The sequence below is a fragment of the Sphingobium sp. KCTC 72723 genome (assembly GCF_014280435.1).
Taxonomy (GTDB): Bacteria; Pseudomonadota; Alphaproteobacteria; order Sphingomonadales; family Sphingomonadaceae; genus Sphingobium.
Window position 1 is genome coordinate 3,913,823 of record NZ_CP060388.1, and the last position, 222,790, is coordinate 4,136,612.

The window sequence follows — 222,790 nt, forward strand, 5'->3', positions numbered from 1 at the left end:
GTCAACACCATGGCCACCATGACCGCGCCTGACACCTTCTCCGTCCTGCTGGTCCAGCCGCTCAAGGAAGGCTCCGCCGACGTCACGGTCAAGCTGGTCGGCGCGCCCTTCACCTGCGATCTGTCCGCCTGCCGCATCACCGCCACCACCGACGATGGCAAGCGTCACGAATGGCAGGGCCGCATGACGGAAAATAAGGACGGCATCACCATCCTGCCCTCGCAAGGCGCCTATGACGCGATCCGTGCCGCCAAGAACGTGAAGGTCGATCTGGTCGTCGGCCCGCAGGACAAGACCGCGCCCTTCACCTTCAACGTCGACGGGCTGGCGTTCAAAGGCTAGGCGCGCTTCACTCCTGCAAGGACACGCCGGGGCTGCGCGGGTCCGCCGCGCCGGCCCACCGACCGTCGGGCATCCGCTCGGCGGCATTGGCCTTCAACCCCATGCGGTTGACCGACACGCGGTGGCCCAGTCTTTCCAGCGGTTCCTTCATCGCCTCCAGCGACGTCCCCTGTTCCAGCACGATCCCTTCGCCATTGAAGAAGATCAGGCCATGAGCGATGGATTCCTGCGCCGACAGGCCCCAGTCGAAATGGGCGATCAGCGCCTTGGCCACCTGCATGATGATCGTCTTGCCGCCCGCTGCGCCCACGGTGAAGATCGGCGTGCCTTTCTCGTCATAGACGATGGTCGGCGACATGGACGATAAAGGGCGCTTGCCCGGCTCCACCCGGTTGGCGACCGGCGCGCCGTCCTCTTCCGGCGTGAAGCTGAAATCGGTCAGCTCATTATTCAATATCACCCCGCCCGCGACCAACTGGCTGCCAAAGAAACTCTCGATCGTGGAGGTCCAGGCGGCGATGTCGCCATTGCGATCGACCGCGACGAAATGGCTGGTGCCGCTTTCGGGCTGGGGCAGAGACGCCGTGCGCGGGGCCGCACCCGCAGGCGTGCCGGGCTGATACAGGTTCAGCGCCTTGTTCAGCCGGATCTGCGCGGATCGTTGCTTGAGGTAAGCGGGGTCGATCATCCCGGCGATCGGCACCGACACGAAATCGGGATCGCCCAGCCATTTGCCCCGGTCGGCATAGGCCAGTTGCATCGCTTCGCCGATCACATGCCAGGACCGGGCATCATCCTTGCCCCAGGCTTTCAGCGGAAAGCGCTCCACCATGCCCAATATTTCCAGCACGGTGATGCCCCCGCCCGACGCCGGACCCATGCCGCACACGGTATAGACGCGATATTTCCCGCACACCGGCTTGCGCGGCTTGGCCTGATAGGCGGCAATGTCCGCCTCCGTCATCGGCACCGGGTTTTTGGGCGCGTTAGTGACGGCCTGCGCCATCAGCTTTGCCTGCTCGCCCGTATAGAAAGCGTCCGGCCCCTCGGCCGCGATCCGCTTGAACAGGGCAGCCAGCGGCGGGTTCTTCAGCATCGTCCCCATCGGCGCGGGCTTGCCGTCGATCCAGAAATATTTCTGGATTTCGGGGAAGTCCGCCCACACCCCCGCCGTCGCCTTCATCGCGGTGTCGAGCCGCTGGCGCACCTCATACCCGTCCTCCGCCGCGCGGATCGCGGGCGCGAACAGGTCGGCCCAGGGCAGCTTGCCCCATTTTTTATGTGCGTCCCATGCCATGCGCAGGTTGCCCGGCACTCCGACCGAATAGCCGCCCGGCCATGCGTCGCGGAAGGACAAAGGCTTGCCATCTGCGTCCATGAAGCGATCGGGCCGCGCGGCGGCGGGCGCGGTTTCACGCCCGTCGATGGATTCCAGCACCCCGGTCCGCCCGTCATGATGCATCAGGAAACCGCCGCCGCCGATCCCGCTATTATGCGGCTCCACCACGTTGAGCGTCAGCATCATCGCAATCGCCGCGTCAGTCGCGCTACCGCCCTTGCGCAATATCTCCTGCCCCGCCGCCGCCGCGCGCGGATCGGCAGCGGACACGGTGGCATTGGTCGACACTGGCTCACGCGCCAGCACGGGCAAAGGATTGAGGGCCAGAAGCGCGAAGGGGGCCAGCAGGCCGACGGAACGAAATGTCATGGCCGCTACCCTAAAGCAAAGGTTGCCGATCGCAACCCTTTCCGCCCTTTTGAACGGATCAGGCGTCGACACCCACTATATCGGCCACATTGCGCACCCCGTCGCGGTTCATCAGCGCCTTCAATGCGGCATTGATCCGCTTGGCCAGATACGGCCCTTCATAGACCAGCGCGCTGTAAAGCTGCACCAGCGACGCGCCCGCACGAATCCGGGCATAGGCCTGCTCCGCATTGCCAATGCCCCCCACGCCGATCAGCGGCAGCCGCGCGCCCAGCAGTCGCCGGAAATCGCGCAGCCGCGCCAGCGACAGGTCGGTCAGTGGCGCGCCCGACAGCCCGCCCGCCTCGCCGCCATGCACAGAACGCAGCGCAGGCCGGGTAATCGTGGTGTTCGACACGATCAGCGCGTCGATGCCATGGTCGATGCAGGCGGCGGCAATATCGTCCACATCGGCCGGTTCCAGGTCGGGCGCGACTTTCAGGAAGATGGGCGGCCCGCCCGGCACCCGCGCGGCCATCACCGCGCCCAGCAGATCGTCCAGCGCCGCGCGCCCCTGCAACGCGCGCAGCCCCGGCGTGTTGGGGGACGAGATATTGACCGTCAGATAATCGGCCAACGGCGCCATCACTTGCACCCCCGTCACATAATCGGCGATGCCGCGCCCGGCCGCCGTCGCATCCTTGTTCGCGCCGATATTGATGCCGATCACCGGGCCTTGCCCGACAGGCCGCCGATAGCGCGCGATCCGGTCCGCCGCTGCGCCCTGTCCGCCATTGTTGAAACCGAAACGGTTGATGACTGCCGCATCCTCGACCAGCCGGAACAGGCGCGGCACGGGATTGCCCGGCTGCGCCAGCGGGGTCAGCGTTCCCAGTTCGGCAAAGCCAAAGCCCAGAGCGTGCATCTTGTGCGCGACTCGGCCTTCCTTGTCGTAACCTGCCGCCAGCCCGACCGGATTGGGGAAGTGCAGGCCCGCAACACGGCTTTCCAGCATCGGGTCGGGCGCAGCGGGCGCTGCGACAGGCAGCATCCGCAATGCAGCGATCGACAGATTATGGGCGCGCTCGGCATCCAGGGCGAAAAGCAGGGGGCGGATCAGGCGATAAGACATGGCCGCGCTATGCCAGCGGGGCGCCCGCCCGTCGAGTCGCTGTTGCTGCACGGCAACAAGCGGCCTTCAATGTTATTTCATGACAGGAATCGTCATGAATGAAACCGTTTGCTGTCGAAAAATGTCCGATCCGTCCAATAATATGTCCCTGACTCAGGCGTAAAGCCGCCTTGCGACCCGAAGGCTCTTAGGCCAATTTGGCCGATGAGACCTTTTCCTGACCCGGCAGCGCAAGCTGCCGGGTCATTTTTTTGACCGGCGCAAAACATCATAAATATAAGAGCTTGTTAACCATTCGTCTTGCGTGCGGCTCCGATTGGCGCATAGTGAATGCCTTGGGGTGAAAAAATGGGGTCGCATCTGAACGACATAGCCGGTGGCGCAGTCGCCATGCCGGACGCAGGGGGACCATTATCCTACACCGTGGCAGCGGCGCAGGGTCCGGTTCGGCTGCGTTACTTCGCGCCACCTGAACATCTCAGCGCCTATTTCGGGTCGATCTATCACTTCACTGTTTCGGCCGACCATTATGCCGATGCGACTCGCGCCGACGCGCCGCAACTGCGGTTCATGCTGGCGGGCGGCGGGCATTATCATTTTCAGGACGGGCTGGTGATGGCGACGCCCGACGTCTGCCTGCTGGGACCGACCATGGGGGCGACGCGGTTCGTGCTGGATCATCCGGCGCGGGTGCTGGGCATTTCGCTGCTGCCCGCTGGCTGGGTTACGCTGCACGGCGGCGACGCCAGCATGATGGCCGACCGCCTGTGCGACCTGGCGCAGCAGGAGGAAGGCCATGCCCGGTTGCTGGAACAATTGCGCGCCTTCGACCCGGACGATGCCGATGCGATGGTCGCGCTGTGCTGGGACTGGCTTGCGCAACTGGTCAAGCCGCTGCGTCCTGCAAGCTGGGATCTGCTGGCTGCGGTCGATGCCTGGTTGATGGGAGAAGGGTCGCCCCGGCCGGAGGTGCTGGCCCAGACGACTGGCCTGTCCCCCCGTCAACTGGCCCGGCTGACCAACAAATATTATGGCGCGCCGCCCAAATTGCTGGCGCGCAAATATCGCGCGCTGCGCTGTTCGGCGCGGATCGCGCTCGACCACGAAAGCTGGCAGCAATTATGCGAAGATGGTGGTTTCTACGACCAGTCCCACTTCATTCGTGAAATCAAGCATTTCATCGGCCTGACTCCGCACCAGTTGCAGACCGAACCGTCCGCCGTCGCGCAACTCACGCTGCTGCGCCGGTCATTGGGCAGCGACGTGGCGATTCTGAACCGGCTGTCCTGACCATATCGGCATATTAGGGGTTGATTCCTGACCCCGGCAGGACCAAATGCGCAATCAGACGGATTCGATCCGATTTTAGAATGGTTCGCAACTGATATGAAATTATCGAGCTTCGCTGACTATGCCGTCGTGCTGATGTCCGCCGCCGCGCGCCATTGCGGCGCGGCAAAGATGAATGCGACCACGCTAAGCGCCGAAACCGGCATTCCGCTGCCGACCGCGCAAAAGCTGGTGAGCCGTCTGTCGTCGGCGGGCCTGCTCGAATCGAGCCGTGGCACCGGCGGCGGCGTCCGCCTGTCGCGCCCGCCCGCCACGATCACGCTGGCCGATGTGGTGGAGGCCGTCGAAGGACCGATCGCCATGACCGCCTGCAACGAACTGGGCGCGCATGACTGCAATCTGGAAACGGACTGCCGCATCCGCCCGCATATGAACGTCGCCAATGAAGCGATCCGCGCCGCGCTTGCCGGTGTGACGATCGCCAGCCTTACGCGAGAAATGGCATGACCGAAGACATCACCACCGTTCGCAACGCTGAAGCGCAGGCCGCCGCCGATCGCGCGTCCACCTATGAACATGGCTGGTCGTCCGCCATCGAACAGGACTTCGCGCCCAAGGGGCTGAACGAAGACACGGTCCGCTTCATTTCCGCCAAGAAAAAAGAGCCGCAATGGCTGCTCGACTGGCGGCTGAAGGCGTTTGCGATGTGGAAGACGATGACGCCGCCCGACTGGGCGAAGCTTAACGTCCCGCCGATCGACTATCAGGACGCCTATTATTACGCCGAGCCGAAAAAGAAGGTGGAACTGGATTCGCTCGATGAAGTCGATCCCGAAATCCTCGCCACCTACAAGAAGCTGGGCATCCCGATTGCCGAACAGGAAATGCTGGCCGGGGTAAAGGGCAGCCGCCGTATCGCCGTGGACGCAGTGTTCGACAGCGTCTCTGTCGCCACCACTTTCCGCAAGGAGCTGGAGGAAGCGGGCGTGATCTTCCGCTCGATCAGCGAAGCGGTGCGCGAATATCCCGATCTGGTGAAGAAGTGGATGGGCAAGATCGTGCCGATGCACGACAATTATTTCGCGACGCTCAACTGCGCGGTCTTTTCCGACGGCACCTTCGTCTACATCCCCAAGGGCGTCCGCTGCCCAATGGAATTGTCCACCTATTTCCGCATCAACGCGGAAAATACCGGGCAATTCGAACGCACCCTGATCGTCGCGGATGAAGGCAGCTATGTCAGCTATCTCGAAGGCTGCACCGCGCCGATGCGCGACGAGAATCAGTTGCACGCCGCCGTCGTGGAACTGGTCGCGCTGGACGATGCGGAGATCAAATATTCTACCGTCCAGAACTGGTATCCCGGCGATGCGGATGGCAAGGGCGGCATCTATAATTTCGTCACCAAGCGCGCACTTTGTCAGGGCAAGAACAGCAAGGTTTCCTGGACGCAGGTCGAAACCGGATCGGCGATCACCTGGAAATATCCGTCCTGTGTGCTGAACGGCGAAAACAGCGTCGGCGAATTTTATTCCGTCGCGCTGACGAATAACATGCAGCAGGCCGACACCGGCACCAAGATGATCCACAACGGCAAGAACACCCGATCGACCATCGTGTCGAAGGGGATTTCGGCGGGGCGCTCGAACAACACCTATCGCGGCCTCGTGCGCGTGGCACCCGGCGCGGAAGGCGTGCGCAACTTCACCCAGTGCGACAGCCTGCTGCTGGGCGACCAGTGCGGCGCACACACCGTCCCCTATATCGAGGTCCGCAACCCCAGCGCGCAGATCGAACATGAAGCGACTACATCGAAGATTTCCGATGACCAGCTGTTCTACGCGATGCAGCGCGGGCTGGACGCCGAAAGCGCCGTCAGCCTGATCGTCAACGGCTTCGCCCGCGAAGTGCTGCAACAACTGCCGATGGAATTTGCGGTGGAAGCGCAAAAGCTGCTGGGGATTTCGCTTGAGGGGTCGGTCGGGTGATGCACGCCCCCACCCCAACCCCTCCCCTGAAGGGGAGGGACTTGAGCAGTCGCGAGACGAGTGCGCGTAGCAACTCCCCTCCCCTTCAGGGGAGGGGCCGGGGGTGGGGGCTATCGGTTGAGCGCTTGGCTCAGCTGAACGGTTTCGCTCATGACATGCGCTGTGATCCGACTGAACCGGAAAAGCGTCTGTGGACCCGATTGTCCCGCTCTCAACTGGGCGGTCATAAATTTCGTCGGCAGTCTGTGATCGGTCCCTTCATTGCCGATTTTTTTTGTCCGCAAAAAGGTTTGGTCATCGAAGTAGATGGTGACACCCATGATATTCTGGCGGATCTCAAGCGTGATGCGGCGTTGAACAGGCTGGATCTTAAGGTGCTGCACTTTGGCAATACAGATGTGATCCGCAATCTTGACGGTGTGTGCGAAACGATATTTCGCACGCTTGAGTTGGCACCTGATCGTTGGCACAGCCCCCACCCCAACCCCTCCCCTGAAGGGGAGGGGCTTTCAAACTCTCAAGGACAAGAATTTTGAGCGACGAAGACGATATTCAAGATGCCCTCGCGGATTTCGCGGAGGATGTTGGCAACGGCCAGTCATGGACCGCCGCGATCCGTATCCTGACCGAGGATTATGAGCTGGAAGAGGGGGAACTGGAACCGCGCGCCCGCGCCGATTTCGGCGATCTTGATGCGTTCGAGGCGACCAGCCGCGACGCGCTGCAAAAATCCGACGCCGCGATGACGGAAAAGCTGCGCAAGGATAAGGCGTTCCACAAAGCCAAGGCGCCCAACCTGGCCCGCATGGGTCCGGTCAGCGAATTCGTCGTCGCGCTGCTGGAAAAAGGCCCGCCGGAAAAGGATGCCGACTGGTGGCCCTACATGCCGGTCAAGCGCCATATCGATACGCTGTTTCCGGCACCCGGCGATGTGCGCGACATGGCCTTCTGGACCGCGCGCACGCTCCAGCGCGCGCATGAGGGCTAAGCCATGGGGATGACGACACTGGCGCTCATGGCGACGGCACTTTTCGCGCAAGGCGCCGCCATGGCCCCGGTGGAGCAGGATGCGGCGATCCTGGTTGTCGCCCGCCGTTTCGATGAAACCCATGGTAAGCTCAGCCGCAGCGTTTTTTCGAAAAAGATGACCTGCACCGTGTCGCAATCCAGCGGCGACGCCGTGATCGACGACGCTGTGTGCAATGTCGCGATGACCTGTATCGGCAAAACCAAGAAGCGCCCGGCCTTCCTCGACTGTGTCGCGGCCGGCCGCCAGACTTTCCTCGACAGCTACCGCCTTGCGGAACGGGATGATGATGCTCAAAATTGATGACCTCCACGCCACCGTCGCGGACAAACCGATCCTTAAAGGACTGACGCTGTCGCTCAATCCGGGCGAAATCCATGCGATCATGGGACCGAACGGGGCGGGCAAATCGACGCTGGCCTATACGCTGGGCGGCCGTCCGGGCTATGAAGTGACCGGCGGCACCGCGACGCTGGACGGGGCCGACCTGTTGGACATGGACCCGCATGAACGCGCCGCTGCCGGTCTGTTTCTGGGCTTTCAATATCCGGTCGAAATTCCCGGCGTGTCCAACCTGCAATTCCTGCGCGAAAGCCTCAATTCGCAGAAACGCGCGCGCGGCGAAAAGGAACTGAACGGCGGCGAATTCATCCGCCTGGCCAAGGAAAAGGCTGCGCTGCTCGGCCTCGACATGGACATGCTCAAACGCCCGGTGAATGTCGGCTTTTCGGGCGGCGAAAAGAAGCGCGCCGAAATGGTGCAGATGGGCATCCTCGACCCCAAGCTGGCGATCCTCGATGAAACCGACTCCGGTCTGGACATCGACGCATTGAAGATCGTGGGTGCAGGCATCAACGCGATCATGCGCAAACCCGACAGGGCGGTGCTGCTCATCACCCATTATCAGCGCCTGCTCGACTATGTGAAGCCCGAGTTCGTCCATGTCCTGGCCGCCGGTCGCATCGTCAAATCGGGCGGCCCCGAACTGGCGCTGGAACTGGAACGCGAAGGCTATGCCGAAGTGGCGGCATGATAGAACATCTGTCCTATCGGGCGCGGATTTGAATAATAGGTAATATATTCAATAACTTATATGTTCAGCATGGCCCAACTGGACGAAGTTAGACGAGTTTGAACCATAAGCTATTGAAAACAAGGCGATGAGCATGTTGCAACTCCCCACCCGCCGCGACGAAAGCTGGCGCTACAGCGATCTTTCGGCGCTGCAAAGCGTCTGGCCGCTGCCTGCGCCCACCCCTATCGTCGTGAGCGAAGGGCAAAGCGCGCACCATTGCCTGTTGCAGGATGCGGCCGACGGCACGGCGGCGGTGCATGACTATGTCATCACCATCGCCGACGGCGCGCGCTGCGACTTCCATCTGCTCAACATCGGCGGCAAGCTGGGCCGCGTGACCTTCACCGTCACGCTGGGCAGCCATGCCCATTTCGGGCTGAACGGGGCGATCATTGGCGGCGGCGACCAGACGCTGGAAATCATCACATCTGTCACTCATGCCCACCCCGATTCGACCAGCGGCCAGACGATCCGCTCGATCCTGGGCAGCCACGCCACCGGCAGCTATCTTGGCGCGATCAATGTCGCCCGCGACGCGCAGCGGACTGACGCCGTCCAGTCGATCAAGGCCATGCTGCTCGACCGCACGGCCACCGCGAACGCCAAGCCGGAACTGGAAATCTACGCCGACGACGTCAAATGCGCCCATGGCGCGACCGTGGGTGAACTGGACAAGGCGGCTTTGTTCTACATGGCCTCGCGCGGCATGGATCCGGCCACGGCCAAGACCCTGCTGCTGCGCTCCTTCGTCGCGGGTGTGTTCGACGACATGCCAGACGAGGCGGTGAAGGACAGGTTCGAAGCCGCCGCCATCGCCAAGCTGGAGGCGCTGGTATGACCCTCTCCCTCCGCCACGACTTCCCCGGCGTCGGCGACTGGCACTATCTCGACAGCGCGGCCACCGCGCAAAAGCCGACCGCCGTGATCGACGCGATCGCCCGCGCCTATGGCCCGGACTATGCGACGGTCCATCGCGGCGTCTATGAGCGCTCGGCCAACATGACGCTCGCCTATGAAGCGGCACGGCGCAAGGTTGCCGGGTTCATCGGCGCAGCGTCGGACAGCGAAATCGTCTATGTCCGTGGCGCGACCGAGGCGATCAACCTTGTCGCGACCTGCTGGGCGGGCGAACAACTCAAAAGCGGCGACCGCATCCTGCTCTCCACCCTCGAACATCACAGCAATATCGTGCCGTGGCAGATGGTGGCGGAAAAAGTCGGCGCGCATATCGACGTCATTCCCCTGACCGCCGATGGCCGGATCGACCTCGACGCGATGCGCGCGATGATTACCCCGCGCCACCGCATGGTCGCGCTCGCCCATGTGTCGAACGTGCTGGGCAGCGTGCTGGATTGCCGCCACGCCGCCGACATTGCCCATATGGTGGGCGCAAAGATCCTGATCGACGGGTGCCAGGCCGTCCCTCGGCTGGCCGTCGATGTTCAGGCATTGGGCTGCGATTTCTACGTCTTTTCCGCGCATAAACTCTACGGCCCGACCGGCATCGGCGTGCTGTGGGGCCGCCGGGAACTGCTCGACGCCATGCCGCCTTATCAGGGTGGCGGGTCGATGATCGACACGGTGACATTCGAAAAAACCACCTACGCCCCCGCACCCACCCGGTTTGAGGCAGGGACGCCGCATATCACTGGCGTCGTCGGCCTGTCCGCCGCGATCGACTATGTGCAGTCCGTCGGGCTGGACAATATCCACGCCCATGAATGTGCGCTGGTGGCAAAGGCGCGCGCCGCGCTGGGCGGCATGAACAGCATCCGCCTGTTCGGTCCCGCCGATAGCGCGGGCATCCTCTCCTTCGCGGTGGAGGGGGTGCATCCGCACGATGTCGGCACCATATTGGACGAAACGGGTGTCGCGATCCGGGCCGGGCATCATTGCGCCCAGCCGCTGATGCGCCATCTGGGTGTCGAAGCGACCGCACGGGCCAGTTTCGGCATATATAGCGACGAAAGCGACGTGGACGCACTGGTAAGCGGCCTTGAGCGGGTAAGGAAAATATTCGGATGATGACCGAGGAACGCAAGATCATGGTCGAGGAAGTCGACACCGTGGAAACCCCGCCCAAGGCGCGCGTGGATGCCCCGTCGGAGCCTGGCGAGCGCCAGCGCGACTATCTCGACGGCTTCCTGGCGGCCAAGCCTGTGCCTGTGGCGGCGGGCGAACCGGGCGGTAATCTCTATGACGCGGTGATTGACGCGCTCAAGGAGATTTACGACCCGGAAATCCCGGTCAACATCTATGATCTGGGCCTGATCTACGGCGTCGATGTCACCGACGACAGCCATGTCGTCGTGACCATGACCCTGACCACGCCCCATTGCCCGGTCGCTGAATCCATGCCCGGCGAAGTCGAAATGCGCGTCGGTGCGGTGCCGGGCGTCGGCGATGCACAGGTCAACCTGATCTGGGATCCGCCATGGGATCCGCAAAAGATGAGCGACGAAGCCAAGCTCGAACTGGGGATGCTGTAATGATTATCTAGTCCCTCCCCTTCAGGGGAGGGGTTGGGGTGGGGGCGTGCACCCAAGCACCACGCCAAAAGGATAGCCCCCACCCCCGGCCCCTCCCCTGAAGGGGAGGGGTGAGAAAGGAATGAGAATGACGACCGAGACCAAGACCCGCGCCCGCCCCGCCGCCGTCATCCTGACGGCGAGCGCAGAGCGGCGCATCGCCGACCTGATGGCCGCCGCGCCCGAAGGGACGATCGGCGTCAAGCTGTCGACCCCTAAGCGCGGCTGTTCGGGCCTTGCCTATTCGGTCGACTATGTCGCCGACGAAGTGAAATATGACGAGAAGATCGAAACGCCCGGCGGCATTTTCTACATCGATGGCGGATCGGTCCTCTATCTGATCGGGTCGACCATGGACTGGGTGGAGGATGATTTCACTGCCGGCTTCACCTTCGTCAATCCCAACGCCAAGGGTAGCTGCGGCTGCGGCGAAAGTTTCACGGTCTGACGGCGCGCGGGCCATGCCCCATCTGCTGATCTTCGGCCTGGGTTATACCGCGTCCCGCCTCGCCGCCCGGCTGAGCGCACAGGGCTGGCGCATCACTGCCACGCGCCGCAGCGCGGATGCCGACGCGCTTGCCTTCGCCGACGACCCCGCCGTCCGCGCCGCCATTGCCAGCGCCACGCACATCCTCTCCTCCGTCCCGCCCGAAGGGGACATTGATCCGGTGCTGGCCCGCTATGGCAATGCCATCGCCACCGCGCCTGCCCTCTGGACCGGCTATCTCTCCTCCACCGGCGTCTATGGCGACGTGGGCGGGGCGTGGGTGGACGAAGCCAGTCCGGTCGGCTCCGGTCGCCGCACCGCCCGCGCCAGTGCCGACATTGCGTGGGGCGACCTGCGCCCGGACATGCGCCGCTTCCGCCTGCCCGGCATCTATGGTCCGGGCCGCTCCGCGCTCGACCGCGTGCGCGCGGGCAAGGCGCACCGTATCGCCCTGCGCGATCAGGTGTTCAGCCGCGTCCATGTCGATGACATCCTGTCCGGCGTGATCGCGTCCTTCGACGGTCCGGCGGGCGTGTATAATCTGGCCGACGACCTGCCCTGCGCCCAGAACCGGCTGATAGAGGCGGCGTGCGACCTGCTGCACCTGCCCCATCCGCCGCTGCTGTCGCTGGAGGAAGCCGCTCTCTCCCCCATGGCGCGCAGCTTCTATGCGGAAAATCGCCGCGTCGCCAATGGTCGCGCCAAACGCCTGCTCGGCTGGGTGCCGCGCTACCCGACCTACCGCGAGGGGCTGGTTGCCTGCGAATCGCCGCACGGCTGATTCGCTTCGCCGCAAAGGGGCAGGGCGGCTTACCCTTCCTTAACCATATAGCGGCGAAGGCAGGTGTCTCAACTGTTCGGGACCAGCCAGATGGATCGCATCGACCACGCCTTTCGCGCGCTCAGCCAGCGGATGAACAGCCTGTCCGCGCCGGGCCATGCTATCGCTGCGCCCGAACCGCTGACCAGCCTGATCGCCAAGGTCAACGCCGCCAAGCAGCATTATCAGCCAGGCGTCCCGCGCTGAACCCTTTACGGTTCGCCCTTCGATTCCTGCATCCGCCGCTCGGCGAACCATTGTTGCAGCATCTTGGCGGTGCAGCCGGTAAAGCCGTTGCTGCCGATCGCCGAACAACTGCCCGGCAATGTCTGGCGCTGCACCTGTTCCATCGTCGCGACCTGACTGCCCCAGCCCGGACCACCCGACACGGCGGGCTTTTCGCGCAGCTTCTTGGGAATGCGATAACGCTCCGCCTCCGGCTTGCGCGCGCACACGACAATGTCGTCGCCCTTGCTTTCCGGGCAGGGATCGTCCCCATAGACCAGCAGGTTGACGATGCGTTCGGGTGGCGGTTCCGCCTGCGCCATCGCGGTGGATGGCATCAGGCAAGCGAGCAGCAGGCCAGATAGGGGCAGCACGACAGAGCGTCGCATCGGGTCAATTCCTTCTCGCCCCTGTGGTGGACCGGGGCGGCCCAATGCCCCGGCAGTTTAGTCAGGACGCCGCGCGGCGTCCCGATCCGTCACGGCTGCGTCGTCGTCGCCGCCTTCGCCTTTTCCTCCGCCTTCACCCGCGCTTCGATTGCGTCGCTATCCGCGTCGATGGTGGACAGGCGACGGCCACGCTCCGCCTCGACCAGATCCTTCCAGCTGGCATTGTCGAGCGCCTGCCGTTCCGCCTTGGCCAGACGCGACAGTTGCGCAAAGCAGCCCGTCGCCCCGCCGCTGCCGACTGGCGAACAGCTTTCGGTGCCGCTGCGGCCGATATATTCCATCGACCGCACCCGCTCGCCCCATGCCTGTTTGCTCGGTTCATTGGGGTTGCCGCGCAGCGGTTCGGGGATGCGATAGCGTTCCTCCTCCCCCTTGCGCGCGCACACGACGATGTCGTCGCCCTGGCTCTGCGGGCAGGCATCCTCGCCATAGACGATGACGAGGTTCACTTTCTCGGTCGTCGGCACGGTGGCGGCGGTCGGCGCAGTGGACGGCTGCGCCATGGCGGGCATGGCAAAGCCTGTCAGCAACAGTGCGGCGATCAGCGGAGTCTTGGTCATCGTCGGTCCTTTTCAGATGCGCTTCGACAGCGCGATAGCGGCCCGGCATCCCAGACGGATGGCGCCCGACAACAGGGGGTAGGCAGGCGCCTGCTCCGCGCCATGCGCCAGCGCAGCGTCACGATGCTCGACCTCTTCTGCCTGAAAATCCGCAATGGCGGTGGAGAGTTCCCTGTCGTCGTCGCCCAGTTCCACCAATTGCTCGGCATAGTGGCGGTCGATTTCGGTTTCGATCGCAGCGGTGCAGGCCATGGCGGCCTTTGGCCCCATCGCTGCCGTTACCGCGCCCAGCGCAAAGCCCGCCACATCCCAGATCGGTGCCAGCATCGTCGGCCGCACGCCGCGCCGCGCGATCATCGCGTCGAACGTGGCGCGATGGCGCTCCTCCTGCGCCGCCATGCCGGCAATGATGCGGGCATAGGGATGCCGGTCGCCCAGCACGGCCAGTTGCCCGGCATAGATGCGCGTCGCGCCAAACTCGCCCGCCTGATCGACTCGCAGCATGGACGCGCGCGCCGTGTCGCTGATGCGACGGCCTGGCCGGGGAGAATCCGTGTCTCCACTCATGCGCGCCATCCCTTCCTGCCAAGCAACACCAAGATGGCGAGCGCCCCGCCCACCGACAAGAGGCCGTTATAGCCCGCCAGCGAAATGCCCAGCAGGCTCCACGGCGCAACGTCGCACCGGGTGATCGGTGTCGCCATGATCTGGTTCAATATGTCGGCTGCGCTGCCCCCGGTCGGCGATGTGGAACAGGCGGTCAGCCCTTCCCACCAGCCATATTCGACCCCGGCATGGAACAGGCCGATGCCACCGCTGATACCGATCGCCACTGCCGCCAGCGTCGTGAAAAGGGCGCTGGTCCGTGGATTGCCCTTCGCCGCGAACGCCACCAGCGCCAGAGCGATTGCCGCCATATGGGGATAACGCTGCCACCAGCACATTTCGCACGGATGCAGGCCACCGACATATTGCGACGCATAGGCACCGCCCAGCAACGCGACGGGAACCAACAGCGCCAGCGCGCGGGCGAGGGGGAGTTTGCTCATCATCCCCGCTTAAACGCCCCGGCACCTTTCGTCATGCTGAACTTGCGGGATGGACGACAAGGCATTGTGTGTTCCCGCGCAGGCGGGAACCCAGTCCCACCGTCTGAACTGGGTTCCCGCCTGCGCGGGAACATGCGGTGCCTATAGGCACAGGAGTGGACAGGATTACTTCGCCCCCGGCTTGCGCGCCACGCCCTGCGCCTGCGCGATGGCCGCGCCCGGCGTGCTGGCCAGCCGGGTTATCGTGCGCAGCGCATAGTCGAGCTGGAAATCCTCCACGCCCTTCTTCTTCAGATCCTCGGCCGACATCGCAAAGCGCGGATCGTCCTTGGCATCTTCTTCCAGCACCTTGTCGTCGGTCTTGATCTCGTTGATCAAATGACGGCGCAGGTCGCTTTCGCGATATTTCGGGCGGTTCTTGTAATCGGGGTCGGACAGTTGCGGCACGCGAATGTCCGGCTGGATGCCGCCTTCCTGCACGCTGCGGCCCGACGGCGTATAATAGCGCGCCGTCGTCAGCTTGAGCGCGGTGGTGTTGGACAGCGGCAACATCGTCTGCACGCTGCCCTTGCCGAAACTGCGTTCGCCCATCACCAGTGCGCGATGCTGGTCCTGCAATGCGCCCGCCACGATTTCGGATGCGGAAGCGGACCCGGCATCCACCAGCACGATGACCGGCAGCCCCTTGGCATCATCGCCCGCCTTGGCATAATAGCGTTCGACATCACCCTTGGTCCGGCCGCGCTGCGACACGATCTCGCCCCGCTCCAGAAAAGCGTCGCTGACCGATACCGCTTCGTCCAGCAACCCGCCGGGGTTGGAACGCAGGTCCAGCACATAGCCGGTCGGCTTGTGGCCCAGCGACTTGTCGATGCTGCGGATCGCCTGCCGCACGTCCGCGCCGGTATTGGCGGAGAAGCTGACGATGTTGATGACGCCGATATTGTTTTTCACTTCCCATTTGACGGGCTTCAACTGAATGATTTCGCGCGTCAGGGTCAGGTCGATCGGCTTGTCGCGGCCCGCCCGCACGATCGTCAGCTTCAGCGACGTGCCTGCCGCACCGCGCATCTTGTCGACCGCTTCGTCCAGCGTGCCGCCATAGATCAACTGCCCGTCGATATGGGTGATATAGTCGCCCGCCTTGATCCCCGCGCGCCAGGCCGGGGTATCCTGCGTCGGGGCGATCACCTTGACCGCGCCATCCTCCTGCGTGACCGACAGGCCCAGGCCGCCATAGCTGCCCTCCGTCTGGGTGCGCAGATTCTGGAAATCGCGCGCGTCGAGGAAGGATGAATGCGGATCGAGGCTGGCCAGCATCCCGTCGATCGCGCCCTTGATCAGCTTTTCGTCGTCGACTTTCTCGACATAGTCGCTGCGGACCTTCTGGAACACGTCCATAAATTCATCGAGCGCCTTGTAGCTCGACGCCTCCCCATCGGCCAGCGCGGCCGTGGTGGCGGGAATGAGCGCAAGCGCGCCGAGCGCAACGGCGCCCTGGAGGAAAGTGGACTTCATGGGTTTCCTTGATTCCGGCATCTGCGTCCCATCATAAGCCGATTCGCGTCCCGACGCAAAAGCCTGCTTCGACCAATGTTGCGCAGGCTCGATGAGCGTCGGGTTAATGGCTTGCTTTCACCCCAGCCCCACCAGCGGCACGATGTCCACCGGGCGGCCATTGCGGCGCAGTTCGATCGTCACGGTCGGGCGGCCTTGGCCCGTGATGCCCACCGGCTCGCCCTGAGCGACGCGCTCGCCCACCTGCGCGGTGACGCGGTGCAGGCCAGTGATCAGCGTGGTCCAGCCCTGCCCATGGTCGATGATCAATATCTGGCCATAGCCGCGATAGGGACCGGCATAGGCGATGCGCCCCGCCGTCGGCGCGACGGTCTGCGCCCCTGGCTGCGTCACCAGCGTCAGCCCGCGCGACCGCACGCCGCCGTCATTCACTTCCCCCATGCCCGTCACCAGCTGACCGATGACGGGCAGGCGATAGGGCGGCGGGCCGCTTGACGCGGTGGTGGCTTCGGGCGGTGGTGCGCCTGTCTGGTCTGGCCGGGCGGGACGCAGCAGCGGACCGGGCAGGGCGGCCAGCTTTTCGCGCAGGTCGCCAGCATCCTCCAGCCGGTCCATCAGGTCGACAATATCGCGCGCCCGCTCACCCAGCGCCAGCGCCCGTTCGCTTTCCAGCCCCGCATTGGTGCGATAGTCGCGCGCCGCAACCCGCTTGGCCGCTTCCAGCGTGGCGAGCGCGCCCTGCCGTTCCCGCCGGTCGGCCTGCGCCTTGCCCAGCGCATCGGCGGCCTGCTGCGCGGTTGCCTGCAATCCCCGGCTGCGCGCCAGTTCGTCGCGCAGCCCGGCGGTGCGCTGGCGGATCACTGGCAGCACCTGTGCCAGCACCGCGCGCATATGCACCGCGTCGCTCACCGATCCGGGCTGGATCAACGCCAGCGCCAGCGGGCGGCGCGCCATCATCTGGAGCGCGGCGGTCAGGCGCACGACTGGCTCCTGCTTGACCGCCAGCCGCGCGGCCTGCGCCCGCTGCATCCGCGCGATGATGGCGATACGCGCCTGCGCCGCCTGAATATCGGCTTCGGCCTGCTGGATGCGTGCGGCAGTGGCGGCGGCGCGGCGGCGCGCCTGCTGCGCATCGTCGCGCGCGGCGCTGGCCTGTTGCTCCAGCCGGGCGGATCGGTCGCGTGCCTCGTCCGACTGGCGGCGCGCGGCCTTCAACGCGGCCTGCTCCTGCTCCAGCGTGGTGGCGGCCGTGCCGGACAGGATGATGGCCGTATCCCCGGCAGCAGGCAGGCGCGTCGCTGCCAGGGCCATTCCGCCCACCAGCATCGCCACCATGATCGTCGCCTGCTTCACTTCAGCCCCAACCCCCGACCGTCCGCATCACCCTTCGCGATGATAGGGGTGGTTGGCAAGGATGGAACAGGCGCGCCACAATTGTTCGGCCAGCATCGCGCGCGCCATCATGTGGGGCCATGTCATGTTGCCGAATGCGATCAGCAGGTCCGCGTTCGCCCGGTCCGCATCGTCGAACCCGTCCGCCGCGCCAATCAGGAAGCGGCACTCGCGCGTCCCCGCGTCGCGCCAACCCTCGATCCGCCGGGCAAAGTCCATGGACGACAACTGCTTGCCCTTTTCGTCCAGCATCACCGTGACGGTGCCGGGGGCTTGCGGAGGCAGCTTGCCCCCCCGGTCGGGCATTTCGCTGATCTTGTGCGGCATGGTCAACCGCCTGAGATAGCGGTCGACCAGTTCGGATTCGGGCGATCGCCCGATCTTGCCGCGCGCGATGATGTGCAGGAGCATGAAGCTGCCTCTAACCCTTCATCGCGCGTGTATCTGACGTCCGGCTCAGGCGTTGCCCGCGACCGGCGCGTCGACAAAGCCCCACATCCGTTCCAGATTGTAGAAGCTGCGCACTTCGGGCTTGAACAGGTGGACGATCACGTCGCCCGCGTCGATCAGCACCCAGTCGGCGACCGGCAACCCTTCGACCCGTGCCGAACGGCCCGTTTCCTTCTTGATCCGTTCGGCCAGATGCTGGGCGATCGCTGCGACCTGACGCGACGAACGGCCGCTGGCGATCACCATATAATCGGCGATGCTGCTCTTGCCTTCCAAGGGGATGGAGATGGTTTCCTGCGCCTGGTCGTCGTCAAGCGACTGCATGACAAGGGCGTGCAGGGCGGCCACGGAATCGGCCAGTGGGGCCGTATCGTTGGCAGGGGCGGGTCTGGTCAAAAAAACTCCATTTCTTCTTCGTGGCCGCATGTGCGAGCAAGCCCCCGCAAATGCTTTAGACAATCAACCGGCGCGTGAGCGGATCACGCACGCGGGCTTCACTATATTCGCGATGCCAGAGGGGGTCCGCCTGCCGAAGCAGGGTCGCCGATCTTGGATCAGGGCGAAAGCGCAAAAGCACGAGCGCCGGTGTTCTCCAACTCGTCCAGTCTGCACTTTGGCGCGCGGACCGGACGAAGCGCCGCAGCCAGCTCATCGCCACAGAGCCACGAGCGTGCCTATCATAACCCGGACGGGCGATGACGGCAATGGGCATTTCGCGGGCAATGTCGCGCCATTGCCGCCACGCCGAAAATTGCGCCAGATTATCGGCCCCCATCAACCAGATAAAGTCATTGCGGGGATATTGGCGCGCAATCGCTTTCAACGTGTCGCTTGTATAACGGGTGCGCAGATATGTCTCTATCGCCGTGGCGCGAATCGGGGCGCGTCGCGCGACATGCTGCGCCCGTGCCAGCCGCGCGGTCAGCGGCGCCATGCCCTTGGCGGGTTTGAGCGGATTGCCCGGCGACACCAGCCACCACACTTCGTCCAGCCCCAGCGCCCTGGCCGCGAACAGGCTGATCGCCCGATGCCCGTCATGGGCAGGATTGAAGGAACCGCCGAGCAGGCCGATGCGCGTCATCCTTTCGCCATGCCACCGGCGGCGCGTCGCTGCAATCGCCCATTCCCCTTATACCAATGGCCAATGGGGGGCTTGGCCATCCTGTCATACAGTCGTGGACGAGTGAGGGATAACCTACCGGGTGAGGATGTGCAGATGAGGTTGGGACGCATGGCGCTGCTGGGCGCAATCGCTACGCTGGGCCTTGCCACGACCAGCGCGCTGCTGGCGCATGGCGATGTCGTGCCGCAGGCAGTGAACACTTCCGCTTTGCCTGAGATCGGCGAAGCGTGGCTGGCCAAAAACCCCTATAGCGGCAATGGCAAGGCGATCGAAATCGGTCAGTCGGCCTATGGCCAGAATTGTGCGCGGTGCCACGGTCTGGACGCGCAATCGGGCGGGATCGCGCCGGACCTGCGTTATCTGGAACTGGGCGATTCGGGCGACCAGTGGTTTGCCGAACGCTTTCGCAACGGGGCCAGCCATGACGGAAAAGTCTATATGCCCCCCTTTGGCAATGTGCTGGGGCAAAAGGCGGGCTGGGCGATTCGCGCCTGGCTCGAAACCAAGCATGAAGGGTGATCGCCACGCCCCGGCCAGTTGCGGCACGGGCGCGATAGCAAAGGCAGCATCATGATCGTCATGGGACGTGGCCACCATCAATCGCCTGCGCCGGTCCGGTTCGTCCCGGTCCCGCCACCGGGCGCATTGCGACTTGCCACGTTTCACGACTTGCCCGATCATTCGGGCGGGGGGCAAAATATGGGCCAGTATATGGGCGGCGAAGCGATCATGGAACGGGTGCTGATCGTCGACGATCATCCACTGGTGCGCGACGGATTGCGCAGCGTGATCGCGATCAGCTTCGACAATATCGAGATTTTCGAAGCGGCGAGCTTGCAGGAGGCAGTCGCTACGCTGGAAAAGCAGGATAATTTCGACCTTATCCTGCTCGACCTCCACATCCCCGACGTCCGGCGGCTCGAAGGGCTGAAACTGCTGCGCGACCGTTTCCCCATCCTGCCGGTGGTGATGGTGTCGGGCGCGTTCGACCGTGCCATCGTGCAGGAAGCACTGGCCGCAGGGGCAGCGGGCTTCATTCCCAAATCCTTGAAGCGCAGCGCCATCGTCGATGCGCTGCATCGGGTGGTGTCGGGCGAAATCTATCTGCCCGAAACCATGGGCGATGCGCCGGTCGCTTCACCGGAGGAGGATGAGATCGTGCGCCGCATCGACAGCCTGACGCCGCAGCAAAAGACGGTGCTGGGTCATCTGGTCAACGGTCGCCTGAACAAGCAGATCGCCCATGACCTCAATGTGTCGATGACGACGATCAAGGCCCATGTCTCGGCCATCCTGCAAAAGCTGGGCGTGCTGAGCCGCACGCAGGCTGTGATCAAGGCCAACCGGGTGCATTTCGGCGGCGATTGATCCGCTCCGGCTGTTTTATTTCAGCATCGTCCTCAACAGCGCCCGCAACTGTGCGGGCTTCACCGGCTTATTGAGCAGCGGGATGCCGCACGCATCCAGTCGCGCTTTCAATTCCTTGCCGCGATCGGCCGAAATCATGATCGCAGGCACCGGCCCGCCGAAATGGGCGCGCAGTCGGTCCAGCGTCTGGTCGCCTGTCTCCCCTTCGTTCAGATGATAGTCGATCAGGATGATGTCGGGCGTTGCGCCATCGCCAAACAGCCCGGTCGCTTCGGCAAAGCCGCCCGCTGCCTGCACGGTGCAGCCCCATCCGCCCAGCAATGTCCGCATCCCCGTCTGGATCGCCCGTTCATTGTCGATCACCAATATGTTGAGGCCGCGCATCGTCCGGTCACGGCCCGGCATCTCGGCGCCGTCGACCGGGTCGGCTACCGGCTCGCCAATGGGCAGGCATATGGCAAAGGTCGATCCGCGACCGGGCGCGGACTCCAGCGTGACGGGATGGCCCAGCATGTCGCTTGCCCGTTTGACGATCGCCAGTCCCAACCCCTTGCCGCTGGTCCGGCTGTCCAGGCGACGAAATTCCTCGAATATGATGGCCTGGCTGTCCGGTGCGATGCCTGGACCACTATCCTTCACGCTGATGCAAACCCCCCGGCCATCGATCGTGCAGTCGACCCGGACCGATCCCTGCTGCGTGTAGCGCAGGGCGTTGGATACGAAATTTTGCAGGATGCGGCGCACCAGGCGAATGTCTGAACGGACCCAGGCCGGTTCGCTCGCGATCGTCATCGTCAGCCCCGCCGCCCGCGCCACCGGCGCAAATTCGACGCGCAGCGTATCGAGCAGCCGGTCGAGCCTGAAATCGCCAATCTCCGGCTGAATCGCGCCCGCGTCCAGTCGGCTGATCTCCAGCAGCGCCTCCAGCAGATCCTCGACCGAATCCAGCGCCGTCGATGTCTGGTTGACCAGCGCGCGGGTCGGCAGCGCCAGCCGCCGGTCGCCCAATGCCGCGACGAACAGGCGCGCGGCGTTGAGCGGCTGGAGCAGGTCGTGGCTGGCGGCGGCCAGAAAACTGGTCTTGGACAGGTTCGCCTTTTCCGCTGCCGTCTTGGCGTCGCGCAACTGCGCCTCTATCTCGCGCCGTTCGGTGACTTCGGCTTCCAGTTCGGCCGTGCGTTCGGCTACCCGCCGTTCCAGCGTTTCGGCGGTTTCCTGCAAACTGGCCTGCGCCCGCAGCATGTCGGTGACGTTGGTAAAGCCAATCACCTGCCCCCCGCGTTCCAATGCGGTGCTGCGCAATTCAAAGCTACGGTCGCCGGCATGGACCAGCGCATGGCGCGTATCGCTGGTCAGGCCATGGCCGCGCCAGTCTAGGCACCCCTGATCCACCATGCCCATGCCGTCCCGGCACCATCCAATCAGTGTCGCATGGGTGCCACCATCCTGAACCCAGTCATCGGCCAGCCCCAGCAGGGGGCGCAGCGCCTCATTCCATGCCGCAACCCGGCCTTCCGCATCGATCAGGCACACGCCTTCGGACAAATTGTCCAGCGTCGCCTGCAACACCAGATTGCGTTCGGCCAGTTCCAGCGCGCGGGCGCGGGCATCCTCCGCCTTGACCTCGGTAATGTCGGTATAGATGCCGACGATGCCGCCTTCGCTGGTGCGCAGTTCGTTGATCTGCACCCATCTCCCGTCGGCCAGCGCCTGCACATGGCCGCCATCGGCGACGCTGTGCCGCGCCAGCCGATCCGACACCCAGCGGTCCGGCGCGACCAGCGCGCCGATCGGCCGGTGATGCGCCGCTGCCAGCCGCGCGACGTCGGCAAAGGACATGCCTTCGCGCAACTGGTCGGCGATTTCGGGCCAGAACCCCAGATAGGCGTCGTTGAACAGGATCAGCCGGTCTTCCGCATCGAACAGGACGAAGCCTTCGTTGATCGAATCGATCGCATCGCGCAGCCGCATCCGGTTGGCGTCCGCGCGCGCATGGGCCTGCGCCAGTTCCGCGTTGGCGCTCGCCAGCCGCCCCAGCGCATCCTCCAATTCTCCCGTCCGCTCGCGCACCATCGCTTCCAGCGTGATGGCCGTCTCGAACATCGAAAAGGCATTGCCCGCCATGTCGCTCGACCGTTCGACCCGGTCGATCAGCGCAGCGTTGATCTTGCGCAGTTTCCGGTTCGCTTCGCGCAGCGACTCTATGTCCATGTCGCTGTCGCCAATGAACGGTTCCACGCTCATCGGCCGATCGCCAGTCCGCTGATCGTCTGGTTGACGTGCAGCGCATGATATTGCTCGCCATAGGTGTTGAAACCGATCACCCTGTGACGGCCATAAAGTTCGGATACGGCCCGGCTGATCTGCCGCTGTTCCGCGTCGATGCGGTTCAACACGCAATCGAAGGCGACGATCCGGTCCACTGTGCCGACCCGCGCGGCGATGTCGATGAACATCGCCTCCATCCCCGCGATCCGGTCGATCGGCTCACCCACCGTCAGCACGATACCCTCGTCGATCGCGCAGTAGAATGTCAGGCTGCCGTCCGGGTTGGCGCTCTGGATCGACCGGACATGATAGTCGCCGCCTGCCCGCACCATCGGCGGATGCGCGGCATAGAAGGCCAGACCGAGAGCCTCGCCCGCATGGCCGGCCAGCCGCAGATATTCCTGCGCAGCCGGTTCGGCATTGATTTCGGTGACGATCCGGTCCTGCGGCACGGCACCTGTCACGACCATCTTGGCCGCACCGGGGCGATAATGCTGCCCCTTGAACACATGCAGCGGCCGGGGGGTGGACAGGATGGCGATCACGGCGGCACGGTGGCGAAAGCGTCCGCCCTGGAATATCGCCGTTTCGCGAAATGCCAGCCCGTCGCCCGACGATCCACCGATCAGCGGAATGTCGCCCAGCGCATCCTGAATGGTCATCGTCAGCAATTCTTCGCGATGCGACAGGCCATCGACCAGGAACAGCGCGACATGATTGACCTTGTCGCCCAGATGGCGGCTGTCGCGTTCGGCCACGGCCGCCAGCGATCGGATCGTCTCGCGCGCGGCAACGGGATCGAATGCGTCGATATCGTCGAAGCAATGGGAAATGAGGTGAAAGGCGTCGGCCGGAAAACCAATGATGCTCAGGCTGTCCTCATCATACCCCACATCGGTCAACTCGCCCGAACTGGTGCAACCGATGGCCACGACCTGCTCGCTATGCCGGTTGACCGCGCGGGCCAATGCGTCCCGATCGAAACGGTGGGAACAAAATAGCAGCATCCCGGCCAGTGGCGCATCGCCCAGCTGCGCAACGATTTGCGCCATGGCAGCGGACGGATCGCTGGCGTGGCTCGACGCAAAGCCGATCCCGGTTGCGCGCCTGCCCATGTCGCTCTCCTCCATATATCCTCCCTCTTGTGGGAAGGGGTATGCACCGGCGCGTGCCGGATTGTCATCTGCGCAAATCGGCGATGCTATGCTGGCACGGTGTCGCCGCGCGGCGGATCGCCTGCCGCCACCAGCGCGTCATTCTCAGCATCGTCGAAAACCCGCGACCGCACGATGAAGCGGACGCCTTCGGGGCTTTCCAGCGACATCCCCGCACCACGCCCCGGCACCACGTCGATCGTCACCTGCGTATGCCGCCAATATTCGAACTGCGCCGCGCCGATCCACACCGGCACGTCGCCTGCGACATGGCCCAGCAGCACGTCCTGCCCGCCGACCCGAAACTCCCCGCGCGGGAAGCACATCGGCGCGGATCCGTCGCAACAGCCGCCCGACTGGTGAAACATCAGCGGACCATGTTGAACGGTCAGCCGCTGCATCCACGCCTCCGCCGACGGAGTGGCAAGGATGCGGGAGGGAAGTGCGGCCATGATCTTGTCCTTGCTGAAAGCCCGAACGGCGGACGTCCGTGAAGGACGCCCGCCGGAGACGAAGGCGCGTTGAAAGAGGAAGACGCGCCTTCGCTGCGACCCGAAAGCTCAGAAGAATCCGAGTGCTTTTGGGCTGTAGCTGACGAGCAGATTCTTGGTCTGCTGATAATGGTCGAGCATCATCTTGTGGTTTTCGCGGCCGATGCCCGACTGCTTGTAGCCACCGAACGCGGCATGAGCAGGATAGGCATGGTAGCAGTTGGTCCACACCCGGCCCGCCTGGATGCCCCGGCCCATGCGATAGGCGCGCGTCCCGTCGCGGGTCCACACGCCAGCGCCCAGCCCGTACAGCGTGTCGTTGGCGATGGCGAGTGCTTCGGCTTCATCCTTGAAAGTGGTGACGGCCAGCACCGGGCCGAATATCTCTTCTTGAAAGATGCGCATCTTGTTGTGGCCCTTAAGGACCGTCGGGGTCACATAATAGCCCTCGCTCAATTCGCCATCCAGCATGGCGCGCGCGCCCCCGGTCAGCAATTCCGCGCCTTCGTTCAACCCGATCTCGATGTAGGAGAGGATCTTTTCCAGCTGGTCGTTCGACGCCTGCGCCCCGATCATGGTGCTGGGGTCGAGCGGGCTGCCCTGCTTGATCGCCTTGACCCGCGCGATGGCGCGTTCGATGAACTTCTCGTAGATCGATTCCTGGATCAGCGCGCGGCTGGGGCAGGTGCAGACTTCGCCCTGATTGAGCGCGAACATCGCAAAGCCTTCCAGGCATTTGTCGAAATAATCATCATCCGCGTCCATCACGTCGGCAAAGAAGATGTTGGGCGATTTGCCCCCCAGTTCCAGCGTTACCGGGATCAGATTTTCCGACGCATATTGCATGATCAGGCGGCCGGTGGTCGTTTCGCCGGTGAAGGCGATCTTGCTGATCCGCTTGTTGCTGGCCAGCGGCTTGCCCGCTTCCACGCCAAAACCGTTGACGACGTTCAGCACGCCGGGCGGCAACAGGTCGCCAATCACTTCCATCAGCACCAGGATCGACATCGGCGTCTGCTCGGCCGGTTTCAGCACGATGCAATTGCCCGCCGCCAGCGCCGGGGCCAGTTTCCACACCGCCATCAGGATCGGGAAGTTCCACGGAATGATCTGGCCGACCACGCCCAGCGGCTCGTGGAAATGATAGGCGATCGTATCATGGTCGATTTCGCTGATCGACCCTTCCTGCGCGCGCACGCAGCCCGCGAAATAGCGGAAATGGTCGATGGCCAGCGGAATGTCGGCATGGGTCGTCTCGCGGATCGGCTTGCCGTTGTCGATCGTCTCGGCCATTGCGATCAGGTCCAGATTGGCCTCCATCCGATCCGCGATCCTGAGCAGGATGTTCGACCGGTCGGTGGACGACGTCTTGCCCCAGGCGTCCTTCGCCTGGTGCGCGGCGTCCAGCGCCAGCTCGATATCCTCCGCCGTGCCGCGCGCGATTCTGCCCACGACCTGCCCCGTCACGGGCGACACATTGTCGAAATAGCCGCCCTTGACCGGCGCGACCCACTGGCCACCAATGAAATTATCATATTGGTCACGGATCAACGTCTTGCCGGTGAAACGCTCCATCGCCTGTTGCAGCATCTGTCCTACTCCCAAATTGTTCGAATTGGTTCAAAGGATGGCGCGGCGACCGATGCCGGGCCATTGCACCTTGGGTCTATCTCACCCGTTTCTATTTCACCTTGGCCAGCGCGGCCGTCATGCGCTTGGCGGCGAAGGGCGGCAGTTTGACCGCTTTGGCTGCGGTCAGATCAGCCGGTGACACCTTGCCCACCTGCACCAGCGCGACCATGCCCATCGAATAATGGGGCAGGCACTTGATGCCGTAGAGGCCGGGCTTGCTGACGGTCAGTACGACTTCCTTGTTCATGCCGCCCTTCATCGCCGTTGCGCCTGCGGGCAGCATGTTGGCCATGGTTTCGGCATTATGGCTGGCATCGGTCGGCTTGAAACGAATGGTATCGCCGGGGGACGCCTTCACGAAGGATGGCTCGAACACCATCGCGCCGTCTGCGCCCTGATTCTTCATCTGGACGGTGATTTCCTTCGCTGCGGCGGGCAATGGCGACAGCATCAGGACGGCGGTGGCAAGGATAGCGTGGGGCAAACGCAGGTCGAACAAGGCACTCTCCATGGAATCGAACGGCCTTTGCGGCCGGATTACCAGGGAGAGTGCGGCCGGAGGGGGGCGGCCACAATTGACCTTTGGTCCTATGCGATCGGTCCTGTGCCAGAAATATGAACAGGGCGCGCGTCGTGGACGCGCGCCCTGTTCGTCAGGCGGCTTGCGCCTTCAACAGCTTGTCGATCGTCAACGGATAGTCGCGCAGGCGCAGACCCGTGGCGTTGTAGATGGCATTGGCTACTGCCGCGCCCGCGCCGCAAATGCCCAATTCGCCCACACCCTTGGCCTTCATCGGCGAACTTTTGTCGTCCAGCTCGTCGACGAACAGCACCGTTTGCTGCGGAATGTCGGCATGGACCGGCACCACATATTCGGCCATGTCGTGGTTGACGAAGAAGCCAAAGCGCGTGTCCACTTCGAGCGATTCCATCAACGCTGCGCCCACGCCCATGGTCATCGCACCGATTACCTGGCTGCGCGCCGATTTGGGGTTCAGGATGCGCCCAGCCGCAAACGCCCCGCCCATGCGGCGGATGCGCACTTCGGCAGTGTCCATGTCGACGCCCACTTCACAGAAATGCGCCCCGAACGTCGCCTGCGCATAGCGCTTGTCGAGGTCGCCATAGTCCATGCTATCCTCGGCCCACACGCCCTCGCGCCCGGCCAGTGCGGCCAGCGTCTGCGACTTGTTGGCATGGCGGACCAGCCCGTCCTCAAATTCCGCCTGATCGGGGGGGTAGCCCGCTTTCTCCGCCATCTTGGCACGCAGCGCCATGGCAGCGGCATAGACCCCGGCAGTCGAGCTGTTCGCCCCCCATTGCCCGCCCGACCCGGCCGACACAGGGTATCGGCTGTCGCCCAGCCGCACCGTCACCTGATCCAGCGTCACGCCCATCATCTCGGCTGCGGTTTGGCCGATGATGGTATAGCTGCCCGTGCCGATGTCGGTCATGTCGGTTTCGACGATGACATGGCCTTTGTTATCCACGCCGATCCGCGCGCCCGATTTGCCGACCAGATTGTTGCGGAACGCACTCGCCACGCCCATGCCGACCAGCCAGCGGCCGTCGCGCACCTGACCCGGCTTGGCCTTGCGCTTTTCCCAACCGAATTGTTCGGCCCCCGCGCGCAGACATTCCACCAGCTTGCGGCTGGAATAGGGGCGTTGCGTCCCGGCTTCCGGGTCATATTGCACATCGTTGCGGATGCGCAGTTCGACCGGATCGACGCCACAGGCTTCGGCCAGTTCGTCCATCGCTACTTCCAGCGCCAGCAGGCCGACGGCCTCACCCGGAGCGCGCATCGCATTGCCTTCGGGCAGGTTCAGCGTCGCCAGCCGGTGCGCCGTCATCCGGTTTGCCCCGCGATACAGCAAGCGTGTCTGCTGCGCCGCCGTTTCAGGGCCACCACCGGGCAGGTCGCCCGACCAGACTTCATGACCGATCGCGTCGATCACCCCATCCTTGTCTGCGCCGATGCGGATGCGCTGGATGGTCGCGGGGCGATGCGTCGTATTGTTGGGGATCTGGTGCCGGGCAAGCGCGACCTTGACCGGCCGCCCGACCTGCTTTGCACCCAGCGCCGCCAGCAAGGCATCGGCCCGCACCCATAATTTGGACCCGAAGCCCCCACCGATATAGGGCGACACCAGCCGCACATTATCCTTGGGGATGCCCAGCGTCTTGGCGACTTCGCCCACGCCCCAGGCGATCATCTGGTTGGATGTCCACAGCGTCAGCTTGTCGCCATTCCACGCCGCCGTGGTGGCGTGCGGTTCCATCATCGCGTGGCTGTGGTCGGGCGTGGTGTAGGTTTGTTCGACCTTCACCGCTGCCTTGGCGAATGCACCGTCGAAATCGCCGACAGCCGTGTCGGGCGCGCCGCCGAACCCGCCTTCGGGCGGCTTTACCGCGCTCGATCTGGCCGCAGCCAGATCATAGCTGCCCTCTTCGACGACATAGTCGATCTGCACCAGCTTGGCCGCATCGCGCGCATTTTCGAACGTGTCGGCAATGACCAGCGCTACTGCCTGCTCATAATGGTCGATCTGCGGCCCGCCCAGCAACGGGGCGGTATTGAAATTGCCTTTGCCCAGCTTTCCGGCATTGGCATGGGTGACGATGCCCAGCACGCCGGACGCCGTTTCGGCCGCGCGCAGGTCCATCGACGCGATTTTGCCCTTGGCGATGGCCGATCCGACCATCCAGCCATAGGCCGCATTGGGGGCTGCATCATGGCGTTCATAGGCATAGGGAGCCGCGCCGGTCACCTTGGCTGCGCCATCGATCCGGTCGTGCGGAATGCCGATCACCTTGCCCCGGTCGATCGGGTTCGGCCCGGCGGGTGTGTCGAACTTCATGCCCGTGCCTCCTGCTGCCGATAGAGCGACGCCAGCGTTTTCTCGACCAGCACCTTCTTGAATTCATTGTGATGGGTCGTGCGCGCGCCGTTCAGCGCCGCTTCGGCCACTGCCTTCGCGCCCGATTTCGCTGCCGCATCGGCAGCCTCCGTTCGCCATGGTTTCGCGCCGATCCCGCCAAAGGCGAAACGCGCTGTCCCGCCCTTGCCGAATATCGCCGCTACCGACACCAGCGCGAAGGCGTAGGATGCCCGGTCGCGCACTTTGCGATAGACATGGGTGCCATCGATCGGCTTGGGCAGCGTCACCGATGTGATGATCTCACCCATATTCAGCGCCGTTTCCAGATGCGGCGTATCGCCCGGCAGGCGATGGAAATCCGCAATCGGGATCGCCCGCACAGCGCCATCCGCGCCGATCGTGTCGACCTGCGCGTCCAGCAGGCGCATCGCAACGGCCATGTCACTGGGGTGCTGCGCGATACAGGCGTCGCTGACGCCCAATATCGCCAGACCCCGGCTCATCCCGCCGATCGCGCCGCAACCGCTGCCCGGCTTGCGCTTGTTGCACGGCATCCGCGTGTCGTAGAAATAGGGGCATCGCGTGCGCTGGAGCAGATTGCCCGCCGTCGTCGCCTTGTTGCGCAACTGCCCCGAAGCGCCGGAAACCAGCGCCCGGCTCAACACCGCATAGTCGCGGCGCACGGCCTTGTCGGCGGCCAGATCGGTATTGCGCACCAGCGCGCCGATCCGCAGCCCGCCTTCGGGGGTCGGGGCGATCGTGTCGAGGCCCAGATGATTGACGTCGATCAGGTGAGTCGGCGTCTCGATCTGCAACTTCATCAGGTCCAGCAGGTTGGTGCCGCCCGCGATGAAGCGCGTGCCCTGCACCGATGCTGCCGTCCTGGCGGCATCCTGCGCGCTGGTCGCGCGGCTATAGGTAAAGGGCTTCATGCCACCTTCTCCCCTTTGGCGACATCGTTCATGGCCGCGATGATGTTGGGATAGGCAGCGCAGCGGCAGATATTGCCGCTCATCCGCTCGCGCAATTCGGCGTCGGACAGGGCGATCTTGTTCAGGTCTGCGCTTGCGTGGCTGGGAATGCCCGCTGCTATCTCGTCCAGCACCGCGACGGCGGAACAGATTTGCCCCGGCGTGCAATAGCCGCATTGATAGCCGTCATGGGTGATGAAGGCGCGCTGCATCGGGTGCAGCGCTTCAGCCGTGCCAAGCCCCTCGATCGTCGTAACCCTGTCGCCATCATGCATTACCGCCAGCGTCAGACAGCTGTTAATCCGCCGCCCTTCGACGATCACGGTGCAGGCACCGCACTGACCATGGTCGCACCCTTTCTTGGTGCCGGTCAGGTGCAGATGTTCGCGCAGCGCATCAAGCAATGACGTGCGCGGGTCGAGCTGCAAATGGACTTCGCGGCCGTTGACGGTCAATTCCACCGGCGACATGGGCGCTCCTTCTTTGGCTGGCGGGCGCGTCGATGGTGCTGCGCCTGCTGAGGGTGCAAGAACCGGCGTCGCGGCGGCCAGGGCGGCGCTGCCGCGCAGCAAGCCCCGGCGCGTGAGATGATCGGACGTCATGGCTGGTCCTTCCTCCTGTTGGCTGTGATACGAAGGGGAGCGGCAAATGATCCGCCGCTGCGCATAAATATGGGGTGATGGACGCAGATTAACAGAAAGATGGCGTCCGCAAAGTTGCCAATTGCTACCCAAAGCATGTTTTTCTGCTCATCGGGGCAGGGCCATCGCCGCATCTTCGCAGCGCTGCGCGCGTCCATTATGCCTTCCGCCTGTACAAAATGGCGCAAAAGCGTGCTTTTTGATGTCTGCGACAAGGAATTTCATTTTAATGGCAATTCACCCCTTGCCCATCCCCAAAAGCGCTGCTAGTTGCCCGCCTCACCCGACGGGGACTAAGTCTCCATCAAGCGCCGAGCGGGCGTAGCTCAGTGGTAGAGCACAACCTTGCCAAGGTTGGGGTCGAGGGTTCGAATCCCTTCGCCCGCTCCAGTTTCTCCAGCAATAACAACAACTTAGCCCTAATGGGCAAAGGCCTGATCCCGACCGGGGTAACGCTGGGGTAACATTGCCTTTTTGCTAGGCTGGGCCGGACTGCGTCTGCGCGGTGTTGGCAACTCCCCGCTCAGTGCCTCTGTCAGCGTTCCATCCAGCACCTAAAGCTGGCGGGTTAATGCGGCGAAGCTTTGCTGCACATTGCCACGCCCAAGTGGGCATAACAGCCGCAGTTCCTTCTATTTCCGCTCTCGACGGGCCTCGAGGACCGCAGCCGCCCACGCCGGTACCTAACCTCCTGAGGCGGGCCGTCCGATTCTCGCGGCTAACATGGGCGCTGCCGATAATCTCTTCCAGCTTGCTTCGCGAATGGCATCCAATGTCCCTTTCTCGGTCCATGATCATAGTCTCTGGACCACTCAGCGGGCCAATTATGCGTACGGAAGAACTGGGAGCGGACTAGCCGCTCGGTGCGCAGCGGGCCAACGTCGCAGCCGGCAGAACGGCATGGAGTCGCGCGCGAACTGCCTTCGCCCAGATGCGATAGCCCTGCGGGTTCATATGGACGCTGTCGGGCTGGTAATTGTCGCCCAGCTTCCCGTCAGTCAGCAGCGGTGTAGTAATGTCGACATAGTGAACCTGCTGGGCGTGTGAGATAAGCCCTTGGGCAGCGCGGTTGAACAGAACCTGCTGGGGAAGGTTAGCGGCGCGGCCGGGGCTGGGCTTCATCGAGAGCAGTAGCACGGGGACGTCGCCCATCAGCCGGGTGCGCTGGTCGAGTAGGGTTGCGAGCTGGCGGATCACCGTGCGCACCGGTACACCATTGGCGATGTCGTTTTCGCCGGCATAGACGATGATGGCGCGCGGGCGTCCTTCCTTTCTGACGTTGATGTTAGCGAAGCGGGGGATGATATCGGTCAGGGTCGCGCTGTTGATGCCGCGATTATGGACGCTCCACGGTGTCATATCCTTTTCAAGATCGGTCCAGCGGTGGATCGACGAACTGCCCACGAACCAGAGCATGCACCCGTCGTCGGCATGGTCGGCGTCGGGGAGGGTGACACTGGTCGCGCGATAATGCTGGAAAGTCGCCCAGCCGCTGACAATTGCGGCGAAGACCAGCACGGAAACAGTGAATTTGACAAGAGGCGAGGCGCTGGGAATCGGCAATCTGCTCTCCGGTGGCAGCAGGCAGGGACGGGCAGGCTAGCGCATTTGGTCTCAACGCTAAAGCGACAGCGTTGTTCGTCCTCTCGTTCACCATTCGCGTTAAGTCGTCGTAGAGGGGCCGCAGTTAGGGGAAAGACCGGGTTAAGGAGTTCGCAGGTGGGCAAGAATCCGTCGGTCGATCTGCTGAAGGGTGTGCTGATCCTGCTCGTCATGATCGGCCATTGCATGGAGATCACGCATTATCAGCATCCGGCCCTGTGGGTCGGGGCTGGATTTCGTATGCCTCTAATGATCGGCATTTCCGGCTATCTGCTGAACCTCATCAGACTGCGCGCGGCGGGGATGCAGCGCATTTTCGGCCACTATGGCGAGCGGATGCTGCTGCCCTGGCTGGTGGCCATGCTCGTCTATATGTTGATCAGCGGCTGGCCGCTCGGCTGGAGCATGGCGCTGGACATGCTGCTGCGACCGCCCTTTCATCTTTGGTACATACCAGTCCTGTTCTTTCTAGTGCTGATCGCGCGGCTGGTGCCGCTGCCGCCGATCGTGCTACTGGCCATCGGTACGCCCTTTAGCCTGTCGATCATGGCGAGTTTCGGCTTGGACCATGGCCCGATCGCGCCAAGTTTGCTGGCCCCCGACAGCCGTTTCCTGCGCTATCCGGTCTACTTCTTCTTCGGCATGCTGATGGCAGAGCGCGGTATTTCCCGGCGCTATCTGGGCGCGGCGCTGCTGGCCGGGGGGCTTGGCATGGCATGGTGGATCGGACTGGGTACTGGAAGCAACAGCATGACCTTGATGGCGGCGCGGCTGCTGATGTGCCTGGGCTTCATCGCGCTGCTGCCGCTCCTGTCGTTGGTGCGCGTAAGGGTTCCGCCGCTCAACGCCATTGGCCGAGACAGCCTATTTTTCTATCTCTGGCACCCGCTCGCCATGGCGCTGCTCATGGCGGGCGGTGCGGGGGCGGGCATGATGCTGGCGCTTTCGGTGCCGGGACTTTTCATCGCCAGTCGCCTGAGCGCGCGGCTACCTACGCTTGGCCGGCTGCTGGGCAGTATGCCGGAGCGGCGGGCCACAGCGACGCTGCCCGATGCGGTGCCGCAGGCGGCCTGAACTACATGCTCGGTATCTTCCCGTAGCTATCCACGCGTCCGATACGATATGGCCCGCTCCGTTGCGGCAGGGCTTTCCCCTTCCAGCTCAGTCGAACAAGGCCGTCAGCGTTTAGACGGTCCACTGCGGCGTGAACGTTTGGCATCGCGGCACGCCATGCTTCGCCGGGGGCAATGGCTCGGGCCACCTCGCTCGGGCAAACAGTCGCACCCTGTGTCCGCGCGGCGAGCAACGCCAGCGCCGCGTCCCGCGCGCTGGCTGTCATTATCGCCGCCGTCCTCGGCGAGTGGTTTCGCCGGTAGTCATCAGGTCTGGCTTAGCAGGCGGCTTCCAGCCCGGGGGAGGAGTGACACGCTGGCGGCTGGTTCCCAAGCCCATAGCCCCGGGCTGCTGACGCTCAATGCCTGACAGGTCTGCCCGCTCCGCCTCGGTGGCCGTGGCACCGCTCCGCATCAGGCTGATCATATCGCGGCATCGTTTCGCCTCCTCAAAGTCCAAGGCGCGAGCCGCAGCGTCCATTCTTGCCTGGAGGGTCTTGATCGTGTCGGTCATATTGAAGAAACGCATGACCGGGGCGTTGGGCACCAATGCGCCATTTGTCGCAGTTGCTGAGCCCAACGACGCTTTCTGACTGCTGACCGTCCGCTCTACGCCTGTTGTCCGAAAGGCAGCAGAGCCAGCATGGCAACTGTTTGCATGGCACCCGTAGGGACGGCTAGACGCCGGTTATGTCCGTTACGTCGCCGTTTGGGATGCCACAACCGTTCGCGATCTGAGAGGTGGCTCGGTTTGTCTGCACAGGGATCGGCAACGGATAAGTGGATCGTCTGCCGGTTGTTTCGTCGAATTGCCGATATGGGCCGTCATGCAGGGAGGGCGTAGCCCGACCGGAATGACGGCCCATATCGGCGGCCAAATTCATGCTGCCAGCATCAGCGGCAGGTTGTCAAAGTAGGTTTGATCCGGCGTCTTCGCGGCCAGGCTCGAATGCGGCCTGCGGCTATTGTAAAAGTTCAGATACCGACCGATCGAGCCCCGTGCTTCGCTGACCGCGCCATAGGCGTGCAGGTACACCTCCTCATATTTTACTGAACGCCACAGACGCTCGACGATGACGTTGTCGCGCCAGGCGCCTCTGCCGTCCATGCTGATGGCAATTTCCTCCCGGAGCAGCACGCTGGTGAAGGCCATGCTGGTGAACTGGCTGCCCTGGTCGGTGTTGAAAATCTCTGGCTTGCCATAGCGGGCCAGCGCTTCTTCCAGAGCCTCGACACAAAAGTCGGCCTCCATCGTGATCGACACCCGCCAGGCCAGCACCTTGCGGCTGAACCAGTCAACGATGGCAACGAGATAGACGAAGCCCTTGGCCATCGGGATGTAGCTGATATCGGTTGCCCAGACATGGTTGGGCCGCACGATCGCCAGTTTGCGCAGCAAATAGGGGTAGATCTTGTGCCCCGGCGCAGGCTTCGAGGTGTTCGGGCGGCGGTAGATCGCCTCGATCGCCATCTTCTTCATCAGCGTTGCAACGTGCAGACGCCCGACCTTGATGCCCTCCTGCAACAGCAGATCGCGGAGCATCCGGCTGCCCGCAAACGGAAACTCCATGTGCAGCTCGTCGATCCGGCGCATGGTGCCCAAGTCGGCGACCGACACCGGCTTGGGCAGGTAATAGACGCTGCCCCTGCTCATCCCCAACTCCCGTGCCTGCCGCGTCAGCGGCAGCGCGTGCGAACGGTCGATCATCGTTTTGCGCTCGGCAACAGTCCCGCCTTCCCGAGCGTGCCGGCCAAAAAATCGTTTACAAGCGTCAACTCGCCAATCTTGGCGTGCAGCGTCTTTACATCGATCGCTGGTTCCGCCGCTTCGCTGGCGCCTTCCACGCCGAAAACACCCGCAGCCCCTTCCAACAACTGCGTCCGCCATGTCGTGATCTGGTTCGCGTGAACGTCGAACTGCTGCGACAACTCCGCCAGCGTCTTCTCGCCCTTCACGGCAGCCAATGCCACCTTCGCCTTGAAGGCCGGGCTGTGGTTCCGGCGTGGTCTTCTGCTCATCTGCTCTCCTGTCATGCAGCCCCTGTGGCCGCTGTCAGGCAGAATATCCACTTATCCCCATGTGCAGTTTTGCCAGGCCACCTCTCTGCTTGCAGTTTTTCAGCGCCTTGCCAGCTGAAACTAGCTTGCACTTCTTGCTGCGCGCTACTGCCACCGCCTCGAAGTGTTCGAATAGCGGAAGCCCGCCGAGTATGCCAGAACCGTGCTGCTCCTGTAAGAGCGTGGCTGACTGATTGTTGGCGACAGTGGTTGGGACGTACTTTCTCGGCTGGATCGCGGTGAACGCGGCCCACAGATGAGGATAAAGGTCTTTCAGCTCATTCGAAACCGATCGCATGATGAGCATTTCACCACTTTGGATCGCGCTGATTACCCGGTTCTTCGCCGAGTTTGACGTTGTCGTGAGCGCTTCCTTGATGCCGTGCAGGTCGATGACCCACTTAGGCGTAACCGCGCTAGAGGAAGCGGCCGCCATTCGCTAGGCAGCCCCAAAAAGCTGATCTTGATAGACAGGTTTAAGCCCGCTCAAGCGGTAAATGTCGATCTCGTCTAGCTGTTCAGTAATCCGTGCGCGCTTGAGCAAACTCAAAAGTCGCGTGCCATATTGCGTGCGCTTGTCACGCAAAGGGTCAGGTGTTCCTCCGCTACTCTTCTCGCCCTGGTCGCCAGAAGGCACGAAGTTGCGGTTGCCGAACTTGGCTTTCCATGCCTTGTAGTCGTCGCGAGCCAAGAAGTCAGTTTGAACTAGGCGGACGTAAGTCGCCTCCTGACTGATCCCCAACTTTTTCGCAAACAAGCGGATGAAATCATCGTCAGGGATGGGTGTGTAGCGAAAGCGGGCAAGTGCCGCTTTGATGAGGCGCTTGGGTGCCAGTAAGCAGGCTGCAAAGCGGTTACAGAAACGCTCAACTCGATTCCGGATGATAGAGGGGTTGGATGCGCCTTCCTTGCGAAGGAGGACGTGCCCAAACTCGTGAGCAAGCGTGAACAGCTTGCGAGCCTTGCTGCTGTTTGTCGTGTTGATGACGATTGTGTGAGGGCCGTCATCAATATGGACGTACAGGCCAGCAGCTTCGTCGGTCTTGAAGGGACGGTGCAGAACCAGAACGCCAAGACTCTCGATGAATGAGCGCAGGCTGACGTACAGCTTATTGGCGTCCTGCCAATCTAGTTGCTGATCATCTGTAATGCCCCAACGGGCACGCCACTTCGCAGCGAGATGGATCGCTTCTTCATCAGAGTAGCCCTTGGGCTTTATCTGCTCGACAGTTTCGTCAAGCCCAACGTCAAGGTCGAGCGCAGACAGGGTGTTGGACAGCTTCTCCACATAGCCAATGGCTTGGAGCGTGCCTTTCTCAAACTCGGCGATTTTGGGGCTGACGGTGCGGAAGTCGACGGAGGCGAACAGCGGCAGTTCGCGCTGAGTAAAAAGCGCCTGCATCGGCACAGCCAATTCATCCGCAACGGATGTAATTTCCTCGTCGTCTAATTCGCCGCCGTTGTCCACGACTCGTTTGAGCTTAGACCGAGACACTCCACTGCGAGACGCGAGGGTAGCCAGATCGAGGCCGCGCGCGCTAAGGACGTTAGAGAGGGCGCCAGCAGGGATCTTCACGTGTGTATCAACTTATGGCCTTGGCAAGCGACGACAACCGGGCTGACCTTCGCGCAGCTGGCTAACGTCCAGACGGTAGGGATCGGACTGTATCTCGCGCTCGCGGTTATTCAAGCCGTATCAGCGACCGGCGTGGCTGGCCTCTCCCGGCGGGTAACGACGCTAAAGGGCGCGGTGACGGCAAACCTCATGAAGACCGAGGCCAGGAACGTCCGCACCTTGGCCGGGCAAGTCAGCGGGTTAGAGATCGGCTTTCACAAATTTAATCGTGTGCTGCTCTGGATCGTGTTCAGCCTGTTCGCCATAAGCGTAAGCTACTTCGCCTACTGTACGGTTTGGCAGGAGGCGCAGGCCCTCCAAGGCGGCACATGGTTCATATTCGGCTTCTACCTCGTTCTGCCAGTCGCCATCTTTGTAGCTTGCTCAACGATCATCTGGTGGAGATGCAGAGAGGTGGCTCAGCGGCTGACGGAAGCAGAGAAGCGCATCCAGCGGGCGATCTTAGGCTTGAAGGATGGCTGAGGCGGAAATTATACCCGTAACTGAGATGCGGATCACGTACTTTGATGAGATTAAAGCTAATGTCGCCATCGGCTTCCCTTGGTATATTGTAGGTGGGCTGTCAGCTTCGCCGGACGCGATTGCGTCACTGGAAGAAAAAGCGAATGATCTCGCCGAGGAGGTGTTCGGCACTCGCGATCTTCGCCCCAATACCGAATTTCACGCTTCACATCTCTATTCAGGTAAATCGCATTTTAAAGGGATGGCTGTCGATCGGCGGGTCGAGATTCTCCAGCGGCTAGGTCAGCTGATTGGTGAAGCTGAGGGCGTTTCGCGCATTTACGCATCCATCAATACGCCCGAGCTCTACAGCGCAAGCAAAGCTCCCGAATACGCCTTCATGCATTTCTGCGAACGCGTTCAAAAGTCATTGCCTCCGCGTACGAAGACGATCCTGATAGGCGACCAAGACGACGAGAATTACAAACATATGATCGCCAGCTTTGCTACATATCGGGCGAACGGTACGCCTTGGAGCTACGGCATCAAGATTGGTGGCATACTCGATGCAGTACACTTTGCACGGTCGCACCATTCCCGAATGATCCAGCTTGCTGATACATATCTTTTTCTGAGCAACCACTACCGATCGGTTCGCAAGGGGTGGCAGGCGGACAAACTGAAAGAAGCTATTCAAGGCATCGCCCTTGGCCCCCATCGGTATAAAGAATGGCCTACAGCGAAGGAGAGCGTCGGCAATTAATCGCGTATTCTGTCGATCGTTCGGGCCTGAAAGGGGCTGGAATCTCATCTGCTGTCGAAAAGCAGCCGCCGCGATATACCATCTTTCATCATTTTTGCGTCGGGAGCCGCCATTCCGTTACCGGCCAGTCCCTGCCATCACTGGTCCCCACCACCCCATCCCGCTATCGACTCCTCCACATCCCCAGCCGGACCGGACCCGGCCGCCCCACGCCCAGCCCCTCCGGCCCAGCTGTTCAACAGCAGGAGCCAGAGAATGTCCCTACCCACCGGCCTTTACAAGATAGCCTTCACCTCCACATACGGCACCGACTTTGGGGTCCTGGTCCTGCAGGACGGTGGCAAGCTGCGCGGCGGCGACAGCGGCAACGCCTATGTCGGCACCTACGAGGAGGACGGCGAGGTGCTGACCATGCAGGTCAGCGTGACGCAGCATCGGCGGGTGCCCGGTGCTGTTATGAACGTGCTGGGATTTAACAACATCGTCGTGGAAATCGGCGGCCGGACCGACGACGCCACACTGCGGCTGCGCGGCACGTCTAAGCAGGTACCGGGCGTACGGTTTGACGCGCGGCTGACGCATATCGCGGACTGACCGTCATAGCTGCCCGCCCATACATGCCGGCGACCGTCGCGTCAGGCGGGTGTGCGCGGCACACTCTGAAACGGGCGCTGCCCACCGCTGAAAATCATGTGTCGATGCCAGAAAAGGGCAACCTGTTGGTCGCGCACGCAAATCTGACGCCGCGCTTCCATTACGGCTATGGTCTGGTGGAACGCTTCGTCGCTCACCTCAGCCAACTCTGGAAGAGGTATGGGGCCACCCCCCAACTGCTGAAGAATTTGGTTTTCCAGGGTCATCGGCATGCACAATGCTGCGACCGCACAAATGGTTCAACACGGATGCTTCGTTAACCCTGCTTTCTGCGACGGGCCGAGCAGAGGAATAAAGTGGCGATATTCAGTGTAGGGTCGCCCCGGCTGGCACGTCGTTCTCGTCGTCGAGAAACGTCGCCATCCCCTCGGTTACGACCGCCCGTGCAAATGCTTCGAAGGCGGCGGTGTCACTGTTGAACATCTGGTCCCACACGATGGACGTACCGCAGTCGTTGATAACCTCCAAGCCCCATAGACGCTCGCTCTCCAAGCGAAATATGTGGACACAAACAGTTATGCCGTCGCGGCTTACGGTGCGCGAGAGCGGGGATTCGACTATTTCGGGATCAGAATCAGGCATGCGGTTCTCGTGGTTGCATAGACCCTAGCTGTATGTTGGCGCACGCCGAGGTGAAAGACCAAAGTGCCGATATGACGGTCTCTCCCTTTGGTGAGCAAGCATAACGGTTTAGGGCGGACTTGGCTCCCCGGGCTCGGTGCCCGGGCTAATACGCAAGGCCAACTGCCACTGCCTGCCATGGTTCTGCCATACCGGTGCCACGGCTGGACATCCCAACAGTGGCAGAAAAAACCGAGCTTTTGCGCGGGTTGTAGAGCGTTTGCCATAGCTGCCGTAGCTAGGGGCTTCGACTGTCTACATATATAGGGCGAGCTCTTTGGGGCTACATTACTCTACCGGTATATCTCTCCCGCAATATTAAAGAGATAAGCTATGGCAGCTATGGCAGACCGGAAATTAGCGAGCTGTTAGAGTGGCTTAGTCTGCCACCCCTTCCACGCCTACTGTGCCACAGGAGTGGCAGACGGCGCGGCGGCTATGGCAGACGGATGGCCAACGGGCGGGAATGAAAGGTCATTGCTGTCCGCGATAGGGCTCGCAAGATACCCATCGACAATTGCCGGAACAACCCCTGCAGCCGCGCGTCCCCTAGCCATGCCCAATCCAACCACAATCGACATTTCCCATAGCCTTGACCGCGAGGAGGTCCGCCGCCGCATGGCCAGGGGCGTTGGCAAGCTCGCCTCCCACATCCCCGGCGGCGCTGCCACCGTGACACACTCCTGGCCTAGCGCCGACCGTCTGGCGTTGACCGTGGCGACTATGGGGGTGGAAGTGCCGTGCACTGTAGACGCTGAGGACAATATGCTGCGGGTTACGCTGGAACTGCCCGGCATGCTCGCGCTGATGGCAGGGCCGATCTCCGCCATCGTTCGGAAGCAGGGCGAGCGGCTGGTGCTGGACGATAACTCTGCAGAAAAGGAATGATCGCGCCGGACTGGCCATGCGCGATCAAGGAATTTCAGCTTTACGTCATGCTTGCCTGTGCCGAACGTATAGCAGCGCTGCCACAATAGCCGCCGAGCCTATGCCAACCGCTGCCCCTAGTGCGGTGACCCTTCCAGCCGCCTGGGGCGCGTCCTGCTCGTTGTCGCTGCCTCGAGGCGGCGGATCGGCTTGCGCACTATGTGCGTGCGGCGCGGGATGCGCGGGATAGGGCGGTGTGCTGCCGGGCGGCACGGCTGGCTTGTGCGTCATTGCTTTGCTCTCCAATTGAGTGGGCTAAACGACGCGGCTGTCGGAACAGTTTCCGAGAATCTGGACTGGACCAAGTTACACGCCAGGTACCGTCTTTTGCGTGTTCCTGGTTTGTTCTATAACCGCCACGTCGAGTCGCGGAGGAGAACGTCATGACACAGATGTTTAATCACCCCATAGCTACAGGGCTGGCTTGCCACGCCAGCTTGGTTACGACTGCCAGAATCTGGCCATGGTAATGACCCGGGACTGTGCAACGGCGCGTCAGAATGTTCTTCGGGACGCCACGCGCGCCATATACGACGCGGTGTACCCGGGGCAGGAGTGGGCACCGGTAGGCTTCGAGGAAGCTGAGCGGTGCGAGACGGTCCATTACCGTAACGCTCTGGCGGCGGCACGCCACGCCAGCATGTTGCTTTCCGACACCGGCGACGGTCGGCTGCTGTAACGGCCGGTGAGCCAGAATAGAGAGGGCCTGCGCCGGGCGACGCAAATTCTTGAGGCTGCCGCCTGGCACTACGCTGTGCGCGTGGTGTGCAGCCGATGTCCGCACAGCGCGGCGTTCAATCCGCACGGGCTGTGGTGGCTTTTCCACCGCAAGGGCTGGGACGATCATTTGGAGGCTGCCCGTCAGCGATTTTGGTGCCGAGAATGTGCGCGGCAGATAGGCACGCGCGTGCGACCGGCACGGCTAGAGTTGGTTCGAGAGCAGGCCAGCGACGTGCGGCTCAGGATGCCGGACGAGCGCGAGTGGAAGCGGGCACTGAGCCGTTTTAGGGCGTAATTGGCCGATGCACGAATGGCGCTGCCAGCGCCCACTCAACATCGGTCATATCCGATGGATATCGCAGTCCCTCCCGGCTATGCTCGCGCGGGGCAACACCAGTCCATGTTGCCACTCACTCCATCTCTTCGCAAAGAGGCGTGAATCATAAAATACTGGTGTTGCTCAACAACTTTCGGATCGGACTTTTAGTGTCGGTAGTATATCGCCCAGATATTGATGGACTTCGCGCAATTGCCGTGTTGTCTGTCGTCATGTTTCATACTGGCCTGGGGTCGTGGGTGCCCGGCGGTTTTGTCGGTGTTGACGTTTTTTTCGTCATTTCCGGCTATCTCATCTGCGCTATATTGACGCGCGAATTTGCCGATGGGCACTTTTCGATCGTCCGGTTCTACGAACGACGCGTCCGACGGATCGTCCCAGCGCTTTATGCGATGATCGCCATTTCCTTTATTGTTTCCGCGATTATCCTTTTGCCATCAGAATTTGCAGAATTTTCATCGAGCGTTCAGGCAACATTGCTGTTTGCCTCGAACATATTTTTCTTCCTAACGACAAATTACTTTGACGGCGGCAATACGCGACCTTTGCTGCACACGTGGTCATTGGCGGTGGAGGAGCAATTTTATATCTTCTTCCCAATTTACCTCTGGTTGATGTTTCGATTTTGCCCCAAGGGTCTCCACGCCAGCCTGCTCTTGCTTTTGTCCCTATCGTTCCTCCTGTGTATCTGGATTACCCAGACCCACCCCTCGATCGCATTCTACTTTCCTCATACGCGCGCTTGGGAACTGCTGGCAGGCGCAATGGTATCATTGGAAGTTGTGCCTACACCTAAGCGGAAACCAAGCAGAGACATTCTATCGCTGGTCGGCCTTACGGCCATTCTCGGGTCCTGCATCGGATTTGATGATAAAATGAGTTTTCCTGGCTACTGGGCCGCAATCCCGGTTGCTGGAAGCGCTCTTCTACTGGCTGCCGGTCAGACTGGCACATCGCTCGCAGGCCGCTGGATTGCAAACAGGACTTTAGTGCTGGTTGGGTTGTGCTCCTATTCGATCTATCTTTGGCATTGGCCACTGATTGTCTTTGTCAAGCTTGTGCCCGAGGTCTCAGTCAGCCAAGGACGAATGTGGGGTCTTGTCGTTGTAGGGTTGTCCATCGGTATGGGCTATCTATCTTGGCGCTTTGTCGAGACCCCCTTTCGCTCGAAGACGCTTTTTTCTCCTCGAAGCGTTTTTACGCTGGGCGGGATCGGTGGGGCAGGATTGATCGTGCTGGCCAGCGCCGCGATCCTGTCGAATGGATGGTCAGCCCGGTTTGACGGGAAAACCAATCGGCTAGGGACTTTTCTAAACTATGACGACAGCCGATATTTTCGTCGCGGATCGTGTTTCTTGCCCAGCGGAGGCTTTGAGGCTTTCGACAAGAAGACATGTCTTGCCGCAACCTCCGCGGCAGCGCGGAAGAACGTACTGCTGCTGGGAGATAGCCATGCGGCGCATCTTTGGTATGGGTTGAACAGGCATGCGCAGGCCAATATCATGCAAGCGACAATCTCAGGGTGCCGTCCGGTCTATCCCGACAAAAGTGATACGTCGGCATGCGCGCGCATGATCGGTCGCATTTATAACGATGTTGTGGCTACGCATGCCGTCGACGCGGTGATATTAGCGGGAAGGTGGCAGAACGACGACATGGCGGGTTTTGAAGCAACCCTGCAGTGGGCAAGGCAGCGGCATGTCCCGATGGTCATTGTCGGACCGGTGCCGGAATATGATCAGGCGCTACCGCGGCTCCTTGCCTTCGCGCATGACCGCAAATCTCCAACACTGCCCCAAAGACACTTGATAGCGGCGAGATTTAAAGTGGACCAGAAGGTCGAAGCCCTCGCACGTCGATATGATGTGTCGTTTGTTTCGCTGACGCGGGCGCTGTGTCCAACGTCCATTTGCCGTACTCAAATAGGAGATGTGCCGGTCCAGTTTGACTATGGGCATTTGACATTTGCGGGCTCGGCCTATGTTGCCTTGAACATATCATCGCGTCTGAAGCCACTTTTGGAACAAAGCGCATTAGAGCAACGTCCTCCCTTGGCGATATCTCATCGGCTGAAGGGTCTCTCATTGTCACCGGCTTGGTCACCCAAACTAAGCGCTAAAATACCCCCACCGGGAGGCGCTAAGCGGCTTGATCGATGACGGCGCTGGCGGCGGCGCGACTATCTACCCAGTTGTAGGGGAGCAGATCATCGATCGGATCTGCGTCGCTGCGCAGGACGACAAACATGCCGATGATCATCTTAAAGTCGGCAACATGGAGAATTTGCGAAAGATCGGAGAGTCTATAGAGGCGCGGGGCGGGGGCTACAGATAGCCCGTCAAATGTCGGCGCGGTCGATTGTGTCGCACGTGGAATCCTTGGCACTTCCGCCAGCATAGGCGGTTGTTTAGCCAAGGAGAGCAATCATGCCGGACAAGGTCGTGTCGATCGGGTTCCTGACAGAGCAGGACCTACGCAAGCTAGGCGACGGGTTCAGCCGCCACTTCCCTATCGAGAGCGACGATCATTTCGCCGACCTGATGGCTAAGCTCGACCAGATTCCCTATCATCACAGCCCCAAGGCTCGCAGCAGCCAGACGCGACGGTAGAGCGCGCTGGCGTATCTCTCGAAAGAACAGACAGAAATATTCGAGGATTTTCTGAATCCAAGTGACTGAGCCCGCAGGTCACCCCTTACCCATTACCCTGACTAGGGTCCCCTCCTGATTTTCTGACAGAAATGCGGTAGACCGTTCCCGCGCCTGATCGCAGTCACTTTACTTGTCGCAAATCTGCCATGCATCGAGTTGTTCGTTGTGGATCGGCGTGCAAAAAGGACCCGGTTAGCGGGGTGATCGGCGTCCAAAAGGGAACCACCATTCCGATGGTTTAGACAGCAGCCTGGTTTTTCAGGTGGCGAGATCGGGATGTTGGTGGTGGAGACAGTTGTACGGATCAGGCGCGAGCACGCAGGTGGCAAGGCGATCAGGGAGATCGCGCGGGATCTGCGGCTGTCACGCAAGGTGGTGCGCAAGGCGATCAATGCTCTGGAAGGTGCGTTTGACTATCATCGCACGGTTCAGCCGCTGCCTCGGATCGGACCCTTTCAGGAGCAGCTCGATACGCTGCTGAGCGAGAACGAAGCGCGGCATCGGCGTGACCGGCTGCGGATGACGCGGATCTACGATCTGCTGCTGCGAGAAGGGTTCGAGGGTTCGTATGATGCAGTGCGGCGCTACGCCCGGCGCTGGGCGGATGGCCGACGCAAGGATCCCGGCGGCGACGTGCCCGCGTTCATTCCGCTGCTGTTCAAGCCGGGCGAGGCATACCAGTTCGACTGGAGCCACGAGGATGTAGAGATCGCAGGCAAGCCGATGCGCGTGAAGGTAGCGCACATGCGGCTATGCGCGTCGCGGGCCGTGTATGTGCGAGCCTATCCGCGTGAGACGCAAGAGATGGTGTTCGACGCCCATGCCCGCGGCTTTGCGTTCTTCGGCGGGGTGCCGTTGCGCGGCATCTACGACAACATGAAGACCGCGGTGACGACGGTCTTTGTTGGCAAGGAGCGCGTGTTCAACCGCCGGTTTTTGGTCATGGCCGATCATTATATGGTCGAGCCGACCGCCTGTTCGCCAGCGGCAGGCTGGGAGAAGGGGCAAGTCGAGAACCAGGTCCAGACGATCCGCGGCCGCTTTTTCCAGCCTCGGCTGAAGTTCGCCAGCATCGAGGAACTGAACGGGTGGCTTGAGGCAGAATGTCTGCGCTGGGCCGCGATGCACGCGCATCCCGAGCAAAAGGACATGACTGTCGCGCAGGCGCTGGAGGCCGAACGGCCCGTACTGCAACCGATGCTGTCGCCGTTCGACGGCTTTCACGAGACGAGCCACGCGGTCACCGGCACATGCCTGATCAGCTTTGACCGCAACCGCTATTCTGTGGCGGCGCGGACGGTGCGCCGTGCGGTTCAGGTGCGCGCCTATGCCGACCGGATCATAGTCCGCTTGGGGGACGAGATCGTCGCCGAACACCCGCGCTGCTTTGGGCGCGACCGCACGATTTACGATCCATGGCACTATCTGCCGGTGCTGGTGCACAAACCCGGCGCCCTGCGCAACGGCGCACCATTCCTTGACTGGGCGCTGCCACCAGCGCTGGCCCGGTTGCGGCGCAAGCTGGGCAGTGGGGACGAAGCCGATCGCCGTTTTGTCCGCGTGCTTGCTGCCATATCCACCGATGGGCTGGAGGCTGTCGAGGCCGCCATCGGCGAAGCGTTCGATACCGGCGCTGCCAGCGACGAGGTGATCCTCAATATTCTGGCGCGCCGCCGCGAACCGCCAGCAGATCAGCCAATGAGCGTGGTGGTCGACCTCAAGCTCAAGCATCCGCCCCGCGCCGATTGCGCGATCTATGATACGGTGCGAGGCCACAATGCAGCGGCATGAGATGATCGACGCCATGCGCGCGCTGGGCCTCAAGGGAATGGCCAGCGCGTTCGATGAGGCGGTAACCACTGGCGTGCAACGCCAGCGCACCACGCCCGAGATCCTGACCGATCTGCTGCGCGCCGAAGCCGCCCACCGTCACGCCGCCTCGATCCGCTACCGCATGAGTGCGGCCAAACTGCCGGTGATCAAGGATCTTGATGCGTTCGTGTTCGACGGTACGCCTATCAACGAGGAACTGGTCCGCGCGCTGCACGCCGGATCATTCCTGCCCGGCAGGCGCAATATCGTACTGGTTGGCGGCACCGGAACCGGCAAGACTCACTTGGCAATCGCCATTGCCGCCAGCGTCGTGCGCGCAGGCGCCCGTGGCCGCTACTTTAACACCGTTGATCTGGTCACCCGGCTCGAGGATGAGGCGCGCATCGGCAAGGCCGGCGCACTCGCTGCCCAACTCAGCCGCATCGAACTCGTCGTGCTTGATGAACTGGGTTATCTGCCGTTTGCTCGCTCCGGCGGCCAGTTGCTGTTCCACCTGATGAGCAAACTCTACGAAAAGACCTCAGTGATCATCACCACCAACCTGGCATTCGGCGAATGGCCCACGGTGTTCGGCGATCCCAAAATGACCACCGCGTTGCTCGATCGCACCACCCACCATTGCGATATCATCGAGACCGGCAACGACAGCTGGCGCTTCAAACACCGCAACTGACCCAGCCTCAAAAGCCCCCATAAAAATTGCTTCGCGCTGGCGCTGCCTCCGGTCGGGCTACGCCCTCCCTACGCCAGCGCCAGCGCGAAATCCGCGCCCGGCATCAACCCCAGCGCAACGCCGCAAGGTGGTTCCCTTTTGCACGCCGATAGTGGGTCCCGTTTGGACGCCGATTGACAATGGTAACCCGCAATCCTTGACTTTGGATAGGCTTGGAAGGCGGGAGCCCGCCACGTTAAGCCAAGTGTCTGGCCCAAGTTGAACAGTGCCAGCGGAACACGCAGAGAACGTGAGCTAGTAAGTATCTGATATTGCTGGGCGTGGATTTGGTGGCAAAACCGGGTGTGCTAACAACATTTTGCCTGTGACTGGCGGCTTGGTTTATTTTTACGGGTGCAGGCAGTAACAACCTGCCTATGTATGTCGTCGAACGAGTCGCGCGCGGGCACCGCTATCTGTACCTGGTCGAGAGCGTGCGCGAGGGCAAAGCCGTCCGCCAGCGCACGATCAAGGCTCTGGGCCGTAAGGATGTGCTGGCCGCCAGTGGCGAACTCGACAGGCTGGCCGCCTCGATCGCACGTCACGCGGGACGCAGTGTCATTCTGTCTGACATTGATGCAGGCCGGATCGCAGCCCGCCGGATAGGCGGTCCGCTGCTGTTCGGGCGCCTGTGGCAGCGGTTTGGCATCGATGCTGTAATGGAAGAGGTGCTGGAAGGCCGCCAGTTCGGCTTTGCCGTGGAGCGCGCCGTGTTTGTCGCCACACTGCACCGCCTGTTTGTCTCCGGCTCGGACCGAGCCTGCCTGGACTGGATGGAGAGCTACGCCATCGACGGCAGCGAGGATCTTGCCCTTCATCACTTCTATCGCGCCATGGCCTGGCTCGGCGAGGAGATCGAGGAGAAGACAGAAGGCGCATTGGCACCTCGCTGTGTGAAGGACGTGATCGAGGAGAAGCTGTTCGATCGCCGGCGGGACCTGTTCACTGATCTCAGCCTGGTGTTCATGGATACGACGTCGCTCTCGTTCTACGGTGCAGGCGGCGACACGCTGGGTCGGCGTGGTCATTCCAAGGACCACCGGCCCGAGCTTGCCCAGATGATCCTGGCCGTGGTGATCGACGCCGAGGGGCGTCCGATCTGCACCGAGATGGTCCCGGGCAACACGGCCGACGTGAAGGTGCTCATGCCCATCGTCACGCGCCTGCGTACCCGCTTTGGGATAACCCGCTCGTGCGTCGTGGCCGACCGCGGCATGATCAGTGCCGGTACGATCGCCGCCCTTGAAGAGCTGGGGATGGAATACATCCTGGGTGCGCGAGAGCGCACCAGCAACGTCATCCGCGATGTCGTGCTTGCCGACACTGCTCCGATGGTGCCCCTGGTCCTCGAGCGACAGGCAGGAGACACCCAGCTGTGGGTCAAGGAAGTGCGCGTTGGCAAAGGCGCAGATGCCCAGCGCTACGTCGTCACGCTCAACGAAGCTGAGGCAAGGAAGGACAAGGCCGACCGGCAAGCGATCATCGATGGCCTCCAAACCCAGCTGAAGAAGGGCGACAAGGCCCTGGTCGGTAACTCAGCCTATCGCCGCTATCTCAAGGCCAGCGGCAAGACCTTCGAGATCGACATGGGAAAGCTTGCCGACGAGGCGCGCTACGACGGCATCAGCGTGCTGCGCACCAATGCCCGGATCACCCCGCTGCAGGCCGTCATCCGCTACCGTGACCTGCTTCAGGTCGAGGCCCTGTTCCGGGTTGCCAAGGCGAGCTTCGATACCCGTCCCATCTTCCATCAGTCCGATGCCGCTATCCGCGGCCATGTGTTTGTCTCGTTCCTGGCCCTGACGCTGGCCAAGGAACTGACCCGCTTGTGTCAGGAAAAGGGCTTGCAGCCCGAATGGCAGCCGCTCCTCAACGATCTCGATCGCCTTCAGGAAGCCACCATCGAAAAGGACGGCAAGGTCATTACCACCCGCACCCACGTTTCGGGCCAGGTGGGGAATGTCTTCAAGGCAACCGGCATCGCGCTGCCGGCCAATATCAGCGAACTGCCGCCGCGAACCTGAGCCTCTGCAAGCTCAACCAAACCCAAAAATGTAGTGGTAACACTCGCGCCGGTGCGTGCATGTCATTGAACAAAAATGCCTTTTCCAAAAGCACTGTTCAAGTTGGGTCTGGCGGCATTAAAAAACTATGTGGGCGTCACGGTCTGCACCGCGCCGATAAGGCTACTAGCTGTCAGCCAAATTCGTCACCTATCCACCAGGGTCATTGTGCGTCTGGGCGAGGTGCTGCTTACCAGCCGATGCAACTTTGTTGTCTGGAGAAAGATATGGCGTGAATGTACCTTTCAGTCTCCGCGCAGTCCCTGCCGTAAAGCATCTATCAAAGTTGCATTGAAGGATTTTGCGACCTGCGTTTCGGAGGCTACTCCGTCAAAGCCGTGAAATGCTCCAGGAACGACAACCAATTGTGTCGACACGTTGGCCGCGATCAGGCGCTGGGCATAGTCAATATCTTCATCGACGAAGAGGTCGATTGAACCCACGCCGATAAATGTCGGTGGCAGCCCTTTCAAATCTGCATAGCGTGCCGGAACAGCAATCGACGGGACGTCCTTTGTCCCTGGCGTCTGGCCAAGAAATGACTCCCAGCCAAAGCGGTTCTGGTCCGCTGTCCACAGCAACGTTCCAACAGGTGCGGGTGGCGCGATGCCGGACCCTGTCCGATCGTCGAGCATGGGATAGATTAATGCCTGATAAGCCAGCGGAACTTCCCCGCGATCACGCGCCGTCAGCGCGAGCAGGGCGGCATGGCCGCCTCCTGCACTTCCTCCCATCACGCCAATACGGTTGCGATCAACACCCAGTTTTTCGGCATTGTCGTAAACCCATTTAAGCGCGCCGTAATTGTCCTCCATCGAACCGACATAGGTGGTTTCCGGTGCAAGGCGATAATCGACGGTAACGACCAGACAGTCCAGTTCTGCCGCCATTTTCTGCATGTCGGAAATCAGGCCGACCGGCTCACCTGCAACAAAGCCGCCACCGTGCATGTGAATAATCGCCGGGCGCGATGCTCCGGCTACGGCGTTAATGGCATAAAGCGGGACAGCATAGCCTTGATGGCGGCTCTTTACGAAATGCTTTTCGAAAGCAGGACTGGCTGCTGCCGGACGCGCAAAAGCCTGCATCGCTGCGCGACGGCCAGCCAGAGTTGCGCGAGACAATGGCGGTTGAACAGCCGCCATTTTGACCATTTGCAACGCGAAGGGCCGCAATTGCGGATGAACGAAGCTGACATCCGGACCGGCTGCCATGACGCCAGATGGCAATGCAGTAAATGCCAGCGCACTGGCACCTGCCACCCAGAGTTGTCGTCTTGTTAAGTCTGTCATCATCTCTCCTGAGACTGAAACTAGCGAACGAGAGCCATAAGAAGGCAAAACGCTAAAAAACTATGGGATCATAGTTCTACGCTATACATCCGTGATGTGAGCTCATTCGTCCCATTTCTGCCTGACTACAAATCGGCGAATTATATAATCGCCCATTGGCATCACCTCCCTGCCGTTCTTGTGCTGTCTCGCTGGTTCTGCATCGGCATATTGGCATCGATGCACGCGATATTTCGGCAATGACGGACTTGTGTGATGCTATTTTCGGGAGGGGGGCCACATTTTTTCTGTCATATGCAGAACGAGTTTGGCTTGCCCGCACCACATTTCAGATATCAGGCGGCTTCGATGGCATGCGCTTCGAAAGCCACGCCCAAACGCTTGCGGACTGCGCCGAAAATCGCAGCGAGATTGTCCATGTTCGGGTTGCCTTGCGCTGACAGCATTCGGTGCAGGCTCTTGCTTGGTCGATTTGTTTCAGCCGCCAAGGCTTCAAATCCGACCGATGCATTCACAAGATCACGAAGGATCAGACGCGCAACACGGGGGTCACCGTTAAGAAAAGCCGTCGCCGCCTCGTCGAGCATGGCCGCGGCAAAAGCAGGGTCGCGCACGCTGCGTTCCTTCACCGTTTCTTTGAAATCCCGCGTCAGTACCATCTTTCTATCCCTTGGCTTTCTTCGCAGCTGCCTTACGGCCCTTATACTCCGTCAACAGCACACTGGCACGATCGATATCGGCCTGTTGTCGCTTCTTCGTTCCCCCTACAAACAGGATGATCAGTTCATCTCCATCCTGTGAAAGATAAAGGCGATAGCCTGGTCCCCAATCGATCCGATATTCTCCCAACCCGCCGCCGATCCATTTGACGTTCGACAGATTGCCAAGCTCCAGCCTGACAATCGCCGTCGCCACCTTGGCCCCGGCCTGGGTGTCGAGATCATCGAACCATAAGCGGAACGGGCTGGAGCCGTCCTCGCGGATATACTCCTGTACGATCAACTCATGGCCTTTCCGGTAACGTATATGTTACCATTTGTCTAGTGGTCTTTGTCGCTCAAGCAACCAGACGGAGGCGGTCCAGCTTCGCAGCCCCTTGGGCGAGCAGCTTAGCAATCTCGTCGGATGTCCGTCGTACGGCCAGCTTGAGGGCTTCATCGACGTGGATGTAGTCCTGCGTCACATTTTGCGAAGCGTGCCCCAGCATCGCGCGGATCGTCAGTTCGGAGAAACCCAGTTCAGCTGCGACGCTGGCGAAGGTATGCCGCAAAACGTGGGGCGTAACGCCGGAAATTCCGGCAAACCCGCAAACCCGCTGCAGGCAGGCGCTGACTGCCGTAAACGGGCCATCGCCGGTGGTCGCGGTGAACACATAAGGATTGCATACGATCTGCGGCTGCGCCACGATAACCTTGATCGCTTCCGGCCCGATCGCTCGGATCTGTCCATCTGTCTTGGTGTCAGGGAAAGCGACGAAGCCTCCCATCGGATTCACCCATGCCCGCTGCATGGCTTGTCCCTCCTCGCGACGATAGCCGGTCAGCAGCAATAGTCTGATGACGGCAATGCCGGTCAGGCTAACGCCCTGCTGCTCGGCATAGACCATCGCCTTGCCCAGCGCTTCAATCTCGGCGACGCTGAGGCGTCTCGTCTTTTTATTGCCAGCGAGCTTCTTGGCACCCTTTGTTGGGTGTTCGGCGAGCAAGCCCTTGTGCTTTGCGTGGCCCAAGATGGCCTGAAGGGTCGCCAGGCAGCGTGCTGCAACACCGGGCCCTCCGGTGGCCTTGCCGCCCCGACCGTCCGGTCGAGGCTTTTTCGTCTTTCCAGTCGCCACATCGTTTTGCATCGCCTCGACATCGGCAATCGTCAGATGACGGGCGATCCGCTTACCGAGCAGCGGTTTGATGTGGGTCCGGATTCGGCTCTCATCCATCGCGAGTGACGACTGCTTGATTGGCCGGTTTCGTCGACCAAGGATTCTGCCTGCATGGGCTTCCGTCAGATACCAGTCGCACAGTTCAGCAACGTTCATCTCGTTCCTGGCGCGGCGAGCGTCATCCGCCGGGTCTTCCCCGGCGGCAACCGCGCCAAGCTTGATCTTGGCAAGATCGCGCGCTTGCTCGGCAGTGATCACGCCAAAGCGACCGATATTGACGCGGCGCTTGATGCCCTCGGCATTCCGATACTGGATGATGAATGTCTTGAGGCCTGATGGCAGCACGCGAACGCCGAAACCTCGAATCTCACTGTCCCACAGGACGAACTGCTTTTCCCCTGGGGGCTTAAGCGCATCGATCGAACGCTTGTTCAGCTTGGCAGTTGGCATGGCCACCTCCATTTGGAGACAAAGCTCCAAACGGCAGCCATTGTCTCCATATTGTCTCCAGAATACGCCGTTTCGTGGCGTATTGCAGGATATGGCGTGGTAAGCGAAAATCAATATCTAATTGAAATATCGTATAAAATCGTAATGCCGGAAACTGTGGCGTAGCGCTTGAATCAAATTGCCAAGGTTGGGGTCGAGGGTTCGAATCCCTTCGCCCGCTCCAGTTTTCGGTCGATGTGCCGATAGCTAATAAGGCTGCCGTAAGGCAGCCTTTTCCGTTTTGGGGCATTTGGAAAGCGGCCTTCAGGCTCAGGCGCGGCTTTCCCAAACGCGACACCTGCAAGCAGGTTATCGCACCCCGGCCGGTTCGACTTCTATGACCATGTCTTCAATACCAGGTCCGTCATCCCGCTCGCTCGCCTGCCGGTTCCACATCAGCGCATAAAGGCCGTCCGCTCGCACCAGGTCGGCGTGCCGCCCACGCTCCACGATGCGTCCCTGGTCCAGCACGATGATTTCGTCTGCATCGACCACGGTGGACAGCCGGTGCGCCACGACCAATGTCGTGCGCTTGCGCGCAATATCGCGCAGCACGGTCTGGATTTCCGTCTCGGTTCGGCTGTCCAGCGCGCTGGTGGCCTCGTCCAGCACCAGCAAAGGCGGGTCTTTCAACAGCGTGCGCGCAATAGCCACCCGCTGTTTTTCCCCGCCCGACAGTTTCAGCCCGCGCTCGCCCACCCGCGTGGCATAGCCTTTGGGCAGGCTGAGGATGAAGTCATGGATCGACGCCGCTTTGGCCGCAGCCTCGATCTCGTCCTGCGATGCGCCTTCGCGGCCATAGCCGATATTATAGCCGACCGTATCGTTGAACAGCACCATGTCCTGCGGCACGATACCGATCGCGGCGCGCAGCGATGCCTGCGTCACCGCCGATATGTCCTGCTCGTCGATCGTTACCTCGCCCGACTGAATATCGTAGAAGCGGAACAATATGCGCGCGATGGTGGATTTCCCCGCGCCCGATGGCCCGACGATCGCCAGCGTATGCCCGGCGGGCACGGCAAAGCTCACATCATGCAATATCTCCCGATCCGGGTCGTAGCCAAAGCGCACATGGTCGAACCGCACCGCACCACCGGGTGCTTGCAAGACGCGCGCGCCCGGCGCATCGGCCACCTCGGCCTGCGTGTCGATCAACTGATACATCGCCTCCATGTCGATCAGCCCCTGCCGGATCGTGCGATACACCATGCCCAGCAGATCCAGCGGCCGGAACAACTGCGCCAGCAGCGTATTGACCAGCACTACGTCGCCTGTGGTGAACTTGCCGACGCTCCAGCCCCACACGCTGTACGCCATCGCGCCTGCCATCATCAGGTTGGTGATCAGCGACTGGCCGATGTTCAGCCAGGCCAGGCTATTCTCGCTCTTGACCGCCGCCTTGGCATAATGGCGCATCGCCCCGCTGTAACGGTCCGCCTCGCGCTGTTCCGCGCCGAAATATTTGACCGTCTCGAAATTCAGCAGGCTGTCGACCGCATGGGCGACGGCATTGGTGTCCATGTCCACCATGTCGCGCCGCAACTGGTTGCGCCATTCGGTGATGGTGCGCGTGAACCAGATGTAGAGCGCCACCATCGCCAGCGTCGCGCCGACCATGCCCGCGCCGAACTTGACGAGGAAGATGCCGCACACCGCGACCAGCTCGATAATGGTCGGCGCGATGTTGAACAGCAGGAAATAGAGCATATTATCAATGCTCTTGGTCCCGCGCTCGACGATTTTGGTGACGGCCCCGGTGCGACGGTCGAGGTGAAAGCGCAGCGACAGGCGATGCAGATGCACGAACACATCGTCGGCCAACCGCCGGCTCGCTTCCTGCCCCACCTTCTCGAAAATCGCATTGCGCAGATTGTCGAACAACACGCTGCCAAAGCGCGCGCCCGCATAGGCGACCACCAGCGCGATAGCGATGCCGAATCCCGGTTCCATCCCCGGCGCCATCGCGTCGATCGCGGCCTTATAGGCAAACGGCATGGTCAGGCTCAGCGCCTTGGCCGCCACCACCAGTAGCATCGCTATCGCCACCCGTCGCCGCAAAGCGGGTGCGTCCGCTGGCCATAAATAGGGCAAAAACCGGCGAAACGTAGCCCATATAGGGGGCAGGGGCGCGGAAGTGGGCATGTCAGGAGGCATGGACGCTATGTAGAGCGCAGCGCGGGATTATCCAGCGCGGGTTACTGCTTTATGACAATGGACAGGTATCGGTCGAAAGGCAGCACCGTTTCAGTGGTACCGCCTTTCGCCATTTCAATCACTCCGCCGCGATCCCCGCCGCCTTGAACATGTCCGGGTCGCCCATCTCATCCAGATTTGCAGGCACTGCGCGGGTCTTGCGGCGGTCGAAGCTTTCCCAGACGTCGTTCCATTGGCCGCGGGTTGCGCCTTTTGAATATTCGGTCGAGCGGGTTTCGAAGAAATTGGCATGTTCGACGCCGTTCAGCATCGGGGCGAGCCAGGGGAGCGGATGTTCGTCGATCATGTAGATGGGCTTGAGGCCCAACTGGCCCAGGCGCCAGTCGGCGATGTAGCGGACATATTTCTTGATGTCCTTGGGCGTCATGCCGGGGACCGGACCCATTTCGAACACCAGATCGACGAACGCATCCTCGATCCGCACCGTCTTCTGGCACATGTCCATGATGTCGTCCTTGACCGCAGGGGTCAGGCACTGACGTTCGGCGCAGAAGGCGTGGAACAGCTTGATGATGCCCTCGCAATGCAGCGTTTCGTCGCGGATCGACCAGGTGACGATCTGGCCCATCCCCTTCATCTTGTTGAAGCGCGGAAAGTTCATCAGCATCGCGAAGGAGGCGAACAGCTGCAAGCCTTCGGTAAAGCCGCCGAACATCGCCAGCGTGCGGGCAATATCCTCGTCCGTGTCGACGCCGAATTGTTGCAGATAGTCATGCTTGTCCTTCATCTCCTTATATTGGAGGAAGGCGCTATATTCGCTTTCGGGCATCCCGATCGTGTCGAGCAGATGCGAGTAAGCGGCGATATGGACGGTTTCCATGTTGCTGAACGCGGTCAGCATCATCTTGACTTCGGTGGGCTTGAACACGCGGCCATATTTTTCGTGGTAGCAATCCTGCACTTCCACGTCCGCCTGGGTGAAGAAGCGGAAAATCTGGGTCAGCAGGTTGCGCTCATGATCGGACAGCTTCTGCGCCCAGTCGCGGCAATCCTCCCCCAAGGGCACTTCTTCGGGCAGCCAGTGCAACTGTTGCTGGCGCTTCCAAAATTCATAGGCCCAGGGATATTCGAACGGCTTGTAAACTTTGGAGGCTTGAAGAAGAGACATGGGTTTCGTCCTGTTGATATGCGGTCCTGTCAGTGAAAGCTGACATCTCGATCCTGTAAGGGAGACCCCGGCCTGCGCCGGGGGGACGGTAAATTATGTTGGATGCGCATGCGCTGGCACGGAGGATGCAATATCCCCCTCCTCTCCCGCAGCGGGAGAGGCGATCAGAGCTTCACTGGCAGGCCAGACACTCGTCATAGTCGGTGCTTTCGCTGCTCAGTTCGAATTTGGGAGCGTCGATCGTGTTGTCGGCCTCCACGCCGCCGGCAAAACCGGCGCGCTGAACCGATTTGGAGCGCAGATAATAAAGCGACTTGATGCCCAGTTCCCACGCGCGGAAGTGGAGCATGAGTAGATCCCACTTCTCAACATCGGCGGGGATGAACAGGTTCAGCGACTGCGCCTGATCGATATAGGGCGTGCGGTCGGCGGCCAGTTCGAGAAGCCAGCGCTGGTCGATTTCGAAGCTGGTCTTGAACGTGTCCTTTTCTTCCTGGCTCAGGAAGTCGAGATGCTGGACGCTGCCACCATGTTCGAGGATCGAGTTCCAGACGTTCGTGCTGTCCTTGGCCTTTTCGACCAGCAGCTTTTCCAGATAGGGGTTCTTGACCGAGAAGCTGCCCGACAGCGTCTTGTGGGTGTAGATGTTCGCCGGGATCGGTTCGATGCAGGCGGACGTGCCGCCGCAGATGATGGAAATCGACGCGGTGGGCGCGATCGCCATCTTGCAGGAAAAGCGCTCCATCACACCCTGATCGGCGGCGTCCGGGCAGGGGCCGCGTTCGATGGCGAGTTGCATCGAGGCTTCGTCGACCTGTCCCTTGATATGTTTGAACATGCGCAGGTTCCACGACTTGGCCATCGCGCCTTCGAACGGGATGCCGCGTGCCTGGAGGAAGCTGTGGAAGCCCATGACGCCAAGGCCAACCGAGCGCTCACGCCCGGCGCTATATTTGGCACGCGCCATTTCGGGCGGCGCGCGGTCGATATAATCCTGCAACACATTGTCGAGGAAGCGCATGATGTCTTCGGCGAAAAGCTTTTCGTCCTTCCATTGATCCCAGGTTTCCAGGTTCATGGACGACAGGCAGCATACCGCCGTGCGATCATTGCCGAGATGGTCGCGACCCGTCGGCAAGGTAATTTCGGAGCAGAGGTTGGAGGTGGATACTTTCAGGCCCAGGTCGCGGTGATGCTTGGGCATCATGCGGTTCACCGTGTCGTTGAACACGATATAAGGTTCGCCGGTGGCAAGGCGGGTTTCGACCAGCTTCTGGAACAGGGCGCGCGCGTCGATGGTGGAACGGATCGACTGGTCCTTGGGGCTGCGCAGATGGAATTCGGCGCCGTCGCGGACAGCCTCCATAAACTCGTCGGTCAGCAGGACGCCATGGTGCAGGTTGAGCGCCTTGCGGTTGAAGTCGCCCGAAGGTTTACGGATTTCGAGAAACTCCTCGATCTCCGGGTGGGATACGTCGAGATAGCAGGCGGCCGATCCGCGACGCAGGCTGCCCTGGCTGATTGCGAGGGTCAGCGAATCCATGACGCGGACGAAGGGGATGATGCCGCTGGTCTTGCCGTTGAGGCCGACCGGCTCACCGATGCCGCGCACGCTGCCCCAATAGGTGCCGATGCCGCCGCCGCGCGAGGCGAGCCAGACATTCTCGTTCCAGGTGTTGACGATGCCTTCCAGGCTGTCGTCAACGCTGTTGAGATAGCAGCTGATCGGCAGGCCGCGCCCGGTGCCGCCGTTGGACAGAACAGGGGTGGCGGGCATGAACCACAGGCGCGAAATATAGTCATAGACGCGTTGGGCATGATCCTGATCGTCGGCATAGGCGGCTGCGACGCGGGCGAACAGATCCTGGTAGCTTTCGCCGGGCAGCAGATAGCGGTCGTTCAGCGTATCCTTGCCGAATTCGGTCAGCAGCGCGTCGCGCGACGGATCGGTCACGACATCGAAGCGCCGTTCCGCCACCGCAGAGGAGGACAGGGGCGCAGCCTTGGCCTGGGGCGCAGGTGCCTTCACCTGTTCCGCTGCCTTTTCGATCAGATCGTCCATCATCGTCGCCACGTCGCTTATACCACCCTGTCCGCTATCCCGAAAATCCATAAGTCGCCCCTAAATGTTCATGTTCCGTTCGATTCGGTCAAGCCCGCGAACATGCCATTGGCAGTCCGTCGCAGCATCGCCCCCATCGCCGGGACCAAAGAAGCGCCAACCGACCGGATTATGGGGCAAAAACCCCTGCGAGCCGAAACAATGTCCAGCGACGCAATCACAATCTGTTGGGTAGCCCCCGTTAACCCGATACCACAGATAGTGCCATAGCGCTTTTTGGACGCAAGAGGGTAAATGACGGTTTAGGGACTCCGTGCGTGGCCAATTCCAACCATTCGTCGCCGATTTTGCATGGCGTGGCGCAGCGACGCATGGATTTCCCTGCACCTTCGAAAAGACAAGAGGGCATATCGGGCGGAGAAAATAAATTTGGCTTGCCACGCAAATCCGTCGGGGCCGGAAAAAGACTCTTTCCGCCCGGCCGCTCTTTAACCTGTTGCGGGCCGTCTCTGGACTTGAGCGCGATTCCCCATTAGCCGCGAACGCGCTGGACCAACGCCGTGCAGAGGCGCGCCGCAGACAAGGGAAAAGGGCAAGATGACGCTCATAAAGACCGCAGACCTGATCGACAGCGTCGCCGACGCGCTTCAGTTCATCAGCTATTATCATCCGATGGATTATATCCGCGCGCTGGGCAAAGCCTATGAGGCGGAGGCCAATCCGGCGGCCAAGGACGCCATCGCCCAGATCCTGACCAACAGCCGCATGTGCGCGGAGGGGCATCGCCCGATCTGCCAGGACACCGGCATCGTCAATGTGTTCGTCAAATGGGGCATGGAGTGCCGGCTGGACGATAATAGCCGGTCGATGCAGGATGTGGTCGATGAAGGGGTGCGCAAGGCTTACCTCAACCCCGAAAACCGGCTGCGCGCGTCGATCCTGCGCGATCCGGCCTTTGGCCGCCAGAATACCAAGGACAACACGCCCTGCGTGCTGAACGTGGAAATGGTGCCGGGCAACAAGGTCGTCATAGACGTCGCGGCCAAGGGTGGCGGGTCGGAGAACAAGACCAAGTTCAAGATGATGAACCCCAGCGATTCGATCGTAGATTGGGTGCTGGACATGATTCCGCAGATGGGCGCGGGCTGGTGCCCGCCCGGCATGTTGGGCATCGGCATCGGCGGCACGGCGGAAAAGGCCGTGGCGCTGGCCAAGGAAAGCCTGATGGAACCCATCGACATGGGCGAACTGAAATTGCGCGGTCCCCAGAACGACATCGAGAAGATGCGGATCGAGATTTTCGACAAGGTCAATGCGCTGGGTATCGGCGCGCAGGGTCTGGGCGGCCTGTCTACCATATTGGACGTCAAGATTTACGACTATCCCTGCCATGCCGCAGGCAAGCCAGTAGCGATGATCCCCAATTGCGCGGCGACGCGCCACGCGCATTTCACGCTGGACGGGTCGGGTCCGGCCTATCTGGAAGCGCCCAAACTGTCGGAATGGCCGCAGGTCGACTGGAAGCCGAGCAAGGAAGCGATCCGCGTCGACCTTAATAACCTGACGCCCGAAGTGGTGCAGAGCTGGAAGCATGGTGACCGGCTGTTGCTGAACGGCAAGATGCTGACCGGGCGTGATGCCGCGCACAAGCGGATCAAGGATATGCTGGCCAAGGGCGAAAGCCTGCCGGTCGATTTCAAGGGCCGGGTGATCTACTATGTCGGCCCGGTCGATCCGGTCCGCGACGAAGTGGTCGGCCCGGCTGGTCCCACCACGGCGACTCGTATGGACAGCTTCATGGACATGATGCTGGAACAGGGTCTGGCCGCCTGCGTCGGCAAGGCCGAGCGCGGTCCGGCAGCGACCGAGAGCATCCGCGTCCACAAAAGTGCCTATCTGATGGCGGTCGGCGGCGCGGCGTACCTCGTCGCCCGCGCCATCAAGGGGGCCAAGGTCGTGGGCTTTGAGGATCTGGGCATGGAAGCGATCTACGAATTCGATGTGGAGGACATGCCCGTCACCGTCGCGGTCGACAGCGAGGGACAGAATGTCCACCGCCTCGCCCCGCTGGTGTGGCAGGAAAAGATCAAGCGCGAAAAGCTGCTCGAAGGGGCGTGATTTGCGTCCGTCCTCCCCGTCGCAGGATGGGGAGGACGGGGTGCCAGTCGCCCATGCCCGCGCTGCCGCTGCCTGGCGGCTTTTGGGGCATGAACCTGTGACCGGAGCGGTATAGGGCGGGCATGATTACTTCTCCCATCTGGTTGCCCGCCACCTTGCTGGCGGGCGCGGTGCAGGCGTGGCGGACGGCGGTGCAACGGCGGGTGAGCCAGAGCCTGTCGCTCAATGCCGCCGGGCTGGTGCGCTATCTCTATGGCATTCCCTTCACTTTCCTGTTGCTGGGCGGGTATAGCCTGACCACCGGCGCAGGCTGGCCGGGGACCGCGCCGCTGTTCCTGATTTTCTGCATCGCGGGCGGGCTGGCGCAGATCGTGGCGACCAATCTGCTGATCATGGCCTTTGCCCATCGCAATTTCGTGGTCGGCACTGCCTATTCCAAGACCGAAGCGGTGCAGGGGGCGATCCTGTCCTTCCTGTTGATGGGGGAGCGATTGTCGGCGATGAGCTGGGCCGGGATAGGGTGCGGGGTCATGGGCGTCATGCTGCTGTCGACCGGCTGCAAGCGGATGGGACCAGTGGATTTCCTGCGCGCGCTGGGCCAGCCTGCGGCGATGACCGGCATTGCGTCGGGCTTTTTCTTTGCGCTGACGGCGATCGGCATCCGCCGGGCGACGCAATCGGTCGAAACCGGCGACCCGGTGCTGGCGGCGCTGGTCGTGCTGGTCGTGACGGTCGCGCTCCAGAGCGTGATGCAGGGCGGCTGGCTGTTGTGGCGCGAACCGGGCGAGATGCGGCGCGTGTTCGCCACCTGGCGCGTGTCGGGACAGGTGGGGATGCTGTCGGCGCTGGGTTCGGCCTGCTGGTTCACTGGCTTTGCGACCGCGCCGGTCGCGCTGGTGCGGATCGTGGGGCAGGTAGAGTTGGGGTTCACCATGGCGTTTGGCCATTTCTACCTGAAGGAAAAGATGCGACGCAGCGAGGGCATGGGCCTGATGCTGGTGGCGGGCGGCGTGGTGCTGGCGCTCGCCGGGGCGCTGTCCTAACGCTTCCTTTACCATGTGCTTTTAGCGTGGGGGCGTGGGACAACAGATTCAATCCGATACCGTCGCAAGAGCGGTGATGAAGGTCGCGCGCCTGTCGGGCGACCTGGGCATCCGCACGCTCGATTTGCAGGCCGACATCAGCGAACTGGCCGACCGGGTAACGCATCAGGCGCACACGATCGAAGCGATCAGCGGCGCGGCGACGCGATTGTCGCGCGATGGTGAGGATGTGTCGCTGGCCGGGCAGGATGCGCGGGAAAAGGCCGTCGCCGCCCGTGCCATCATCGACGATTCCGGGCGGCAATTGTCGGCCGCCAACCTGATCTTCGTCGACCTGATCGAACAGGTCAGCGTGATACATGCGCGACTGGACGGTTTTGGCGAAGCATTGAAGACCGTGTCGCATGTGACCGGGGTGATCAGCGGCATTGCCAGCCAGACCAATTTGCTGGCGCTCAATGCCACGATAGAGGCGGCGCGCGCCGGGGACGCAGGGCGTGGTTTTGCCGTGGTGGCGGCCGAGGTCAAGAAGCTGGCGCAGGAAACGGGCGCAGCGACGCACAAGATCGAACAATCCATCGCGGCGCTGACCGGCGAGGCCGGGGGTATGCTGGACTCCATTACGAAGGGCGCGCAGACCGCGCGCACCGCGCAGGCGGATACCCGCACGATCGAGGCGATGGTTGACCGGCTGGGCGCGCTGATGCTGGACCTGTCGAAGAATAGCGAGGCAGTGGCGGGGCGCATTGCGTCGATGGTGGGTTCGGCCGGCGAAATCCGCACCGGCCTGTCGGCGCTGGCCAGCACGTCGACCGACAATGCAGGGGGGCTGCAACGATTGTCGGGCCGCGTGTCGACCGCCAGCGAGGACACCAACCTGCTGCTGCAATATCTGGCCGAAAGCGGAGTCGCCATCCCCGATTCGCCCTATATCCAGTTTGCGCTGGAATCGGCCGATGTCGTGAGCGCGGCGATGACACGGGCGATAGAGGCCGGGCAGGTCAGCGAAGCGGCCCTGTTCAGTGAGGATTATGCGCCGATCCCCGGCACCCACCCGACCCAGTTCAGCCATCCGGTGCAGGCGGTAATGATGCCCGTCGCGCGCGCGCGGCAGGACATGGCCCGTGCCTTTGGCGGGCTGTTCGGCATGACCTTTACCGATCGCAACGCCTTTGGCGCGGTCGCCATGCCCGAACGGGCGCAACCGCAACGGCACGGCGACGATGTGTGGAATGCGGAACATTCCCGTCAGGGATTGATATTCGATTTCCCCGACACGCGCGAACAATGCCGCATCACGCAGCCTTTCTGCATCAAGGCCTATCGCCGCCTGACCGCGCAGGGCGAAGTCATCCTGTTGAAACAGGTGATCGCGTCGATCCATGTGCAGGGGCGGCATTGGGGTGTGTTGCAAATGGCCTATCAGGATCAGGGATAGGGCCGCTTGCGGTGCCGCCGCGTCGGTTTTCCTACGAAGTTCACACTGTCGTGGGGCGATTTGGGCCAGTTGCGCCGGTAAAGCGCCGGTAAAGCCACGCAAAAGTAACAGCGACGCTACAGCCACGCGCCCTGATGGCGTGCGCAACGCGCCTGCGGGGCGGGGCGCAGGGGTGAAGGGCAGGAGGACGGCGCGGGGTTCCATCCAGCAGGATAGATCAGAGCCAATCCCGTTAGGAAAGGGGTTTGGCGCGCGGGCGGGCGGCGCGCAGAAGCGGAGGTGGAAATCCTTTCCTGCAAGGGGAGGAGGACTGAGAAACGGCCAGACGCAGACATTGCACCTTTTCGCTTCTCTGTCTGGGAACGGATGCCCCTTCTCCGTCACCCCAGCGCAGGCTGGGGTCTCAGGCGGTCACATGATAAGGTCTGAGAGGTCACCCCATTCGGGATTGCTCTCCTCAATAAGCCGGATTTTCCATGCACGCTTCCATGCCCTACCCTCGCGCGCTACCGCCTGAGATGCCAGCCTACGCTGGCATGACGGAAGGGGGAGGGGATGCCCGCTTTTGCAGGCATATCAGCAAAACCTGCCAGTCCCAATTCACCCTTTATCGTCCTTCGCGCGGCCCCCGTCCCTCTTGTTCCGTTCCCGCCATGCGCTATGGCGCTGGGCATGAGGATCGCGGGAACAGCCAGGGGGCGTTTGATCGGCATCGTGTGGGGGGCGGGCGTCGCTTTGCTGTTTGCGCTCATTGCGCTGTGCCTGGCGATTACCATCGTGCCGCCTTTTCTGGACCGCATCTATTATGAGGGGCCGGCGAGCCGCCATTATGATGGCGCGCATTTCTTCAATCCCGACGGGACGATCGACGTGCCTGCGCCGCCCGGCAGCAGCCGCACCGGCTTTATCGCGCGCTGGTTGCTGGGGGATGATGACCGGCCGGAATGGCCGATCGCGATTGCGGTCAAGCCTGCGCGTCCGGCCGCCTTTGCCGCGCCGCGCGGCATGGTGGCGACATGGGTGGGTCATGCCAGCGTGCTCGTGCAGGCGGCGGGGATCAACATATTGACCGATCCGGTCTGGTCTGACTTTGCCAGCCCCCTGCCACCATTCGGCCCGAAACGGGTCGCGCAGCCGGGTATTCGTTTCGACGATCTGCCCAAGATCGACCTGATCGTCATCAGCCATAATCATTATGACCATATGGACCTGCCCACGCTCAAACGCCTGTGGGACCGGGACCGGCCCAAGATCGTCACCAGCCTGGGCAATGACGCGATCCTGAAAGCGCATGGGATTCCGGCGACGGCGATCGACTGGGGCCAGTCGGTCAGCGGCGCAGCGCTGAACGGGCTGGCGCCGCAGGCAGTGATCCAGTGCGGCAATTACGAACATTGCCCCGATTATCGCGTCCATGTGACGCGCAACCATCATTGGGGCAGCCGATGGGGAACCGACCGGAACCGGGCGCTATGGTCCAGTTTCGTGATCGAGACGCGGGCGGGCAATATCTTCTTTGCCGGCGATACGGGCGCGGGCGACATGGGATGGCCGGCGCAGGCGGCGCGGATCGGGCCGATCCGGCTGGCGCTGATCCCGATCGGCGCGTTTCGATTCTGGAAAGGGCAGATGGCGTCGGACGCGCATATCGGGCCGGTGCAGGCAGTCGAGGTGTTCAAAAGGCTGGGCGCATCGACCGCGATTCCCATCCATTGGGGGACGTTTCGCCTGTCTTACGAACAATGGGATACGCCGCCCCGGATGCTGGAACTGGCGCTGCGTTGCGAGGGGATAGCGCGCAAACGCTTTGCGCCGGTGCGGATCGGGCAGGCAATCGTCGTGCCGACCGTCAGCCCGGTGGAGCGGGTCGACCGCCGCTGCGACGAACGGGCGATCCGCGCGCTGGAGTGAGGGTTCAGCCGGGCTTTTGCAGATGCGTTCAGCACCGGCCCTCTCCCCCACCCGGCCATCCGTTCAGCATATTCTGTGGGTGGCCGGGTGGGGGAGAGGGCCGGTGCGGCTCTTCTAGTTGGCCGTCGCGCAATCCCCAGTGCGCTTGCCGGTCAGGTCGTGGGTGGTGCGCAGCACTGGCTGCCCGCCCTGCGTTTTGGTCATGGTAGTGCCGAGCGTCAGCGTGTCGGCAGTGTAATTGCCCTCCACCACGATTTCCGATGTGCCAGCCCCCGCCGTGCAGGCCAGCGTGGCGATCAGCCGCCCCTTGCGCGCCAGCCTGTCCTTGTAAGTGCAGGCCGTGCCTTCGCCGCCCGCCAGCGCATCCGCATCGGGCAGGCCGTCGGGGGCGATCGCGATGCAGACCTTGTCCTCGACCACCTGTTTCAGCGCCGCCTGATATTGGGCAGGGGTGACGGTGGGGGTGTTGTAGCCCGTCGTCTTGCGCGTCAGCGTCCATTGCCCCGCCTGCATCAGGACCGGCGCGTCCTCCACCGGCGGGGGCGGCGGTTCGCTGCCACAGGCGGTCAGCGCGACCAGCATCGTCAGCGGCCATGCCGCCAGCAAAGTCTTGTCCATATCCTCTCCATATTCTCTTATCGGAACGGGGGGAGGCTCTACCGACCGGGGGCAAAGCGCAAGCAGATTATGGCGCGGGCGGGCAGTCCGGGCCGATCCATTTGCCCTGCGATTTCGCTGTCATGGCCATCGACTGGCCCTGTGGTCCGCCCTCCATCTTCATGTCCATGTTCATGGTGTAGCTTTCGGGCGCGTAGGTGCCGGACATGGCGGCGTTCATCGTGCCGCCCTGCGCCTTGCACGACACTTGGCCCTTCACGCTGCCGCCGGTGGCGTCGAACCCGGCATAGGTGCAGTCTTTATTCTCCTGCCCCGCAAACATATCCGCCCCCGGATTGGCAGCCTGCTGCGGCGTGACGCAATATTTGAGCGACTGCTGGCTCATCATGCGCTTCATCTGATCCTCCATCTCCGCAGGCGCGCCGGGCATTTTGGACAGGTCGATATCCTCGATCGTGAAGCGCCCCTCCCATTGGCCCGGCTTCAGCTGCACCTTGTCGACGGCGGCCTTTACCTGCGCCTCGCTCATGGCGTCGGTGGCGGCGATATTGCCTGCCTTCTCGCCCGGCTTGTCGGTGCAGGCGGCGAGCAGCGCCGTGAGCGTGAGAAGCGTCATGATCGTCGGGCGCATGGCCTGTCCTCCCTGTTGTCGCGGCAGAGCATAGCGCGGGACGGAGGGGATGCAACGGGAGGGATGGATTTGTTTGTTCTTGTTTTGTTTCGAACATTTCGATAGGGTTCGCAGGTAATTCTTGGGGAAGGTTGATGCGGCCAAAGGGTATCGACAAGCGCAGGCGGGCAAACCGGCTCGCCGTGCCAATGACGTTGATGGCGGTCATTTCATCGCTGCTCGCTTTAACGGGCCCCGCGACAGCTTCAACCATTTCGCCCAGGACCGGAATTTCAATCGCGGTGCCTATCGCGCCATGGAAGATGGGTGGGTCAAAGACTTGCGCGCCGGAAAGAAAGTCGTCGTGGACATCGTGCCGCTTTATGAAGGAACCTCCAAACGACCTTATCGGATCAACATCACTTGGCGCGTCAACGGCGCAGAAAAATCCATGGATTTCTGGAACGAGAGGAAAGGGAAAGCGCGTGACCGATAAACTTGATGCGTTGGGTTCTCTCATGAACGAGATTGGGTCAGAATTGACCGACTTGGTCGGCGGTGATCCGAATGGTGTTTTTCTTTATGTGGAAATTGGCGACGGATGGGTGAGCCCCAGTGTTTTCAAAGATGAAGGAGATGTCATTCGCTACTATAATCCTCGTTCTACAAGTCTTAGTGATATGCTTTGGGAGGCTTGGTATCTCGAACCTGATGAACCCAATATGCGTTGGTCGGTGCTGGAATATGCCATCGTAGGCAAAAAATTCCATGTCAGCATGAAATATCCCGAAGAGGTGAATGTCGACGAGATTGATTCAGAACGCCGCCAATCTGCCCTGCGCGCGCGTTTCGGTGACAAGCCGGTGGTGTATCCGCCGCCGCCTGCCGGCGCGTTCGAACTGAAACCCTGACGCTGATTGCGTCGTGACGCAAAGACACCATATTCGCCCTATGGCCATCCAGATCCGCACCACGCTCGACGAACCTGATACCGAGGCGCATTTCGTGCCGCACCGTCCCGCGCGCCCGGACAAGAGCGAGGGCGGGCGGCCGTTCACGCTGGTCAGCGAATATGAACCGTCGGGAGACCAGCGCACGGCGATTCCCGAACTGGTGGAACAGGCGCTGGCAGGCGAGCGGGATCAGGTGCTGCTGGGCGTCACAGGCTCCGGCAAGACCTTCACCATGGCCAAGGTGATCGAGGCGTTGCAGCGGCCCGCTTTGATCCTGGCCCCCAATAAAATCCTCGCCGCGCAATTATATGGCGAATTCAAGAGTTTCTTCCCCGACAATGCAGTCGAATATTTCGTCAGCTATTATGATTATTACCAGCCCGAAGCCTATGTCGCGCGGTCCGACACCTATATCGAGAAGGAATCGAGCGTAAACGAGAGCATCGACCGGATGCGCCATTCGGCCACCCGATCGCTGCTGGAACGGGACGATTGCATCATCGTGGCATCGGTCAGTTGCCTCTATGGCATCGGGTCGGTCGAAACCTATTCGGCCATGACCTTTTCGATGAAGAAGGGCGGGATCGAGGACCAGCGGGAGATTATCCGAAAGCTGGTCGCGCTCCAGTATAAGCGCAACGATGTCGGCTTTGCGCGCGGCAATTTCCGCGTGAAAGGCGATAATCTGGAGATTTTCCCGTCCCATTATGAGGATACCGCCTGGCGCGTGTCCTTCTTCGGCAATGAGATTGAGGAGATTGTCGAGTTCGATCCGCTGTCGGGGCGCAAGGTCGCAAGCCTCGACTATGTGAAGGTGTTTCCCAACAGCCACCATGTGACGCCCGGCCCGACGCTGAAACAGGCGATGGAGGCGATCCGTTTCGAATTGACCGAGCGGCTCAAGGAGTTGGAGGCGGAGGGCAAGCTGCTGGAAGCGCAGCGGCTGGAGCAGCGGACCAATTTCGATCTGGAGATGATCGCCGCGACGGGATCATGCGCAGGAATCGAAAATTACAGCCGTTTCCTGACCGGGCGTCTGCCGGGCGAACCGCCGCCGACCCTGTTCGAATATCTGCCCGAAAATGCGCTGCTGTTCGTCGATGAAAGCCACCAGACCGTGCCGCAGATCGGCGCGATGGCGCGGGGCGATCACCGGCGCAAGATCACGCTGGCCGAATATGGCTTTCGACTGCCCAGTTGCATCGACAATCGGCCGCTGCGCTTCAACGAATGGGACGCGATGCGGCCGCAGACGGTCAGCGTGTCGGCAACGCCGGGCAAGTGGGAGATGGAGCAGACCGGCGGCGTGTTCAGCGAGCAGGTCATTCGCCCCACCGGCCTGATCGACCCGCCGGTCGAGATCAAGCCGGTCGAGGATCAGGTCGATGATCTGATCCATGAGTGCCGCAAGGTGACGGCGAACGGCTATCGCACGCTCGTCACCACACTGACCAAGCGGATGGCGGAGGATCTGACCGAGTTCATGCATGAAGCGGGGATCAAGGTCCGTTACATGCACAGCGATGTCGAGACGCTGGAACGGATCGAGCTGATCCGCGATTTGCGGCTGGGCGTCTATGATGTGCTGATCGGCATCAACCTGCTGCGCGAGGGGCTGGATATTCCCGAATGTGGCCTCGTCGCCATTCTCGACGCGGACAAGGAGGGGTTTTTGCGCTCCGAAACATCGCTGATCCAGACGATCGGCCGTGCGGCGCGCAATGTCGACGGGCGCGTCATCCTCTATGCCGACCGGATCACGGGCAGCATGGAGCGCGCGCTCAACGAAACCGGGCGCAGGCGCGAAAAGCAGGAAGAATATAACGCGCTCCACGGCATCACGCCGACCACGATCAAGCGCAACATCGGCGACATCATCGCCCATGTGTCCAACAAGGACAGCGTGCTGGTGGAGACGGGCGACGCCGACCGGCCCCATATGGTCGGCCACAATCTGCGCGCCTATATCGAGGATTTGGAAAAGAAGATGCGCGCCGCCGCCGCCGACCTGGAGTTCGAGGAAGCCGGGCGCATCCGCGACGAAATCCGCAAGCTGGAGGCCGAGGAGCTGGGCCTGCCGCACGAGCAGCAAGTCGCCGCCCCACGCGGGCGCGCGACCGAGGGCAAGCCGGGAACGCGGAAATTGCGCTATGGCAAGACGCAGAAGAAGTTCGGGAAGTAGGGGAAGCCTGAACGGGTGGCTGAAAGGGGCAGGGGAAAGGACAGCTTGGTCAGATGCTTGAAAATCCGATCATTCCGGGTGGTGGCAGTGTGTGAGGCGTCAGATTGGGACGTTACCGGGATGAAGCGTCGGTGCGATAAGCGGCCACGCATAGGCGGCGAACGATCCTGATATCTATCCCCACCCTGAACGGGTGGTTTTATTGCGTTCATGCAACATTCCTGCCGCCACCGGGTTTTAGCTCCATACCGTCCGCGAATATAAGGAACTGGACCTATGACCCCATCCATCAGGAACGCGATTGCCGCGCTGTCGCTGGCCACGATGACGCTGACCGGCATCGCTGCCACGCCTGCTTTTGCCCAGCCGGGCCAGAACTGGCAGGACCGTCAGGAACGGCGCGACGACCGGCGCGATGATCGCCAGGACCGCCGTGCTGATCGGCGTGATGACCGCAGGGATGATCGCCGCGACCAGCGGGCCGACCGCCGCGATGATCGTCGCGACGACCGTCGCACCCAATATCGTCGCCCCGGCAAGGTCGTCTATAATTACGACTATAACCGACCGGACCCGCGCTATGGCCGCAGCTACCGCCCCGACCGCTATTATCAGACCGGCTATGAACCGATCCGCGTGAACCGCCAGACCCGCATCTATCGCGGCAATGACGATCGCTATTATTGCCGCCGTTCGGATGGCACGACCGGCCTGATCGTCGGCGCGGCACTTGGCGGCCTGCTCGGCAATCAGGTTGCGCGCGGCCAGTCGAACATCCTTGGCACGCTGATCGGCGGCGGCGCAGGCGCGCTGATCGGCCGTGAAATCGACCGGGGCGGCGTGAACTGCCGCTAAGTCCCAATAGACTGTCGCGAAATGCGCGAAAGAGCGCATTTCGCGACAAGTCCCTAGCACCAGGGATGGCGCGCGCCATCCCATGACCGGGCCAGTCCTTCGGCGACAAGCTGTTCGCCGATCGACTGGCCCTTTCGCGTCACGACCCGCAATGCCCGGCCATAACGGTCGCTGTCCCGGTCCCCGCTGGCCAGCGAGAAGGGGCCAGCGTTCAGCAACGTCTGCAACTGCTGCGTCGCGCGCGCGCCCAGAACGCCCTCGGCTTCGCAACGCGGCCCGTGGGTTTCGGGCGTGTCGATGTCCGCGATCCGATATTTGTCGCCGCGAAACCAGAATGTGTCGCCATCGACCACGCAATTGCTGCCGCCGCCGCTGTGGCAAAATCCAAACTGCGCCGATAACGCATCGGCAGCCATGCTCTGGTGCGGGGTAGCCGTCGGGAACAGGCTTTGCGGCACGGAAATGCGCGCTGTCCAGTCCGGCCCGAACCATCCGATCATCAATCCAAGGCAAAGAATATAGACCAGCGCGGGTCCGCTGACGCCCCGGTGGCCGGAACGGCGCGTCTGTCCAACCCGCCCATTTGCCCCTGCAAAGGATCGCCTTCTTCCCTGGTCGCGAAACGCAAACCCATGTCGCTGTCTGTTCATGCCCCCGGCTGTATCGCCGCGCAGGCAAACAGGGGGTTAAAGCCGCGCCATCTTCACGCCAGTCCGGCGCAGGTCCGGTCCGATGGCGATCAATGTGCCGCTCGCCCGCAACGCCATGCGCGGGCGATTCTTCCGAAATGGAGGCGATTCATGAGCGCCACGGGGCCGCCCGCCCGCTATTCGTCGTCCTCGGCGGGATCCTCGTCATCCATTTGCGGTTCCCCGACATAGGCGTCCATGTCGATCCGGCCCGAACGCTCCATTGCGTTCATCGTTTCGACCAGGTCGGGGGTGTCGTCGGGGATGATCTGCGCGCGATCGGCATGGCCGCCGCGTCCGGTGTCTCCGCCGATCTGCGTGCCGCGATGGCGTGCATCCTGCGCAACATCCTGCGCCTGTGTTCCCGCTTCGGCCTGTTCGCTATTTTCTTCCGCTTCGATTTCCGGGGCAGGGCGGTCCATGTCGCATCTCCTTAAAGGCTGATGCGTCCCCAACGGTCCGGCGCAAGCCCCGTTCCCACAAAAGCGAAACCGCTGGACAGCGCGATGCCAAGGGGGCAAAGGCCAGCGCGATCCTTTTCGCACTGCAACAGGAATCCAAATGCCCCGCCAGCTCATTACTTCCGGCTCGCCCTTTGAGGCGCAGGTCGGCTATTCGCGCGCCGTCGTTCAGGGCGACTGGTGCTTCGTCGCCGGAACGACCGGCACCGACCCTGAAACAAAGGTCATGCCCGACAGCGTAGTGGAGCAGGGCAAGAACGCCCTCAAGGTGATCAGCAAGGCACTGGAAGACGCAGGCTTTGCCTTTTCCGATGTGGTGCGCGTCACTTATTATATCACCGACGCTGCCTATTGGGACGAATTGGGACAGGCGACCGCGCCTGTGTTCGGTGACATCCGTCCAGCCGCCAGCTGCGTCATCGCAGGGCTGGTCAAGCCGGACATGAAGATCGAAATCGAAGTCACCGCCTTCAAAGGGTAAGCGCTTTTACAAGCGATAATAAGGGTCAGCATCATGATCACCATGTACGGCATCAAAAATTGCGACTCGATCAAGAAGGCCCGTAACTGGCTGGACAATGAGCGCGTCCCCTACAGCTTCCACGACTATAAGGTTTCGGGCGTGGACAAGGGCAAGCTGGAAGAATGGGTGATGGAACATGGTTGGGAAACCATCCTCAACCGATCCGGCACCACGTTCAAGGCGCTGGATGCCGGGGACAAGGCGCATATCGACGCGGACAAGGCGATCCTGCTGATGATCACCAACCCTTCGATGATCAAGCGGCCGATCCTCGACACTGGCAAGCAGATCATCATCGGTTTCAAGGCGACGACTTATGAGAACGCATTGGCGGGTGTGACGGCGTGACTGTCGGGAGCCTGATCCGCTCCTGCCTGTTACTGCTGGCTGCTGCCCTGTCCGTGGAGGTCGCCATGGCCGAACCGATCCTGATCGCCCATCGCGGCGCCAGCGGGGAACGCCCCGAACATACGCTCGCCGGCTATGAACGGGCGATCGACCAGGGGGCCGACTATATCGAACCCGACCTGGTCCTGACCAAGGATGGCGTGCTGGTCGCGCGCCATGAAAATGAGATAAGCGGCACCACCGATATTGCCGACCATCCCGAATTTGCCGATCGCAAGACGAGCAGGACGATCGACGGCGTGGCCATGACCGGCTGGTTCACCGAGGATTTCACGCTCGCCGAACTGCGCACCCTGCGCGCGCGCGAACGGCTGCCCGACCTGCGGCCGGCCAATGTGCGTTTCGACAGGCTCTATCCCGTCCCGACGTTCGAGGAGATATTGCAGCTGGTCCGTGCCAAGGAAGCGGAAGCCGGCCGTCGCATCGGCCTCTATCCCGAAACCAAGCATCCCAGCTATTTTGCCGGGCTTGGCCTGCCGCATCAGGCGGCGCTGCTCGATCTGCTCTCTCGCTATGGCTATCAAACCGAAGCCGACCCTGTATTCATCCAGTCGTTCGAGGTCGGCAATCTGAAAGCCATTCGTGCCGCTTCACGCCTGCGCCTGATCCAGTTGGTCGATGCAGAAGGTGGCCCGGCCGACATGCCCGGCACCCGCTATGCGGATATGCTGGCATTGCGCGGCCTGTCGGACATTGCCGATTATGCCGACGGCATCGGCCCGTCTGCGGGGCAGGTGCTGACGACCGAAGGTGCGACCGGGTTGGTAGGGCGCGCCCATGATGCCGGGTTGCAGGTTCATGTCTGGACGTTGCGCACGGAAAACAGCTTCCTGCCTGTCCAATATCAACGGCCCGGCGACGTGCAGGGACGCGGCGATTTCGCCAGCTATGTCCGCGCGATTGCCGCGACCGGGGTGGACGGGCTGTTCAGCGATTTCCCCAAACAGGCAAAGGCCGCGTTGCGCGACTGGCCATGATCAGCGAAAGCTGGGGCTGACGGCTTGTAAAACCGGCCACTTGGGCGAATAACGAAAATATGCTGTCTCAAAAGACCCGTTATGCCATTCGCGCGCTCCAGCATCTCGCCGACCGCTACCGTCAAGGCCCGGTGCCGCTGAACGAAATTGCCACGCGGCAGAATATTCCCGGCAAATTCCTGACGGTCATCCTGTCCGAATTGTCGCGCGAAGGGCTGGTCGCGACCCAGCGGGGGCGGGACGGGGGCTATTGGCTGGCGCTTGCGCCCGTCGACATCAGCTATGGCGACATCGTGCGGCTGACGCGCGGTTCGCTGGCGCTCACGCCGTGCGCCAGCCGGTTCGCGCATGAAAGCTGCACCAACTGCCTGCCCGAATCGGAATGTCGCCTGCATCGGGTGATGCTGCGCGTGCGCGACGAAACCGCCAAGGTGCTGGACAGCATCAGCCTGGCCGAACCGCTTGCCATGGCCCAGGACGCATAGGGCATAGTGCAAGGAGGGCTTGCGCCTGCCCGGCCGCTTCGCCACATCGGGCGGATGACCACGAACGCCCCCGACCGACCGCTCAAGGCCATGCTGATCCCGGTTACGCCGCTTCAGCAGAATTGCACCCTGTTCTGGTGTACGCAGACGATGCGGGGCGCCTTTGTCGATCCCGGCGGCGACTTGCCGGTACTCAAGCGCGCGGCGCAGCAGCAGGGCGTGACGATCGAGAAGCTGTTGGTCACGCACGGCCATATCGACCATTGCGGGCAGGCAGGCGTGCTGGCCCGCGACCTGGGCGTGCCGATCGAGGGGCCGCATGAGGATGACCGATTCTGGATCGACAAGCTGGCCGAGGATGGCAAGCGCTGGGGCGTGCCGGGCGAAAGTTTCGAGCCGGACCGCTGGCTGGTGGATGGCGATCAGGTAAGCGTCGGCACCCTGACGCTCGATGTGCTGCATTGCCCCGGCCATACCCCCGGCCATGTCATATTCCACCATGCGCCCAGCAAGCTGGCAATTGTGGGCGACGTGCTGTTTCAGGGGTCGATCGGTCGCACCGACTTTCCACGCGGCAACCATCAGCAACTGATCGACGCGATCACTGGCAAGCTATGGCCGCTGGGTGGCGATACCGCCTTCGTTCCGGGCCATGGCCAGATGAGCAATTTCGCCCATGAACGCCGCACCAACCCCTTCGTCGCCGATTCGGTGTTGGGCTGATCCCTGCGATCGGACATGCCTGTATCTTACACCTGTGCGGCGAGAGCAGGGGGAACAGGCATTTCCCGCGTGGCGGTATAGGCGATGGTCAGCGCCGTGATGGCCAGGCCCACCATGACGATCCATGTCAGCAGCGCGCCAGCGCCCCGCCACACGGTCGGCGCGTCGGCATCCATGCCGAACGCATGGGCGACCCGCGCCAGCACATAGACCAGCGCGCCGATCCACAGCCACAGCGATGCCCCGACCGCCATTTCGATCAAAGCGAACAGGATCAGGACGATTGGCGTATATTCGATGAAGTTGGCGTGCGCCCGCATCCGCCGTGCCAGCAGGCTGTTGCCCGAATCGCCGTGCATCACCTTGTCCGCGATGCGAATCCGCGCGCATCGCGTTGCGATCCACAGGTTCAGCAGCGCGCAGGCGGCTGCAAAGGTCAGCGTGATCGGCAACAACATCGGGCGTCTCCCTTATATTCCGGCCATGTTTCCGGCCATCTGCACCCTAGCCGTCCCGGTCCCATGGGCAAGGAAGGACTTGCACCCCGATCAAAAAGCGCTATAGGCGCAGGGCTTCGCGATCACCCAGAGCCGCTAGGGTCTGCGGCGCCTGTGGCGTCAGCATCCAACGGGACTGGCCAGTCGCATAACTAGATCAATTCACGGAATAAGGTGCCGACATGGCTGTCCCCAAGCGCAAAACTTCTCCTTCCAAGCGCGGTATGCGTCGCAGCCATGATTCGCTGCGCGTCGAAGCATTTCAGGAATGCTCGAACTGCGGCGAACTCAAGCGTCCGCATAATCTGTGTGACGCCTGTGGCCATTATAACGGCCGCGAAGTCGTCGCTGTCGGGGCGTAACGACTTTTCGATCTCCGCAAAGGGGTGATTAGGGTGTCAAGCCAACCGCGAATCGCAATCGACGCGATGGGCGGGGATGAAGGCGTGCGCGTAATGATGGCGGGTGTGGCGCTCGCCCGTCGCCGTCATGACGGGCTGCTATTCTCCCTGTTCGGCGACGAAACGCGCATAAAGGCGGCGCTCGACCACCATCCCCATTTGCGTGCGGCGTCCGAAGTCATTCACGCCGAAACGGTCGTGGATGGCGCGGACAAGCCGAGCGTTGCCATCCGCAAGAAGAACAGTTCGATGGCCATGGCCATTGCCGCTGTGAAGTCGGGGCAGGCGGGAGCCGCTGTTTCCGCCGGCAATACCGGCGCGCTGATGGCGATGGCGAAAGTCGCGCTGCGCACCATGCCGGGCGTCGATCGGCCCGCGCTGGCGGCGATGCTGCCGACGCTGGGCGATAATGATGTCATCATGCTGGATCTGGGCGCGAACACCGAATGTGACGCGCGCAACCTGGTCCAGTTCGCGGTGATGGGCGCGGCCTATGCCCGCATCGCCTTTGACCTGGAACGGCCCCGCGTCCGCCTGCTCAACATCGGCACCGAAGAATTGAAGGGTACGGAGGAAATCCGTGACGCCGCCGCTGTGTTGCGCGCTGCCGACACCCTGCCGCTGCGGTTCGAAGGCTTTACCGAAGGCGACAAGATCGGTCGCGGCGATACCGACGTGATCGTATGCGACGGCTTTTCCGGCAATGTCGCGCTCAAGACCGCCGAAGGCACCGCCCGCTTCGTCACCGATGTGCTGCGCAAGGCGTTTACCAGCTCGATTCGCTCGAAGATCGGCTTCCTGATCTCCAAGCCTGCGATGCACCTGCTCAAACATCATCTCGACCCCAACAACCATAATGGCGCAGTTTTCCTGGGCCTCAACGGCGTGGTCGTCAAAAGCCATGGCAGCGCGGACGAAAAGGGCGTGGCCAATGCCGTCCATGTCGCCGCCCGCCTGCTGGAAGAGGATATTACGCGCCGGATCGCCGCCGACATGGCGGGCATTGCGTCGCTGTCCGCCGCCGCGACCAAGCTGGAGCAGCCCGTCAAGTGATCCGCCGTTCCATTCTTCTGGGGACCGGCTCTGCCCTGCCCGTGCGCGCCGTCAGCAACGCCGAACTGGCGCAGACCGTCGATACCAGCGACGAATGGATCGTGGAGCGCACCGGCATCCGCAACCGCCATATTGCAGGTGAGGGCGAAACCACCGCCACGCTGGCGACCGATGCTGCCCGCACCGCGATCGATGCGGCAGGCATAGCGGCGCAGGACATCGACCTTATCGTGCTGGCGACGGCCACCCCGGACCAGACTTTCCCCGCCACCGCGACCAAGGTGCAGGCGGCGCTCGGCATCAATGATTGCGTCGCTTTTGACGTGGCGGCGGTCTGTTCGGGTTTCCTCTATGCGGTCACCGTGGCGGACAGCATGATCCGGTCGGGAGCCGCCAACCGCGCGCTGGTGATTGGCGCGGAGACGTTCAGCCGCATCCTCGACTGGGAAGATCGCGCCACCTGCGTCCTGTTTGGCGATGGCGCAGGTGCGGTCGTGTTGGGCGCGGAAGAAACGGCTGATGGCGCACGCGGCATATTGGCCGCCAAACTCCATGCCGATGGCCGCCATAACCAGCTTCTCTATGTCGATGGCGGACCGTCCACGACGCAGACCGTGGGCAAATTGCGGATGAAGGGGCAGGAAGTGTTCCGCCACGCCGTCGTCAATCTGGCCTCCGTCCTTAACGAAGTCATGGCCATTGCGGGCCTGTCCAACAGCGACATCGACTGGCTGGTGCCGCATCAGGCCAATGCCCGCATCCTCGACGCGACTGCGCGCAAGCTGAAATTGTCGCCCGACCGGGTGGTGGTGACGGTCGATCGTCACGCCAACACCTCTGCTGCCTCCGTTCCGCTGGCGCTGGACCTTGCGGTGCGCGATGGACGCATCAAGGCAGGCGATCTGGTCGTGCTGGAAGCGATGGGCGGTGGCTTTACCTGGGGCGCTTGCGTCCTGCGGGTCTGATTGGGCCGATCCAGCTTGCCAAAGTCTTGCATATGCATCACATTTGGCGCTGACCGATCGCGTGTTCGGTCGCTTGGGGAAGCTGGGGGGATGTCGGATGACGGGAACTTTGACACGGGCCGATCTGGCTGAAAGCGTCAATCGCCATGTCGGCCTGTCGCGGGCGGAAGCCGCGGCGCTGATCGAATCCATTCTCGACCATATGTCCGGCGCGCTGGAACGGGGCGAAAATGTGAAGATTTCCAGCTTCGGCACCTTCGTCCTGCGGGACAAGAACCAGCGCATGGGTCGCAACCCCAAGACCGGGATCGAAGTGCCGATCGAACCGCGCCGTGTCCTGACCTTCCGCGCCAGCCAGACGATGCGCGAACGGATCGCCGACGCCTGATCTGCATCATATGCCCGGCCGTTGTCGATGACGCGGCTTTGGCCTAGGTTCAATCCATGGATGACAGTGCAACCGACCCGGTAAAGAGCATCACGGATCTGGCCCGCATCGCCGGCGTGTCGGTATCCACCATTTCGCGGGCGTTGACCGGCAAGGGTGCGCTGAACAAGCATACCCGTGAAAAGATCAAGGCGCTGGCCGATGCCCATGGTTTTCGCCTGAATGTCGCCGCGCAGAATCTGCGGCTGGGCAGGACCGGGGCGATTGCCGTATTGTTGCCGCTGGGCCATGCACGCGGCCAGCATCTGTCCGATCCATTCTTCATGGCGATGCTGGGCTTTCTGGCCGATGCGCTGACCGACCGGGGTTATGACCTGCTGCTGTCCCGCGTTTTGCCCGAAGGGGACGGGTGGCTGGATGCGTTCATCCGGGCGGGGCGCACCGACGGCATCATCATCATTGGCCAGTCGGACCAGAGCGCCGTGCTGGATCGTACCGCTGCGACCTATCGGCCCATGGCGATCTGGGGCGAACATGCGCCCGATAATGTCCATGTCACCGTCGGGTCCGACAATGTCGCGGGCGGTGCGCTGGCAGCCCGGCATCTGGTGGAGCGGGGGCGCCGCAAGCTCGCCTTTTTCGGCAATGTCGGCGTGCCGGAATTTGCCGCCCGCTATCAAGGCTTCGTCGCGGCCTTGCCCGAAGAAGTGCGCGGCGACGTCGATCTGGTCCACAGCCAGATCACGGCCGAAGCCAGCCTGGAGAGCGCGTCCGCCTATTTCGCGGCGGGTCATCGGCCGGACGGCATTTTTGCGGCGTCCGATGTGGTTGCTATGTCGATCATGTCCGCTGCCGCCGAACAGGGTATCGGCGTGCCGGGCGACCTGTCGGTCATCGGTTTCGACGATATTCCCATTGCGCGCCTGTCCCATCCGCCGCTGACCACCATAAGGCAGGATATAGAGGCGGGCGCGCGGCAACTGGTCGATCTGCTGTTCCGCCGGATGGGCGGGGAAGAGGCCGGGCCGGTGCAGATCGCCCCCACCCTCGTCATCCGCGAATCGAGCTGAGCCGTTTCACGATGGCCATTGCGGCGCGGGTGACATCGTCCCATGTCGCGTCGAACCCGGCGGCGTCGCCATAATAGGGATCGGTCACGCCAGACCCTTCGCGCCCCGGCACCATATCCATCAACAGGCCCAGCGCCGCGCCGCCATCGGACGGGCGGATGCGGCGCAGATTGTTCAGATTGTCGCTGTCGAGCGCAAAAATATGGGTGAAGCGGCGGAAGTCCGCTGCCGTCACTTGTCGCCCGCGATAGCCCGAAATGTCGATGCCATGGCGCGCCGCCACCGCCTGCGCACGGGTGTCGGGCGGGCAATCGACATGCCAGTCGCCAGTCCCCGCCGAATCGACCTGCACCACCAGCCCTGCCTTGGCGGCTTCCGCCCGGAGCGCCGCTTCGGCCAGTGGCGAGCGGCAGATATTACCCAGGCAGACGAACAAGACAGCAGGCGCGCTCATCCGTCCGCCGCCGCCGTCGACAGGCCCAGCCCCGGCACGCCGATGGAACGCTTGCCCGAAAAATCGGTCCGCGCGACGATGACGCCCAGTTTTTCCATATAGTCGATCAGCCGCCGCACCCGGCCCGGCGAACTGGTGCCATAGGCGCGGGCCAGCGCCGCGTCGTCGGGGCAGGGATGGCCCTGCATCGCGGCGCGCGCGATCAGCAGGAAGGGGGCGAGCATATCCTCCGGCAGCGGTTGCGCCGCCTTCATCGCGTCCTGCCAGCGCGGATCGTTGGCATCGGCCATGCCCGCCTGCGCCATCGCCAGCCGCTTGCGGAAGGCGGGCAGATCGAGCGGCGGGGTGCGCAGCCCCTTCATCCGGCAGCGCACGCCAAAATCCTGATAGAGCGCCGACACGCCGGGCGCGGCATCGCCCAGATCGGCGACGATCTCCTCCAGCACGGCGATGATCACTGGCTCATTCTGGCCGAAGTCCAGTTCGGGCGCGGCGGGCTTGGCAGAGGGGGTGTCGGCCAGCGCGCGCATGATTTCCTCGACCGGGCGGGGCGGCGGATCGGCACGGGGGGCGGGGGCAGGGGTTGCCGCGTCGTCGCTGCGTGCGAACAGCAATTCCTGCATATCCTCGCCATTGGTGGTGGGCGGGGCGATCAGCTTGTGCGTGCCGCCGCGCGTGCTGGTCTGCACCGCGCCGATCTTTACCGCGACCGGGCGGCGGCAAATGGCCGGGCCGAGCGCCAGAAAGCGACCACGCTCCAGATCGCGAATCTGTTCCGCCTGCCGCCGTTCCATGCCCAGCAGGTCTGCGGCGCGGGCCATGTCGATATCCAGAAAGGTGCGGCCCATCAGGAAATTGCTGGCTTCGGCCGCGACATTCTTGGCGAGTTTGGCGAGGCGTTGCGTGGCGATGACGCCCGCTAACCCGCGCTTGCGCCCCCGGCACATCAGGTTGGTCATGGCGGCGAGCGACAGGCGGCGCGCTTCGTCCGACACATCGCCAGCTGACACGGGGGCGAACATCTGCGCTTCGTCCACCACCACCAGCGCGGGATACCAATGGTCGCGCGGCGCATCGAACAAAGTGGACAGGAAGGAGGCGGCGCATTTCATCTGCGCCTCCAGCTCCAGCGATTCCAGGCTCAGGACGACCGAGGCGCGATGTTCGCGGATGCGCGACGCCATCTTGACGATCTCACGCTCGTCATAATCGCCCGCATCGATCACGATATGGCCGTAACGATCCGCCAGCGTGACGAAGTCGCCCTCCGGGTCGATCACCACCTGCTGCACCATGGGCGCGGACTCTTCCAGCAGGCGGCGCAGCAGATGCGATTTGCCGGAACCCGAATTGCCCTGAACGAGCAGCCGGGTGGCGAGCAATTCCTCTACATCGACCAGCACGGCCTTGCCGGCGCTGTCGGTTCCTATGCTGATGCTGGCGGTCACGAAACTGTCTTTGGCGTGAGGGCGGGGGGAGTGCAAGGGGCGTGGCGCGGGGCAGGCGTCGGGGGCGGTGCGAAGTTCACACCGTCGTCGGGCCAATCGGGCCAGTTGCAACGGTAAAGCCACGCTAAAGTAACAGGCACGCTACGCCAAAGCGACAGGCAGGCCACTGGCGCGCGCTGTTCGAGCATGAGTGCGGGGAGCGCAATGACGGGAGTGGTGCAGGTTTCCAACACGAGACGCTAGCGCTGCGCCTTTGGGGAGGACGCAGGCGGTGGCAGATCGGGCGCGAAGGGATCCGCCATGCGGGCGTCATATTGCACCAGCGCCCAGGCCCAGCTGCGGTCGAACATCGTGCCGGTCAGGCGGCGGCGCAGGCGATGCGCGCTGATGCGCGACATGCCCACGCTTTGCGCCGCGTGCGTCACGCTGCCGGTTTCGAGCAGGGCGATGAGGAAAGCGCGCTGCTTGGCGGGGGTCCAGTGGGTGCGGTCGGGGGCGGGATGCGGGGGCATCCGACAGGATAGATCAGAGGCAATGGTGGTAGGAAAGGGGGATGACGAGCAGGGGGAGGAGCGCGCAAAGTGTCAGTGCAAGCAGGTTTACACGATTGCTATTTAGGTTTCTGAGCGAGCATTGATGTCCGCTGTTCCAGATGAGCATATTCCAACGGCACGTCTCGATTTTTGGGCCAGTATCCAGCACCTTTGAGATTATGAAAGCGGTTTGAACGCCAGATATTAGTGCCAAGCACTTTCGTTTTATCCCCCCCTTCAACCTCAAATCCGGCATTTTCGACATGCTCCAAAAGTTGGCTGCGCGTCATTGGCTTTTCGTTAGCGAGAATTGCTCGTTCAATTTCGTCCATCATGCTGGAAACTATCGCTGCCTTTTTTTCGCGAAGTGACACCGACGGAAACAGTGTTCCTTGCGAGGCAGGTTTTGTGTCAGGAACGTGTCGAGAACGGATGCCCTGATATGATGCTATAAAGCGATCAAGCGCTTCAAGCTCATTTCGGAGTTCGTCACGGCGATCCAATGCCTTTTGAAGCAATTCGTCCATGACTGTCTCCCTCGCGCTATTTCAAGGCCATATTGACACAAAAGTCAACTCAAAACGAGGACTCCACAATATGTGAGTTGCTTAATGAGTGTTAATCATTTAGATTACTAAAATATTGAAACGAGGATTCGCCATTTAACATTCCAGCCAGCGCAGCGCTGAAGGATCGAACGAAAAAAAGGCCGACCTTTCGGCCGACCTTTTCCCGATCTCTGCCCCGTTAGGAAGCTGTGAAACCGCTGTGAGAAGCCAAGAATCGCACTTCCTGACGGGATGGTCAACACCTGTTTTATGGAGCCATCTTAATGGCAAAAGTTGTGATTTATCGTCAGTGCATCACCCTCAAGAACGGGAAGCGTATTTGTCGCCCTCCCGGCAAGGCGTTTCCCATTACGATTGATGTGGACGAGCCTGAAAAGCCTAAGGGTGAGTGAGTAAGGATCAGGGCCGGGAAACCGGCCCTTTTTCAATTAAGCAGTTTGGATATCTCACCCATATCAAACTCCCCAAGTCCCTTGACCCTTCCCCTGTTGCAATGCAGCATCGTTGCCATGGCGACTCTGGCATCCTCCCCCTCCGCTCCTGCGATCACGCAGAATCCCGACATTCGCTATCTGGGGCGGCTGCTGGGGGATGTCATTCGCGCCTATGGCGGGGACAAGCTGTATAAGCAGACCGAATATATAAGGTCCGCATCGGTCGACCGGGCGCGCGGTATACAGGGGGCCGATGTCACCGACACCGGGCTGGACGCGCTGACGCTGGACGATACGCTCAATTTCACGCGCGGGTTCATGCTGTTTTCGATGCTGGCCAATCTGGCCGAGGATCGGCAGGGGGTGGCGGCGGAGCCGGGGGCGGATGTCGCGTCGGTGCTGGCGCGGCTCGAATCGCATGGCATCGGGCGCGATGCGGTGCTGGATTTGCTCTCGCACAGCCTGATCGTGCCGGTGCTGACCGCGCACCCGACCGAGGTGCGGCGCAAGAGCATGATCGACCACAAGAACCGCATCGCCGACCTGATGCTGTTGAAAGATGGCGGGCGCGAAGAAACGGACGAGGGCGAAAATCTGGACGAGGCGATATTCCGCCAGATCGCTTTGTTGTGGCAGACGCGCCCGTTGCGCCGCGAAAAATTGTTCGTCGCGGACGAGATCGACAATGTTCTGGCCTATTTCCGTGACACGTTTTTGCCGGTGCTGCCTGCGCTTTATGCCCGGTGGGAACGGGTGTTGGGGGCGCGGCCGCAAAGTTTCCTGCGGGTGGGGTCGTGGATCGGTGGCGACCGCGACGGCAATCCTTTCGTGCAGGCACCTCAGCTAGACCATGCGCTCAAGCGTGGCTGTCAGGCGGCGATCGCTTATTATCTCGATGCGCTGCACGCGCTGGGGGCGGAACTTTCGCTCTCGACCGAACTGGCGCATGTGCCGCAGGCGGTGCTGGACCTGGCGGAGGCGAGTGGCGATGCTTCGCCCAGCCGGGTGGACGAACCCTATCGCCGGGCGATTTCGGGCATTTATGCGCGGCTGGCGGCGACCTGCACCGCGTTGACGGGCGGGCAGCCTGCGCGGCCATCGGCGCTCAAAGGGGAGGCCTATGCCAGCCCGCAGGATTTCCGCCGCGATCTGGTGATCGTGGCGCAGGGGCTGGCGAGCGAAGGCGATGGGGCGCTGTCCACCGGCGGCGCGCTGGGGCGGCTGATCCGCGCGGTCGAGACGTTCGGCTTCCACCTCGCCACGCTCGACATGCGGCAGAATAGTGCGGTGCATGAACGGGTGGTGGCAGAACTGCTCAGGCAAGCGGGGGTCGAGGCGGACTATCTGGCGCTCGACGAATATGCGCGCATCGCTTTGTTGCGCAAGGAACTGGCGAGCAATCGCCCGCTGGGGTCGCGCTTTTCCGCTTATGAAGAGGAAACCGCGTCGGAACTGGCGATCGTCCATGCCGCAGCGGAGGCGCACCGCATCTATGGCCCGCAGTGCATCACCCATTATATCATTTCCAAGGCGGAAAGCGTGTCCGACATGCTGGAAGTCAGCATCCTGCTGAAAGAAGCGGGGCTGTGGCAGGCGGGGGTCGATGGCGCACCGCCGCAGGCCGCGATCATGGCGATTCCGCTGTTCGAGACGATCGCCGATCTGGAGGCCGCGCCCGCCATCATGTCCGCCTATTTCGGCCTGCCCGAAATTGCAGGTGTGGTGCAGGCGCGTGGCCATCAGGAAGTGATGATCGGCTATTCCGACAGCAACAAGGATGGCGGTTACATCACATCGACCTGGAGCCTGTATAAGGCGAGCCAGGCATTGGAGCCGGTCTTTGCCGATGCGGGCGCGGCGATGCAGCTGTTCCATGGGCGTGGCGGCGCGGTCGGGCGCGGGGGCGGGTCGGCCTTTGCCGCGATACAGGCGCAGCCGCGCGGCACGGTGCAGGGGCGCATCCGCATCACCGAACAGGGGGAAATGATCGCCGCGAAATTCGGCTCGCGGGACGTGGCGATGACCAATCTGGAAGCGATGACCAGCGCGACTCTGCTCGCGAGTCTGGAGCCGGAGGGGATTTCGGAAAAGGACGCCGCGCGCTTTACCGCCGCGATGGACGAACTATCGAAAAACGCCTTCGCGGCCTATCGCGACCTTGTCTACGGCACCGAAGGGTTCAAGGAGTTTTTCCGGCAACTGACGCCGATACAGGAGATTTCGGGCCTGAAAATCGGGTCGCGTCCGGCCAGCCGCACCAAAAGCACCGCGATCGAGGATCTGCGCGCCATTCCCTGGGTGTTCAGCTGGGCGCAGGCGCGGGTCATGCTGCCGGGCTGGTATGGGGTGGGCCATGCGCTGGCCGGATTCGAGGACAAGGCGTTGTTGGCCGACATGGCGCAGCATTGGTCCTTCCTGAAATCCGCGCTCGCCAATCTGGAAATGGTGCTGGCCAAGTCCGACCTTGGTATCGCCGCGCAATATCTGCCGCTGGTGGAGGATCAGGCGCAGGGCGAAGCGATGTTCGGCCGTATCCGCGAAGGGTGGCGGCAGGCGCATGATGGGCTGCTCAGTGCGACCGGCCAGTCGCGGCTGCTGGAAAAAAGTCCGGCGCTGGAAACCTCGATCCGGTTGCGGCTGCCCTATATCGAGCCGCTCAACCTGCTTCAGGTCGAATTGCTCAAGCGACACCGGGCGGGCGAGGACGATCCGCGCATCAAGGAAGGCATCGAACTGTCGATCAACGCGATCGCAACGGCGCTGCGTAACAGCGGGTAGCTGGCAATCCGGCTCCGGTGAGGGGTTACATCCCTCCGTCAGCGCGCCGTGCTGCCACCCCGCCGGACTATCGCATATGATAATGTCCCACCTGCAATCGTCATGCTGAAACAAGTTCAGGATGACGATGTGGGATAACGAAAAGCCATAGGCGATAGCCCTGCCCTGCAAGGGGAGGGCGAAATGCGGGGGAATCCGGGACGGCGGCAGTCCAATGCGCCGTCCCGGACCCCGGTCCCTGCCATGGAGATTTCTCTCCTGTGGCGGGGATGGGCTGGTGGGGCGGGCCGTTACAGCCCGCCCGAAGCTTTTAGAATTTGGCGACGACACCGGCCATCGGACGGATCGAGCGGAAATTGCCCATCGTGTCGGCCTGAACGCGCAGGCGGATGTTGCTGCTCTGGGCCGAACCGCCCATGTCGGCGGGGGAGAGTTCCACGCCTGCGCCATAGGTGGTGCCGTGATAGTCGCGGCTGTCGGGGCCGAGTGCGTCGAAATTGACCCACTTATAACCGACCTTGCCAAAGATCAGGCTGTCCTTGCCAGCCTTTACGCCGACACGGCCCGCCGCATTATATTCCCAGTCGATGTCGCCCGACACGCCCTTGGACGCGCCACCTTCGACGCCGACGACCAGCGGCCCGGCAACATTATAGTTCACGCCTGCGACGCCTTCGACCATGCGGCCCTTATAGCCGACGGGCGGGATGCCTTCCTTGCCGGTTTCGCTGTCGAAATTATGCACGCCGCCCAGAACGCCGACATAGGGTTCGATGCGACGGGTGGAGGTGCCTGCGTCGTCCTGCGCCATGGCAGCGGCGGGGATCAGCGACGCGGCAGCAGCCGCCGTGAAAAGCAGTTTCTTCATGGGTTGGACCCTTTTTTACATTGTGGATTGGTGCAGCGGTTTGGACCCGCCGGGCCGGTGCGCACGCTCAAAGCGGCGGCTATCGACAAGGGGACAATGAACAGGCCGCCCGGAAGGTTTCCTGAACGAGTGCCAAAAATCGGGCAAAAGCGCGTTATGTGACGGAAACGACACGGTTTCTTTCGCCCCGATGAACGAAAGGCGACTTTTCTGAACCTGCGATAAACGCTGGACGGGCGGGGTGAAATCCATTCACAACCAATTCAACCGCCAGGCGTTAGGCCGGTATCAGATGGACATGAGGAGAGACGCGATGACGGGCATCCGACATCGGTTACTGGCAGTTGTGGGGCTTGCAAGTGCGCTCGCGCTGGGTGGTTGCGCCTATGATGACGGCTTTGGCTATGGCGGCGTGAGCGTCGGCACCGGCTATTATGGCGGCGGCGGCTATTATGACGACGGCTATTACGGGCAGACCGGGTATTATCAGCCCGGCCTTTATAGCGGCTGGTATGATAATTATTATTATCCGGGCAATGGCTATTATGTCTACGACCGGGGTGGTCGCCGTCAGCGGTGGAACGACGGCCAGCGCCGTTACTGGGAAGGCCGCCGGGTCGAGCGCCGGAATCAGGGCCAGTGGCAGGGCCAAAATCCGGGGCGAAATCCAGGTCAGTGGCAAGGCCAGCGCCCCGACCGCGATGGCCGCCCCGGTCAGTGGCAGGGGCAACGCCCCGATCGCCAGCCGGGCAATGGCAACTGGACCAATCGCCCGCGCCCGTCGCAAGGGACCGATGGCGATCGTGGTCGCGGCAACTGGCGTGGCAATGATGCGGTGGGCCAGAACCCCCGCCCGGCACCGCAGCCCGGCGTAAGCCAGTCGCGTCCGCAGCGCGACTGGGGCGCGCGCGCGGCACCGGCCCAGCGAACGGAACGCGCCGTGCGATCGCGCGCGCCCGGCGCGTCGCGGCAGGAACGCCCGGACTGATGCGGAAACGAAACGTCACCACCGCCACGCTGCTTCCCCTCCTGCTCCTCGCCGCGTGCGACGGGCGGGAGGAAAGCGCGATCGACAATCTGGCCAATGGGGCCAACGCCGTGCAGGTGGAAAATAACGTCCGCGCCGAAGCGATGGCTGTGATGGAACCGCTCGACCCGCCCAAGCCCGGCACGCCCGGCGGGCTGCCCGACGACCGCACGCCTTTGTCCGAAGGCGGCATCACCCCCGACAGCGCACAGGGCGCAGCGCAGGTGGTGCAGGGCTATTATGGCCTGTTGGAGGAGCAACGGTTCGAGGATGCGCAGGATTTGTGGAATCCGACCGGCCCGATCGGGTCGCAGGATGATACGCATTTCGCCGCGCGCTTCCGGGGTTTCAGCGAAATTCACGCCAATATCGGCGGGCCGTCGGAGCCGGAGGGCGCGGCAGGATCGCTTTATGTGACCGTGCCGGTGCAGATTTACGGGCGGCTCGCGACCAGTGGCAAGCCGTGGTATGGGCTGCGTCAGGTGGTGCTGCGCCGGGTCAATGACGTGGAAGGATCCACGGCGGAACAACGCCGCTGGCATATCGAGCGGATCGGACCCTATCAGCCCCCGATCGATCCGGTTGCCGATAATGCGGCGGAACCGGCGCAATCGCTGTCGGCGACCGATGGCATGGCGGGCAAGCGTTAGAGTTTGATGACATTAGGCTGACGCGCTCGCAATGACGAGTCAGTATGAAGTCATTCCGCTCTAGAGGCTTTGCAAGGCTGGCAAAATCCTCCCCTTGCAGCCGGGGTTATCGCATATGAAAATGCGCCCTCCTTCAATCGTCATGCTGAACGTGTTTCAGCATCCATTTCTCGTCCCAGACAACTGTTTGATCTGGAGAAATGGACCCTGAACCAAGTTCAGGGTGACGAGCGAAGTGAAGCACGGCTCCCTATGCGATAGCCCTGCCCCTGCAAGGGGAGGAAGCATCGGCATTTCAGGTCAGGCGACGGTCGCCTTGACGATCTTGCCCGGCGTGCGCGGCGGCTCGCCCTTGGGCAGTGCGTCGACATGTTCCATGCCCGACGTCACTTCGCCCCATGCGGTATACTGACCGTCAAGGAAGGTGGCGTCGTCGAAGCAGATGAAGAACTGGCTGTTGGCGCTGTTCGGGTTGGACGAACGGGCCATTGAGCAGACGCCACGGACGTGGGGCTGGCGGTTAAACTCGGCCTTGATGTCGGGCAGTTTCGAGCCGCCCATGCCGGTGCCGGTCGGATCGCCGCCCTGCGCCATGAAGCCGGGGATGACGCGGTGGAACACGACGCCGTCGTAAAAGCCTTCCTTGGCCAGCGTGGTGATGCGTTCGACATGGCCGGGCGCAATGTCCGAGCGCAGCTTGATTACGACGTCGCCGCCGCTGTCGAGGGTAAGGGTAAGTGTTTCGTCAGCCATGAAGCATGTCCTCTCAATAGGAATAGGGTTGCCCCCATATAGAGGCTTGAGGGCGTGATGGAAGATTCTTGTGGCAAAGCGGGTCAGCTTCGTTCGAGCCATTGCAATTGGATGGTGCATAAGCGAAAGCGAAGCCATGTTACAGGAACCAGACAGTAGGGGGCGCCATGAGCGAGCGCGGCGATATGGCCGATCCCCATCTGCATGGGGCAGAGCCTGACGATATTATCGTCGAACAGGCCGAAACCGGCCTGGACGAAGATGACCGGATGAAGCCCGAATTTCTTTCCGCCGTCCTCGACGCGGTGGAGGAAGGCGACCGGGAAAAGGCGCGCGACCTGGTGTCGCCGCTGCACCCTGCCGATATTGCCGATCTTCTGGAACTGACCCCGGCTGATCGTCGTGGCAAAGTGGCCGCCGCGCTGGGCGATCTGGTCGGCGCGGAAGTGCTGTCGGAACTGAACGACTATGTTCGTGAGGATCTGATCGGCGATCTGGCGCCTGAACAGGTTGCCGAATTCGCGTCCGAACTCGACACCGATGACGCGGTCGCGATGATCGAGGATATGGAGGCGGCCGACCAGCAGGCCGTTCTCGACGCGCTCGACCCCGAAGATCGCGCCGCGATCGAAAGCGCGCTGTCCTATCCCGAAGAATCTGCCGGCCGCCTGATGCAGCGCGATCTGGTCGCGGTGCCGGAACATATGACGGTCGGGCAGGTGATCGACTATCTGCGCGACAATGGCGATCTGACGCAGGATTTCTGGGAAATCTATGTCGTGGACGCGGCGCACCGGCCGATCGGCTATTGCCAGTTGAGCTGGATCCTGACCTGCCCCCGATCCATCGCCATGGCCGATTTGATGAAGCGCGAACAGACGCTGATCCCGGTGGACATGGACCAGGAGGAAGTCGCGCTGCGATTCCAGAAATATGCGTTGATTTCCGCCGCTGTGGTCGATGCGGGCGGGCGATTGGTCGGCATGATCACGGTCGATGATGTGGTCCACATCATTTCCGAGGAAGCGGGCGAGGATATTTTGCGCCTGTCGGGCGCGGGCGAAGGCGACATCAACGAACCGATCCTGATGACGGTGCGGGCGCGGCTGATCTGGCTGGTCGTGAACCTTGGCACCGCAATGCTGGCCGCGTCGGTGGTCGGTCTGTTCGAAGGGACGATCGAGCGGTTTGCGATGCTGGCCGCGCTGATGGGCATCGTGTCGGGCATGGGCGGCAATGCGGGGACGCAGACGCTGGCCGTGGTCGTGCGGGCGCTGGCGACGAACCAGCTGACCAGTTCCAACACTGCGCGGATGATCGGCCGGGAATTTCGCATCGCCGCCGCCAATGGCGCGACGCTCGGCACGCTGATCGCGATCGGATCCTATATGGTCTATGGGCGGATGGACCTGTCGATCGTGTTCGGCTGCGCCATCCTGACCAACAATCTGGTCGCGGGGCTGGCGGGGGTGCTGGTGCCGGTCACGCTGGACCGCAATAATGTCGATCCGGCGGTGTCGTCCGCCGTGTTCGTGACGATGATGACCGATTCGCTGGGCTTTTTGAGTTTCCTGGGGCTGGCGACGCTGTTCCTGCGTTGACGTGCCGCGCGCGCATCCCCAGATCGCACCCATGCCGTTGCACATGACCAAGATCGCGTTTCAGAGCGAAAGCCCCGCGACGTTGCGCGCCTGGCTGGAAAGCCATGAGGGCGAAGCGCGGCTGACCACCCGCTATCTGCCCAAGCGAGTGGAGGAAATGGCGGGCGGGTCGCTTTACTGGATTCACGGCCATGCGCTGGTGGGGCGCAGTCCGATCATCGGTTTTGCCGAGACGGGACAGGGCCGCCACTGGATCCGGCTGGAGCCGCGCCTGATCCCCGTGCGCGCCATCCCCAAGCGTGCGCATCAGGGCTGGCGCTATCTGGCCGAGGCCGACGCGCCGCCGGACCTGGGCGATGGCGAAGTGGATGCGCGCGACACGATGCCGGTGGCGATGCTGGGCGAATTGACGAAGCTGGGGCTGGTGTAAAGCCGCTGGACAGGGGCGATAAAGGAACATATCAGGAACGATATGGTCCAGATGTCCACTCGTCAAAAACTCGAAATCCTTGCCGATGCTGCCAAATATGATGCGTCCTGCGCGTCGTCAGGGACCACGAAACGCGATTCGCGCGGCGGCAAGGGGATCGGATCGACCGAGGGAATGGGCATATGCCATGCCTATGCGCCCGATGGCCGGTGCATTTCCCTGCTCAAGATATTGCTGACCAACAGTTGTATCTTCGATTGCCATTATTGCATCAACCGCCGGTCCAGCGATGTGAAGCGCGCGCGGTTCACCGCGAAGGAAGTGGTCGACCTGACGCTCAATTTCTATCGCCGCAATTATATCGAGGGGCTGTTCCTGTCGTCGGGCATCATCCGGTCGTCCGACTATACGATGGAACAGATGGTCGAAGTGGCGCGATCGCTGCGGGAAGATCATCATTTCCGTGGCTACATCCACCTCAAGACCATTCCCGACGCGGACCCTGCGCTGATGCAGCAGGCGGGGCTTCATGCCGACCGGCTGTCGATCAACGTCGAACTGCCGACCGAAAGCGGGTTGAAGCGACTGGCCCCCGAAAAGGATGGCGTGCGGATCGAAGGGGCGATGGGGCGGATCAAGGCGGAGATGGAGGATAATGGCGATGCGCGCCGTAAATATCGGCACGCGCCCAAATTCGCGCCGGCGGGCCAGTCCACCCAGATGATCGTCGGCGCGGATGCGGCGGACGACCGGGCGATCATTACGCGCGCGAGCAGCCTGTATGACCGGCACCGGCTGCGCCGCGTCTATTACAGCGCCTTTTCGCCCATCCCTTCGCCCAGTGCCGTGCTGCCGCTCCAGCGGCCGCCGCTGATGCGCGAACATCGGCTGTATCAGTCGGACTGGATGATGCGCTTTTACGGTTATGACGCGCGGGAGATTGCAGCGGCGACCGATGCGGCGACCGGATGCCTGCCGCTCGACATCGACCCCAAGCTGGCGTGGGCGCTGGCGCATCGCGGCACGTTCCCGATGGACGTCAACCGCGCGCCGCGCGAACAGTTGTTGCGGGTGCCGGGGTTGGGGGTGAAGGCGGTGGACCGGATCATCCTGAGCCGTCGCCATCGCCGCCTGCGGCTGGAGGATGTGGCGCGGATGACGACATCCATCAAGAAATTGCGGCCCTTCCTGATCGCGGCGGACTGGCGACCGACCGGGTTGATCGACCGCATCGACCTGCGCGCACGGGTGACGCAGCCGCGTGATCAGCTCGAACTCTTTGCCTGACGGGCATTTTTGCGGTTGATTGCAGAGGCGACTCGTGAAACTCTTGGACTTTAGGTCACACACCAAGGGGGTCGGGTCTTGGCGACGGCACTGGACAATCGAGGCACGGGGCGAGGCACGGGGCGAAGCAACGGCTTTGCCAAACGGATCAGCACGCATCTGGCGGCGGCGCTGGTGGTTTTCTGTCTGCTTCAGATTTTCATTGTCGCAAAGATGGGCGGATCGCTCGTCCTGCATCTGGGCATCATCGTGGCGATCGGCGGTTATGCCATTGCCGCGCGCGGACTGGAACGGCGCTGGCACATGCTGGAACAGGGCGGCCTTTCGCATAACGGGTTGGCGCTGCGCTTCCGCCGCGACCTGCTGCAATTGTGGAGCGCCAGCCTGTTGGGCGCGCTATTGTGGATTCCGGTCGCCATCATCTTCCGCTTCCTGTTCGGCTGAATCCGCTTCCCCCACGGAGCCATTAGGCGCGCGCCGCGTTACTCCCCCTCGACGCAGGAGGAGCAAGTCCCATGGCCAATGCCACTATTTTCGATCGCCTGAAGCAGGACCACGACACCCACCGCCAACTGTTCGAGAAGATGGCGGACGCAAAGGACGATGCGCAGCTGGAAAAGCTGTTCGAACAGTTCAAGGTCGAGGTGTCGGCCCACGCCGCCGCAGAGGAGGAAACGCTCTACGCCACCATGTTGTCGCGCCCCGACCTGCGCGAGGATGCGCAGCACAGCGTGTCCGAACACAAGGAAATCGACGATTTTCTGGAGGAATTGGCCGACCTCAAATTCAATGGCGAAGCATGGCGCAAGAAATTCGCCGACATGAAGAAACGCTACCTCCACCATATCGAGGAGGAGGAGGAAGAGATGTTCCCCGACGCCGCCAAGGAACTGACGGCGGAAGAAGAGGACAAGCTGGGCAAGCTGTTCGCCAAGCGCAAGCCCGCCGAACTGGAACGGGCCGCCGCGCAGGATTAAGGCGCGCATTATGCACCGCGTCGCACTGACCGCGCCCGACGATTATGACGGGTGGCGGGATGCGGCGCGGCGGCTGGCGATGGCCGGGGTCGATCCGGCAGATACCCTATGGCAGGTCGGCGACGCGCCGGGGGATCTGTTCGCGGACGATCCCCTGCCTGCTGCCCGCCGCGATGGCGCTTTCTCCGTCCCCCGCGCCTTTGTCGATCTGGCGCAAAAGGCGATCTTGCATCGCGACCCCGAACGCTTCGCCTTGCTCTATGCGCTGTTGATCCGTGTTCGGGCCAGGCCCGCCGCGATGGAGGACAAGGCCGCCCCTTTGCTGCGCCGCATCGACATGCTGGCCAAGGGGGTGCGGCGCGACATCCACAAGATGCACGCCTTCGTGCGTTTCCGCGAAGTGGCGGAAGGCGACGCCACCCGCTTCGTCGCCTGGTTCGAACCGGATCATCATATCGTTCGCGCCACGGCCGGTTTCTTCGTGCGCCGCTTCACGACGATGCGCTGGTCGATCCTGACGCCAGAGGCGTGCATCCACTGGGATGGCGAGACGATCACGGAAGGGCCAGGCGCGACCCGTGCCGATGCGCCCGGTGACGACCCGGTCGAGGCGCTGTGGACCGGCTATTATGCCGCGATCTTCAACCCCGCCCGGCTCAAGACCGGGGCGATGATGTCGGAAATGCCCAAGAAATATTGGAAGAACCTGCCCGAAGCGGCGCTGATCCCCGCGCTGATCGCAGGCGCGCAACAGCGTGAGGCAGCGATGATCGCCACTGCGCCGATGGCGGAAAAGCCCGCCCGCCATGGCAATGCGCAGGTGGCTTGGGCGGCGCTGCGCGAGGAAGCGCGCGTCTGCACCCGATGCCCGTTGCACGGCCCCGCGACGCAGACGGTGTTTGGCGAAGGGCCGATCGACGCCGCGCTGGTCTTTGTGGGGGAACAGCCGGGCGATCAGGAGGATCTGGCCGGGCGGCCCTTTGTCGGACCGGCGGGGCAATTGTTCGACGCGGCGCTGGCGGAAGCGGGGGTGGAGCGCGCCCGCGCCTATGTCACCAATGCGGTCAAGCATTTCAAATATGAGCAGCGCGGCAAAAGGCGCATCCACCAGACCCCGACAGCGGGGGAGGTGCAGGCGTGTCGGTGGTGGCTGGGGCAGGAACTGGCGATCATACGTCCCCGCATCATCGTTGCGCTGGGGGCCAGCGCCGCGCGCGCCGTTCTGGGCCGGGCGGTCACGATCGGTCAGGTGCGCGGGGCGGCGATGCCGCTGGAAGATGGGGCGGAAGCCTGGGTCACGGTGCATCCGAGCTTTCTTCTGCGCCTGCCCGATCCCGCCCGTCAGGCGGAGGAACAGGCGCGCTTCGTCGCGGACCTGCTGATGGTGGGGGAGCGGTTGAAGGCGCTGGCGTAGGCCACCCCTCCCTTGCCAATGCCGCCTTACCGGGCCATCACGCCTGCCATGGACTGGCAATTCTGGATCGATCGCGGTGGCACTTTTACGGACGTGGTGGCGCGCGACCCCGGCGGGCGGCTGCACACGGTCAAATTGCTGTCCAGCGATCCCGAACGCTATGCCGATGCGGCAGTGGAGGCGGTGCGGCGGCTGACGCGGGCGGGCGCGGATGGGGACGAGGGGCCGATCCCGCCCTGTGCGCTGCGCATCGGCACGACTATTGCCACCAACGCACTGCTGGAGCGTAAGGGCGAGCCGGTGCTGCTGGCGGTGACGCGCGGTTTTCGCGACGCGATCCGCATCGGCTATCAGGACCGGCCGGACCTGTTTGCGCGGCGGATCATCCTGCCCGATCCGCTTCATGCCGATGTAGTGGAGGTGGACGAGCGGGTGATGGCGGACGGGACGGTGCGCACGCCGATCGACGGCGCAGCGGCCCGCGCGGCGTTGCAATCGGCCTATGATCGCGGTTTGCGCAGCGTCGCCATCCTGTTGATGCACGGCTATCTTCATCCCGATCATGAGCGCGCGCTGGCGGCCATCGCGGCGGAAATAGGCTTTACCCAGATCAGCGCCAGCCATGATGTCGCGCCGCTGATCAAGCTGGTCGGGCGCGGGGATACGACGCTGGCCGATGCCTATCTGTCGCCGGTGCTGCGCACCTATGTCGATGGCCTGCGCGATGCCTTGGGCGACGGGGCCGACATGCTGTTCATGCAGTCGAGTGGCGGGCTGACGCGCGGCGACCTGTTCCGGGGCAAGGATGCGGTGCTTTCCGGTCCGGCGGGCGGCATCGTGGGGATGGCGCGCACGGCGGAGCAGGCGGGTTTCCGCCAAGTGATCGGTTTCGACATGGGCGGCACATCGACCGACGTGTCGCATTATGCGGGCAGTTACGAGCGCGACAATGAAGCGCGGGTGGCCGGCGTGCGGTTGCGCGCGCCGATGATGCGGATACACACGATCGCGGCCGGTGGCGGTTCTATCTGCACGTTTGTGGACGGCCGTTTTCGCGTCGGGCCGGACAGCGCGGGGGCGGTGCCGGGACCGGCCTGCTACCGGCGGGGCGGACCGCTCACCATCACCGATTGCAACGTCATGCTGGGCAAGATCCAGCCTGATCATTTCCCCAGCCTGTTCGGCCCGGATGGCGACCAGCCGATCGATACGCAGGTCGTGGCGGCGCGCTTTGCCGACATCTGCGCGCAGGTCGCACGCGAAACCGGGCGGGCCATGACCCCGCGCGATGCGGCGCAGGGCTTTGTCGCCGTTGCCGTCGCCAGCATGGCCAATGCGATCAAGCGCATATCGGTCGCGCGCGGGCATGACGTGACGCGCTACACCTTGGCCAGTTTTGGCGGGGCCGGGGGTCAACATGCCTGTCTGGTCGCCGATGCGCTGGGCATGGACAGAGTGATGATCCATCCGCTGGGCGGGGTGCTGTCCGCCTATGGCATGGGGCTGGCGGATCGGCGGGCGGTGCGGGAACGGACGCTGGCGCTGCCGCTGAGTGACGAAGGCATGGCGGCGCTGGACGAGGCGATCGGTGCGCTGGCGCACGCGGCGCGGGGCGATTTACCGGAGGCCGACCGCACGCAAACATTGTTGCGGTTGCGCTATGACGGCACCGACAGCCTGTTCGACGTGCCGTTGGCCAGTGCCGATGCGATGCGCGCCAATTTCCTGAACAAACACCGCGCCCGCTTCGGATTTGACGGGCAGGGCCGCATCCTGATCGACATGGCGCGGGTGGAGGCGATCGCTTCGGTAGACGGCGAGATGGACATTATGGTGCAGATTGCAGCGCAGGCCGCGTCGCCCGTCGCCAGCGTCGATTATGCCGGTGCGCCAGCGCATGTTTACGACCGGGCGGGGCTGTGCGCAGACAGCCTGATCGATGGGCCTGCGCTGATCATCGACGCGGTATCGACGACGGCGGTGGAGCCGGGCTGGCGGGCGCGGCTGGACGGCTTTGGTAATCTGATCCTGACCCGGCATGTCGCGCGCCCGGCCCCGCAGGACGCGGACGCCAGCATGGTCGATCCCGTCCGGCTGGAAGTGATGGGCGGGCTGTTCATGGCCATTGCCGAGGAAATGGGGGCGGCGCTTCAGCATAGTGCTTCGTCCGTCAATATCCGAGAAAGGCTGGACTTTTCCTGCGCGCTGTTCGACGCGGCGGGCAATCTGGTCGCCAATGCGCCGCACATGCCGGTCCATCTGGGCAGCATGGGCGACAGCATCCGCACGATCATGCGGCGGCGCGGGCAAGGGGAGGACGGCCAGCCCATCGACGGTCGGGGGATGTTGCCGGGCGACGTCTATGCGCTCAACGCGCCTTATGATGGCGGCACCCATTTGCCCGATGTGACGGTGGTGATGCCGGTGTTCGTGGCGGGAGACGTGCCGTCCTTCTACGTCGCGGCGCGGGGGCATCATGCCGATATTGGCGGCATCACGCCCGGATCCATGCCGCCGGGCAGCGTCAGCGTGGAGGAAGAAGGCGTCATCCTCGACAATCTGCTGGTGGTCGATCGTGGTGTTTTCCGCGAAGCGGCAGTGCGCGCGCTGCTGGCGTCGGGACCATGGCCCGCGCGCAATATCGACCAGAATATCGCCGACCTGTCGGCGCAGATCGCGGCCTGCGCCAAGGGGGCGGGGGAGCTGGCGCGGATCAGTGACAGTTACGGTATCGAAACGATAGCCGCCTATATGGGCCATGTGCAGGATCAGGCCGAAGCGGCGGTGCGCCGCCTGATCGAGCGGCTGTCGGACGGCAGTTTCACCTATGCAATGGATAATGGCGCGAGCGTCCATGTCGCTGTCCATGTCGACCGGGAAAATCGCGCTGCGACCGTTGATTTTACAGGATCTTCCACCCAGTTGCCGGGCAATTTCAACGCGCCGGTTTCGGTCGTGCGGGCCGCTGTCCTCTATGTCGTGCGGACGCTGATCGACGAAGCCGTGCCGATGAATGACGGGTGCCTGAAACCCATCAGCGTCATCGTGCCGGACGGGTCGATGCTGCGACCGCGCCATCCCGCCGCCGTGGTCGCGGGCAATGTCGAAACCAGCCAGGTGGTGACCGATACGCTGTTCGGCGCGCTGGGCGTGATGGCGGGCGCGCAGGGGACGATGAACAATTTCACCTTCGGCAATGATCGCCACCAATATTATGAGACGATTGCAGGCGGCAGCGGCGCGGGACCGGATTTCGACGGCGCGGACGTGGTGCAGACGCACATGACCAACAGCCGCCTGACTGACCCCGAAATCCTCGAAACCCGCTTCCCTGTGTTGTTGGAGGCATTTTCCATCCGGGCCGGGTCGGGCGGGGCAGGCCTGCACCGGGGCGGCAATGGCGGCCTGCGCCGCATCCGCTTTCTGGAGGATATGACGGCAGGCATATTGTCCAACCGCCGCATCGTCCCGCCCTTCGGCCTTGATGGCGGCGCGTCGGGCGATGTGGGGCGCAACCGGGTGGAGCGGGCCGATGGCAGGGTCGAATTGCTCGGATCGACAGCGACCGCTGCGCTCAAGGCAGGCGACCTGTTCGTGATCGAAACGCCGGGCGGCGGGGGATATGGGGCGGCTGATCCTGGGTTCTAGCGTGAGATTTCTTTCGTCATTGCGAGCGTAGCGAAGCAATCCATAGCGCGCGGCCATAGATTGCTTCGCTTCGCTCGCAATGATGATTCTTTGTGGCGTTATCCGGGGCTAGTCCCGCCAGCTTTTGTCGATTCGGTCGATCACCCGCACCATCGCCTGAAAATCCGGCACGCCCGGCCCTGTCGGCAACTGCACGCCGCTCAGGTCGCGCTGATGCACGGCGATCACGTCGGCCGGAATGTCCATCGGCGTGCCGGCGGCGCCCGCTGCCACCTGAATCTCGCAGGCGCGCTGGAGTATCCATTGTTTCAGGAAGGCTTCGGGCAGGCTTTCCGCCATGACCAGCGTGCCGTGGTTGCGCAGGATCATGACGCGATGGTCGCCCAGATTGGCGATCAGCCGTTCGCCTTCCTCCGGCCGGATCGTGACGCCTTCAAAGCCATGATAGGCGATGCGCCCGGCAAAGGCGGCCGCATAGAAGCTGATCGGTCGCAGCCCCTCGGCACAGGCGCTGACCGCCATGCCTGCGGTCGTGTGGGTGTGGATGATGCAATGGGCGTCGGGCAAATGGCGGTGGAACACGCTATGCTGGGTAAAGCCCGCGCGGTTGACGGGATAGCGGCTGCCGTCCAGCACCTGCCCGTCAATGTCGACCTTGACCAGGCTGGACGCGGTGACTTCGTTATAGGACAGGCCGAAGGGGTTGATGAGGAAGGCGCTGTCCTCCCCCGGCACGCGCAGGGTGATGTGATTATAGATCAGTTCCGACCAGCCCAGATGGTCGAATATGCGGTAGCAGGCGGCAAGCTGCTGCCGCGCCTCCCTCTCGGCAGGGGGCATGTCGGCGGGGGCCATGGCAATCCTCTCAAACTTGTTTTATGGGACGAAGCGTAGCGCTTTTCCGTGCTGTGTGTCGAGCGCGGGGGCTTTAGGGTTGAATTGCCGCGACTCTGCTGGTAGGGCGCGCCCCACACGGCGTAGGGCGACCTGCGACGACTCATTGGTTTTGCTATTCGGTCGGACCGTCGGGACGGATTGAAAAATCCCGGCGAATCGCTCGTTTTCGATTGGAGATTAACGGACTTATGCAGATCATCGTTCGCGACAATAATGTCGACCAGGCCCTCCGCGCACTCAAGAAGAAGTTGCAGCGTGAAGGCGTGTATCGCGAAATGAAGCTGCGTCGCCACTACGAGAAGCCTTCGGAAAAGCGCGCCCGTGAAAAGGCCGCTGCGGTTCGCCGCGCACGCAAGATGGATCGCAAGCGCGCCGAGCGCGACGGCGCAAAGTAAGCGTCGTCCGGGGCGGCCATAAACGCTGCCCCGCTTTCCTGCTGCTATTCCGTCCTTGAATTGCGAGGCTTTGCGCCATGTCGATAACGGCTGTTCCCCTTCGTTCCATTGCCAAGGGGTCGTTGACGCGACTCTGGATCGGCGTTGCCGTCGTCGCACTGGCGGCTGGTGGTCTGGCCTGGGCCGGGCAGCAGGGCATCGAGCCTTCGCCCGCAACCTTCCTGGCGCAGAATGGCGATGCCGATGGCGTGACCACCACGCCGTCGGGCCTTCAGATCAAGGTACTGGCCGAAGGCACCGGGCCTAGCCCGACGACCGCCGACGTGGCGCTGGTGGGGTATAAGGGCACGTTGCTGGACGGCACGGTGTTCGACGAAAATCCGCAGGCACCTATGCCGGTCGATGGCGTCGTGCCGGGCTTTTCCGAAGGCCTGCAAAAGATGAAGAAGGGCGGTAAATATCGCCTCTGGATCCCGCCGCAGCTGGGCTATGGCGATCAGGCCGCCGGCCCGATCCCGGCCGGTTCGATTCTGGTATTCGACGTCGAATTGCACGACTTCAAGTCGCGCGCGGAAATCATGCAGATGCAGCAGATGATGCAGCAACAGCAGGGCGCGCAAGGCGCGCCGCTGCCGCAGGCGATGCCGGGCCGCTGATCGGTCAGGACAGGACAGGAAAAAGGGGCCGTTATTCGGCCCCTTTTTTGTTGTCGGACGAAGCGTCAGCCTTCGGCGTGCAGGCGGTCCACCAAAGCCTGTATCTCAAACGGTTCGAGCAGCCAGGTGCGGGTGCGTCGCCCTTCGCGATGCACCGGCTGGGTCAACAGCACGCGGGCCTGTGTCTTGGCTTCGGCCTTGAAGATCGCGAAATGTTGCGCGCACAGGCGGATCGTGCCGATCAGCGGCGCCTTGCCGTCCAGGTCGATCATCGTGGCGGGCTGGTCCCAGTCTATGGGGGACATGCGGCATCCTTTCGTCAGGGGGGAAGGGGCTTGCGCGTCAGATAGGCATTGCGGCCATGGCCATGCAAGCCCTGTCACAAGCGCTGTCGCTCTGGCCCGCGCGCAGGATGGCGATATGGCTGTCCCCGAAGGGAAATGTCAGGCTATCAGGATGAATGGTGCGGCCAAGAAGACTCGAACTTCCACGGGCTTTCGCCCACAACGACCTCAACGTTGCGCGTCTACCAATTCCGCCATGGCCGCACATTCAAAGGGAAACCGGCGGGGCCGGCATCTGGTAGGCGCTGGCCCTTAGCAAAGGGATTTCGCCCATGCAACCACCGATGTGCATCCGCGTTATGATTGATGGAAAAGGACGATGTCGGGACTGGCCGGATCGGCGGTGCGCGCAGGAGAGGTCGAACATGTCGACGCATTTCTGGATGATAAGCGGGGCGACGGTGCTGGCGTCCGCCGTGATGGGACTAGGCCTGGGCGGCTATGTCACTAGCCCGCAACGATCGGCGCTGGCCGACGATATGGCGATAGAAACGTCGGATGGTGCGCAGGCCTATGGCGACGCATCCACCTATGCCCCGGTGCAGGAGGGACCGGCGGTCATCCGTTGCACGGGTTGCGGGCCGACGCTGGCCGACCGGCGCTGGCACGCCGACATGGCGGCGCTGGACATGGCGGACGCGGCGATGCCGCAGGACATTGGCGATGACCCGATCACGCGCTCTTATTATGGATTGGATCATGAAACGGGCGGGGACATATCCCATGACCCGTCAGGGGGCGTACAACGCCCGTCTGCGCCGCCTGACGCGCATTCGCCCGTGCATGTCAGCCGGACCGTCAGCCAAGCCCCATTGCAGCTCCCTGCGCCGCTGCCCGTCCCGATGGAGACGGACAGCGGCGAGAGCCTGCCCTGATCGCGCTTATTCGGCGGCGACGACCTGCGTTTCTGTGTCGCTGAGCGGGTAAGCGAGGCGGCCGAGCATTTCCTTGGGACATACCTGCCAGATGTAACGCCGCCAGCGGTCCCAATCCTCCAATATGGTGCCGGACCATTTGCTGTCGGTCGACTGCGCGTGTTGGGTGATCAGATCCTTGACCTGTGCCTCCCAATGGGCGCTTTCCAGCCGCTGCCAGACGATGCCTTCGGGGTTGGCGCGTGACGGGAAGCTGCCATCCTCATCGAGGATGAAGGCCATGCCGCCGGTCATGCCCGCGCCGAAATTCGCGCCGGTCTTGCCCAGAATGACGGCCGTGCCGCCGGTCATATATTCGCACCCATTCGCGCCGCAGCCTTCGACCACGACCTGCGCGCCCGAATTGCGGACGGCGAAGCGCTCGCCCGCTTGCCCCGCCGCGAACAGCTTGCCGCTGGTCGCGCCATAGAGGACAGTGTTGCCGATGATCGTATTGTCCTTCGACGACAGCGGGCTGGATACGGTCGTGCGCACCTTGATGATGCCGCCCGACAGCCCCTTGCCGACATAGTCGTTGGCGTCGCCGAACACTTCAAGCGTGATGCCCTTGCAGAGGAACGCGCCCAGCGACTGCCCGGCGGACCCGCGCAACCGCACGGTCAGATGTCCGTCGGCCAACGTGGACATGCCGAAACGATCGGTCACGGCAGACGAGAGGCGGGTGCCGACCGCGCGATGCGTGTTGCGCACCGTGTAGGTGAGCTGCATCTTTTCGCCCCGTTCGAACACGGCCTTTGCGTCGCGCATCATCTGCGCGTCCAGGCTGTCGGGGACTTCGTTGCGCCACTGGTTCAGGCTGAAGCGGCGCTGGTCGTCGGGGGCATCCACCTTGGCCAATATGGGGTTGAGGTCGAGATCGTCGAGATGTTCGGCCCCGCGATTGACCTGCTTGAGCAGTTCGGTCCGCCCGATCACTTCGTCCAGACTGCGGAAGCCCAGCCGCGCCAGCACTTCGCGCACTTCTTCGGCGATGAAGGTCATCAGGTTGATGACCTTTTCCGGGGTGCCGGTGAACTTGGCGCGCAGCGCTTCGTCCTGCACGCACACGCCCACGGGGCAGGTGTTGCTGTGGCACTGACGCACCATGATGCAGCCCATGGCGACCAGCGACAGCGTGCCGATGCCATATTCTTCCGCGCCCAATATCGCGGCGATCACGATGTCGCGCCCGGTTTTCAGGCCGCCATCGGTGCGCAGCTTCACCCGGTGGCGCAACCCGTTGAGAGTCAACACCTGATTGGCTTCGGACAGGCCCATTTCCCATGGCGTGCCGGCATATTTGATCGACGTCTGGGGTGACGCGCCAGTGCCGCCGACATGGCCTGCGATCAGGATGACGTCTGCGTGTGCTTTTGCCACGCCCGCCGCGACCGTGCCGATCCCGGCCTGGCTGACCAGCTTCACGCACACGCGGGCGCGCGGGTTGATCATCTTGCAGTCGTAGATGAGCTGCGCCAGATCCTCGATCGAATAGATGTCGTGATGCGGCGGCGGCGAAATCAGCGTCACGCCGGGCGTCGAATGGCGCAGCTTGGCGATGAATTCGGTCACCTTGAAACCGGGCAACTGGCCGCCTTCGCCGGGCTTGGCACCCTGCGCGACCTTGATCTCGATTTCCTCGGCCGATGCCAGATATTCGGCATGGACGCCGAAGCGGCCCGACGCGATCTGCTTGATGACGCTGTTCGCGTTGTCGCCATTTTCATAAGGCTTGAAGCGGTTCGCATCCTCGCCGCCTTCGCCCGACACGGCCTTCGCGCCGATGCGGTTCATGGCGATCGCCAGCGTCTCATGCGCTTCGGGCGACAGCGCGCCCAGCGACATGCCGGGCGTTACGAAGCGCTTGCGGATTTCGGTGGTGGCTTCCACTTCGTCGATCGGCACGGCTTCGCGGGCGAAGTTGAACTCCATTAGGTCGCGCAGATAGACCGGCGGCAAATCGCGCACGCCGCGCGAAAATTGCAGATAGGTGGAGTAGCTGTCGGTCGCCACGGCGGTCTGCAACAAGTGCATCAGCTGCGCCGAATAGGCATGGCTCTCACCGCCCTGCCGCTGGCGATAGAAGCCGCCGATCGGAAGACGCACCACCGCTGCGTCGAACGCCTTTTCGTGGCGCAGCATCGCGCTGTAATGGAGCGAGGCATAGCCTTCGCCCGAAATTTTCGCCGGCATACCGGGGAACAGGTCGTTGACCAGCGCACGGGACAGGCCGACCGCCTCGAAATTATAGCCGCCACGATAGCTGCTGATGACCGCAATGCCCATTTTGGACATGATCTTGAGCAGGCCTTCGTTGATGGCCACGCGATAGCGTTCGAAGCAGGCGTTCAGGTCGAGCGACCCGAACAGCCCGCGCCCATGGCGATCGGCGATGCTGGCTTCGGCCAGATAGGCGTTCACCGTGGTTGCGCCGACGCCGATCAGCACCGCGAAATAATGGGTGTCGAGCGCTTCGGCGCAGCGCACATTGATGGATGCGTAGGAGCGCAGCCCCTTGCGCACCAGATGCGTATGCACCGCAGCGGCGGCCAGCACGCCCGCGATAGCAGCGCGATCGGCATTGACGCCTTCGTCGGTCAGGAACAATTCGGTGCGGCCTTCGCGCACGGCCTGTTCGGCTTCCTCGCGGATGCGGGCGATGGCGGCGCGCAATTGCTCCTGCCCGCCATTGGCCGGGAAGGTGCAGTCGATTTCCGCGACGGCTGGGCCAAAATGCGCCTTCAGCCGCGCCCATTCGGCGCTGGTCAGCACCGGCGAGTCCAGCACCAGAACATGGCTGTTCTGCGCGTCCTGCTCCAATATATTGTGCAGGTTGGAAAAGCGCGTTTTCAGGCTCATCACATGCCGTTCGCGCAACGGGTCGATCGGCGGGTTGGTGACCTGGCTGAAATTCTGGCGGAAGAAGTGGCTGACCGTGCGCGGCTTGTCGGAAATGACGGCCAGCGGCGTGTCGTCGCCCATCGAGCCGATCGCTTCCTTGGCATCCTCCACCATCGGCGAGAGGATCAGTTCCAGATCCTCCAGCGTCAGGTTGGCGGCGACCTGACGCCGGGTCAGTTCGGCCTTGTCCCAGGCGGGCAGGGCAGTGGGCGCATCGGTCAGGTCGCCGATCGCCATGAAATCCTTGATCAGTTCGCCATAGGGGCGTTCGGCAGCGATCTTGTCCTTGATCGCGCCGTCATCATACAGTTCGCCTTCCTGAAGGTCGATGGCGATCATCTGGCCCGGACCCATGCGGCCCTTTTTGACTATGGTGGTTTCCGGCACCACGACCATGCCGGTTTCGGACCCCACGATCAGCAGATTGTCGCCGGTCAGCGTGTAGCGCAGCGGGCGCAGCGCGTTGCGATCCACACCGGCCACGACCCAGCGGCCATCGGTCATGGCAAGCGCGGCAGGGCCGTCCCATGGCTCCATGACGGATGCCAGATAATCATACATGTCGGCATGAGCCTTGGGCAGTTCGGCGCTTTCATGCTGCCAAGCTTCCGGCACCAGCATAAGCTTGGCCGTTGGCGCGTCGCGGCCCGACCGGCAGATCGCTTCGAACACGGCGTCGAGCGCAGCAGTATCGGACGCGCCCGCCGGAATCACCGGCTTGATGTCCTCCGACTGTTCGCCGAACGCCAGCGACGCCATCTTGATCTCGTGGCTCTTCATCCAGTTCTTGTTGCCGCGAATCGTGTTGATCTCACCATTATGGGCGAGGGTGCGGAACGGCTGGGCCAGCCACCATTGCGGGAAGGTGTTGGTCGAATAGCGCTGATGGAAGATGGCGACCCGGCTTTCGAACCGCTCATCCTGCAAATCGGGATAGAATACCGACAGCGATTCGGCCAGGAACAGCCCCTTGTAGATGATCGACCGGCACGACAGCGAACAGACGTAGAAATCGTTGATCTGCGCAGCGATCACCTGCTTCTCGATCCGGCGACGGATGAGATACAAGTCCTTTTCGAACTCGGCCTGATCACGTTCTTCGGGCATTGGCCCGGCGATCATGATCTGCTCGATCTCAGGCCGCGTGCGCTGCGCCTTTTCGCCGATGACGGATACGTCCACCGGCACCTGACGCCAGCCATAGATGGTGTAGCCCGCGTCGATGATTTCGCTTTCCACGATGGTGCGGCAGGTTTCCTGCGCGCTCAGATCCGTGCGCGGCAGGAAGATCATGCCGACGGCCAGGCGATTGGGCAGCGGCTTGTGGCCCGAATCAGCGATCGCATCGTCGAAGAAGCGCACCGGCAGGTCGACATGGATGCCCGCGCCATCGCCGGTCTTGCCATCGGCGTCGACTGCGCCACGGTGCCACACGGCCTTCAACGCATCGATCGCGCTGGCGACGACGCGGCGCGACGGGCGGCCATCGGTGGCGGCGACCAGGCCCACGCCACAGGCGTCGCCTTCCATATCCGGGTGATACATGCCCTCCGCCGCGATGCGCGCGCGTTCTTCGGGGCTTGCCATATATTGCGTCTGCTCGGTCATGATCGGGCTTTCCTTCCGATGACGATATTCTGAAAAAGGCGGGCAGGGTCAGGCTGCGACAGTCTGTCGCGCCTTCGCCTTCGCCTTCAAATAGCGGTGCATATGTTCGGTCACGTCGCGGCCGTCGCGGATCGCCCAGACCACCAGCGATGCGCCGCGCACGATGTCACCGGCGGCGAACACGCCGTCCATGCTGGTCATCATCGTCTTGTGATCGACACGCAATGTCCCCCAGCGCGTGACCGACAGGTCTTCCGCGCCGAACAGTTTGGGCAGTTCTTCGGGATCATAGCCCAGCGCCTTGATGACGAGGTCCGCTTCCAGCACATGTTCGCTGCCCGGATCGGGTTCGGGCGCGCGGCGGCCAGAGGCGTCGGGGGCGCCCAGCCGCATCTTGGTGACTTTCACGCCAGTGACATGTTCGGTGCCTTCAAAGGCGATCGGCGCGGTCAGCCAGACGAATTCGACGCCTTCTTCCTCGGCATTGGCGACTTCGCGCTGTGACCCCGGCATATTGTCCCGGTCGCGGCGATAGAGGCACTTTACCGACGTCGCGCCCTGACGAATGGCCGTCCGCACGCAATCCATCGCTGTGTCGCCGCCGCCGATGACGACGACATTCTTCCCCGTCGCCAGCAGCGTGCCGTCACGATGTTCAGGCACATCGTCGCCGAAACCGGCCTTGTTGGAGGCCGTGAGATAATCCAGCGCCTTGACCACGCCCGGCGCGCCGACGCCCGGCGCGCGGATGTCGCGCGGCTTGTAGACGCCGGTGGCGATCAGAACCGCGTCATGCTTTTCACGCAGTTGCGCCATCGTCGCATCACGGCCGACCTCGAAATTTTCGTGAAAGACGATGCCGCCATCCTTGAGCCGCTGGACGCGGCGCATGACGATGTCCTTTTCCAGCTTGAAGCCGGGGATGCCGTAAGTCAGCAGGCCGCCCGCGCGGTCGTGCCGGTCATAGACATGCACGTCATAGCCCGCCACGCGCAGATATTCCGCCGTGGTGAGGCCCGCCGGACCTGCACCGATGACGCCGACCGACTGGCCGGTGGGCTTGCCGGGGACGAGGGGTTCGACCCAGCCTTCCTTCCAGGCGGTGTCGGTGATGAATTTTTCCACGCTGCCGATCGTCACGGCGCCATGGCCGGAAAATTCGATGACGCAATTGCCCTCGCACAGCCGGTCCTGCGGACAGATGCGGCCGCAGATTTCGGGCATGGTGCTGGTCAGGTTCGACAGCTCATAGGCTTCGCGCAAGCGGCCCTCGGCGGTCAGGCGCAGCCAGTCGGGAATATGATTGTGCAGCGGACAATGGGTCGAGCAATAAGGCACGCCGCATTGCGAGCAGCGTGACGCCTGTTCTTCCGCCTTGTCCAATATGAAGCTGCGGCTGATTTCCAGAAAATCGTCGGCGCGTGCATCGGCATCGCGCTTTTCGGGGTAGGCTTGTCCCTTGCCTACGAATTTCAGCATCGGATTGTCGGCCATCACACGCCCCTGACTATGTTGCAGGTGCGCGCATAACATAAAAACACACGGAGTCACGCGGATTTTGACATTTAGGTCAGGTTAGCTGACCAATTATCTTCCGTTTTAGGCCATAATTGCGAACTGATCGCAACTAGTGGGGATAAACAAAGGCCGAAACGGTCCTATCGCATTCCCAGCCAGATCAGCGCGGCAATGCCTGCAACGATTCGATACCAGGCAAAGGGCGCGAACCCATGTTTGGACACCAGCCCGACGAACCAGCGGATCACCAGCAAAGCAACGATGAAAGATACGACGAAGCCCAGTGCGATACTGTCCCAGCCGACGGCACCGCTCGTAATCCGGTCACCTTTTTTGAGCAGTTCCAGCGCCGTTGCGCCCAGCATCGTCGGGATGGCGAGGAAGAAGCTGAACTCCGCCGCCGTGCGCCGTTCCACGCCCAGCATCAGCGCACCCATGATCGTCGCGCCGGACCGGCTGACGCCGGGGATCATGGAAATACATTGAATGAGGCCGATGCCCAGCACGCGGACCACGGGAATGTCGGCGATGCCGTGAAACCGCTGTTCCTTTACCGCCCGCTCGATCAGCAGGATGGCAATGCCGCCGACGATCAGCGCCCAGGCGACGACCTGCGGCGCGCCCAGCAGAATTTCGATATAGTCATGCAGCGCCAGCCCGATGATGGCCGATGGAATGAAGGCCAGCACCAGATTGCGCAGGAACCGCCAGCTGACCGGCTCCCGCCGCAACAGCCCCATGCCCACTGCCCAGAAAGTGCGCCAGTAGAGGACGACGACCGCCAGGATCGCACCCAGCTGGATGATGACGTTGAACATCGCCCAGGTCGACGCATCATAGCCCAGCAACTCGCTGGCCAGAATAAGATGACCTGTCGAGGATACCGGCAGGAATTCGGTCAACCCCTCGACGATGCCCAGCAGGATGACGGTCAGATAATGCAGGTCCATGCGCCTCTTTCCTAATTCCTCCCCTTGCAGGGGAGGAGCGTATCTCAGGCGCTGGCACGTCCGGCAAAGCGGCCATGTTTGCGATAGCGTATCATCCATTTGTCGGCGACCGCGCCCATCGGCGTTGCCGTCACGCCCAGCGCGTCCAGCCCGTTTGCGCCGTCCGCCACGACATTGTCGCTGTCCAGCATGGCGAGTTGATCGCGGCTGATCGGCCCGCCCGGCAGCATCGCCAGCAGCGAGGCAAAGGCGCGGGGGACTTCGACCAGTGGCTTGTCCGGGCCGATCGCCTGGACGATCCAGCTGTTGATGGCCTTCATGGAAAGCACCTGCGGTCCGCCAAGCTCATAGGTCTTGCCGCCATGGACGCCGGGTGTTTCGGCAGCGTTCACGATCGCCTGCGCCACGTCGGCGACATAGACGGGCTGGAATTTCGTCGCGGCGCCGATGACCGGCACGACCGGGGCCATCTTGATGATGTCGGCGAAGCGGTTGAGAAACTGATCCTCCGCGCCGAAGATGATGGAGGGGCGGATGATCGTCGCGCCGGGGAAGGCGGCCTTTACGGCGGTTTCGCCTGCGGCCTTCGACCGGCCATAGGCGGATGCGCTGTCCGCGTCCGCGCCGATCGCCGACATATGGACCAGCGCCTTGACGCGCGCATCGGCCGCAGCCTGCGCGACATTGGCTGCGCCCTGATGGTGGAAGGCGTCGAAATCGCCTGCCAATATGCCGACCAGATTGATGACGATGCTGCTGCCCGTAATGGCGCGCGCTACGCTGGCGGGCTTGCGGATGTCGGCGGCGATGAACTGCACTTGCCCCAGCCCGCCGAGCGTCTTGACCCGCAGCGCGGTGGACGGATCGCGCTGGGCGATTCGCACCCGTGCGCCGCGCGCCAGTAGCGCCTGTGCGACCTGACGACCGACAAAGCCGCCGCCGCCGAACATCGTAACCAGATCGTCCTTCATCACCTGACCCATATCCGTTTCGAGAGGGGAAATACTGCCCCTTCCCTTGCCCCAGCCGCGCGGCGCTGACAACCGCTTAGAGGTTGTTTGAAAATGCGCGGAAGAACGCATTTTACAGCCGCACCGGCCCGCACCCCCACCCGGCCACCCATAGGATACTGCCGTAGGGTAGCCGGGTGGGGGTGCGGGAAGGCGCGTTCCCTAGCGCACGCTCACCCGATCCAGCCGGCAAGATCGGCGATCATCCACAGGCCAAGCGCCAGGAACAGCAACGCCGCGCCGACCTGCAACGCGCGCATCGGCACTTTTTTCGCCAGCGCTTCGCCGAACAGGACGGCGGGAATGTTGGCGACCATCATGCCCAGCGTCGTGCCAGCCGTGACCGCCAGCAAATTGTCGAAGCGTGCGCCCAGCGCGATCGTCGCCACCTGCGTCTTGTCGCCCATTTCCACCAGGAAGAAGGCGACCAGCGTGGTGACGAACACCCCTGCCTTCGACGGGGCTTTGAGCGGTTCGTCCTCGTCGAATGTGTCGGGGATCAGGGTCCAGGCGGCCATGGCGATGAAGCTGAATGCCACGGCATAGCGGAACCAGGGCTGCGTCAATATGCCCGCAATCGAATGGCCGACCAGCGCGGCGAGGAAATGATTGGCCAGCGTCGCGACCAATATGCCCATTATGATCGGCACCGGCTTGCGGAACCGGGTGGCAAGCAGCATCGCGAGCAATTGCGTCTTGTCGCCCATCTCAGCAAGAGCGACGAGGGCGGAGGAGGTAAGCAGGGCTTCCATAAGCGAATATCCGGGGCCGGGCGGAAGGTGATAGACGCAATGCCACCGCCGCTTCCCGCCCGGCCGGACAGAAAAGCGTCGATGCCATTGGTCTCGACCGACGCGAACCCTGTCGCGTCCCATATGCCACGGCCTCTCGGCCAAATATGTTGACATATGGTCCGTTTGGCCAAAGCAAATTTGCTCAGGCGAAACGGTGGGCTACTCCCCAGATGACGGGGCGGGCTTTAGGGCAGGCGAGGAAGGAAGGCAAGCCATGGGCAAGGATGGCAACAAGACGGTAGAGACGAACGCCGATGTCGCGGCCTTTCTGAGCGCCGTCGAACCGCCAGAGCGGCGCGAGGACGCAGCGCAGATTGCGGCGCTGATGCAGGCGGTATCAGGGCAACGGCCCCGGCTGTGGGGGCCGTCGATCGTCGGGTTCGGCAGCTATCATTACCGTTATGACAGCGGGCGGGAGGGCGACTCGGCCCGCATCGCCTTTGCCCCGCGCAAGGCGGAGCTGGTGCTGTATCTGTCGGGCGTTTCGGATGCGGACTGCGCGCCGCTGGGCAAGCATCGGCGCGGCGTGGGGTGCCTCTATATCAAGCGTTTGTCGGGCGTGGACATGGCCGTGCTGGAAGCGCTGATCGTGCAAAGCTGGCAGCATATGGCGCAAACCTATCCCGCCTGAACGACGGACGGATCAGAGCGGCAGCAGCGCCGCGACGATCCACCGTTCTTCGGCGCGCAACACGCCCCACGCGCGGGCAGCGGCGCGGCTGTCCATCACCTCGACCCCGAAACCCAGCGCTTCGATATGGCGCACGAAACTGCGCGGGGGCTGGCGCAGGCCAGAGCCAGTGCCGAGCAACAGAAATTCCGGGCGGGGATCGATGTCGAACAGGTCGCCCAGCGATTCGTGCGTCAGGGCGTCGATACTCGGCGCATCCTGCCACGCCAGCGCGCGCACCGGGCTGAGCAGCAGGCCGTTCGGGAATACATCGTCCCGAACGCGGAAGCCGCTGCCCTGAAATCCGGTGACGATCGGACCCTGTCCGCTATCGTCCCGGCGCAGTTCGATGCCGGTGCGCTTGCCCTCGCTCATGCGCTGGTTCAGGGCCGCGAGCCATCGTCGCGCGGCCCGACCCGTTCGGCCTGCGCCGCGATGTTGGGCTTGCTTGCCTTCTTTTCCGACGCCTGCGGGGTCAGGCCCAGCGAAATCAGCAGCGACGACGAGACATAGACCGACGAATAGGTGCCAACGATGATGCCCAGCATCATGGCAGCAGTGAAGCCACGCAGCACATGGCCGCCCAGCAGCAGCAGCGCGCCCAACGCGAGCAGGATCGTGACCGAGGTCATGACCGTGCGCGGCAGCGTTTCGTTGACGGACAGGTCGATCAGCGATTTCATGTCCATCTTGCGATATTTGCGCATATTTTCGCGGATACGGTCGTCGATCACCATCTTGTCGTTGATCGAATAGCCCACGATCGTCAGCACGGCGGCGATGATGTTGAGGTCGAATTCCAGCTGGGTAATGGCGAAGAAGCCCAGCGTCATCAGCACGTCATGGACGATCGCGACGAAGGTGGAGACGCCGAACTGCCATTCGTAGCGGAACCAGCTGAACACCGCGATGCCCAGAATCGCCAGCACGACTGCCAGCACGCCATTCTGGATCAGCTCGCCCGACACCTTGCCCGACACCGTGTCGTAGCGGGAGAAGGTGACGCCGGGGAATTGTGCGGTCATGGCGTTGCGGGTCTTTTCGACGACCGCGTTGGCCGCGCCTGCGCCGCCCTGTTCGGGAAGCGGCAGGCGAATCTGCACCGTCTTGGGATCGCCGAATTGCTGAAGCGAGCTTTCGCCAACGCCCAGCGTGCCGATGGTCGCGCGGACCTTGTCGGTTTCCACTGCCTGGGGAAATTTCGCTTCGATCATCAGGCCGCCGACGAAATCGACGCCCAGGTTCAGCCCCTTATAGGCCGTCGCGCCGACCGCGAGAACGGTCAGCAGCGCCGTGAGCGCGAACGCCCATTTGCGCATTGCGACAAAGCCGATGTTGGTATTGTCGGGGACGAGTTTCAGAAGTTTCATAGTCGTTACCTAATACCGTTCGGGCTGAGCGAAGTCGAAGCCTTCTGCTGAGCGGAGCGAAGTGGCTTCGCCTGCGGCTCAGCAGAACCCTTCGACAAGCTCAGGGCGAACGGACTGAGGAGTGGCGGTGCGATCATATATTGATGTCGGTCGGACGAGTGCGGCGCACCCAGTTCGCGACGATCAGGCGGGTGAAGGTGACGGCCGTGAACACGCTGGTCGCGATGCCGATCAGCAGCACGATGGCAAAGCCCTTGACCGGGCCGGAGCCGAGCGCGAGCATGATGCCGCCAGCAATGGCGTGGGTTACGTTCGCCTCGAAAATCGTGCGGCTCGCTTCCTTATAGCCATGTTCGATCGACTGGACGACATTGCGCCCGCGTCGCCTTTCTTCACGGATGCGTTCGTAGATCAGCACGTTGGCATCGACCGCCGTGCCGATGGTCAGCACGAAACCGGCGATCCCCGGCAAGGTGAGCGTCGCGCCCAACATGCCCATGACGCCAACGATCACCGCCACGTTGATGGCGACGGCCAGATTGGCATACATGCCAAAGCGGCCATAGCTCAGGAACATGAAGACAGCGACCGCAACGACCGCGACGATCGATGCGATCAGGCCCGCGCGGATCGAATCGGCGCCAAGGCCGGGACCGACGGTGCGTTCCTCCACCACCGCCAGCGCGACCGGCAGCTTGCCCGACCGCAGCGCGATGGCGAGCTGATTGGCGCTTTCGACCGTGAAACTGCCGCTGACCTGCGCGCTGCCGCCCAGAATCGGTTCGTTGATATTGGGCGCGGACAGCACTTTGCCATCCAAGATGATGGCGAAGGGGCGGTTGACATTCTGCGACGTCACCTGCCCGAATTTGCGCCCGCCAGACCCATTGAAGCGGATGTTGACGATCGCCTGATTGCTCTGGTCATAACCCTGCGTCGCGTCGGTCAGATCCTCGCCCGACACCATCACCTGACGCTTGACCGCGATGAACGGCACGCCCGACGGGTTGTTGGCATAGGGCAGGACTTCGCTGCCCACCGGCGCGCGGCCCTGCGCCACTTCGGACGGGTTGGCGCTGGTGTCGACCAGCTTGAATTCCAGCTTGGCAGTCTGGCCCAGCAAATCCTTCAGCGCCTTGGGATCCTGCAACCCCGGCACCTGCACGACGATGCGGTTGTCGCCCTGCTGCTGAATGGTGGGTTCGCGTGTCCCCATTTCGTCGATGCGCTTGCGGATCACTTCGGTCGCGACTTCCATCGCGCTCTTGACCGATGCGGCGATGCCCGCATCCGTTGGCGTGATGACGACAGTAGAGCTGTTCACCACTTCGACATTGAAATCGCGCTGGCCGGTCAGGGCCGCGCCCTGCGTCAACTGGCGGATGCGCTCGACGGCGGCATCGACCTGGCTCGGTTCGCGAACCATGAAGCTCAATTTGCCGTCGCGACTGGAAATGTCGCCGATCGCGATGCGGGGATCACCCCGGCGCAATTCGGTGCGGACCTGCTCCTCCATATTGACCAGGCGCTGCCTGGCGACATCCTGCGTCGATGCTTCGAGCAGCAGATGGCTGCCGCCCGACAGGTCGAGGCCAAGGTTCACGCGCGTCTGCATGAAGCCGGGCAGCTTCGAAACGGTCGAATCGGGCAGGAAGCTGGGGATGGCGCACAACACGCCGATCGCCAGCGGCAGGATGATCGCGGCGATCGCCCAGCGCGAAAAATTCAGCATGGCTGCGCTCAGTCGTTCGCGGGCTTGGCGCTGGTCGGGTCGATCACCTCGGTCAGGGTCGACTTGACGGCCTTCACCTTCACCGCCGGGGCCAGTTCGATATCGACATAAATGTCGTCGACCCGCGTCACCTTGCCGACAAGGCCGCCGCCGGTGACGACCTGATCGCCCTTCTTCACGGATTCGATCTTGGCCTTATGCTCCTTCAACCGCTTTTGCTGCGGACGGATGAGCAGGAAGTAGAAAACGACGAAGATGAGGACCAGCGGGGCCATCTGCACCAGAATTCCGGCACCGGAGGCTTGCCCGCCCGCAGTCTGGGCAAAGGCTGTCGATATGAACATGGTGGGACTTTCTTAAAGGAGCGGCGCCTTAAATTTCGTGGCCGCAAAACGTGGGGAACGCCCGGCGGATCAAGCCGGGGCGGCTACCACATATGCAGGCGGGGAGGCAATATGATTAGGGATTGCGCAGGCGCGGCAAAAGAACTGCATCGAATCCCTTGCAACTTGCTAAAGCTGCATCTATTGGGCGCCCTCCGGTCGGGACGTAGCGCAGCCTGGTAGCGCATCACACTGGGGGTGTGGGGGTCGGAGGTTCGAATCCTCTCGTCCCGACCAAATTTACCAGAAAAAGCAATGGGTTAAGTAAGCGTCGCTGCATCTAGCAGCGCCACCCATTAGCGTCGTCTAGCGCATATCTAGCAGCGCCATTGAAACGCCCCCCAAGGTTACGGAATGAGTCTCGTAAGCTGACTCTGATTCACACTTGCAACATACCCACATATGCCATGCTGTTGATATTCATTCCCTTCGAGGAAAGCCTCTTCCAGCTTATCCATACGTTCAGGAATGATAGCCATCGCGCCAGAGCCAAACTCAATATTGAAACTGATTACCGAGGCTGACGCAGGTTGCGTTTTGGTAGGGTTGAATGAGAAACTCGCCAAATGAGCGGCTGCGGTCAATTCAGCAATTGCAGATTGGACCAGCAACTCGCTGTCGCCTGAGACTGTAATATCGTCCATATAAACGGTGATTGCCATCCCGCCGCGCCGTAAGCGCTCTATGCATCGACCAAGGGCGGAGTGCGCCAGGACAATCGAAGCCATCAAGGGGGATTGGACGAATCCGAAAGGAAGGCTGAATGACCTTGCGGGAGAAGCCTTGTCCACAGTGCTATCACAGGCCATTTCCCACGCTTCGGCTTGGGTGAAACCGACCCGCTTCAAGGCCCGGAAAACCTTTCCTCGGCTTATCTGGTCAAAAAAGCGAAGCAGGTCTAACGAGCCAACCCAAAGCGCGTTGTGATGCAATCTTACTGCCGCAACATGGCCGCCATCACGTAGGTGAAAAAAGTTCTTTGGTGCCAGCCAGCGATTTTCAACGTCGCGCTTAATCCCGCGACCACGCGCTCGCCCCTTTGCGGTTGGGACATAAACGCGAGTGCCGGGCTTTAGCTGAAAATGATGGCCGTATAAATCTCGCATCGTAGTTGGTGACCTCGCCAAGGATCTTCATGAGCCAGTACGCGCCTTTCAGCGCGTTAGCCAGAATACCCGAGGCGAGGCCACAGTAACGAACGAAACGAAGTTTCATCTTCATAACCGTGGGTCCTTCACACTACCCTCGGCTGCCTTGCTCTCTCGCGCCAGTCACCAACCAAAGCAGCATCATGGTCAACTGTCATCCAGTCACCCATGTTGCTCCGAAGCAGTTTCCCGGATGTACCAAGTTGCCGCCGTGAAGAACCTCATACCGAGGGACACGCAACATGGGACGGCACCGAAACAACTTCAAGCCTCGATTTTCCGGAAATTTTCATTTTGGGGCAATTGCAAACTATGCCTGCCCCCATGTCCCGCGATGTTCCCAACTGCGAAGGGCAGCGACCACCTCAACCATGTCGTCAGCGGAAAGTGCGCGCTCTCCACCCCTGGCCACACATCGCGCTTAACCCATGCGTCAAACATGAGCGGAGTTAAGTCCCGTCACATCTCCGCTAATCTGTTTCGCGCCGCACAGTCTCCCCCAAATCCTATTTCGACCGGCCTGCCGGTTTTGCGCTGTCCTACATCCCGCGCCGTGGGATAAATGTTTTGCCTCATTCATGGACTGAGAGGCGCAGCATGGACATCATCACCCTGATCGACGAGGTTATCGCCCGCGAGGGCGGTTATAGCAATCATCCGGCGGATCGTGGCGGCCCGACCAACTGGGGCATTACCCAGGCGGTGGCGCAGGCCAATGGCTTTGTCGGCGACATGCGGGCGCTGCCCCGTGCAAGTGCGGTGGCAATTTATCGGCGGCTCTACTGGGACCAGCCGGGCTATGGCTTCGTTGCTGAAATGGCCCAGTCCATTGCCGCTGAACTGTTCGATACGGCCGTGAATATGGGCGTCGGCACCGCGACCGGCTTTCTCCAGCGGGCGCTCAATGCGCTCAATCGCAACCAGCAGGACTATCCCGACCTGACCGTGGACCGGGCGATCGGCGCGCGCACGCTGGCGGCGTTGCGGGCGTTTCGGGCGCTGCGCGGCAAGGCTGGCGATGCCGTGCTGCTCAAGGCGATCGAGGCGATGCAGGGCGAGCGTTATATTGCGCTGGCCGAAAGCCGCCCGGCGAACGAGGCGTTTCTCTATGGCTGGCTGGCCACCCGGATCGGCCAGGGAGTGGCGCGGTGACGGGTGGCGCGATGCATGGGGCGGAGAGCGGCGGCACCCCGCCTGACCTGTGGACGATGCGGGCGCGACCGACATTTCTCTATGTGATCTATGGCCTGCTGCTCTGGTCGATCCCGATGGGCCTGGTGGCCGGCGTGCGGCCGCAACTGGCAGCGGCGATCATTGCGGGAATGCGGGCCTATCTCGACGCGCTGCCCGAGCCGCTCTACGCGCTCTTTGGCACGGGCTATCTGGGCTATACCGCCGCGCGGGCCTGGGGCAAGGCGCGGGGCGTCGAACGGTAGCGGATGGGCGGGCCTGCCTGGCAGGAACCACAGCCATGAGAGGGGCCGCCGGGTCGAAGCCCGACGGCCCATCATGTGCATGGTCAGCGGCCGGAAGTGCCGCCCATGGGGGAATGATGATCGCGCTATCCTGTCTGTGCGACGGATCGGCCTGTATGTCGGCGATTGTCCGTCGTCAGGGCAGGATCGACGCCGTAGCGTCGCTCAGCGGCGCATTCCCCGACTGGACTTGACCGACCCCAATACTGAACCATGAGACATCGGATCACCTCCTTTCGCTAAGTTGAAAAGCCGTATGACCGCGTTTCCGACTTGCGCCTTCGTGCGGCCACGGAGAGCAGATTGAATCAAGCGCGTGACAGGATCAAGACTTGTAAAAATCTTTTTTGGAATCATACTTGCGCGTCGCCGATCGGGGCCGATGCGGCATGGCGCGCCTCAACCCCGGCAATCCTCCACCACGCGCGCCATTTCGGCCCAGGCGGGGACGATCAGTGGCGGTAGCCCCGTCGCTTCGATGGCGAATTTCCCCCGGCTATAGGCGATCTGGTCCAGCGTCGCGTCGGACGCGGCGCGCATGGCCAGCGTCTGCGGCGCAGCGGCGGGCGCTGGCGTGGTGGGCCAGCTGGTGGCACCATAGCTGGTGCGCAGGATCATTGCGCCCGTGCCGGTCCCGGCGCGGATCAGGCTGATGCGCCGCGCCGCCCGGTCGCAACGGATCGTCAGTTGCGGATCGGCCCCGTTCTGCCCGAACAGGGCGACCGATCCGGCGGGGTCGGCGCGATAGGTCCAGTTGCCGGGCGTTGCCGGGCGATATTGCCATTCGACGCTGGCGGGCGCGGGCGCGGGCGTGGCGACGGGGGCAGGCCGCGTCGTGACCGGGGACGGGGCGATGGGCCGTGGGGCCGCCGGGCGCGCCCGTTCCTGCGCCGGTCCCACGCAGGATCCAAGCAGGATGAGGAATGGGGCAGCGATGGACAGGGAGGGGTAAAGGCGCATCGCGCGTTCATGCCCAAGCCGGGCGCATTGCTCAACCGTAAAGGGGCGAATGGAGATGTGCGGCGGGGCGGATCCCATGCCATGGCATTTTGCCTGGCCCGGATGCACGAATGGGCGGAGCGATTATTGACAGGGCGCGGCCGAATCGGTAAGGCGCGGACATCCCGACACGCTGGTGAGCGGCAGTGCTTCGCGCACTGGCCGTCTTTTTTGCGTCCGGGGGTGAACATTGGCCGATGCCCCAATATCGGGGTCCGGCCTAGACGCTTTGAGATGGGGTGACGCCAATCGCCCCGTGGAGCAGGAGATTTAAGTAACATGGCACGTATTGCGGGTGTCAACATCCCGACCAACAAGCGCGTAATCATCGCGCTCACCTACATTCACGGCATCGGTCGCAAGACTGCCGTCGATATCGCCACCAAGCTGGGCATCGACCAGAGCCGCCGCGTGCAGGACTTGTCCGACGCCGAAGTGCTTCAGATCCGTGAAACGATCGACGCCGACCTGACCGTCGAGGGTGATCTTCGCCGCAACACGGCGATGAACATCAAGCGCCTGATGGATCTGGCCTGCTATCGCGGCCTGCGCCATCGCAAGGGGCTGCCGGTTCGTGGCCAGCGCACGCACACCAATGCGCGCACCCGCAAGGGTAAGGCGAAGGCGATCGCCGGTAAGAAGAAGTAATCGTTGAGGGTTTCAAGCCTTTTGGCCTGACCCTCCGGCGACTTCTCCTTTTAAACGATTTCAGTAGGATAGAGCATAATGGCACGCGAACCCCAGCGCATTAAGCGCCGTGAGCGCAAGAACATCTCGGCGGGCGTCGCACACGTCAACGCCAGCTTCAACAACACCATGGTGACCATCACCGATGCCCAGGGCAACGCGATTTCGTGGTCCTCGGCCGGCATGATGGGCTTCAAGGGCAGCCGCAAGTCGACGCCGTACGCCGCTCAGGTGTGCGCCGAAGACGCTGGCCGCAAGGCCGCCGAACATGGCGTCCGTACCCTGGAAGTCGAAGTCAAGGGTCCAGGTTCGGGTCGTGAATCGGCTCTGCGCGCGTTGCAGGCTGTGGGTTTCCACATCACCTCCATCCGCGACGTGACGCCGATCCCGCACAATGGCGTGCGTCCGTCCAAGCGTCGCCGCGTCTAAACACGGTTGCGCGATATGGCGGGCAGCGGACGCGCTGCCCGTTACCCGTCTGCATCGGCCGCAACGTCCTGTCGGGTCCAGGATGATAAGCGTTTCGGCCACATCCCCAGGGGAATTACATGACTGTCAACATGAAGAACTGGCAGGAATTGAAGAAGCCCAACGCCCTCGAAATCAAGCCGACCAGCGATGGCAAGCGCAAGGCGACGTTCGTTGCCGAACCGCTTGAGCGCGGTTTTGGCCTGACGCTCGGCAATGCGTTGCGGCGGGTTCTTCTTTCCTCGCTCCAGGGCGCGGCGGTCACCTCGATCAAGATCGAGAACGTCCTGCACGAATTCTCGTCGCTCGCTGGCGTGCGTGAGGACGTGACCGACATCGTCCTCAACATCAAGCAGGTTGCCCTGCGCATGGAAGGCGACGGGCCAAAGCGGCTCCAGCTGTCCGCGACCGGCCCGGCCGTGGTGAAGGCAGGCGACATCAGCGTCGTCGGCGACATCGAAGTGATGAACCCGGACCTGGTGATCTGTCACCTGGACCAGGGCGCAACGCTGAACATGGAACTGACCGCTGACGTCGGCAAGGGCTATGTCCCCGCCGTCGCCAACCGTCCCGCCGACGCGCCCATCGGCCTGATCCCGATCGACGCGCTCTATTCGCCGGTCCGTCAGGTCGCCTACAAGGTGGACAACACCCGCGTCGGCCAGGAACTGGACTATGACAAGCTGTCGCTGACCGTCGAAACCGACGGCACGGTAACGCCTGAGGACGCCGTGGCCTTTGCCGCGCGCATTCTTCAGGACCAGCTTCAGCTGTTCGTCCACTTCGAAGACGCGCTGCCCACCGCCGCCCCGTCGCAGGGTGGCCATGCGGTCGCATCGGCTTCGGAAGGCGAGAGCGACACCAACCAGATCAACCGCTATCTTCTCAAGAAGGTGGACGAACTGGAACTGTCGGTCCGCTCGGCCAACTGCCTCAAGAACGACAACATCATCTATATCGGCGATCTGGTTCAAAAGACCGAAGCCGAGATGCTGCGCACCCCCAATTTCGGCCGCAAGTCGCTGAACGAAATCAAGGAAGTGCTGTCGTCCATGGGCTTGCGCCTGGGCATGGACATCCCCGGATGGCCGCCTGAAAATATCGAGGAAATGGCCAAGAAGCTCGAACAAGAGCTGCTGGGCTGATCCTTATTCCCTCTCCGGGTTCGCCCGGAGAGGGGGGATAGCCGGACGCGCGAAAATGCTTCGTGTGACGGTGTGAACTTTGCCTGTTTTTTGGGCAGGGGTATCGGCAGCGCCCCAAAATCGCTGCCTGGTCTGGGCTACCTGAAACGGGCCTTTAACGAACGAAGGATGAAAATATGCGTCACAGAATGGGTCAGCGCAAGCTGCAACGCGCTTCGGGTCATCGTACCGCCCTGCTGCGCAACTTGGCCGCAGCGCTCATCAAGCATGAGCAGATTCAGACCACCACGCCCAAGGCGAAGGAACTGCGTCCCTACGTCGAAAAGCTGATCACGCTGGCGAAGAAGGGTGGCCTGTCCAACCGTCGTCTGGCCGATGCGCGCCTGAAGGACGATGCGCAGCTGATCAAGCTGTTCGACACGCTGGCCGAACGCTACAAGGACCGCAACGGTGGCTACACCCGCGTGATCAAGGCCGGTATCCGCGCTTCGGACGCAGCACCGATGGCGATCATCGAACTGGTCGACCGCGACGTCAGCGCCAAGGGCCAGGACAGCGGCCCGGTGCAGAGCGCCGATGAGGATGAATACGAAGCCGCATAATCGGTTTTCGCCGACAATGCAGTCCAGCCCGTAGCGGCTGGATGCTTTACCGACAGGCCGTGGCTCTATAGAGCCACGGCCTGTTCGTTTATGAAAGACGTGTGAGAGGATGCGCGCCACGGGCCGCCTGTTCCTGCTGCCGCTGTTGCTGGCGGCCAGCCCGGCCCTTGCGGGACCGGATGCCGCCGCCATCGCGGCGGGCGGGCAGGATTTGCGCTATCCTGCCGCCAGACGGCTGGAGCTGGTCGAGGATCATTTCGGGGTAAAGGTCGCAGACCCCTATCGCTGGCTGGAAAATGACGTGCGCGCCGACCCGGCGGTGCGGGATTGGGTCGATGCGGAAAACGGGCTGACCCGCCGCTATATCGACGGGCTGCCGGGGCGTGAGGCGTTCAAGGCGCGGATGCAGGCGCTGTTCGCCCATGGCCGCTACACTGTGCCGCGCAAGGCGGGCGGGCGCTATTTCTACGGCTATAACAAGGGATTGCAGAACCAGACGCCGCTCTATGTCCGTGACGGGCTGAACGGTGCGCAGCACTTGCTGATCGACCCCAATGACTGGGCGGGCGACGGGGCAAGTGCGCTGGCGGAATGGACGCCGTCGCCCGACGGCCGCTATCTGGCCTATGCAGTGCAGGAGGCGGGGAGCGACTGGCGCACATTGCGGGTGCTGGACGTCGACAGCGGCAAGACGCTGGAGGACCGGGTCGAGTGGGTCAAATTTTCGCAGACCGCCTGGGATGGCCGGGGAGAGGGCTTTTTCTATTCGCGCTTCGCAGCGCCCGCACCGGGCGAGGCGTTCCGTTCCTCCAGCGAAGGGCAGCAGCTATTCTACCACCGGATCGGTAGCCCGCAGGACGCGGATATACTGGTCTATGCCACGCCCGACCGCCCGGCATTGAGCCATCAGGCGCAAGTGACCAGCGATGGGCAATGGTTGCTCATCAACAGTTTCCAGGGGATCGACCCGCGCCGTGAAATCCAGATCGCGGCGCTCGACGGCGCGCCGGTTCGCCCGCGCCTGCTGGTGCGTGGTCCCGCGCAGGACTGGCGGCTGATCGGCAGCCGGGGGGCGACGCTCTATTTCATCACCGACGACCATGCGCCCCATCAGCGCATCGTGACGTTGGACGCCACGCGCCCGCGCCGGGGACCAAAGGAAGTGGTGCGCGAACGGGCCGACACGCTTGCGGGAGGATCGCTGGTCGGCAATCGCATGATCCTGGCCTATATGACGCAGGCGGAAACCGTGGCGGAACTGGTCGAGCTGGACGGGCGCAAGGTCAGCGACGTGCCGATGCCCGGTATGGGCACCGCGGCGGGCTTTGGCGGGCGCAATGGCGACGCGGAGACGTTTTTCAGCTTTTCAGGCTTCGTGACGCCGTCCAGCATCTATCGTTTCGATACCGCGACGTTGCAGAGCGAGTTGTTCGCGCGGCCCGACCTGCCCTTCAACCCCGATGATTTCGGCATCGAACAGCGGCTCTACCCTTCAAAAGACGGCACCCAGATCCCGATCACGATCATTCGCAAGCGCGTGCTGACAGACAAGGGGCAGGCTGCGCCGACCATTCTCTATGGCTATGGCGGGTTCAACATCAGCCTGACGCCGGGCTATTCGGCGACGCGGCTGGCCTGGCTGGAACAGGGCGGGGTCTATGCCATCGCCAACCTGCGCGGCGGGGGCGAGTTCGGCAAGGCATGGCATGAGGCCGGTCGGGGCGCGAACAAGCAGAATGTGTTCGATGATTTCATCGCAGCAGGCGAGTTTCTGAAAGCCAATGGTTACACCAGCACCGATGGGCTGGCGATCGAGGGGCGGTCCAATGGCGGGCTGCTGGTGGGCGCGGTGGTCAACCAGCGGCCCGACCTGTTCGCCGCCGCGCTGCCCGCCGTGGGGGTGATGGACATGCTGCGTTTCGATCGATTTACCGCCGGGCGCTATTGGGTGGACGATTATGGATCGCCAGGCAGCGCCAGGGATTTTCCGCTGCTCTACGGCTATTCGCCCTATCACAACATATTGGATGGCAAAGATTATCCCGCCATATTGGTGACGACGGCGGACACAGACGACCGGGTGGTGCCAGCGCATAGTTTCAAATATGCCGCCGCGTTGCAGGCCGCCAATGTCGGCGATCGTCCGCGCCTGTTGCGGGTCGAAAGCCGGGCGGGCCATGGCGCAGGCAAGCCGGTCGACAAGCTGATCGACGAATATGCCGACAGCTATGCTTTCGTCGCGCAATTCACGGGGTTGAAAGTGCGGGCGAAGCCGGACTGATCGTTCAGCCTTTCGACAGCCGGGCGCGGATATGGCTGCTTCCATCGCAGGAGATATGGGCATGACGGGCAAGACGCGCTGGATGACGGGATCGCTGGTTGGGCTGGGGCTGATGCTGGGCAGCATCGGTGCGGCGGATGCGCGGCCCCGTTACGATCGGGGCTATGACCGGGGCTGGGGGCATCATCATCGGGATCGCGGCAACGGGTTCGGCTTTGGCGATGCCGTGGGCGTAGCGGCGCTGATCGGCGCAGTGGCGATCGTGGCGTCGTCCATGGCGAAGGACAAGCAGGCACAGCGCGCCTCCGCACCGGCCGGAAACGATGATGCGCCGCCGCCGTCGCAAGGCACCGACTATGGCGTGGATGCGACGAGCGGCGTGCCGTCCGCCGATGATGATTTTTCCGATGTTGCGGCCACCCATGCCGATGAGGCGCAGATGACCGATGCCTGCGCCGTCGCGGCGCGTGATGAAGCGCAGGGGCAGGGCGGCTATGCCGAAGTGCGGCAGATGGACGCGCCGCGCGCGGTGCAGGACGGCTATAATATCGACGGACAGGTCGAAAGCCGCGCCAATTATCGTGCGGCAAGCGGCACCACTCGCCGCTTTACCTGCACCATCAAGGATGGCCGCGTGGCCGAAGTCTATCTGAGCCGGGACGTAGCGGCCCGCTGACGCGCGCGCCTTTCCGCAGGGATATGCTTGGCACGGGCAGGCGCGCCGGTTAGGTCCGGCGGCAATGACAATTGTTCCATCTTCTCGCCGCACCGCTGCGATTGCCTTCATTCTGGTGACGGCGTGGCTGGATGTCATGTCGATGGGCATCATCATCCCGGTGCTGCCGCAGCTGATCGAGCAATTGTCCGGTTCCACCAGCGCGGCGGGGCTGTGGAACGGGCTGTTCGTGGCGCTGTGGGCGGGGATGCAGTTTGTCTGTTCGCCGGTGATCGGGTCGCTATCTGACCGATTCGGGCGGCGGCCCGTCATATTGGTGTCGGTCTGCGGGCTGGCGCTCGACTATCTGTTGATGGCGGTGGCGCCCAACCTGTGGTGGCTGGCGGTCGGGCGCTTGCTGGCGGGAGTGACATCGTCCAGTTTCACGTCCGTCTTTGCCTATATGGCCGATATTACCGCGCCGGAGGAGCGCGCACGCGGCTATGGCCTGATCGGCGCGGCGTTCAGTGGCGGGTTCGTCGCCGGGCCGCTGATCGGCGGGGTGCTGGGCGAAGTGTCTTTGCGCGCGCCCTTCTGGGCAGCGGCGGGGCTTTCGGCGCTGGCATTTCTCTATGGGCTGATCGTGCTGCCCGAATCGCTGCCGCGCGAAAAGCGCATGGCGTTCAGCTGGCGGCGGGCCAATCCGTTCGGCGCGCTGCAATTGCTGCGGTCGCACCCGGAATTGTCCAGCCTGGCGACCGTTAATTTCCTGCTCTATTTCGCCCATCACCTCTTTTCGGCTGTGTTCGTTCTCTATGCGGGCGACCGCTATGGCTGGGGCGCGTGGCAGGTGGGGACGTTGCTGGCCATGGTCGGCCTGATGGACATGGGGGTGCAGGGCGTGCTGGTCGGCCCGGTGGTCAAGCGGCTGGGCGACGGGCGCACGATGGTGCTGGGGCTGGCGTTCGGCGCGATCGGTATAGCCGCCATGGGGCTGGCGCCGACCGGCTGGCTGTTTGTTGCAGCGATGCTGCCCAATGCGCTGTGGGGGTTGGCGATGCCGACGATCCAGTCGCTGATGACGCGGCGGGTGTCGGAAAGCGAGCAGGGCCAGTTGCAGGGCGCGAACAACAGCGTGGCGAGCATTGCGGGGATTATATCGCCCCTGTTCTTCGGCGGCGTCTATGCGCTGTCGGTCGGTAGCAACCCGGCACTGCCCTATATCGGCAGCGCGTTCCTGATCGCGGCGGGGGTACTGGCCGGGGCTGCCATGCTGGGGTGGCGCGCCGGGCGGCATGGCGATGATGCCCCACCGCTGGACAAGAGTGCGGCGGGACAGTAACCGGGCGCGAATCCCTATCCCTCGGTCTAATAAAGGCGATTCGATGACGCTGCCCATTCAGGATTCCATCCTTATCGTGGACTTCGGCAGCCAGGTGACTCAGCTCATCGCCCGGCGGGTCCGCGAAGCGGGCGTCTATTCCGAAATCGCCCCGTTCAACAGCGCCGAGCAAGCCTTTGCCCGGATGCAGCCCAAGGGCGTGATCCTGTCGGGCGGGCCATCATCGGTGATGTGGGACGACAGTCCCCGCGCCCCGCAGGCGATTTTCGACGCGGGCGTGCCGGTGCTGGGTATCTGTTATGGCCAGCAGACGATGATGCAGCAGCTGGGCGGCAATGTCGAAGGCGGCGAGAGTGGCGAATTTGGCCGCGCCTTCATCGAGGTGCAAAAGCCATGCGCGCTGTTCGACGGCCTGTGGGAAGCGGGCGAGCGGCATCAGGTGTGGATGAGCCATGGCGACAAGGTGACGCAACTGGCCCCCGGTTTCGAGGTGGTGGCGACCAGCGAGGGCGCGCCCTATGCCGTCACCGCGAACGAGGCCAGGCGTTTCTACGCCACCCAATTCCACCCCGAAGTCGTCCACACCCCCGATGGCGGCAAGCTGCTCGCCAATTTCGTGCGTCATGTCTGCGGGCTGGCAGGGGACTGGACCATGGCCGAGTTTCGCGCGACCAAGGTCGCGGAAATCCGCGCGCAGGTGGGGTCCGGTCGGGTGATTTGCGGCCTGTCGGGCGGGGTCGATTCCGCCGTGGCCGCCGTGCTGATCCACGAAGCGATCGGCGACCAGCTGACCTGCGTATTCGTCGACCATGGCCTGATGCGGCTGGGCGAGGCCGAACAGGTGGTCAGCCTGTTCCGCGAACATTATGGCATCAAGCTGGTGCATGTGGACGCGGAGGACCGCTTTCTGGGCGGGCTGGCGGGCCTGACCGACCCGGAAAAGAAGCGCAAGTTCATTGGCGGCGAATTTATCGCCGTGTTCGAGGAAGAGGCCGCCAGGATCGGCGGAGCGGATTTCCTGGCGCAGGGGACGCTCTATCCCGATGTGATCGAGTCCGTGTCTTTCACTGGCGGGCCGAGCGTGACGATCAAGTCGCATCACAATGTTGGCGGCCTGCCCGAACGCATGAACATGCAGCTGGTCGAGCCGCTGCGCGAACTGTTCAAGGATGAAGTGCGCGTGCTGGGCCGGGAACTTGGCCTGCCGGAGATTTTCGTGGGCCGCCATCCCTTCCCCGGACCTGGGTTGGCGATTCGCATCCCCGGCGAAGTGACCAAGGAACGGTGCGATATCCTGCGCAAGGCGGACGCGGTCTATCTGGAGGAAATCCGCAATGCGGGCCTGTATGACGCGATCTGGCAGGCGTTCGCGGTGCTGCTGCCGGTGCGGACCGTGGGCGTGATGGGCGACATGCGTACCTATGACAGCGTGTGCGCGGTGCGGGCCGTCACTTCGACCGATGGCATGACGGCGGATATCTACCCGTTCGACGCCGCTTTCCTCAGCCGGGTGTCCACGCGCATCATCAATGAGGTCAAGGGCATCAACCGCGTGGTCTATGACTATACCAGCAAGCCGCCGGGTACGATCGAGTGGGAATGATTTTTGCCCCTCCGGCAATATCCCTCTGTACGCCAGGATACGATTTAAGACATTGATAGAAAAGGATAATCCAAACTCGGTCTATCGCCATCTATCGAGGGGTAGTGCTCCGATTTGACGGTATAGCGGACGGTATGGGGAATCTTGTTCGATCAGCGAATTCGGGATACCGTCACGGCCAAGAGAGCTGCTGACGGTATTTTTGTGGACATAACAGACTGATTTCAAAAAGGAATCATGCTTCCAGCATCGTCTGTTTTGGCCTGACGGTATAATTGGCGCTTCTCCCCCATTTTGGGACGATTTTGGAGGCCCCCATGCTTACTGACACGGCAATTAAGTCACTGAGAGCACAGCAGAAATTGTATAAGGTGAGCGACCGTGACGGTATGTACGTCGTGGTGCAGCCGTCGGGTGCGATTGTTCCGGTACGACTACCGCCTAAACGGCCGTCGCGAGACGCTAACGCTCGGTCGGTACGGGCTAGAAGGCCTTTCGCTGGCCCGCGCTCGGGAAAAACTGATCGATGCCAAGCGGGCCATTTCAGAGGGGCGGTCTCCGGCCCAGGAGAAGCAGCACGACAAGCGGCGACTGAAGGAGGCAAAGAGGTTCGGCGAGTTCGGCGAGAAATGGTTCCAGGAGTCGCGCATGGCCGACAGCACGCGCGCCATGCGGCGCTCGATCTACGAGCGCGACATCCTGCCAACGTTTCGAAACAGGCTTTTGACGGAGATCGCGCCTGACGATCTCCGCATGATGTGCGGAAAAGTGAAGGATCGCGGTGCTCCAGCTACGGCCGTCCATGTGCGGGATATCGTGAAGCTGATCTTTGCGTTCGCGATCTTGCATGGCGAGAAGGTCGCCAACCCGGCGGATGAAGTTGGGCCCGCGTCTATCGCAACCTTCGTACCGAAGGATCGTTCGCTATCACCGGCGGAGATCCGCGTCATGCTCGGTCAGCTCGACCATGTGCCGACCCTGCCGACTATACGGCTGGGAATGAAGCTCTTCCTCCTGACGATGGTCAGGAAAAGCGAGCTGCAGGACGCGACCTGGGACGAAGTCGATTTCGAGAACGCCGTCTGGTCGATCCCAAAAGAGCGAATGAAGCGGTCGAAGGCACACAACGTCTACCTGTCGGAGCAGGCGGTGGACATCTTCATTGTGGATCGGCGTGCAAAAAGGACCCGGTTAGCGGGGTGATCGGCGTCCAAAAGGGAACCACCATTCCGATGGTTTAGACAGCAGCCTGGTTTTTCAGGTGGCGAGATCGGGATGTTGGTGGTGGAGACAGTTGTACGGATCAGGCGCGAGCACGCAGGTGGCAAGGCGATCAGGGAGATCGCGCGGGATCTGCGGCTGTCACGCAAGGTGGTGCGCAAGGCGATCAATGCTCTGGAAGGTGCGTTTGACTATCATCGCACGGTTCAGCCGCTGCCTCGGATCGGACCCTTTCAGGAGCAGCTCGATACGCTGCTGAGCGAGAACGAAGCGCGGCATCGGCGTGACCGGCTGCGGATGACGCGGATCTACGATCTGCTGCTGCGAGAAGGGTTCGAGGGTTCGTATGATGCAGTGCGGCGCTACGCCCGGCGCTGGGCGGATGGCCGACGCAAGGATCCCGGCGGCGACGTGCCCGCGTTCATTCCGCTGCTGTTCAAGCCGGGCGAGGCATACCAGTTCGACTGGAGCCACGAGGATGTAGAGATCGCAGGCAAGCCGATGCGCGTGAAGGTAGCGCACATGCGGCTATGCGCGTCGCGGGCCGTGTATGTGCGAGCCTATCCGCGTGAGACGCAAGAGATGGTGTTCGACGCCCATGCCCGCGGCTTTGCGTTCTTCGGCGGGGTGCCGTTGCGCGGCATCTACGACAACATGAAGACCGCGGTGACGACGGTCTTTGTTGGCAAGGAGCGCGTGTTCAACCGCCGGTTTTTGGTCATGGCCGATCATTATATGGTCGAGCCGACCGCCTGTTCGCCAGCGGCAGGCTGGGAGAAGGGGCAGGTCGAGAACCAGGTCCAGACGATCCGCGGCCGCTTTTTCCAGCCTCGGCTGAAGTTCGCCAGCATCGAGGAACTGAACGGGTGGCTTGAGGCAGAATGTCTGCGCTGGGCCGCGATGCACGCGCATCCCGAGCAAAAGGACATGACTGTCGCGCAGGCGCTGGAGGCCGAACGGCCCGTACTGCAACCGATGCTGTCGCCGTTCGACGGCTTTCACGAGACGAGCCACGCGGTCACCGGCACATGCCTGATCAGCTTTGACCGCAACCGCTATTCTGTGGCGGCGCGGACGGTGCGCCGTGCGGTTCAGGTGCGCGCCTATGCCGACCGGATCATAGTCCGCTTGGGGGACGAGATCGTCGCCGAACACCCGCGCTGCTTTGGGCGCGACCGCACGATTTACGATCCATGGCACTATCTGCCGGTGCTGGTGCACAAACCCGGCGCCCTGCGCAACGGCGCACCATTCCTTGACTGGGCGCTGCCACCAGCGCTGGCCCGGTTGCGGCGCAAGCTGGGCAGTGGGGACGAAGCCGATCGCCGTTTTGTCCGCGTGCTTGCTGCCATATCCACCGATGGGCTGGAGGCTGTCGAGGCCGCCATCGGCGAAGCGTTCGATACCGGCGCTGCCAGCGACGAGGTGATCCTCAATATTCTGGCGCGCCGCCGCGAACCGCCAGCAGATCAGCCAATGAGCGTGGTGGTCGACCTCAAGCTCAAGCATCCGCCCCGCGCCGATTGCGCGATCTATGATACGGTGCGAGGCCACAATGCAGCGGCATGAGATGATCGACGCCATGCGCGCGCTGGGCCTCAAGGGAATGGCCAGCGCGTTCGATGAGGCGGTAACCACTGGCGTGCAACGCCAGCGCACCACGCCCGAGATCCTGACCGATCTGCTGCGCGCCGAAGCCGCCCACCGTCACGCCGCCTCGATCCGCTACCGCATGAGTGCGGCCAAACTGCCGGTGATCAAGGATCTTGATGCGTTCGTGTTCGACGGTACGCCTATCAACGAGGAACTGGTCCGCGCGCTGCACGCCGGATCATTCCTGCCCGGCAGGCGCAATATCGTACTGGTTGGCGGCACCGGAACCGGCAAGACTCACTTGGCAATCGCCATTGCCGCCAGCGTCGTGCGCGCAGGCGCCCGTGGCCGCTACTTTAACACCGTTGATCTGGTCACCCGGCTCGAGGATGAGGCGCGCATCGGCAAGGCCGGCGCACTCGCTGCCCAACTCAGCCGCATCGAACTCGTCGTGCTTGATGAACTGGGTTATCTGCCGTTTGCTCGCTCCGGCGGCCAGTTGCTGTTCCACCTGATGAGCAAACTCTACGAAAAGACCTCAGTGATCATCACCACCAACCTGGCATTCGGCGAATGGCCCACGGTGTTCGGCGATCCCAAAATGACCACCGCGTTGCTCGATCGCACCACCCACCATTGCGATATCATCGAGACCGGCAACGACAGCTGGCGCTTCAAACACCGCAACTGACCCAGCCTCAAAAGCCCCCATAAAAATTGCTTCGCGCTGGCGCTGCCTCCGGTCGGGCTACGCCCTCCCTACGCCAGCGCCAGCGCGAAATCCGCGCCCGGCATCAACCCCAGCGCAACGCCGCAAGGTGGTTCCCTTTTGCACGCCGATAGTGGGTCCCGTTTGGACGCCGATTGACAGCTCTATCTGGGCAAGCACGTCGGCCTTCACGCCGCCGAGCCATTTGCGGTCGGCCAAGCCGTCGCGTTCGGCGACAAGGGCGGCGCGTTGCGGGGAGTTTGCCTCCGATTGCAGGCCCTCGATCCGGGTGGCGATCCCGCCCAGTAGGTCGCGCAACTCGTCCCGCGAGGCGACGGCCTCCGGTGGCAACGTCGGCAGGACCTCACGGGCATGGGTTCGCAGCACCGCCCGCAGGCGCCAGCACAACTGAACGATCTGCCGGTGAAGGGCCTTCGCCAGCTCCGCCTCGCCGATATCGTCGCGGATCAGGGCGACGAACACCGGGATATTCTTCGTCAGGAAGACCTGAGACGATAGCTGCTCGATCAGTTCGTCATAGGCGTCGGCGGCATTCTCTTCACGACGCTTGCTCTCGTCCTGGACGAAAGCTTCGAAGCTGGTGAGCCTCCTTGCGGCTTCTTCGCCCAGCGGCTGCTGGCACAGAACGCAATGGGCGTCAGAGGCCGTTACCGGGAATGGCTGTCCGGGATAGGCGGCTTCGCGCGAATAGGCGCGGGCCGCTTCCCACAAAGCCTTCCAGATATCCGAGCCGATGTCCGGCAGCGGTTCTTCGGCAAAGAGACTGGCAGAGGCGGCCGCAGCCGCGTCGCGCGCCGTGGCGAGGCGGAGGTGGGCTTCGCGCAGGGTGGTCCGGTTCCCTTCGCTAGCGCCGGCAATCAATCGCTCGATCTGGTCTATCACCGCCGTGATGCGGGTTTCCTGAGTCTGAAGCTGACGGACGGTCCGGGCGGGATCACCGGAGAGATCGGTAATCAGGGTCTGGAGCCGCGCCTCTTCCTGCGCGGTGAGACCGGCGAGTTTCTCGATGGTGTCCGGCTTGCACTCAGGTTTTGATAAGACAACTGGCGTCTGCTGTTCCAGCGTCTTTATCTCGGCCGACAGTTTGGCCTTCACATCCTGGCACGCCTGCGCGAGGCCGGCGAGAATGCGCAAAGGAAGCGGCGTATAGGCGAGATCGTTGGTGTTCTCGACATGGACGTTGGCCGTTCGCGAGTCGAAGACGCTGACGGCTGACAGCATCGGATCGGCTGAGCCGCCCTGGTTCCACGTCGCGCTGCGCTTCTGCCCACCGATGAAGAAATCGATGCTGGCGGTTGGTACGCCGCCAGAGCCGGCATAGATATTCGGCAGAATGGCGTCTCCCTTCGGAGAGCGTGCGCGGCAGAGCTGCTTGAGGACGCGGGCGTATCCCGATTTGCCGGCGCCGTTGTCCCCATAGATCACGGTGAGGCCGGTTTTACCGAAGGACAGCCGCTCGCCCGGCGCGAGGGCGTTGACGTTCGCCAGGCCATGCAAGGCGCCCAGGCTGACGACGGCGTGGCTCGCGGCGGGATCGCGAATGTGGCTGGTGTCCAGCGGAACAGCAGGGTTGTCACCTTTGCAGATGGCAACGAGGGCGGTGATGTCAGCGGGCTCAAGCTTCGTCTGGCCGCAGAGCAGGCGCAAGGCGTCACGCTGCCAGCCGGGCAGGTCGGCTGACCATGTCAGGATATCGGCAAGCGCCTCGGCCTCATTCGAGAGGTCATTACTCTCTTCATTCATCGTCCTGGACTCCCCCCATTTGACCCTACTTTGATTGGCCAGCTCTTTTTGATATTTCCAATTGGCCGTGCCTCATCAGGCCCCTCCAACTATGCGTCGTTCCGTGCCGAGCGGGATGATCCAGCCGCCAGCGCGATCCGATCGCGCGAACTCATCGGGGCTCACCTTTTCAGCCAGACGACCGCGAATGGTCTCCGTTTCGCCATCGATTGCCGCACGGATCAGATTCCGGTCTACTCCGACGAAAACCGGACGAAGGTTGAGCCGGGCCATGGCCTCCTGATCGACGGTACTAGCGACCGCGTCGGTAATCGGGCCGGCCCGCGTGACGATCCCGCCCACCAGGCCGCCGATATCGTGGGTCTTTTCCACTTGACCTATCGGCGCACTGTCGAGTGCGCCGCGCGCGCGAGCGGCGGCATCCCGGAGTGGTCGCGGAAAGGTTTGGCGTGTCAGAGCGCGCAGCGCCTGGGCGAGTTCTGTATGCCCGAGAGGTTCGATCATACTGGCGACATGCAGACGAAGCAGGCCGATGAAGGGGGCGTCCTTGTCTTGCGGATCGATCGGATCGCCCTCGTCGATGGGATCGCGAACCGACAGGTGGGCGTCAGCGGGATTGGAATTGGCCACGCCCCACCGGCTGGCGACCGCGATCCGCTTTACGGTGACCTTTCGGCCTTTGACCGTCACGTCGATGCGCCCGGCTTGCGTCCAGGCGCGCGCGAGTGCTTTCGCCGGTCCGCCCGGGTCGTGACAGCCCTTGGCCTCCGCGATCGTGAGTGAGGTCAGATCGGATTTGCATGCGATCCAGTCGGGGAGGTCGCCTCGGGCGAGGCGCTCGATCCTGACCTGCTTGCGACGGTCGAGATCGATCATGCGGTTGCCGAGATGGGCGAAGATGGAGAGATCGAAATATCGCTCGAGATAAGCGCGGGCAACGAACCGTCCGAACAGGCCTGACAACGCGACCTTCACTTCGCGCGCCTGGCCAAGCGGTTGTCTGAAAATGAAGGACGTGCCCGCGCCGGTCGGTGCCAGCAGCGCATCCAAGATTGACCACGCGCCATAGGCTGCGCCAGGCGTCTGAAGCACTTCGCGAATGCCGGCGTCTTCGATCTCAGAGACGTCCAGCGCGATGGTCGCGCCGGGGGACGGGTCAAGTGATGGGGGTGCGAAGCTGTAGATGAAGGTTCGGGTCATAGCGCTAGCGCCCGCTTGAGATCATCGTGCTCAAAGGCGCTAGCCATCCGGGTAATCTCTGCAGAGCGGGCGCCGGCCGCCTTGGCGGTTTCACGCCACGTCGCGGTCACGGTAGCGACCTCTTTGATGATTGCTCGGGCCTGCAGCAGTGTGAGGCCGAAGAACTCCGAAGCCGCCTCAAGCAGGTCAAGCGAGCAGGTGCCCTCGTCGAGGTCGATGTTCGTCGTCAGCACACGCGCCTTGAGGTCGGAGGGCACAGGATTGAGGTCATAGGCCGGAGAAAGAGACCATCCCGCCTTGCCGAGCCAAAGGAAACCATGGTTACGCAGATGATCGTCGACATTGGAAATCAGCACATTGAAGACGACGCGCCGATAGAGGGCATGAGCGTCGGTCTTCCCCTGCGCACCATGTTGCGTAAGAGCATCGACGATCTCCGGGTAGCTGCCGCGCTCACCGTCCTTGGCGCCCATCATCGCCATTGCAGATAGGAAAGGAGTGCGGATCGGGCCGGCGCGATCGAAGCGCCGCGACAGCATCACCGCCTTGCCGGCGACCTCAATCAGCTCATGGTGAGGGGTGGTGATGCCGGCCTGGTCAGCCAGCCGCAGCGCAATCTCCTCCCATGTCTCCATGCTGTAATCGTCGGTCTCCTTCGGGAATTTGGCGATGGAGAGGTGCCCGTGCTGGTCGATGACCGACGCTTTCGGCCGCGCGCCGCCGAGGGAGGAGCCGGGGGCGAAGATGAGTTGAAGGTCCTCGTCCGTTTCCTCGTCCCGGAGGATCCGCTCGGTGATCTGGAGCAGTCGCCCGAGTTCGATCAGGGCGGGGACACCGGCGCGGATCGGCGCCTGAAACGTCTCTTCGCCTGCCCAGCGGAATCGGAGTGCGCCTAGGCGGGTCTCGTCGGCGACGCCGAGCAGGTAATCGCTTTCCGCGAGGGTGCGCACGGCGCGGCTTTCGCGTTCGGCAAGACGGCGCTCGGCCCGCTGCATCAGGCGGCGGCCCCATGTGTCGGGCGCGGAGTCTCCGATGGAGCCGAAAGTCACCAGTCCGGCAGGAGGGGCGAAGGCACCGCGGGTCAGGGCAAGGGCAGGCTCGAGTGAGAACCGGTCGGGATCAACGAGCCACGCGCCATCATATTCGAAAAGAATAGTCTCCGTGCCGCGGACGCGATTGCTCCTGGCCAGGCCAATGGGGCGCGTGCGGCCGTCCAGGTCGATATGCACCTCGAAGTCAGCCATCGCGAGACGATCCGGTTGTTCGCTTGAGATGGACGTGCTTGGGCAGTTCGGCGCTGGCCAGCGCTTGTCCGACTGGGTCGTTGCCGATGTCGGCGATCTGGCTCAGACCGTCGAGCAGGCCGAGCGCCTGAAGGACGCCCGCATAAATGCCGATACTGACATTGGTGTCCCCGGCCTCGACCTTTTGCAGGGTCGAGCGGGACGTGAAGGCGCGCTCCGCCACGACAGCCATCGGCAGCCGCCGACGCCGACGGGCATCGTGGATGTCGGCGCCGAGCTTGCGCAGGGCGCGCCGCACAGCGGCGGGAGGGTTGTGTGGTGTAGGCATTTGGAACCTTCGCACTACAGATTGGCCGAATATGTAGCACGAAGATTACAATTTTCCTAGCCCTCGCGCGAAGGTCATTCATTAGGAGAGGGGATGGCGGACGGTCCCGTGACGGTATAATTTCGGAAGGCTGAATCGTGGCCGGCGTAGTGCAGCGTAGAGGCGGCGGCGCGGGCAGAAGCGACTTTCGGAGTGATGTCGCTGCCGTGCCTGCCGATAGATGGCGGAACCACGATTTTCGCGATCTGCCGGAAAAAGCCAATGATTTCAGAGGCCGGTACTTTTGACGGTCTATATAACGGTATGCGGAAAACGGGAAAATATTTTGACTATGAAAATCAATTGTTTAGGGTATCGATTGATAATCGAGTGGGAAAACCGGATAAAATGGCCGTCTGGGGGACGGCCATCCGGTTTACTCGGCCGCGTAAGCGGCCGCAGCGTTGGGAACTGACATGACCCACGGCACAATCGGCCATCCCGTCTACCGGGACATGCCGACCACGATATTCGAACATATGTCGGCCCGCGCGCGGGAGACGGGCGCGATCAATCTGGGGCAGGGCTTCCCGGAGGGACCGGGGCCGCGCGTGGTGCTGGAAGCGGCGGCGGATGCGCTGCTGACCCGGTCGAGCCAATATCCGCCGATGGCGGGGTTGCCTGAGTTGCGCGAAGCGGTGGCGGCGCATTATGCGCGGCATCAGGGGCTGGACCTGACTGCGCCTGAAGTCATCGTCACGTCCGGCGCGACCGAAGCGATTGCCGCGACGCTGCTGGCGCTGGTGCAGCCGGGCGACGAAGTATTGATGCTGGCCCCGCTCTATGACGCCTATCTGCCGCTGGTCGAGCGGGCGGGCGGCGTGGCGCGGGTGGTCCGGCTGACCCCGCCCGACTGGCGGATCGACCGGACAATGCTGGAGGCGGCGGTGTCGCCGCGCACCCGTTTCCTGCTGATGAACAATCCGGTCAATCCCACCGGCGCCGTGATGCGCGCGGACGAACTGGCGTTGATCGCGGAAGTCTGCGTCACGCATGACCTGATCGCGATCTGCGACGAGGTGTGGGAGCATGTCACGTTCGACGGGGTGGCCCATCGCCCGCTGATGGCGCTGCCGGGGATGCGCGACCGCACGGTCAAGATCGGGTCGGCGGGCAAGATTTTCTCCGTCACGGGGTGGAAAGTCGGCTGGATGTGCGCGGCTCCACCGATCGCCACGTTGCTGGCGCGGGCGCATCAGTTTTTGACCTTCACCACGCCGCCCAACCTGCAATGGGCCGTGGCGCAGGGGCTGGGTTTCGCCGACGACTGGTTCGTGGAGCAGCGCGCCGGTTATCAGGCGTCGCGCGACCGGCTGGCGCGCGGTTTGCGGGCGGCGGGCTATCATGTGCTGCCGGGTGGGGCGACATGGTTCCTGTCGATCGATTTGCCCGCGTCGGGTATCGCGTTGAACGACATGGATTTTTGCGAACGGATCATCACAGAAGCAGGCGTGGCGGCGATTCCGGTCAGTGCCTTCTATCCGCACGATCCGGTGACGCATCTGGTGCGGCTATGCTTTTGCAAGAGCGACGCTGTGCTGGACGAAGCCGTCGCGCGTCTGGCCGCGTTTCGACAAGGGGCAGTTGCGATGCCGGGCGAAGGGCGCTAGGTTCCCCTTTCGTTCCATAAGGGGTATATATGGAAATCCTGCCGATTCTTCTCGTTCTGGTCGCTTTGCTGGCTGGGCTGGCCGCTGGCTGGGTGCTGCGCGGCAAGGGGCTGGCGTCGTTGGTGACGGAGCGGGCCGAGCTGGCCGCCAAGCTGGAAATGACGAGCGCGCAGCGCAACGGCGCGATTGCCGAGCTGGCGGTGGAGAAGGAGCGAGTCGCGCAGGCCGCAGGGCAGGTCGCCAGGATCGATGCGGAACGGCTGGCTGGCATCGCGCGGCTCGACGCGGCGCAGGCGACGGCGGCGCAGCGGATGGAGGCGATGCAGGCCGAGCGTGAGGGCGCGCTGCGCGAGTTGGCGGCGCTGAAGTCCGACACGCAGGCGCGCAGCGAAGCGTTCGAGGCGCAGATATTGGCGCTCAAGGATGCCAAGCAGCAATTGTCGGCGCAATTTAGCGAGATTGGCGGCAAATTACTGGGCGAGGCGCAGAAAACGTTTCTGGACCGCGCCGACCAGCGGTTCGCGCAGGCGAATGAAAAGAGCGAGGCGCAGTTGAAGACGCTGCTGTCGCCGGTCGAAACCACGCTCAAACGTTATGAGGAAGGGTTGCAGCGGGTCGAGAAGGATCGCGTGGGCAGCTATGCCGAATTGCGCGAGGCCGTTGCGCAGGTGCATCTGGGGCAGGGGCAGGTGCGTGACGAGACGGCCAAGCTGGTCAATGCGCTGCGCGCCGCGCCCAAGACGCGGGGCCGCTGGGGTGAGCAGCAGTTCAAGAATCTGATCGAGGCTGCCGGCCTGTCGCCGCATGTCGATTTTAGCGAGGAAGTGTCGGTCGCGGTCGAATCCAACGGTGTGGAGGGTCGGTTGCGCCCGGACTTCATCATCAACCTGCCGGGCGACCAGCAGATGGTGGTGGATGTCAAATGCTCGCTGGTCGCCTATCTCAATGCGGTGGATCAGGTCGATCCGGCGCTGCGCGACGCCCATATGGCCGACCATGCCCGTGCGATGCGGACCCATGCCGACGCGCTGGGGCGCAAGGCCTATTGGGAACAGTTTGAAAAGGCGCCCGATTTCGTCATCATGTATGTGCCTGGCGACAATTTCGTCACCGCCGCGCTGGAAGCGGACATGGACCTGTGGGAACGGGCGGCCAAGAACCGGGTCATCATCTGCGGTCCTGCAACCTTCCTGCCGCTGGCGCGCACGCTGGCCAGCCAGTGGCGGCAGGCCAAGTTGCAGGACCAGTCGCGCGAAGTCGCCGAATTGGGCAAGCAGCTTTATGAGCGCCTTGCCGCTGCGGCGGGATCGCTCAAGAAGCTGGGCAACCGGCTGCACGGCGCGGTGGGCGATTATAACGCCTTCGTAGGCAGCTTCGAAAGCCGGGTGCTGGTGACGGGGCGCAAGCTGCGCGACCTCAATATCGACACCGGGGGCAAGGAGCTGGAGGAAGCAGGACCAGTCGAAGCACTGGTGCGTGATCCGGCATCGCCCGAAGCACTGCGCGCGCTGCCGGACGCCGTGGAGTAAGAGCTGTCAGGCGACGGTCAGCCGGTTGCGTCGCGCGGCCATGATCCCGTCGCTGGCGAACAGGATCAACCCGACCCAGATCAGCCCGAAACTGACCATCTGCCCGACGTTCAGCTTTTCGCCAAACAGCACCACGCCGCAGAAAAATTGCAGCAGCGGCGCGATATATTGCAACAGGCCCAGCGTCGCCATCGGCAGCTTCTGCGCGGCCATGGCGAACAATACCAGCGGCACAGTGGTGACGGCCCCTGATATGATGAGCAGCGCGGTGGTCGGGGCATCTTGACCAAACCCCACCCCGCCATGGCCCATTTCCCACCACAGATAGGCGGCCGCCAGCGGCGCGAGCAGCAGCGTTTCGACGCCCAGCCCGGTCATCGGCGCGACTGGCGTAATCTTGCGCAGCAGGCCGTAAAAGGCGAAGCTGAACGCCAGCGTCAGGCTGATCCACAATGTCGTCAGCGCCGAGGCGGCCAGGATGGCGACCCCGACGGCGGCAATGGCGATCGCCAGCATCTGCCCACGCCGCAACCGTTCCTTCAGCACCAGCACGCCCAGCGCGACATTGACCAGCGGGTTGAGGAAATAGCCAAGGCTGGTCGCCACCACATGCCCGCTATTGACCGCCCAGACATAGGTCAGCCAGTTGATGCCGATCATCAGCGCCGACGCGCCCAGCGGCACGATCAACCGCCGGTCGCGCATCACGCGCATCATCGGTCCCAATCCCTTGCGCGCGGCCAGCAGCGTCAGGATCAGCAATAGCGACCACAAGACGCGCTGCGTTACGATCTCCACCGGATCGACATGATCGACCAGCCGGAAGAAAATGGGCAGCAAGCCCCAGGCGATATAGGCCGTGACCGCCGCCACCAACCCCGTGCGCGCGTCGGCGTGAGCGTCGGTCAGAATATCCCCCCGCCCAGAAACAGCCGCAAAGCGCCGAACGCCGCGACGATCAGGCAGAAATTCTGTCCGCCCTTCTTCGACGACATCAGGCCGATGAACGCGCCGAACAGCGCCATCGGCACCAATATCCAGTTGAGCGCGCCGAGCAGCGGAAACACCGCCGGGATCATGAGGATGAGGGTGACAAGGCCGATAAAGCCGGACAATATGTTGAGCATGGCCGACAAATGGCCATTTTGCCGCGCCGGGACAAGGCGGGGGATGGGGCCATTCGTCAGAAACTGGCCCCACGATGTGAAAATTCACGCGATTTACCAAAAGTCCTAACGAAAAATTAACGCCTGTTCTTCATGTCTTGTTTACAAAGGAGTGCAGAATGGCGTTTTTCCGGCCAGTTTCCCTTATCAGATCCACCTCCCTGATTACCCTGTCGCTGGCGCTTGCCGCCTGTGGCAAGGGCGACAAGGACGCCAATCTTGCTGCGCTCGACGCGCAATTGACGAACAATGCGGTCGATCCGGCGCTCAAGGGTGCGCTGGCGGACCCGATCGTGGTTGACCCGCAACTGGTGGGGCAATCCAACCGCAACGCCGTGCGCCCGGCCGACAAGCCGGCCAGTGGCGCGGTGCCGATGCTGGCGGGTGATGCAGGCGCGGCGCAGGCGGCGGCCATGAAACAGGCGGGCGGCAAGCTGCTTCCCACCCCCACCGCGCAGGACGGCGCGGCGATGGCGTCGGCGGTCACGCTGGGCGCGGTCGCGCGCGAACAGGCGCAGCGGCAGGGCGGTAACGCGGCCTGCGCAAAGAAACTGGCTTATGGCATGGAATGGGCGCAACGCCTGCCCGACCCCTTCACTCTCTATCCCGGCGCGCAATTGACCGAAGCGGCAGGCGCGCAGGTCGATGGCTGTACGCTGCGCGCGGCCAGTTTCGTGACGCCCGCGCCGCGTCAGGGGGTGATGGACTATTATTATACGCTCGCCCGTCGCGCGGGCTATGACGGGGATCATCGCGTTCTGGGCGGCGACCATGTGCTGGGCGGCACGCGCAAGAGCGATGGCAGCGCCTATTTCATTGTCTTTACCGACGCGCCGGGCGGCAAGACCGGCGTCGACATCATCGCCGACAATGGGAAGTAGGGTGGGAAGTAACGGGGACGCCGCCTAGGCATTCCGCTCTTTTCCCAACCCACCTTCCCCCCTTGGCCGATTCGCTATAGGGCGGGCGACATGACCAATTTATTTCTTGTGATGGGCGGCGGCGCGATCGGCGCGGCCTTGCGCTATCAACTGGGCCGCTTTTCCGGCCATCTGACTCCCGGCAGCCTGTGGCCCTGGGGTACCTTTGCCGCCAACCTGATCGGTGGCTTTGCCATGGGTCTGCTGGCCGGATGGCTGGCGCGGGGCAGTAGCGTTTCGGGGGAACCGCTGCGCCTGTTGCTGGGCGTGGGCGTATTGGGCGGCTTCACTACCTTTTCCGCCTTCAGCCTGGAAACTTTCCTGATGATCGAACGGGGCCAGCCGCTGCTGGCGCTGGGCTATGCGCTGGCGTCGGTCATTGGCGCGGTCGTGGCGCTTGGCCTTGGCCTTACCCTGATGCGGAGTGCGCTGGCATGAAGGGCCGTCCCCCACCCAAGAGCGACGCCCCGCGCGGTCGCAAGCCTGCTGGCAAACCCACTGGCGACAGGCGGGACGGCGGCAAGCCTGCCGATGGCAAGGCTCCCGGCGGCAAGCCGGGCGAGCGCAAAGCATATGGCAAGCCGTCCGGCCCGCCCGGTCGCGCCCGTGGCGGCGCGAAAGCGGCCACCGCACGCAAGGGCGAAGGCGGCAAGCCCGCGTTCAAGGCGCCCTATAAAAAGCCCGCAGGCAAGCCCGCGCCCAAGCCCGCTATCGTAAAAGACGTGGCGACCGCCGCTGCGCCTGCCAAGCCCAGCGTCGCCAAGGGCGTCTCGCTCGACGTGCGGCAATATCGGGTTCAGCCCGACGATGACGGCATCCGTTTGGATCGCTGGTTCCAGCGGCATCTGCCCGATGTCGGCTTCAACATCGTGTCGCGCTGGTCGCGCACGGGGCAGTTGCGCATCGACGGCGCGCGCGCCGCGCCGGGCGACCGCGTGGCCGAAGGGCAGATGATCCGCGTCCCCCCCGCCGAGGCAAAGGCGCCTGTCCCCGAACGAGTGAAGCGCTCCAATGCCCGCGTCATCGACCTGACCGACGAGGAAATCGCCTTCGTGCAGGACATGGTGATTCACCGCGACGCGCAGGCGATCGTCCTGAACAAGCCGCCGGGCCTGGCGACGCAGGGCGGCACCAAGACCGACGAGCATGTCGACAAGCTGCTCGACGGGCTGATGTTCAATGCCGAACAGCGGCCCAAGCTGGTCCACCGGCTGGACAAGGATACGTCGGGCGCGCTGCTGGTCGCGCGCTCCAGCCGCGCCGCCGGTCATTTCGCCAAGGCTTTTTCCAGCCGCACCGCGCGCAAGGTCTATTGGGCGCTGGTGATTGGCATACCGTCGATTTCAGACGGCATGATCGAACTGCCGCTGGCCAAGCAGCCTGGCACCGGCGGCGAAAAAATGCATGTGGATGAGGAAGAAGGCCTGCCCGCGCGCACCCGTTACCGCATCATCGAACGGGCCGGGAACCGCGCCTGCTGGGTCGAATTGCAACCCTATACCGGGCGCACGCACCAGTTGCGCGTGCATCTGGCCGCGATTGGCCATCCGATCGTGGGCGACGGCAAATATGGCGGCAAGGACAGTTTCCTGACCGGGTCGATCAGCCGGAAGATGCACCTGCACGCCCGGCGCATCCGCGTCGATCATCCCGATGGCGGGCGCATCGACGTGATGGCCGAACTGCCGGCCCATTTTGCCAACAGCCTGTCGGACCTGGGTTTCGACCTGACGCTGGGCGACATGCCGCTGGACGATGAGATCGACCGGACGCCGACGCGCGAGGATGAAAAGAAGTTCGCGCGCCAGCACGCCAAGCAGGTGCGCAAGGAGCGCAAGGGCGAGCGTCGCTCGCGCGGGGGTTCGCGCGACGAATGACGCCGGGCGCGCTCTATCGCTGGACCGATGAGGCCGCGATCCGCACTTTCGTGACGCAGGACGATGCGCCCGGCCACGCGCACAAAGCGCGGGTGGCGTTCAACCCGCCATGGGCCAGCGGCAAGAGGCGGGGGACGATGATATGAACCCGCTGGTCGTGTTCGATTGTGACGGCACGCTGGTCGACAGCCAGCACAGCATCTGCACCGCCATGGTGCGCGCGTTCGAGGAAGCGAAGCTGACCCCGCCCGATCGTCCGGCGATCCTGTCGGTGGTCGGCCTGTCCTTGCCCCGCGCCATGGCCCGGCTGCTGCCGGATGCGGATGCGGATTTTCACGATCATCTGTCGGACCGCTACAAGCTGGCATTCCAGGCGATGCGGCGGGCAGAGGGGGTGTGCGAACCGCTCTATCCCGGCATTGCCGATCTGGTGGCGCAACTCGATGCGGCAGGCTGGCTGCTGGGCGTGGCGACGGGCAAGTCGGATCGCGGGCTGAACCTGTGCCTCACTCATCATGGCATCATCGACCGTTTCGTGACGCTCCAGACCGCTGACCGCCACCCGTCCAAGCCGCATCCCGCCATGCTGCTGGCCGCCATGGCGGAGGCCGGGGCGGCCCCGGAAACCACCGTCATGATCGGCGACACCAGTTTCGACATCGACATGGGGGTGGCGGCGGGCGTGCGCAGCATCGGCGTCGGCTGGGGCTATCATCCGCCCGCTGATCTGATCGCGGCGGGCGCTATGGCCGTGGCGATGGACAGCGTGGCCTTGCGCGGTCATATCGGCGCGCCATGACCGATACACCCCCGATTCCGCCCCTCGACCGTGACAAGATCGCGCGTCAGCGCCACTTCGCCATTGGTCTGTTCCGCCTGTCGGGTGCCTTCATCGTCATGTTCGGCTTCCTTGCCATCATGCAGCGCTTTACCTGGGTGCAGGGCGACCGGGCGAAGGCGTTCGGCGCGATCATGGTCGTCGTCGGCCTGTTCCAGTTCATCGTCGTGCCGCGCCTGATGCTGGCCCTGTTCAAGCGGACCGGGTCATGAAGCGTTTTTACAAGGACGTGACCATCGTGGCGGAAGCGGACGGCCACGCCATCCGGCTCGACGGTCGCCCGGTCCGCACCCCCGCCCGCGCGCCGCTGGCGCTGCCCACGCTCGCGCTGGCGCAGGCGGTGGCGGACGAATGGCGCGCGCAGGGGGAGATGATCGACCCGGCGAGCATGGCGTTCACCGGGCTGGCCAATGCGGCGATCGACCACATCGTCCCCAATCGCGCGACATTTGCCGCCGGGATCGCCGAATATGCGACCACGGACCTGCTCTGCTACCGCGCCGAAGCGCCGCAAACGCTGGTGGAGCGGCAGGCGGCGGCATGGGATCCCCTGCTCGGCTGGGCGCGCGCGCGCTACGATGTCGCGTTTGTGGTGACGCGGGGCATATTGCCCGTCGCCCAGCCCGCTGAAACGCTCGCTCGCCTGCGCGCCGCGGTCATGACGGTCGATCCGTTCGTGCTGGCGGGCTTGTCCACGCTGGTGACGATTAGCGGATCGCTGGTCTGCGGTCTGGCCATCGTGGCGGGCGGGCATGATGTCGACGCCATTTGGCACGCGGCGGAAATCGACGATGCCTGGCAAGTCGAGCGATGGGGCGAGGATGATCAGGCCGCCGCCCGCACCGCCAAACGACAGGCCGATTTTGCCATGGCCGGAGCCTTTTGCGCGATGAGCCACCCCTAGGCGTCGGGAACCCGTCTGCCCCTCGTTCATTGTCATGGAAGACGATGCAACGACCAAGGAGACCCTGACGTTGGTGAAATCCACCCTGATCGCGCTTTTGACCCTGACTGCCCCGATGGCGCTCGCCGCGCCCGCTCTGGCGCAGGATGCCCCGGCTGCTACGGCCCCCGCCGCCCCCGCCGCTGCACCCGGTGCGGCAACGCCCATGACCCCCGAACAGATCGCTGCCTTCAACAAGGCCGTGACCGACTTTACGGCAGGCCAGACCGCGCAGCAATCGGGCGACAATGCCGGTGCCAGCGCCAAATATGACGCTGCGCTGCCCGCGATCCGCACGGCGGTCCAATCGGACCCGGCCAAGATCGATAATGTCAATTTCCTCGCCAACGCCCTTTACGCCAACGCCGCCGCTTATGGCGCGCAGGGGCAGATGGACAAGGTCATCGCTCTTTATGGCGAAGCGCTGCCGCACTGGCGCAAGATCGTGGAAGCCAAGCCGACCGACATGGCCAGCCGCAACATATTGGCGGGCATATTGATCCAGATGGGCAACCAGAAACTGGGTGCGCAGGACAAGGCGGGGTCCGCTCCGCTCTATACCGAAGCGCTGGCGCTGGCCCGCAAGTCGGTGGCGGAAAAAGGCACCGACCCGATCAACCGCAACATCCTGCTGTCGGCGCTGATCGGCGCGAGCCAGTCCAGCGGCGATGCCGCGCTTCAGGCCGAAGCGGTCAATATGAGCAAGACGATGCTGGCCGATGGCAGCGTGGATGCGTCGAACAAGCCCGCCGCACAGGCGCTCACAGGCGCGAAGGCGGGGTAAGGATTAGGGGGTTGGGTCGTTTGTCGGCTCAACCCACAAGCCATATCCGTCATGCCAGCGAAAGCTGGCATCTCACTTCTTCTTTCCGGTGCGAAAGTGAAATGAGATCCCAGCCTTCGCTGGGATGACGGTCATTGGGGACGGGCATGGCAGGAAGTGCCATAGCCCCTCAGGCCATCCCGATCTTGTCGGCAAACAGCATCCGGCCCGATCCCAGCAGGCCCAGCAATTGCGGCAACATATGCGGCGCGACTGCGAAACAGCCTTCGCTGCGCCCGCATTTGCCCCAGGTGGCGATATGATCCTCGCCCACATAATCCGCGCCATGTACGACGATGGCGCGGGGTTCGGCATTGTTGTTCTGCGGGTCCAGCCCGATCAGCCGCATCGCCCGGCCATGCTGGCCCAGATATTGCTCGCCCGTGCGAAACGCGCCGGACGAACTGGCCAGCGAATTGGGTTCGTTGGAAAAACTCTGGAGCCAGCCCGAATGGGCCGGGTCCGATCCGCGTCCATGGGCAACGAGGTAGCTGCTGGCCTGCCCGCCGATCAGATCGACGACATGCATCCGCAAATCCTTCGACGGCGCGTTGAAATCGACGATGCCCACCCGGTCGCGCAGGGTGAACGCATCGGCATGATGGTCGAGTGCCGCCTTGGCCCGTTCCAGCAACGCGGCATAGGGCTTGGCCGGCAAAGGCTGCACCGCGCGCGGCAAAGGCGCGGCAGGGGCTTGTACCACCGGCAGGGCGGCACGGCCCATGCTGTCGGTCAGTAGCGAAAAAGCGAGTCCGCTCAGGGCGAACTTCGTAAAATTGCGGCGATCCATCCCCGCAATATAGCAAAGCCGACGCCCCGGTAAAAGGCCGGGGCGCAGGCGGCCCGGCTTATGGGGCGTTCGGCTCGTCCGCAGGCCGGCTCTGCTCGTCGCCTTCGGGCAGGCGCGCGGTCATGCCAGACGCTTCGGCATCGTCCTGAATCTGTTGCTGTTCCGACACGGACGGGGGCGCAGCGGCCGGAGTCGCGGCAACATTATTGCCCGGCATCGGCAGCGCGGCGTCGGGTTCCTCGATGATGACATTTTCGACCGGCGGCTCCACCAGATTGTTGGTCATGGGCGCTTCTTCTTCCTTCTTGCCGCACGCCGACAGGGCCAGTGCCCCGGCAAGCGCGAAAAGGGTCAGGTTGCGATGAGTCGTGCGCATGGGCGGTCAGTCCTTTGATGCGATAGTAGAAGGAGCGGGCAGGGCAGCGGGGTCCGCCCGGCGGCTGGACGCTTCGATCTTGGCGGCCAGCAACTTGTCCCAGCCATAGGGATCGGCGCGGAAACTGACCGTGCCATTGCTGCTGGCAAAGGCCGTCCAGTAAAGCAGATAGACGGCGACTTCCTGCGGCAAAGATACGCGCTGCGTCTTGCCCTCGTCGATCAGATTCTGGATCTGGCCGTTCAGTTCCGGGCTGCTTGCCACCATCAGTTCGGCCAGCGACACCGGCTTTTCCAACCGGATGCAGCCATGGCTGGCCAGCCGGTCATAGCTGGAAAATTTGCCGCGTGAGGGGGTGTCGTGCAGATAGACCGCGAACGGGTTGGCGAAATCGAACTTCAACCGGCCCAGCGCGCTGTTCGGCCCGGCGGGCTGGACGATGCGCTCGCCGCCTTCGGGCGTCTTGATGATCTTGTAACCCTGGCGGATCAGCGTCGCGCGCCCCTTGGGGAACAGCTCCCGCTTGGCAATCGACATCGGCACGTTCCAGGGCGGATTGACCACGATCGAATGGATGCTGGACGTCAGCATCGGCGTCGCATTGTCCGGGCTGCCCGTGACCGCGCGCATCGAACTGACCGGCTGGTCGCCTTCGAACATGGTCAGCACGGCAGCGGCGATATTCACCTGCACCCGGTTGACCGGCAATGTGCGCGGCATCCAGCGCCACCGTTCCATATTCGCCATGATCGCGGCGATCCGGTCATCCACGCCGACATTGAGCGCCGTGAGCGTGCGCGCGTCCAGCAATCCGGTGGGGTTCAGGCCATAGCGCTTTTGCGCGCGTTGCAGCACGTCGGTCAGCTTTTCGTCGGGTTTGACCGCCGGATCCTCGATCGCGACGCGCTTGCGCACTGCATCGGGCGCGGACGTAGCCGTCAGCGTGGCCCAGCCGCCCTTGTCGCGAATCGCTTCATAGCGCGTCAGGCTGCGGCGCAGCATGTCGTAACCGGCATAGGGCGGTGTCAGGCCATTGGCCCAGGCCTGCAACCGATCCTCGCTCACTGCCTTCGCCAGCGATGGGCGCGGATCGAACGCGGCGGGGCGCAATGCCCAGATGTCGAGGAAATCGGCAGTATCGACCCGGCCGGTGGACAGCGCCTTGGCCCGGTCCAGCAGCGCACTGATCAGCGGCTGCCCGTTCAGCGGCCCGCTGGCCTTCTGTCGCGCCATCAATCCCTGCGACGCGCCGGTTTTCAGCCAGCCATTGGCCCATGCCTCCTGCGCGGGCGACAATGCCGGGATCGGCACGGGCGGGGGCGTGACGATGGCGGGGGGCGTCGGTTGCACCTGCGCTGGCGGCGCGATGGCCGTGCCGGGCAAAGTCGGGACCGCTACAGGCGGCTGCGCGAACGCGGGAAAGGCAATGGCGCCCAGCAGCGCCAGCATCGGAAATCGGATCATGTCGGGACGGTTCATGGCGAACCAGATAGCGCAAAGCCGCCGCCGTTCAAATCACGATAGCGGAAAAGATCATGCTGCACGTCGTTCACCATCCCGCTGAGTGTCCCTTCCGCAACACCCGGCAGCTGGATTCGTTTCGCGAAGGTCCGACAAATCAGGCGGCGATGGCGATCGGCTGTGCTTCCGCGTCGATCAGGCCGCGTGCCACGCTTTGGATCAGGGTGACGAAGCGTGTGGCTTCGCGCACGATCATCGCCTTGTTGAAACAGGCGGCAGCGCCCCGGTCCATCGCTTCGGAAACGATCGGTGCGCCCTCGCGCATCAGGCTGGACAGCATGATGACCGGGCATGGGTCCATGTCCATAATCTCGTCCAGAACGCGCAAGCCGTCCCGGCCGGGCATGGCGATATCCAGCGTGACGACATCGGGCTTTTCCAGCCGGATCATCTCGATCGCCTCGTCGCCGTCGCGGGCGATGCCCACGACTTCGACGCGGCGGTCGCGTTCCAGCAGCGTTTCGATCATCGCGCGGATCGTCAGCGAATCATCGACGACCACAATTCTGATAGGCTTCATGTCTTGGCTCCCGAACGATCCATGCAGGTCATAACGGTCGGGCAACGGCAGAGTTTAGGCTTGGCTAATGCGAATTTAACTACGCCCCGAATTTCAGGTACGCGGCGGCGCGGAGGCGAAATTGGGGAAGAAGAGTTTGCGGAAACTGACGGAGACGGTGCGCCCCTGCGGGTCGAGATAGTCGGGCTGGTAGCGCAGCGGCGTCGCCCCGGTGGCATCGGTAACCGCGCGCCGCTGGTTGAAGATATTGTCGATGCCAAATTGCACCCGTGCGCCGCGCAGGAAGGGGATCTTGCGATCCAGCCCGGCAACCTGCCCCAGATTGGCGAACATGCGCAGATTGGCGGTGGCCAGGCTGCCGAAATTCAGCCGCGAACTGCCCCCGCTGGTCCCGGTCAGCGCGCCATCGACATGCGTGCCGCTTTCCCAGTCGATGCTGAAGCGGCCGCCAAGGCCATTGTTCATATAGCCGATCCGCGCTTCCACTTCATGCCGGGGCTGGCCCCCCGACGATCCGGTGGCATCGCCATCCAGCAGGTTGAGCGGCGCAACGCCGGGCGCGATCAGGATATTCTCGCTCAGATGCCAGGTGTGATAGAGGCTGAAGCTCAGCCGCCCGCCGCCCTGCCCGCCGCCGGGACCGCGAAAGCCGCCACCCGGACCACCGGGGCGTCCGCCACCCTGGCCCCCGCCGGGACCGGCATTGCCACCCTCGCCGCGCGGACGATCGCCGCCTTCGCCCGGTGGTGTGCCGCCCGCCTGCCCCGCCGGGCGCGGACCGCGATTGCCGAACAAGGCGGCCAGTTCGGGCGGTCGATCCTCCGCCTTGCCGCCCGCCGCGCGCCAGGCTTCGACCAGTTTCTGGACATGCGATTTCAGTGCAAAGGACAGGTCGAAGCCCCAGCGCAATTGCTCGCTCTGCGACCGCAGAAAATTGATCGGCCGCGCATCGACCTGAAGCAGATTGCCCGCACTATCGCGCACGAAACGCTGGGGGAACGCCGCCTCGATCGCCGGGGTGGGCGTGGGGAAGGCGGCGATCGGATTGTCGGTGCGGCTGTTGAGATATGTGGCGGTCAGCGTTAGGTTGGGCTTTTCGAACGGCTTGATCGTCGCGCCCAGCCGAAACTGGTTGCGCACGCTTTCGCGCAGGCTGGCCGATCCGCCCGACAATTGGGTCACGAACACGCTTTGCCCGGTGGCATAATCGAACACCTGCACGTTCGGCGTGGACACTTGCGGATCCGTGATCTGCGCGCCCGTTGGCGCGGCGCGATCCTGATTGGCGGACATCAGCAACTGCACGGCCTTCACTGGTTGCCAGCGCAGGCCGTAACCCAGCGTGGAAAGCGTGCCGAAGTCCGACAGTTGCTGCGCGGCCAGGTTCATATTGACGCTGACGTCGCCAATGGCGTCCAGCACGCCGCGCGACCGGCTGGTGATCGGCAGATCGACGCTGACCTGACCACTGGCGATTTCGCGGCTATAGTCGGTCGCGCTGGCAATGCCCGAACGGGTGGCGCTGCTTTCGAACCCATTGGCCGACGCGCCCACGCGCACCGAAGTCGCAACGTCGCCGGCGGGCAGTTCGAACAGGGTGCCGCTGATCAGCAAGTCACCCGTCACTGCCTGCGACTTCGCGCGGGCGCGGTCGGTCAGGCGGGTGGACAGCAGGTCGGGCGTGAAGTTGCCATAGGGGTTGACGGATGCGCTGCCCGCATTGAGCGCAGCCTGAATCGCGTCGGTCGATACGCCCCGGTCGGTCCGGGTGCGCGTGATCGACAGGTCGCCATTGCCGGTGAAGGACCATTGCCAGCCGCGCGCGATCTGCCCGTTCAGCGTGACGCCGACATGGCCGGTGGTGCCGCGCACCTGCTGCGCCAATGCGCCCGGTTCGACCAGATAGCGCGACAAAGCGACGCTGTTGGCGAAGGGCGAGAAGGGATTGCCCGCAGGCAGGGTGAGCGCGGTTTGCGACAAGCCCTGAAGCGAATCGCTGTCGGACAGTTCCAGCCGCCCGTTGATCGTCGCCGACACCCCGCCCAGCGCACGGGCGAGCGTGGCGTTGGCGGAAAAATTCTCCGTCGCCGGGCTGAGCGTGCGATAGGGGGTGAGGTCGACGGATTGCGCCGTGGCTGCACCCGGCACGAAGCTGGCAAGGGTCGGGATGCCAGTCGCGGCGCTGGCGGGAATTGTCGTTTGCGTGACTATGCTGCCCGCCAGAGCCGACAGGCGCGCGTCGATTTCCGCGCCGCGCGTCGTCGCTGTAAAGCGCGATGCACCAGCGTTGACGATGTCGCGCTCGCTTTCCAGCAATGCGTCGGCGCGGCTATATTTCAGGTTGATGGTGAAGCGGTTGTCGCCCTGAATACGCAGCAGCCCGGCTTCGACCTGGCCATTGTCGCGACCGCCATCGGTGGTGGTGCCGACGCGCGCTTCGGCAGTTTCCGCGCGAAACCGCTGGCGCAGGACGATGTTCATCACCTTTTGCGTGGGCGCATAGCCATAGGAGAGCGCAACCTGTTCAGGCAATATATCCACCCGCGCGACCGCTTCGGACGGAATATCCTGAATTTCCGAGAAGCTGGAAATCCGCTTGCCGTTGAGCAGCACGACCGGCGTGCCATTGGTCTGCGCCGACAATTCGCTGACCATTTCGGAAATGGACGTGACGCCCAGCGCCCGCACGTCCGCGCCCGACAATTGCTGTTCGGGCTGGATATTGCCGATCACGGATCCCCGCTGCGGCTGACCCGTGACGATGATTTCCTCGCCATCGTCGGGTTGAGCCTGAGTCTGGGCCTGCGGAGCGGCGGCGGGAGCCTGACCCTGCGCCATCAGCGCGGAGGGCGCGACGCCCAGCATCAACGGAACCAGTATGACGGATGCAGATCGACGCACGCTATAACCCCCGGACAAATATTCTTGCCTCTCCTCTAACGGCCAGTTGTCGCAAAACTTGGCCAAGTCCAAGCCGGAATTGTCGCAAACTGTAATGGAGGCAGAGGATCAGGTGGGCGCAAGCTGCTGGCGGAACCAGTCGGCAAGGTCGGCTTCGGACAGGGTGCCGGCTGCCAACTCAAGGAACGCGACGACCAGTTCCGCGTCGGTGGCCATCAGTTGATAGCCATTGAGCAGCAGGAAGGTTTCGCTGACCACCGCCGCGATCCGCTTGTTGCCGTCGACAAAAGGGTGATTGCGCGCCAATCCATAGGCATAGGCCGCCGCGAGCGCCGTAGCATCGGGATCGCCATATAGCGACAGATTGTGCGGGCGGGCCATGGCGCTTTCGAACAGGCCACGATCGCGCAAAGCGTCACCCCCGCCGCCATGTTCGGCAATCTGTTCGGCATGGGCCGCCTCCGCCACGGCAGGCGTGACCCATATCCAGTCCCGATCGGCCATTATTTGGCGAGTTCGCGCAACGCCCGTTTGCGCCGTGCCATGACGTCGCGCGCCACCGCCATCTGCGCATCGAAATCCGGCTCCGCAGCGGACAGTTCGATCCCGCGTGGCGTAAGGACGACCGACAGCGTGTCGCCGGTGGCAGCGTGGAGATGGGCAAGCAATTCCTTGGGCAGGATAACCCCGGCGCTGTTGCCGATTTTCGTGATTTTGAGGGGGGCGTTCATACGGGGGTTATAACGCAATATGTCGCTATTGCCAATTCCGAATCATGCGCGCGCCTCAATCCCGCTCCCTATCCCCAGCACCCATATACAGTTCACTCCCCGTCTCGCGGAACACCGCGCTCATCTGCGCCATGCCTCTTTCCGCTTCTTCCGCCGCAATAAACGCCGTTGCGGGCTGATTCTGTTTCGCCGCGAAATCCCGCACTTCCTGCGTGATTTTCATCGAGCAAAACTTAGGCCCGCACATCGAGCAGAAATGAGCGGACTTCGCGCCCTCCGCAGGCAAAGTCTGGTCGTGATATTGCTCCGCCGTGTCGGGGTCTAACGACAGGTTGAACTGGTCCCGCCAGCGGAAATCGAACCGCGCCCGGCTGAGCGCATCGTCGCGGACCTGCGCGGCGGGATGCCCCTTGGCCAGATCGGCGGCATGAGCGGCCAGTTTGTACGTCACCACGCCGACCTTCACATCGTCGCGGTCGGGCAGGCCCAGATGCTCCTTGGGCGTGACGTAGCAAAGCATCGCCGTGCCATACCAGCCGATCATGGCCGCGCCGATCCCGCTGGTGATATGGTCGTATCCCGGCGCGATATCCGTCGTGAGCGGACCCAGCGTATAGAAAGGCGCTTCGCCACAAGCCTCCAGCTGCTTTTCCATATTCTGCTTGATCTTGTGCATCGGAACATGGCCCGGCCCTTCGATCATCACCTGCACATCCTGCGCCCAGGCGCGCTTAGTCAGTTCGCCCAGCGTGTAGAGTTCGCTGAACTGCGCTTCGTCATTGGCGTCGGCGATGGAACCGGGGCGCAACCCGTCGCCAAGGCTATAGGCAATGTCATATGCTTTGCAGATCTCGGTGATCTCGTCGAAATGTTCGTAGAGGAACGATTCCTTGTGATGCGACAGGCACCATTTCGCCATGATGGAGCCACCGCGCGACACGATACCCGTGACGCGCTTCGCCGTCATCGGGATATAGGCCAGCCGCACGCCCGCATGGATGGTGAAATAATCCACGCCGTGTTCGGCCTGCTCGATCAGTGTGTCGCGGAATATCTCCCACGTCAGATCCTCGGCCACGCCGCCGACCTTTTCCAGCGCCTGATAGATCGGCACGGTGCCGATCGGCACGGGCGAATTGCGGATGATCCATTCGCGCGTGTCATGGATGTTGCGCCCGGTGGACAGGTCCATCACCGTGTCCGCGCCCCAGCGGATCGACCAGACCAGCTTGTCGACTTCGGCGGCCACGTCCGATGCGACGGCGCTATTGCCGATATTGGCGTTGATCTTGACCAGGAAATTGCGGCCGATCGCCATCGGTTCGGATTCGGGATGGTTGATGTTCGACGGGATGATCGCCCGGCCCCGCGCCACTTCGTCGCGGACAAATTCGGGCGTCACATAATCGGGGATTTCCGCGCCCCAATCCTGCCCGTCGCGCACATATTCGGCCAGTCGCGCCCGGCCCAGATTCTCCCGCTCGGCGACATATTCCATTTCGGGCGTGATGATGCCGCGACGGGCATAATGCATCTGGCTGACATTCGCGCCCGGCTTCGCGCGCAGCGGGCGGCGCGCGCCCAGCGGGAATTGCGCTACCCCGGAGCCTTTGTTGCCGCCCTGCGCTGCCGCTTGGGCGGTACGATCCAGGCGGCTTCCCGCCAGGAACCCATTATCCTCCGGCTTCACCGCCCGCGCGTCATATTCTTCCACATCGCCGCGCCCGATGATCCAGTCGCGGCGCAGCGTGGGCAGGCCTGCGCGAATGTCGATCTGCGCGGCCGGATCGGTATAGGGACCGGACGTGTCATATACGCGCACCGGCGCTTCGCCGCTGCCCGGCTCCAGCGTGATTTCGCGCATCGCGACCTTCAATGGGCCGACATGAATCTTGCGCGATCCGCGAATGGGACCAGTGGTGACGCCGATTTCGGTGCGGGCGGGAATATCTGCCATTACAAGTCTCTCCTCCATGGCGAAAGAGAGAGAATGCGAGCGGCGTGAGCGCAGGCGGACCCTCCCTACGCCGGTTTTAGCCGGATCAGGTTCAACGGGTCGCAGCCACTAAGCTGCCTCTCAACCGTCTGCGGACGGTCCCCCGGGGATGCTGGACAGGGTAAGGGGTTCGCGGCATTAGTCCAGTCCATATGTTCGACCATCCCTCCCCCGATCTTTCACGGCCCGATCTTTCCACAAAGCAAGGCCGCAAGGCGTGGCGGCATGAATATCGCATGGTCGCGGTGCGCCCGCGCCGCTGGGGTTTGTGGCTGCTGACGGCGGGCTTCCTGTTGCTGCTGTCGCCATCGGCCTTTGGCCTGCATAGCATCATGGGCTGGTCGCCCAGCCTGATCGGCATGGCGTTGATGGTCGCGGCAACCCCGTTGCTGATCGCGGGGGCGGTGCTGCGGCGGCGCTACCGGCGGGGTCGGCTGGCAAAGCCCTAGAAACTGCACGGACGCGCGATTGACTGTTGCATTGCAACAAGCGGTAGCGTTTGATCGCAGTCATGCTCAAAGCCGCGCTCCATCACCTCACCGCCTATCGCTACAACCGCCCGATCCGCCTGGGGCCACAGGTCATCCGCCTGCGCCCGGCACCGCATAGCCGGACCAAAGTCCCCAATTATGCGCTGAAGATCGAACCGGCGAACCATTTCCTGAACTGGCAGCAGGATCCGCATGGCAACTGGCTGGCGCGCGTGGTGTTTCCCGATCCGGTCGATCATTTCCGTATTCAGGTCGATCTGCTGGCCGATCTGGACATCATCAACCCGTTCGATTTCTTCGTGGAACCCTATGCGGAGACTTATCCCTTCGCCTATGACGATCAGCTGAAGACCGATCTGGCCGCCTATTTCGACATCGAACCGCAAGGGACGATGTTCGACGCGATGGTCGCGCAATATGATGGCTTTACCAGCCGCACCGTGGATTTCCTGGTCGAAGTGAACCGCCGCCTGCAACAACAGGTCGGCTATGTCATCCGCATGGAAGCGGGCGTGCAGACGCCGGAGGAGACGCTGGAAATCGGCACCGGGTCGTGCCGCGATTCGGCCTGGCTGCTGGTGCAGTTGCTGCGGCGGCTGGGCTTTGCCGCGCGCTTCGTGTCGGGATATTCGATTCAGCTGGTCGCCGACGTCGAACCGATCGAGGGGCCAAAGGGCGTGACGCAGGACGTGGTGGACCTCCACGCCTGGGCCGAAGCCTATGTGCCGGGTGCGGGCTGGGTAGCGCTGGACGCGACCAGCGGCATGTTTGCGGGCGAAGGCCATATTCCGCTCTGCGCGACGCCCCACTACAAGTCCGCCGCGCCGATCAGCGGCATGGCCGAACCTGCCGAAGTCGATTTCGAATTTGCCATGAATGTCAGCCGCATCGCCGAAGCGGTGCGGATCACCAAGCCGTTCACCGACACGCGATGGGACGCGGTGATGGCGCTCGGCGCAAAGGTCGACGCCGATCTGGCGGCACAGGATATGCGCCTGACCATCGGCGGTGAACCGACCTTCGTGGCGGAATGCGGCGGCGACGCGGAAGAATGGAATGGCGATGCGGTCGGCCCAACCAAGGCGGCCTATGCCGACCGGCTGATCCGCAAGCTGCGCGCCACCTTCGCGCCGGGCGGCCTGCTGCATCACGGGCAGGGCAAATGGTATCCGGGCGAAAGCCTGCCGCGCTGGGCCTATGCCGTCTATTGGCGCACCGATGGCGCGCCGATCTGGCGCGACGACAGCCTGATCGCGCCCGACGATGCGCCCGACGGCGCGCGGACGGTGACTCCCGACGACGCCCGCGCTTTCCTTGGCCATATGGCCGGGAATATGGGCTTTTCCGACGAATATACCCATGCGGTCTATGAAGATCCGGCGGTATGGTCGCTCAAGGAAGCCGACCTGCCGGTCAACGCCACGACGGACGATCCCAAGATCAGCGATCCCGAAGCGCGCGCGCGCATGGTCAAGACGTTCGAGCGTGGCCTCGACCAGCCGGTTGGCTATGTCCTGCCGGTGCAGCGCTGGCAGAGCCAGGTCGCCAAGCCCCGCTGGCAAAGCGAAATCTGGCAGTTGCGGCGTGGCAAGCTGTTCGCGGTGCCGGGCGATTCGGCGCTGGGCTATCGCCTGCCGCTGGGGTCGCTGCCCTATGTGCCGCCGTCCGATTACCCCTATATCCACCCCCGCGACACCAGCGAGCCGCGCGAGCCGCTGGCCGATTTCCGCGCGCAGGTGGTGAGCCAAGCCAGCGTCGAGGAAGTGCGCGCGCAACAGTCGCAGCGAGTCGCCGGGCCGGAAGGCGGCGCAGCGGCGCAGGAACGAGTCGAACAGGTCATTATCGAAGGAGCGGTGCGCACCGCCGTGACGGTCGAACCGCGCGGCCATTATCTGTCGGTATTCCTGCCCCCGGTGCAGGCGCTGGAAGATTATCTGGAACTGATCGCGGAGGTTGAGGCCGCCGCCGAAGCGCTGCACATCCCCGTGCGGATCGAGGGCTATTCGCCCCCGCCCGACCCGCGCATCGCCGTGCTGAAAGCCACGCCCGACCCCGGCGTGATCGAAGTCAACGTCCACCCCGCCGCCAGCTGGGACGAGACGGTGTCGATCACCGAACAGCTTTACGCTCATGCTCGCGAGTGCCAGCTAACCGCCGACAAATTCATGGTCGATGGCCGGTCGGTCGGCACCGGCGGGGGCAATCATATCGTGCTGGGCGGGCCGACATTGACCGATTCGCCCTTCATCCGGCGGCCCGACCTGCTCAAAAGCTTCGTTCTTTTCTGGCAGCGGCACCCCTCGCTCTCCTACCTGTTTTCGGGCCTGTGCATCGGCCCGACGAGCCAGGCACCGCGCATCGACGAAGCGCGGCACGATGGCCTGTATGAGCTGGAAATCGCGCTGGCGCAGGTGCCAAACCCGTTCGCGGGCGAAGGCGCTTCGCCTCCTCCGTGGCTGGTCGATCGGCTGTTCCGAAACCTGCTGGTCGATGTGACGGGCAACACCCACCGCACCGAAATCTGCATCGACAAGATGTTCTCCCCCGATGGCCCGACCGGGCGGCTGGGGCTGCTGGAGTTTCGCGGGTTCGAAATGCCACCCGAAGCACGCATGAGCCTGGCGCAGCAATTGCTGATCCGCGCGCTCGCCGCATGGTTCTGGCGGCAACCGCAACAGGGCAATCTGGTGCGATGGGGGACGGCGCTGCATGACCGTTTCATGCTGCCCCATTTCGTCTGGGCCGATTTCCTCGAAATCCTGTCCGACCTGCGCGGCGCAGGCTATGATTTCGACCCCAACTGGTTCGAAGCGCAGCGCCAGTTCCGCTTCCCCATTCATGGCAGCGTGGATGCCGGTGGCGTCGGGCTGGAAATCAGCCATGCGCTCGAACCATGGAATGTGCTGGGTGAAACCGGGGCGATCGGCGGGACGGTGCGCTATGTCGACAGTTCGACCGAACGGTTGCAGGTCCGCGCCACCGGCCTGGTAGCCGGGCGGCATATCGTCAGTTGCAACGGGCGACAGGTGCCGATGACGGCAACCTCCGTCCCCGGCGAAGGCGTGGGTGGCGTGCGGTACAAGGCATGGGCGCCCGCCAATTGTATGCACCCCAATCTGCCCGCCAATGCGCCGCTGACCTTCGACGTGCTGGATAGCTGGAGCGGGCGGTCGCTGGGCGGGTGCGTCTATCATGTCGCGCATCCGGGCGGGCGTAATTACGACACGCTGCCGATCAACGGTTATGAAGCCGAAGCCCGGCGCAAGGCGCGCTTTCAGGATTATGGCCACACCCCCGGCCCGGTCGACATGCCGCCCGCCGAACGGCCAAGCGAATTTCCGATGACGCTGGACCTGCGGTTGCCGCGTCCGGGCGCGTGATGGTGGCCGACGCCCCGGCGCCATCGCTTGGCGGCGACAACTGGGCCGACGCCTATATTGCCGCTGCGCCGCGTGGCGACCTGTTCGCCGACGCCGCGCCGGACATGGCCGGGCATTGGCGCGCGATGCTGGACCGATTGTCTGTGCAGGCGCAGGGCGACCCGGCCACGCTGGCCGATCATGTCGCGCGGCAGGCCATCGACCTGGGAATGGCGTTTCGCCTGACCGGGGACGATCAGGAACGGGCATGGCCGCTCGGCCCGGTGCCGTTGCTGATCGGTGCGGACGAATGGACGCATATCGAACGCGGCCTGACCCAGCGCGCCGAACTGCTGGAACAGGTGATCGCCAACATCTATGGCACCGGATCACTGGTCAGCGACGGCAATCTGCCGCCCGGCGTCATCACCGGCAGCCCGCATTATTGGCGCGTGATGACCGGCACGCCGCCACCGCGCGGCCATCACCTGCATTTCTACGCCGCTGATATCGGGCGCGGACCCAATGGCGAATGGCGCGTGCTGGCCGACCGTGTGCGCACCCCGGTCGGCATGGGCTATGCGCTGGAAAATCGGCTGGCCCTGTCGCGCGCTACCGGCGATTTGCTGGGCGCGCTGAACAGTCGCCGCCTCGCGCCTTTCTTTGCGCAGTTGCGGCGTGGCCTCGCGGCCGATTGCGAACGGTCGGACCCGCGCATCGGCCTGCTGACGCCGGGCCGCTTCAACCAAAGCTATGCCGAACAGGCGCATCTGGCCCGCTATCTGGGCCTGTTGCTGGTCGAAGGCGACGACCTGATCGTCACCGACGGGCAATTGTTCGTCCGCACGATACAGGGGCTGAAACGCATCGACGGGCTGTGGCGGTGGATGGACAGCCGCTTCATCGACCCGCTCGCCTTCGACCGCGAATCGCGCATCGGCGTGCCTGACCTGTTCGACGCCTGCGCCAATGGCGGGCTGGTGGTGGGCAACTGGCCCGGCGCAGGGGTCATCGAATCGCGCGCCTTTGCCGCTTTCCTGCCGCAACTGAGTAAGGCGGTGCTGGGCGCGGACCTGATCCTGCCCAATATCGCGACATGGTGGTGCGGGCAGGGCAAGGAACGCGACCATGTTCTGGGACGGCTGGACAGCCTGCTGATCGGATCGGCGTTCGACCGCGATGTCGCGGGCCTGCCCGACGCGCGCTTCACGGCGGGTTCCGCGCTCGACACGACCCGGCGCGCGGCATTGATCGACGCGATGACGCGGCGGCCAATGGACTATGTGGGGCAGGAAGTGGTGAAATTGTCCACCACGCCTGCCATCGTCGATGGACGGCTGACGCCGCTGCCCTTCACGCTGCGCCTGTTCGTGGCGCGCGATGAAGCGGGCGCGTGGCGCGTGATGCCCGGCGCGTTCGCGCGCTTGGCCGGGCATGGCGACATTCGCGCTGCGCTGATGGGGCAGGGGGACATGTCCGCCGACATGTGCGTGGTCGATGGCCAGGCAGTGCCGCCCGACACGCTCATCGGCGGCACGCCCGCCATCCGGCGGATCGGCGGGATGTTGCCTGCCAAGGCGGCGGACAATCTCTACTGGCTGGGCCGCTATATCGAACGGGCGGAAATGACGCTGCGCATCGTGCGCGCCATCGTCGGCGGCTCGATCGAGGCGGACCTTGGCCCTTCGCTTGGCTCCCCCACCATGGCGCGGCTGGTCGATCAGCTTGTCCTGTGGGGCGCAGCGCCCGGCGGGGGCGGGGCGATTGGCCCGCTATGCGCCGACGCGCTGGGCAATGCGCGCATGACCGGCAGCGTCCGGTCGCTGATGGGGCGGATCGGCAATATCGGCGAAGGGCTGCGCGACCGGCTGGCCAGCGATTTCTGGCGACTGGTGCGCCTGCCGCTGCCCCGTTTTGACGGTGCCGTCACTGACACGCTGCTCGACGCTTCATCGCGCATGATCGAACGGATTTCGGCGCTGTCGGGCCTCGCGGCGGAAAATATGGGCCGGACCGAAGGCTGGCGCTTCCACGACATGGGTCGCCGCATGGAGCGCGCCATCAATGGCTGCCGCCTCGTCACTCTGTTCGGCAGCGACTGGGCCAGCGCCGACGACCTGACCGTGCTGCTCGATTTGCAGGACAGCCAGATCAGCTATCGCACCCGCTACCTGACCGGCCCGGCGCTGGCTCCGGTGCGCGATCTCGTCGCGCTGGAACCGCATAATCCGCGCGCGATCACATATCAGGCGCATCGGCTGGCGGATCATGTCGCCGCTCTGCCAGTGCTGCGCGGTGACGGGATGCCCGAAGAACCCCGGCGGCTGGCCGATGCACTGGTCGCGCGGCTTGCCCCGCTGACTGGCGACATGCTGACGATCGGCGATATAGCGGACGTGGAATCGCGCCTGCTCACCCTGTCCGACGCCATCGGCCAGCGCTATTTCCTGCAACTGCGCAAGGCGGAAAAGCCCGACGGCGCGGACCTGCTGTCATGATCTACCATGTCCGCCACCGCACCATCATACGCTATGCCAGTCCGGTGCGGCTCGCCCGGTTCAACGTGCGGTTGCAACCGGCACCCTGGCCCGGCCAGTGGACGGCGGACTATGCTCTGGACGTCGACCCCGCGCCCGCGATCATGCAGGCGCGGCCCGGCGGCTGGCCGGTGCAGGTCGCCCGGCTGGTGATCGAAAGCCCGATCCGCCAGTTGACGATCGAAAGCCGCTTCCGCGCCGGTGTGCAGGACAGCGCGCCCCCCGCGCCGCAGGCCGATGATCCCACCATTGCCATGGTGGCGCAGGCTGCGCTGCTGGACCGGGGCATGGGACCGGCGGCACCGGCGCACTATCTCTACGCCTCCTCGCGCGCGCCCTTGCTGGCCGATATTGGGGCATGGGCGCACATCATGCTCGCCCCCGATCGCCCCGTCATCGCCGCCGCGCTGGACCTGGCCTGCCGCATCAAGGCCGATTTTCGCTACAGCCCCGGCGCAACCGACGCGGCCACCCCGGTCGCCGACGCCTTTGCCGCGCGCCATGGCGTGTGTCAGCATTTCGCCCATGTCATGGTCGTCGCGCTGCGCTGTGCGGGACTGCCCGCCGCCTATGTCAGCGGCTATCTGCGCACCGATCCGCCGCCGGGCATGGCGCGGCTGGTGGGGGCGGATGCGATGCACGCCTGGGTCATGCTGTGGTGCGGGCCGACGCGCGGCTGGATCGGTTTCGATCCCACCAATGGCGTCATCACCGGCAACGGCCATCTGTTCGTCGCCATGGGCCGCGACTATGCCGACGTCGCGCCGATGGACGGTCTGTTCGTGGGCGGCGCGGGCCAGAGCCTGCAAACGATGGTCGACGTCGCGCCGGAGGAGGAACTGGCGGTCCTGTGATACATCCTCCCCTTGCAGGGGAGGTGGCTGGCCGAAGGCCAGACGGAGGGGTGTCACGCTCTCGTCAGGACGCGCCCTCTCCACCACTATGATTACAACTAAGGATGTGTGACCCGTTCAAACAGCAACCTCATCCCCGTGCGCGGGCGGATGGTCAGGCGGCTGATCGGTTCGGGCTTGAACCCCGCCGGCACGCTCAACCGATAACGCCGCACGACCGACGCGATCACCGTCATCACCTCCTGCTGCGCAAAGCCCGCACCCACGCACACGCGCGGGCCGCGCCCGAACGGGAACCAGGCTTGCTTGGTCATCTCCGCATTGGCCGGATCGTCGAAGCGGTCGGGGTCGAAGGCGTGGGGGCAGGCCCAATTATCCTTGTTCCGCTGCGTCAGCCATGGCGCGACGACCAGCATCGCCCCTTCCTCCAACTGCTTGTCGCGCATCGGCATCGGGCAAGTGACTTCGCGTGGAAAGAAAGCAACCGGGGGATAGAGGCGCAGCGTTTCGCGGAAGATATTGCGCAACTGCCCCATATCTTTCAGCATCGCGGCGCTCAGCACGTCATCGCCCGCTATCTCTGAAACTTCGTCCCGCACCCGGTCCTGAATATGTTTGCATTCCGCCAGCATATAGAGCGCCCAGGTCATCGTGCTGGCCGATGTTTCATGCCCCGCCAGAAATATGGTCGACACCTGCTCCATCACCTGTGCGCAGGTGAAGGGTTCGCCGGTCTGGGGATGCTTCGCCTCGATCAGCGACTGCAATATGTCGCGGTGCGGCGCTTCGCCACGAACATGAAAGCCTTCATAACGCGCCTCCACGATCGGGCGGAACACGTCATGAATCGCGCGGGCGGGACCGTGCGACCGCTTTTCGAACCAGCCCGCCGGGATGCCGTAGAGGCGCAGCATCGATGCGCTGTGGGCCAGCCGCTGAAACTTGCCGAACGCGGTGTGAATGATGTTGGATCGCGCTTCGTCCAGCGTCTGCGAAAACAAAGTGCGGAATATGATGTCGGCTGCCACATGCGTCATCATCGGGTCGATGTCGATCGGGCGCGCGGGGTCGGCCGCGTCCAGCCGCGCCAGAAAATCGTCCGCCGCGCCCACCATCAACGGCATGGAACGGTTGAGCGCGGTATGGGCGAAGGCGGGATTGACCATCGCCCGCTGGCTTTCCCAATCCGCGCCATTGGCGGAAAACACCGAATTGCCGATCAGCGGGTCGAGGTTGCGGACCAACTCCCGATGCTTGGGAAATGCGGTGCCGCCGCGCAATATCTGGTCCACAAGGGTCAGTTCATTGGCGATATACATGGTCTGGCCGGGCATCCGAATCTCGCCCATCTTCATCGTATAGCTTTTGTCGAACAGCACATGGATCCAGCTATGCCAGCCGCGCAGGAAGCGTTTGACAAGGCCGCGCTTGGTGCGCGGCGGCTGCGGATAGGGGGGCGTGAAAAGATCGGTCACGGGATCGTCCTGAAGGCAGCGACGGCATCGTCCACGGTGCGCGGGCCAGCGGTCAGGCTGATGAAATCGAGCGGTGATAGCCGGTCGCCCACGCGCAGATAGTCGAAATGCGCCTCATATTTGTTGGACCAGCCGCCATGATAATTTTCCGGCTGGTAGAACAGGTGAAAGCGCGGCGATAGCATGTCCACCCGCGCGGCGTGGCTGTCTGCGACAAGGCGCAGCGGATTGACGTTATAATAGGCCGCGCCATCGGGCGGGGACGATATGTCGACATAGCGGAACGCCTTGTCCGCCAGCGCCGCCAGATCGGCATGATACCATCCCGCGTCGCGGCGCAGGCCGATCACCGGCACCACCTGCCCCATGCCCACCATGACCGCATGGTTGGGCATCGGCGCATTTCGCAACGCAAACACACGGCGCAATATGCTCATGCCCAATATGGTGCCTGCGCTGTGCGTGACGATCTGCACCTCGTCCCAGTCGCCGTCCAGTTCCGCTGCGATGCGCGCGGCAAACTGATCGAGCCGCGCGTCCAGTTCCGCCCCCGGTCCCTGCGCGGCGAGCGCCCCATGATAGGTCATGAACCGCAACAACCATGGCACCACCAGCTTGGCCAGCAATCGCCCGGACAGCAGCGCACTGATGCCGATACCGACCAGCGCCCCGACCCAGAAGGGCAGGATCAACGACAACAACAAAGCCGGAATCAACGCCAGCAGCAGCGGTATCAGTACTGCGAACGCAGGCGGATAGAGAATGGTGATGACCGGCCCGGACCGCAGCCTGCGCATCCGCCCGAACTGCATGAAACGCGCATGGCCGCAATAGGCCCGCGCCGCACGCAGGGCGAGGGGGAGGGGATTGCGAATCCACACCTTGGCGATCAAATCTTCCCAGCGCAGATATTCATAATCGACCGCAACGCCCGCCGTCTCGTTGACCACGTCCCATTGCGTCGACACGACCGCCCCGGCAGGCCCGGCGCGGCGTCCGCCCACGGTCACATCTTCCCCCGTCAGCGCATGATAGCGCGCCGCCTGTTCGCGATAGAGCTGGTGATAGAAACGCACGCCGCGCGGATCGAAACCGCCGAGGTAAAAGACTTTACGCTTGAACTTTTGCACTGACACAGCCCTAATCGGGGCATGAACACACCCGAACGCGATTACTGCTATTTCATAGACCATCGCAAATACAACCGAAACATCGGTTGTCGCAAACATGACAATGCCTATGGCATCAATGGCGGCGGCAGCGAACGGGACCGTTGGCGCGCGGACATGGCCTTTTACCGCCATATGCGCGGCAATGGCGACCCGATGGCGCTGCCCTCGCTGATCGCCTGCCTGACCTTTGGCTGGTTCTGCTGGAACTATCATCCGGGCAAGGGACCATGGCGCGGGCAACTCTTGCGGCGTTTTGCAAAAGCGCCCAAATGAGCGCCATGACCCTTCCTGAACAAGCGACCAGTCCCAAACATGTGTCCGTCGGTCCCGTCACCTTCGGCAACGACCTGCCCTTCGTCCTGATTTCCGGCCCCTGCCAGATCGAAAGCCGCGACCATGCGCTGTTTTCGGCGGAAACGTTGCACGGCATCGCGGCCAAGGCAGGCGTGCCGTTCATCTTCAAATCCTCCTTCGACAAGGCGAACCGGACATCCGTATCGGGCCAGCGCGGCGTCGGCCTCGACGCTGGCCTTGCGATCCTGGCGGAGGTCAGGGCGATGCTGGGCTGCCCCGTCCTGACCGATGTGCATGATGCCGGTCAGGTAGAGGCCGTGGCGCAGGCAGTCGACATTCTCCAGATCCCCGCATTCCTCTGCCGCCAGACCGACCTGCTGCTCGCCGCCGGGCGCACCGGCGCGGTCATCAACGTCAAGAAGGGCCAGTTCCTCGCGCCATGGGACATGGCAGCGGTGGCGCAGAAAGTCGCCTCCACCGGCAATGATCGCATCCTGCTGACCGAACGCGGTGCGAGCTTTGGCTACAACACATTGGTCAGCGACATGCGCGCGCTGCCGACCATGGCCCAAACCGGCTATCCCGTGGTGTTCGACGCGACGCACTCAGTGCAGCAACCCGGCGGCCTCGGCACCGCATCGGGCGGCCAGCGCGAATTCGCGCCCTTGCTCGCCCGCAGCGCCGTGGCGGCCGGCGTCGCCGCCATCTTCGCCGAAGCCCATCAAGACCCCGACAATGCGCCGTCGGACGGCCCGGTCATGCTACCCTTCGACTGGGTCGGCCCGATGCTGGACAAGCTGAAAGCGATTGATGAAGTGGTGAAGGGGTAAGTCCTTCACCCGTCATCCCAGCGAACGCTGGGATCTCCCTTTCTTCAAACGCGATGCCAAGAGAAGCGAGATGCCAGCCTTCGCTGGCATGACGGTTGGAACTTACGGCCGGACCTGCCCGGTCCCCCGCACGATCCACTTGTACGTCGTCAACCCTTCGAGCGCCACCGGCCCGCGCGCGTGCAGCCGTCCGGTCGAAATGCCGATTTCCGCGCCCAGCCCAAACTCACCCCCATCGGCAAATTGGGTGGATGCGTTCCACATCACGATCGCGCTATCCACCGCGTTCAGGAAGCGTTCGGCAGTCGCGCCATCGTCGGTGATGATCGCGTCGGTATGGTGGCTGGCATGGGCGGCGATATGCGCGATCGCTTCGTCCACACCGTCGACCAGCCGGATCGACACGATCGCGTCGAGATATTCGGTGTCCCAGTCCGCTTCGTTCGCCGCCGTGACGCGCGCATCCATCGCCATCACGGCCTCATCGCCGCGCACCGCGCATTTCGCATCCAGCAGCGCCTTCACCAACGCAGGCGCGTCGCCAAAGGCGCGGTCGATCAGCACCGTTTCGGTCGATCCGCATACGCCCGTCCGGCGCATCTTGGCATTGACCACCAATTGCCGCGCCATCGCCGGGTCCGCCGCGCCATCGACATAGCTGTGGTTGATCCCGTCCAGATGCGCCAGTACCGGCACCCGCGCTTCGTCCTGCACCCGCGCGACCAGGCTCTTGCCGCCGCGTGGCACGATCAGGTCGATAAATTCCGACGCACGCAGCAATGCGCCCACTGCCGCCCGGTCGGTCGTCGGCACCAGTTGCACCACATCGACCGGCAGGCCAGCGGCGACAATTCCCTCGACCATCGCGGTCAGGATGGCGCGATTGCTCTCCCGCGCCTCGCTGCCGCCGCGCAGGATGACCGCATTGCCCGCGCGCAGACACAAAGCCGCCGCATCCGCCGTCACATTGGGGCGGCTTTCATAGATGATGCCGATCACGCCCAGCGGCACGCGCACTCGGCTGAGTTCCAGCCCGTTGGGTCGCACGCTCTGGTCGATCACTGCGCCCAGCGGATTGGCGAGGGAAGCGACCTGATCCACGCCATCGGCGGTCGCGGCAACGCGCCCCGCGTCCAGCTTCAGCCGGTCCAGCATGGCAGGCGACAGGCCGTTGGCGGCGGCATTTTCCATGTCGCGGGCGTTAGCGGCAATGATCGCCGGTGCCTGATCCCGCAACGCCTGCGCCGCGCGGCGCAGCGCATCGGCTTTCTGCGCATCGCTCGCCTGCGCGATCACCTGCGCGGCGCGGCGTGCGCGCGCGCCCATCATGGCGATCAGCATTTCAGGAGTCTGGGTCAGGTCGTTCATCGCGTGTCTCGCCACTTATATTCGGCGGCGGTTTAGCATGAAAGCACGCACCTGCCAAAAGCCAAGCGCGGTGCTGACGGCCAGGTCATGGGTCGCGTATGTCCCGGCCGCCAGCGGGCAGTGAAACTGCCACGGCCTCATGCTTATGGTGCGCGCCTGACCCGCGCATACCCCGAATGGGGTAGGCCATTAAAATATCAATCAGCTTGTGATTCTGCACCCCTTGGTCGCCGCGATTCCGCGCAGATAGCCGCGCCGGGCGACGCCTGCCGTCACTGCCGCCTGCAAACGCCGTTCCTGCGGCGCAGCGCCGCTGATTTCGCGCACCAGCCCGCGAAACGGGATCAGCGAATTGACGATCGTCTTGCCCACCGCTTCGGCGATCTTGCCGGTGCGATTTTCATTCGCCTTTGCGCCGACGGTAAAATCTTCCCCCAGCACCGCGTTCAGTTCGCCCAGCGATGTCGTCAGCCCCTTGCATGTGCGCGAAGGCGGCGTGGCATAGGGGTTTTCCACGGCTTTCAGCAGCACGGCCGGAATCTCATCCTTGTCGATGCCGATGTCGCGCGCGGGCTGGGTCGCGATCGTCCCGGCCTTGCGCATCGTATCGTCGCGGGGTTTTTCCGCGTCCTGCGCAAAGGCCGCGCCGGACAGCAGCAGCGGCACGAACAGGGCAGTCGTCAATAATTTCATCGTCATGGTCCTCCCGCCGCGCCTAACCAGCGACGCCCCCCTTGGGTTCCCATCCGTAACGATTCCGGCAAGGGAGGCGACAAGGGGCGTGCCTGCGGTTAATGCGCAAACGCCAGCAACGGGAGACAGCCCAAGATGACAGACATGCCGATCCGCATCGCGTCCGACGCCCTGAGCGCCATGATCCACCCGCGCGGCGCGGAATTGACGGGATTGCGCGACGGGCAGGGACGCAGCCTGATGACCGATGCCGATCCGCGCTGGTGGACCAGCCATGCGCCCTTGCTGTTCCCCTTCGTCGGCCGGTCGCGCGGCGACATGTATCGGCTCGACGGTCGCGACTATCCGATGCCCCAGCACGGCTTTGCCCGGCGCAGCGACTTCACGCTGGTCGAACAGGGTGACGACCATGTCCTGTTCCGGCTGGAGGCGGACGCCGACAGCCGCGCCGTCTATCCGTTCGATTTCCGCCTCGACATGGCCTTCGCGCTGGCGGGTGCGACGCTCCACATGACCGCGACCGTGACCAACCGGGGCGAAGCGGCCATGCCCTTTTCCTTCGGCTATCACCCCGCCTTCGCCTGGCCCTTGCCCTATGGCGGCGAAGTGGCGGACCACCGCATCGTATTCGCGCAACCTGAACCCGCCCCCATTCGCAAGGTCGGCGCGGAACCCGGCCTCATCGCCCATGACGCAGTGCCTTCCCCGGTCGAAGGCGACACGCTCGCCCCGACCCATGCGATGTTCGATGGCGACGCGCTGATCTGGGATACGCTGAACAGCCGCTCGCTGCTCTGGGGCGTGCCGGGCCAGCCGCGTCTGAAGATCGACTTTCCCGACACGCCCTGGCTGGGCCTGTGGCAGAAACCGGGCGCCCATTATCTGTGCGTCGAACCCTGGGCGGGCATGGCCGATCTGGTCGGGTTCGACGGCGACGTGTGGGGTAAGCAGGGGATCATGGCGCTGCTGCCGGGCGACGCGCGCAGCTTCCGCATGGACGTGACGCTGACGGAGGACTGACCCCTATTTTTTCCCGTCATTCCCGCGTAGGCGGGAATCCATCTCCCAACCCCACCTCCTGCCGCACCGTCGGGAGATGGATCCCCGCCTGCGCGGGGACAAACGAACCAGATAGATTGACCTGATGACCATCCCATCCCGCCGCACTTTCGCGATCATTTCCCACCCTGACGCCGGTAAAACCACGCTGACCGAAAAGCTGCTGCTGGAAGGCGGGGCGATCCATCTGGCGGGGGAGGTCAAGGCGCGCGGGCAGAATCGCCGCGCCCGGTCGGACTGGATGAAGATCGAGCAGCAGCGCGGCATTTCCGTCACTTCCTCGGTCATGACGTTCGAGCGGACGCGCGATGGCGAAACCATCACCTTCAACCTGCTCGACACGCCAGGGCATGAGGATTTTTCCGAGGACACTTATCGCACCCTGACCGCCGTCGATTCCGCCGTCATGGTGATCGACGCGGCCAAGGGCATCGAGCCGCAGACGCGCAAGCTGTTCGAGGTGTGCCGCCTGCGCAACCTGCCCATCATCACCTTCGTCAACAAGGTGGATCGCGAAGGCCGCGAAACCTTTGGCCTGCTCGACGAAGTGGCCGACCAGTTGCAGCTCGACGTCTGCCCGATGGGCTGGCCGGTCGGCATGGGCGGCGAGTTCGAAGGGATTTACGATTTCGCCACCAACCGCCTGATGCAGCCGACCGGCCCGTCCAAGGAATTTGACGGCACCCGCCAGCAATTTACCGGCATCGACGATCCCCGCCTGGCTGATTATCTCTCACCCCGCGCGCTGGACCGGCTGCGTGAGGAAGCGGAACTGGCGCAGGGCGGCTATGCGGGGTTCGACCTCGACCGTTATCGGCAGGGCGACCTGACTCCAGTCTATTTCGGCTCCGCGCTCAAGCTGTTCGGTGTCACCGAACTGATCGACGCGCTCGCCGCCCACGCCCCGCCGCCGCGCGCGCAACCGGCCGAACCCGCCCCGGTCGAACCGGAAGGCAGCGAAGTCACTGGCTTCATCTTCAAGGTGCAGGCCAATATGGACCCCATGCACCGCGACCGCATCGCCTTCATGCGGCTGGTGTCGGGCAAATTCCGGCGCGGCATGAAACTGACGCCGAGCGGGTCGGGCAAGCCGCTTGCGGTCCATTCGCCGATCCTCTTCTTCGCGCAGGACCGCGAACTGGCCGACGAAGCCTTTCCCGGCGACATCATCGGCATCCCCAATCATGGCGCGCTGCGCGTGGGCGATACGCTCAGTGAAAAGCCCGGCCTGCGCTTCACTGGCCTGCCCAATTTCGCCCCCGAAATCCTGCGCCGGGTGCAATTGAAAGACCCGACCAAGACCAAGCAATTGCGCAAGGCACTGGACGACCTGTCCGAAGAAGGCGTGATTCAGGTTTTCTACCCCGAAATCGGCAGCAACTGGATCGTCGGCGTGGTCGGCCAACTCCAGCTTGAAGTGCTGATTTCCCGGCTGGACGCGGAATATAAGGTCGCGGCGGGCCTCGAACCCTCGCCCTTCGACACGGCCCGCTGGATCAGCGGCGACGAAACGGCGGTCAAGGATTTCGTCGGCTTCAACAGCGCGAACCTGGCCAAGGACCGCGACGGCGATCTGGTGTTCATGGCCCGCAGCGCATGGGACGTAGGCTATCAGCAGGAACGCCACCCCAAGGTGAAATTCAGCGCGACCAAGGAACGCTAATAGGCAGCGTGTTCCGGCCTTCGCGGGAACACGCTGCCTATTGATGCAAAAAAATCACGAATAGACTGCATTGCTTCTGTCTAATCATGAAATGAATATCGGTGACTCTATGTCCATGTCGCTGTCTCAAACAGCAACCCAATCCCTGCGCAACGCCTTGCCCGCCAGCGCCATGAACAGTCCGGCCAGCAGATAAAATCCCAGCGCCGCGATGATCGCATAGCGCAACGCCTCCGCCCCATAGGCAGGCGTCAGCGCGTCCGACAAAGCGCCCACCGCCCAGCTTCCCAAGCCCAGACCCACCAGATTGTTGATCAGCAGGAAACTCGCCGCCGCACTGGCCCGCATATGCGCTGGCACCAGATGCTGCACGGCGGTCAGCACCGGGCCGAGCCAGACATAGACCAAAGCCTGCGGGATCAGGAACAGGGTAAAGGCCGCCGTCACGCTGTGCGACAACACGCCCACCACGAACAGCGGCATTCCCACCACATAGCTGACCGCCGGCACCCACGCATAATAGGCCTTGTCCCGGCCCCCCATGGCATCGCCCAGCCAGCCGCCCAGCAATACGCCCGCAACCCCGCCTATCAGCAGCAGCCCGCCCAGAAACTGTCCCGCGCCGATCAGGTCCAGCCCGAAACTGCGCATCAGCAGGCTGGGCAGCCAGAAGGCGACGCCATAGCCGCACATCGAACTGGACGCCGCGCCAAGCGCCAGGAACCAGAAGCTGCGCTTGGCCGCCAGGATGCCGAACACCGCGCTGACCGGCACGGCATCGGCCGCCTGAACCGGGCGCGCGGGTTCGCGCACCACGATGCGAAAGATCGGCGCGATCAATATGCCCATGATGCCAACGGCGATAAACGCGGTGCGCCACTCGACCGTCTGCGCGATGTAGCCGCCCAGCAGCACGCCGCCCGCCGACCCCAGCGGAATCCCCAGCGAATAGATGGACAACGCCCGCGCCCGCTGATGCGCGGGAAAATAGTCGGCGATCACGGCATAGGATGGCGCGACCCCGCCCGCTTCTCCCACGCCCACGCCGATGCGGCACAGGAATAATTGCATGAAACTGCCCGCCATCCCGCACAGCGCGGTAAAGCCGCTCCACACGGCCAGCGACACAGTGATGACCCATGTCCGGCTGGTCCGGTCGGCCAGCAACGCCAGCGGAATCGCCAGCGTCGAATAGAGCAGCGCAAAGGCAATCCCGCCCAGCGCGCCCAACTGCCCGTCGCTCAGCCCCAACTCCGCCTTGATCGGCCCAGCCAGGATGCCAAGGATCTGCCGGTCGAGGAAATTGAACGTATAGACGAGCAGCAGCATCGCCAGCACGACAGCACGATAGGCGGGGGATGGGATGGCGGGCGTTGGGTCAGTCATATGTGCTCCTTACGCCCCTTGCCGCAAAGCAAAAGCGTGTTCCCGCGCAGGCGGGAACCCAGTCCCGCCATGGAACTGGATTCCCGCCTTCGCGGGAATACCGAACCTAGAACTTCACCGTCCCCGTCACGAACAGCTGCCGGGGATTGCCGTAAAATGCCGTCAGCGTGCCTTCCCGGCCCAGCGAAGGCGTCGGGAAACCGGCGGCATTGTTAACGATCGCCCCGGTCGTCGCATTGGCCGCGACGAAGGTGTAACCCGACGTCTTATACTCCTTGTCCATCAGGTTCTTGCCATGCAGGCCCAGCGTCCAGCGATCGTCGGGCGCGGTATAGACGATGCTGGCGTCCCACAGGGCAAAGCCGCTCTGGTCGATATAGGGATTTGGCACTTCGAACTGATAAGTGGTGCTGCGCCACGACACGGTGCTGCCCAGATACAGGCTGCCATCGCCCACGGGTGCGGTATAATTCAGCGTGCCGCTGGCGGTCCATTTGGGCGTATTCTGCACCTTGCGGAACGCGGCCACATCGGTCGGGCGACCGCCGATATTGGAAATATATTCCTTATATTCCGCGTCGATGAAGCCGATCGCAGTGGACAGGCCCAGCCGGTCGCCGCCGGTCAGCAGGTCGCGGCCCAACCGCGCGGTGCTTTCAAATTCCAGCCCCTTGAACCGTGCCTTGCCTGCATTGGACACCACGCCGCAGAAGGACGGGATGCCGCCCACGGTGCAGGCGACCGATCCGGGGATCTGCACATTCTTGTAATCGGCATAGAAGCCCGCGACTGCGACATAGAGCGCGCCGTCCATGAAATTGCCCTTGTAGCCGACTTCATAGCTGTCGACTTCTTCGGGCGCGAAACTCAGGAAGGACGCGATTTCATTGTCCTGCCGCACGCCGTCGCCGTTGAGGTCAGGCGCATTGGTGCCGACCCCGCGCGGATCGAAACCGCCGCCCTTGAACCCCTTGGAATAGCTGCCGTAGAGATTATGGTCGGGCGTCGGCTTGAAGCTGACGGAAAAGCGCGGCGTGAATTTCTTATATTCGCGGTTGCCGTTGAAATCTGTGCCGGGCGCGCCGAACGCCACCCCCGCGCCACCGAACAAAGGCGATCCGCCGCCCAGATAATTTTGCCGCAAAATGTCGGCCCGGCGCTTGTCCCAAGTGTAGCGGCCACCCGCCGACACGCTCAATTGCTGCGAAATATCGAACGTGAAATCGCCGAAAATGGCATAGGTTTCGGTATCCACATCCGCCTTGGTATAGGCGGTCAGCCCCGCGACGGTGGTGAACAGCCGCACGTCGAACGCAGTGTCCGCCTTTGCGTCCAGATAATAGAAACCGACCATGCCGTGCAGCGGTCCCTGATCGTAGAGCAGCTGGAATTCCTGGCTCAGCTGCTCGTTGAAGTAAAAGGCCGGCACATCGACATCGACCGCAGGCAGCGCGTCGAAGTCGATCGGCGACGCGCTGTCATCCTTGCGCCACGCGCTGATCGACCGCAGCGTCACCGCGTCGCTCAGTTCTGCGGTGATGTTCATCGAAAGCCCGTAGGACTTCACATATTGCTTGGGATCGACCAGCCCGCCGCGCGTGTCGAACACATCGCCCAGCACCGGCGCACCCGACAACTGGCCGGGGATAAGGCGATGGCCACCCCGCGCGCTGCTATTATCCTTGGTATAGTCGCCGGTAATGCGCATCAGCACCGGCTGGCCATAACCGCCCATTTCGAACGTCGCGCGCCCGGCCCACACATCCTTGTTGTAATTCTCGTCCCCGGTGGTCAGGTTCTTGCCGAACCCGCCGCGCGACAGGCGGGCAAAGGCACCACCGACGCGGATCAGGTCGCTGATCGGGGCGGACGCGCTGATGATGCCATCGGCCTGATCATAGCTGCCATAGGTGCCTTTGATCTTCACCGCAAAATCCTGCGGCAGCATCTTGGTCACATATTTCACCGCGCCGCCGATGGTGTTGCGGCCGTACAGCGTCCCCTGCGGCCCGCGCAGCACTTCGATCCGCTCGACCTCGTAAATGTCCAGGATCGCGCCCTGCGGCCGGTTGAGATAGACATCGTCCAGATAGATGCCGACCCCTTGTTCGAAGCCGGACACCGGATCCTGCTGCCCCACGCCGCGAATGAAGGCCGTCAGCGTCGAATTGGTGCCGCGCGATGCTTCCAGCGTGGTGTTGGGCGTGACGTTCGCCAGGTCGGTAATGTCGATCGCCCCGCCCCGCTCCAGCGCCTCGCCAGAAAAAGCGCTGACGGCGATCGGCACGCTGACCAGCGTTTCCTCGCGGCGGCGGGCGGTGACGATGATCGCGCCTTCGCTGTCGTCGGCGGCACCCTGCGGCGCTTGCTGGGCGATAGCGGGCATGGCCAGCGCGCCGGTAAAGGCGGCGGAGGCGAGGGCAAGTGCGCGGATGCTGTGATGGGCCTTCATGGGCGGTTCCTCTCCTGATCGGTGCGCCCGATTGCCGGGTCGCGATGCGTCTTGCCTGATTCGATAATGAAAGTTGAACCATCTTTCAACTTGAAATAAGAGGCAGCAGACAAGACCGTATCGCTGCGGCAAAAAGAACACAGATTTTCAAGGAGTGGACATGGCCGATCCTGCCGCGAAGGACGACAAGACGCCGCGCACGGCGCGCGGCGAACGCACGCGGCGCGCGCTTTTGTCGGCGGCAGCGGCGGAATTTGGCGAAAAGGGATTTCACGACGGATCGATCAGCGGCATCACGCGCCGGGCGGGCTGCGCGCTGGGCAGTTTCTATACCTATTTCGATACCAAGGATGACATCTTCCGCGCGCTGGTGGCCGATATGTCGGGCCAGGTGCGCGACTATGTCTCCCCCCGCGTGGCCCAGGCGCGCGACGGCATCGACGCCGAACGAATCGGGCTATTGAGCTTTCTGGAGTTCGCGCGCGAACATAAGGAAATTTACCGCATCATCGACGAAGCCGAGTTTGTCGATCAGGCCGCCTACCGCGCCCATTATGAAAACACCGCCACTCGCATGGCCGCTCGCCTGACCAAGGCAGCGGCGAAGGGCGACGTGCGCGCGGATGTGGAGGAAGTCCATGCCTGGGCGATCATGGGCATGAACGTGTTTCTGGGCCTGCGCTATGGCGTGTGGGACGCCAGCCGCCCGGCGGACGAGATTGCCGCCATCGCCAACGCGCTGGTGGAACGGGGCATCGGCACGCGGGGGTAGGTTCCGGCTTGCATAGGCCCACCCCGCTGCGACTAAACCACGCCTTCGGCGCGGGAAGTCTCGCTCCCCTCCCGCAGGCGGGAGGGGCTGGGGGTGGGCCAGCGCAACGCCCGCAACCCCTCACTTCCGCAACAAAAACACCGCATGTTCGGCAAACAGGTTCGCGTTCGCGTGGGTCGTTTCCTTGTCCCCTTTCAGGAACCATTGCCCGTCGATATGCCAGCCGCGCTCCTTCACCAGCGCGCGAAAATCGTCCACGGTCAGGTGGTGGATGTTGAGCGTATCATACCAGGTATCGGGCAACAGCCGCGTCACTGGCATCCGCCCGCCCCACAATAGCGACAGCCGCCCGCGCCAATGCGCGAAATTGGGGAAGGACACGAACGCTTGGCCTCCGATGCGCAGCAATTCGTCCACCACCAGGTCGGGCCGCCGTGTCGTCTGGAGCGTCTGGCTCAATATCGCATAGTCGAAACTGGCGTCGGGATAATAGCGCAGGTCCGTGTCCGCATCCCCCTGCACCACCGACAGCCCGCGCCCCACCGCGTCCGCAACGTTGGACCCGTCCAGTTCCAGCCCGCGCGCATCCACGCCCTTCGCGTCGCGCAGCGCCGCCATCAGCGCGCCGTCGCCGCAGCCCACGTCCAGCACCCGCGCGCCCGCCCGCACCGTCCGCGCGATCAGCGCCAGGTCGGGCCGCAACTGATCGGTCGCCGCATTCATGCCCGTCCGCCCTTCAAAAACCCGTCCACCACCCGGTTGAGTTCGGGACATTCCAGCAGGAAGGCGTCATGCCCGAACGGGCTGGACAGTTCCACGAAACTGGCCTGCGCCCCGCCAGCGTTCAGGGCATGGACGATGATCCGCGATTCTGTGGTGGGATAGAGCCAGTCGGTATCGAAACTGACGAGGCAGAAGCGCGCCTTGCTGGCGGTAAAGGCCCGCGCCAGCGACCCGCCATGATCCTCGGCAATGTCATAATAGTCCATCGCGCGAGTGATGTAGAGATAGGAGTTCGCGTCGAACCGTTCGACGAAACTCAGCCCCTGATGGCGCAGATAGCTTTCCACCTGAAAATCCGCGTCGAAACCGAATGTCTTGGCCCCGCCCGGATTTTCCGGTCGGCCCTGCAACCGCCGCCCGAATTTCTCGGTCAATCCCGCTTCGGACAGATAGGTGATATGCGCTGCCATCCGCGCGACGGCCAGCCCCGCGCTGGGGATCTGCCCATCGGCATAATAATCGCCCCCGCGCCAGTGCGGATCGGCCATGATCGCTTGGCGCCCCACTTCATGGAACGCGATATTCTGCGCACTGTGCCGCGCGGTCGAGGCAATGACGATGCAGCTTTCCACCCGGTCGGGGAACAAGGTGGGCCAGGTCAGCGCCTGCATTCCCCCCATCGACCCGCCAATGACGGCAGACAGCCGATCGACCCCCAGATGGTCCAGCAACGCCGCCTGCGCCCGCACCATGTCGGCGATGGTCAGCATTGGAAAGCGCATGGCGAAGGGATCGCCGCTCACCGGGTCCAGGCTGGCCGGGCCGCTCGACCCCATGCAACTGCCGATGACGTTGGAACAGATGATGAAATGCCGCGCCGGATCGACTGGTTTGCCCGGTCCCACCAGCCGCCACCACCAGCCCGGCTTGCCCGTCACGGGGTGGTCGGACGCGACATATTGGTCGCCGGTCAGCGCGTGGCAGATCAGGATGACGTTCGACCTGTCCGCATTCATCGTGCCATAGGTTTCGTAGGCGATGTCGACCGGCGTAAGCACGGCTCCGCTGTCGAGGGGGAGGGGGCCGCTGAGCCGCACCTGTCGGCGCAGGCCGAAACGGCTGTCATCTGTCACTGAAACGCTGGCCATGGCACGCTCGCGCTAGGACCGCCGCCCCGCGCTGTCAATCGGGGCTGGCAATCTGGCGCTGTCGCCTGTCAGTCCCTAGATGGAGGCCATGACCCAGACCCATCGCCCCCCGATCGTCGCCTATGGCCCGCTCTACCCCTATCTGACGCAGGGACTGGAAGAACGCTTCACGGTTCATGCCGTAGCGGCAGACGCTGATCCCGCGACTCTGCCCGACACGGCGCGCACGGCGCGGGCGCTGGTCAGCTTCGGGTCGGTCGGCGCTTCGGCGGCGATCATGGACGCGCTGCCGCATCTGGAGATGATCGGCCTGTTTTCGGTCGGCTATGATAAGGTCGATGTCGATCATGCCCGCGCAAAGGGTATCCGCGTCACCAACACGCCCGACGTGCTGACGGATGATGTCGCGGATCTGGCCGTCGGCCTGCTCTATGCCACCGTGCGCAACATCGCCGCCAATGACCGGCTGGTGCGGTCGGGCGGATGGGAACGGGGGGACAAGCCCACGCTGTCGGGCCGGGTGACGGGCCGCCGCATCGGCATATTGGGGCTTGGCCGCATCGGCCGCGCCATCGCCCACCGGCTGGAGCCAGTCGCGGGCGAGATCGTCTATCACAACCGCCGGGCAGCTACGGACACCGCCTATCGCTACATCGCCGATCCACTGGATTTCGCGCGCGAAAGCGACGTCATCATCGTCGCCACTTCTGGCGGGCCGGAAGCGGCCAAGCTGGTCGACGCCGCAATGCTCGACGCGCTCGGCCCGGACGGAGTGATCGTCAACATCAGCCGGGGCAGCGTGATCGACGAGGACGCACTGGTCGCGGCACTCACGGAAAAACGGATCGCCGGCGCGGGGCTGGACGTGTTCGCCGCCGAACCCCACGTCCCGCCCGCCTTGCTGGCGATGGACCATGTCGTGCTGCAACCCCATCAGGGCAGCGCCACCGTGGAAACCCGCGCGGCCATGGCCGATCTGGTCCTCGCCAATCTCGACGCCCATTTCGCCGGACGGCCACTGGTGACGCCCGTGGTGTAAGGGCAAGGGTTGGATTTCGTCTCCCGCTCCCCCGCCTTTCTCCTGAACGGAGAGGGGGAGTGAGGAAACGATCCCATTTTGCGGTTTAGGAGGCTCCTATGCCGTCCGCTTTGCCTTCCATCAGCTTCGCCGCGATCAGCCCCGCGGCCACCAGCGCGACGAAATCGCTCAGCGCCAGATAGAGGATATAGGTCCAGGGCGCATGGTTGAACACGGCCTGCCCGATATGCAGCCACAGCACGGCGGCCAGTGCGAACAGCAAAATCACGCGCGCCCGCCCGGCGAAATTCCCCGCCACCAGACGCAGCGCCAGCGCGATCACCACGCCCACGACCAGCGACAGGATCAGCCCGCCGATCAGGCTGCCACTGTCCATCACCGGAAAACCGCCGTCATTGTAAAATATCTGCGCGACTGGACCCTTGCCATATAGCACCGTGCCTTGCGCCGTCGCCGGATCGGGGATGATATAGACGCCGGTGCCAGTGGGGCTAAGCGCCTGCGCCAGCGCGGCTTGCAGGTTCGCGCCTGCCGTCTCGTCCGCCCGGCTCATCGCCAGCGCACTCAGCGGCGTCCCCCAGAACAGAAACCCCGTCATGAACATCGCAAAGCCGCCCAGCAGCCCGCCTATCAATGTCCTGATCATATCGCTCGCTCCCCCCGTTGCGTAACCGGGCGGGAAGCTGACTGACAAAGGCGGGGGACGCAACCTGTTTATCAGTCCGCCGGACGCGACGCCTTTTCGGCGATGCCCGACACGCCTTCGCGCCGGTCCAGTTCGTCCAGCACCCGGTCGAACGCTATGTCCATATCGGCCAGCAACAGCATGAGGTGGAAGATCAGGTCTGCGCTTTCGCCGACCACGCCGTCGCTGTCGCCCGCCATCGCGGCAATCACGGTTTCGACCGCTTCCTCGCCGACCTTCTGCGCAATCTTGGCGCGTCCGCGCGCGCTCAGCTTGGCGACATAGGAAGTGGACGGGTCCGCCGTCCGCCGTTGGCGGATGGTCTGTTCAAGGGTGTGAAGGGTCGCGCGCATGGCTTGCATGAAGCGTCCCGCGCGCGACCCGTCAACGGGAAAGTTACTTGCCCTTGCGCCGTGCGAAGATCACCCGGCCACCCAGCACCGCCACGCCCATGGCAAACAGCATCATCTGTTCCGGTTCGGGTACAGGCGTTGGCGTGCCGCCCGATGACGATGTGCTGCTGTTGCCGCTCGACGTGCTGCCACCCGAACTGCTCGACCCGCCGCACTTCTTGCTGAACCAGCAACCCCATGTCGCGTTGGCGGGCGTCGCCGCGACCATCATTGTGGCGGCGCCGACCGCCAGCAACATTCTGTTTACATTCATCATCATACCCCTTTTCCTGTCGGTTTAAGACAAGGGAATGAGTGCAGGGTGCGTGCCACAAATGCGGAATAGAAGAGGAAGGGCGTGCTGTCTGGTTAACGCGCCCTTGCAGGGCATGGTTATTGTAAATTAACCCGACGCTTTGACGCGCCTGTGCGTCCTAATGACCGCGAACCGGGATCCCGGCCGCCGCCAGTGCCTGATGCGCTTCAGCAATAGTATGTTGGCCAAAATGAAATATCGACGCGGCCAGCACGGCGCTGGCATGGCCCTGCACGACTCCCTCAACCAGGTGGTCGAGCGTCCCCACGCCGCCGCTGGCGATCACTGGCACGGACACGGCATCGGCAATCGCACGGGTCAGCGCCAGGTCATATCCTGCCTTGGTCCCGTCGCCGTCCATCGACGTCACGAGCAATTCGCCCGCGCCCAGCTTTGCCAGCCGCATCGCATGTTCCAGCGCGTCGATGCCAGTCGGCTTGCGCCCGCCATGGGTGAAGATTTCCCACCGGCCCTCACCGACCCGGCGCGCATCGACCGAACCCACGATGCACTGGCTGCCAAAACGGTCGGCAATGTCCGCCACCAATTCGGGCCGCGCCACTGCCGCGCTGTTGACCGCCACCTTGTCCGCGCCTGCCAGCAGCAGCGCGCGCGCATCCTCCGGGCTGCGCACCCCGCCGCCGACCGTCACTGGCATGAAGCAGACTTCCGCCGTGCGCCGCACCACGTCCAATATCGTGCCGCGCGCCTCATGCGTGGCCGTGATGTCCAGAAAGCACAGCTCGTCCGCGCCCGCTGCGTCATACAGCTTGGCTTGCTCGACCGGATCGCCCGCATCCTGCAAGTCCACGAAATTGACGCCCTTGACCACGCGCCCATTGGCCACGTCCAGACAGGGGATGACACGGGTACGGACGGTCATGATTTACGCCGCCGCCCGCGCCACCGCAAACGCGGTTTTCAGGTCCAGCCGCCCGTCATACAGCGCCCGGCCCGTAATCACGCCCTCGATCCCGTCCTCGACATGCAGGCTCAGGATGCGAATGTCGGCTATGCCCGCCACGCCGCCGCTGGCGATCACCGGAATGTCGGTCGCCCGTGCCAGATCGACCGTCGCTTCGACATTGCAACCTTTCAGCATCCCGTCGCGGCCGACATCGGTGAACAACAGGCTGGCGACGCCTGCATCCTCGAACCTGCGGGCCAGGTCGATGACCGGCATGTCGGATTTTTCCGCCCAGCCATCGGTCGCCACGAAACCGTCGCGCGCATCGACCGCCACGACGATACCGCCGGGAAAGTCGCGCGCCGCCGCCTTGACGAAAGCGGGGTCTTTCAGCGCCGCCGTGCCGATGACGATGCGCGATACGCCAAGGTCGAACCAGCGCTCCACCGCCGCCCGATTGCGGATGCCCCCACCCAGTTGCACATGGCCCGGAAATGTCTCGACGATCCGCTCCACCGCGTCCGCGTTGACCGCATGGCCCGCAAAACTGCCGTCCAGATCCACGACATGCAGATGCTGCGCCCCCGCCTGCGCGAACAGCGCAGCCTGCGCGGCAGGATCGTCCCCATAGACGGTCGCACGGTCCATATCGCCCTCGGCCAGGCGAACGACCTGCCCGTTTTTCAGGTCGATGGCGGGAAAGACGATTAAGCTCATGGCTTCCACTCCAGAAAGCGCGACAGGAAGGAAAGGCCATAGCTCTGGCTCTTTTCCGGGTGGAACTGGCAACCGATGATGGTGTCGCGCGCCACGGCGGCCACCAACGGCCCGCCATGGTCGGTCACCGCCGCGACATGGGCCGGGTCGGTCGCCTCGAAATGATAGCTGTGCAGGAAATAGCCCTCGCCCGGCACCAGCAGCGGCGACGCGCCGTTCAGCACCACATCGTTCCACCCCATATGCGGCACCTTGACGCTGGCGTCGGCCCGCTCGATCCGCCGCACCGTGCCGCCGATCCAGCCCAGCCCGTCATGCCGCCCGAATTCCTCGCCCGCATCGGCCAGCAACTGCATCCCCACGCACACGCCCAGAAACGGCACAGCCCGCGCGGTCACGGCTTGCGTCATCGCATCTACCATGCCCGGAATCGCAACCAGCGCGTCGCGGCACGCGCGAAACGCGCCTACGCCCGGCAACACGATCCGGTCGGCCCGCGCCACGACATCGGCATCAGCGGTAATGACGACATTGTCCGCCCCCGCCTTGCGCAACGCATTATGCACCGAATGCAGGTTGCCCGCGCCATAGTCGATCAGGGCGATCGCGCTCACAACATCCCCTTGGTCGAAGGAATAGCGTCCGCCTTGCGCGGGTCGATCTCGACCGCCTGCCGCAGCGCACGGGCCAGCCCCTTGAACGCGCTTTCGACGATATGATGATTGTTCGCACCATAGATCAGCTCGATATGCAGCGTGATGCCCGCCGCCTGCGCGAAGCTGTGGAAGAAATGCTCCACCATCTCCGCGTCCCATTCGCCGATCTTCTGCACCGTGAAGGGCAGCTTGCACACCAGCCAGGGCCGCCCGGAAATGTCCAGCGCCACGCGACTCAGCGTCTCGTCCATCGGCGAATAGACGCTGCCATATCGGCTGATCCCCCGCTTGTCGCCCAGCGCCCTGGCCACCGCTTCGCCGATCGCGATGCCGGTATCCTCGGTCGTGTGATGCTGGTCGATATGCAGGTCGCCCACGGTTTTCACGTCCATGTCGATCAGCGAATGGCGCGACAATTGCTCGATCATATGGTCAAGGAATCCGATGCCCGTCGACACCGTATAAACGCCCGTGCCGTCGAGGTTGACGGTCACATCGATCTGGGTTTCCGCCGTGTTGCGGTGAATCTCGGCTCTACGCATGGCCGCCCTATAGCGCGATGCGCCCATCTTGCAATCTGGACATGCAATGGTCGGCCGGGGTTGACCCCCGCTTTCGGGCCGTTAGGACATTGCGCCATGAGCGAAGATCTGCCCGACAGCCTGATTCCCTATGACGAAATCGTGCAGGAAGCCCTGCGCGCCGTCGTCGGCCGCGTTTTGGGCGAGGTGCAGCAGAGCGGCGGCCTGCCCGGCGTCCACCATTTCTATATCACCTTCAAGACGCAGGCGCCCGGCGTCACCATCCCCAAACATCTGGTGGATCGCTTTCCCGACGAAATGACCATCGTCCTCCAGAATAAATATTGGGACTTGAAGGTCAGCGACCGCCATTTTGAAGTCAGCCTGACCTTCAATCAGATCGCCGCCAACCTCTACATCCCCTTCAGCGCGATCACCGCATTCGTGGACCCCGCCGTCAACTTCGCCCTGCAATTCCAGGTCGCAGCAGACGCATTGCCCGAACCCCATGACGCGGCCGAAAATGACGCGCCGCAAGTCGTGGCCGAGGATGGATCGAACGTCGTGACCGTGGACTTCGGCAAGAAGAAGTAAGCGGGCGGGGCGGTAACGTCGCGCGGCACTCATGCCGATCGCGCCGTTGCAACACCGGCAGGAAAGCTGCCCTTCGCTTAAAGACGACTTGCAGACACCCATTTTCGTCATCCCAGCGAAGGCTGGGATCTCACTTCTTCTAACGAAACGCCTGAAAGCAAAGAGAGATGCCAGCCTTCGCTGGCATGACGGAGGAGGAGGGCGGAGCGTCCGCTTCCCACCCAATTCAACGACCTCACCCCGGCCAATCGCCATACTGCCAGTCCCGCGCCGCATGAACGACCCGCAGGATCGTGATCGTCGCATCCTCCCCGCTCACCGCATAGGCTAGGATGTAGGGCAGGCGCGCTACTGACTTCTCGTAAGTGCCGCCGAAACGCCCCGGATGGCCAGTGGCAAAGTCGCCCAATCCGTTCCCGGATCTCTGGATCGCTGCCAGAACCCGCTCGGCGGGATCGGGATCGTCGGATGCGATGTGGCGCAGAATGTCGAGATAATCATCCTTCGCGGCGTCCGCCCAGACGACTCGCCTCATTGTCCGGCGGCTTTCCTCTGCCGCGCCTGAGCAATAATCTGTTCGGCGCGCGCCATCACCTCATCGTGCGGCGTGACCCGGCCCGCTGCCATATCGGCCAATCCGCGCTGTATCCCCTCGATGATCTGCAATTCGCGGTTCACATAAGTTTCGAGCGCTTCCGCGGCGAGAAAGGATCGGGTGCGGCGCGTATCCTGTGCCAGTCGCCCAAGTTTTTCCTTGAGCGCGGGCGTGAGCCGGATCGTCATCGTCGTGCTGGCGTTCATGCCAAGTCCCTCATTTTGCAGTCTGTACACAATGTAACACAACTAGATGGCCATGTCGCCATGCGCATCCGCTGACCCGTGCCAGCCTGTCCTACGGCTTGCGAAACCCCTAACGCTTCATGCGTCCCATGGACTAATTTAGCGAACTTCCACATCCGGCCCCCACAACCACCCGATCCAGACCCCCAGCTGCGAAATTAACCCCTTGGATTCTGCCGCATCCACCCCAAATCCCTATTTAGAATTGCGAATAATTCTTAACTGAAAGGCGCCTCCGATGTCCGCAACCCGCACCGAAACCGACAGTATCGGCGCCATAGAGGTGCCAGCCGACGCTTATTGGGGCGCGCAGACGCAGCGCAGCATCGAAAATTTTCCCTTCGATTCGACCGAGCGGATGCCGATCGGAATCGTCCATGCGCTGGCCATCGTGAAGCAGGCAGCGGCACGGGTTAACCGCCATCATGGGCTGGATGCGCGCGCCGCCGATGCGATCGAAACTGCCGCCGCCGCCGTGGCTGCTGGCGACCATGACGACCAGTTTCCGCTGGTCATCTGGCAGACCGGTAGCGGCACCCAGACCAATATGAATGTCAACGAAGTGATCGCCGGGATCGCCAATGAAGCGCTCACCGGCACGCGCGGCGGCAAGGTGCCGGTCCATCCCAACGACGGTGTGAACTTCGGTCAATCCTCCAACGACAGCTTCCCCACCGCGCTGCATATCGCCGCCGCGCTGGCGGTCACGAAATCGCTGTTTCCTGCGCTCGACCGGCTCCATGCCGCGCTCGACGTCAAGGCAAAGGCGTGGGACCATATCGTCAAGATCGGGCGCACCCATTTGCAGGACGCGACTCCGTTGACGCTGGGGCAGGAATTTTCCGGCTACGCGCATCAGATTTACCGTAGTCGCAAGCGGATCGAACCGGCGGTCGATCACGGCATGATGGCGCTGGCGCAGGGCGGCACGGCGGTCGGCACCGGCCTGAACGCACCGCCCGGTTTCGACGTCGCGGTCGCAGCGGAAATCGCGGCAATCACGGGCCTGCCGTTCCGCACTGCCGACAATAAATTCGAAGCGCTCGCCTCCAACGACCCGCTGGTCCACCTCTCCTCGACGCTCGCCACGCTGGCGGTCGCGCTGACCAAGATCGCCAACGACATCCGCCTGCTCGGTTCCGGCCCACGTTCGGGGCTGGGGGAGCTTGACCTGCCCGCCAACGAACCGGGCAGCTCGATCATGCCGGGGAAGGTCAATCCGACCCAGTGCGAAATGCTGACCATGGTCGCCGCGCAGGTGATCGGCAATCATCAGGCCGTGACCGTGGGCGGGATGCAGGGCCATCTGGAACTCAATGTGTTCAAACCGATGATCGGCGCGGCAGTGCTGCGCTCCATCCTTCTGCTCGCGGTGGGGATGGACAGTTTCGCGCAGCGCTGTGTCGAGGGGCTGGAGGCCAACGAAGCCCGCATCGCCGAACTGGTCGATCGCTCGCTGATGCTGGTGACGGCGCTGGCCCCGGAAATCGGCTATGACAATGCGGCGAAGATCGCCAAGCACGCGCATCGGAACGGGCTGACCCTGCGGCAGGCGGGGCTGGACCTGCACCTGGTGGACGATGCGACCTTCGACCGGCTGGTGCGCCCGGAAAATATGACATGATCCACATCAACATGGCGGAACCGCCCGCGTTTCGATACATTAACCCCTTATGAAGAAGCCGCTCGCTCCCTCCGCCCCGCTCGTCACCATTCGCCCGCCCCACAAGGCTGGCATGTTGCGCAAGGTCGCGCGCGTCGGTGCGACTGTGGTGGCCGCGCGAGTCGCGGCGGCGACCGGCAAGAAGGGTGTATTCGGCCTGATCGCGGGCATGGGTGCCAAGCGCGTCATCATGCGCTTCCCCGCTGGCGCCCTGTTCGTCACTGGCGCCTATATGGCAGGCAAAATGTATGAGGCCAAGCGCGAGGCGGATCGCAAGCGCAACCTTAAGCTGCTGCCCGACCGGAGCGCGGAGCCGCTGCCGGGCAAAGACTAAAGCCCGGCCTGCCAGTCGCGGACGGCATCGATCGGAAAGGACAGCATCAGGATATTGAGCGCCAGATTGTCCCGGATGACGATCAGCGCGACCAGTTCGAACCCTATGCCCAGCGCAACCGTCGCCCACAACGGCGCGCGCGACGCGAACAGGAAACCCAGCGTCATCATCCCGATGTCGCTTACCGAATTGAGGATGGAATCGCCCGAATAGCCAAGTGCGATCGTGGCGCTGCGATAACGGTCTATGATGATAGGCGAATTCTCCAATATCTCCCAGGCCGACTCGACCGCCACGGCCATCGCCAGCCGGACGCCCAATGGCCGCCGCTGCAACGCGATCCACCCCGCGCCGTAAAACAGGAAGCCGTGGATCACATGGCTCAGACTATACCAGTCCGCGACATGCTGACTATTCCCGCTGTCCAGCGCGCCGTGCCACAGTTTGATCGTGCCACAGGTGCAGATCGGTGGCCGCTGCATCAGGAACAGGACGATCGCGGCGCCCAACGCGATCAGGCCCGCGATGACAAACCCCCGACGATTGGCCATGTTGCGTCGCATATCCGTCCCCCTCTTGCCAAAGCCCGTCGCAAGCGTCACTAGCGGCCATGGCCGACCTTATCCCGACCGAAACGCCCGACTTCAAGCGGCGCGGCGTTCTTTTCGTCCTTTCCTCGCCGTCCGGCGCGGGCAAGTCCACCATCGCGCGCAAATTGCTGGCTGCCGAACCGGACCTGTCCATGTCCGTCTCCGCGACCACGCGGCCGATGCGGCCGGGCGAAGTGGACGGTAAGGATTATCACTTCGTCGATCTGGAAGCGTTCCGCCAGATGACGACCGACCATGAATTTCTCGAATGGGCGCATGTCTTTGGCCAGCGCTACGGCACGCCCCGCGCCCCGGTCGAAGAGATGCTCAAATCGGGCAAGGATGTCCTGTTTGACATCGACTGGCAGGGCGCACAGCAATTGCACCAGATCGCCGGCGGCGATGTCGTCCGCATCTTCATCCTGCCCCCCTCGATGGAGGAACTGGAACGTCGCCTGCGCGGGCGCGGCACCGACAGCAACACCGTCATCGAAGGCCGGATGGCCCGTGCCGCCGGTGAAATCGCCCATTGGGATGGCTATGATTATGTGCTGTGCAATGTCGATGCCGACGATTGCTTCGCGCGGGTTCAGACCATCCTGCACGCCGAACGGATGAAGCGCAGCCGCCAGACCGGCCTCATTGGCTTCATCCGCAAACTGGGTCGCTATCATCAGGACGATTGAGGCCGCCTAGACTCCAAAGCCCGCCGGGTCGGCCCAGTCGGGATGAACCCACGCCATTGCCCGGAACAGCATCCCCATCGCGTCATCATCAGTCAGCCGGGCGCGCGCCGCCTCCACTTCCTGCGCCCGCGCGGGACTGGTCCGCACCAGTTGCGCGGCGCGCGCGTCGATGCCCAGATCGCGCAGCAATGCGCCCTGACCAACAGTCCCCAGCACGCGCAATCCTGCCTGTCGCGCCATATTGCCGATCATGGTGAAATCGACATGGGTGGTCAGGTCGACTTCGCCCGGATCGGCGAAGGGGTCGGCATATTGATGCGCCCTGACCGCCTGCAACGTGTCGCCCAGCAACGGCCCTTCATAACCATAGTCTATGATGATCGCGACGCCGCCCTGTCTGGCGATTCGTTGCGCCAAAGCATAGGCAATGGCCGCGCCCACGATCGGGGTTTCGATGATTGCGCCATCCTGCGCCCCCGCGGCAATAGCGGGCAGGCCCGATTCGATCCGGCGATAGCCCGGCACCGCCATGAAGCGCCCCTCCGCTTCCCGCCGGATGACGACCCGTTCGCGCCATTCGTCGCCGACGCGGACGCACTGACGTACAGGCAAGGCATCGAAAAATTCATTGGCGACGATCAGCAGCGCCCCCTCGTTCGGCAGGCTGTCGATCGCGTCATGATGGACGACATGGGGGATCAGCGCGCGCTGCCGTTCACGCAGCGTCGGGCTGGTTTCGACGAAATGGACGCGCGGCGCGAGCGCGGCGCTTTCCATCGCCCGCAGCGCATCGGACGCCAGTGTCCCGCGCCCCGGTCCCAACTCCGCATAGAGCGCGCCGGGTCGCCGACCCGAACGCATCCACACGTCCGTCAGGCACAGCCCCACCAGTTCGCCGAACATCTGGCTGATTTCCGGCGCAGTCGTGAAATCGCCCTCTACGCCCAGCGGATCACGGGTGGCGTAATAATGCTGATTCGCTTCGGCCATATAATGCGCAACGGATATTGGCCCGCCCGCCGCAATCTGCCGCGCCAGCCGTTCGCCCAACGGCAGTGGTTCAGCCGACACTCGCGCTTCCCGCGATCGGCTCCACACGCTGGCGGCGACCTTTGGCGGTGGCGATCAGATAGAGGCCGCCCATAATCATCGGCACGCACAGCCACTGGCCCATATGCAGGCCAGTGCGCGCCGCAAACTCCATCAACTGTGCGTCGGCTTCGCGCACATATTCGATGGCGAAGCGGAAGCTGCCATAACCCAGCAGGAAAATACCGACCAGCATACCCGGCTGATAACGCGCCCGCGTCCGCCAGAAGGCGAAGGCAAGGATGGCGAACAGGACAAGGCCTTCCAGCGCCGCTTCATACAGCTGGCTGGGATGGCGGGCGAAGGGACCGCCGGTCGGGAAGATGATGCCCCATGGGACATCGGTTTCCTTGCCCCACAATTCGCCATTCACGAAATTGGCCAGGCGCCCGAAGAACAGGCCGAAGGGGACGACGCAGGCGACATAATCGTGAATGCGCAGCCAGCTGAGCTTCTCCTTGCGCGCCATGTAGAGAATACCGAGCGACACGCCCACAGCACCGCCGTGGAACGACATGCCGCCATTCCACAGCTTCAATATGTCGAGCGGATTGTTAAGGATTTCAGGCTGGTAGAAAATGACATAAGCCAGCCGCCCGCCAATGATGATCCCCAGCGTTGCGTAGAAGATCATGTCATCGGCATGGCGCCGCGCCATTGGCGACCCCGGCTGTGCGATCAGCTTGAGCAGATACCAGTAGCCGATCAATATGCCCGCCAGATAGGCGAGGCTATACCATTTCAGCGTGAAGAAGCCGAGGTCGAGGGCAATGGGGCTAAGGCCCAGATCGTCAAAACGGATCGCGCCCGAAGCGGCGGCGGCAAGGTCCAGGATCAAATCGGCTTTCCTCTAATGGACAGGCCCGACCCCATAGAGCAAGCGCGCGCGAAGATGAAGGGGGCGCGCAAAGGGCGTGCGCCTTGCGCATCGGTGCGGTTCTGCCTAAGCATGGTCGCCAAGTTCCTGTCCCGCTTTGGGGCTGGCGATATGAAGCGAGTTTACGGCCATGGTGCAGCACAGCCGCCCATCGCCGCAGAGTTCCGGCCCGACCGGCCGATTTGCGGGCAAGTCCGTCCGTTCCGGTCCGGGTGATGGAAGCAAGGCTGCGGCCATTCCCCCCCCGTCGAAGCAGCGGGGATTTGCGCCTTACGCGGCGCGTGACCGGCGATCTTATGCGGCGATCGACCTTGGCACCAATAATTGCCGCCTGTTGATCGCCAAGCCTTCGGCCGATGGTTTCATCGTGGTCGACGCCTTTTCGCGGATCGTCCGTCTGGGCGAAGGTCTGGCGGCGACCGGGCGGATCAGCGACGCGGCGATCGAACGGGCCATTGCCGCGCTGTCGGTATGCGCCGACAAGCTGCGCCGCCGCCATGTGACGCTGGCGCGATCGGTCGCGACGGAGGCGTGTCGGCGCGCATCCAATGGCGAAGAATTTATTCAACGTGTCTATCGCGAAACCGGCATCGCGCTGGACATCATCAGTGCGCAGGAAGAAGCGCGGCTTGCCGTGCTGGGCTGCCATGCACTGCTGGAGCCGGGCGATGGTCCGGCGCTGATTTTCGACATTGGTGGCGGATCGACCGAACTGGTTCTGGTCGACGCCGATGGCGCGGCGGGTGCGCCACGCATCGTCGATTGGGTCAGCGCGCCCTGGGGCGTCGTGTCGCTGACGGAAAGCGAAGCCTTCGACCATGGCGATCATGACGAACGGCTGGCCGCCTACGACCGGATGCGCGCGCGGGTGAGTGAGGCTTTCTCGCCGCTGGCCCGCCGCCTGCCGCAGGGTGTGGAGGGGATCCGCTTGCTCGGCACGTCGGGTACCGTGACGACGCTTGCCAGCTTGCACCTCAACCTGCCGCGCTATGACCGGCAGGCGATCGACGGGCTGATCGTGCCGTGCCATTCCATGCGCGCCATTTCCGAACGGCTGTCGACCATGACTCTGGCGGAACGGCAGAAGCTGCCCTGCATTGGTACGGAACGGGCCGATCTGGTGGTGGCGGGCTGCGCGATATTGGAATCGATCCTCGACATCTGGCCAGCCGAGCGACTCGGCGTTGCCGATCGAGGTATCAGAGAAGGCATTTTACGCGGCCTGATGGACCGCGACGGGAGAGTGATGTGAGGGGCGCGGGCGTTGGCAAGGTGCGGGTCAAGACCGCCAAGGGGCGCACCGCGCAATCGGTACGCTGGCTCGAACGACATCTGAACGATCCCTATGTTCGCAAGGCAAAGGCGGAAGGCTGGCGCAGCCGTGCGGCTTTCAAGCTGATCGAACTGGATGAGAAATTCCATTTCGTGAAGGGTTCGCGCGCCGTCGTCGACCTTGGCGTAGCGCCGGGCGGTTGGGCGCAGGTGGTGCGCAAGCTGGCGCCCAAGGCGGCCATCGTCGGCATCGACCTGCTGCCGGTAGATCCCATTGCGGGCGTCACTCTGTTCGAAATGGACTTCATGGACGACAAGGCACCCGCCATCTTGCGCGACGCGCTGGGGCAGGCGCCGGATCTCGTCATTTCCGACATGGCGGCCAATACGGTCGGCCATGCCCAGACCGACCATCTGCGCACCATGGGACTGGTGGAAGCGGCGGCGTGGTTTGCGGTGGAAAATCTGCGCAAAGGCGGCACCTTCGTTGCCAAGGTTTTTGCCGGCGGCACCGACGGCGAACTGCTGGTCCTGCTGAAAAAGAATTTCACGACCATCAAACATGCCAAGCCACCGGCCAGCCGCAAGGGCAGCGTCGAATGGTATGTCGTTGCGCAGGGGTTCAAGGGGCGACCCGATGAACCGGCAGAAGCCCCGGCTGACGAAGCGCAATAGCGGAAAAGGCGGGGGCAATTGGTCGCATCGGTATCGACGGTCGCCTATCTGGGGCTGGAAGCGCGCGGCGTCGATGTGCAGTGCCAACTGGTCCCCGGCCTGCCCAATTTCATCGTCGTCGGTCTGCCTGACAAGGCAGTCGCCGAAAGTCGCGAGCGAGTGCGTAATGCCATCGCCGCGATTGGCCTGTCGCTACCGCCCAAACGCATCACCGTCAATTTGTCTCCCGCCGACTTGCCCAAGGAAGGGTCGCATTTCGACCTGCCGATCGCGGTAGCCCTGTTGGGGGCAATGGGCGTGATCGACGCGGAAACACTGGCGGGCTATGTCGTTGTCGGCGAACTGGGCCTGGACGGGCGCACCGCGCCGTCGCCCGGCGTGCTGCTGGCCGCGCTTCATGCGGGGGAACGGGACATGGGGCTGGTCTGTCCGGTGGCTCAGGGGGCGGAAGCGGCATGGGCGGGGCAAGTGGAAGTGATCGCTGCGCCTGACCTGCTTAGCCTGCTCAATCATTTCAAGGGAACGTCGGCTCTGTCTCCACCGCAGCCCGGTGCAGTCGAAGCGCCGTTGCGGACCGCTGACCTGAAACAGGTCAAGGGACAGGAAACCGCCAAGCGCGCGATCGAGATTGCGGCGGCGGGCGGCCATAATCTGCTATGGTTGTGTAAAGAGCAAATCCGGCATAGCTCTGATTTTTTCAGTGCTGCCATGAATAGGCTTGCTGCCCTATCATGAGCATATCTGCCGAAGGAGGCGGAACATGCGGGTCATAGCTTACAGTCGATTTTCTTCGCAAGAGCAAGGACGTGGATCGACGTTAGTCCGACAAAGGGCACTGATCGAAAGCTTCTGCCGCCGTAGCGGATGGCATATAGCAGAGTTCGTTACCGACGAAGGTGTTTCGGCCTGGACCGGCGCGAATATAGAATCGGGAAACTTAGGCCAACTCATCCACCGGCTGCGGGAGGATGGAGGTGCCAACACGCTCATAGTAGTGGAAAAATTAGATCGATTATCGCGGCGTGCGCCATTAGAAATGCTAAAATGGCTGGAAGTGATTTGTGGAACGGGAGTCGAAATTCGAACTGTTGATGGATCACATCATATAACTGAACGCGCGCTTCGCGATGATCCATTTAAGCTGATAGGCATCGTATTTGAAGCATTCCGTGGCCATGACGAATCAAAAGTGAAATCGGAGCGGGTTTCGGACGCATGGCGAAGAAAACGCGAGGCGCATCGCCCGATGACTGCTCTTTCACCAGCATGGCTAAAGCTATCCGCGGACCGTTCTAGCTACGAAATTATCCATGATCGAGCGGCGATAGTTAGACGAATTTTTAATGAAACAGAACGCGGAATTGGTAAAAATGCTTTGGCAACCACGTTCAATCGCGAAGGAGTGCTGCCGTTTGGTCGAGGAAAAGGGTGGCATGCTAGTTATATACAGAAGATCGTTCGTAATGTCGCGGTTCTCGGCGAATTCCAACCTCATACCAAACCGCGTGGCGGTTTAAGGCAACCGGCTGGTGATCCAATACACAATTACTTTCCACCAGTAATATCCGAAGATCAATTTGCTAGGGTGAACGATCGGCGTCACGTGGCATTGCTGCGGCAACAGGGGCCGGGGCGCAAGCTGTCGAACTTGTTCACCGGTATCGCAAAGTGCGGCGCGTGTGGCGGACGAATTACATTTCGGAATAAGGGTCTGGCATCACGAGCCGATGGGAGAGAAGTGGAAGAATCATATCTGGTTTGTGACAATGCCCTCCGAGGTCACGGCTGCACCGAGCGTCATAGCTATAATTACCCTGGTATTCGGGAAGCCATACTGGATTTGATATTGCATCTTGCTTTGGACGACCAACATTTCTCTGATCCAAACTCAGTAGCAGATTTGCGATCTACTGAAGCCGCAATTATAAGGAAGATCAGTGATCTCAAGAAAAGGCAAAGAAATATTTTACGACTGGTAGAAGGCGATGAGTCAGATGATTTGGCAGTGGGAAGGTACAAAGAGATTCAGGCCGAGTTAAAAATTGTCAAACTTAATCTCGAACAGATAAAAATCAATATTAATGATCATAATAATAGGATTAGCCCGGCTCAGCACTTGAAGAGGGTGTCAGAAGTTCGCGAGCTTATGTTGGATAGTGATACAGAAATAAGTTACAAATCACGAAGTATTGTGAAGGCGGCTTTAAATGATATTATCGAAGATATGTCTTTAAAAAATGGTCGAGTTTCTGTCATCTTGGTCGCCGCCTCAGCTGCGATATTTTTGGATCGCTCTGGGAAAAACCGGTCTATGTTTGATCTTGTCAAAACTGGGCGTTCTCCTGTATTCCGTGACCCGGAGAAGGAACAAATTTGGCGAGCATATATGCAGCGAAAAGGTCGGGGCGACGAGCTAGCTTGAATTAGTGTCGGCAGCACTTGGATAGCGTCAATCACTGGTCCCCGCCGCCCCATCCCGCTATCGACTCCCATACATCACCCAGCCGGACCGGACCCGGCCCCACGCCCAGCCCTCCGGCCCCGCTGCCCAACAGCAGGAGCCCGAGAATGTCCCTCCCAACCGGCCTATACAAGATCGCGTTCACCTCCAGCTACGGCGTCGACTTCGGCGTCTTGGTCCTGCAGGAAGGTGGCAAGCTGCGCGGCGGCGACAGCGGCAACGCATACGTGGGCACGTACGAGGAGGACGGCGACTTGCTGACCATGCAGGTCAGCGTGACGCAGCATCGGCGGGTGCCCGGTGCTGTTATGAACGTGCTGGGATTTAACAACATCGTGGTGGAAATTGGCGGCCGGACTGACGACGCCACACTGCGGCTGCGCGGCACGTCTAAGCACGTACCGGGCGTACGGTTTGACGCGCGGCTGACGCATATTGCGGACTGACCGTCATAGCTGCCCGCCCATACATGCCGGCGACCGTCGCGTCAGGCAGGTGTGCGTGGCACACTCTGAAAAGGGCGCTGCCCACCGCTGAAAATCATGTGTCGATGCCAGAAAAGGGCAACCTGTTGGTCGCGCACGCAAATCTGACGCCGCGCTTCCATTACGGCTATGGTCTGGTGGAACGCTTCGTCGCTCAGCTCAGCCAACTCTGGAAGAGGAATGGGGCCAGCCCCCAAATGCTGAAGAATTTGGTTTTCCAGGGTCATCGGCATGCACAATGTTGCGACCGCACAAATGGTTCAACACGGATGCTTCGTTAACCCTGTTTTTTGCGACGGGCCGAGCAGAGGAATAAAGTGGCGGTATTCAGTGTAGGGTCGCCCCGGCTGGCACGTCGTCCTCGTCGTCGAGAAACGTCGCCATCCCCTCGGTGACCACCGCCCGTGCAAATGCTTCGAAGGCGGCGGTGTCAATGTTGAACATCTGGTCCCACACGATGGACGTGCCGCAGTCGTTGATAACCTCTAAGCCCCATAGACGCTCGCTCTCCAAGCGAAATATGTGGACACGAACGGTTATGCCGTCGCGGCTTACGGTGCGCGAGAGCGGGGATTCGAATATTTCGGGATCAGGCTCTGGCATGCGGTTCTCGTAGTTGCATAGACCCTAGCTGTATGTTGGCGCACGCCGAGGTGAAAGAGTAAAGTGCCGACATGACGCCATCGACGAACGGTCGTCGCTGGCCGAGCTTAAGCGGGCGAACTTACAAACCTCGAGAGGGGCACCGAAGGTTTAATTCGGTGCCCAGATCCTGTCAGTTGCCATTTACAATCTTCGCCCGCTCTGCCGGGGTCAGCGCGTCAGCGTTAACGTCGGCGTCGTCGATGGCCTCTTCCTTGGCGTCGCCTGCCTCTCGGGTCGCGTCAGCGTTGGCTTGCATCATGTCCTCGGCCGTGCCGCTCATGTTATCCGCCATGGCGTCCATTTTGTCGGCCTTGTTCTCGGCTGCCTCCTGCACCTGCTCGCCAAGCTTGTCGTCACCCTTGCCGCCGCAGGCGGCCAGCGCCAGGCTCAGGCCGATAGCCGCTGCTATAGTGGATGTGCGCTTCATTCCGTCTCTCCCTTTGGTAAGCGAGCATAACGATTAAAGGCAGACTTGGCTCCCAAGGCCCGGTGCCCGGGCTAACACGCAAGGTCGACTGTCGCCGCCTGCCATGGCTCTGCCATACCGGTGCCACGGCTGGACATCCCAACAGTGGCAGAAAAAACCGAGCTTTTGCGCGGGTTGTAGAGCGTCTGCCATAGCTGCCATAGCTGGAGGCTTCGACTGTCTACATATATAGGGCGGGCTCTTCGGTGCTACATTACTCTACCGGTATATCTCCCCCGCAATATTAAAGAGATAAGCTATGGCAGCTATGGCAGACCGGAAATTAGCGAGCTGTTAGAGTGGTTTAGTCTGCCACCCCTTCGCCGCCTACTGTGCCACATGGGTGGCAGACGGCGCGACGGCTATGGCAGACGGACGGCCAACGGGCGGGAATGAAAGGTCATTGCTGTCCCCGATAGGGCTCGCAAGCTATGCCGTCAGCGTCGCCATCCATATGTGGACCGTATCCTGGCTGTCCGGCGTACAGTGGCGCGGCACCGGCGGCTCTGGCCTGGGCGCAATTACGGTAGGACCATCCGGCGCTGGCTACGGGCAGGGGGCGGACGTGTGTCGCGGTCCCTACGCCGCCGGACGCGGGTTGCTGTGCGTCAAGCTCTGCGGCTGACATGCTGGGTGCGGGTGAGTAGGGTACGGTGTCGGCGAGAGCCAGAGGGCTGCCAGTCGGCACGGTATTTTGCTGATCGCGTTTGCCGCCAACAAACAGAGACGCCGCTCCTATGGCAATGCCAACTGCCACAACGGCCACCAGCCGTAGAGCAATATATCCGCGTCGCCGCAGGCGTCGCTGGGCCGCGTAGTAGGCCCCATAGCGAACTGGCACCGCGCGGAATGGCTTCTTGAAGGACATGGTCCGGCATAATGCCGCGCGTGGGTAAAAGATTTGTTGTCGCCGCCTTCAAGCCAAGCCCATCTTTTCCACTGCAACCACATCGTGGCCCTCGCGCACGCCCTCGACGCGCACCGTGGACCCCAGCAGACGCTCGTGCTTACCCAGCGCCAGCAATCGCCACTGTCCGCCGTCGGGCATGCGCAAGACGAGCTGGCGGCCGTCCAGCAGCAGCAGTCCTTCTAGAATAATCGGGCGATGCTTAGGCATGGCTGGCTGGCCTGTTACGTTGCTACATTAGGTCAGGGCATCGAGACACGACGGCATATCCATGCCGACTGTTGCCACCCGATCTTCTCATTAAAATCGAATGTAGATAGGGGGTATTAACGTAGCAACGTAACAAATTTTGCCACGGTTACGCTGGCCGAGCGTCGTTGCTGACCTGCGACCCGGAAGTGATCCGCGCGTCTACCGTCGTTAGCCAATTCTCAAACTCCCATTCGTCTGCGGTCAGCAGTCTCGGGATCAGGGTGCTGGTGCGTCTGCTGCCGAAGAGTCCCGCGCGTTTGGGCGCGTGATGAAGCACGACGACGGGGACTTTGTTTCTGCCGCCTATCTCCTTACGCTCGACCCTGTATATGTCGGCCCAGCCCAAAGCGATGGGATGTCCCGCGCTGCGCAGGCGCACGCCGGTGTCGTCGCTCTCCGCTGCCACGCAGCCAGAAGCCACAAGCACCACTAGCTTTATCGCACAGTGTGCGAAGATCGCCGCTAGTCCCAGTAAAAGCACCATCATGCCGTTTTGCCCCAGCACGCCGTGCAGCGCAGCGTAGCGACCGCTGCGGCTTGGCTCTGGCATGTCCAGCGCAAACACGGCGCAGACGATGGCTATTGTCGAAACAAGGATTGCAGCCAAGATCATGCGTCAGGGCCAGTATTTCAGGATCATATGCTTGCCTCCACATCCCTGCTGACCTTGAGCGTTTGGCGTTAACAATTGGTGGCCTACGCTACGCTGCTACGCTGTGACGGTCTTTTTGGGGAGACGAGGGGCTGTGGATGTTCGGCGTTGCCATAACTCCCGCCGCAATGGTCGGGCGGGCGTCATAATGGGTGGATGGCGGAAAGGCAGGTTTTGGTGTTCGAACTGCGAAAGTGGATGTCCAGCGAGGAAACGCCTAGCGGATCTTATAATTACTTCTCCGACCGTTTCAGGTGAGAGGTGCGGCTAGTACTCAGGACCGCGATTCCAAGCATCTAGTTCTACTTGAATTGCCCGCACCTCCGCGTTTCTTTCGCCTGCATTTAAGCGAACAATCTCCAATTTACCTTCCCAGCGATGCTTAGAAGCTAAAAGAAACCTCCTGCGATCTCCTTTCGCCAGACGCAGTTCGTCGCGGATTTCTATCAATCGCCGCCGGCAAATTTTCATCTGCTCATCCAAGTCGCCCGGCACTCCTGCCAGTATGTGCTGGCCACGAAGGGCCGCACCACCTCGTTTGCGCGTTTGACCCGTAGTCACTCTGATTTCCAGCAGCAGCGTACTGATCGACGTTCGAACTTTTTCGCCCGGCGTCTCTGGGAATTGATCGTCCAGAAAATGGAAGTTGAGCGCTTGAATGTGGGATGCGATGTTTTGGTCGGTGAACGAAACTGGTAACCAGTTGTGGGCAAACTCATTCCGAATTTTGCGGAGCCTATCAAAGTCGCTGGCTTGGTGGGGCGTCAACAGACCGAGTGCATCTGCCATGCGGAGGCGGGCTGAGAACGTGCCCAGTGGGGCGTTAAAGCCATCAAGAAGCTTTTCTGCCGACTCACCCGGTATAAGGTATGCTTGGATTAAATCGCGCAGAGCCTCTTCTGCGAAGGCCGCGAGAGACAGTATCAGCGCTCTTTCGTCAAGATCAGCAATCATCGAATTGAGGCGGTTTAAATCGCTAAAAACATCGTCTTGTTCGGTTTCCAGTCCCTTCGCTTTAGCCATTAGTTCGCCCTAGATTTGTGAAATTTTGACGTCGTCATGCTCGCTCAATGACCGCTTTGAGGTATCTACGAGATAGTTTTCAAGGTCCAAAAATGGTCGGCGTCCGACCGTCTGCTTTTCTAACGCCTGAACCTGAACGAATGACCGGTTCCAGGAAACAGAAATTACCCGTTGGACGGCAACAAGTGGCGCACTACCGACATTGACAACCCCGGCTTGTGGCGCGACCTTTTCACCGCATGTGCAACCTCTACACCCTTCGCACGAGCGCGGCCGAGGTTGCCTCGCTATTCGGCGCTGCGCCGCCGCTGGCGACGAACTCTCCCGACGAGACTGTGCCCGGCCATCCAGGGTTGGTTGTGCGGGAGTTAGAGGGCCAGCGCGTTGTGCAGTCCATGACCTGGGGCTTTCCGCTGCCACAGAAAAGCAAGCGCTCTGGCCAGCCGATAAAGCCACTGCCGGTAAATAACGTGGCGGACCTGGCCAAGCCTATGTGGCGCGGTATCGCGCCCAAGCCGCGCTGGCGCTGCATTATACCTGCCACTGGCTTCGCGGAGGCGGAGGGCGAGCCCCGGCGCAAGACGCGAACTTGGTTTTCGGTAAAGGACCAGCCTATATTTGCTTGGGCGGGTTTCTGGCGCGAAAGCGTGGAGTGGGGGCCAGTGTACACGGGCCTAATGACAGGCTGTAACGAAGCGGTGCGGCCTTACCACGATCGCATGCCGGTACTGTTGCATCCTGACGAGCACGATCGCTGGCTGCAAGGCGACATGGACGACGTGATCGGGTTCCAAGCCAGGCGCTATCCACCCGCGCTGATTGTTGTGGAGCGTACAAGCGAGCTGTGGATTAAAAGGGCGGGCGCGGCGCAGGCGGGCGCTGAAAGCCGCTGGCTCTAACGCACGACGTTCGCCAAGCCTGGTGTTACCGTGCTACGCTGGATCAGGACTATCTGACGCGGCTGTTGGTAAGCGGGCCCGGGCTGCCTAGCCAGTCCACTTACTCAACATCGAAATTCAATCATGACATTTTATGTAGCACCGTAGCAGAGGCGGGCCTTGGCCTTCTTCGCTGCGGCATCTCCGTGGCTCTCGTGTAGCCAAAACATGGTGCCGCCCGTCGTCACTTGCCAAGCCACTGGGCAAGCGGCAGAAGGTCGGCACCGCTGGAGACAGCGGTGGGGCGTGGAAACCTCTGAAGAAACCAGCCGGTCACAGATTTTCTGGGGCCGGGTGGCATGCGCGCATGTCCAGCCGGTTCTGCCGGTAAAGGCGCATGCGCCTGTGGGTTTCTCCAGGTTTCCAACATCCGGCTTTCGGCCGTCGCCCCAACATCAACATGGGGCGACGCCGGGGTGGATGTAGCGCGTGGTCCCGCGACAGGGGACGAGCATGAGGACCAACCGATCTACATTTGCAGCAATCGCGACAAGCACCGCTATCATGCTGGCTGGCTGCTCGGAGCCACGACCCGCTGCTCAGGATGTTCAGTGGTCGCTGGAGCCACTTGCCGACAAGCAGGGCTATCAGTTCAAACTGGTTGCTAACGTGACGCCCGGTCTCGGCGGATGGTATCAGCCCGTCATCACGGTGGTGGACGAGCGGGGTTGTCGTAGCCGGGCAGAGACCGACGAGACGCAGGTGATGGATACCGCCGCCCCCGATCCGCTGCATATGCAAGCCAACTATAAGTTCGAGAAGTTTCCGCATCGCGTCGCCACGGCGGAAGCAACACTGATCTATTCCGAAATCGACCCTACTGCCGGGACTGCAGATGGTGTTCGGCGGACGCAGGTTTTCTCGGAGACGCGGACTATAGACCCGATCGTCAAGGTGAAGCAAAACCCGGTAAATGCTTGCGGTAAGCCCAAGGTCAAAAGCCAGCAGACTCCTCCTTCTCAGTCCGGCCAGGATACCGCAGCCACCATTATAAACCTGCGCGGCTATCTCTGCGGTCAGGTGACGGACATATATCCACGCGGGTCCAACGCGCTGGTGGTCCATTGCACTTTATATCGCGACAGGCGCGGCAAGGCGCAGTATCTGGTTCACACTGATACGGCTTCTGTCGAGAGGCTCGACTGATGCGCGGCCTTCAGCATTCAGCGCAGCGCGCGGGCAGCTGCCATCATTGCCGTTATGGCCGTCGCCATTCCGGCTGGGCATGCCGAGCAGGACAAGATCATTTGGAACGACCCGCGCGTCGGCATGTCCGCAAAGGAGGTGCGTGCGCTCTATTCCAAGGGCCGCACGCAGCTGACGAACGATTGATATGCCGTCGTCCGTGGCTCGTATAACGAAAACGGGTTGAGCGAGGTTCGGTTGGAATGGGGCTCTAAAGGACGTGGGCTGGATGTGCCGCGAAGTTGTGACGGCGTCACTGCAAGCCAAGTACGGCGATCCCGCCCGACGGCAGGATGCCATTCAGAAAAACGATTGCCTTAATCCCTCCGCTGGCGGCATCGCTGGCCTTCTAGGGCAGCTATGCAGTGCGTATCAACCAAGCCACCGAGTGTTTATCCAGTGCGAGAGCAACGGGATCCTCATAACCTTGGAGCGAGACATGGGCAGCACCAGCAACTGGTGGGCGGTATACAAAAGTGTCGCCGGACGCGGCGGGAAAGCTGTAAGGGCAGAAATTGTGGCAGCGTCGAAAATCAAAATTCGAATTTTCGACGCTGCCGAGAGGCGGTCACTGACGTTCTGGGAGCCCCGCTGGGTATATTCCCCCAAGGTACCATAGGCATTTATGCGGCGAGGCGTTCCAAGATGCTTCGCCTATTGACCGACGTCACTTTACTTCTTCCATGAAACGTTGATCGAGTCGTTGCCAACGAGACTGTGGCGCACCGTAGACTGGAGCGACGACATGACAAAGACCTCAGCGCTATCGCGCAATACTTTGACCACACGGCTGGGTGCCAGCCCCAAGACCCTCCATCGCAAAGCCATGGAAAAGGCAGCCGCCGCGCCCGCGCCTGAGGGCGAGAGCCTGGAGGACATATTCCCGGCAACGCCCGTCGCGAAGCCTGACGACGGCACAGTGGGTGCCGCCGCGCTGCCCGTCGTTGGTGCTGGCGCGCCCGGCGACCATGCCGAGACGCAGGCTGACGACGGCACCGCACGTGCGGCCATGGTGGGCATGACCGAGCCAACAGCACCCCCAGCTTCCGCCGACGAGGCTTCCGCCTCTCCGTCCTCGACCGGCGCAGAGGATCAGTCGGCACCTGCCGCGCCAATGCAGTCGGCTGCTCCGGCCTCGTGGTCTGACGCTGACGAGAGGGCGTATCAAGCCTTGGCAACGCGGCGCAAGGCGGCTGGCTTCCAGCGCCGGGGCCGCGACGTGTCAGCGCAGCGGGTCACGATCGGTGCCGTTACGCCAAACCCCGGCACGGTCAACAGCACCATCTATGAGCTGGTAAAAGCCCACGGCCCGATTGGCCGGGGCGAGCTGCTCGACCTGATGGCCACGCCCGCCTTTGACCATCCCAAGGCAAAGGGCGGCGATCGGGCATGGAGCCAGGGCTACGTACAGGGGGCGGTTGCGGCCGGATTTTTGATGACGCAGACGGATGATGGCGTCGGCGAGCGCTCGCCCAGCGGTTCGGCAGCGGCTTGACGCGAGGAGACGCCCGATGGTCGCCATCGTCGCCTATTATCGGGTCTCAACGGATAAACAAAATCGCTCAGGATTGGGGTTGGAAGCGCAACGCGCCGCTGTCGAGGGTTATGCCCTCGGCGGCGGCCACCGCATCGTCGCTGAGTATGTGGAGGTAGAAAGCGGCAAAAGGGCTGATCGGCCCCAACTTGCAGCGGCACTGGCCGCTTGTAGGCTCCACAGGGCAACGCTGTGCATCGCAAAGCTTGATAGGCTTAGCCGCGATGTTTTGACCATCGCGACACTTATGAATGGTGGGGTGGATTTTGTTGCGGTCGATATGCCCCATGCCAATCGGCTTACTATTCACTTACTGGCGGCCATCGCCGAGCATGAGCGGGAGATGATCAGCCAGCGGACCAAGGCCGCGCTTGCCGCCGCCAAGGCGCGGGGCGTGCGGCTGGGTAATCCCAATGGCGCGGCGGCGCTGCTGACGGGGTGCAGGGAGGCGGCGGCAAAGGGCGGCGCGGCTTCGCGCCAACGGGCCGACCAGCGGGCGGCGCAGATATTGCCCCTGCTGCGACAGTTGGAGGCTACAGGCTGTAACAGCATTAGGGCCATGGCTACGGCGCTAAACGTACAGGGCGTGCCAGCGCCCAACGGCGGCGTGTGGTATCCCGAGCAAGTGCGGCGGGCGCTGCGCCGGGCGGAAGCTTAACCCCCCGGTATACCGGCTATGCCCAAGGCCGCCGACCAAGACTGATCCGTTCTGGATCAAGCGGTTGTGCGCGCGCACGGACCTGCTCTATGGCCTCCCCCGGTCGCGCAGATGCCGACAGGGGGAAATTGTTTTGAAGATTATGACGTTGTTTCGCGCTGCTATCGCGGTGGCTATTGCCACACCGTGCCTGCCCGCCATGGCAAACGGGATCATGGTTGAGGTAAATGGCGCGCGCGCGCATGGCCACTGGGGCGGCGAACTAGGCGCGGGCTATAGCCTGACTCTTGGCGGCTTCTCGCTTCGCCCGATCGTCGGTGCGTTTGTGTATAAAGGCGACAATGATCGCTATTATCAGGACAGCTTCAGCAACGGGCAGACGCGGTGCCGTGATGGTCAGACCGGTCAATTCGCCAACGACAGCGAGTGCAACAACGTAGCGGTCAAGGCGTATGCCAAGATCGAAGCGACCTACTCCATTCCGCTGATGGCGGAAGTGGGCGGCGGCGCGCGGTTCAGTGGCGACAAGGTCCGGCCCTACGGCACGGTAGCGGTCCCGCTCGCGCCGACGATTAAGCTAAAGGGCAACGCTGGTCCGAAATATTACGCCTTGGGCCTTAAGGCTGGGTTCTAACCGTTACCGGCGCGGGGGTGCGGGGGAAATTGCTGCCGAACCTCCGCACCTGACGTGTTCAAGCGCTACCATAGGTCTGCAACCCAAGAATGCCAACGACCGGGGATCGAACCCGGCACCCAGCCCGTCGGCTGGGACCACTATGCATGATGCGTCTACCAATTCCGCCACGCTGGCGAGGAAGCGGTAGCATTCCAGCCGCCAGATGCGAAGGTCAAGGGCTGGCACCGTGCCGGTCAGCAATACAAAACCATTGGATTCGGCCCGCGTAGGGGACGTTTGGGCTGGTGTGCCGGGGAATTGGAGAATGGCCGACCTGGGCCGTAAGCGGCCTGGCTGGTTTCGATTAGCCGCCACGGCAAAGGAGACGTTCGTGAAGATCACGCGACGTCGTCAGAGAATATCGAATCGGTGGGCCTGACTGAAAGTTCCAGAAGCTCACGGCTAGACTGGAAGTATTAAGTCTCCGTCGTTACCTATCTGGAATGGAATTCATCAAACCGCTCCGGAACTATCTGCGCTCTTACAACTGCGTCTCGTTCCTCCAAGCCATCTGGTACCTGAGCAACCATCTTGAGTTTGGAGGCAGGCTGCCTCCCTATCTCGCCAACTCGAATCCTAAGGGGCTCAAGAGCAACCTCGCTCTCGGCTTTTTTCTATGGGAACTTGATACTCTATCGCGCGAAGTGATCCTCTATTGCCAACCTCGAGTTGGCAAACATGTCACCGATTGGAACCAAGTCGCAAAGGCGCTCAATCTGCTCAAGAAGGCCGAGGTAGATGGGTCCACAATCGATCAGCACAATATCATGTCTGAGATGGCCCGCATCGCCCACCGCCAATTCCACTGGCAGCAGGGCGTCAGTCACAATGATCTCATCAGGACACGGAAGATCTATCGTAGCGCTGGAATGAACGACGTGGTCCGTTCCGTCTACGGCCTCTCAGCGGAGCAGGTCGCTCTGTCCGGTTTTGCAGCACTCTCGACATACATTGAACACTTCGCCATGACGGCTGATTGGTGCGAGAACGTCGTTCCGTTGCTGGGTTTCAATCCTCGCAGAGTGATGGAGAATTTGACCGTCGATCTGGCCTTCATTCGGAAAAGTGCTCACGATGTCCGGTCTTTGAATGGCGATTGGGCATACGCATTCAATCCCCTCTGGCTACATCCACTCATTCGGCTCGAGGATGGAAGGATCATCTGCCCATTCCCAGGTCTCCTCGCGCGCCGAATGACTGACGGCCTCTACTTCGATATCGCCGGCCACGATGTCGATGTGCTCAGCGCCCACATGGGTCCGGCCTATCAAGCCTACATCGGGGAAGCCCTGGATCGGGCGAACAAAGGCAAGTTCTCCGTTTTGCCAGAGCAACCGTATGGATCGAAGAAGCAGCCGAAGGACGCCGTTGATTTCATCGTCGTCGACGATACCGCCACGCTCTTCGTCGAGACCAAACTTCTCAAGATGGGCCGCGCGGCCAAGGAATACCTCGCTCCCGACGCCACTGTCACAACGCAGCTCGCCAAGCTCGCGAAGGCCATCGGCCAAGTCTACGCAACGCTGTCCGACGCCCTCGCTGGCCAGTATCACCATTGGAAGCCGAACGGGAAATCCGTTCATCCGATCCTCGTGACAATGGACAATTGGAACCTGTTCACCCAAACTATCCACGGCGTCCTCAGCGCCCTCGTTCACGCTGAACTCGACCGCCGCAAGATCGACCGATCGATCATCACAGATCACCAATATGTCGTCTGCTCGGCCAACGAATTCGAGGTTGGGATCCAGGTCATGCACGAGGTCGGCATTCAACCCTTCATCGAGCCGCTTTCGAAAGGCGAGAAGGTCGGCTGGCTGTTTTCCGGCCACATGCGACAGAGCTTCTCTAAGGAGCTGCTGTCGGTAGTGCCGCTGTTCCCCGAAGAGCGTCGATCGCTTCTCCCTAAGCGTCCGGTATAGTGGCACCGGAGAGGCTGAGCTACAGACCGCTTTCGAGATCATGAGCCGCTACCTCGATCGGCCGGTATTGGCGCAAAGCGGCTTTTCGGAACGTCCGCGCCCTTTTCGCGTCATAGCCGTATGACCAACGATCCGCACAACCTACAGCGCTTCCTCGACGCCCAACACCCCGCCTACGCCACCGCCCTGACCGAGTTGCGCCGTGGCAGGAAGACCACCCACTGGATGTGGTTCGTCTTCCCGCAGCTTGCAGGTCTGGGTCGCAGCCCGACGGCCCAGCATTACGGCATCGCATCACTGGCCCAGGCCCGCGCCTACCTGGAACACGCGACGCTGGGCCAGCGCCTGCAGGAATGCGTGCGGGCGCTGCAGGACCTGCCGCATGGCAACAGCGCTGCGGGCGTGCTGGGCGATGTGGACGCCATGAAGCTGCGGTCGTCCCTAACCCTGTTCGAGGCGGCGGGCGGCGGCGGCCTATTCAGCGCCGCGCTGGAACGTTGGTTCGGGGGCGTGCGCGACGACACCACGCTGGCGCTGTTAGGGCGGCACGGGTAAATCCTGTTCAAAAGGGGCACGCAACATTGGTCAACGCTGGTGGCAAACTGTAAAGTGGCGGCATGACCAAAGACACAACTCGCGCCGTCACCTTTGGTGGCATCACCCTTGACGCTGAGCGCGTCTGCGACAACGCCGACGGTTACGACCGCATCACCGCCTGGGACCCCGACACTGGCCAGCGAATGGTTGAGATAAGTTGGCATCGCGACACGCTGCAGTTGGGGCTAATCCTGCATGGTGACCGGCGCTGGTCCTTCGACGCGATGGAGGATATGTGGACGTTAGGCAAGGAGGCGCTGGCCTGATCAGGCAGCACATTAAAAGAAGCTGGCTGCGATAAAAATTTTGTCGCGTTCACGGTCACGGGGTAAATCCGTGACACCTGCAGTCCGCAGCTACTGCGCCGAGTATTCTAAATATCGGCGTTGCTGCAAAGATAATCAAGATAAGCGCGGAACCGCTAATTGGCATGGCGGTTATGCCTGTGTCGGACGCGATCAACTTGCCCCCCCGCACAATCCGTTCGGCTCCCATCGAAGCCCCGCCTTCCCCCCGACGGCGGGGCTTCATTTTTGAGGGAACCGGCCCGATACGCTGCTACGCTCGACCACCCTATTGACGCGTCTTGCCAAATTAGAATAGCCCAACCCCACATTCTTAAATTAGAATTTGGGGCGGGGGTAATAATGTAGCATTGTATCAAAAGGGGGTCGGGCCATCATCGTCAGGAACCGCTCGCTCGCCGCTGCCGCCCTCTTCCGAGACCGGCACCGTGTAACCCGTCGCCCTTTCGAACAGCTTACGGGCCTCGGCCAGTGGCGGGAACGGATACATCCGGGCCTGCCCACGATTGGGATCGTTAGGATCGCGCAAATTCTTGGTGTCGAACCCGCGCGGCATAAAGCGCGTCAGCCGCGTCTTGATGCGCTGCTCGTCCCCTCTGTGCCCCAGTTGGCGTGCGAAATAGCGATAGTCCTTCATGACGGCCGCCACCGGGACCCACCGCGTTTCGGTCTGGCTCCAGGGATAAGCGGGCGTCTCGGCCTCACCCGACAGGATGTTGATGCCGTCCTGCAGCCGGGAAAAATACCAAGCGGCAACCGGATCATTGGACAGGTTCAACAGCTTCTGCTGCCGCAGCGCGTCCGTCTCAGGGATGCTTTCCGGGTTCCAACCGGTAATGTCACGAGCAAGCAGCTCGCCCAGCATCGCTTCATACCCCCCGGTTTCCATCTGCTCGATCAGGTCGCCAAAATAGCGTCGGCGCGCGTCAGGGTCGTCCTGATGGGGATTGGTCACTTCGAACACGGCATATCGGCGCTCCCGCGCATCGGCGCGGACTACATGGTCGTTATTGCTGGTCATGATCATGCGGAGATGATTCGGCGCGGTCCAGTTTGAGAAGAACTTATCTTCTACCCGAAGCGTCGGGCGCGTGATCAGATCCTTGAAAATTCCGTCCTGGGTTCGATTGCTGGCGGCAACCGCTTCTTCGAGGCCCAGCAGCAGGGTGCTCTCAAGGCGGGCGTTGAACTTGCCCAGGACATCGTCAGCCAGCGCCGTGACGAACGCCGCTTCGCCAAAAAGATGGGCCAGCAACTGGATCAGGATGCTCTTGCCAGCACCCTTATAGCCCATCAGCACAAGCGCCACGCCCAGCGGTTTGCGCAACCATTGTACGCAACCGGCCAGCCAGTTCATGAGATAGGCGAACGAAGCATCGTCGCGGTTGCAGACGTTTTCGCGAAGGTGGCGCTTCAACAGTGCCCAGCCTTCTGGGTTATCGACCGCCTCCACGGCGAAACCGCGCCAGCTGTTCAGGACGCCAGTCTGCGGCTTGTCGTGCCCCGGCAGGAACATGATGCGATCGAACTGACGACGGCGGCCGTCGTCGAACCAGTGCTTACCCCTGGGCTTAAACACCGGGTCACCTTCCTTACTGGTTCCCACGGGCACACTCATGACGTAGCGATCCTGGAACGCCTGCTTGGGCAGATAGTCGACGGTATAACGATCAAACCGCTCGTCAAAAATCTCCTCCATCACGACGGTACGACTGCCGCGCGTCACGATGGCGTGGTCGCGGTTCATGTTTTCCACATGTGCAAGAGCAAAGGCGGCAAAGTCGATCGCGACGTTCGGCTTGTCGTCACCCACATCAAGGCTGGCGTTGAAGGCGGCACGGAAAAGCCACAGCAGGGAGTCGGCCGTGAAGGCGGTGTCCTGCGCATATTTGTTGAAGAGGCGCTGCGGCTCCCCTTCGCGGTACTTTGCACCCCGACGCGACCATTCGTCCGCCATATCGACGGCAGCCGTGCCGAATGCGAAATAGAGCGAGCGTAGGATGCGATGCCAGTGTCCCGACTCGTCCGGGTCGATCAGCGAAAGACAGGTTTCCACCGCGTCCTTATCGACGCGGCTGTAACCCACCTTCAGTCCCAGGATGCGGCGGGCCGCCGCTTTCTTCACCGGATCGTGAAGAAGCTGGCGCGCTTCGCTTTTGGACATGGGACGAGCCGTCTTGATCAAATCGGACAACAGATTGGTGTGCAGTTCCACAGGAATCTGGTCGGCTAAGTCCCACTTGGGCGGGAACTCCGGGGGGACCAGCACCATAGCCGCAGATTTGGCACCGGCTTCTATAGCGCGCGCAAGAAAGCGGCGCATCCCGTTCCGACCGACAGGATCGTTGTCAGGCCAGCCGACGACCGTGCGACCGTTAAGGGCCGACATGTCCACGCGATCTATTGCGCCAGTCGTCGCCCCGCCGGGCCAGCAGATGACCTTTTCGGCAATGAACGTGACACGAGCAGCGGCCGCAGCCTTCTCCCCCTCGACCACCAAAACCAGGCTTTCAGGGCAATCTGCCAGGATATTGAGACCGCAGAGCGGTCGGGTGCCAGGGATGCTGGTCCACCAAAAGACATTCTCCCCCGTCGTCTCGCTACGGCCGCAATAGCGCAGCACGCGGACCTGCTTGCGTTCCGATTCGTGACGATAGTGAACCACCTGCATCAGCAACTGCCCTTCAGCATCGGGATAATCATAAGCGGTGGCTCGGAAGCCAGCGGCTAACAGGCGGTCGTGCCCGTTGCGCTCCTTGGCGGGCAGCGCATCCAGCACCTCGTTGCCGCGCGCGTCGCCCGGGAAGGCCACAATGCCACCGGTCTTATGGTTGCCTGCGCGAACGCCCTCAGCGACCCGCTCCACGATGGGACGATCCTGGATGGCATTGTAGGCTTCGCGGTCATCAGCGCTAAGGCCGATGGGTGTCAGGTCTTCTTTGCCGTCCTCACCATAGAGGGCGACGTGGGTGTTGAAATCGTTCACGGAAATCTCCTGGCCGTTCGGGCCAAATAGGTGGGCGCGTGGGCGCGTGGGCACGTTGCGCGCATGGCGCTCGTGGGAAAAGGGGAGGCGGGGTTGCCCGCCTCCCGTCGGGTTAAAAGGGCAACTGCTCGCTATCGTCGGGAAAAACATCGGGGTTGCCGTCCCATTCGAGGCGGTCCTTCATGGGTCCGAGTTCTTCCTCGTCCGTACCGATCAGGCGATCCCAATCCGCTGCGCGGTCGGGAACGTCGAAATCTTCTTGGGCAATGTACAGGTCTTTTAGCTTTCCCATCTGGCTCTATCTCTTTCAGCGCGGCGAGAGGGTGGGGTCATCCCGAACGTCACATCAATGCCCTGTCGCGGTCATTGTGCTTTACACAACCTGCTGATGGTCGGGCCGCCTGGTGCGGGCAAATCTTTAATGGCAAGTTGCCTGCCCGGCATCCTGCCGCAACTGACGCCGGGCGAAGCGCTCGGCATTATGTAGCAAACGCACCAAGGCGATTACGTTCGCCATTGTGCGCGCTGCGTGTGCCCCCGTTTAAGGGGTAAAGAGCGTGTCTTTAAGTTCGATAGTTGTAATCGTTGCCGCCCTCTTCTGTAATCCAATCATGGGAAAAAGAGTGGCGGAAACAAAACCCGGTTTCGTGGATAATGTTGTTTACGTCTCGATACACCACATTCCCATAAAGGAAATGGCTGTAATCGTTCATGGAGATAAGCATCAAAAAAGTCTCCCGCTGACTACGATAGGGTTCGGGGGTTTTATCATTGATAACCATGGCCCTATTACCACTGTCAGAAAACTTACGGCTCTCAGCGGATGGAGGAAGGACCAAGGTGTCTCTCAGTTTTTCGTTAAATTTGTGGATTCTAGATCGATACAGCTTTTGCTCGTTGGTCGGATTGGGATAAAAATGTCCCGGCATTGGCGGGACGATGTCATACGCAACGACTTGGCAAAGTATCTTATCAATAATAGCGGGGCTTGCACCGAAGTTGGTCAATTTGAATCCAAATTCAAATGGCCAGCCTTCACTCATCCATTTCGTGGCGTTTGTATCTACAACCTCAACAAAAACCCAAGGGCGGATCGCTTTTTCAGCGATCTCATTAGATTTTCTGGTTTCGACAACGGCATTCAAGGCGGCCATTGCTCCTTTTTCAGTCTCGATAGCGGCTTTCTTGGCATACCAAGCGGCGAAGCCAGCGGCGATCAAAGTGGCAGCACCTATGACGGCTCCAACGCAACCGAGCCAAAAGGTGCGCCTAGTCCAATCGGCGGAATCTTTGGCGGCATCAGCAGCCTTCCACTGGGCGCAAAGATCGGATTGACGATTGTCCTTACCGGCCTCGCATCCTGCATCTGGCTCTGGTCGTTCATTCGCCTGCTCAATGGCCGTAGCAATGTTCCGCAATGCCTCGGTGCTGGCATTCTGGGCGTCGGCTTGATTGCGATCAGCGGCCTGTTTTTCTGGTGATGCCGCTAAGATCAGCCATCCGAAAGCCGCAAGGATGATGTACCGATAGCTTCCAGACATTGCACCAAAAACACCGCCGTAAATTTGCCCCGACTCAGCTTGTTCCTGATATTCGGCTCAGAGTCCATCACGCCTATGTCAGCCAACTTCCCCACGAGTTCAGCATAGGACAGGCCACGGCGCTTTAGCTCGCCTTTGAGCATCCCTTTTACCTTATCTTCCCATTCTTTTTCCGGTTTTGCCACGATCGTATCTCCAATGATGTTGGATGCATCATATTCGATACGTTTGTCATTGACAACAGTGCATAAATGTCATTATATACGATGCATAAGCAACGGATACGATGACATGCAACACTTTCTCCTTTCTTCCAAAGCCCGCACGATCAGCCTCAAGGCTGTTTTCACCATGGGCGAGGATAAGGCGTATCAGACCTTTTGCGATATGCGCTGGGATGAGACGGACGGCGAGCCTGTGTGTCCGCGTTGCGGCTGCGTGGAAGCCTACAGCATTTCGACCCGCCGCAAGTTCAAGTGCGTTGGTTGTCATCACCAGTTCAGCGTCACTAGCGGCACGATCTTCGCAAGCCGCAAAATGTCGTTCACCGACTTGCTGGCCGCGATCGTCATTTTCGTGAACGGCGCAAAGGGCGTGGCCGCGCTTCAATTGAGCCGCGATCTGGACTGCCAGTATAAGACCGCTTTCGTTCTCACGCATAAGCTGCGTGAAGCAATGGCGCGTGAGCAAATGGGTCGCCAGCTTGACGGCGTGGTCGAAATAGACGGCGCTTATTTCGGTGGATACAGCAAGCAGGAAAACCGTAAGGAGGATCGCAAGGATCGGCGCTTGAAGGCTAACCTCACAGGCAAGCGCCAGTGCGTTGTCATCATGCGTGAGCGTAACGGCAAATCGCTACCCTTCATCGTCCGCAACGAAGGTGATGCTGTTCCTTATGTCCGCGATCATGTCGGCACCGTCGCCACGATCATGGCCGACGAAGGCACGGGCTGGGACGCCCTTCACGCCGGTTGGGATACGCGCCGCGTCAATCACTCGGTTGCGTTTCTCGACAAGGGCGCTTGCACCAACCAAGCCGAAAGCTACTTCTCGCGCCTGCGCCGCATGGAAGTCGGAACGCACCACCATATCGCTGGCCCCTACATCGGCCAGTATGCCCGTGAGGCTTCGTGGCGTGAGGACAATCGCCGCGTTGATAACGGAACGCAGGCCGCAATGGTTACGACTGCTGCGATGGATGCGCCGGTTAGCCGCCAGTGGAAGGGCTATTGGCAGCGGGAGGCTTGACACTCGATTCACATAATGATTCAAGGGGGAAGGCCGCCACGGTTCCCGTGACGACCCCCTTTCAGATCAACGCGGCTCAGTTTGTTGGCCGACCGCGCGAGTCTTTCTTGAAGGTTTCGACAATAGCGCCTGAACGCCGTTGCTCTGCCTCCCTGACGGTGACGAACTGACCATTGTCAGCATCGCGACCGCGTTTTCCCGTCTTGCTCATTGGATATATCCTTTGACAAGCGGGCGGTCGGGCCGCCCACCCTGAGGCACCGATTGCGCCCCCGCGTATAGGCAGCAAGCAGTCCCAGGGAGTTGGCCCTGTAACCATGTTGATCGGTCAAAACGATTCGCGCAAGACGCCGTCTATCTCGCGATCTCCCAAAGCAACCAAAGCCCCGTTTCCTCCACCGACCGCACAAGCCCCGCTTGCCGCTTGTCGCGCAGCACGTGACCCACGCGCCGCGTCATGATGTTAAGGATACCCGCGTCATTCTGTAGCCCGCGCTGGTCGACGATCATGGACGCTAACTCCCGCGTGGATAGCGGCCCCTTGGCAACGCGCAGGATCGACAGAACGGCACGGCTCATTTCCCCGCGCTTGCTCCACGACTTTGGTGGGGCGAATATCTTGGGCAAGACGCTCTCCTGCACGAAGTCAGGCGCGAACAGCCGTAGCGTGGCGTCCAAATGCTCAAGGTCGGTCGATAGCTGCTGTAGGCGAGCGTGGCACAAAGCAATCTCGCCGGTCATCTCTGCGCGCTTCCGTTTGAGCGCGTCTAAGGCATAGTCTGTCATATGATGACATTACAGCACGCCAGCGATTACATCTATCATTCGCTTGGTGCGTTTGCTACATAATGCCGGAAGCGCTGGAAACGTCGATGGTGGCCAGTGTGGCTGGCACGCTGGATGGCGGGCGGATCAGCCGGGCGCGCCCGTTTCGCAGCCCCCATCACAGCGCATCGATGGCGGCGCTGGTGGGCGGCGGGCTGAAGGCACGGCCGGGCGAGGTCAGCATGGCGCATCTTGGCGTGCTGTTTCTGGACGAACTTCCCGAATTTCAGCGCGCCGTGCTGGATTCGCTACGTCAGCCGCTGGAAACCGGCGAAGTGACAGTTGCCCGCGCCAACGCGCATGTGACCTTCCCTGCGCGGGTGCAGTTGATCGCGGCGATGAACCCGTGCCGGTGCGGCCATCTGGGCGATCCTGCGCTGGCCTGTTCGCGCGCGCCACGCTGCGCCGCCGATTATCAGGCGAAGGTGTCGGGGCCGCTGCTCGATCGCATCGACCTGCATATCGAAGTGCAGGCGGTGACCGCTGCTGACCTGGTGCTGCCGCCGCCAGCAGAAGGATCAGCGGAGGTCGCCGCGCGCGTTGCCGCTGCTCGTGCGGTGCAGACTGCGCGTTATGCCGATACCAAGGTGCGCACCAATGCCGAAGTGGATGGCGAACGGCTGGAAGAGGTTGCCGGACCCGACGAGGCGGGGCGTCAATTGCTGGCACAGGCGGCTGCTGCGATGAAGCTGTCGGCGCGGGGTTATACCCGCGTCCTGCGGGTTGCCCGCACCATTGCCGATCTGGCTGGCGCGGAGCGGGTAGGGCGGGTGCATATCGCCGAAGCGCTCAGCTATCGCCGCCGTCCGCCGGTGAATTGAAAGCTCAGGGGAGCGGCTTGACGCTGAACAGCGTGAAAAAACCGATGGCGACCCCACCCAACGCAAAGCCGATCAGGAAGCGGCGAATATCGGGCCAGAAATCAGGCGTTTCCACAGCATCCGTCTCCCCATCATGATGATGGTGGGGCGTATCGCGGGCGCTGCCCTCTATCCAGTGACAAATATGGTTAGCCGCTCTCGTTCGCGATCAGCTTGAGTTCGGCGACGGGGGCATTGTCCTTATGCGTGAAATGCCCCTCGATCCGGCTGCCCGGTTCGATCGTGATGCGTTCGTAACGCACGTCGCCGGTAATCCGGGCGGTGCTTTCCACGACCAGTTCTTCCGCTGTGATCGACCCGTCGACCAGTCCAGCCAGCCGCGCGCTCTGCGCTGTGACATGGCCGCATATGCGACTGTCTGGTCCCTGCACCAGCGCGGCGCAGCTGATGTCGCCTTCAACTACGCCATCGACATGCAGGTCGACCGATGCCGACAGGTTGCCGCTGATCGTGACGTCGCCGCCGATCAGCGAAAAGGGCGTGTGCTTAGCCCCGGTTGCCGACATCGGCGAACCGGGCCTTGGCGATTTGCTGGACTTGGAGAACATCTTGGGCAGCCTCCAGAAAACGGCGGGGGTTGATCGCCTGGCCATTCAGCCGGACTTCGAAATGCAAGTGAGTGCCGGTCGATCGGCCAGTCGATCCCATGCGACCGATCGTGTCACCGCGCGCGACGGTCTGGCCCACGCGGCTGGCATAGCCGGACAGATGGGCGTAGCGAGTCATCAGGCCGTTGCCATGTTCGACTTCGACGACATTGCCATAGCCTTGACGCTGGCCGACATAGCCGACCTTGCCACCGGCAGCGGACAGGATCGGCTGACCATAGCTGCCGGGAAAGTCGATCCCTGCATGGAAGGCGGCGTGACCGTTGAACGGATCGCGGCGATAGCCATAGGAACTGGTCTGCATGGGCGCGGTGGTGGGCTTTCCCGATGGAATCGCCATCAGGCTGCGTTCCAGAAACTCCATACGGGCCAGCGCGCCAGCCAATTCTTCCAGCTCGCCGGTCATGGCCCCCTTGTCGCCTTTCCATGGCACGAAGGGACCGCCCTGCGCCTGTGCAGCGCTACGGGCCAGGCTGTCGGGATTAAGGCCGAAACTGCGGATCGCGGCAGCGGCCTTGTCGGCCCGTCGCTCGACCGCACTGGTCAGCATCAGCGCGAAATGGCGCTGCCGTTCGGCCAGGCGCATCAGTGGTGCAGCTTCCGGGGCCATGCTGATTTTTGCGTTCAGCTTGCCTTTTTCTTGGGCTTTTGCCGGTGCGATCAGCTCTGCGCCGCTGGAATTGCTCTCCTCCGACCCGAAGTGGGTCTTGTAGAGATCGTCCATGAAATCCTGGCGCGCTTTCAGATCCTGCGCCAAATCCTCGACCGAATCGCGATAGTCGGCCACCTTGTTTGCGCTGCTGGCAACGGCCTTGCCCTGCTGGGCCAGCATCGCGCGTTCCTGCGCGACCGAGGCACTGTTGGCTACCATGGCCAGCGTTGCGGCACCCCAACCTACCAATGCAGTCGAGACGATAGCGATGGTTGCCAGCTGGACACGACGAGAGATGCGCAGAAAACGCACTTGCCCGCCCGAACGGAGAAAAACCTCCCGCTCAGGACAAATGGCGTTCAATCGCGCCCGGAGAGCGACAGCTCCCTTGATGGTTTTTCGAGACAATGGCGACCCCGTGGCTCTTTTCGAGTCGGGCCGTTAGCAAAGCTTTGCCTTTCGCGCGAATCCGTCGTTGCGGACTCGTGACGAGTCGAAGGCGAAGTGGGACGAAATGATTGATTTGCGATTTTGTTCCAGGCTGCGCGAAAAATTTTCTTCGGCGTTGGGCTAGGAGCGCTGCTTGCGTCTTTCCTGTTCCAGCAATGCCATTACCGCTGGCGCTGGCATGGCTGCGCCAAAGTGGAAGCCCTGGCCGTAATGGCACCCGCCCGCGCGCAGATAGTCCAGTTGGTGGCGGTTCTCGACCCCTTCGGCTACGGTGCGGATACCCAGGCTGTAAGCGAGGTTGAGGACAGTGCGGACAATCGCGGCGTCGTCCGGGTCGGTTTCCAGGTCGCGCACGAAGCGCTGGTCGATCTTGATGATGTCGATCGGAAACTGTTTGAGATGGGAGAGAGAAGCGTAGCCGGTGCCGAAATCGTCCAGAGCAATCGCGATGCCTGCGTCGCTCAGGCGATGCAGGGCGATGCTGACCCGTTCTGCATTGCGGCCAAGAAAGACTGACTCCGTCACTTCCACTTCCAGGGCGGAGGGCGGCAGCCCCGCCTGTTCCAGCCGTTCGATCAATCGTCCGGCGAAATCATCGTCATTGAGGTCGGCGCCCGACAAATTGAAGGCAATCGGTCCGGCAGTAAGGCCTGCGTCGCGCCAGCGGCGACAATCGACGATGATGCCCTCGATCATCTGCCATGTAATCATCGGGCCAAGTTCTGGATGTTCGAACGCGGCGGCGACATCTGCCGGCATGATGATCGTGCCGTCGGCCGTCGGGCAACGGAACAGTGCTTCGAACCCGACGACGGCGCCGGTGTCGAGCGCGACCTTGGGTTGATACCAGGGGCAGGGGCGCTCCTGCGTCAGGATGTGCCGGGCGCGATCCAGCATTGCGCTCTCCTGCTCCCAACTGTCCAGCAGTTCTGGGCCGAACAGCATGGCGCGTCCACGGCCATTGTTCTTCGCGTGATACAGCGCAATGTCGGCATGTTTGACGAGCGCGGCGACATCTTCGCCATGGTCGGGAAACAGCGCCACACCAATGCTGACACGACATTCGATCGGCCTTCCGCGATAGCTGAGCGGTGCGTGAAGATGTTCTGTGATCCGGGTCAGAATCGGCTGAAGCGCGTCTGCATCGGGCAGGCGGGTCAGCAGCACGGCAAATTCGTCCCCGCCCATGCGCGCCACCAGGTCGCCCGGTCGCAGCGCGTTGCGCAACCGCCCCGCGACCGCGCACAGCAGGGCGTCACCTGCATCATGGCCCGCCATGTCGTTGACGCGCTTGAATTCATCCAGGTCGAGCAGCAGTACGGCCAGTTGCGCCCGCGCGACTGAGGCAGCCGTCGCCTGCGTTACCGCCGCCATGAAATGGGCGCGATTGGCCAGGCCCGTCAGCGCATCGGTCATGGCCAGCTGTTCCAGATGCCGCTCGGCTTCCTTGCGTTCGGTGATGTCCACTACGCTGGTCATGAAACAAGGTTCGCCGTCGATCACGATGGGCCGGGAAGACAGCAGCGCATTGCGAATGGCCCCATCGGCCCGGTGCAATCTACACTCGAAATTATCGATCATTTCGCCGCGCTGGAGAATTTCGAACAATTGGTCGCGCACCGGCAAATCGACATAAGTCTGTTCTACATGCTCCAACGGTACGTCCCGCCCGGCGGCATAGGCTGCCGTAGCCGCCTGGTTAAGGCGCAGGACGCTTCCATCATAACGTGTCACGAGCAGTGGCAACGGAACGGCCATGAACATGCGTTCCAGCGTATCCCGGCTGTTGGCCAGCGCCGCTTGCGCCGCTTGTGCCGCCTTACCAGCCAGCCACTCCTGTCGCTGAAGCCGATTGCTGCGCGCAATGGCGATCCACATGCCGCAATGAAGCATCAGCACGGCCATGATCATCCCCGGCGTCGTCGGTGCAAGCGGGGCAGGGGTGATATAGCCAATGAGCAGCAGTATACCGCAGACCACGCCGCCGCCGGCATTGCCACGAAAACTGGTGGGGACGACCAGATAATATACCAGTGGCAGCATCACCATCACGAACACCGCAATGTCGCTTCGCGAACTGACCAGAAAGGCGACGCCGATTGCGGTGACGGCCTGCCAGCCCGCACAGATCCGTTCGACCGCAGCAAAGCTGTGTATCCGGCGGCACAGAAATACGCATAATAGCGAACATAGTATCACGGCGACGCGGGCCGGAACGGCAACCCAGAAATGCGGCGTGCCGAAAAAACGCCAATCACTTAGCAGGAACAGGCTATTGAGGATGGCCGACAGCAAGAACAGGGTGCGCGCATGGCGACGCGATTCTGGCAGGCGCTCCGTCTGGAACGCTGCTTCCTTCGTGCGGTGGCGAAACTCGCCGCTGATGGTCGAAAATGCGTTCATGCCCGGTCCATGGCAAACGCCCTTGTGGCGTCCTTGCCAAACTAGCGTCGCCAGGGTTAGCAATTCCCTAACCAGCGGAGCGGACAGGTTCCGCTTCTGGCAGCCGTCATGCGTCGGGACCGTGCTTGACCCTCTGCCACTGCATCGCTATAGGCCCGCCTGCCCAGCGGTCTGTCGCACGAGGATTCGTCCTTCCGCGCCATTCCACCGAGGCAAACACAGAGCTGAACATTACCGGGTGTTCTTGTGGTTCCAGAGGGCGTTTCGTCCGCTGGAGCTTTTGCCGTTTGGACGCGATATGCTGTCCCGATGGCGCAGAAAGCGGGAATGCCACGGTAAAGTAACTGAAAAAGGTGAAGGGCTTCATGCCAACAATCAACCAGCTGGTCCGCAAGGGCCGCGATCCGCAGAAGGCCAAGTCCAAGGTCCCTGCGATGGAAGCCAACCCGCAAAAGCGCGGTGTTTGCACGCGCGTCTATACGACGACTCCGAAGAAGCCGAACTCGGCGCTTCGTAAGGTTGCCAAGGTTCGCCTGGTCAACCAGCGCGAAGTCATCACCTATATTCCTGGTGAAGGCCATAACCTTCAGGAACATAGCGTCGTGCTGATCCGTGGCGGTCGTGTGCGAGATCTTCCGGGCGTGCGTTACCACGTTCTTCGCGGCGTTCTGGATACCCAGGGCGTCAAGGATCGCAAGCAGAGCCGTTCCAAATACGGCGCCAAGCGTCCTAAGTAAGGGAGACTAAAATATGTCACGTCGTCGTCGCCCCGAAAAGCGCATCATTCTGCCCGATCCCAAATATGGCGATCAGGTTCTGTCGAAGTTCATGAACTCCATCATGCAGGACGGCAAGAAAGCCGTTGCTGAATCGATCGTTTATGGCGCTCTTGAATCCGTAGAGGCTCGCGCCAAGAAGGATCCGATCGGCATGTTCCATGATGCGCTGAACAACATCAAGCCTGGCATCGAAGTGCGTAGTCGCCGAGTCGGCGGTGCGACCTATCAGGTTCCCGTCGAAGTGCGTCCTGAACGTTCGCAGGCTCTGGCCATCCGCTGGCTGATCACCGCTGCGCGCAATCGCAGCGAGACGACCATGGCGGCTCGCCTGTCCGGCGAGTTGATGGATGCTGCCAACAACCGTGGCAATGCGGTCAAGAAGCGTGAAGACACGCACCGGATGGCGGAAGCCAACCGCGCCTTCTCGCACTACCGCTGGTAAAGGACTGGCGGGCGTTTCGATGCCCGCCATGTCATCCGGTTTCAAAAATTGGTCCGTTCGCCGGGGGTGTCTACCCATGGCGGACGGATTGGTTTAGGGGCCAAGCGCAAGACTTTCACGAATCCCCAACCGCCGGCGCACCGGCAACGGAGAAGCATCATGGCCCGCAGCCATCCGCTCGAAAAATATCGCAATTTCGGTATTATGGCGCACATTGACGCCGGCAAGACCACCACGACCGAGCGTATCCTTTACTACACCGGCAAGTCCTACAAGATCGGCGAAGTCCATGACGGCGCTGCGACCATGGACTGGATGGAGCAGGAGCAGGAGCGTGGTATCACCATCACGTCGGCTGCGACCACCTGCATCTGGAACGATCACCGCCTGAACATCATCGACACTCCTGGCCACGTCGACTTCACCATCGAAGTCGAACGTTCGCTGCGCGTGCTTGATGGCGCGGTCGCCGCATTTGACGGCGTTGCTGGTGTTGAGCCGCAGTCGGAGACGGTGTGGCGCCAGGCGGACAAGTATAAAGTCCCGCGCATGTGCTTCATCAACAAGCTCGACCGCACCGGCGCCAATTTCTATTATTGCGTTCAGACGATCATCGATCGTCTGGGTGCCACGCCTGCCGTTCTTTACCTGCCCATCGGCGCAGAGTCGGAATTCCGGGGTCTGGTCGATCTGGTCGAAAATCGCGCGATCATCTGGAAGGATGAAAATCTCGGCGCGGAATTCTCCTATGAAGAGATTCCCGACGATCTGGCCGACAAGGCTGCGGAATATCGCGAAAAGCTGATCGAACTGGCTGTTGAGCAGGACGATGCGGCAATGGAGGCCTATCTCGAAGGCAACCTGCCCGACGTCGCCACGCTGAAGGCACTGATCCGCAAGGGTACGCTGGCGCAGGCATTCGTGCCGGTGCTGTGTGGTTCGGCGTTCAAGAACAAGGGCGTTCAGCCCCTGCTCGACGCCGTTGTCGATTATCTGCCTTCGCCGCTCGACATTCAGGACGTGCAGGGCATCAACCCTGATAATGATCAGCCCGACAGCCGTGCAACGTCTGACGAAGCGCCCTTCTCCGGCCTCGCGTTCAAGATCATGAACGATCCGTTCGTCGGCTCGCTGACGTTCCTGCGCGTCTATTCCGGCACCCTGACCAAGGGCACCTATCTGAACTCGGTCAAGGACAAGAAGGAAAAGATCGGTCGTATGCTCCTCATGCACGCGAACTCGCGTGAGGACATCGATGCAGCCTATGCGGGCGACATCGTCGCACTGGCCGGCATGAAGGAAACCACCACCGGGGATACGCTGTGTGCCGAGCGCCAGCCGATCATTCTGGAACGGATGGAATTTCCTGAGCCGGTCATCGAATTGTCGGTGGAACCCAAGACCAAGGCCGACCAGGAAAAGATGGGCGTCGCGCTCAATCGTCTGGCTGCCGAGGATCCGTCCTTCCGCGTTTCGACCGATCACGAATCGGGTCAGACGATCATCAAGGGCATGGGTGAACTTCACCTCGAAATCCTGGTCGACCGCATGAAGCGCGAGTTCAAGGTCGAGGCGAATGTCGGCGCCCCGCAGGTCGCCTATCGCGAGTATCTGGGTAAGGCCGTCGACGTCGATTATACCCACAAGAAGCAGTCGGGCGGCACTGGCCAGTTCGGCCGCATCAAGGTGAAGGTCAATCCGGGTGAACGCGGTTCGGGGATCATCTTCAAGGATGAAATCAAGGGCGGCAATATTCCCAAGGAATATATCCCGGCGATTGAAAAGGGTATGCGCGAAACGGCAGCAACCGGATCGCTGATCGGCTTCCCGATCATCGATTTTGAAATCCTGCTGTATGACGGCGCTTACCATGACGTCGATTCGTCCGCTCTGGCGTTCGAAATCACTGGTCGCGCTGCAATGCGTGAAGTGTCGCAGAAGGCTGGCATCAAGCTGCTTGAGCCGATCATGAAGGTCGAAGTCGTTTCTCCCGAAGAATATCTGGGCGACGTCATCGGCGACATGAACAGCCGCCGTGGCCAGATCCAGGGCACCGACACGCGCGGCAATGCGCAGGTTGTCGAGGCGATGGTCCCATTGGCCAACATGTTCGGCTATGTGAACTCGCTGCGCTCCTTTACCCAGGGCCGCGCGAACTATTCCATGACCTTCTCGCACTATGACGAAGTGCCGCAGAATGTTGCGGACGAGGTTAAGGCTAAGATGGCCTGATGTTTTCCCTGACCGACCCGGTCGAACGGGTCGGTTAGGGCTGGTATTCTGTAAATTTGCTGCTATGGACGCGCCTTCGCAAGGCGCGGCCGAGCGGTCAAACCCATCGGATTTGATTAGAAGGTAGGATAAAATGGCGAAAGCTAAGTTTGAGCGGACGAAGCCGCATTGCAACATCGGCACCATCGGTCACGTTGACCATGGCAAGACCTCGCTGACCGCAGCGATCACGAAAGTGCTGGCCGAAACCGGCGGCGCGACTTTCACGAGCTATGACAATATCGACAAGGCGCCTGAAGAGCGCGAGCGCGGCATCACCATTTCGACCGCCCACGTCGAATATGAAACCGAAGCGCGCCACTATGCGCACGTCGACTGCCCCGGCCATGCTGACTATGTGAAGAACATGATCACCGGTGCCGCGCAGATGGATGGCGCGATCCTGGTCGTGTCGGCCACCGATGGTCCGATGCCCCAGACCCGTGAGCACATTCTGCTCGCCAAGCAGGTCGGCGTTCCCCAGCTGGTTGTGTTCATGAACAAGGTCGATCTGGTCGACGACGCTGAAATCCTCGAACTGGTCGAGCTGGAAATTCGCGAACTGCTCAGCAGCTACGATTTCGACGGCGACAACATCCCCGTCATCCCTGGTTCGGCTGTTGCCGCACTTCAGGACAAGACGCCTGAGATCGGCCATGACGCCGTTCTCAAGCTGATGGAAGCTGTCGATACCTGGATCCCGCAGCCTGAGCGCCCTGTCGACAAGCCCTTCCTGATGCCCATCGAGGACGTGTTCTCGATCTCGGGTCGTGGTACAGTTGTTACCGGCCGCGTCGAAACCGGCATCGTCAAGGTTGGTGAAGAAGTCGAAATCGTCGGCATCAAAGATACCCGCAAGACCACCGTCACGGGCGTTGAAATGTTCCGCAAGCTGCTCGACGAAGGTCGTGCAGGCGACAACATCGGCGCGCTGGTTCGTGGCGTTGGTCGTGAAGACGTTGAGCGTGGTCAGGTTCTGGCCAAGCCCGGTTCGGTTACGCCGCACACGGAATTCGACGCAGAAATCTATGTGCTGTCGAAGGAAGAAGGCGGTCGTCACACGCCGTTCTTTGCGAACTATCGTCCGCAATTCTACTTCCGCACCACGGACGTCACCGGCGAAGTCATCCTGCCAGAAGGCACCGAGATGGTCATGCCCGGCGACAATGTGAAGCTCAACATCAAGCTCATCGCGCCGATCGCGATGGACTCCGGTCTGCGCTTCGCAATTCGTGAAGGCGGTCGTACCGTCGGCGCAGGGGTTGTCGGAACGATCTCGAAGTAATATAGAAACGCAGCGGCGCGAATCGTCTGATTCGCGCCGCTCAGTTTTTTCGCCGCCCCGGATCGTCCTTCTCCCGCTCGACAGAGCTAGAAGGGCAATGAGCGGGGTGGTTTGTTTTTGGCTCTTTCGCATCGGTAGTAGGACATGGACAGCAACATCCGCATTCGCCTCAAGGCGTTCGATCATCGCGTGCTCGATCAGGCGACCGGCGACATCGCCGACACCGCCCGCCGCACCGGCGCCCTCATTCGTGGCCCCATTCCTCTTCCGACGCGTATCGAAAAGTTCACGGTCAACCGTGGACCTCACGTCGACAAGAAGTCGCGTGAACAGTTTGAGGTCCGCACCTACAAGCGTATGCTTGACATTGTGCAGCCTACGCCCCAGACGGTCGACGCGCTGATGAAGCTGGATCTGGCTGCTGGCGTGAACGTCGAGATTAAGCTGGCCTGAGCTGGCAAGTCCCTGCTTTCCGAAAGGTAAGCAGGGTATCGGGCATTTCGGTTCGCTGGAAGCTCACACGACACAAGGGATACCGCGCGGCTTTTGCCGTGGCCCTGGTCCCCCGTCGCTGTTCCCGAATAGGGAGTGGCATCCAACCCAGACGGGGTGATCTACAAGCTAAGGGTTGGCCGCGAAGGAGAAATCCTGAGCGGTTTTTTCGTTGGATACGCCCGCTGAAAATGCGGGCCTCTATTGGGAGTATGGATCATGCGCACTGGCGTGATCGCGAAGAAAGTCGGGATGACCCGCCTGTTCCAAGAGGACGGGCGTCATGTTCCGGTTACGGTTCTGGCCCTTGAAGGCAACCAGGTCGTGGCTCGGAAAGATGTTGACAGCGACGGCTATGTGGCTGTGCAGCTGGGTGCCGGCGTCGCGAAAGTTAAGAATGTAGCAAAGCCGCAGCGTGGTCACTTCGCCAAGGCGGAAGTTGAGCCGAAGGCGCGCTTGGTCGAATTTCGCGTCGCCGAGGATGCACTCCTCGACGTCGGCGTTGAAATCGCCGCTGATCATTTCATCGACGGCCAGCTGGTCGACGTGTCGGGTCACACGCAGGGCAAGGGCTTTGCCGGTGCCATGAAGCGTTGGGGCTTCGGCGGTATGCGCGCCACGCACGGCGTGTCTATCAGTCACCGTGCGCATGGTTCGACGGGTAACCGTCAGGATCCCGGTCGCGTCTTCAAGAACAAGAAGATGGCCGGTCACATGGGTGATCGTGAGCGGACGCAGCAGAACCTCGAAATCGTCCGTACGGACGTCGAGCGTGGCCTGTTGTTCGTCAAGGGTTCGGTCCCTGGTGCCAAGGGTACCTGGTTGACTGTCAAGGATGCCGTAAAGGTGCCCCGTCCCGCCGACGTTCCCTACCCCGCCAGCCTGAAAAAGGCTGACAACAGCAACGATGTGGTTGCCGCTGACACCCCGGCTGAAGAAGTCGTGGCAGTGGAAGTCACCGAAGGCCAGGAGGGCTAAACCATGAAGGTCAAGGTACAGACCCTCGACGCAACGGAAGCTGGCGATCTGGAGCTCAACGATGCCGTATTCGGTATCGAGCCTCGCGCCGACATCCTGCACCGCGTCGTCACCTGGCAGCTGGAAAAGCGTCGCGGCACTGCCCGTGGCACACGGGAACGTTCCGACGTCGCCCGCACCGGCAAGAAGTTCGGTCGCCAGAAGGGCGGCGGTACTGCCCGTCACGGCGATCGCCGCGCTCCGGTGTTCATCGGTGGTGGTAAGGCGCACGGCGCCCGCGTCCGCGACTTTAACCCTTCGCTGAACAAGAAGGTTCGCGCCCTGGGCCTGAAGATGGCGCTGTCGTCGAAGGTGAAGGACGGTTCGCTGTTCGTCATCGACAGCCTCGACGTTGCCGAAGGCAAGACCAAGGCGCTTGTTGCCAACCTCGCCAAGCTGAACCTCACCAAGGTGCTGTTCATCGATGGCGATGCGGTCAACATCAGCTTCGCTAAGGCGTCGGCCAACATCATCGGCGTGGACCTGCTCCCTGCCGTTGGCGCCAACGTCTATGACATCCTGAAAGCCGAATCGCTGGTGCTGACCCGCGCTGCGGTCGAAAAGCTGGAGGCCCGTTTCAATGGCTAAAAAGCAAACCGGAACCGTCGATAACCGTCATTATGACGTCGTCGTCGCGCCGCACATCACCGAAAAGTCGACGCTGCTCAGCGAAAACAATGCGGTGGTGTTCAAGGTCGCTGGCGATGCGACGAAGCCCGAAATCAAGGCCGCTGTCGAAGCGATCTGGGGTGTCGAAGTCAAGAGCGTGAACACGCTCGTGACCAAGGGCAAGACCAAGAAGTGGAAGGGCCGTCCCTACACTCGCTCCGACGTAAAGAAGGCGATCGTCCGCCTGGCCGAAGGCCAGTCGATCGACATCACCGAGGGAGTGCGCTGAGATGGCGCTTAAGCATTATAACCCGACCAGCCCCGCCCAGCGCGGGCTGATCCTGGTCGACAAGTCCAGCCTGCACAAAGGTAAGCCCGTCAAGGCGCTGACCGAAGGCAAGCGCAAGACTGGCGGCCGTAACAACAAGGGTCATGTGACGTCGCGCGGTATCGGCGGCGGTCACAAGCAGCGCTATCGCATCATCGATTTCAAGCGTCGGTTGTGGGACGTCGAAGGTACGGTCGAGCGTCTGGAATATGACCCCAACCGCACGGCGTTCATCGCACTGGTGAACTATCCCGACGGCACGCAGGCTTATATCATCGCGCCGCAGCGTCTGGCTCCTGGTGACAAGGTCATCGCGGGCAAGAAGACCGACGTAAAGCCGGGCAACGCGATGGAGCTGGGTCAGATGCCGGTCGGCACGATCATCCACAACATCGAGATGAAGCCGGGCAAGGGCGCGCAGCTTTGCCGTTCGGCCGGCACCTATGCCCAGCTGGTCGGTCGCGATCGTGGCATGGTCATGGTTCGTCTGTCGTCGGGTGAACAGCGTTACATTCGTTCGGACTGCATGGGCACCATCGGTGCTGTCAGCAACCCGGACAATGGTAACACCAACCTTGCCAAGGCTGGCCGCAATCGCTGGAAGGGCATTCGCCCTCTGACGCGCGGTGTTGCCAAGAACCCGGTCGATCACCCGCATGGTGGTGGTGAAGGCCGGACCTCCGGTGGCCGTCATCCGGTTACCCCATGGGGTAAGCCGACCAAGGGTGCCCGTACCCGTCACAACAAGTCGACCGACAAGATGATCATCCGGTCGCGTCACGCCAAGAAGAAGAGGTAATCCGCGATGGCTCGTTCCGTCTGGAAAGGTCCGTTCGTGGACCTCAGCCTTCTGAAGAAGGCAGAAACGGCGCAGGACGCCGGTGGCCGCGCCCCGATCAAGACATGGTCGCGTCGTTCCACCATCCTGCCCCAGTTCGTTGGCCTGACGTTCAACGTCTATAATGGCCGCAAGCATGTTCCGGTTTCCGT

General features: G+C 62.6%; 229 protein-coding genes, 4 tRNA genes, 5 pseudogenes and 2 riboswitches (2 of these 240 cut by a window edge). Of the genes and pseudogenes, 126 read left to right on the top strand and 112 right to left on the bottom strand.

What is annotated here, in order from left to right:
• Positions 1–342 carry the 3' portion of a hypothetical protein gene (locus tag SPBM01_RS18895; protein ID WP_188063031.1) on the top strand. 162 nt of this gene lie to the left of the window's left edge, so 342 of the gene's 504 nt are visible here — the last part of the coding sequence; its start codon lies beyond the left edge, outside the window; the stop codon is at positions 340–342.
• A 7-nt stretch (positions 343–349) separates the two neighbouring features.
• Here the strand turns inward: SPBM01_RS18895 and ggt are convergent, their stop codons facing one another.
• Complete coding sequence (gene ggt, locus SPBM01_RS18900; protein WP_188063032.1) at positions 350–2,050, bottom strand: gamma-glutamyltransferase; 1,701 nt, start codon at positions 2,048–2,050, stop codon at positions 350–352.
• A gap of 58 nt (positions 2,051–2,108) precedes the next feature.
• On the bottom strand, positions 2,109–3,161 hold the full coding sequence (locus SPBM01_RS18905; RefSeq protein WP_188063033.1) for a quinone-dependent dihydroorotate dehydrogenase: 1,053 nt from the start codon (positions 3,159–3,161) through the stop codon (positions 2,109–2,111).
• A gap of 348 nt (positions 3,162–3,509) precedes the next feature.
• Between SPBM01_RS18905 and SPBM01_RS18910 the strand changes: the two genes are divergently transcribed.
• The 13 genes from SPBM01_RS18910 to SPBM01_RS18970 all read left to right on the top strand — a co-directional run bounded on the left by SPBM01_RS18910 (position 3,510) and on the right by SPBM01_RS18970 (position 12,583).
• Positions 3,510–4,451: a helix-turn-helix domain-containing protein gene (locus SPBM01_RS18910; RefSeq protein WP_188063034.1), complete on the top strand. Its 942-nt coding sequence runs from the start codon at positions 3,510–3,512 to the stop codon at positions 4,449–4,451.
• Between the two features lie 96 nt (positions 4,452–4,547).
• The gene (locus tag SPBM01_RS18915) at positions 4,548–4,958 is read left to right on the top strand and encodes an RrF2 family transcriptional regulator (protein ID WP_188063035.1); all 411 of its coding nucleotides are present in this window, start codon (positions 4,548–4,550) and stop codon (positions 4,956–4,958) included.
• The gene (gene sufB, locus SPBM01_RS18920; RefSeq protein ID WP_223177738.1) at positions 4,955–6,439 is read left to right on the top strand and encodes a Fe-S cluster assembly protein SufB; all 1,485 of its coding nucleotides are present in this window, start codon (positions 4,955–4,957) and stop codon (positions 6,437–6,439) included. Before SPBM01_RS18915 ends, sufB begins: the two co-directional genes overlap by 4 nt.
• A gap of 125 nt (positions 6,440–6,564) precedes the next feature.
• Complete coding sequence (locus SPBM01_RS18925) at positions 6,565–6,975, top strand: endonuclease domain-containing protein (protein WP_262504264.1); 411 nt, start codon at positions 6,565–6,567, stop codon at positions 6,973–6,975.
• On the top strand, positions 6,972–7,427 hold the full coding sequence (locus SPBM01_RS18930; RefSeq protein WP_188063037.1) for a hypothetical protein: 456 nt from the start codon (positions 6,972–6,974) through the stop codon (positions 7,425–7,427). Before SPBM01_RS18925 ends, SPBM01_RS18930 begins: the two co-directional genes overlap by 4 nt.
• Before the next feature lie 3 nt (positions 7,428–7,430).
• Positions 7,431–7,769, top strand: coding sequence for a hypothetical protein (locus SPBM01_RS18935; protein ID WP_188063038.1), 339 nt, complete (start codon positions 7,431–7,433; stop codon positions 7,767–7,769).
• A complete protein-coding gene (gene sufC / locus SPBM01_RS18940; RefSeq protein WP_188065832.1) occupies positions 7,756–8,499 on the top strand; it encodes a Fe-S cluster assembly ATPase SufC in 744 nt (247 codons plus the stop codon). Before SPBM01_RS18935 ends, sufC begins: the two co-directional genes overlap by 14 nt.
• 127 nt (positions 8,500–8,626) lie before the next feature.
• Positions 8,627–9,379 carry a SufD family Fe-S cluster assembly protein gene (locus SPBM01_RS18945; RefSeq protein WP_188063039.1) on the top strand — a complete coding sequence of 251 codons (753 nt, stop codon included), beginning with the start codon at positions 8,627–8,629 and terminating at the stop codon, positions 9,377–9,379.
• On the top strand, positions 9,376–10,566 hold the full coding sequence (locus SPBM01_RS18950; protein WP_188063040.1) for a cysteine desulfurase: 1,191 nt from the start codon (positions 9,376–9,378) through the stop codon (positions 10,564–10,566). The genes SPBM01_RS18945 and SPBM01_RS18950 overlap by 4 nt, the downstream gene beginning before the upstream one ends.
• Complete coding sequence (locus SPBM01_RS18955; protein ID WP_188065833.1) at positions 10,566–11,030, top strand: SUF system Fe-S cluster assembly protein; 465 nt, start codon at positions 10,566–10,568, stop codon at positions 11,028–11,030. The genes SPBM01_RS18950 and SPBM01_RS18955 overlap by 1 nt, the downstream gene beginning before the upstream one ends.
• A gap of 127 nt (positions 11,031–11,157) precedes the next feature.
• The gene (locus SPBM01_RS18960) at positions 11,158–11,517 is read left to right on the top strand and encodes a HesB/IscA family protein (protein ID WP_188063041.1); all 360 of its coding nucleotides are present in this window, start codon (positions 11,158–11,160) and stop codon (positions 11,515–11,517) included.
• 13 nt (positions 11,518–11,530) lie between these two features.
• Positions 11,531–12,337, top strand: coding sequence for an SDR family NAD(P)-dependent oxidoreductase (locus SPBM01_RS18965; RefSeq protein ID WP_188063042.1), 807 nt, complete (start codon positions 11,531–11,533; stop codon positions 12,335–12,337).
• A 90-nt stretch (positions 12,338–12,427) separates the two neighbouring features.
• Complete coding sequence (locus tag SPBM01_RS18970; protein WP_223177740.1) at positions 12,428–12,583, top strand: hypothetical protein; 156 nt, start codon at positions 12,428–12,430, stop codon at positions 12,581–12,583.
• A 5-nt stretch (positions 12,584–12,588) separates the two neighbouring features.
• Here the strand turns inward: SPBM01_RS18970 and SPBM01_RS18975 are convergent, their stop codons facing one another.
• From SPBM01_RS18975 to SPBM01_RS19015, 9 genes are all read right to left on the bottom strand, one after another.
• Positions 12,589–12,990, bottom strand: coding sequence for a hypothetical protein (locus SPBM01_RS18975; protein ID WP_188063043.1), 402 nt, complete (start codon positions 12,988–12,990; stop codon positions 12,589–12,591).
• An 89-nt stretch (positions 12,991–13,079) separates the two neighbouring features.
• Positions 13,080–13,610, bottom strand: a complete 531-nt coding sequence (locus tag SPBM01_RS18980; RefSeq protein WP_188063044.1) for a hypothetical protein — start codon at positions 13,608–13,610, stop codon at positions 13,080–13,082.
• Between the two features lie 12 nt (positions 13,611–13,622).
• A complete protein-coding gene (locus SPBM01_RS18985) occupies positions 13,623–14,177 on the bottom strand; it encodes a demethoxyubiquinone hydroxylase family protein (RefSeq protein WP_188063045.1) in 555 nt (184 codons plus the stop codon).
• A complete protein-coding gene (locus SPBM01_RS18990) occupies positions 14,174–14,659 on the bottom strand; it encodes a disulfide bond formation protein B (RefSeq protein WP_188065834.1) in 486 nt (161 codons plus the stop codon). Before SPBM01_RS18990 ends, SPBM01_RS18985 begins: the two co-directional genes overlap by 4 nt.
• A 165-nt stretch (positions 14,660–14,824) precedes the next feature.
• Complete coding sequence (locus SPBM01_RS18995; protein WP_188063046.1) at positions 14,825–16,177, bottom strand: S41 family peptidase; 1,353 nt, start codon at positions 16,175–16,177, stop codon at positions 14,825–14,827.
• 117 nt (positions 16,178–16,294) lie between these two features.
• A complete protein-coding gene (locus SPBM01_RS19000; RefSeq protein ID WP_188065835.1) occupies positions 16,295–17,512 on the bottom strand; it encodes a murein hydrolase activator EnvC family protein in 1,218 nt (405 codons plus the stop codon).
• Positions 17,513–17,557: 45 nt separating this feature from the next.
• Positions 17,558–17,980, bottom strand: coding sequence for a 23S rRNA (pseudouridine(1915)-N(3))-methyltransferase RlmH (locus SPBM01_RS19005; protein WP_188063047.1), 423 nt, complete (start codon positions 17,978–17,980; stop codon positions 17,558–17,560).
• A 45-nt stretch (positions 17,981–18,025) separates the two neighbouring features.
• Positions 18,026–18,415 carry a ribosome silencing factor gene (rsfS, locus tag SPBM01_RS19010; RefSeq protein ID WP_188063048.1) on the bottom strand — a complete coding sequence of 130 codons (390 nt, stop codon included), beginning with the start codon at positions 18,413–18,415 and terminating at the stop codon, positions 18,026–18,028.
• A gap of 55 nt (positions 18,416–18,470) precedes the next feature.
• Entirely contained in the window at positions 18,471–19,100 is a 630-nt protein-coding gene (locus SPBM01_RS19015) for a nicotinate-nucleotide adenylyltransferase (RefSeq protein ID WP_188063049.1), read from the bottom strand.
• Between the two features lie 135 nt (positions 19,101–19,235).
• On the opposite strand from SPBM01_RS19015, the gene pedF reads away from it, so the two are divergent.
• Together pedF and SPBM01_RS19025 are read left to right on the top strand one after the other, a co-directional pair.
• Positions 19,236–19,661, top strand: coding sequence for a cytochrome c-550 PedF (pedF, locus tag SPBM01_RS19020; protein WP_188063050.1), 426 nt, complete (start codon positions 19,236–19,238; stop codon positions 19,659–19,661).
• A gap of 51 nt (positions 19,662–19,712) precedes the next feature.
• Entirely contained in the window at positions 19,713–20,510 is a 798-nt protein-coding gene (locus SPBM01_RS19025) for a response regulator (protein ID WP_188063051.1), read from the top strand.
• Positions 20,511–20,525: 15 nt separating this feature from the next.
• On the opposite strand, the gene SPBM01_RS19030 is transcribed toward SPBM01_RS19025, so the two are convergent.
• From SPBM01_RS19030 to paoA, 8 genes are all read right to left on the bottom strand, one after another.
• Entirely contained in the window at positions 20,526–22,754 is a 2,229-nt protein-coding gene (locus tag SPBM01_RS19030) for a NahK/ErcS family hybrid sensor histidine kinase/response regulator (RefSeq protein ID WP_188063052.1), read from the bottom strand.
• Positions 22,751–23,893: an FIST N-terminal domain-containing protein gene (locus SPBM01_RS19035; protein WP_188063053.1), complete on the bottom strand. Its 1,143-nt coding sequence runs from the start codon at positions 23,891–23,893 to the stop codon at positions 22,751–22,753. Before SPBM01_RS19035 ends, SPBM01_RS19030 begins: the two co-directional genes overlap by 4 nt.
• A gap of 86 nt (positions 23,894–23,979) precedes the next feature.
• Entirely contained in the window at positions 23,980–24,384 is a 405-nt protein-coding gene (locus tag SPBM01_RS19040; protein ID WP_188063054.1) for a DUF779 domain-containing protein, read from the bottom strand.
• Between the two features lie 108 nt (positions 24,385–24,492).
• Positions 24,493–26,013 carry an aldehyde dehydrogenase gene (adh, locus tag SPBM01_RS19045; protein WP_188063055.1) on the bottom strand — a complete coding sequence of 507 codons (1,521 nt, stop codon included), beginning with the start codon at positions 26,011–26,013 and terminating at the stop codon, positions 24,493–24,495.
• A 91-nt stretch (positions 26,014–26,104) separates the two neighbouring features.
• A complete protein-coding gene (locus tag SPBM01_RS19050; RefSeq protein ID WP_188063056.1) occupies positions 26,105–26,566 on the bottom strand; it encodes a pseudoazurin in 462 nt (153 codons plus the stop codon).
• 142 nt (positions 26,567–26,708) lie between these two features.
• The gene (gene paoC / locus SPBM01_RS19055; protein ID WP_188063057.1) at positions 26,709–28,916 is read right to left on the bottom strand and encodes an aldehyde oxidoreductase molybdenum-binding subunit PaoC; all 2,208 of its coding nucleotides are present in this window, start codon (positions 28,914–28,916) and stop codon (positions 26,709–26,711) included.
• Entirely contained in the window at positions 28,913–29,869 is a 957-nt protein-coding gene (locus SPBM01_RS19060; RefSeq protein ID WP_188063058.1) for an FAD binding domain-containing protein, read from the bottom strand. Before SPBM01_RS19060 ends, paoC begins: the two co-directional genes overlap by 4 nt.
• The gene (paoA, locus tag SPBM01_RS19065; RefSeq protein WP_188063059.1) at positions 29,866–30,510 is read right to left on the bottom strand and encodes an aldehyde dehydrogenase iron-sulfur subunit PaoA; all 645 of its coding nucleotides are present in this window, start codon (positions 30,508–30,510) and stop codon (positions 29,866–29,868) included. The genes SPBM01_RS19060 and paoA overlap by 4 nt, the downstream gene beginning before the upstream one ends.
• Before the next feature lie 354 nt (positions 30,511–30,864).
• Here paoA and SPBM01_RS19070 point away from each other — a divergent pair.
• Positions 30,865–30,939 (top strand) — tRNA-Gly (locus SPBM01_RS19070).
• A 462-nt stretch (positions 30,940–31,401) separates the two neighbouring features.
• Here the strand turns inward: SPBM01_RS19070 and SPBM01_RS19075 are convergent.
• Positions 31,402–32,112 (bottom strand): GDSL-type esterase/lipase family protein, encoded by a 711-nt coding sequence (locus SPBM01_RS19075; protein ID WP_262504265.1) that lies wholly within the window; start codon positions 32,110–32,112, stop codon positions 31,402–31,404.
• 156 nt (positions 32,113–32,268) lie between these two features.
• Between SPBM01_RS19075 and SPBM01_RS19080 the strand changes: the two genes are divergently transcribed.
• Entirely contained in the window at positions 32,269–33,225 is a 957-nt protein-coding gene (locus tag SPBM01_RS19080) for an acyltransferase family protein (protein ID WP_188063060.1), read from the top strand.
• A gap of 1 nt (position 33,226) precedes the next feature.
• On the opposite strand, the gene SPBM01_RS19085 is transcribed toward SPBM01_RS19080, so the two are convergent.
• The 5 genes from SPBM01_RS19085 to SPBM01_RS19105 all read right to left on the bottom strand — a co-directional run bounded on the left by SPBM01_RS19085 (position 33,227) and on the right by SPBM01_RS19105 (position 36,789).
• Entirely contained in the window at positions 33,227–33,490 is a 264-nt protein-coding gene (locus tag SPBM01_RS19085; RefSeq protein ID WP_188063061.1) for a DUF3253 domain-containing protein, read from the bottom strand.
• Complete coding sequence (locus SPBM01_RS19090; RefSeq protein ID WP_188065837.1) at positions 33,490–33,777, bottom strand: UvrB/UvrC motif-containing protein; 288 nt, start codon at positions 33,775–33,777, stop codon at positions 33,490–33,492. The genes SPBM01_RS19085 and SPBM01_RS19090 overlap by 1 nt, the downstream gene beginning before the upstream one ends.
• Before the next feature lie 366 nt (positions 33,778–34,143).
• Positions 34,144–35,282, bottom strand: a protein-coding gene (locus tag SPBM01_RS19095) for an IS3 family transposase (RefSeq protein ID WP_410483012.1) whose coding sequence is annotated in 2 segments (ribosomal slippage) — positions 34,144–35,013 and positions 35,016–35,282 — 1,137 coding nt in all. Because the reading frame shifts where the segments join, the coding sequence is not laid out codon by codon here.
• A gap of 34 nt (positions 35,283–35,316) precedes the next feature.
• Positions 35,317–35,757, bottom strand: coding sequence for a hypothetical protein (locus SPBM01_RS19100; RefSeq protein ID WP_188063063.1), 441 nt, complete (start codon positions 35,755–35,757; stop codon positions 35,317–35,319).
• A 3-nt stretch (positions 35,758–35,760) separates the two neighbouring features.
• Positions 35,761–36,789, bottom strand: a complete 1,029-nt coding sequence (locus SPBM01_RS19105) for an ImmA/IrrE family metallo-endopeptidase (RefSeq protein ID WP_188063064.1) — start codon at positions 36,787–36,789, stop codon at positions 35,761–35,763.
• Positions 36,790–36,897: 108 nt separating this feature from the next.
• On the opposite strand from SPBM01_RS19105, the gene SPBM01_RS19110 reads away from it, so the two are divergent.
• The 3 genes from SPBM01_RS19110 to SPBM01_RS19120 all read left to right on the top strand — a co-directional run bounded on the left by SPBM01_RS19110 (position 36,898) and on the right by SPBM01_RS19120 (position 38,755).
• Positions 36,898–37,419 (top strand): hypothetical protein, encoded by a 522-nt coding sequence (locus tag SPBM01_RS19110; RefSeq protein WP_188063065.1) that lies wholly within the window; start codon positions 36,898–36,900, stop codon positions 37,417–37,419.
• Positions 37,412–38,161, top strand: a complete 750-nt coding sequence (locus SPBM01_RS19115; RefSeq protein WP_188063066.1) for a DUF3800 domain-containing protein — start codon at positions 37,412–37,414, stop codon at positions 38,159–38,161. The genes SPBM01_RS19110 and SPBM01_RS19115 overlap by 8 nt, the downstream gene beginning before the upstream one ends.
• Before the next feature lie 255 nt (positions 38,162–38,416).
• Positions 38,417–38,755 carry a GrlR family regulatory protein gene (locus SPBM01_RS19120; RefSeq protein WP_188063067.1) on the top strand — a complete coding sequence of 113 codons (339 nt, stop codon included), beginning with the start codon at positions 38,417–38,419 and terminating at the stop codon, positions 38,753–38,755.
• A 41-nt stretch (positions 38,756–38,796) separates the two neighbouring features.
• On the opposite strand, the gene SPBM01_RS19125 is transcribed toward SPBM01_RS19120, so the two are convergent.
• Entirely contained in the window at positions 38,797–39,027 is a 231-nt protein-coding gene (locus SPBM01_RS19125) for a hypothetical protein (RefSeq protein WP_223177741.1), read from the bottom strand.
• A gap of 94 nt (positions 39,028–39,121) precedes the next feature.
• The gene (locus tag SPBM01_RS19130; protein ID WP_188063069.1) at positions 39,122–39,397 is read right to left on the bottom strand and encodes a hypothetical protein; all 276 of its coding nucleotides are present in this window, start codon (positions 39,395–39,397) and stop codon (positions 39,122–39,124) included.
• A 657-nt stretch (positions 39,398–40,054) separates the two neighbouring features.
• Between SPBM01_RS19130 and SPBM01_RS19135 the strand changes: the two genes are divergently transcribed.
• Positions 40,055–40,324: a hypothetical protein gene (locus tag SPBM01_RS19135; protein ID WP_262504266.1), complete on the top strand. Its 270-nt coding sequence runs from the start codon at positions 40,055–40,057 to the stop codon at positions 40,322–40,324.
• A 1,064-nt stretch (positions 40,325–41,388) separates the two neighbouring features.
• Here SPBM01_RS19135 and SPBM01_RS19140 read toward each other — a convergent pair.
• Positions 41,389–41,493: pseudogene (locus tag SPBM01_RS19140) on the bottom strand (IS5/IS1182 family transposase); the annotation flags it as partial.
• A 25-nt stretch (positions 41,494–41,518) separates the two neighbouring features.
• Here SPBM01_RS19140 and SPBM01_RS19145 point away from each other — a divergent pair.
• Positions 41,519–43,579, top strand: a complete 2,061-nt coding sequence (locus tag SPBM01_RS19145; protein WP_223177743.1) for an acyltransferase family protein — start codon at positions 41,519–41,521, stop codon at positions 43,577–43,579.
• On the opposite strand, the gene SPBM01_RS19150 is transcribed toward SPBM01_RS19145, so the two are convergent.
• The gene (locus SPBM01_RS19150) at positions 43,560–43,817 is read right to left on the bottom strand and encodes a hypothetical protein (protein WP_188065888.1); all 258 of its coding nucleotides are present in this window, start codon (positions 43,815–43,817) and stop codon (positions 43,560–43,562) included. The genes SPBM01_RS19145 and SPBM01_RS19150 overlap by 20 nt on opposite strands.
• Positions 43,818–43,846: 29 nt before the next feature.
• Here SPBM01_RS19150 and SPBM01_RS19155 point away from each other — a divergent pair, with 29 nt between their 5' ends.
• The 4 genes from SPBM01_RS19155 to SPBM01_RS19170 all read left to right on the top strand — a co-directional run bounded on the left by SPBM01_RS19155 (position 43,847) and on the right by SPBM01_RS19170 (position 48,640).
• A complete protein-coding gene (locus SPBM01_RS19155) occupies positions 43,847–44,029 on the top strand; it encodes a hypothetical protein (RefSeq protein WP_188063072.1) in 183 nt (60 codons plus the stop codon).
• Positions 44,030–44,347: 318 nt separating this feature from the next.
• A complete protein-coding gene (istA, locus tag SPBM01_RS19160) occupies positions 44,348–45,862 on the top strand; it encodes an IS21 family transposase (RefSeq protein WP_188061984.1) in 1,515 nt (504 codons plus the stop codon).
• On the top strand, positions 45,849–46,577 hold the full coding sequence (istB, locus tag SPBM01_RS19165) for an IS21-like element helper ATPase IstB (protein WP_188061983.1): 729 nt from the start codon (positions 45,849–45,851) through the stop codon (positions 46,575–46,577). The genes istA (SPBM01_RS19160) and istB (SPBM01_RS19165) overlap by 14 nt, the downstream gene beginning before the upstream one ends.
• A gap of 416 nt (positions 46,578–46,993) precedes the next feature.
• On the top strand, positions 46,994–48,640 hold the full coding sequence (locus tag SPBM01_RS19170) for an IS1634 family transposase (protein ID WP_188062844.1): 1,647 nt from the start codon (positions 46,994–46,996) through the stop codon (positions 48,638–48,640).
• A 284-nt stretch (positions 48,641–48,924) separates the two neighbouring features.
• Here the strand turns inward: SPBM01_RS19170 and SPBM01_RS19175 are convergent, their stop codons facing one another.
• The 7 genes from SPBM01_RS19175 to SPBM01_RS19205 all read right to left on the bottom strand — a co-directional run bounded on the left by SPBM01_RS19175 (position 48,925) and on the right by SPBM01_RS19205 (position 57,774).
• Positions 48,925–49,974, bottom strand: a complete 1,050-nt coding sequence (locus SPBM01_RS19175; RefSeq protein WP_262504267.1) for an alpha/beta hydrolase — start codon at positions 49,972–49,974, stop codon at positions 48,925–48,927.
• Between the two features lie 332 nt (positions 49,975–50,306).
• Entirely contained in the window at positions 50,307–50,630 is a 324-nt protein-coding gene (locus tag SPBM01_RS19180) for a DNA-binding protein (protein WP_188063073.1), read from the bottom strand.
• A gap of 4 nt (positions 50,631–50,634) precedes the next feature.
• Positions 50,635–50,973, bottom strand: a complete 339-nt coding sequence (locus SPBM01_RS19185; protein WP_188063074.1) for a type II toxin-antitoxin system RelE/ParE family toxin — start codon at positions 50,971–50,973, stop codon at positions 50,635–50,637.
• 55 nt (positions 50,974–51,028) lie between these two features.
• Positions 51,029–52,297, bottom strand: a complete 1,269-nt coding sequence (locus SPBM01_RS19190; RefSeq protein WP_188063075.1) for a tyrosine-type recombinase/integrase — start codon at positions 52,295–52,297, stop codon at positions 51,029–51,031.
• Between the two features lie 348 nt (positions 52,298–52,645).
• On the bottom strand, positions 52,646–54,493 hold the full coding sequence (locus SPBM01_RS19195; protein ID WP_188063076.1) for an ABCB family ABC transporter ATP-binding protein/permease: 1,848 nt from the start codon (positions 54,491–54,493) through the stop codon (positions 52,646–52,648).
• 118 nt (positions 54,494–54,611) lie between these two features.
• Entirely contained in the window at positions 54,612–55,661 is a 1,050-nt protein-coding gene (locus SPBM01_RS19200; protein ID WP_188063077.1) for a ribonucleotide-diphosphate reductase subunit beta, read from the bottom strand.
• Positions 55,662–55,833: 172 nt separating this feature from the next.
• Positions 55,834–57,774 (bottom strand): ribonucleoside-diphosphate reductase subunit alpha, encoded by a 1,941-nt coding sequence (locus SPBM01_RS19205; protein ID WP_410483013.1) that lies wholly within the window; start codon positions 57,772–57,774, stop codon positions 55,834–55,836.
• A gap of 546 nt (positions 57,775–58,320) precedes the next feature.
• On the opposite strand from SPBM01_RS19205, the gene SPBM01_RS19210 reads away from it, so the two are divergent.
• The 4 genes from SPBM01_RS19210 to SPBM01_RS19225 all read left to right on the top strand — a co-directional run bounded on the left by SPBM01_RS19210 (position 58,321) and on the right by SPBM01_RS19225 (position 64,233).
• Positions 58,321–59,841, top strand: a complete 1,521-nt coding sequence (locus tag SPBM01_RS19210) for a fumarate hydratase (RefSeq protein WP_188063078.1) — start codon at positions 58,321–58,323, stop codon at positions 59,839–59,841.
• A 122-nt stretch (positions 59,842–59,963) separates the two neighbouring features.
• Positions 59,964–60,884 (top strand): EamA family transporter, encoded by a 921-nt coding sequence (locus SPBM01_RS19215; RefSeq protein ID WP_188063079.1) that lies wholly within the window; start codon positions 59,964–59,966, stop codon positions 60,882–60,884.
• Between the two features lie 76 nt (positions 60,885–60,960).
• On the top strand, positions 60,961–62,322 hold the full coding sequence (locus SPBM01_RS19220) for a methyl-accepting chemotaxis protein (protein ID WP_188063080.1): 1,362 nt from the start codon (positions 60,961–60,963) through the stop codon (positions 62,320–62,322).
• Positions 62,323–62,994: 672 nt separating this feature from the next.
• Complete coding sequence (locus tag SPBM01_RS19225; RefSeq protein ID WP_188063081.1) at positions 62,995–64,233, top strand: MBL fold metallo-hydrolase; 1,239 nt, start codon at positions 62,995–62,997, stop codon at positions 64,231–64,233.
• A gap of 114 nt (positions 64,234–64,347) precedes the next feature.
• Here SPBM01_RS19225 and SPBM01_RS19230 read toward each other — a convergent pair whose 3' ends face one another.
• Both SPBM01_RS19230 and SPBM01_RS19235 read right to left on the bottom strand, forming a co-directional pair.
• On the bottom strand, positions 64,348–64,851 hold the full coding sequence (locus SPBM01_RS19230) for a DUF3617 domain-containing protein (protein WP_188063082.1): 504 nt from the start codon (positions 64,849–64,851) through the stop codon (positions 64,348–64,350).
• Positions 64,852–64,918: 67 nt separating this feature from the next.
• Positions 64,919–65,482, bottom strand: coding sequence for a DUF3617 domain-containing protein (locus SPBM01_RS19235; RefSeq protein WP_188063083.1), 564 nt, complete (start codon positions 65,480–65,482; stop codon positions 64,919–64,921).
• Positions 65,483–65,603: 121 nt separating this feature from the next.
• Between SPBM01_RS19235 and SPBM01_RS19240 the strand changes: the two genes are divergently transcribed.
• The 4 genes from SPBM01_RS19240 (at position 65,604) to SPBM01_RS19255 (ending at position 69,451) form a co-directional block, all read left to right on the top strand.
• Positions 65,604–65,957, top strand: a complete 354-nt coding sequence (locus tag SPBM01_RS19240) for a DNA/RNA non-specific endonuclease (protein ID WP_188063084.1) — start codon at positions 65,604–65,606, stop codon at positions 65,955–65,957.
• Between the two features lie 22 nt (positions 65,958–65,979).
• Positions 65,980–66,372 (top strand): hypothetical protein, encoded by a 393-nt coding sequence (locus SPBM01_RS19245; RefSeq protein WP_188065840.1) that lies wholly within the window; start codon positions 65,980–65,982, stop codon positions 66,370–66,372.
• 40 nt (positions 66,373–66,412) lie between these two features.
• Positions 66,413–68,596: an excinuclease ABC subunit UvrB gene (gene uvrB, locus SPBM01_RS19250; protein WP_188063085.1), complete on the top strand. Its 2,184-nt coding sequence runs from the start codon at positions 66,413–66,415 to the stop codon at positions 68,594–68,596.
• A 276-nt stretch (positions 68,597–68,872) separates the two neighbouring features.
• Positions 68,873–69,451 carry a glycine zipper 2TM domain-containing protein gene (locus tag SPBM01_RS19255; RefSeq protein ID WP_188063086.1) on the top strand — a complete coding sequence of 193 codons (579 nt, stop codon included), beginning with the start codon at positions 68,873–68,875 and terminating at the stop codon, positions 69,449–69,451.
• A 53-nt stretch (positions 69,452–69,504) separates the two neighbouring features.
• On the opposite strand, the gene SPBM01_RS19260 is transcribed toward SPBM01_RS19255, so the two are convergent.
• Both SPBM01_RS19260 and SPBM01_RS19265 read right to left on the bottom strand, forming a co-directional pair.
• On the bottom strand, positions 69,505–69,951 hold the full coding sequence (locus tag SPBM01_RS19260) for a thermonuclease family protein (protein ID WP_188063087.1): 447 nt from the start codon (positions 69,949–69,951) through the stop codon (positions 69,505–69,507).
• A 326-nt stretch (positions 69,952–70,277) separates the two neighbouring features.
• Positions 70,278–70,562 (bottom strand): hypothetical protein, encoded by a 285-nt coding sequence (locus tag SPBM01_RS19265; RefSeq protein WP_188063088.1) that lies wholly within the window; start codon positions 70,560–70,562, stop codon positions 70,278–70,280.
• Positions 70,563–70,701: 139 nt separating this feature from the next.
• Between SPBM01_RS19265 and SPBM01_RS19270 the strand changes: the two genes are divergently transcribed.
• The 5 genes from SPBM01_RS19270 to SPBM01_RS19290 are packed head-to-tail and all read left to right on the top strand — an operon-like array spanning position 70,702 to position 73,717.
• Positions 70,702–71,082 (top strand): RidA family protein, encoded by a 381-nt coding sequence (locus SPBM01_RS19270; protein ID WP_188063089.1) that lies wholly within the window; start codon positions 70,702–70,704, stop codon positions 71,080–71,082.
• 33 nt (positions 71,083–71,115) lie between these two features.
• Positions 71,116–71,472 (top strand): ArsC family reductase, encoded by a 357-nt coding sequence (locus SPBM01_RS19275; protein WP_188063090.1) that lies wholly within the window; start codon positions 71,116–71,118, stop codon positions 71,470–71,472.
• Positions 71,469–72,509 carry a glycerophosphodiester phosphodiesterase gene (locus tag SPBM01_RS19280; protein WP_188063091.1) on the top strand — a complete coding sequence of 347 codons (1,041 nt, stop codon included), beginning with the start codon at positions 71,469–71,471 and terminating at the stop codon, positions 72,507–72,509. Before SPBM01_RS19275 ends, SPBM01_RS19280 begins: the two co-directional genes overlap by 4 nt.
• 59 nt (positions 72,510–72,568) lie before the next feature.
• Positions 72,569–72,994: an RrF2 family transcriptional regulator gene (locus SPBM01_RS19285; protein ID WP_188063092.1), complete on the top strand. Its 426-nt coding sequence runs from the start codon at positions 72,569–72,571 to the stop codon at positions 72,992–72,994.
• A gap of 54 nt (positions 72,995–73,048) precedes the next feature.
• On the top strand, positions 73,049–73,717 hold the full coding sequence (locus SPBM01_RS19290; protein WP_188063093.1) for an MBL fold metallo-hydrolase: 669 nt from the start codon (positions 73,049–73,051) through the stop codon (positions 73,715–73,717).
• A gap of 26 nt (positions 73,718–73,743) precedes the next feature.
• Here the strand turns inward: SPBM01_RS19290 and SPBM01_RS19295 are convergent, their stop codons facing one another.
• A complete protein-coding gene (locus tag SPBM01_RS19295; RefSeq protein WP_188063094.1) occupies positions 73,744–74,175 on the bottom strand; it encodes an MAPEG family protein in 432 nt (143 codons plus the stop codon).
• A gap of 221 nt (positions 74,176–74,396) precedes the next feature.
• Here SPBM01_RS19295 and rpmF point away from each other — a divergent pair, with 221 nt between their 5' ends.
• From rpmF to SPBM01_RS19320, 5 genes are all read left to right on the top strand, one after another.
• Positions 74,397–74,576: a 50S ribosomal protein L32 gene (gene rpmF, locus SPBM01_RS19300; protein WP_007711192.1), complete on the top strand. Its 180-nt coding sequence runs from the start codon at positions 74,397–74,399 to the stop codon at positions 74,574–74,576.
• Positions 74,577–74,642: 66 nt separating this feature from the next.
• Positions 74,643–75,668 carry a phosphate acyltransferase PlsX gene (plsX, locus tag SPBM01_RS19305; protein ID WP_262504461.1) on the top strand — a complete coding sequence of 342 codons (1,026 nt, stop codon included), beginning with the start codon at positions 74,643–74,645 and terminating at the stop codon, positions 75,666–75,668.
• Complete coding sequence (locus SPBM01_RS19310; RefSeq protein WP_188063096.1) at positions 75,665–76,633, top strand: beta-ketoacyl-ACP synthase III; 969 nt, start codon at positions 75,665–75,667, stop codon at positions 76,631–76,633. The genes plsX and SPBM01_RS19310 overlap by 4 nt, the downstream gene beginning before the upstream one ends.
• A gap of 97 nt (positions 76,634–76,730) precedes the next feature.
• The gene (locus SPBM01_RS19315) at positions 76,731–77,021 is read left to right on the top strand and encodes an integration host factor subunit alpha (protein ID WP_188063097.1); all 291 of its coding nucleotides are present in this window, start codon (positions 76,731–76,733) and stop codon (positions 77,019–77,021) included.
• 56 nt (positions 77,022–77,077) lie between these two features.
• Entirely contained in the window at positions 77,078–78,091 is a 1,014-nt protein-coding gene (locus SPBM01_RS19320; RefSeq protein ID WP_188063098.1) for a LacI family DNA-binding transcriptional regulator, read from the top strand.
• Here the strand turns inward: SPBM01_RS19320 and SPBM01_RS19325 are convergent.
• From SPBM01_RS19325 to SPBM01_RS19340, 4 genes are all read right to left on the bottom strand, one after another.
• Positions 78,072–78,545: a low molecular weight protein-tyrosine-phosphatase gene (locus SPBM01_RS19325; protein ID WP_188063099.1), complete on the bottom strand. Its 474-nt coding sequence runs from the start codon at positions 78,543–78,545 to the stop codon at positions 78,072–78,074. The genes SPBM01_RS19320 and SPBM01_RS19325 overlap by 20 nt on opposite strands.
• The gene (locus SPBM01_RS19330) at positions 78,542–79,993 is read right to left on the bottom strand and encodes an ATP-binding protein (protein WP_188063100.1); all 1,452 of its coding nucleotides are present in this window, start codon (positions 79,991–79,993) and stop codon (positions 78,542–78,544) included. The genes SPBM01_RS19325 and SPBM01_RS19330 overlap by 4 nt, the downstream gene beginning before the upstream one ends.
• Positions 79,994–80,232: 239 nt before the next feature.
• Positions 80,233–80,505, bottom strand: a complete 273-nt coding sequence (locus SPBM01_RS19335) for a LysR family transcriptional regulator (protein ID WP_188063101.1) — start codon at positions 80,503–80,505, stop codon at positions 80,233–80,235.
• Positions 80,506–80,603: 98 nt separating this feature from the next.
• Complete coding sequence (locus tag SPBM01_RS19340) at positions 80,604–81,053, bottom strand: hypothetical protein (protein ID WP_188063102.1); 450 nt, start codon at positions 81,051–81,053, stop codon at positions 80,604–80,606.
• 305 nt (positions 81,054–81,358) lie between these two features.
• Here SPBM01_RS19340 and SPBM01_RS22050 point away from each other — a divergent pair, with 305 nt between their 5' ends.
• Complete coding sequence (locus SPBM01_RS22050; RefSeq protein WP_262504268.1) at positions 81,359–81,487, top strand: hypothetical protein; 129 nt, start codon at positions 81,359–81,361, stop codon at positions 81,485–81,487.
• Between the two features lie 117 nt (positions 81,488–81,604).
• Positions 81,605–84,307 carry a phosphoenolpyruvate carboxylase gene (gene ppc, locus SPBM01_RS19345; RefSeq protein WP_188063103.1) on the top strand — a complete coding sequence of 901 codons (2,703 nt, stop codon included), beginning with the start codon at positions 81,605–81,607 and terminating at the stop codon, positions 84,305–84,307.
• Positions 84,308–84,617: 310 nt separating this feature from the next.
• On the opposite strand, the gene SPBM01_RS19350 is transcribed toward ppc, so the two are convergent.
• The gene (locus tag SPBM01_RS19350; RefSeq protein ID WP_188063104.1) at positions 84,618–85,175 is read right to left on the bottom strand and encodes an outer membrane protein; all 558 of its coding nucleotides are present in this window, start codon (positions 85,173–85,175) and stop codon (positions 84,618–84,620) included.
• A 313-nt stretch (positions 85,176–85,488) separates the two neighbouring features.
• On the opposite strand from SPBM01_RS19350, the gene SPBM01_RS19355 reads away from it, so the two are divergent.
• Complete coding sequence (locus SPBM01_RS19355; RefSeq protein ID WP_188063105.1) at positions 85,489–86,163, top strand: peptidase; 675 nt, start codon at positions 85,489–85,491, stop codon at positions 86,161–86,163.
• Positions 86,163–86,852, top strand: coding sequence for a hypothetical protein (locus tag SPBM01_RS19360; RefSeq protein ID WP_188063106.1), 690 nt, complete (start codon positions 86,163–86,165; stop codon positions 86,850–86,852). The genes SPBM01_RS19355 and SPBM01_RS19360 overlap by 1 nt, the downstream gene beginning before the upstream one ends.
• Before the next feature lie 300 nt (positions 86,853–87,152).
• Here the strand turns inward: SPBM01_RS19360 and SPBM01_RS19365 are convergent, their stop codons facing one another.
• Positions 87,153–87,605: a peptidylprolyl isomerase gene (locus SPBM01_RS19365; RefSeq protein WP_188063107.1), complete on the bottom strand. Its 453-nt coding sequence runs from the start codon at positions 87,603–87,605 to the stop codon at positions 87,153–87,155.
• A 167-nt stretch (positions 87,606–87,772) separates the two neighbouring features.
• Between SPBM01_RS19365 and mgtE the strand changes: the two genes are divergently transcribed.
• The 7 genes from mgtE to SPBM01_RS19400 all read left to right on the top strand — a co-directional run bounded on the left by mgtE (position 87,773) and on the right by SPBM01_RS19400 (position 96,962).
• Positions 87,773–89,206, top strand: a complete 1,434-nt coding sequence (mgtE, locus tag SPBM01_RS19370) for a magnesium transporter (protein WP_188063108.1) — start codon at positions 87,773–87,775, stop codon at positions 89,204–89,206.
• A gap of 31 nt (positions 89,207–89,237) precedes the next feature.
• Positions 89,238–89,636 carry a DUF1489 family protein gene (locus SPBM01_RS19375; protein WP_188063109.1) on the top strand — a complete coding sequence of 133 codons (399 nt, stop codon included), beginning with the start codon at positions 89,238–89,240 and terminating at the stop codon, positions 89,634–89,636.
• A gap of 42 nt (positions 89,637–89,678) precedes the next feature.
• Entirely contained in the window at positions 89,679–90,923 is a 1,245-nt protein-coding gene (locus SPBM01_RS19380; protein ID WP_188063110.1) for a putative DNA modification/repair radical SAM protein, read from the top strand.
• Between the two features lie 78 nt (positions 90,924–91,001).
• Positions 91,002–91,367 carry a hypothetical protein gene (locus tag SPBM01_RS19385; protein ID WP_262504269.1) on the top strand — a complete coding sequence of 122 codons (366 nt, stop codon included), beginning with the start codon at positions 91,002–91,004 and terminating at the stop codon, positions 91,365–91,367.
• 71 nt (positions 91,368–91,438) lie between these two features.
• Positions 91,439–91,900 (top strand): hemerythrin domain-containing protein, encoded by a 462-nt coding sequence (locus SPBM01_RS19390; protein ID WP_188063111.1) that lies wholly within the window; start codon positions 91,439–91,441, stop codon positions 91,898–91,900.
• Between the two features lie 10 nt (positions 91,901–91,910).
• Positions 91,911–93,314 carry a UdgX family uracil-DNA binding protein gene (locus SPBM01_RS19395; protein WP_188063112.1) on the top strand — a complete coding sequence of 468 codons (1,404 nt, stop codon included), beginning with the start codon at positions 91,911–91,913 and terminating at the stop codon, positions 93,312–93,314.
• Positions 93,315–93,362: 48 nt separating this feature from the next.
• Entirely contained in the window at positions 93,363–96,962 is a 3,600-nt protein-coding gene (locus SPBM01_RS19400) for a hydantoinase B/oxoprolinase family protein (protein ID WP_188063113.1), read from the top strand.
• 108 nt (positions 96,963–97,070) lie between these two features.
• On the opposite strand, the gene SPBM01_RS19405 is transcribed toward SPBM01_RS19400, so the two are convergent.
• The gene (locus SPBM01_RS19405; RefSeq protein WP_223177746.1) at positions 97,071–97,817 is read right to left on the bottom strand and encodes a class II aldolase/adducin family protein; all 747 of its coding nucleotides are present in this window, start codon (positions 97,815–97,817) and stop codon (positions 97,071–97,073) included.
• Positions 97,818–98,047: 230 nt separating this feature from the next.
• Here SPBM01_RS19405 and rpsU point away from each other — a divergent pair, with 230 nt between their 5' ends.
• Complete coding sequence (gene rpsU, locus SPBM01_RS19410; protein WP_006957190.1) at positions 98,048–98,254, top strand: 30S ribosomal protein S21; 207 nt, start codon at positions 98,048–98,050, stop codon at positions 98,252–98,254.
• Positions 98,255–98,331: 77 nt separating this feature from the next.
• Positions 98,332–98,910 carry an FKBP-type peptidyl-prolyl cis-trans isomerase gene (locus tag SPBM01_RS19415; RefSeq protein WP_188063114.1) on the top strand — a complete coding sequence of 193 codons (579 nt, stop codon included), beginning with the start codon at positions 98,332–98,334 and terminating at the stop codon, positions 98,908–98,910.
• 65 nt (positions 98,911–98,975) lie between these two features.
• Here the strand turns inward: SPBM01_RS19415 and SPBM01_RS19420 are convergent, their stop codons facing one another.
• Both SPBM01_RS19420 and SPBM01_RS19425 read right to left on the bottom strand, forming a co-directional pair.
• Positions 98,976–99,215 carry a hypothetical protein gene (locus SPBM01_RS19420; RefSeq protein WP_188063115.1) on the bottom strand — a complete coding sequence of 80 codons (240 nt, stop codon included), beginning with the start codon at positions 99,213–99,215 and terminating at the stop codon, positions 98,976–98,978.
• Positions 99,216–99,371: 156 nt separating this feature from the next.
• A tRNA-Leu gene (locus SPBM01_RS19425) sits at positions 99,372–99,458 on the bottom strand.
• 161 nt (positions 99,459–99,619) lie between these two features.
• On the opposite strand from SPBM01_RS19425, the gene SPBM01_RS19430 reads away from it, so the two are divergent.
• Positions 99,620–100,129 carry a hypothetical protein gene (locus SPBM01_RS19430; RefSeq protein WP_188063116.1) on the top strand — a complete coding sequence of 170 codons (510 nt, stop codon included), beginning with the start codon at positions 99,620–99,622 and terminating at the stop codon, positions 100,127–100,129.
• 6 nt (positions 100,130–100,135) lie between these two features.
• On the opposite strand, the gene gltB is transcribed toward SPBM01_RS19430, so the two are convergent.
• The 5 genes from gltB to SPBM01_RS19455 form a co-directional block, all read right to left on the bottom strand.
• Complete coding sequence (gene gltB, locus SPBM01_RS19435) at positions 100,136–104,677, bottom strand: glutamate synthase large subunit (protein ID WP_188063117.1); 4,542 nt, start codon at positions 104,675–104,677, stop codon at positions 100,136–100,138.
• 48 nt (positions 104,678–104,725) lie between these two features.
• Positions 104,726–106,171 carry an NAD(P)-dependent oxidoreductase gene (locus SPBM01_RS19440; RefSeq protein WP_188063118.1) on the bottom strand — a complete coding sequence of 482 codons (1,446 nt, stop codon included), beginning with the start codon at positions 106,169–106,171 and terminating at the stop codon, positions 104,726–104,728.
• Between the two features lie 164 nt (positions 106,172–106,335).
• Positions 106,336–107,145, bottom strand: coding sequence for an undecaprenyl-diphosphate phosphatase (locus SPBM01_RS19445; protein WP_188063119.1), 810 nt, complete (start codon positions 107,143–107,145; stop codon positions 106,336–106,338).
• A 44-nt stretch (positions 107,146–107,189) separates the two neighbouring features.
• On the bottom strand, positions 107,190–108,116 hold the full coding sequence (locus tag SPBM01_RS19450; RefSeq protein ID WP_188063120.1) for a complex I NDUFA9 subunit family protein: 927 nt from the start codon (positions 108,114–108,116) through the stop codon (positions 107,190–107,192).
• A 212-nt stretch (positions 108,117–108,328) separates the two neighbouring features.
• Positions 108,329–108,907 carry a TMEM165/GDT1 family protein gene (locus SPBM01_RS19455; RefSeq protein ID WP_188063121.1) on the bottom strand — a complete coding sequence of 193 codons (579 nt, stop codon included), beginning with the start codon at positions 108,905–108,907 and terminating at the stop codon, positions 108,329–108,331.
• 99 nt (positions 108,908–109,006) lie between these two features.
• Positions 109,007–109,130, bottom strand: a riboswitch (yybP-ykoY riboswitch).
• Between the two features lie 33 nt (positions 109,131–109,163).
• Here SPBM01_RS19455 and SPBM01_RS19460 point away from each other — a divergent pair.
• Positions 109,164–109,580, top strand: coding sequence for a DUF1801 domain-containing protein (locus SPBM01_RS19460; protein ID WP_188063122.1), 417 nt, complete (start codon positions 109,164–109,166; stop codon positions 109,578–109,580).
• A 12-nt stretch (positions 109,581–109,592) separates the two neighbouring features.
• On the opposite strand, the gene SPBM01_RS19465 is transcribed toward SPBM01_RS19460, so the two are convergent.
• The 4 genes from SPBM01_RS19465 to yajC form a co-directional block, all read right to left on the bottom strand.
• The gene (locus SPBM01_RS19465; RefSeq protein ID WP_188063123.1) at positions 109,593–109,994 is read right to left on the bottom strand and encodes an Mth938-like domain-containing protein; all 402 of its coding nucleotides are present in this window, start codon (positions 109,992–109,994) and stop codon (positions 109,593–109,595) included.
• Between the two features lie 8 nt (positions 109,995–110,002).
• A complete protein-coding gene (gene secF, locus SPBM01_RS19470) occupies positions 110,003–110,989 on the bottom strand; it encodes a protein translocase subunit SecF (RefSeq protein WP_188063124.1) in 987 nt (328 codons plus the stop codon).
• 133 nt (positions 110,990–111,122) lie between these two features.
• Positions 111,123–112,721 carry a protein translocase subunit SecD gene (gene secD, locus SPBM01_RS19475; protein WP_188063125.1) on the bottom strand — a complete coding sequence of 533 codons (1,599 nt, stop codon included), beginning with the start codon at positions 112,719–112,721 and terminating at the stop codon, positions 111,123–111,125.
• A gap of 8 nt (positions 112,722–112,729) precedes the next feature.
• Entirely contained in the window at positions 112,730–113,065 is a 336-nt protein-coding gene (yajC, locus tag SPBM01_RS19480; protein ID WP_188063126.1) for a preprotein translocase subunit YajC, read from the bottom strand.
• Between the two features lie 199 nt (positions 113,066–113,264).
• On the opposite strand from yajC, the gene SPBM01_RS19485 reads away from it, so the two are divergent.
• Positions 113,265–113,341, top strand: a tRNA-Pro gene (locus tag SPBM01_RS19485).
• Between the two features lie 110 nt (positions 113,342–113,451).
• On the opposite strand, the gene SPBM01_RS19490 is transcribed toward SPBM01_RS19485, so the two are convergent.
• Positions 113,452–114,210, bottom strand: a complete 759-nt coding sequence (locus SPBM01_RS19490; RefSeq protein WP_188063127.1) for a reverse transcriptase domain-containing protein — start codon at positions 114,208–114,210, stop codon at positions 113,452–113,454.
• A gap of 639 nt (positions 114,211–114,849) precedes the next feature.
• On the opposite strand from SPBM01_RS19490, the gene SPBM01_RS19495 reads away from it, so the two are divergent.
• Together SPBM01_RS19495 and SPBM01_RS19500 are read left to right on the top strand one after the other, a co-directional pair.
• Positions 114,850–115,404 carry a glycoside hydrolase family 108 protein gene (locus tag SPBM01_RS19495; RefSeq protein WP_188063128.1) on the top strand — a complete coding sequence of 185 codons (555 nt, stop codon included), beginning with the start codon at positions 114,850–114,852 and terminating at the stop codon, positions 115,402–115,404.
• A gap of 11 nt (positions 115,405–115,415) precedes the next feature.
• A complete protein-coding gene (locus SPBM01_RS19500; RefSeq protein ID WP_188065843.1) occupies positions 115,416–115,688 on the top strand; it encodes a 3TM-type holin in 273 nt (90 codons plus the stop codon).
• A 438-nt stretch (positions 115,689–116,126) separates the two neighbouring features.
• On the opposite strand, the gene SPBM01_RS19505 is transcribed toward SPBM01_RS19500, so the two are convergent.
• Positions 116,127–116,687, bottom strand: a complete 561-nt coding sequence (locus tag SPBM01_RS19505; RefSeq protein ID WP_188065844.1) for a hypothetical protein — start codon at positions 116,685–116,687, stop codon at positions 116,127–116,129.
• Positions 116,688–117,005: 318 nt separating this feature from the next.
• Between SPBM01_RS19505 and rpsM the strand changes: the two genes are divergently transcribed.
• From rpsM to istB (SPBM01_RS19560), 11 genes and pseudogenes are all read left to right on the top strand, one after another.
• A complete protein-coding gene (rpsM, locus tag SPBM01_RS19510; RefSeq protein WP_188063129.1) occupies positions 117,006–117,374 on the top strand; it encodes a 30S ribosomal protein S13 in 369 nt (122 codons plus the stop codon).
• Positions 117,375–117,452: 78 nt separating this feature from the next.
• Positions 117,453–117,842 carry a 30S ribosomal protein S11 gene (gene rpsK / locus SPBM01_RS19515; RefSeq protein WP_004208752.1) on the top strand — a complete coding sequence of 130 codons (390 nt, stop codon included), beginning with the start codon at positions 117,453–117,455 and terminating at the stop codon, positions 117,840–117,842.
• A 119-nt stretch (positions 117,843–117,961) separates the two neighbouring features.
• Complete coding sequence (locus tag SPBM01_RS19520) at positions 117,962–119,026, top strand: DNA-directed RNA polymerase subunit alpha (protein ID WP_006967377.1); 1,065 nt, start codon at positions 117,962–117,964, stop codon at positions 119,024–119,026.
• 176 nt (positions 119,027–119,202) lie between these two features.
• Positions 119,203–119,628, top strand: coding sequence for a 50S ribosomal protein L17 (gene rplQ, locus SPBM01_RS19525; protein ID WP_188063130.1), 426 nt, complete (start codon positions 119,203–119,205; stop codon positions 119,626–119,628).
• A gap of 109 nt (positions 119,629–119,737) precedes the next feature.
• On the top strand, positions 119,738–121,909 hold the full coding sequence (locus SPBM01_RS19530) for a prolyl oligopeptidase family serine peptidase (RefSeq protein WP_188063131.1): 2,172 nt from the start codon (positions 119,738–119,740) through the stop codon (positions 121,907–121,909).
• Positions 121,910–121,940: 31 nt separating this feature from the next.
• A complete protein-coding gene (locus SPBM01_RS19535) occupies positions 121,941–122,585 on the top strand; it encodes a hypothetical protein (protein WP_262504270.1) in 645 nt (214 codons plus the stop codon).
• A gap of 64 nt (positions 122,586–122,649) precedes the next feature.
• The gene (locus tag SPBM01_RS19540; protein ID WP_188063132.1) at positions 122,650–123,906 is read left to right on the top strand and encodes a TCR/Tet family MFS transporter; all 1,257 of its coding nucleotides are present in this window, start codon (positions 122,650–122,652) and stop codon (positions 123,904–123,906) included.
• Between the two features lie 43 nt (positions 123,907–123,949).
• The gene (gene guaA, locus SPBM01_RS19545; protein WP_188063133.1) at positions 123,950–125,509 is read left to right on the top strand and encodes a glutamine-hydrolyzing GMP synthase; all 1,560 of its coding nucleotides are present in this window, start codon (positions 123,950–123,952) and stop codon (positions 125,507–125,509) included.
• A gap of 317 nt (positions 125,510–125,826) precedes the next feature.
• Positions 125,827–126,673: pseudogene (locus SPBM01_RS19550) on the top strand (tyrosine-type recombinase/integrase); the annotation flags it as partial.
• A gap of 111 nt (positions 126,674–126,784) precedes the next feature.
• The gene (gene istA, locus SPBM01_RS19555; RefSeq protein WP_188061984.1) at positions 126,785–128,299 is read left to right on the top strand and encodes an IS21 family transposase; all 1,515 of its coding nucleotides are present in this window, start codon (positions 126,785–126,787) and stop codon (positions 128,297–128,299) included.
• Positions 128,286–129,014, top strand: coding sequence for an IS21-like element helper ATPase IstB (gene istB, locus SPBM01_RS19560; protein WP_188061983.1), 729 nt, complete (start codon positions 128,286–128,288; stop codon positions 129,012–129,014). The genes istA (SPBM01_RS19555) and istB (SPBM01_RS19560) overlap by 14 nt, the downstream gene beginning before the upstream one ends.
• Positions 129,015–129,071: 57 nt before the next feature.
• Here istB (SPBM01_RS19560) and SPBM01_RS19565 read toward each other — a convergent pair whose 3' ends face one another.
• The 4 genes from SPBM01_RS19565 to SPBM01_RS19580 form a co-directional block, all read right to left on the bottom strand.
• Positions 129,072–130,796 carry an AAA family ATPase gene (locus SPBM01_RS19565; protein WP_223177748.1) on the bottom strand — a complete coding sequence of 575 codons (1,725 nt, stop codon included), beginning with the start codon at positions 130,794–130,796 and terminating at the stop codon, positions 129,072–129,074.
• Positions 130,797–130,871: 75 nt separating this feature from the next.
• Complete coding sequence (locus SPBM01_RS19570; RefSeq protein WP_188063134.1) at positions 130,872–131,996, bottom strand: hypothetical protein; 1,125 nt, start codon at positions 131,994–131,996, stop codon at positions 130,872–130,874.
• On the bottom strand, positions 131,993–133,240 hold the full coding sequence (locus SPBM01_RS19575) for a type II toxin-antitoxin system HipA family toxin (protein ID WP_188063135.1): 1,248 nt from the start codon (positions 133,238–133,240) through the stop codon (positions 131,993–131,995). Before SPBM01_RS19575 ends, SPBM01_RS19570 begins: the two co-directional genes overlap by 4 nt.
• Positions 133,233–133,568, bottom strand: a complete 336-nt coding sequence (locus tag SPBM01_RS19580; RefSeq protein WP_188063136.1) for a helix-turn-helix domain-containing protein — start codon at positions 133,566–133,568, stop codon at positions 133,233–133,235. Before SPBM01_RS19580 ends, SPBM01_RS19575 begins: the two co-directional genes overlap by 8 nt.
• Positions 133,569–133,760: 192 nt before the next feature.
• Here SPBM01_RS19580 and SPBM01_RS19585 point away from each other — a divergent pair, with 192 nt between their 5' ends.
• The 3 genes from SPBM01_RS19585 to rmuC are packed head-to-tail and all read left to right on the top strand — an operon-like array spanning position 133,761 to position 136,746.
• Positions 133,761–134,027, top strand: a complete 267-nt coding sequence (locus tag SPBM01_RS19585; protein WP_188063137.1) for a hypothetical protein — start codon at positions 133,761–133,763, stop codon at positions 134,025–134,027.
• Positions 134,024–135,217 (top strand): aminotransferase, encoded by a 1,194-nt coding sequence (locus tag SPBM01_RS19590; RefSeq protein WP_188063138.1) that lies wholly within the window; start codon positions 134,024–134,026, stop codon positions 135,215–135,217. The genes SPBM01_RS19585 and SPBM01_RS19590 overlap by 4 nt, the downstream gene beginning before the upstream one ends.
• A gap of 29 nt (positions 135,218–135,246) precedes the next feature.
• A complete protein-coding gene (rmuC, locus tag SPBM01_RS19595; protein ID WP_188063139.1) occupies positions 135,247–136,746 on the top strand; it encodes a DNA recombination protein RmuC in 1,500 nt (499 codons plus the stop codon).
• Between the two features lie 6 nt (positions 136,747–136,752).
• On the opposite strand, the gene rarD is transcribed toward rmuC, so the two are convergent.
• Together rarD and SPBM01_RS19605 are read right to left on the bottom strand one after the other, a co-directional pair.
• On the bottom strand, positions 136,753–137,619 hold the full coding sequence (rarD, locus tag SPBM01_RS19600; RefSeq protein ID WP_262504271.1) for an EamA family transporter RarD: 867 nt from the start codon (positions 137,617–137,619) through the stop codon (positions 136,753–136,755).
• Positions 137,620–137,651: 32 nt separating this feature from the next.
• Positions 137,652–137,873 carry a hypothetical protein gene (locus SPBM01_RS19605; RefSeq protein WP_188065847.1) on the bottom strand — a complete coding sequence of 74 codons (222 nt, stop codon included), beginning with the start codon at positions 137,871–137,873 and terminating at the stop codon, positions 137,652–137,654.
• 158 nt (positions 137,874–138,031) lie between these two features.
• Here SPBM01_RS19605 and SPBM01_RS19610 point away from each other — a divergent pair, with 158 nt between their 5' ends.
• The 8 genes from SPBM01_RS19610 to SPBM01_RS19645 all read left to right on the top strand — a co-directional run bounded on the left by SPBM01_RS19610 (position 138,032) and on the right by SPBM01_RS19645 (position 143,274).
• Positions 138,032–138,793 (top strand): hypothetical protein, encoded by a 762-nt coding sequence (locus SPBM01_RS19610; RefSeq protein WP_188063140.1) that lies wholly within the window; start codon positions 138,032–138,034, stop codon positions 138,791–138,793.
• A 90-nt stretch (positions 138,794–138,883) separates the two neighbouring features.
• Positions 138,884–139,270 (top strand): fluoride efflux transporter CrcB, encoded by a 387-nt coding sequence (gene crcB / locus SPBM01_RS19615; RefSeq protein ID WP_188063141.1) that lies wholly within the window; start codon positions 138,884–138,886, stop codon positions 139,268–139,270.
• Complete coding sequence (locus SPBM01_RS19620; protein ID WP_188063142.1) at positions 139,267–140,709, top strand: RluA family pseudouridine synthase; 1,443 nt, start codon at positions 139,267–139,269, stop codon at positions 140,707–140,709. The genes crcB and SPBM01_RS19620 overlap by 4 nt, the downstream gene beginning before the upstream one ends.
• Positions 140,706–140,855, top strand: coding sequence for a hypothetical protein (locus SPBM01_RS19625; RefSeq protein ID WP_188063143.1), 150 nt, complete (start codon positions 140,706–140,708; stop codon positions 140,853–140,855). The genes SPBM01_RS19620 and SPBM01_RS19625 overlap by 4 nt, the downstream gene beginning before the upstream one ends.
• Complete coding sequence (locus tag SPBM01_RS19630; RefSeq protein ID WP_188063144.1) at positions 140,852–141,508, top strand: HAD-IA family hydrolase; 657 nt, start codon at positions 140,852–140,854, stop codon at positions 141,506–141,508. Before SPBM01_RS19625 ends, SPBM01_RS19630 begins: the two co-directional genes overlap by 4 nt.
• Positions 141,505–141,759: a hypothetical protein gene (locus tag SPBM01_RS19635; RefSeq protein ID WP_188063145.1), complete on the top strand. Its 255-nt coding sequence runs from the start codon at positions 141,505–141,507 to the stop codon at positions 141,757–141,759. The genes SPBM01_RS19630 and SPBM01_RS19635 overlap by 4 nt, the downstream gene beginning before the upstream one ends.
• Positions 141,756–142,451, top strand: a complete 696-nt coding sequence (locus tag SPBM01_RS19640) for an ATP12 family chaperone protein (RefSeq protein WP_188063146.1) — start codon at positions 141,756–141,758, stop codon at positions 142,449–142,451. Before SPBM01_RS19635 ends, SPBM01_RS19640 begins: the two co-directional genes overlap by 4 nt.
• 115 nt (positions 142,452–142,566) lie before the next feature.
• A complete protein-coding gene (locus tag SPBM01_RS19645) occupies positions 142,567–143,274 on the top strand; it encodes a hypothetical protein (protein WP_188065848.1) in 708 nt (235 codons plus the stop codon).
• Between the two features lie 169 nt (positions 143,275–143,443).
• Here SPBM01_RS19645 and SPBM01_RS19650 read toward each other — a convergent pair whose 3' ends face one another.
• The 8 genes from SPBM01_RS19650 to thiC all read right to left on the bottom strand — a co-directional run bounded on the left by SPBM01_RS19650 (position 143,444) and on the right by thiC (position 152,109).
• Positions 143,444–144,103, bottom strand: a complete 660-nt coding sequence (locus tag SPBM01_RS19650) for a murein L,D-transpeptidase catalytic domain family protein (RefSeq protein ID WP_188063147.1) — start codon at positions 144,101–144,103, stop codon at positions 143,444–143,446.
• Positions 144,104–144,161: 58 nt separating this feature from the next.
• Positions 144,162–144,479 (bottom strand): hypothetical protein, encoded by a 318-nt coding sequence (locus tag SPBM01_RS19655; RefSeq protein ID WP_188063148.1) that lies wholly within the window; start codon positions 144,477–144,479, stop codon positions 144,162–144,164.
• A gap of 6 nt (positions 144,480–144,485) precedes the next feature.
• Entirely contained in the window at positions 144,486–145,943 is a 1,458-nt protein-coding gene (locus SPBM01_RS19660) for a L,D-transpeptidase family protein (protein WP_188065849.1), read from the bottom strand.
• Positions 145,944–146,097: 154 nt separating this feature from the next.
• Positions 146,098–146,520: a response regulator gene (locus SPBM01_RS19665; protein ID WP_188063149.1), complete on the bottom strand. Its 423-nt coding sequence runs from the start codon at positions 146,518–146,520 to the stop codon at positions 146,098–146,100.
• Between the two features lie 93 nt (positions 146,521–146,613).
• On the bottom strand, positions 146,614–149,421 hold the full coding sequence (locus SPBM01_RS19670) for a TonB-dependent receptor (RefSeq protein ID WP_188063150.1): 2,808 nt from the start codon (positions 149,419–149,421) through the stop codon (positions 146,614–146,616).
• Positions 149,422–149,529: 108 nt separating this feature from the next.
• Complete coding sequence (locus SPBM01_RS19675; RefSeq protein WP_188063151.1) at positions 149,530–149,925, bottom strand: type II toxin-antitoxin system death-on-curing family toxin; 396 nt, start codon at positions 149,923–149,925, stop codon at positions 149,530–149,532.
• Positions 149,925–150,152: an AbrB/MazE/SpoVT family DNA-binding domain-containing protein gene (locus SPBM01_RS19680; RefSeq protein WP_188063152.1), complete on the bottom strand. Its 228-nt coding sequence runs from the start codon at positions 150,150–150,152 to the stop codon at positions 149,925–149,927. Before SPBM01_RS19680 ends, SPBM01_RS19675 begins: the two co-directional genes overlap by 1 nt.
• A 55-nt stretch (positions 150,153–150,207) precedes the next feature.
• Positions 150,208–152,109, bottom strand: a complete 1,902-nt coding sequence (thiC, locus tag SPBM01_RS19685; RefSeq protein ID WP_188063153.1) for a phosphomethylpyrimidine synthase ThiC — start codon at positions 152,107–152,109, stop codon at positions 150,208–150,210.
• Between the two features lie 45 nt (positions 152,110–152,154).
• Positions 152,155–152,264: riboswitch (TPP riboswitch) on the bottom strand.
• Between the two features lie 36 nt (positions 152,265–152,300).
• On the opposite strand from thiC, the gene SPBM01_RS19690 reads away from it, so the two are divergent.
• The 4 genes from SPBM01_RS19690 to SPBM01_RS19705 all read left to right on the top strand — a co-directional run bounded on the left by SPBM01_RS19690 (position 152,301) and on the right by SPBM01_RS19705 (position 159,389).
• Complete coding sequence (locus SPBM01_RS19690) at positions 152,301–152,597, top strand: hypothetical protein (protein ID WP_188063154.1); 297 nt, start codon at positions 152,301–152,303, stop codon at positions 152,595–152,597.
• A gap of 62 nt (positions 152,598–152,659) precedes the next feature.
• On the top strand, positions 152,660–156,019 hold the full coding sequence (locus tag SPBM01_RS19695) for a DUF2126 domain-containing protein (RefSeq protein ID WP_188063155.1): 3,360 nt from the start codon (positions 152,660–152,662) through the stop codon (positions 156,017–156,019).
• Positions 156,019–158,496: a circularly permuted type 2 ATP-grasp protein gene (locus SPBM01_RS19700; RefSeq protein WP_188063156.1), complete on the top strand. Its 2,478-nt coding sequence runs from the start codon at positions 156,019–156,021 to the stop codon at positions 158,494–158,496. The genes SPBM01_RS19695 and SPBM01_RS19700 overlap by 1 nt, the downstream gene beginning before the upstream one ends.
• Complete coding sequence (locus tag SPBM01_RS19705; protein ID WP_188063157.1) at positions 158,493–159,389, top strand: transglutaminase domain-containing protein; 897 nt, start codon at positions 158,493–158,495, stop codon at positions 159,387–159,389. The genes SPBM01_RS19700 and SPBM01_RS19705 overlap by 4 nt, the downstream gene beginning before the upstream one ends.
• 98 nt (positions 159,390–159,487) lie before the next feature.
• Here the strand turns inward: SPBM01_RS19705 and SPBM01_RS19710 are convergent, their stop codons facing one another.
• The gene (locus tag SPBM01_RS19710; RefSeq protein ID WP_188063158.1) at positions 159,488–160,864 is read right to left on the bottom strand and encodes a cytochrome P450; all 1,377 of its coding nucleotides are present in this window, start codon (positions 160,862–160,864) and stop codon (positions 159,488–159,490) included.
• Entirely contained in the window at positions 160,861–161,994 is a 1,134-nt protein-coding gene (locus SPBM01_RS19715) for a hypothetical protein (protein ID WP_188063159.1), read from the bottom strand. Before SPBM01_RS19715 ends, SPBM01_RS19710 begins: the two co-directional genes overlap by 4 nt.
• 21 nt (positions 161,995–162,015) lie before the next feature.
• On the opposite strand from SPBM01_RS19715, the gene SPBM01_RS19720 reads away from it, so the two are divergent.
• Together SPBM01_RS19720 and kdsA are read left to right on the top strand one after the other, a co-directional pair.
• Positions 162,016–162,309, top strand: coding sequence for a hypothetical protein (locus SPBM01_RS19720; RefSeq protein WP_188063160.1), 294 nt, complete (start codon positions 162,016–162,018; stop codon positions 162,307–162,309).
• Positions 162,310–162,314: 5 nt separating this feature from the next.
• Entirely contained in the window at positions 162,315–163,160 is an 846-nt protein-coding gene (kdsA, locus tag SPBM01_RS19725; protein WP_410483065.1) for a 3-deoxy-8-phosphooctulonate synthase, read from the top strand.
• A gap of 102 nt (positions 163,161–163,262) precedes the next feature.
• On the opposite strand, the gene SPBM01_RS19730 is transcribed toward kdsA, so the two are convergent.
• Both SPBM01_RS19730 and SPBM01_RS19735 read right to left on the bottom strand, forming a co-directional pair.
• On the bottom strand, positions 163,263–164,528 hold the full coding sequence (locus tag SPBM01_RS19730) for a glutamate-5-semialdehyde dehydrogenase (protein WP_188063162.1): 1,266 nt from the start codon (positions 164,526–164,528) through the stop codon (positions 163,263–163,265).
• Positions 164,529–164,729: 201 nt separating this feature from the next.
• Entirely contained in the window at positions 164,730–165,221 is a 492-nt protein-coding gene (locus tag SPBM01_RS19735; protein ID WP_188063163.1) for a hypothetical protein, read from the bottom strand.
• Positions 165,222–165,356: 135 nt separating this feature from the next.
• Between SPBM01_RS19735 and SPBM01_RS19740 the strand changes: the two genes are divergently transcribed.
• Both SPBM01_RS19740 and SPBM01_RS19745 read left to right on the top strand, forming a co-directional pair.
• On the top strand, positions 165,357–166,241 hold the full coding sequence (locus SPBM01_RS19740) for an aldose 1-epimerase family protein (protein WP_188063164.1): 885 nt from the start codon (positions 165,357–165,359) through the stop codon (positions 166,239–166,241).
• 124 nt (positions 166,242–166,365) lie between these two features.
• A complete protein-coding gene (locus SPBM01_RS19745) occupies positions 166,366–167,943 on the top strand; it encodes a peptide chain release factor 3 (RefSeq protein WP_188063165.1) in 1,578 nt (525 codons plus the stop codon).
• A 126-nt stretch (positions 167,944–168,069) separates the two neighbouring features.
• On the opposite strand, the gene SPBM01_RS19750 is transcribed toward SPBM01_RS19745, so the two are convergent.
• Positions 168,070–169,329 carry a spinster family MFS transporter gene (locus SPBM01_RS19750; RefSeq protein WP_188063166.1) on the bottom strand — a complete coding sequence of 420 codons (1,260 nt, stop codon included), beginning with the start codon at positions 169,327–169,329 and terminating at the stop codon, positions 168,070–168,072.
• 106 nt (positions 169,330–169,435) lie between these two features.
• Positions 169,436–171,781: a TonB-dependent receptor gene (locus SPBM01_RS19755; protein ID WP_188063167.1), complete on the bottom strand. Its 2,346-nt coding sequence runs from the start codon at positions 171,779–171,781 to the stop codon at positions 169,436–169,438.
• Between the two features lie 160 nt (positions 171,782–171,941).
• Here SPBM01_RS19755 and SPBM01_RS19760 point away from each other — a divergent pair, with 160 nt between their 5' ends.
• A complete protein-coding gene (locus tag SPBM01_RS19760; protein ID WP_188063168.1) occupies positions 171,942–172,553 on the top strand; it encodes a TetR/AcrR family transcriptional regulator in 612 nt (203 codons plus the stop codon).
• Positions 172,554–172,673: 120 nt separating this feature from the next.
• Here the strand turns inward: SPBM01_RS19760 and metW are convergent, their stop codons facing one another.
• Complete coding sequence (gene metW / locus SPBM01_RS19765; RefSeq protein WP_188063169.1) at positions 172,674–173,276, bottom strand: methionine biosynthesis protein MetW; 603 nt, start codon at positions 173,274–173,276, stop codon at positions 172,674–172,676.
• Positions 173,273–174,424 carry a homoserine O-acetyltransferase MetX gene (locus tag SPBM01_RS19770; RefSeq protein WP_188063170.1) on the bottom strand — a complete coding sequence of 384 codons (1,152 nt, stop codon included), beginning with the start codon at positions 174,422–174,424 and terminating at the stop codon, positions 173,273–173,275. Before SPBM01_RS19770 ends, metW begins: the two co-directional genes overlap by 4 nt.
• 79 nt (positions 174,425–174,503) lie before the next feature.
• Between SPBM01_RS19770 and SPBM01_RS19775 the strand changes: the two genes are divergently transcribed.
• Complete coding sequence (locus SPBM01_RS19775; RefSeq protein ID WP_188063171.1) at positions 174,504–175,463, top strand: 2-hydroxyacid dehydrogenase; 960 nt, start codon at positions 174,504–174,506, stop codon at positions 175,461–175,463.
• Positions 175,464–175,548: 85 nt separating this feature from the next.
• Here SPBM01_RS19775 and SPBM01_RS19780 read toward each other — a convergent pair whose 3' ends face one another.
• The 7 genes from SPBM01_RS19780 to hisB all read right to left on the bottom strand — a co-directional run bounded on the left by SPBM01_RS19780 (position 175,549) and on the right by hisB (position 179,678).
• Positions 175,549–176,109 (bottom strand): hypothetical protein, encoded by a 561-nt coding sequence (locus SPBM01_RS19780; protein WP_188063172.1) that lies wholly within the window; start codon positions 176,107–176,109, stop codon positions 175,549–175,551.
• Positions 176,110–176,180: 71 nt separating this feature from the next.
• Positions 176,181–176,501, bottom strand: a complete 321-nt coding sequence (locus SPBM01_RS19785) for a phosphoribosyl-ATP diphosphatase (RefSeq protein WP_188063173.1) — start codon at positions 176,499–176,501, stop codon at positions 176,181–176,183.
• A gap of 43 nt (positions 176,502–176,544) precedes the next feature.
• Positions 176,545–176,814 carry a PEP-CTERM sorting domain-containing protein gene (locus SPBM01_RS19790; RefSeq protein ID WP_188065850.1) on the bottom strand — a complete coding sequence of 90 codons (270 nt, stop codon included), beginning with the start codon at positions 176,812–176,814 and terminating at the stop codon, positions 176,545–176,547.
• Between the two features lie 160 nt (positions 176,815–176,974).
• Positions 176,975–177,739, bottom strand: a complete 765-nt coding sequence (gene hisF, locus SPBM01_RS19795) for an imidazole glycerol phosphate synthase subunit HisF (RefSeq protein ID WP_188063174.1) — start codon at positions 177,737–177,739, stop codon at positions 176,975–176,977.
• A 3-nt stretch (positions 177,740–177,742) separates the two neighbouring features.
• Positions 177,743–178,480, bottom strand: a complete 738-nt coding sequence (gene hisA / locus SPBM01_RS19800) for a 1-(5-phosphoribosyl)-5-[(5-phosphoribosylamino)methylideneamino]imidazole-4-carboxamide isomerase (protein WP_188063175.1) — start codon at positions 178,478–178,480, stop codon at positions 177,743–177,745.
• Positions 178,477–179,094, bottom strand: coding sequence for an imidazole glycerol phosphate synthase subunit HisH (gene hisH, locus SPBM01_RS19805; protein WP_188063176.1), 618 nt, complete (start codon positions 179,092–179,094; stop codon positions 178,477–178,479). Before hisH ends, hisA begins: the two co-directional genes overlap by 4 nt.
• On the bottom strand, positions 179,091–179,678 hold the full coding sequence (gene hisB / locus SPBM01_RS19810) for an imidazoleglycerol-phosphate dehydratase HisB (RefSeq protein ID WP_188063177.1): 588 nt from the start codon (positions 179,676–179,678) through the stop codon (positions 179,091–179,093). The genes hisH and hisB overlap by 4 nt, the downstream gene beginning before the upstream one ends.
• 96 nt (positions 179,679–179,774) lie before the next feature.
• Here hisB and SPBM01_RS19815 point away from each other — a divergent pair, with 96 nt between their 5' ends.
• Positions 179,775–180,251: an SspB family protein gene (locus tag SPBM01_RS19815; protein ID WP_188063178.1), complete on the top strand. Its 477-nt coding sequence runs from the start codon at positions 179,775–179,777 to the stop codon at positions 180,249–180,251.
• Between the two features lie 235 nt (positions 180,252–180,486).
• On the opposite strand, the gene SPBM01_RS19820 is transcribed toward SPBM01_RS19815, so the two are convergent.
• Together SPBM01_RS19820 and SPBM01_RS19825 are read right to left on the bottom strand one after the other, a co-directional pair.
• Positions 180,487–180,786: a type II toxin-antitoxin system RelE/ParE family toxin gene (locus SPBM01_RS19820; RefSeq protein ID WP_188063179.1), complete on the bottom strand. Its 300-nt coding sequence runs from the start codon at positions 180,784–180,786 to the stop codon at positions 180,487–180,489.
• Positions 180,783–181,052, bottom strand: coding sequence for a CopG family ribbon-helix-helix protein (locus SPBM01_RS19825; RefSeq protein ID WP_188063180.1), 270 nt, complete (start codon positions 181,050–181,052; stop codon positions 180,783–180,785). Before SPBM01_RS19825 ends, SPBM01_RS19820 begins: the two co-directional genes overlap by 4 nt.
• 277 nt (positions 181,053–181,329) lie before the next feature.
• On the opposite strand from SPBM01_RS19825, the gene fumC reads away from it, so the two are divergent.
• The gene (gene fumC / locus SPBM01_RS19830; RefSeq protein ID WP_188063181.1) at positions 181,330–182,715 is read left to right on the top strand and encodes a class II fumarate hydratase; all 1,386 of its coding nucleotides are present in this window, start codon (positions 181,330–181,332) and stop codon (positions 182,713–182,715) included.
• A gap of 49 nt (positions 182,716–182,764) precedes the next feature.
• Entirely contained in the window at positions 182,765–183,088 is a 324-nt protein-coding gene (locus SPBM01_RS19835; protein WP_188063182.1) for a hypothetical protein, read from the top strand.
• On the opposite strand, the gene SPBM01_RS19840 is transcribed toward SPBM01_RS19835, so the two are convergent.
• Positions 183,085–183,639: a DUF2585 domain-containing protein gene (locus SPBM01_RS19840; RefSeq protein WP_188065851.1), complete on the bottom strand. Its 555-nt coding sequence runs from the start codon at positions 183,637–183,639 to the stop codon at positions 183,085–183,087. The genes SPBM01_RS19835 and SPBM01_RS19840 overlap by 4 nt on opposite strands.
• Before the next feature lie 59 nt (positions 183,640–183,698).
• Here SPBM01_RS19840 and gmk point away from each other — a divergent pair, with 59 nt between their 5' ends.
• On the top strand, positions 183,699–184,364 hold the full coding sequence (gene gmk / locus SPBM01_RS19845) for a guanylate kinase (protein ID WP_188063183.1): 666 nt from the start codon (positions 183,699–183,701) through the stop codon (positions 184,362–184,364).
• Positions 184,365–184,370: 6 nt separating this feature from the next.
• On the opposite strand, the gene SPBM01_RS19850 is transcribed toward gmk, so the two are convergent.
• On the bottom strand, positions 184,371–185,435 hold the full coding sequence (locus SPBM01_RS19850; protein ID WP_188063184.1) for a class I SAM-dependent methyltransferase: 1,065 nt from the start codon (positions 185,433–185,435) through the stop codon (positions 184,371–184,373).
• Complete coding sequence (gene lgt / locus SPBM01_RS19855; RefSeq protein WP_188063185.1) at positions 185,425–186,291, bottom strand: prolipoprotein diacylglyceryl transferase; 867 nt, start codon at positions 186,289–186,291, stop codon at positions 185,425–185,427. The genes SPBM01_RS19850 and lgt overlap by 11 nt, the downstream gene beginning before the upstream one ends.
• 169 nt (positions 186,292–186,460) lie before the next feature.
• Between lgt and SPBM01_RS19860 the strand changes: the two genes are divergently transcribed.
• The 5 genes and pseudogenes from SPBM01_RS19860 to SPBM01_RS19880 all read left to right on the top strand — a co-directional run bounded on the left by SPBM01_RS19860 (position 186,461) and on the right by SPBM01_RS19880 (position 191,184).
• Positions 186,461–187,582, top strand: coding sequence for a Ppx/GppA phosphatase family protein (locus tag SPBM01_RS19860; protein WP_188063186.1), 1,122 nt, complete (start codon positions 186,461–186,463; stop codon positions 187,580–187,582).
• Positions 187,579–188,277, top strand: coding sequence for an RlmE family RNA methyltransferase (locus tag SPBM01_RS19865; RefSeq protein WP_188063187.1), 699 nt, complete (start codon positions 187,579–187,581; stop codon positions 188,275–188,277). The genes SPBM01_RS19860 and SPBM01_RS19865 overlap by 4 nt, the downstream gene beginning before the upstream one ends.
• An 18-nt stretch (positions 188,278–188,295) precedes the next feature.
• A pseudogene (locus tag SPBM01_RS19870) lies at positions 188,296–188,934 on the top strand (magnesium chelatase domain-containing protein); the annotation flags it as partial.
• A 103-nt stretch (positions 188,935–189,037) separates the two neighbouring features.
• Positions 189,038–190,699, top strand: coding sequence for a recombinase family protein (locus SPBM01_RS19875; RefSeq protein ID WP_188063188.1), 1,662 nt, complete (start codon positions 189,038–189,040; stop codon positions 190,697–190,699).
• 146 nt (positions 190,700–190,845) lie between these two features.
• Positions 190,846–191,184, top strand: a complete 339-nt coding sequence (locus SPBM01_RS19880) for a hypothetical protein (protein WP_188063189.1) — start codon at positions 190,846–190,848, stop codon at positions 191,182–191,184.
• A gap of 41 nt (positions 191,185–191,225) precedes the next feature.
• Here the strand turns inward: SPBM01_RS19880 and SPBM01_RS19885 are convergent, their stop codons facing one another.
• From SPBM01_RS19885 to SPBM01_RS19915, 7 genes are all read right to left on the bottom strand, one after another.
• Entirely contained in the window at positions 191,226–191,456 is a 231-nt protein-coding gene (locus SPBM01_RS19885) for a hypothetical protein (protein WP_223177750.1), read from the bottom strand.
• A gap of 94 nt (positions 191,457–191,550) precedes the next feature.
• The gene (locus SPBM01_RS19890) at positions 191,551–191,826 is read right to left on the bottom strand and encodes a hypothetical protein (RefSeq protein ID WP_188063191.1); all 276 of its coding nucleotides are present in this window, start codon (positions 191,824–191,826) and stop codon (positions 191,551–191,553) included.
• A gap of 172 nt (positions 191,827–191,998) precedes the next feature.
• Positions 191,999–192,295: a hypothetical protein gene (locus SPBM01_RS19895; protein WP_188063192.1), complete on the bottom strand. Its 297-nt coding sequence runs from the start codon at positions 192,293–192,295 to the stop codon at positions 191,999–192,001.
• Positions 192,296–192,734: 439 nt separating this feature from the next.
• Positions 192,735–193,202, bottom strand: a complete 468-nt coding sequence (locus tag SPBM01_RS22130; RefSeq protein WP_316724700.1) for an excalibur calcium-binding domain-containing protein — start codon at positions 193,200–193,202, stop codon at positions 192,735–192,737.
• Between the two features lie 48 nt (positions 193,203–193,250).
• Positions 193,251–193,451 carry a DUF5818 domain-containing protein gene (locus SPBM01_RS19905; protein ID WP_188063193.1) on the bottom strand — a complete coding sequence of 67 codons (201 nt, stop codon included), beginning with the start codon at positions 193,449–193,451 and terminating at the stop codon, positions 193,251–193,253.
• Between the two features lie 148 nt (positions 193,452–193,599).
• Positions 193,600–194,106 (bottom strand): hypothetical protein, encoded by a 507-nt coding sequence (locus SPBM01_RS19910; RefSeq protein WP_188063194.1) that lies wholly within the window; start codon positions 194,104–194,106, stop codon positions 193,600–193,602.
• A 306-nt stretch (positions 194,107–194,412) separates the two neighbouring features.
• The gene (locus SPBM01_RS19915; protein ID WP_188063195.1) at positions 194,413–195,168 is read right to left on the bottom strand and encodes a transcriptional regulator; all 756 of its coding nucleotides are present in this window, start codon (positions 195,166–195,168) and stop codon (positions 194,413–194,415) included.
• Between the two features lie 239 nt (positions 195,169–195,407).
• On the opposite strand from SPBM01_RS19915, the gene SPBM01_RS19920 reads away from it, so the two are divergent.
• The 6 genes from SPBM01_RS19920 to SPBM01_RS19940 all read left to right on the top strand — a co-directional run bounded on the left by SPBM01_RS19920 (position 195,408) and on the right by SPBM01_RS19940 (position 200,117).
• Positions 195,408–196,067, top strand: coding sequence for an SOS response-associated peptidase (locus SPBM01_RS19920; protein WP_188063196.1), 660 nt, complete (start codon positions 195,408–195,410; stop codon positions 196,065–196,067).
• Between the two features lie 492 nt (positions 196,068–196,559).
• On the top strand, positions 196,560–197,252 hold the full coding sequence (locus SPBM01_RS19925) for a hypothetical protein (protein WP_188063197.1): 693 nt from the start codon (positions 196,560–196,562) through the stop codon (positions 197,250–197,252).
• 54 nt (positions 197,253–197,306) lie between these two features.
• Positions 197,307–197,438, top strand: coding sequence for a hypothetical protein (locus SPBM01_RS22055; RefSeq protein WP_262504273.1), 132 nt, complete (start codon positions 197,307–197,309; stop codon positions 197,436–197,438).
• Between the two features lie 598 nt (positions 197,439–198,036).
• Entirely contained in the window at positions 198,037–198,786 is a 750-nt protein-coding gene (locus tag SPBM01_RS19930; RefSeq protein WP_188063198.1) for a hypothetical protein, read from the top strand.
• Between the two features lie 16 nt (positions 198,787–198,802).
• Positions 198,803–199,483, top strand: coding sequence for a recombinase family protein (locus SPBM01_RS19935; RefSeq protein ID WP_188063199.1), 681 nt, complete (start codon positions 198,803–198,805; stop codon positions 199,481–199,483).
• A gap of 142 nt (positions 199,484–199,625) precedes the next feature.
• On the top strand, positions 199,626–200,117 hold the full coding sequence (locus SPBM01_RS19940; RefSeq protein ID WP_262504463.1) for a hypothetical protein: 492 nt from the start codon (positions 199,626–199,628) through the stop codon (positions 200,115–200,117).
• Positions 200,118–200,207: 90 nt separating this feature from the next.
• Here SPBM01_RS19940 and SPBM01_RS19945 read toward each other — a convergent pair.
• Positions 200,208–200,294 (bottom strand) — tRNA-Met (locus tag SPBM01_RS19945).
• A gap of 308 nt (positions 200,295–200,602) precedes the next feature.
• Between SPBM01_RS19945 and SPBM01_RS19950 the strand changes: the two genes are divergently transcribed.
• The 3 genes from SPBM01_RS19950 (at position 200,603) to SPBM01_RS19960 (ending at position 202,944) form a co-directional block, all read left to right on the top strand.
• Positions 200,603–202,081 carry a hypothetical protein gene (locus SPBM01_RS19950; RefSeq protein WP_188063200.1) on the top strand — a complete coding sequence of 493 codons (1,479 nt, stop codon included), beginning with the start codon at positions 200,603–200,605 and terminating at the stop codon, positions 202,079–202,081.
• A gap of 120 nt (positions 202,082–202,201) precedes the next feature.
• Positions 202,202–202,636 carry a DUF1810 domain-containing protein gene (locus tag SPBM01_RS19955; RefSeq protein ID WP_188063201.1) on the top strand — a complete coding sequence of 145 codons (435 nt, stop codon included), beginning with the start codon at positions 202,202–202,204 and terminating at the stop codon, positions 202,634–202,636.
• A gap of 62 nt (positions 202,637–202,698) precedes the next feature.
• Positions 202,699–202,944: a hypothetical protein gene (locus SPBM01_RS19960; protein WP_188063202.1), complete on the top strand. Its 246-nt coding sequence runs from the start codon at positions 202,699–202,701 to the stop codon at positions 202,942–202,944.
• A gap of 394 nt (positions 202,945–203,338) precedes the next feature.
• Here the strand turns inward: SPBM01_RS19960 and SPBM01_RS19965 are convergent, their stop codons facing one another.
• Together SPBM01_RS19965 and SPBM01_RS19970 are read right to left on the bottom strand one after the other, a co-directional pair.
• Positions 203,339–205,969, bottom strand: a complete 2,631-nt coding sequence (locus SPBM01_RS19965; RefSeq protein ID WP_188063203.1) for a DUF5906 domain-containing protein — start codon at positions 205,967–205,969, stop codon at positions 203,339–203,341.
• A gap of 112 nt (positions 205,970–206,081) precedes the next feature.
• Positions 206,082–206,261, bottom strand: a complete 180-nt coding sequence (locus SPBM01_RS19970) for a hypothetical protein (RefSeq protein WP_188063204.1) — start codon at positions 206,259–206,261, stop codon at positions 206,082–206,084.
• 84 nt (positions 206,262–206,345) lie between these two features.
• On the opposite strand from SPBM01_RS19970, the pseudogene SPBM01_RS19975 reads away from it, so the two are divergent.
• Positions 206,346–206,444, top strand: a pseudogene (locus SPBM01_RS19975) (ATP-binding protein); the annotation flags it as partial.
• Between the two features lie 88 nt (positions 206,445–206,532).
• On the opposite strand, the gene SPBM01_RS19980 reads toward SPBM01_RS19975, so the two are convergent.
• Positions 206,533–207,510 (bottom strand): hypothetical protein, encoded by a 978-nt coding sequence (locus SPBM01_RS19980; protein WP_188063205.1) that lies wholly within the window; start codon positions 207,508–207,510, stop codon positions 206,533–206,535.
• A complete protein-coding gene (locus tag SPBM01_RS19985; protein WP_223177751.1) occupies positions 207,462–207,695 on the bottom strand; it encodes a DUF6471 domain-containing protein in 234 nt (77 codons plus the stop codon). Before SPBM01_RS19985 ends, SPBM01_RS19980 begins: the two co-directional genes overlap by 49 nt.
• Before the next feature lie 106 nt (positions 207,696–207,801).
• Here SPBM01_RS19985 and SPBM01_RS19990 point away from each other — a divergent pair, with 106 nt between their 5' ends.
• Positions 207,802–208,758 (top strand): IS1595 family transposase, encoded by a 957-nt coding sequence (locus SPBM01_RS19990; RefSeq protein WP_188065855.1) that lies wholly within the window; start codon positions 207,802–207,804, stop codon positions 208,756–208,758.
• 76 nt (positions 208,759–208,834) lie between these two features.
• Here SPBM01_RS19990 and SPBM01_RS22060 read toward each other — a convergent pair whose 3' ends face one another.
• Positions 208,835–208,969: a hypothetical protein gene (locus SPBM01_RS22060; protein ID WP_262504274.1), complete on the bottom strand. Its 135-nt coding sequence runs from the start codon at positions 208,967–208,969 to the stop codon at positions 208,835–208,837.
• A 143-nt stretch (positions 208,970–209,112) separates the two neighbouring features.
• Positions 209,113–209,499, bottom strand: a complete 387-nt coding sequence (locus SPBM01_RS19995) for a hypothetical protein (protein WP_223177752.1) — start codon at positions 209,497–209,499, stop codon at positions 209,113–209,115.
• A gap of 110 nt (positions 209,500–209,609) precedes the next feature.
• Here SPBM01_RS19995 and SPBM01_RS20000 point away from each other — a divergent pair.
• A pseudogene (locus SPBM01_RS20000) lies at positions 209,610–210,404 on the top strand (ATP-binding protein); the annotation flags it as partial.
• Positions 210,405–210,592: 188 nt separating this feature from the next.
• Here the strand turns inward: SPBM01_RS20000 and SPBM01_RS20005 are convergent.
• From SPBM01_RS20005 to SPBM01_RS20015, 3 genes are all read right to left on the bottom strand, one after another.
• Positions 210,593–210,970: a polymer-forming cytoskeletal protein gene (locus SPBM01_RS20005; protein ID WP_188063207.1), complete on the bottom strand. Its 378-nt coding sequence runs from the start codon at positions 210,968–210,970 to the stop codon at positions 210,593–210,595.
• Complete coding sequence (locus SPBM01_RS20010) at positions 210,951–212,087, bottom strand: peptidoglycan DD-metalloendopeptidase family protein (protein ID WP_410483014.1); 1,137 nt, start codon at positions 212,085–212,087, stop codon at positions 210,951–210,953. The genes SPBM01_RS20005 and SPBM01_RS20010 overlap by 20 nt, the downstream gene beginning before the upstream one ends.
• A 207-nt stretch (positions 212,088–212,294) precedes the next feature.
• Positions 212,295–214,577 carry a putative bifunctional diguanylate cyclase/phosphodiesterase gene (locus SPBM01_RS20015; RefSeq protein WP_188063209.1) on the bottom strand — a complete coding sequence of 761 codons (2,283 nt, stop codon included), beginning with the start codon at positions 214,575–214,577 and terminating at the stop codon, positions 212,295–212,297.
• A 365-nt stretch (positions 214,578–214,942) separates the two neighbouring features.
• Here SPBM01_RS20015 and rpsL point away from each other — a divergent pair, with 365 nt between their 5' ends.
• The 10 genes from rpsL to rpsS all read left to right on the top strand — a co-directional run.
• On the top strand, positions 214,943–215,314 hold the full coding sequence (gene rpsL / locus SPBM01_RS20020; protein ID WP_056692058.1) for a 30S ribosomal protein S12: 372 nt from the start codon (positions 214,943–214,945) through the stop codon (positions 215,312–215,314).
• A 13-nt stretch (positions 215,315–215,327) separates the two neighbouring features.
• Positions 215,328–215,798, top strand: coding sequence for a 30S ribosomal protein S7 (rpsG, locus tag SPBM01_RS20025; RefSeq protein ID WP_188063210.1), 471 nt, complete (start codon positions 215,328–215,330; stop codon positions 215,796–215,798).
• Between the two features lie 159 nt (positions 215,799–215,957).
• A complete protein-coding gene (fusA, locus tag SPBM01_RS20030; protein WP_188063211.1) occupies positions 215,958–218,030 on the top strand; it encodes an elongation factor G in 2,073 nt (690 codons plus the stop codon).
• 133 nt (positions 218,031–218,163) lie between these two features.
• Positions 218,164–219,354, top strand: coding sequence for an elongation factor Tu (gene tuf / locus SPBM01_RS20035; protein ID WP_188063212.1), 1,191 nt, complete (start codon positions 218,164–218,166; stop codon positions 219,352–219,354).
• A gap of 144 nt (positions 219,355–219,498) precedes the next feature.
• Positions 219,499–219,807 (top strand): 30S ribosomal protein S10, encoded by a 309-nt coding sequence (gene rpsJ / locus SPBM01_RS20040; protein WP_006960299.1) that lies wholly within the window; start codon positions 219,499–219,501, stop codon positions 219,805–219,807.
• A gap of 258 nt (positions 219,808–220,065) precedes the next feature.
• Positions 220,066–220,824: a 50S ribosomal protein L3 gene (rplC, locus tag SPBM01_RS20045; protein ID WP_188063213.1), complete on the top strand. Its 759-nt coding sequence runs from the start codon at positions 220,066–220,068 to the stop codon at positions 220,822–220,824.
• Between the two features lie 3 nt (positions 220,825–220,827).
• A complete protein-coding gene (gene rplD, locus SPBM01_RS20050) occupies positions 220,828–221,451 on the top strand; it encodes a 50S ribosomal protein L4 (protein WP_188063214.1) in 624 nt (207 codons plus the stop codon).
• Positions 221,444–221,761 (top strand): 50S ribosomal protein L23, encoded by a 318-nt coding sequence (locus SPBM01_RS20055; protein WP_188063215.1) that lies wholly within the window; start codon positions 221,444–221,446, stop codon positions 221,759–221,761. Before rplD ends, SPBM01_RS20055 begins: the two co-directional genes overlap by 8 nt.
• 1 nt (position 221,762) lies before the next feature.
• The gene (gene rplB / locus SPBM01_RS20060) at positions 221,763–222,599 is read left to right on the top strand and encodes a 50S ribosomal protein L2 (protein WP_188063216.1); all 837 of its coding nucleotides are present in this window, start codon (positions 221,763–221,765) and stop codon (positions 222,597–222,599) included.
• 6 nt (positions 222,600–222,605) lie between these two features.
• Positions 222,606–222,790, top strand: partial view of a 30S ribosomal protein S19 gene (gene rpsS, locus SPBM01_RS20065; protein ID WP_007707899.1) — the 5' portion only. Its footprint extends 91 nt past the window's final position; 185 of the gene's 276 nt are visible here — the first part of the coding sequence; it begins with the start codon at positions 222,606–222,608; its stop codon lies off the right edge, out of view.

Coding starts and splice junctions, on each gene's coding strand:
- SPBM01_RS19335 (WP_188063101.1), bottom strand. CDS start 80,505: ATGCCCCCGCATCCCGCCCCCGACCGCACCCACTGGACCCCCGCCAAG.
- paoC (WP_188063057.1), bottom strand. CDS start 28,916: ATGAAGTTCGACACACCCGCCGGGCCGAACCCGATCGACCGGGGCAAG.
- SPBM01_RS19820 (WP_188063179.1), bottom strand. CDS start 180,786: ATGAGGCGAGTCGTCTGGGCGGACGCCGCGAAGGATGATTATCTCGAC.
- SPBM01_RS18950 (WP_188063040.1), top strand. CDS start 9,376: ATGACCCTCTCCCTCCGCCACGACTTCCCCGGCGTCGGCGACTGGCAC.
- SPBM01_RS19490 (WP_188063127.1), bottom strand. CDS start 114,210: ATGCGAGATTTATACGGCCATCATTTTCAGCTAAAGCCCGGCACTCGC.
- SPBM01_RS19440 (WP_188063118.1), bottom strand. CDS start 106,171: ATGGCCGACAATCCGATGCTGAAATTCGTAGGCAAGGGACAAGCCTAC.
- SPBM01_RS18945 (WP_188063039.1), top strand. CDS start 8,627: ATGAGCATGTTGCAACTCCCCACCCGCCGCGACGAAAGCTGGCGCTAC.
- tuf (WP_188063212.1), top strand. CDS start 218,164: ATGGCGAAAGCTAAGTTTGAGCGGACGAAGCCGCATTGCAACATCGGC.
- SPBM01_RS19255 (WP_188063086.1), top strand. CDS start 68,873: ATGACCCCATCCATCAGGAACGCGATTGCCGCGCTGTCGCTGGCCACG.
- SPBM01_RS19910 (WP_188063194.1), bottom strand. CDS start 194,106: ATGATCTTGGCTGCAATCCTTGTTTCGACAATAGCCATCGTCTGCGCC.
- istA (WP_188061984.1), top strand. CDS start 126,785: ATGTTGGTGGTGGAGACAGTTGTACGGATCAGGCGCGAGCACGCAGGT.
- SPBM01_RS19990 (WP_188065855.1), top strand. CDS start 207,802: ATGCAACACTTTCTCCTTTCTTCCAAAGCCCGCACGATCAGCCTCAAG.
- SPBM01_RS19220 (WP_188063080.1), top strand. CDS start 60,961: ATGAAGGTCGCGCGCCTGTCGGGCGACCTGGGCATCCGCACGCTCGAT.
- hisB (WP_188063177.1), bottom strand. CDS start 179,678: ATGCGTAGAGCCGAGATTCACCGCAACACGGCGGAAACCCAGATCGAT.
- SPBM01_RS19405 (WP_223177746.1), bottom strand. CDS start 97,817: ATGGCCCCCGCCGACATGCCCCCTGCCGAGAGGGAGGCGCGGCAGCAG.
- SPBM01_RS19170 (WP_188062844.1), top strand. CDS start 46,994: ATGTATGTCGTCGAACGAGTCGCGCGCGGGCACCGCTATCTGTACCTG.
- SPBM01_RS19115 (WP_188063066.1), top strand. CDS start 37,412: ATGGCTGAGGCGGAAATTATACCCGTAACTGAGATGCGGATCACGTAC.
- SPBM01_RS19090 (WP_188065837.1), bottom strand. CDS start 33,777: ATGACCGACACGATCAAGACCCTCCAGGCAAGAATGGACGCTGCGGCT.
- SPBM01_RS19650 (WP_188063147.1), bottom strand. CDS start 144,103: ATGGATCGCCGCAATTTTACGAAGTTCGCCCTGAGCGGACTCGCTTTT.
- metW (WP_188063169.1), bottom strand. CDS start 173,276: ATGAATGCGGCGACCGATCAGTTGCGGCCCGACCTGGCGCTGATCGCG.
- SPBM01_RS19835 (WP_188063182.1), top strand. CDS start 182,765: ATGAAGAAGCCGCTCGCTCCCTCCGCCCCGCTCGTCACCATTCGCCCG.
- SPBM01_RS18935 (WP_188063038.1), top strand. CDS start 7,431: ATGGGGATGACGACACTGGCGCTCATGGCGACGGCACTTTTCGCGCAA.
- yajC (WP_188063126.1), bottom strand. CDS start 113,065: ATGTTCATATCGACAGCCTTTGCCCAGACTGCGGGCGGGCAAGCCTCC.
- hisF (WP_188063174.1), bottom strand. CDS start 177,739: ATGACCGTCCGTACCCGTGTCATCCCCTGTCTGGACGTGGCCAATGGG.
- SPBM01_RS19380 (WP_188063110.1), top strand. CDS start 89,679: ATGGTCCAGATGTCCACTCGTCAAAAACTCGAAATCCTTGCCGATGCT.
- SPBM01_RS19085 (WP_188063061.1), bottom strand. CDS start 33,490: ATGACAGCCAGCGCGCGGGACGCGGCGCTGGCGTTGCTCGCCGCGCGG.
- fumC (WP_188063181.1), top strand. CDS start 181,330: ATGTCCGCAACCCGCACCGAAACCGACAGTATCGGCGCCATAGAGGTG.
- SPBM01_RS19950 (WP_188063200.1), top strand. CDS start 200,603: ATGGAATTCATCAAACCGCTCCGGAACTATCTGCGCTCTTACAACTGC.
- SPBM01_RS18910 (WP_188063034.1), top strand. CDS start 3,510: ATGGGGTCGCATCTGAACGACATAGCCGGTGGCGCAGTCGCCATGCCG.
- SPBM01_RS19565 (WP_223177748.1), bottom strand. CDS start 130,796: ATGAATGAAGAGAGTAATGACCTCTCGAATGAGGCCGAGGCGCTTGCC.
- SPBM01_RS19060 (WP_188063058.1), bottom strand. CDS start 29,869: ATGAAGCCCTTTACCTATAGCCGCGCGACCAGCGCGCAGGATGCCGCC.
- SPBM01_RS19575 (WP_188063135.1), bottom strand. CDS start 133,240: ATGGCTGACTTCGAGGTGCATATCGACCTGGACGGCCGCACGCGCCCC.
- rplC (WP_188063213.1), top strand. CDS start 220,066: ATGCGCACTGGCGTGATCGCGAAGAAAGTCGGGATGACCCGCCTGTTC.
- SPBM01_RS20015 (WP_188063209.1), bottom strand. CDS start 214,577: ATGAACGCATTTTCGACCATCAGCGGCGAGTTTCGCCACCGCACGAAG.
- ggt (WP_188063032.1), bottom strand. CDS start 2,050: ATGACATTTCGTTCCGTCGGCCTGCTGGCCCCCTTCGCGCTTCTGGCC.
- SPBM01_RS19735 (WP_188063163.1), bottom strand. CDS start 165,221: ATGAAATTATTGACGACTGCCCTGTTCGTGCCGCTGCTGCTGTCCGGC.
- SPBM01_RS19415 (WP_188063114.1), top strand. CDS start 98,332: ATGTCGATAACGGCTGTTCCCCTTCGTTCCATTGCCAAGGGGTCGTTG.
- rpsJ (WP_006960299.1), top strand. CDS start 219,499: ATGGACAGCAACATCCGCATTCGCCTCAAGGCGTTCGATCATCGCGTG.
- kdsA (WP_410483065.1), top strand. CDS start 162,315: ATGACCCTTCCTGAACAAGCGACCAGTCCCAAACATGTGTCCGTCGGT.
- secF (WP_188063124.1), bottom strand. CDS start 110,989: ATGAAACTTCTGAAACTCGTCCCCGACAATACCAACATCGGCTTTGTC.
- fusA (WP_188063211.1), top strand. CDS start 215,958: ATGGCCCGCAGCCATCCGCTCGAAAAATATCGCAATTTCGGTATTATG.
- SPBM01_RS19295 (WP_188063094.1), bottom strand. CDS start 74,175: ATGTTGTTGCCGATCACGCTGACCTTTGCAGCCGCCTGCGCGCTGCTG.
- SPBM01_RS19315 (WP_188063097.1), top strand. CDS start 76,731: ATGACGGGAACTTTGACACGGGCCGATCTGGCTGAAAGCGTCAATCGC.
- pedF (WP_188063050.1), top strand. CDS start 19,236: ATGAGGTTGGGACGCATGGCGCTGCTGGGCGCAATCGCTACGCTGGGC.
- SPBM01_RS19325 (WP_188063099.1), bottom strand. CDS start 78,545: ATGAGCGCGCCTGCTGTCTTGTTCGTCTGCCTGGGTAATATCTGCCGC.
- SPBM01_RS19895 (WP_188063192.1), bottom strand. CDS start 192,295: ATGAAGCGCACATCCACTATAGCAGCGGCTATCGGCCTGAGCCTGGCG.
- SPBM01_RS19455 (WP_188063121.1), bottom strand. CDS start 108,907: ATGGAAGCCCTGCTTACCTCCTCCGCCCTCGTCGCTCTTGCTGAGATG.
- SPBM01_RS19285 (WP_188063092.1), top strand. CDS start 72,569: ATGCTGTCTCAAAAGACCCGTTATGCCATTCGCGCGCTCCAGCATCTC.
- SPBM01_RS18995 (WP_188063046.1), bottom strand. CDS start 16,177: ATGAAGTCCACTTTCCTCCAGGGCGCCGTTGCGCTCGGCGCGCTTGCG.
- SPBM01_RS19940 (WP_262504463.1), top strand. CDS start 199,626: ATGACGTTGTTTCGCGCTGCTATCGCGGTGGCTATTGCCACACCGTGC.
- SPBM01_RS19930 (WP_188063198.1), top strand. CDS start 198,037: ATGACAAAGACCTCAGCGCTATCGCGCAATACTTTGACCACACGGCTG.
- SPBM01_RS19925 (WP_188063197.1), top strand. CDS start 196,560: ATGAGGACCAACCGATCTACATTTGCAGCAATCGCGACAAGCACCGCT.
- SPBM01_RS19130 (WP_188063069.1), bottom strand. CDS start 39,397: ATGCCTGATTCTGATCCCGAAATAGTCGAATCCCCGCTCTCGCGCACC.
- SPBM01_RS19730 (WP_188063162.1), bottom strand. CDS start 164,528: ATGAACGACCTGACCCAGACTCCTGAAATGCTGATCGCCATGATGGGC.
- istA (WP_188061984.1), top strand. CDS start 44,348: ATGTTGGTGGTGGAGACAGTTGTACGGATCAGGCGCGAGCACGCAGGT.
- SPBM01_RS19740 (WP_188063164.1), top strand. CDS start 165,357: ATGACAGACATGCCGATCCGCATCGCGTCCGACGCCCTGAGCGCCATG.
- SPBM01_RS19760 (WP_188063168.1), top strand. CDS start 171,942: ATGGCCGATCCTGCCGCGAAGGACGACAAGACGCCGCGCACGGCGCGC.
- SPBM01_RS19195 (WP_188063076.1), bottom strand. CDS start 54,493: ATGCCTCCTGACATGCCCACTTCCGCGCCCCTGCCCCCTATATGGGCT.
- SPBM01_RS18990 (WP_188065834.1), bottom strand. CDS start 14,659: ATGAGCAAACTCCCCCTCGCCCGCGCGCTGGCGCTGTTGGTTCCCGTC.
- ppc (WP_188063103.1), top strand. CDS start 81,605: ATGGCGACTCTGGCATCCTCCCCCTCCGCTCCTGCGATCACGCAGAAT.
- SPBM01_RS19960 (WP_188063202.1), top strand. CDS start 202,699: ATGACCAAAGACACAACTCGCGCCGTCACCTTTGGTGGCATCACCCTT.
- SPBM01_RS19420 (WP_188063115.1), bottom strand. CDS start 99,215: ATGTCCCCCATAGACTGGGACCAGCCCGCCACGATGATCGACCTGGAC.
- SPBM01_RS19035 (WP_188063053.1), bottom strand. CDS start 23,893: ATGGGCAGGCGCGCAACCGGGATCGGCTTTGCGTCGAGCCACGCCAGC.
- SPBM01_RS18960 (WP_188063041.1), top strand. CDS start 11,158: ATGACGACCGAGACCAAGACCCGCGCCCGCCCCGCCGCCGTCATCCTG.
- SPBM01_RS19155 (WP_188063072.1), top strand. CDS start 43,847: ATGCCGGACAAGGTCGTGTCGATCGGGTTCCTGACAGAGCAGGACCTA.
- SPBM01_RS19270 (WP_188063089.1), top strand. CDS start 70,702: ATGCCCCGCCAGCTCATTACTTCCGGCTCGCCCTTTGAGGCGCAGGTC.
- SPBM01_RS19840 (WP_188065851.1), bottom strand. CDS start 183,639: ATGGCCAATCGTCGGGGGTTTGTCATCGCGGGCCTGATCGCGTTGGGC.
- SPBM01_RS19225 (WP_188063081.1), top strand. CDS start 62,995: ATGAGGATCGCGGGAACAGCCAGGGGGCGTTTGATCGGCATCGTGTGG.
- SPBM01_RS19655 (WP_188063148.1), bottom strand. CDS start 144,479: ATGCGCACGACTCATCGCAACCTGACCCTTTTCGCGCTTGCCGGGGCA.
- rplQ (WP_188063130.1), top strand. CDS start 119,203: ATGCGTCACAGAATGGGTCAGCGCAAGCTGCAACGCGCTTCGGGTCAT.
- SPBM01_RS19970 (WP_188063204.1), bottom strand. CDS start 206,261: ATGGGAAAGCTAAAAGACCTGTACATTGCCCAAGAAGATTTCGACGTT.
- rpsL (WP_056692058.1), top strand. CDS start 214,943: ATGCCAACAATCAACCAGCTGGTCCGCAAGGGCCGCGATCCGCAGAAG.
- paoA (WP_188063059.1), bottom strand. CDS start 30,510: ATGACGTCCGATCATCTCACGCGCCGGGGCTTGCTGCGCGGCAGCGCC.
- SPBM01_RS19645 (WP_188065848.1), top strand. CDS start 142,567: ATGGCGCTCGCCGCGCCCGCTCTGGCGCAGGATGCCCCGGCTGCTACG.
- SPBM01_RS22060 (WP_262504274.1), bottom strand. CDS start 208,969: ATGAGCAAGACGGGAAAACGCGGTCGCGATGCTGACAATGGTCAGTTC.
- SPBM01_RS18965 (WP_188063042.1), top strand. CDS start 11,531: ATGCCCCATCTGCTGATCTTCGGCCTGGGTTATACCGCGTCCCGCCTC.
- SPBM01_RS19905 (WP_188063193.1), bottom strand. CDS start 193,451: ATGCCTAAGCATCGCCCGATTATTCTAGAAGGACTGCTGCTGCTGGAC.
- uvrB (WP_188063085.1), top strand. CDS start 66,413: ATGGCCATCCAGATCCGCACCACGCTCGACGAACCTGATACCGAGGCG.
- SPBM01_RS19635 (WP_188063145.1), top strand. CDS start 141,505: ATGACCGATACACCCCCGATTCCGCCCCTCGACCGTGACAAGATCGCG.
- SPBM01_RS19365 (WP_188063107.1), bottom strand. CDS start 87,605: ATGGCTGACGAAACACTTACCCTTACCCTCGACAGCGGCGGCGACGTC.
- SPBM01_RS19150 (WP_188065888.1), bottom strand. CDS start 43,817: ATGCTGGCGGAAGTGCCAAGGATTCCACGTGCGACACAATCGACCGCG.
- rpsK (WP_004208752.1), top strand. CDS start 117,453: ATGGCACGCGAACCCCAGCGCATTAAGCGCCGTGAGCGCAAGAACATC.
- SPBM01_RS18970 (WP_223177740.1), top strand. CDS start 12,428: ATGGATCGCATCGACCACGCCTTTCGCGCGCTCAGCCAGCGGATGAAC.
- SPBM01_RS18905 (WP_188063033.1), bottom strand. CDS start 3,161: ATGTCTTATCGCCTGATCCGCCCCCTGCTTTTCGCCCTGGATGCCGAG.
- SPBM01_RS19030 (WP_188063052.1), bottom strand. CDS start 22,754: ATGAGCGTGGAACCGTTCATTGGCGACAGCGACATGGACATAGAGTCG.
- SPBM01_RS19360 (WP_188063106.1), top strand. CDS start 86,163: ATGCGGAAACGAAACGTCACCACCGCCACGCTGCTTCCCCTCCTGCTC.
- SPBM01_RS19495 (WP_188063128.1), top strand. CDS start 114,850: ATGGACATCATCACCCTGATCGACGAGGTTATCGCCCGCGAGGGCGGT.
- SPBM01_RS19790 (WP_188065850.1), bottom strand. CDS start 176,814: ATGAATGTAAACAGAATGTTGCTGGCGGTCGGCGCCGCCACAATGATG.
- SPBM01_RS19695 (WP_188063155.1), top strand. CDS start 152,660: ATGCTCAAAGCCGCGCTCCATCACCTCACCGCCTATCGCTACAACCGC.
- SPBM01_RS19230 (WP_188063082.1), bottom strand. CDS start 64,851: ATGGACAAGACTTTGCTGGCGGCATGGCCGCTGACGATGCTGGTCGCG.
- SPBM01_RS19505 (WP_188065844.1), bottom strand. CDS start 116,687: ATGCGCCTTTACCCCTCCCTGTCCATCGCTGCCCCATTCCTCATCCTG.
- SPBM01_RS19005 (WP_188063047.1), bottom strand. CDS start 17,980: ATGCTCCTGCACATCATCGCGCGCGGCAAGATCGGGCGATCGCCCGAA.
- SPBM01_RS19610 (WP_188063140.1), top strand. CDS start 138,032: ATGGCGTTTTTCCGGCCAGTTTCCCTTATCAGATCCACCTCCCTGATT.
- SPBM01_RS19935 (WP_188063199.1), top strand. CDS start 198,803: ATGGTCGCCATCGTCGCCTATTATCGGGTCTCAACGGATAAACAAAAT.
- SPBM01_RS19675 (WP_188063151.1), bottom strand. CDS start 149,925: ATGGCCGATCGGGACTGGATATGGGTCACGCCTGCCGTGGCGGAGGCG.
- SPBM01_RS19640 (WP_188063146.1), top strand. CDS start 141,756: ATGAAGCGTTTTTACAAGGACGTGACCATCGTGGCGGAAGCGGACGGC.
- SPBM01_RS19630 (WP_188063144.1), top strand. CDS start 140,852: ATGAACCCGCTGGTCGTGTTCGATTGTGACGGCACGCTGGTCGACAGC.
- SPBM01_RS19190 (WP_188063075.1), bottom strand. CDS start 52,297: ATGCCAACTGCCAAGCTGAACAAGCGTTCGATCGATGCGCTTAAGCCC.
- SPBM01_RS19540 (WP_188063132.1), top strand. CDS start 122,650: ATGACAATTGTTCCATCTTCTCGCCGCACCGCTGCGATTGCCTTCATT.
- SPBM01_RS19825 (WP_188063180.1), bottom strand. CDS start 181,052: ATGAACGCCAGCACGACGATGACGATCCGGCTCACGCCCGCGCTCAAG.
- SPBM01_RS18955 (WP_188065833.1), top strand. CDS start 10,566: ATGACCGAGGAACGCAAGATCATGGTCGAGGAAGTCGACACCGTGGAA.
- SPBM01_RS22130 (WP_316724700.1), bottom strand. CDS start 193,202: ATGTCCTTCAAGAAGCCATTCCGCGCGGTGCCAGTTCGCTATGGGGCC.
- SPBM01_RS19745 (WP_188063165.1), top strand. CDS start 166,366: ATGACCATCCCATCCCGCCGCACTTTCGCGATCATTTCCCACCCTGAC.
- SPBM01_RS19120 (WP_188063067.1), top strand. CDS start 38,417: ATGTCCCTACCCACCGGCCTTTACAAGATAGCCTTCACCTCCACATAC.
- SPBM01_RS19350 (WP_188063104.1), bottom strand. CDS start 85,175: ATGAAGAAACTGCTTTTCACGGCGGCTGCTGCCGCGTCGCTGATCCCC.
- rpsG (WP_188063210.1), top strand. CDS start 215,328: ATGTCACGTCGTCGTCGCCCCGAAAAGCGCATCATTCTGCCCGATCCC.
- thiC (WP_188063153.1), bottom strand. CDS start 152,109: ATGGCAGATATTCCCGCCCGCACCGAAATCGGCGTCACCACTGGTCCC.
- rpsM (WP_188063129.1), top strand. CDS start 117,006: ATGGCACGTATTGCGGGTGTCAACATCCCGACCAACAAGCGCGTAATC.
- SPBM01_RS19690 (WP_188063154.1), top strand. CDS start 152,301: ATGTTCGACCATCCCTCCCCCGATCTTTCACGGCCCGATCTTTCCACA.
- SPBM01_RS18980 (WP_188063044.1), bottom strand. CDS start 13,610: ATGACCAAGACTCCGCTGATCGCCGCACTGTTGCTGACAGGCTTTGCC.
- SPBM01_RS18975 (WP_188063043.1), bottom strand. CDS start 12,990: ATGCGACGCTCTGTCGTGCTGCCCCTATCTGGCCTGCTGCTCGCTTGC.
- adh (WP_188063055.1), bottom strand. CDS start 26,013: ATGCTGCAACAGGCGATGGAGCGTTTCACCGGCAAGACGTTGATCCGT.
- SPBM01_RS22055 (WP_262504273.1), top strand. CDS start 197,307: ATGGCCGTCGCCATTCCGGCTGGGCATGCCGAGCAGGACAAGATCATT.
- SPBM01_RS19535 (WP_262504270.1), top strand. CDS start 121,941: ATGGCTGCTTCCATCGCAGGAGATATGGGCATGACGGGCAAGACGCGC.
- SPBM01_RS19200 (WP_188063077.1), bottom strand. CDS start 55,661: ATGTCTCTTCTTCAAGCCTCCAAAGTTTACAAGCCGTTCGAATATCCC.
- plsX (WP_262504461.1), top strand. CDS start 74,643: ATGGGCGGGGATGAAGGCGTGCGCGTAATGATGGCGGGTGTGGCGCTC.
- gltB (WP_188063117.1), bottom strand. CDS start 104,677: ATGACCGAGCAGACGCAATATATGGCAAGCCCCGAAGAACGCGCGCGC.
- SPBM01_RS19920 (WP_188063196.1), top strand. CDS start 195,408: ATGTGCAACCTCTACACCCTTCGCACGAGCGCGGCCGAGGTTGCCTCG.
- SPBM01_RS19520 (WP_006967377.1), top strand. CDS start 117,962: ATGACTGTCAACATGAAGAACTGGCAGGAATTGAAGAAGCCCAACGCC.
- SPBM01_RS19460 (WP_188063122.1), top strand. CDS start 109,164: ATGGGCAAGGATGGCAACAAGACGGTAGAGACGAACGCCGATGTCGCG.
- SPBM01_RS19590 (WP_188063138.1), top strand. CDS start 134,024: ATGACCCACGGCACAATCGGCCATCCCGTCTACCGGGACATGCCGACC.
- SPBM01_RS18985 (WP_188063045.1), bottom strand. CDS start 14,177: ATGAGTGGAGACACGGATTCTCCCCGGCCAGGCCGTCGCATCAGCGAC.
- SPBM01_RS19100 (WP_188063063.1), bottom strand. CDS start 35,757: ATGGCGGCCGCTTCCTCTAGCGCGGTTACGCCTAAGTGGGTCATCGAC.
- SPBM01_RS19015 (WP_188063049.1), bottom strand. CDS start 19,100: ATGACGCGCATCGGCCTGCTCGGCGGTTCCTTCAATCCTGCCCATGAC.
- SPBM01_RS19445 (WP_188063119.1), bottom strand. CDS start 107,145: ATGGACCTGCATTATCTGACCGTCATCCTGCTGGGCATCGTCGAGGGG.
- SPBM01_RS18915 (WP_188063035.1), top strand. CDS start 4,548: ATGAAATTATCGAGCTTCGCTGACTATGCCGTCGTGCTGATGTCCGCC.
- SPBM01_RS19320 (WP_188063098.1), top strand. CDS start 77,078: ATGGATGACAGTGCAACCGACCCGGTAAAGAGCATCACGGATCTGGCC.
- SPBM01_RS19785 (WP_188063173.1), bottom strand. CDS start 176,501: ATGCGCGCGACCCTTCACACCCTTGAACAGACCATCCGCCAACGGCGG.
- SPBM01_RS19955 (WP_188063201.1), top strand. CDS start 202,202: ATGACCAACGATCCGCACAACCTACAGCGCTTCCTCGACGCCCAACAC.
- SPBM01_RS19050 (WP_188063056.1), bottom strand. CDS start 26,566: ATGGAGAGTGCCTTGTTCGACCTGCGTTTGCCCCACGCTATCCTTGCC.
- SPBM01_RS19620 (WP_188063142.1), top strand. CDS start 139,267: ATGAAGGGCCGTCCCCCACCCAAGAGCGACGCCCCGCGCGGTCGCAAG.
- SPBM01_RS19210 (WP_188063078.1), top strand. CDS start 58,321: ATGACGCTCATAAAGACCGCAGACCTGATCGACAGCGTCGCCGACGCG.
- SPBM01_RS19180 (WP_188063073.1), bottom strand. CDS start 50,630: ATGGTACTGACGCGGGATTTCAAAGAAACGGTGAAGGAACGCAGCGTG.
- SPBM01_RS19570 (WP_188063134.1), bottom strand. CDS start 131,996: ATGACCCGAACCTTCATCTACAGCTTCGCACCCCCATCACTTGACCCG.
- SPBM01_RS19915 (WP_188063195.1), bottom strand. CDS start 195,168: ATGGCTAAAGCGAAGGGACTGGAAACCGAACAAGACGATGTTTTTAGC.
- rmuC (WP_188063139.1), top strand. CDS start 135,247: ATGGAAATCCTGCCGATTCTTCTCGTTCTGGTCGCTTTGCTGGCTGGG.
- SPBM01_RS22050 (WP_262504268.1), top strand. CDS start 81,359: ATGGCAAAAGTTGTGATTTATCGTCAGTGCATCACCCTCAAGAACGGG.
- rpmF (WP_007711192.1), top strand. CDS start 74,397: ATGGCTGTCCCCAAGCGCAAAACTTCTCCTTCCAAGCGCGGTATGCGT.
- SPBM01_RS19125 (WP_223177741.1), bottom strand. CDS start 39,027: ATGCCGATGACCCTGGAAAACCAAATTCTTCAGCAGTTGGGGGGTGGC.
- SPBM01_RS19465 (WP_188063123.1), bottom strand. CDS start 109,994: ATGAGCGAGGGCAAGCGCACCGGCATCGAACTGCGCCGGGACGATAGC.
- SPBM01_RS19375 (WP_188063109.1), top strand. CDS start 89,238: ATGCCGTTGCACATGACCAAGATCGCGTTTCAGAGCGAAAGCCCCGCG.
- SPBM01_RS20055 (WP_188063215.1), top strand. CDS start 221,444: ATGGCTAAAAAGCAAACCGGAACCGTCGATAACCGTCATTATGACGTC.
- rplB (WP_188063216.1), top strand. CDS start 221,763: ATGGCGCTTAAGCATTATAACCCGACCAGCCCCGCCCAGCGCGGGCTG.
- SPBM01_RS19880 (WP_188063189.1), top strand. CDS start 190,846: ATGTCCCTCCCAACCGGCCTATACAAGATCGCGTTCACCTCCAGCTAC.
- SPBM01_RS19355 (WP_188063105.1), top strand. CDS start 85,489: ATGACGGGCATCCGACATCGGTTACTGGCAGTTGTGGGGCTTGCAAGT.
- SPBM01_RS19665 (WP_188063149.1), bottom strand. CDS start 146,520: ATGAAGCCTATCAGAATTGTGGTCGTCGATGATTCGCTGACGATCCGC.
- SPBM01_RS19700 (WP_188063156.1), top strand. CDS start 156,019: ATGGTGGCCGACGCCCCGGCGCCATCGCTTGGCGGCGACAACTGGGCC.
- SPBM01_RS19705 (WP_188063157.1), top strand. CDS start 158,493: ATGATCTACCATGTCCGCCACCGCACCATCATACGCTATGCCAGTCCG.
- istB (WP_188061983.1), top strand. CDS start 128,286: ATGCAGCGGCATGAGATGATCGACGCCATGCGCGCGCTGGGCCTCAAG.
- SPBM01_RS19450 (WP_188063120.1), bottom strand. CDS start 108,116: ATGAAGGACGATCTGGTTACGATGTTCGGCGGCGGCGGCTTTGTCGGT.
- SPBM01_RS19775 (WP_188063171.1), top strand. CDS start 174,504: ATGGAGGCCATGACCCAGACCCATCGCCCCCCGATCGTCGCCTATGGC.
- SPBM01_RS19205 (WP_410483013.1), bottom strand. CDS start 57,774: ATGGATTTTCGGGATAGCGGACAGGGTGGTATAAGCGACGTGGCGACG.
- SPBM01_RS19995 (WP_223177752.1), bottom strand. CDS start 209,499: ATGACCGGCGAGATTGCTTTGTGCCACGCTCGCCTACAGCAGCTATCG.
- SPBM01_RS19175 (WP_262504267.1), bottom strand. CDS start 49,974: ATGATGACAGACTTAACAAGACGACAACTCTGGGTGGCAGGTGCCAGT.
- SPBM01_RS19980 (WP_188063205.1), bottom strand. CDS start 207,510: ATGTCTGGAAGCTATCGGTACATCATCCTTGCGGCTTTCGGATGGCTG.
- SPBM01_RS19680 (WP_188063152.1), bottom strand. CDS start 150,152: ATGAACGCCCCCCTCAAAATCACGAAAATCGGCAACAGCGCCGGGGTT.
- SPBM01_RS19275 (WP_188063090.1), top strand. CDS start 71,116: ATGATCACCATGTACGGCATCAAAAATTGCGACTCGATCAAGAAGGCC.
- SPBM01_RS19580 (WP_188063136.1), bottom strand. CDS start 133,568: ATGCCTACACCACACAACCCTCCCGCCGCTGTGCGGCGCGCCCTGCGC.
- SPBM01_RS19750 (WP_188063166.1), bottom strand. CDS start 169,329: ATGACTGACCCAACGCCCGCCATCCCATCCCCCGCCTATCGTGCTGTC.
- hisA (WP_188063175.1), bottom strand. CDS start 178,480: ATGAGCTTAATCGTCTTTCCCGCCATCGACCTGAAAAACGGGCAGGTC.
- sufB (WP_223177738.1), top strand. CDS start 4,955: ATGACCGAAGACATCACCACCGTTCGCAACGCTGAAGCGCAGGCCGCC.
- SPBM01_RS19235 (WP_188063083.1), bottom strand. CDS start 65,482: ATGCGCCCGACGATCATGACGCTTCTCACGCTCACGGCGCTGCTCGCC.
- SPBM01_RS19390 (WP_188063111.1), top strand. CDS start 91,439: ATGGCCAATGCCACTATTTTCGATCGCCTGAAGCAGGACCACGACACC.
- SPBM01_RS19430 (WP_188063116.1), top strand. CDS start 99,620: ATGTCGACGCATTTCTGGATGATAAGCGGGGCGACGGTGCTGGCGTCC.
- SPBM01_RS19720 (WP_188063160.1), top strand. CDS start 162,016: ATGAACACACCCGAACGCGATTACTGCTATTTCATAGACCATCGCAAA.
- SPBM01_RS19340 (WP_188063102.1), bottom strand. CDS start 81,053: ATGGACGAATTGCTTCAAAAGGCATTGGATCGCCGTGACGAACTCCGA.
- SPBM01_RS19000 (WP_188065835.1), bottom strand. CDS start 17,512: ATGGTGGCGATGCTGGTGGGCGGAATGGCCCTGGCAGCGACGCGCCTG.
- SPBM01_RS19660 (WP_188065849.1), bottom strand. CDS start 145,943: ATGATCCGATTTCCGATGCTGGCGCTGCTGGGCGCCATTGCCTTTCCC.
- SPBM01_RS19135 (WP_262504266.1), top strand. CDS start 40,055: ATGGCCAGGGGCGTTGGCAAGCTCGCCTCCCACATCCCCGGCGGCGCT.
- SPBM01_RS19625 (WP_188063143.1), top strand. CDS start 140,706: ATGACGCCGGGCGCGCTCTATCGCTGGACCGATGAGGCCGCGATCCGC.
- gmk (WP_188063183.1), top strand. CDS start 183,699: ATGGCCGACCTTATCCCGACCGAAACGCCCGACTTCAAGCGGCGCGGC.
- SPBM01_RS19025 (WP_188063051.1), top strand. CDS start 19,713: ATGATCGTCATGGGACGTGGCCACCATCAATCGCCTGCGCCGGTCCGG.
- SPBM01_RS19530 (WP_188063131.1), top strand. CDS start 119,738: ATGCGCGCCACGGGCCGCCTGTTCCTGCTGCCGCTGTTGCTGGCGGCC.
- SPBM01_RS19040 (WP_188063054.1), bottom strand. CDS start 24,384: ATGGCCGCACTTCCCTCCCGCATCCTTGCCACTCCGTCGGCGGAGGCG.
- guaA (WP_188063133.1), top strand. CDS start 123,950: ATGACGCTGCCCATTCAGGATTCCATCCTTATCGTGGACTTCGGCAGC.
- sufC (WP_188065832.1), top strand. CDS start 7,756: ATGCTCAAAATTGATGACCTCCACGCCACCGTCGCGGACAAACCGATC.
- SPBM01_RS19815 (WP_188063178.1), top strand. CDS start 179,775: ATGAGCGAAGATCTGCCCGACAGCCTGATTCCCTATGACGAAATCGTG.
- SPBM01_RS19885 (WP_223177750.1), bottom strand. CDS start 191,456: ATGCCGATGACCCTGGAAAACCAAATTCTTCAGCATTTGGGGGCTGGC.
- SPBM01_RS19755 (WP_188063167.1), bottom strand. CDS start 171,781: ATGAAGGCCCATCACAGCATCCGCGCACTTGCCCTCGCCTCCGCCGCC.
- SPBM01_RS19400 (WP_188063113.1), top strand. CDS start 93,363: ATGGACTGGCAATTCTGGATCGATCGCGGTGGCACTTTTACGGACGTG.
- SPBM01_RS19215 (WP_188063079.1), top strand. CDS start 59,964: ATGATTACTTCTCCCATCTGGTTGCCCGCCACCTTGCTGGCGGGCGCG.
- rpsU (WP_006957190.1), top strand. CDS start 98,048: ATGCAGATCATCGTTCGCGACAATAATGTCGACCAGGCCCTCCGCGCA.
- SPBM01_RS19245 (WP_188065840.1), top strand. CDS start 65,980: ATGAACGAGATTGGGTCAGAATTGACCGACTTGGTCGGCGGTGATCCG.
- istB (WP_188061983.1), top strand. CDS start 45,849: ATGCAGCGGCATGAGATGATCGACGCCATGCGCGCGCTGGGCCTCAAG.
- SPBM01_RS19290 (WP_188063093.1), top strand. CDS start 73,049: ATGACCACGAACGCCCCCGACCGACCGCTCAAGGCCATGCTGATCCCG.
- SPBM01_RS19875 (WP_188063188.1), top strand. CDS start 189,038: ATGCGGGTCATAGCTTACAGTCGATTTTCTTCGCAAGAGCAAGGACGT.
- SPBM01_RS20005 (WP_188063207.1), bottom strand. CDS start 210,970: ATGTCGGCAACCGGGGCTAAGCACACGCCCTTTTCGCTGATCGGCGGC.
- SPBM01_RS19265 (WP_188063088.1), bottom strand. CDS start 70,562: ATGGACCGCCCTGCCCCGGAAATCGAAGCGGAAGAAAATAGCGAACAG.
- SPBM01_RS19395 (WP_188063112.1), top strand. CDS start 91,911: ATGCACCGCGTCGCACTGACCGCGCCCGACGATTATGACGGGTGGCGG.
- rplD (WP_188063214.1), top strand. CDS start 220,828: ATGAAGGTCAAGGTACAGACCCTCGACGCAACGGAAGCTGGCGATCTG.
- SPBM01_RS19770 (WP_188063170.1), bottom strand. CDS start 174,424: ATGGCCAGCGTTTCAGTGACAGATGACAGCCGTTTCGGCCTGCGCCGA.
- crcB (WP_188063141.1), top strand. CDS start 138,884: ATGACCAATTTATTTCTTGTGATGGGCGGCGGCGCGATCGGCGCGGCC.
- SPBM01_RS19780 (WP_188063172.1), bottom strand. CDS start 176,109: ATGATCAGGACATTGATAGGCGGGCTGCTGGGCGGCTTTGCGATGTTC.
- secD (WP_188063125.1), bottom strand. CDS start 112,721: ATGCTGAATTTTTCGCGCTGGGCGATCGCCGCGATCATCCTGCCGCTG.
- SPBM01_RS19890 (WP_188063191.1), bottom strand. CDS start 191,826: ATGCCAGAGCCTGATCCCGAAATATTCGAATCCCCGCTCTCGCGCACC.
- mgtE (WP_188063108.1), top strand. CDS start 87,773: ATGAGCGAGCGCGGCGATATGGCCGATCCCCATCTGCATGGGGCAGAG.
- SPBM01_RS19605 (WP_188065847.1), bottom strand. CDS start 137,873: ATGCTCAACATATTGTCCGGCTTTATCGGCCTTGTCACCCTCATCCTC.
- SPBM01_RS19260 (WP_188063087.1), bottom strand. CDS start 69,951: ATGATCGGATGGTTCGGGCCGGACTGGACAGCGCGCATTTCCGTGCCG.
- SPBM01_RS19860 (WP_188063186.1), top strand. CDS start 186,461: ATGGTGCAGCACAGCCGCCCATCGCCGCAGAGTTCCGGCCCGACCGGC.
- SPBM01_RS19500 (WP_188065843.1), top strand. CDS start 115,416: ATGCATGGGGCGGAGAGCGGCGGCACCCCGCCTGACCTGTGGACGATG.